This is a genomic window from Salmonella sp. 2020_1459 (assembly GCF_043847915.1).
Taxonomy (GTDB): Bacteria; Pseudomonadota; Gammaproteobacteria; order Enterobacterales; family Enterobacteriaceae; genus Salmonella; species Salmonella enterica.
Map to the genome: position 1 here is coordinate 228,218 of NZ_JBCMFA010000005.1, position 161,966 is coordinate 390,183.

The window sequence follows — 161,966 nt, forward strand, 5'->3', positions numbered from 1 at the left end:
CCGTGCCAGTTATCGCAGCTCGGTTCTTCGGCATAACGCACCAGACGAAAACGATCGCCATCATAACGCCAGCGCGTCTGGACACCGCAGTCGGTTAACCCCCGCCCTTTCGCCAACGTCACCAGCTCGCGCGTTTTCTCGTCAAAGAAGGCGTTCATCAACTCCATGTCATTACTTTCGACGCCCCGATTAAACGGCAGCCGCAAACGTACGGCGCGCGAGACGAGCGTTTTTTTGCGTGAAACTACCCAGGCGAGATCAATAGTGTTATAGGCGCCGGCTTCGCAGTTAACAATCAATAACGCTTTATCATCCGTCAACGCGCTGACCTGCGTCTCGCGACGCAGAGGGTCAAGCGAACAACGAATGCCGTTTACCCGCCATGCTGCGTAGTCCAGCAGATCGTCGCGTTCTTCCTCACTCAGCGGTACGGGCGTTGGATTAATCACGGCGATCCCCTTTAATGCCGGTGCCGGGGGCACGCTGAGCGGCGGTTCGTTTCCTTTTTCAATCCAGGCGGTTTCGCTGCCCACACGTTTTTGTTGCGCGTCGATAAACAGTAATGCCGCTTTTAATCCCGCCAGCGAAAGCGTCTGAACGCCGTTTTTTAAGGTGATGGCCTGCGCATCCTGAATCGTCTGTAAAAATGCGGTGATGGTGGCAGGATCGCCGGTCATGAGATGCCAGGGCGACACGCGCCAGTGTGGACTGTTGAACGAAAGCGGTTTGCCATCCAGCAATAAGCGAGGCGCAATTGCGGCTTCTTTAGCGTCGGGCGGCGCCAAACCGCCACGATCGATACGCAGTACCGCATCGGTACGCGCCCCGGCGCTGCGGCTTAATGTCATCACCAGCCCATGATGTTCGCCAGTATTGCGCGCTACGCAAAAATTTTGGTTATTGCAGGTGACCTGCCAGTCGGAAAAAGTCCGTTGCGCTGGCGCAGCCCACAGTAGCTGGACCGGCAACAGGCCAAACAGACAAAAAAGAATAACGCGGTAGCGCATGAACGGAACAACCCCAGATTCAGAACAACACAGCTAAGGCGGTATCTTCCTTGCGCGCCTCAGGGTTCTCAATCAGATTTATCGGATTGGTCTTTTTTGTGTAAAGAAATATATTTCTTTTTTTTCAGTCCATTAGATGAGACGTCTGTAAATAGTTAAGCAATAACACGGTCTTACCGTCCCGAATCTCGCCTGAGCGCACCATTTCCAGCGCCCGGGAAAACGGCAGTTCAAGCACCTCAATCTCTTCGTCCTCCACGCCGCCGCCGATGCTGGCACGCTCGCTATCATGATATTCGGCAATGAAGAAATGAATCAGCTCCGTGACGCCGCCTGGCGACATATACAGCTCAAATATCTTGCGTACCTCACCAACGTCATACCCTGTCTCTTCAATGGCCTCTTTACGGATACAGACCTCCGGCTCGTCGTTATCAAGCAGGCCAGCGCAGGTTTCAATTAACATACCGTCTTGATTACCATTGACCCATGTCGCCACGCGAAACTGGCGAACCAGAACCACGGTTTTTTTAGTTGAGTTGTAAAGCAGAATGGTTGCGCCATTCCCGCGATCGTAAACCTCACGCTTGTGACGGATAACCTCGCCATTACGACGGGTCAGGTCATAGATAATGTTGCGCAGAGTAAAATAATTATCAGAAAGAATTTTATCCTTAATAAGCGTAATGGTTTGCGACATGCTGGCTCCAGGGTGTAAAAAGAGCATTAATATTACGCCGTGAGGTCGGTTTTGTCTGCTGAAGGGTTAATCCTTAATGCCGACTGAACGGATGTACAGCCATATTTTTCTGTCACTGCCATGACCATATTCTGCTTCTCCGGGCCGCAGAGTCCATGCTCGCGATATGATTTGACGGCCGGAGTGAGACTGAGGGAATCATCATGAAATTTACTCTCGTTGCGACGGTTCTACTGACGTTTTCCCTTTCAGCTTTTGCCGTTGAGTATCCGGTATTGACCACCGCGAGCCCTGATCAGGTGGGGTTTGATAGCCAAAAACTTCACCGACTTGATGGCTGGATTCAAAATCAAATTGATGCCGGATATCCCAGCATCAATCTTCTGGTGATAAAAGATAATCATATTGTTCTACAAAAAGCCTGGGGCTATGCCAAAAAATATGACGGTTCCACGCTGTTAGCCCATCCCATTCGGGCGACCACTAACACGATGTATGACCTGGCTTCAAACACAAAAATGTATGCCACTAATTTCGCATTGCAAAAACTAGTGTATGAAGGAAAAATAGATGTCAATGATTTGGTATCAAAATATATCCCCGGCTTTAAGGATATGCCTGGGGATAAAATAAAAGGCAAAGATAAACTCCGCATTATTGATATTCTTCATCACGTCGCGGGCTTTCCTGCCGACCCACAATATCCTAATAAAAACGTCGCCGGTAAATTATTCTCACAGAGTAAAAGCACTACTCTGGAGATGATTAAAAAGACACCGCTGGAATATCAACCTGGGTCGAAGCATATCTACAGCGACGTGGATTATATGATTCTTGGTTTTATCATTGAATCGATAACGGCAATGCCATTAGATCGCTACGTCGAAACCACCATTTATAAACCGCTCGGATTAAAACATACCGTCTTTAACCCGCTGATGAAAGGCTTCACGCCGCCGCAAATCGCCGCAACGGAACTACATGGCAACACGCGTGACGGCGTGATTCATTTCCCCAATATTCGCACCAATACACTATGGGGCCAGGTGCATGATGAAAAAGCCTGGTACTCAATGGGCGGCGTTTCAGGACACGCCGGACTGTTTTCTGACACCCATGATATGGCTGTGTTAATGCAAGTCATGCTCAATGGGGGCGGCTACGGTAACGTGAAGCTATTCGACGACAAAACGGTTGCGCAGTTTACTCGCCGCTCGCCAGAAGACGCTACCTTTGGTCTGGGGTGGCGCGTTAACGGCAACGCCTCAATGACCCCAACGTTCGGGGTATTAGCCAGTCCGCAAACGTATGGACATACCGGATGGACCGGAACGCTGACGTCTATCGATCCGGTTAATCATATGGCGATTGTGATTTTAGGTAACAGGCCGCACTCGCCGGTAGCAAATCCTAAAGTGAATCCGAATGTTTTTGTCAGTGGATTATTACCTGCGGCGACGTATGGCTGGATTGTTGACCAGATATATGGTTCCTTAAAATAAAAATTAAGAGCCTGTCCCACCAGGCGTTATTGGCGCAGCCAGTTTGGACACGGACAGCGCGCAAAAACCGGAGCGTACACGTAGTACGTGAGGTTTGACTCGCTACGCTCGCCCTTCGGGCCGCCGCAAGCGGCGTTCAAAACGCTAACGCGTTTTGGCGAGCACTGCCCAGGACCAAAATGGCAAGTAAAATAGCCCTAATGGGATAGGCTCTAAGAAGGGATTCTGATAGCGTCCCTTCCTTCAATTTACACTCTATTTTCAATACTAAGATTGGCCTCATCAGGCCTGTTAAACGTCGACCCGACGGGAAAATGTTTATCGCAGGGCGTCCAGCCCTGCGAGCGTCAACATTTCTGCAAACGGAGTAAGGTTAGCCAATAAGTTTAAGATTTTTTATCACTCAATCATTTAACCGTTCCAGGCCTTAACCGGCCTACAAATACGCTTATTTAGCTAACCAGTCGAGTATCCCCTGCGCGGCATGTCGGCCTTCTGCCATCGCCGTCACCACCAGATCGGCGCCGCGCACCGCATCGCCGCCGGCGAAAATTTTCGGGTTGGACGTCTGGTAACGAAACTCGCTCTCGACGCTGGCGGCAATACGTCCCCAGTTATCCACCTTCACGCCATGCGATTCCAGCCACGACATACCATGCGGATGAAAACCAAACGCCATAATGACCGCATCCGCCGGCATCACGAACTCGCTGTCCGGTACAGGTACCGGGCGGCGTCGCCCCTGACCATCCGGTTCGCCAAGCCGCGTACGCAAAAAGCGAATACCGCTGGCGCGCCCGTGCGTATCCAGCACCAACTCAACCGGCTGAACGTTAAATTCAAAGTTCGCGCCCTCTTCCCGCGCGTTTTTCACCTCTTTTTTCGACCCCGGCATATTGGCCTCATCGCGGCGATAAGCGCAGGTGACGTTGGCTGCGCCATGACGCAGCGCCGTACGTACGCAGTCCATTGCGGTGTCACCGCCGCCCAGCACAACCACGTTAAGACCCGCAGTATCAATAAACGGCTCGTCAGGCAACGCCGGAAGCCCCATCACCTGTTTGGTATTGGCGATGAGGAATGGCAACGCGTCATATACCCCCGGCGCGTCTTCATTCGGTAAATCAGCCTTCATGGAACGATAGGTTCCTACCCCGACAAAGACGGCGTCATAACTCTCCAGCAGCGTCTCCAGAGAAATATCTTTCCCTACTTCGCAGTTAAGCTCGAAACGAATCCCCATCGCGCTGAAGATCTCCCGACGGCGCGCCAGCAGAGATTTATCCAGTTTGAAAGCCGGAATACCGAAGGTGAGCAAACCGCCGATTTCCGGATGGCGATCGTAGACGGTGGCGCTTACGCCATGGCGCGCCAGCACGTCAGCGCAGGCAAGACCTGCCGGCCCCGCGCCGATAATCGCCACGCGCTTGTCGCTCTTCTGTACGTCCGACAGGTTGGGACGCCAGCCTTTGCTCAGAGCGCGATCGGAGATATAGCGCTCAATGTTGCCGATGGTAACCGCGCCATACTCATCGCGGAGTGTACACGCGCCTTCGCATAGCCGATCCTGCGGACAGACGCGCCCGGTAATTTCCGGCAGACAATTGGTCTGGTGGGAAAGCTCTACCGCCGCATCAATATCGCCAGCTTTCACCAGTTCGATCCACTGGGGAATATGGTTATGCAGCGGACAGGTCCATTCGCAGATACTGTGTTCCCCGCATGTGAGGCAGCGGGCCGCTTCACGCTCCGCCTGCGCGGCGCGAAACGGCAGATAAATTTCCTCAAAGGTGGTTTTACGCGCTTCAATCGCCAGTTTATCCGGTTCGCCGCGCGGCGGCGTCGCCTGCATACGCTCGGCTTTGCTGCTTGCTGTCCCACTGTGTTGTGTATCCACGGTATGCCAGGGGCGAATCTCCTGCCGGGCGGTACGCAGCCGTCGCGTTTTAGCCAGACGGGTCAACGAGTCTTCGGTGACCAGTTGCAGCGCATCCGCCGGGCAATTTTCCACGCAGGCCGGACCCTGTTCACGTCCCTGACACAGATCGCATTTATGCGCGCTGGCTTTGAACTGGTTTGGCGCGACGGGCGTTAATACCATCTGCATGGTGCCGAATGGGCAGGCGACGACGCAGGATTTACAGCCGATGCACTTCTGCGCATTGACCTGCACGCTGTCGTTAATATGCGCGATCGCGCCGTTCGGACAGCTACGGGCGCAGGGCGCATCTTCGCAATGGTGACATGTGACCGCGCTGCGCTGGTGCTGATGTTTAATGACAGTAATTCGGGGCTGATAGCGCTGTGACGTCAGGACATGTCGCTCATCATTGTGAGCCATTACGCAGGCGACCTCGCAGGCATGGCAGCCCAGACACTGCTGGCTATTGGCCATAATAAAACGATTCATGGCATCCTTCTGTTTTGGTTGTAAAAACCTTATTCTTTATATGAGCATTGTTATTAACTGACGAAGGCGGGGTCGGCAATGTTCATCTGCCCAGGAAGCACAACTATCTGTCCAGAACCTGTGGCAGATCAATTTATTTCAAAGCAAATGCAATTGTGATTCAGCTAAATGCGGGGAGTGCCAGCGTGACGGTTAAACGCCCGGTCTCAGCCAGTCTGGCTAAGGCTTTTTTCTATATTGTGCTGTTGTCTATTCTGTCCACCGGCAGCGCATTACTGACGCTGACCAGCAGTTTACGGGATGCCGAAGCGATCAATATCGCCGGTTCGCTACGAATGCAGAGCTATCGGCTGGGTTACGATCTGCAAAGCCGTAGCCCGCAGATTAATGCGCATCGTCAACTTTTCCAGCACGCGCTCAACTCGCCGGTACTGCAAAATCTCAACGCCTGGTATGTGCCGCAGGCGGTGAAAACTCGCTATGCGCGCCTGCACGCCAACTGGCTGGAGATGAATAGCCGCCTACAGGACGGCGACATTGCCTGGTATCAGACCAATATCAACAATTATGTCGATCAAATTGATCTCTTCGTTCTGGCGTTACAGCATTACGCCGAGCGTAAAGTCATGCTGGTCGTCGCCATATCGCTGGCGGGCGGTATCGGCATATTTACGCTGGTCTTTTTTACCCTACGGCGTATTCGCCAGCAGGTCGTTCGCCCGCTGAATCAACTGGTCACCGCCAGTCAGCGAATTGAACATGGTCAGTTCGCCCCGCTGCCGCTGGATACCAGCTTACCCAATGAGCTGGGATTGTTGGCGAAAACGTTTAGTCAGATGTCGAGCGAGCTGCATAAACTTTATCGTTCGCTGGAAGCCTCGGTGGAAGAAAAAACGCACGATCTGCACGAAGCGCACCGCCGCCTGGAGGTGTTATACCAGTGCTCCCAAGCGCTGAATACCAGCCAAATCGATGTCCACTGTTTTCGCCATATTTTGCAAATTGTCCGTGAACATGACGCCGCCTGGTATCTGGAGTTAACCGTGGGCGATAACTGGCGGATTAGCGAAGGCACGCAAAGCCCCGACCTGCCGATGCAAATGCTGCCAGTGACGATGCAGGACACGGTCTATGGCGAGCTCCACTGGCAAAGCCCCAACGTTAATGCCTCTACGCCGCTGCTGAACAGCGTCTCCACGATGCTGGGGCGTGGTTTGTACTTTAATCAGGCGCAAAAACACTTCCAGCAACTTTTGTTAATGGAAGAGCGCGCGACGATTGCCCGTGAGCTACACGATTCGCTGGCGCAGGTACTTTCTTATTTACGTATTCAGTTAACGCTTTTGAAGCGCGCCATTCCAGAAGATAACGCCGGCGCGCAAAGCATCATGGCGGATTTTTCCAGAGCGCTGAACGACGCCTACCGTCAGCTTCGCGAGCTACTCACCACGTTCCGTCTGACGTTACAGCAGGCCGATTTACCCTCCGCATTGCATGAGATGCTGGAAGATTTACAGAGTCAGACCCCGGCCAAACTCACGTTGGATTGCCGTTTACCCACGCTGGCGCTGGATGCGCAAATGCAGGTGCATTTGTTGCAAATTGTGCGCGAAGCGGTCCTGAACGCCATTAAACACGCCAACGCGAGCGAAATCGCCGTGAGCTGCGTCACCGCGCCTGACGGCGATCATACCGTTTATATTCGCGATAATGGCATTGGTATCGGCGAACCGCATGAGCCTGCCGGACACTATGGTCTGAATATAATGCGTGAGCGCGCGGAGCGCCTTGGCGGCACGCTGAATTTTTCGCAACCCTCCGGCGGCGGCACACTGGTCAGTATCAGTTTTCGCTCCTCCAACAAGGAAGAGAGTCAGTTAACGTAAAGAACGGCAAATCGCCGGAAGGCCAGATGTCAGGCTTTCCGGCGTTGGCACAAAAAGTATGCTGTAAAAGCGCATGATAATTTACATTATCTCCTTTATTTCTCCACGTTTGGCTCGTAGCTTGCCGCTACAGTGAAGCAGTTCAAATCTATAACGATATGTAGAAACACGAGGTTCCCCTTTAATGGCGAATTTTTTTATCGATCGCCCCATTTTTGCCTGGGTGCTGGCTATCCTGTTGTGTCTGACAGGGGCGTTAGCCATTTTTTCTTTACCTGTTGAACAATATCCCGATCTGGCACCGCCCAACGTACGTATTACCGCGAATTATCCGGGAGCGTCGGCGCAAACGCTGGAAAATACCGTAACCCAGGTTATTGAGCAGAATATGACGGGCCTCGATAATCTGATGTACATGTCATCACAAAGTAGCGGCACCGGACAGGCGACCATCACCCTGAGCTTTATTGCGGGAACCGATCCTGATGAGGCGGTTCAGCAGGTGCAAAACCAGTTACAGTCCGCGATGCGTAAACTGCCGCAGGCGGTACAGGATCAAGGCGTCACGGTACGCAAAACGGGCGATACCAATATTTTGACCATCGCTTTCGTCTCTACCGACGGTTCTATGGACAAGCAGGATATCGCCGACTACGTCGCCAGTAATATTCAGGACCCGCTCAGCCGCGTCAACGGCGTCGGCGATATTGACGCTTATGGTTCACAGTACTCTATGCGTATCTGGCTCGATCCGGCCAAATTGAATAGTTTTCAGATGACCACGAAAGACGTGACCGATGCGATTGAGTCGCAGAATGCGCAAATCGCCGTCGGGCAGCTTGGCGGTACGCCTTCGGTCGACAAGCAGGCGCTGAACGCCACCATCAATGCACAGTCGCTGCTGCAAACGCCGCAACAATTTCGCGATATCACCCTGCGCGTTAATCAGGACGGTTCCGAGGTCAAACTGGGCGATGTCGCCACCGTGGAGCTGGGGGCGGAAAAATATGACTACCTCAGCCGTTTTAACGGCAAGCCGGCTTCCGGTCTTGGCGTTAAGCTGGCCTCCGGCGCGAACGAAATGGCGACCGCGAAGCTGGTGCTGGATCGCCTCAACGAGCTGGCGCAGTACTTTCCCCACGGCCTGGAATACAAGATCGCGTATGAAACCACCTCCTTTGTCAAAGCCTCGATTATCGATGTGGTCAAAACGTTGCTGGAGGCTATCGCGCTGGTTTTCCTGGTGATGTACCTGTTCCTGCAAAACTTTCGCGCCACGCTAATTCCGACGATCGCCGTGCCGGTAGTATTAATGGGCACCTTCTCTGTGCTTTACGCGTTCGGCTACAGTATTAACACATTAACCATGTTCGCGATGGTGCTGGCGATCGGGCTCCTGGTCGACGATGCCATCGTGGTGGTGGAAAACGTCGAACGTATCATGAGCGAAGAAGGGCTCACGCCGCGTGAAGCGACGCGCAAATCCATGGGACAAATCCAGGGGGCGCTGGTCGGTATCGCGATGGTGCTGTCTGCGGTATTCGTGCCGATGGCGTTCTTTGGCGGTACCACCGGGGCGATTTATCGTCAGTTTTCTATTACCATTGTCTCGGCAATGGTGCTGTCGGTGCTGGTCGCCATGATCCTGACGCCGGCGCTGTGCGCAACGTTATTAAAACCGCTGCACAAAGGCGAACAGCACGGGCAACGCGGATTTTTCGGCTGGTTTAACCGTACCTTCAATCGTAATGCCGAACGTTATGAGAAAGGCGTAGCGAAAATTTTGCATCGCAGCCTGCGCTGGATTCTGATTTATGTTCTGTTGCTTGGCGGCATGGTGTTCCTGTTTCTGCGCCTCCCCACCTCCTTTCTGCCGCAAGAAGATCGGGGCATGTTCACTACGTCTATCCAGCTACCGAGCGGCTCTACGCAACAGCAGACCCTGAAAGTCGTTGAAAAAGTTGAAAACTATTACTTCACCCATGAGAAAGACAACATTATGTCGGTCTTCTCGACGGTAGGTTCCGGCCCTGGCGGGAATGGGCAAAACGTCGCGCGCATGTTTGTTCGCTTGAAAGACTGGGACGCGCGCGATCCCACCACCGGCTCCTCGTTCGCCATTATTGAGCGGGCGACAAAAGCGTTTAACCAGATTAAAGAAGCTCGCGTCTTCGCCAGCAGCCCGCCGGCAATTAGCGGTCTGGGCAGCTCCGCCGGTTTTGATATGGAATTACAGGATCACGCCGGAGCAGGCCATGACGCGCTGATGGCCGCACGAGATCAACTCATTGAGCTGGCCGGGAAAAACAGTTTCTTGACCCGCGTGCGCCACAACGGCCTGGACGACAGCCCGCAACTGCAAATTGATATTGACCAACGAAAAGCGCAGGCGCTGGGCGTATCGATTGACGATATCAACGACACCCTGCAAACAGCCTGGGGATCGAGCTACGTCAACGACTTTATGGACCGGGGCCGCGTGAAGAAGGTCTATGTTCAGGCCGCAGCGAAATATCGTATGTTGCCGGATGATATTAATCTTTGGTATGTCCGTAACAAAGAGGGCGGCATGGTCCCCTTCTCCGCCTTCGCCACCTCGCGCTGGGAAACCGGCTCGCCGCGTCTGGAACGCTATAACGGCTATTCGGCGGTAGAAATTGTCGGAGAGGCCGCGCCGGGAGTCAGTACCGGGACTGCGATGGATGTCATGGAGTCGTTGGTGCATCAGCTACCGGGCGGTTTTGGCCTAGAATGGACAGCCATGTCTTACCAGGAACGGCTCTCCGGCGCGCAGGCGCCCGCGCTGTACGCTATTTCGCTATTAGTCGTCTTCCTGTGTCTGGCGGCATTGTATGAAAGCTGGTCGGTGCCCTTCTCGGTGATGCTGGTTGTGCCGCTCGGCGTCATTGGCGCGCTACTCGCTACCTGGATGCGCGGGCTGGAAAACGATGTTTACTTCCAGGTGGGGCTGTTGACCGTTATCGGCCTCTCGGCGAAAAACGCGATTCTGATTGTGGAATTCGCCAACGAAATGAATCAGAAGGGACACGCGCTGTTAGACGCCACGCTGTACGCCAGCCGCCAGCGCCTGCGACCGATACTGATGACTTCGCTGGCGTTTATCTTTGGCGTATTGCCGATGGCCACCAGCACCGGGGCAGGCTCGGGTAGCCAACATGCTGTCGGAACCGGCGTGATGGGGGGAATGATCTCAGCAACCATTCTGGCTATCTTCTTTGTACCCCTGTTTTTCGTGCTGATACGCCGCCGCTTCCCGCTGAAGCCGCGCCCGGAATAAGCTCCCGGCCAGCCTGATACGAGGTGTCGGGCACAAAAAAGGCGACTTTCGTTGAGTCGCCTTTTCTTATCCCCTATGGGAGCGCGGTGCCTTCCAGGCATTTATTTACGAAGCATGACTTCGATAAAATCTTTCCAGTTCCCCAGTTCACGTTCAATCATAATAGCCTCTCTTATTATTATGGGTATTCTACGTAGTTAGCGGTATAGAGAGAAGTTCATTTAACCGATTGTTGCGATATCCTCTGGTTATGCTGTCTATGATATTACTATGGCGCTGTAGCCGTAAATTTTATGTGACTTACTGCAATATTTAGCAACATTAATACCTTTTCTACTACTTTATCAAATCGGGTTAAAAAACAATCAATTGCATGTGCGCAAAATAGGATTTTCCTCGCGAATTATAAACAAGCCACATCTGGAACGTTTTGGAATCATTATTCACATTCACTCAACAATGTTATATTGATTGCCGATCAGCGCTGGATAAATAACCATTAACAGCCACACTTATTATCCCGCAGACGATACTATTGATTATTTATTCGAATTTCGCGTTAAAGGATTCAATATGATTACCCTCTATGGCATTAAGAATTGCGACACGATCAAAAAAGCGCGCCGTTGGCTGGAGGAGCATGGCATTGATTATCGTTTTCACGATTACCGTGTGGATGGCATAGACCTCCCTCTTCTTAATACCTTTATTGCCGAACTCGGCTGGCAGCCTTTACTGAATACGCGCGGCACAACATGGCGCAAACTGGATGAAGGCGACCGCAGCGGGATTACCGATGCCGACTCCGCCGCTGCTCTCATGGTTGAACAGCCGGCAATCATCAAACGCCCATTGCTCTGCGCGCCCGGGAAGCCTATGCTGCTTGGTTTCAGTGAATCCCGTTATCAGCAGTTTTTTGATGAGGTGTAGTCTATGTCGTGCCCGGTTATTGAGCTGACACAGCAACTTATTCGTCGCCCCTCCCTGAGTCCGGATGACGCAGGCTGTCAGGCATTAATGATTGAACGCCTGCGTAAAATCGGTTTTACCATTGAGCATATGGATTTTGGCGACACGCAAAATTTTTGGGCATGGCGTGGGCGTGGCGAAACGCTGGCGTTCGCCGGGCATACTGACGTCGTACCGGCTGGCGATGTCGATCGCTGGATCAATCCGCCGTTTGAGCCTACGATTCGCGACGGAATGTTGTTCGGTCGCGGCGCGGCGGATATGAAAGGTTCACTGGCGGCCATGGTGGTGGCTGCTGAACGATTTGTTGCGCAGCATCCTCATCACCGGGGCCGTCTCGCATTTTTGATTACCTCTGATGAGGAAGCCAGCGCAAAAAATGGCACCGTAAAGGTGGTTGAAGCGCTGATGGCCCGTCACGAGCGGCTGGATTACTGTCTGGTCGGCGAACCTTCCAGTACTGAAATTGTGGGCGATGTCGTCAAAAACGGGCGTCGCGGTTCCCTCACCTGTAACCTCACTATTCATGGCGTTCAGGGGCACGTCGCCTATCCGCATCTGGCGGATAACCCTGTTCATCGCGCCGCGCCTTTTCTTAATGAACTGGTCGCTATCGAGTGGGATCGGGGCAATGACTTTTTCCCGGCCACCAGTATGCAGGTAGCCAATATCCAGGCAGGCACCGGCAGCAATAATGTCATTCCCGGTGAACTGTTCGTGCAGTTTAACTTCCGTTTCAGCACGGAACTGACCGATGAGATGATCAAAGAGCGGGTACATGCGCTGCTTGAAAAGCATCAGCTACGCTATACCGTAGACTGGTGGCTTTCCGGGCAGCCGTTCCTGACCGCACGCGGCAAGCTAGTGGACGCGGTGGTAAACGCCATTGAGCACTATAATGAAATTAAACCGCAATTACTGACGACGGGCGGTACGTCCGACGGACGTTTTATCGCCCGTATGGGAGCGCAGGTGGTAGAACTGGGGCCGGTGAACGCCACCATTCATAAAATTAATGAATGTGTGAATGCCGCCGATCTCCAGCTACTGGCCCGTATGTATCAACGCATTATGGAACAGCTCGTCGCCTGATGAGCGTTCCGGTAAGAGGAAATAAGCATGGACTGGCTGGCAAAATATTGGTGGATTCTGGTATTGGTGTTTCTGGTAGGCGTACTGCTGAATGTGATCAAAGATCTCAAACGCATCGACCATAAGAAATTCCTTGCCAATAAACCTGAGCTGCCCCCGCATCGCGATTTTAACGATAAGTGGGACGATGAAGACGACTGGCCGAAGAAAGATCAGCCGAAAAAGTAACCGGATATCATGCCGGACAGGTATCGCTATCCGGCATGCTCCCCACCGCCGGGCATTACGTCGCGTAAACGCTGCGTTCGTCCGGCATCCAACGCAATCAGCGCCTGCGCCGCCTGCGCACGCTGCAACGCCAGCAGAGCTTTACGGCCTGAAATGCGTAGCCGGGCGCACAGTTCGGCATCGCTGGCTTTTTCCTCCAGCCGCCCTCTCAGCGCCGGTAATGGCAATGCGCTGTATTGCAGTAAACGATGCAGGCAACCTAACGATGTCAGTAGCGGGCGGTGCGCGAAAGCAAAACCTACCAGCTCACGCCAGTCTTCATCATTAAGCGCCTGTTCATCTAACGCCGCCAGCGGTATCGCCTCGCCGTTCCACTGCGTCAGGATATCCGCATCGCGGCGCAAACGTCGGTGTTCCTGCTGCGCCAGCCGTTTTCCCGCGTCGCTCAGCGGCAATAACGCCATCGCCGTATAGCAACCGCTGCTCGCCTCCCGATGGTTGCCCATCCGTACCAGTACAAAGCCGCAGCGTTGCCAGAAACGCCACAGCTCCGGCGTATAGCCGAAGCTGACGGAAAGATAATCACACTGCGCCGCCTGCATGCACGCGCAGGCAATCAACTGCTGACCGATGCCTTCACGCTGGCGAGCGGGGTGCACTGCGATACGGCTTACGCGACGCCCAACCAGCGTCGCGGCTAAAGGGTCGCTACCGTGCGCCGCCAGCGACTGCGCCACCAGATTCCCACGCGGCCGCCGGAAACCGCACCATACAGCCTGACTGAGTTCTGCGGATAACCCGCCCTCTTCGACCAGCCAGAGGGCGCCCGCCACACGGTTATTCGCCGTGGCCTGCAAGAAATGCTGTCCTGGCGCATCCATCATTCGGCGCAGATCCAGCGGCGAAGTACGATAGTGCGCCCCCGACAGTAACTGATACACAGCCCTCGGCAACGCGGGCGTCTTCCCCCAGGCCTGTTGGTAAAACGCCGAGATTGCTATCGCGCCATGCGGCGCCTGCACAAACGCTTCATCGTCGAATATCAGCGCCTCGCTGACGATATTTTCCAGCGGGCATTCTGGCGCCCAGCGGACAGGCTGACGAAGCGTGAAGCGGTGAAGCTGCGGAAAACGGGCGCAAAACTTAAGTAAAAAACCGCGTCCGGTGCCTTCGTAGCCCTGAACGGTGGTGGTGAGTAGTATGCGGGGAAAGCGCGAAACCAGTTGCAGCAGCAGCGGCGCGGGGATTGCCGCCGCCTCGTCAACCACCAGCCAGTCGGCTCTTGCCCCGCTCGCCAGCAACGCATCCGGCGCCATAAAGCAGAACCGCTCACCGGCAAACGCTGCCAGGATATCCGTTGCCGTTTTCGCCGGTGCGGTCACGATAGCCGTGCCCGCCATCCGGGAGATGAATTGCCCGGCCAGCGCCGATTTGCCGCGCCCACGGGGGGCAATCACCGTCGCCACGCCGGGCGGCATTTCACGTAAACGCGATAAGATAGCCGCCTGCTCCGGCTGCGGCTCGCCGGTGGCGGGTCGCCAGCGTTCACGGGAAGGATAAGATGGCCAGCAAAGCGGCTGGCGCTGTCGCCAAAGCAGCGTTTGCGGATCGCGGGAAAGAGTCCGTTTAAGATGCTGTGCAAACTGCGGTGTGGGGATAGGCTGCGCGCAGTCGCTCCAGCGCAGTGAATCGGTATCAGGCCGGCTTTCCCACGTCTCATACGGCGGCATCAGCAGAAGCAGCCAGCTTCCGGCCTGCAAGGTCCCGCTCAGGGCGGCAAACGCTGCGGCGTCAAAGCCCTGCCAGGCATCAAATATCGCATGACGAAATTCACGGCCCAGCAGCGTTTGTAACGCCTGTGGCGTACAGCGCGGCTGGGCGGGCGCGTCAGGCGCGACCCACAGCCAGTCACCGGGCAATACAGCGCGTATCGCCTCGGCCCGTTCCCGGCACCACGCCGCATCGCCGCTGATGACCAGTAAACGGCGAATACCTTCCTGTGTCATTTGCGACGTTAACGCCCGTAGCGCATCGATATCAGACATCCCTGCCCCGGTTTATCAAAAGTTTTTGCCAAACGTATTACATTGCGCCGGGTCACCGCTGTCAAATCCACGCTTAAACCAGCTGTAGCGCTGTTCTGAGGTGCCGTGGGTAAAACTATCCGGCACGACGCGCCCCTGCCCCTGTTGCTGTAAGCGATCGTCGCCGATAGCCTGTGCGGCATTGAGCGCCTCTTCCAGATCGCCCGCCTCCAGTACGCCTTGCTGCTGCATACTGTGTCCCCACACGCCGGCAAAGCAATCCGCCTGTAGCTCCATGCGCACCGAAAGGCGATTCACCTCCGTTTGCGACGCGTTTTGCTGCAACTGGCGTACTTTCGGCTCAATACCTAACAGTTTTTGTACGTGGTGGCCGACTTCGTGGGCGATGACATAACCCTGGGCAAAATCACCGTCCGCGCCCAGCTTATTTTTCATATCATCGTAAAATGAGAGATCGATATAAACGGTGCCGTCCGCCGGGCAGTAAAACGGCCCCATCACGGACTGACCCGCACCACAGCCGGTGCGCGTCATACCACGGTACATCACCAGTTTTGGCTGCTGATAGCCGCGCCCCATTTTTTGAAAGAGTTGACCCCAGGTATCTTCGGTCGTCGCCAGAATCACCGAGGTAAATTTTGCCGCTTCATCATCATTGGGGCTTATCGAACGCGTCGACTGCTGCTGCGAAACCGGCTGGCCGGTCAACAGACCGGTTAAATCCACCCCATAGTACCCTGCGACCAACACCACCACCAACAGAATGATGCCGCCTTTTCCGCGCGGAAGACGAAAGCCTGGGCCACCCAGCGAGGGGCCGCCTGGCCGATTACGTCTGTCCTCTACATTGTTGCTTTCACGACGCCCTTGCCAGCGCATAATCACCTCATTCTCTCTTTGTTATACAGATGATCGTAGGCGGTCAGGCGCAGGATTACCACAGGTAAACGCTATCAGAATGAGGAAAGGATGATACCGGAGAGCGGTTGCCCCCCGGTCAGAAGCAGAATTAATCTAATTTCACGCCCAGGCGATGCGCGACGGCTTCATAGGCTTCAATCAGACCGCCCAGGCTCTGGCGGAAGCGGTCTTTGTCCATTTTGTCCAGCGTCTCTTTATCCCACAGGCGGCTACCGTCCGGCGAAAACTCATCGCCCAGCACCACTTCGCCTTTATACAGGCCAAACTCCAGTTTGAAATCCACCAGGATAAGACCCGCGTCATCAAACAGTTTTTTCAGTACGTCGTTGGCTTTGTAGGTTAGCTCTTTCATACGCGCCAGATTTTCCTGACTTACCCAACCGAACGTTTCACAGTAGGAACTATTCACCATCGGGTCGTGCAGCGCGTCGTTTTTCAGGAACAGATCGAATATCGGCGGGTTAAGCTCCATGCCTTCTTCCACGCCCAGACGCTTGACCAGCGACCCAGCCGCACGGTTGCGCACCACACATTCAACCGGCACCATCTCCAGCTTCTTCACCAGACACTCGGTATCAGACAGCAAACGTTCCATCTGGGTCGGGATGCCCGCCTCGGCCAGTTTGGTCATAATGAAATGGTTGAATTTGTTATTTACCATGCCTTTGCGATCAAACTGTTCAATGCGCGCGCCATCCCCTGCTGACGTATCATTGCGGAATTCGAGCACCAACAGGTCCGGGTTTTCCGTGCTGTATAAGGTTTTCGCTTTACCACGATACAACTCAGCTTGCTTTTGCATCTTTAACACTCCTGGGTGTGAATTAACGATAAGTATTCATTTCCTGCTACGCCTGCCGGAGACGTCGGCCTGTAATTGTGGTGCGAAATAGCGGTTAAATCGCGTTTTTGTACCGACGCACACGTTTGCGTATCTTATCAGAAAAAAGGGCCGGATTACTCCAGCCCTGTTAAATTACTTGTTGAACGCTGCCTGGAAGACGGCAACCAGCGCGTCGTTCTGGCTTTGCGTCAGAGTATGCCCCTTAGGATCGATAAACTGCAAGCTGCTGCGGTTATCTAAATCGCCGACCTGCAATTTATAGTCTCCGGAGGCCAGGCCCGGGTCGCTAGCGCCCAGATCCCGCCAGTCGCTGTCAGACAACGGTTTGTACGTTACCGCCATGCTGCCCTGAGAGCGAGTGCTGTCGGTGACTTTCATGCCCACTTTTTCCAGCGCGGCCGGGAGGCGTTGCCACACGAGGTTGAACGGACCGCGAACGACCAGCATAGGTAAACCGGTATCATCAGCGGCGCTCTGCACATCCATCGTTGCGGCGGAACGGTTCTGCGCGGCATTTGCCGCATCCGTAGCGGTCTTATCCAGACCGGCGGAAATGACGTTCATCATTTCCGTGCTATAGCGCTGCAGCGACGCCGCGTCAGCGACCGGCTTGCCAGCCTGTTCCAGATTAACCAGTTTTACCGTTACCGCCTGCTGATAGCCCTGCGGCTTCACCGAGATTTGATAACGTCCACGATACTGTTCGTCTTCATCCAGGCGGTTCCAGTTCACCCAATCGGTCGTCAGGGTCTGGCTGGCATCGTCACGTTTTTCAATCGGATAATTTTTCGCCTGAATCACGCTGACGACTTGCGGCCACAGCGTGCTGCTCCGGCCATTCTCCACCAATAACGTAGCGGTATCGCCAGAGAACTGGGTACGCGCGCCGCTCACTAACGCTAACGGCTGCGCCGGCGGACGGATATCCAACGCCTTACCAACCGCGCCGCTCCCCTTCGTGACCGGAATAACGTAGTCGCCGGTCGTTATCGGCAGGATCATTCCTGCCGGGGCGTGAAGTTCAGCAAGCGGCGCGGCATCCAGATAGGATTCATCGCCGCTTACCTGGCGCTTGTAGCGCGAATCGGAACTACAGGCAGCGAGCAGCAAAACAAGCGAAACACCCGCAACCTTCGCCAGGCGCGACTTTTGTACTGAGTAAGCCATCAAATCTCCCTAAACTTTACAGCAGGCCAGCATGCTGAAGCGCTGCTTTGACGATGTCACGACCATGGTCTGTGATAGGCGTCATTGGCAGGCGCAGCGTGTCGGTCGCCACAAGACCCAATGCCTTACATGCCCATTTCACCGGGATAGGATTGGGTTCGACAAATAGTTTGTTGTGTAACGGCATCAGACGCTGGTTGATAGCGCGCGCCTCGGCAAATTGCCCTTCCGCCGCCAGTTTGCACATGTCAGCCATCTCGCGCGCCGCTACGTTAGCCGTAACGGAAATCACGCCATGACCACCCAGTTGCATAAAGTCCAGCGCAGACGCGTCATCGCCGCTAAGCAGAATAAAATCGTCTGAAACCAGCTCTTTGATCTGGTGAACGCGGGTTAAGTTCCCTGTCGCCTCTTTGATAGCGATAATATTTTTTATTTCCGCCAGACGACCCACGGTTTCCGGCAACATGTCGCAACCGGTACGGGACGGCACATTATACAGAATTTGCGGCAAGTCAGTGTGTTCCGCGATGGCTTTGAAATGCTGGAACAAACCTTCCTGCGTGGGGCGATTGTAGTACGGCGTTACCGTCAGGCAGCCAACAATGCCGCTATCGTTAAAACGCTGCGTCAGGCTAATCGCTTCCGCGGTCGCGTTTGCGCCCGTGCCGGCGATAACCGGAATACGTCCGTCAGCCAGTTCCAGCGTCATCATCACGACATCGCCATGTTCATCATGGCTTAGCGTGGCAGACTCGCCGGTAGTGCCAACCGAAACAATCGCCGAGGTACCGTTGGCGACATGATAATCAATGAGTTTTTTCAGGCAAGACCTACTGACGTTACCTTTCTCATCCATCGGCGTAACAAGCGCGACAATACTTCCCGTGAACATGGGCCATCCTCTGTGCAAACAAGTCCCTCAATGGTACGTTTGGTATGGCAATAAAAGCAAGCGACCAAAGCCGTTCTGATTGTTGTATGCAGGTTTTTTTTATGGTTTCCTTAAGATTACCTCACCGCTCAAAGGAATAACTGGTTTGACACCGTCATCACAACACTATTTGGTTATCACTGCGCTGGGCGCCGACAGGCCCGGTATTGTGAATACCATTACTCGCCATGTCAGCAGTTGCGGCTGTAATATCGAAGACAGCCGACTGGCGATGCTGGGCGATGAATTCACGTTTATTATGCTGTTGTCCGGCACGTGGAACGCGATTACCTTGATTGAATCGACATTGCCGTTAAAAGGCGCGGAGCTGGATCTGCTGATTGTGATGAAACGGACGTCCGACCGCCCCCGCCCGGCAATGCCCGCGACGGTATGGGTTCAGGTTGAGGTCGCCGACTCCCCGCATTTAATTGAGCGATTCACCGCGCTGTTTAATAGTCATGAAATGAATATTGCGGAGCTGGTCTCCCGCACACAGCCGGCTGAAGGTGATAAAGCTGCGCAATTATTTATTCAAATCACCGCACATAGCCCGGCGTCGCAAAATTCCGCAAATATTGAGCAAGCCTTTAAAGCACTATGTACAGAACTCAATGCGCAAGGCAGTATAAACGTCGTCAATTACTCACAACATGATGAACAGGATGGAGTTAAGTAATGAATCCACTGAAAGCCGGTGATATCGCACCGAAATTTAGCTTGCCGGATCAAGACGGGGAACAAGTAAATTTGACCGACTTCCAGGGACAGCGCGTTCTGGTTTATTTCTACCCAAAAGCCATGACACCCGGCTGTACCGTGCAGGCCTGCGGCTTACGCGATAACATGGACGAGCTTAAAAAAGCAGGCGTGGACGTGCTGGGCATCAGCACCGATAAACCTGAAAAACTCTCCCGTTTCGCTGAAAAAGAGCTGCTGAACTTTACCCTTTTGTCCGATGAAAACCATCAGGTGTGTGAACAGTTCGGCGTCTGGGGCGAAAAGTCGTTTATGGGCAAAACGTATGACGGCATTCACCGCATCAGCTTTTTGATTGACGCTGATGGTAAGATTGAGCACGTCTTTAATGATTTTAAAACCAGCAATCACCATGATGTGGTGCTGAACTGGCTGAAAGAAAACGCGTAAAAGCCTCAGGCCGCGCTGATGTGCGGCCTGGAAAGGGAATGCGCCGTCAGGCTTTCCGCGCCAGACGCCATATCGCCGCCACATTGCGCGCCGACAGGCTCAGGTTATATTCCGCCTCGTGTAAGGCTTCCGGCAGCGTAACGATATGCGACAAAATCGACAGCGCCGCATCGATACCCTGTTGATACACAACGTGATGATCGTGTTGCAGCCCACCGGCGAGCGCGATAACTGGTTTATGATACCGCTTCGCCACTCTGGCGACGCCAATCGGCGTCTTGCCGCAAATACTTTGGCTGTCCAGCCGCCCTTCTCCGGTAATCACCAGATCGGCATCTTTAACCGCCTGCTCAAGCTGTAGCGTTTCCACGACAATCTCTACGCCGGCGCGTAATTCCGCATTGAGCAACCCTAAAAGCGCGGCGCCCATTCCGCCTGCCGCGCCCGCGCCGGGAGCGTTAATCACCTCACGTCCCGTTGCCTGATAAATATGTCGGCCCCAGTTTTCCAGCGCCGCGTCCAGGGTGTTCACCATTTCCGCTGTCGCCCCTTTTTGTGGGCCAAAGATGGCCGATGCGCCCTGGGGACCACACAACGGATTGTTGACATCACACGCCACGGTTATCGATACCTTACGCAGCAATGGGTGACAACCGGACAAATCGATAGACGCCAGCGCCGCCAGCGCCTCGCCGCCCGGAGAAAGCGAGCGCCCCTGTTTATCGCGCAATATAACGCCAAGCGCCTGCATCATCCCCGCGCCGCCGTCATTCGTCGCGCTGCCGCCAATTCCCAGAATAATACGCTTTACGCCACGCTCCAGCGCCGCGACGATTAACTCGCCGGTGCCGTAGCTGGTGGTATTAAGCGGGTTGCGCAATTCAGGCGAAACGTGATGCAGCCCGGATGCCGCCGCCATTTCAATCACGGCGGTATCGCTATCGCCCAACATTCCCCAGCGCGCGGCCACCGGTTGCCCAAGCGGGCCTTGTACCCACTGGTCAACATAACGCCCGCCGCTGGCCTCCACCATTGATTGTACAGTTCCTTCCCCGCCATCCGCCATGGGCACTTTAACGTAGTCGGCGTCAGGATAAATTTCGCGGAACCCCTTTTCTATCGCCTCAGCGACCGCCATTGCGGACAAACTTTCTTTAAATGAATCAGGAGCAATAACAATTTTCATAGGGATTATCCTGCAAAACCAAAGAAACCGAACATCAGAGTAGAAATAAAGGTAATGGCTAACCCCACCAGCGTTTCATACGGCATTAGCTTTAAACGTTCATGAATTTGCATATTGACGCTGCCGCCCGTCGCGTGGAAAAAGCTGCCGTGCGGCAGATGGTCCAGCACCGTGGCGCCCGCATGGATCATAGCGGCTCCCGCCAGGGCGGAAACGCCAAGTTCAAGTAACGTGGGAGAGAAAACGCCGGACGCCACCGCCGTTCCCGCCGTGGTTGAGGCCGTCGCCATTGACATCATGGCGCCAGACACGGGCGCCAGCAGCCAGGACGGCAATCCCGAAGCGGTGAGGCCATGAATCAGGACATCTTTAAGTTCGGAATTAGCGATAATGCCGGCCAGCGTACCGGTTCCCAGCAACATAATAGCGACAGGCGCCATACGCATCAGACCGGCGACCATGTACTGGTTACAGTGGCGCGCGCGTCCCATCAACAGCAGACCGACCAATCCCCCTACGGGCAGGGCAATTAACGGGTCAATGGAAATGCCGGCAAACGGACGGAGAGAAAGCAGAAAAATAGCGACCAGCGGCGCGCTAATCGCCACCAGAAAGCCGGGTCTGGCGACGGAGTCATCATGGTGAGTCACTTCATGATCGGCGACGCCCGCGCCTTTATTATTCAGCCGTTTCGCTAACAGATAGGCGATAATAAGCCCAACGATGCCCGGAACCACGCCCGCCAGCATAATAGAGGTAAGAGGAACATGAAACGCATCGGAGGCGGCAATAGCGTTCGGGTTGGGTGACATCACGTTACCCGCTTTGCCGCCGCCAACCATCGCCAGCAGAATAGCGCTTTTTGACAGGCCTGCATTACGCGCAATCGACGCGACGGTAATCACCGCCACATCAATAAATACGCCGACGGCGGTCAAACATAGTGTGGCAATGGCTAATGCCAATAATGCCCGGGTTTCCCCCACTTTGCGGACAATCGTCTCAGCAATCGTATTCGCCGCCCCGGACTCAATTAATACGCCCGCCAGTACGCCTGCGGCCAGAATACGCAATACGGCATTAACGATACCCTGCGCGCCTGACACCATCAACGACACGGTTTGCAGAAGATCGGCGCCGCCAATCAAACCGCCGACCAGCGCGCCCGCCATCATGCCGTAGGCTGGCGACACTTTTCTTAAAATTAATACGATGGCCACAACCAATGCGGCAATGGCTCCCAGGGTGGATATCGACGTCATATACTGCGCCTCCTTTAACATGGAGCGCGCAGTATGGAAAAACCCGCCTAAAAATCCGCTGGAGCTTTCAACAAATTTCGATTCGACCTGGCAGCGGTAACTTGTCGGACGGTACAGATTCGGCCTGGAGCTCCATACCGATATAAAGCCAAAGCGTACTTTTTAACTCGTTGATTTTTATGTGCGTAATATCCTCACAGCGCTGTAAGCGATAGCGCAATGTATTCACATGAATATGCAATGCTTTGGCCGTTTGCGTCAGGTCACAATTATGTTCAAACCAGGTCCGCAGCGTCTGTTGCAATACGCCTTTCGCGTCATGTTGCGCCAGTTGCAGCCACAGACGCGATAACTCCTGCACTTGCCAACTTTCAGACAGCCCGCTTAGCAGCGCGGGAAGCGCGTGATCATGATAAAAAATGTACTGGCTGCGCAGCTTTTGTCTTTTCGCCATCGCCTGCGTGGCTCTCGCAGTGAGCAAAGATCGGTGCAATCCCGTCTCGCCGGCAAAATAGCCCCCAACCAAAATACGGCTAAATCCCGATGATGCAGCCCATGATTTAAAAATCTGCAATTCGCCCATTTCCTGGCGGGTATTCCACTTTCCCTCTTTTAACGTGATAGGCTTAATAATGATTAATTCATTAAATTCGGTAAACGTCACCAAATGGTTACGCGCGTGATTCTCGAAATAATCCATTACATTGCGCAGCGCTTCGCGATCCGGCTGGGAAAGTTCAATAATCAGCACCACTCTGGGAACCGCCAGATCAATACCCAGATAGGCCGCCATGGAGCGCAACGACTCTGTTGAATTTTCTCGCAAAATCAATTGGTTGATCAGCTCTTCGCGATAACGTTTATCCCATTGTCGCTGTTCGATCAGCACCATATGCTCGATCACCAGCTCCGCCGCCATTTTAACCAGCTCGGCATACGCGCGAACCTCCTCCGGCTCGCCGGTAATGCCGACCACGCCGATAAGCTGTTCATGAAAAGAGATGGGAAGATTAATGCCGGATCGCACGCCTTTAAGCTGATTGGCGGTAGCGGAATCAATTTCTACAATACGGTTTTCCTTCAGCGCCAGAATGGCCCCTTCGTGACGCTGGCGAAGCCGCGAAGGTTCGCCAGACGCGATAATGACGCCATGCTCATCCATGACGTTTACCGAGTAAGGAATAATTTTCATGGCTCGCTGTACAATTTGCCGCGCGGTATACCCTTTCAAGTAATGTTTTCTCAACACACTCATTCCCTGTTTCGTTATCGCTTCACATTAAAAAAACAATCTCGCATCAATGATGTCACTTATTAACGAATTTCTCAGAAGAATGCTTAGGCTAAGTCACCAAATTTTGGCGGCTTTACAGCGAGAATTTTGTAGGTTCCGACAATAAAAATGCCGCAACACGGTGCGGCATTAAAAAAAAGAGCGGCTTTCTAAGCGCTTGTCCCTCATCAGGCGTGCGCAAAATGGCGGCAGGGCACTATGATGTTGTTCACGCTTTACAACTTTTGTACAGACCGCTCAGGATGAGGTATCCGTCACCTGACCATCCGGCCAGGCATGGACAACGGCTTTAATCAGCGTCGCCAATGGAATGGCGAAAAACACCCCCCAGAACCCCCACAGACCGCCGAAAATCACCACTGACAGAATAATCACCAGCGGATGCAAATTCACCGCTTCGGAGAAAAGTACCGGTACCAGCAAATTGCCATCCAGCGCCTGAATAATCAGATAAACGGCAAAACAGCTCCAGAATTCCGTCCCCAGACCAAACTGAAACAGCGCGACGCCCACCACCGGAATTGTCACCACAAAGGCGCCGATATAGGGGATCAGAACCGAAAAGCCCACCAGTACCGCCAGCAGTAGCGAATAGTTGAGGCCAAACAGCAAAAAACCCAGCCAGGTCGCTACGCCCACCACCACCATCTCCAGCACTTTTCCGCGGATATAGTTGGTGATCTGCTGATTCATCTCATTCCACACCTGCCCCGCCAGCCCGCGATTACGCGGCAGCACGCGGCGCACGGCATTCAGCATCTGCTCTTTATCTTTTACCAGGAAAAAGACCATCAGCGGCACCAGCACCAGATATACCGCCAGCGTCAGTAGCCCGACTAACGAAGCCAGCGAATACTTCACCACCGAATCGCCCATGTTAAGCATCCGGGTACGCATGTTTTCCGCCATCGCATCAATAATGCCCGCATCCATCAGCGCCGGATAGCGTCGCGGCAAGGTCGCGGCGAAATCGGACAGTTTATTCAGCATACCGGGCATATCACGAATCAGGTAAATACCCTGCTGCCAGGCAATCGGCATCACCACAAACGCCATTAATAACAGAATGCCGACAAAAAGGATAAGGACAATGGAGGCTGCCCAGCGCCGGGAACAGCCAATCGCCTGCAGGCGCGCCGTCGGCCACTCCAGCAGGTAGGCCAGTACGATAGCGACCAGCAGCGGCGCTAACAGGCCGCTAAAGAAAAAGAGGATGCTAAAACCAGCCACCAGAATGACCAGCAAGGCAATCGCCTCCGGGTCGCTGAAGCGACGGCGATACCATTGCATTAACATTTCGAGCATAAAACCCTTCCCAGAACTCAACTGCGGGATTGTGATGCCGAATTGTATCGAAATGTCACAAAAAAGACTTCGCTTTTTATCGTTGATTCAGGAAACTAAAATAGTGAGTCTGTGCTCATCACAGTTACACTTATGAAGTGTCGGAGCGTGGAACGATATTTCACGACGTTGGTCAAAGGGCTATCTCAAAACAACAGGATAGAGGTTATGTTCAGGCAGTTGAAAAAAAACCTGGTGGCAACCCTCATTGCAGCATTGGCTCTCGGTCAGGTCGCGCCCGCATTTGCCGACCCTGCCGACACGCTGCCCGATATGGGAACCTCGGCAGGAAGCACGCTTTCTATCGGACAAGAGATGCAAATGGGCGACTTTTATGTGCGCCAGCTACGCGGCAGCGCGCCGTTAATCAACGATCCGCTGCTGGTGCAATACATTAACGCGCTGGGTATGCGTCTGGTCTCGCACGCCGACTCCGTCAAAACGCCCTTCCATTTTTTCTTGATCAATAATGACGAAATCAACGCGTTCGCGTTCTTTGGCGGCAATGTGGTGCTGCACTCGGCGCTTTTTCGCTACGCGGATAACGAAAGCCAGCTAGCTTCAGTCATGGCGCATGAAATCTCCCACGTGACGCAGCGCCATCTGGCGCGCGCGATGGAAGATCAAAAGCGCAGCGCGCCGCTTACCTGGGTGGGCGCGCTGGGTTCCATTTTGCTGGCCATGGCCAGCCCACAGGCCGGTATGGCGGCGCTAACCGGTACTCTGGCGGGAACGCGCCAGGGAATGATAAGTTTCACCCAGCAAAATGAGCAAGAAGCCGACCGTATTGGTATTCAGGTACTGCAACGCGCCGGATTTGACCCACAGGCGATGCCCTCTTTCCTCGAAAAACTGCTCGACCAGGCGCGTTACTCCACGCGACCGCCTGAAATTTTGCTCACTCACCCCTTACCGGAAAGCCGCCTTGCGGATGCCCGCAACCGTGCCAACCAGATGCGCCCGGTTGTGGTGCAATCTTCCGCCGACTTTTATCTCGCCAAAGCGCGCGCCCTGGGAATGTACAATTCCGGACGTAACCAGCTCACCAGCGACCTGCTGGATCAGTGGTCTAAAGGCAACGTGCGTCAGCAACATGCGGCGCAATATGGCCGGGCGTTGCAGGCGATGGAAGCGAGCAAGTACGATGAAGCGCGCAAAACGTTGCAGCCGCTATTAAGCGCGGAACCGAACAATGCCTGGTATCTTGACCTCGCCACCGATATTGACCTGGGGCAGAAAAGAGCCAACGACGCGATTAATCGCCTGAAAAATGCCCGCGATCTGCGCGTTAATCCTGTGCTGCAGTTAAACCTCGCCAATGCGTACCTCCAGGGAGGCCAGCCGAAAGCGGCGGAAACCATTCTGAATCGCTACACCTTTAGCCATAAAGATGACGGTAACGGCTGGGATCTGCTTGCTCAGGCCGAAGCCGCGCTGAACAACCGCGATCAGGAGCTGGCGGCGCGCGCTGAAAGTTATGCGCTGGCGGGACGACTGGATCAGGCAATTTCACTGCTCAGCAGCGCCAGCGCCCAGGCAAAACTGGGTAGTCAGCAACAGGCGCGTTACGATGCGCGTATCGACCAGTTGCGCCAGTTACAGGAACGCTTCAAGCCATACACGAAAATGTAATCGCCGTTTATTAGCCGGATGGCGTCACAAGGAGAACTCATGACCGACACGATTAAAATCTACCATAACCCGCGCTGCTCGAAGAGCCGCGACACGCTGAACCTGCTGAAATCTAACGGCGTGGAACCGGAAGTGGTGCTTTATCTGGATACGCCCGCCGACGCCGCCACCGTGCGGGAACTGCTGCGTATGTTGGGCATGTCCAGCGCACGCGAACTGATGCGCCAGAAAGAAGATCTCTATAAGACGCTTCACCTGGCGGATAGCCAGCTAAGTGAAGAGGCGTTAATCCAGGCGCTGGTTGAACACCCTAAACTGATGGAGCGCCCCATTGTGGTGGCAAATGGTCAGGCGCGCATTGGCCGACCGCCTGAGCAGGTGCTGGACATCCTCGGTTAACCGTTGAACGCCGCCGTCGCGGCGTATTACAGTTTCAGGATCTCTTTGACAAACGGGATCGTCAGTTTTCGCTGGGCAGTGATCGACGCATGATCGAGCTGATCCAGCGTCATAAACAGCGTGCGCATTTCGCGATCAAGACGTTTGAGTAAAAACCGCCCGACATCTTCCGGCAGTTCAAACCCCCGTAACCGGGCGCGCAACTGTAGCGCCTGAAGTTTGTCTTCATCAGAAAGAGGCTGGAGTTTATAGATTTGCCCCCAGTCCAGACGGGAAGCGAGATCGGGCAAGCCCAGATTTAACTGTCTTGGCGGACGATCGCCGGTGATCAATAACCGCGTCTTACCGGACTCCAGAATGCGGTTATAGAGATCAAAGATCGCCATCTCCCACAGTTCATCGCCAGCGACACACTCAATGTTATCAATACACACCAGCGAGAGGTGTTCCATACCGTCGAGCACTTCCGGCACGAACCAGGTACGTTTATCGAGCGGGACGTAGCCTACCGCATCTCCACGCTGCGACAGTTCAGCGCAGGCGGCGTGCAGTAAATGGCTGCGGCCCGCGCCTTCACGCGCCCAAAGGTAGATATATCCACTATGTTCCTGGCGCAACACGTTTTGTAACGCGGCCAGTAGAGAGGCGTTATCCCCCGGCCAGAAACTTGCGAAAGTTTCGTCGTCAGGAAGATAAAGTGGCAAAGAGAGCTGTGCCGGTGTGTTCAGAGATACCTCAACCCAGGATGACATAAAATCGCGCTGAGTTTACCACATAATTCCCGTGAGATAGAACCGGGCAGCATCGCTGCCCGGCAACCCGTTACTGATGCGGAGGCTCCGCATCATTTGCCTCCAGTACCACTTCTTCCGGACGCAACAGGCTAATCAGTTTAAAAATCAGGCTCAGGCAAATCCCGACGATGGTCGCCAGCGCCATCCCTTTCAATTCTGCCGCGCCGATATGCACTTTCGCGCCGCTCACGCCGATGATCAAAATCACCGAGGTGAGGATCAAGTTTTGCGCTTTGTTGTAGTCGACTTTTGATTCGATCAATACGCGAATCCCCGACGCGCCGATAACGCCGTACAACAGCAGCGAGACGCCGCCCATCACGGGTAACGGGATAATCTGAATCGCCGCCGCCAGTTTGCCGACGCAGGAAAGCAGAATGGCGAAAATCGCCGCGCCGCCGATAACCCAGGTACTGTAGACGCGGGTGATCGCCATGACGCCAATATTTTCCCCATAGGTGGTATTCGGCGTGGAGCCGAAGAAACCGGAGACGATCGTCGACAGTCCGTTAGCGAACATCGAGCGGTGCAAACCGGGATCGCGCACTAAATCTTTTTTGACGATATTCGCCGTCACCACCAGATGACCGACATGCTCGGCGATCACGACCAACGCCGCGGGCAGAATCGTCAGGATCGCGAACCATTCAAAACGCGGCGTATAGAAGGTCGGCAGCGCAAACCAGTGCGCCTGGGCAATCGGCGTGGTATCGACCACCCCCAGCGCGAATGACAGCGCATAGCCTGCCAGCACGCCGATCAAAATCGGAATGATCGCCAGGAAACCGCGAAACAGTACGGAGCCGAACACCGTCACCGCCAGCGTGACCATGGAGATGATAATTGTTTTCGTGTCCGGCGACTGCCCTTGCGCAGGCAGCAATCCAGCCATCCCCGCCGCGACGCCAGCCAGCTCCAGACCGATGACGGCAACGATTGCGCCCATTGCCGCAGGCGGGAACATCACATCCAGCCAGCCGGTGCCCGCTTTTTTAACGATGAAAGAGACCAGACAGAACAGCACGCCGCACATAATAAAACCGCCCAGCGCCACTTCATAACCCAACGGCAACAGCAGTAGTACCGGGGAAATAAAGGCAAAGCTCGATCCGAGGTAGGCCGGAATTTTACCTTTGCAGATAAAGAGATACAGCAACGTTCCGATACCGTTAAACAGCAGCACCGTCGCGGGGTTGATATGAAACAGAACTGGCACCAGCACGGTCGCGCCAAACATGGCGAAAAGGTGCTGTAAACTAAGCGGGATTGTCTGTAAAAGCGGCGGTCTTTCACTCACCCCGATAGCACGGCGCGTCATAGTGTTTTCCTCTAAGTGTGTTTGTTATGAGTTGTTTTATTCAAAAAAAAGCCGACTCTTAAAGTCGGCTTTTAATTATTTATTCACTTATTTGGTACCAAAAATCTTATCGCCGGCATCGCCAAGCCCCGGAATAATGTATCCGTGCTCGTTAAGCCCCTGATCGATAGAGGCGGTGTACAGTTCAACGTCCGGGTGCGCTTTTTCCAGCGCCGCAATGCCTTCCGGCGCGGCGACCAGCACCAGCACCTTAATGCTGCTACAGCCTGCTTTTTTCAGCAGGTCGATGGTCGCGATGACAGAACCGCCGGTCGCCAGCATCGGGTCGACGATCAGCGCCATGCGCTCATCAATGTTCGATACCAGTTTCTGGAAATAAGGTACTGGCTCAAGCGTCTCTTCGTTACGGTACATCCCGACTACGCTGATACGCGCGCTCGGTACATTTTCCAGAACGCCTTCCATCATGCCCAGACCCGCGCGCAGAATCGGCACAACGGTAATTTTTTTACCTTTGATCTGGTCGATTTCCACCGGGCCATTCCAGCCTTCGATGGTGACTTTTTCCGTTTCCAGGTCGGCTGTCGCTTCATACGTCAGCAGGCTGCCTACTTCTGAGGCGAGTTCACGAAAGCGTTTAGTGCTAATGTCGTTTTCACGCATCAGACCCAGCTTGTGTTTGACGAGTGGGTGTTTGACTTCCACGATCTTCATACTCTTCTCCTATCCTCAGATGACTGGCAACCACAAAAAAAATCGCCGGATTATACCGCTTTTCCTCTCTGACGCAACACAATGTATGCTTGACCTGGATCAACCAAAAGCGCAGATAGCGGAAAAGTGAGTATAAATCACTCACGTTGAAACAGGCGATAAAGGCTAACAACCGTTTGAATCTTAGCAATTTTAAGGATGAATGGCCTGTCCCGACCGCCTGTCGTAAACCAAGTGCTGGATATCCTTTTCTTTTTTACCAACAGAGAAATTTTCAAGCAGCGACCGAAACCATGCCAAAAAAATCGTCCGGATATCCAGGGCGCAGACCACGCTCGCAAACGTTTGCTTTCCCTGTTAGAATTGCGCCGAATTTAACTTTTACCGCAAGAAAAAACGTGGGGAACCAGGCAGTGACCGATAAGACCTCTCTTAGCTATAAAGATGCCGGCGTCGATATTGATGCGGGTAACGCTCTGGTTGATCGAATCAAAGGCGTAGTGAAGAAAACTCGCCGCCCGGAGGTTATGGGCGGTCTGGGCGGTTTCGGTGCGCTGTGCGCGTTGCCGCAAAAATATCGTGAACCGGTACTGGTTTCCGGCACTGACGGCGTAGGCACCAAACTTCGCCTGGCGATGGACTTAAAGCGTCACGACGCTATCGGTATTGATCTGGTGGCGATGTGCGTAAACGATCTGGTCGTTCAGGGCGCGGAACCGCTGTTTTTCCTCGATTACTATGCCACGGGTAAACTGGATGTCGATACCGCCGCCAGCGTGATCAACGGTATTGCCGAAGGCTGCCTGCAATCCGGCTGCGCGCTGGTCGGCGGCGAGACGGCGGAAATGCCGGGCATGTATCACGGCGAAGATTACGATGTGGCGGGTTTCTGCGTCGGCGTAGTCGAAAAATCAGAAATCATCGACGGCTCCCGGGTTGCCGAAGGCGACGTGCTGATTGCGCTCGGCTCCAGCGGCCCGCACTCGAATGGATATTCGCTGGTGCGGAAAATTATTGACGTTAGCGGCTGCGACCCACAAACCACTCTGCTGGAAGGGAAGCCGCTGGCCGATCATCTGCTTGAACCGACCCGTATCTACGTAAAATCGGTTCTGGAACTGATTGAAAACGTCGATGTGCACGCTATCGCCCACCTCACCGGCGGCGGCTTTTGGGAAAATATTCCGCGCGTTCTGCCGGAGAATACCCAGGCGGTAATTAACGAGTCGTCATGGCAGTGGCCCGCCATCTTTACCTGGCTGCAAACCGCCGGTAATGTCAGCCGACATGAAATGTACCGTACCTTTAACTGCGGCGTCGGCATGGTGATTGCGCTCTCCGCTCCGGAAGCGGACAAAGCGCTTGCTCTGCTAAACGAGAAAGGTGAAAACGCATGGAAAATCGGTATCATCAAAGCCTCTGATTCCGAACAGCGTGTGGTTATTGAATAATGAATATTGTGGTGCTGATTTCCGGCAATGGAAGCAATTTACAGGCGATTATCGATGCCTGCGAAGCGAAGAAAATTAAAGGCACCCTCAGGGCAGTATTCAGCAATAAGGCCGACGCGTTCGGCCTTGAACGCGCCAGAGAAGCCGGCATTCCGGCGCAAGCGCTGACTGCCGATCGGTTTGACAGCCGCGACGCCTTCGATCGCGAGTTGATTCGCAAGATAGACGCGTATGCGCCCGATGTGGTCGTGCTGGCCGGTTTTATGCGTATTCTGAGTCCGATGTTTGTCGCGCATTACTACGGGCGTCTGCTGAACATTCACCCTTCCCTGCTGCCAAAATATCCGGGGTTGCATACCCATCGCCAGGCGCTGGAAAACGGCGATGAGGAGCACGGTACCTCGGTACATTTCGTGACAGACGAACTCGACGGCGGCCCGGTCATTCTCCAGGCGAAGGTGCCGGTTTTTGCCGACGACAGCGAAGATGATATCACCGCACGCGTACAGACTCAGGAACATGCGATTTATCCGCTGGTGATTAGCTGGTTTGCGCAGGGGCGTCTAAAGATGCGCGATAACGCCGCCTGGCTGGACGGGCGTCGTCTGCCGCCGCAAGGTTATGCGTCTGACGAATAATACGTCATCGAACAGGACTGTATCTGCTTGCCGGATGGCGGCATAAATGCCTATCCGGCCTACTCTTTTCCCTTCCTTTATGCTATCAGTTTATTGTCATATTTTTCTGGCGCAGTTGGACATTAACGCGTAATGCTCGCCATAATCATCAGGCAGTGTCCCGTGAATAAAACGGAGTATAGGTAGTAATGGGTCAGGAAAAGCTATATATCGAGAAAGAACTAAGCTGGTTAGCATTTAACGAACGCGTGTTACAGGAAGCGGCGGACAAATCCAACCCGTTGATTGAGCGGATGCGGTTCCTGGGAATCTATTCTAATAACCTCGACGAGTTCTACAAAGTGCGTTTCGCTGAACTGAAACGACGTATTATTATCAGCGAAGAACAGGGTTCAAATTCTCATTCACGCCATTTGTTAGGCAAAATTCAGTCCCGCGTGTTGAAAGCAGACCAGGAGTTCGACGGCCTGTACAACGAATTACTGCTGGAAATGGCGCGTAATCAAATCTTTCTGATCAACGAGCGTCAGCTCTCGGTGAACCAACAAAGCTGGTTGCGCCACTATTTTAAGCACTATTTGCGCCAGCATATTACCCCGATTCTCATTAACCGGGAGACGGATCTTGTTCAGTTTTTAAAGGATGATTACACCTATCTGGCGGTGGAGATTATCCGTGGCGACACCATCAACTATGCGCTGCTGGAGATACCGTCCGACAAAGTCCCACGCTTCGTTAATCTGCCGCCGGAAACACCGCGCAGACGCAAGCCGATGATCCTCTTGGATAATATTCTGCGCTACTGCCTGGATGACATTTTTAAAGGGTTCTTCGACTATGACGCGCTTAATGCCTATTCGATGAAAATGACCCGCGATGCCGAATATGACCTGGTGCATGAGATGGAATCCAGTCTGATGGAGCTGATGTCTTCCAGCCTGAAGCAGCGCCTGACCGCTGAGCCTGTGCGCTTTGTCTATCAACGCGATATGCCCGCCGCGCTGGTCGACGTACTGCGGGAAAAACTGACGATCTCCCGGTATGACTCAATCGTACCCGGCGGGCGCTACCACAATTTTAAAGACTTTATTAATTTTCCGAATGTCGGTAAAGCCAACCTGGTCAATAAACCGTTACCGCGGTTACGCCATCTTTGGTTTGATAAAGAGAAGTTTCGTAACGGTTTCGACGCGATTCGCGAACGTGATGTGCTGCTCTATTATCCTTATCACACCTTTGAACATGTGCTGGAACTGCTGCGTCAGGCGTCGTTTGACCCAAGCGTGCTGGCGATCAAAATCAATATTTATCGCGTAGCGAAAGACTCGCGCATTATTGACTCGATGATCCATGCCGCCCATAACGGCAAAAAAGTCACCGTGGTGGTGGAGTTGCAGGCGCGCTTCGATGAAGAGGCGAATATTCACTGGGCCAAGCGGTTAACCGAAGCGGGCGTCCACGTTATTTTCTCTGCGCCTGGGCTGAAAATTCACGCCAAACTCTTTCTCATCTCACGAAAAGAGGGCGATGACGTGGTGCGTTATGCGCATATCGGCACCGGTAACTTCAACGAAAAAACGGCGCGGCTGTATACCGATTATTCGCTGCTGACCGCCGATGCGCGCATTACCAATGAAGTGCGCCGGGTCTTTAATTTTATTGAAAACCCCTATCGCCCGGTCACTTTCGATTATTTGATGGTTTCTCCACAAAACTCACGGCGTCTGCTGTATGAGATGATCGATCGTGAAATCGCCAATGCCCAGCAAGGCTTACCGTCAGGGATTACGTTAAAGCTTAACAACCTGGTCGATAAAGGGTTGGTCGACAGGCTATACGCCGCGTCGGGTTCGGGCGTCCAGGTCAATCTGCTGGTGCGCGGTATGTGTTCTCTTATTCCGCAACTGGAAGGCATTAGCGATAATATTCGCGCGATTAGCATTGTGGATCGCTATCTGGAACACGATCGGGTTTATATTTTCGAAAACGGCGGTGATAAGCAAGTTTGGCTCTCTTCAGCTGACTGGATGACGCGTAATATTGACTACCGTATCGAAGTCGCTACGCCTATCCTCGACCCGCGGCTTAAACAACGCGTCCTGGATATCATTGACATTCTGTTTAGCGACACGGTAAAAGCGCGTTTTATCGATAAAGAACTCAGCAACCGCTACGTACCGCGCGGCAATCGCCGTAAAGTCCAGGCGCAGCTGGCAATTTATGACTACATCAAATCACTCGAGCAACCAGACTAACGCTATGCCAATTTACGATAAATCCCCTCGCCCGCAGGAGTTCGCTGCGGTCGATCTCGGCTCAAACAGCTTTCATATGGTCATTGCCCGCGTGGTTGACGGCGCAATGCAGATTATCGGGCGTTTAAAACAGCGCGTCCATCTGGCGGACGGGCTGGGCGCAGATAACAAACTCAGCGAAGAAGCCATGGAACGGGGGCTTAGCTGTCTGTCGCTGTTTGCTGAACGCTTACAAGGTTTCTCCCCTTCCAGCGTCTGTATCGTAGGCACCCATACGTTACGTCAGGCGCAAAATGCCGCTGATTTTCTCAAACGCGCGGAAAAGGTTATTCCCTACCCGATAGAGATTATTTCCGGTAACGAAGAAGCGCGCCTGATTTTTATGGGCGTAGAACATACGCAGCCGGAAAAAGGCCGCAAGCTGGTGATCGATATCGGCGGCGGGTCAACAGAGCTGGTCATTGGCGAAAACTTCGAACCCAGGCTGGTTGAAAGCCGTCGTATGGGCTGCGTGAGCTTCGCGCAGCTCTACTTTCCCGGCGGCGTTATCAATAAAGAAAACTTCCAGCGCGCCCGAATGGCGGCGGCGCAAAAACTGGAAACCTTAACCTGGCAGTATCGTATTCAGGGTTGGAACGTGGCGATGGGCGCTTCCGGTACGATTAAGGCCGCTCATGAAGTTCTCCTGGCGCTGGGTGAGAAAGATGGCTTCATTACGCCGGAGCGCCTCGATAAACTGAAGTCAGAAGTGTTGAAGCACCGCTCCTTTAATGCGCTCAGCCTGCCGGGTCTGTCTGAAGAACGCAAAGCGGTCTTTGTGCCGGGCCTGGCGATTCTGTGCGGCGTTTTTGATGCTCTGGCTATCCGCGAGCTTCGCCTTTCCGACGGCGCGTTGCGCGAAGGCGTGCTGTATGAAATGGAAGGCCGCTTCCGCCATCAGGATGTTCGCAGCCGTACCGCAAAAAGTCTGGCCAATCAATACAACATTGACAGAGAACAGGCCAGACGCGTGCTGGAAACCACCATGCAGATGTACGAGCAGTGGCAGGCCCAGCAGCCAAAACTGGCGCATCCGCAGCTTGAAGCGTTGCTCCGCTGGGCGGCAATGCTGCATGAGGTTGGACTGAATATTAATCACAGCGGTTTACATCGCCATTCGGCTTATATTCTGCAACACAGCGATTTGCCCGGCTTTAATCAGGAGCAGCAAATGATGATGGCGACGCTGGTGCGTTACCATCGTAAAGCCATAAAACTGGATGATATGCCCCGCTTTACGCTGTTTAAGAAAAAACAGTATCTGCCGTTAATTCAGCTACTTCGGCTGGGCGTATTACTGAACAACCAGCGGCAGGCGACCACCACGCCGCCGACGCTGCGGCTAACGACCGATGACAGCCACTGGACGTTATGTTTTCCGCATGACTGGTTCAGCCAGAATGCGCTGGTACTGCTTGATCTGGAAAAAGAACAGCAGTACTGGGAAGCGGTAACTGGCTGGCGTCTCAATATTGAGGAAGAAAGCTCGCCGGAGATCGCCGCGTAAATTGTGGATCAGACGCCGCGCCGCGGCGTCTGCCTTTACTGAATCTCAGATAATAGCTGCGGCTCGCCAATTAAATATCCCTGAAGATAGTCGATCCCCAACGAGAGCACGACGCTTCGTATTTCTTCGCTCTCGACATACTCCGCGACGACCTGCATATTTTTCATTCGCGCTAAATGACAAATAGAAGCCACAATCTGATAATCGAGACTGTTTGACACTATATTGCGAATAAAACTGCCATCAATTTTAAGAATATCGGCGTCAACGTTTTTCAGCCGCGCATAGCTGGCGTAGCCAGTACCGAAATCATCAATCGCTATCTGACAGCCAAACTGCTGGAGCTGTCCCAGCGTCAACTGCGCCTGCTCAGCATTGGTGAGAGAGTTGCTTTCCGTTACCTCAAAAACCAGTTGCCAGGGTTCAACCTGATATTGCGTAAGCAACTGCTTAACTTCTGCAGGGAAACGAGCGCGGCATACCGATGTTGGCGACAGATTAATGGCAAAACGATGCGCGGGCATATATTCCCGGCTGGCCGCCATAAACCGCAGCGTGTTTTCAATCACCCAGAGATCGATAGCGGAAGACAATCCAAACTCATGCGCCACGGGTAAAAAATTGTCCGGGTTGATAACGTCGCCGTTGTCATCCCTGAGTCGCAGTAAGATTTCATGGTAAACGTCCCCACGAACACCGAAAATAGGCTGCGCCATCAGGAAAAAATGATCGTGCTCCAACGCCTGTTGCAGGCGATTCATCATCGCAATTCTGCCCTTCAAATCGCGCTGCAGGTGCATTGCGCCGCGCCGCTGTAAATCCTCCGGCGCGTTAGTCGTCAACGAAAGATCGGAACTGGTGCTTAATTCGCCCAGCAGAAGATAAAGGTGGCTAACCGGAGAACGCACGCAGCAGTAGCTCACGCCGACAGGCGGCTGTAGCGGCAGTCCATCCCAGATAAACCGAAACTGCTTAATATGTTTATCCAGCGCTTCAATACGCTGCTGATGCGCCTCTGTATTAAGACGCAGCACCAGGTCGTGCCCTGACATCTGGTAGACGCACTCATTTGAGGCCAGCATCGGCGTAATCCAGTGAGAGAGCTTTTGCTTATACTGGATGCGTAACATGACGCCATAATTTTTACCCAATAGCTCCAGGCCCGGCACGTGTAAAAAACAGATCGTAGACCAGGGCGCATTTTGGAGCGCGCGGTTTAACGCACGTAAATTGGGAAGATGTACAACCGGGTCAAGATAGGCCAGCCGCCGTGCGCGACCACTCACTACGCGCTGACGCGTGGCCAGTACAGACATATAATTAACAATAAAAGAAAAAACCAGATAGCTCGAAGAGGTAATCGCTAATTGCGTATCATAACCTGAATACCAGGGCATATAACGCTGATAATAATGAATCGACGTAATTAACACGACGGCCCAGATAATTGAAATAAACTTATAGCCATAGCGCATCGCGCCCCACAGCATGACCGGCAATAATAACGAAAGCGTATAGTTGGTACTAAATATTGAACTATTATCAGTCAATGGCATACACAGTATAAACATTAGTGTAGTCAATACGGCCAGCCAAATAACGATCTCTTTTTTAGTGGCCTTGCTATCAATCTGTAGCTTTAATTGCTGATAATACCCCCGTAGGTGCAGCGGATTGCGGAGAGTACGAATAATAAAATAGCACAATGGCACGCCGACAAGGTTACCGACCAGTAACGCCTGGTAATTAATCAGCGTGTTGATATTAAAGGGCATTACCCCCATCAGGCTGGCTTTGCTTTCGTACATGCCAACAAAAGCGGCAAACTGGTAGATGACCAGAAATAATGTTGCTGAACAAAATACCTGCCAGAATATTCGTTGAAACAACAGGTGGGCGTCGCCGTGGGAAACATTGTTTCGCCGTGGGGAAAAGACACGATAGCCGCCCCAGCTTAGCACGATAGTAATGATAAAGTGCATCGTCACAGAAAGGGTTTCATACAGCCCTGTCTGCGGGTATCTGCGCCAGAAGATAGCAAGCACAATGCCCGGCAGTGCTGCCCAGCCGAAAAAGAGCATCAGGCTAAGCATAAAAGCTAACGGCAGGTAAAAAAGAACCACATTTCCAGTGCTGGTAAGCGCATAAGTATTTGCGCTACTTAAAACAGGTAGTAAAATCGAAGGGAGAATGAGCGGTAGTCCCCACCATTTATCTCTGATATTTATATAAGTTTTATTTAGTTTCATAGATGCTCAGCAGAACCCCCCAATCCCAAAGGGGCGTTAACAGACAGGCATCCCACCTGACTTTAAATTGATGATGCGATATACATCACACGATAGTCATCGATTGTAATTATTAAACAAAAGTAACATTTGATTTAAGTCAATTATTACCTTTCTCCTGCAGCCTTTATTCGCCTTTTTATTCTTTGTTATCATTAATTTATTATTAATGTAAATACTAAAATTATCTTCCATAACAATATAAGATAAATCAACTGACGCAATTTTACATTAAGAGGAATTGACCATCGGTTCGCAGTATGCCTTAATGTAGAGTGAACGCAGGCTTGTTACGTTCTTCGCCTTGATAATACCCTTGAAGAACCCAGCCTGATCCCGCCCATACCGCTGGGCCAACGTTAAGGAACCCTTTGTGAGTCAGGCCAACAGTATGCGAAAACGACATCGATTTAACACTCGCATGACCCGTATCGTACTGCTTATCAGTTTTCTCTTCTTCTTTGGACGTTTCGTCTACTCTTCTATCGGCGCCTGGCAGCACCATCAGGATAAAAAAGAAGCGCAACAGTCATCGCTTTCTGTCACCACGCCGGGACAACGTTAAGCTGTTATCCGTTAAAAAGCCCGCGCAAGAAAAAGAAGCTTTAGCGTTAACGCAAAAAGACAACCCACTCAATGGGTTCAGGCCATGATCAGACGCTTAAAGAGCAACCGCGGGATATCCTGCCTGGGTGATAAGATCACATGCGCGGTTACTAAGATTCCCTCGACCGAATACAAAACCCGATAGCCTTCAGCGTGCCCCTATCATGTACTGCAAAACAACCCCGATGATCTTTTTTTTCAAAGAGGTGAATCGCTTACTACCCCGTAATTATTAGTTAGAACAAAGAGATTAGGTGTTGTATAATTTTTGGTCATGGTTAGAAGGGGTGAGTAAATGGACACTACTGAAACATTGAATGGTACGTACTTCTACGGCGGGTTATCCAACCTGACACCACAACAACTATGGTGGGCTATCACCATCGCCGTTGTGAGCGATCATCTGGGGATCTCAGCGGTCGATGCTGCACTGGTTATCTCAGGGCAACCAGTTCTACCTACGAGGGGTAAACCTCGTGGGACAACTCCAGGAACATCAATTGCTTCTAAGTACATCAGTAATTGGTTGAACTATAAACTGCCACCTGGGATCAGATTACCAACGTTGACAGGCAAAACCATCAACTCATTACAGCTAAGCTCAACGAATAATTTAGGTCGTTTCGTTGGTCGTAATGTACCCTGGCTCGGTTGGGTTATGACATTCACTACGATTTATGATATCCAGCGTGATATTAAAGATACATTTAATCGTGTGGCGGTTCCTAAAGATCGCATTCAGTGGACGTACTTCTAATGAGAGATATTAAGAAAGAAATTATCGATTTTATCGATCAGGAATATAACACTAAAAAGTACTTTCTCTGTGGGCCAAAGCGAACCATCACGCTTGATACCAGTATTAGGGATGATCTAAAACTCGTTTTTGAAGATAGTGAAGAACTTCTACAAGAGTACTTCAAGCGTTGGAATGTAGATTCAGAAGGATTTGACATACTCAACTATCTGAATCCAGAGTACTTTGGAAGTAAAGAGCCTGATCCGCGTAAGCCACTAACAGTTGGTATGCTCGTTGAAAGTGCTAAAGCTGGACGTTGGTTATATAGTTGAAGAATAAAGTTACTATATTTTAAATACCCCTTATTTGGGCTGAATCGCCACGGATAACCTGGACACTTCTGAGTCGTTGGTAGATCTTTTTCTTTATCCGTTCACGCTTCAGTAGCTGGAAAAAGCTTTCTGCAACCGCATTGTCATAACAGTTGCCACGACGGCTCATACTGCCTTCCAGTCCGTGCGATTTCAGCCATTCATAGCGGGTGTACTGACTACCCTGATCAGAATGAACCAGCACCTGTTTTTGGGAATGACGTCGCCACACGGCCATCAGAAGCGCATTCAGGACAATGTCTTTTGTCATTCGTGGTTGCATTGACCAACCGATAACTTTGCGCGAGAACAAATCAACGACCACGGCAAGATACAGCCAACCTTCGTGGGTTCATGATTACGTCAAATTTGCCGCCAGAAGCTGTGCACTACACAGAAAACTCATCTATGCACATAAATAAAAACCCTCTGCAAAAACAGAGGGTTAAATTCACTTTTACCTGTTCATGAAAACACAGGAAGGATTATCGGCTTATTCCCACTCAATGGTAGCTGGTGGTTTACCGCTGATGTCATACACCACACGGGAAATCCCGTTGACTTCATTGATAATGCGGTTGGAAACACGACCGAGGAAGTCATACGGCAGGTGCGCCCAGTGTGCGGTCATAAAGTCGATGGTTTCGACGGCACGCAGAGAGACAACCCAGTCATACTTACGACCATCGCCCATGACGCCAACGGAACGGACCGGCAGGAAGACGGTAAACGCCTGACTGACTTTGTCGTACAGATCCGCCTTACGCAGCTCTTCAATGAAGATAGCGTCCGCGCGACGCAGCAGGTCGCAGTACTCTTTCTTCACTTCGCCCAGTACGCGTACGCCGAGGCCCGGCCCCGGGAACGGGTGACGGTACAGCATGTCGTACGGCAGGCCCAGCTCCAGACCAATCTTACGCACTTCGTCTTTGAACAGCTCTTTCAGCGGTTCAACCAGACCCATCTTCATCTCTTTCGGCAGGCCGCCGACATTGTGGTGAGATTTGATGACGTGCGCTTTACCGGTTGCAGACGCCGCAGATTCGATAACGTCAGGGTAGATGGTGCCCTGCGCCAGCCATTTCACGTCTTCCAGTTTGAGCGCTTCTTCGTCGAACACTTCAACGAAAACGCGGCCGATGATCTTACGCTTGGCTTCCGGATCGTTCTCACCAGCCAGCGCGGACAGGAAGCGATCTTCTGCCGGTACGTGAACAATGTTCAGACCAAAATGGTCGCCAAACATGTCCATCACCTGCTCGGCTTCGTTCAGGCGCAACAGGCCGTTGTCGACGAAAACACAGGTCAGATTTTTACCGATCGCGCGGTGCAGCAGCATTGCGGTGACGGAAGAATCCACGCCGCCGGAGAGACCGAGGATCACTTTATCGTCGCCTACCTGCTCGCGAATGCGCGCCACGGCATCGTCGATGATTTTCGCCGGAGTCCATAGGGCTTCACACTGGCAGATATCACGCACAAAACGCTCCAGCATGCGCATGCCCTGACGGGTGTGGGTCACTTCCGGGTGGAACTGCACGCCGTAGAAGCGTTTTTCTTCGTGCGCCATAATGGCGAACGGGCAGGTCTCGGTGCTGGCAACGGTAACGAAGCCTTCCGGGATCGCGGTCACTTTGTCGCCGTGGCTCATCCATACGTCAAGCAGCGGTTTGCCGTCGGCGGTCAGAGAATCTTCGATACCGCGAATCAGTGCGCTGTCGGTCTGCACTTCAACCTGGGCGTAGCCGAATTCACGCTCGTTAGAACCTTCAACGTGGCCACCCAGCTGCATTGCCATGGTCTGCATACCGTAGCAGACGCCGAATACCGGCACGCCTGCTTCAAAGACATACTGCGGCGCGCGCGGGCTGTTTTCTTCGGTGGTGCTTTCCGGGCCGCCGGAAAGAATAATGCCGCTTGGGTTGAAGTCACGAATTTGTGCTTCTGTCACATCCCACGCCCATAGTTCGCAGTAAACGCCCAACTCACGCACGCGGCGCGCAACCAGTTGAGTGTACTGAGAACCGAAGTCCAGAATGAGGATGCGATGCTTATGAATGTTTTCCGTCATTGACGCTTATTCCGAGGCAAGTGAAACAGATTAAATAAATCGCCCGACGCGAAGGTCGGGCGAAGAAAATCAGGAGCCCAGACGGTAGTTCGGGGACTCTTTGGTGATGGTCACGTCGTGAACGTGGCTTTCCTGAATGCCCGCACCGCTGATACGCACAAACTCCGCTTTAGTACGCAGTTCGTCGATGGTAGCACAACCGGTCAGCCCCATACAGGAGCGCAGGCCGCCCATCTGCTGGTGAATGATCTCTTTCAGGCGACCTTTATAGGCTACGCGGCCTTCGATACCTTCCGGCACCAGTTTGTCGGCGGCGTTGTCGCTCTGGAAGTAACGGTCAGAAGAGCCTTTGGACATCGCGCCCAGCGAGCCCATCCCGCGATAAGATTTGTACGAACGGCCCTGGTAGAGTTCGATTTCGCCCGGCGATTCTTCTGTACCGGCCAGCATAGAGCCCACCATTACCGCGCTCGCGCCTGCGGCGATGGCTTTGGCGATGTCGCCGGAGAAACGGATACCGCCGTCAGCGATAACCGGAATCCCGGTGCCTTCCAGCGCTTCAACTGCGTCAGAAACAGCGGTGATCTGCGGAACGCCCACACCAGTCACGATACGAGTGGTACAGATGGAACCCGGGCCGATACCCACTTTCACCGCGCTGCAACCGGCTTCCGCCAGTGCGCGAGCGCCTGCGCCAGTGGCGACGTTGCCGCCGATGATTTGCAGGTCAGGATATTTAGCACGGGTTTCACGGATACGTTGCAACACACCTTCCGAATGACCGTGAGAAGAGTCGATCAGCAGGACGTCAACGCCTGCCGCCACCAGCGCGTCAACGCGCTCTTCGTTGCCCGCGCCTGCGCCGACCGCCGCGCCGACACGTAAACGGCCCTGCTCATCTTTACAGGAATTTGGTTTACGTTCCGCTTTCTGGAAATCTTTTACGGTAATCATGCCAAGCAGATGGAAGTTATCATCAACGACCAGCGCTTTTTCTACGCGTTTTTCGTGCATTTTTGCCAGCACGACTTCACGGGCTTCGCCTTCACGAACGGTCACCAGACGCTCTTTCGGCGTCATGTAGACACTTACCGGCTGGTTCAGGTCAGTCACAAAACGCACGTCACGACCGGTGATGATACCCACCAGCTCGTTATCTTCAGTCACCACCGGATAGCCCGCAAAACCGTTACGCTCGGTCAGGGCTTTCACTTCATGCAACGTGGTGGTTGGCAGGACGGTCTGCGGGTCGGTCACTACGCCGGACTCGTGTTTCTTCACGCGGCGAACTTCTTCCGCCTGGCGCTCAATGGACATGTTTTTGTGGATAAAACCAATGCCGCCTTCCTGGGCCAGGGCAATTGCCAGGCGCGCTTCCGTCACGGTGTCCATCGCCGCAGAAAGCATAGGAATATTCAGACGAATAGTTTTCGTCAACTGCGTGCTGAGATCGGCAGTATTCGGCAAAACGGTGGAGTGAGCGGGAACAAGGAGGACGTCGTCAAACGTCAGAGCTTCTTTAGCGATACGTAGCATGGGCAATATCTCACCTGGGAGGTTAATAAATATTGCCGCGGCATTATACAGAACGTAATCGGTTGCATCTACATTTTTTTGCAAATAGTGCTTGCGATCCCCCGTGAGCAGGTTACTATCGATTGAATAACCTGCTGATTTAGAATTTGATCCCGCTCACATGTTATCCTCTCAAACTTCCTCAATTTTTACCGTAAGCCGCCTTAACCAGACGGTTCGTCTGCTGTTAGAACAGGAGATGGGACAGGTATGGATCAGCGGCGAGATTTCTAATTTCACGCAGCCTGCGTCGGGCCACTGGTACTTTACGCTCAAAGACGATACCGCTCAGGTGCGCTGTGCGATGTTCCGTAACAGCAACCGCCGGGTGACGTTCCGCCCGCAGCACGGGCAGCAGGTGTTAGTCCGCGCCAATATCACGCTGTACGAGCCGCGCGGCGATTATCAAATCATCGCCGAAAGTATGCAGCCCGCGGGCGAAGGCTTGTTGCAGCAGAAATATGAGCAGCTAAAAGCCAAACTGCAGGCCGAAGGCTTGTTCGATCAGCAGCATAAACAGCCGTTGCCCTCCCCGGCCCACTGCGTGGGGGTGATCACTTCGAAAACCGGCGCGGCGCTGCACGATATTCTCCACGTGCTAAAGCGTCGTGACCCATCCCTGCCCGTTATTATCTACCCGACTGCGGTCCAGGGCGACGACGCGCCGGGGCAGATCGTTCGTGCTATCGAACTGGCGAACGCGCGCGGCGAATGTGATGTACTGATCGTCGGACGCGGCGGCGGTTCGCTGGAAGATTTGTGGAGTTTTAACGACGAACGCGTGGCGCGGACGATTTTTGCCAGCCGCATTCCGGTAGTCAGCGCCGTCGGCCACGAAACGGACGTCACGATAGCTGATTTTGTCGCCGACTTGCGCGCGCCTACGCCATCAGCAGCGGCAGAAATTGTCAGCCGCAACCAGCAGGAGTTGTTGCGCCAGATTCAATCCGCCCAGCAGCGTCTGGGCATGGCGATGGACTACTACCTCGCCAACCGCAGCCGCCGTTTCACGCAGATTTTTCACCGTCTGCAACAGCAACATCCGCAGCTGCGTCTGGCCCGTCAGCAAACCGCGCTGGAACGTTTACGCCAACGGATGGGATTTGCGCTTGAGGCCAGGATTAAGCAGGCCACTCAGCGCCAACAGCGCGTAAGTCAACGCCTGAGCCAGCAAAATCCGCAGCCGCGCATTCACCGCGCGCAGTCGCGCATCCAACAGCTGGAATATCGTCTGACGGAGAATATCCGCTCACGGTTAAGCGAACAGCGCGAGCGTTTCGGCAACGCGGTCACGCATCTGGAAGCGGTCAGCCCGTTAGCCACGCTGGCGCGCGGCTATACGGTTTCGACGACAACGAACGGCAAGGTGCTGAAAAAGATCAAACAGGTCAAAGCAGGCGATATTATGACCACGCGACTGGAGGACGGCTGGCTTGAAAGTGAAGTCAAATCCGTCACGCCGGGCACGTAATCCAATATTCCCCCACCCTCGGCAGCGCAATGTCAGGTTTCGGTTTCTCCTCAGCCAACCTACGCGCCACGTCGGATAAGGTGTAGCCGCAATCCGACGATCAACCGGTTTGTCATTCGCCTCAAAACCGGGCAGGGAACACCCGCCCGGTTTTGTCTAACTTACCAGTTATAGCGCAGATTCAGGCTACCGTTCAGATCGCCAAAATCATTGCTGCCAGTCTGCCCGGCAACCTGAGCGCGAACGCTCCACTGCTTATCCCTAGATTCTACGTCAGTACTTCAAAAAGCATAATCAAAGCCTTGATAAATATGCATTCCTTCGAAATTCAGCTTTCACCCATTGGGTGAAAGAAAAGTGCTCAAAAATATGTTAAATTATCAGCTTTTATGACTCGATATATGGTAAAATAATAGTAAGAAAAGTAGTAAAAAGGGGTTCTAATTATGATTAATAAAATTGATTTCAAAGCTAAGAATCTAACATCAAATGCAGGTCTTTTTCTGCTCCTTGAGAATGCAAAAAGCAATGGGATTTTTGATTTTATTGAAAATGACCTCGTATTTGATAATGACTCAACAAATAAAATCAAGATGAATCATATAAAGACCATGCTCTGCGGTCACTTCATTGGCATTGATAAGTTAGAACGTCTAAAGCTACTTCAAAATGATCCCCTCGTCAACGAGTTTGATATTTCCGTAAAAGAACCTGAAACAGTGTCACGGTTTCTAGGAAACTTCAACTTCAAGACAACCCAAATGTTTAGAGACATTAATTTTAAAGTCTTTAAAAAACTGCTCACTAAAAGTAAATTGACATCCATTACGATTGATATTGATAGTAGTGTAATTAACGTAGAAGGTCATCAAGAAGGTGCGTCAAAAGGATATAATCCTAAGAAACTGGGAAACCGATGCTACAATATCCAATTTGCATTTTGCGACGAATTAAAAGCATATGTTACCGGATTTGTAAGAAGTGGCAATACTTACACTGCAAACGGTGCTGCGGAAATGATCAAAGAAATTGTTGCTAACATCAAATCAGACGATTTAGAAATTTTATTTCGAATGGATAGTGGCTACTTTGATGAAAAAATTATCGAAACGATAGAATCTCTTGGATGCAAATATTTAATTAAAGCCAAAAGTTATTCTACACTCACCTCACAAGCAACGAATTCATCAATTGTATTCGTTAAAGGAGAAGAAGGTAGAGAAACTACAGAACTGTATACAAAATTAGTTAAATGGGAAAAAGACAGAAGATTTGTCGTATCTCGCGTACTGAAACCAGAAAAAGAAAGAGCACAATTATCACTTTTAGAAGGTTCCGAATACGACTACTTTTTCTTTGTAACAAATACTACCTTGCTTTCTGAAAAAGTAGTTATATACTATGAAAAGCGTGGTAATGCTGAAAACTATATCAAAGAAGCCAAATACGACATGGCGGTGGGTCATCTCTTGCTAAAGTCATTTTGGGCGAATGAAGCCGTGTTTCAAATGATGATGCTTTCATATAACCTATTTTTGTTGTTCAAGTTTGATTCCTTGGACTCTTCAGAATACAGACAGCAAATAAAGACCTTTCGTTTGAAGTATGTATTTCTTGCAGCAAAAATAATCAAAACCGCAAGATATGTAATCATGAAGTTGTCGGAAAACTATCCGTACAAGGGAGTGTATGAAAAATGTCTGGTATAATAAGAATATCATCAATAAAATTGAGTGTTGCTCTGTGGATAACTTGCAGAGTTTATTAAGTATCATTGCAGCAAAGATGAAATCAATGATTTATCAAAAATGATTGAAAGGTGGTTGTAAATAATGTTACAATGTGTGAGAAGCAGTCTAAATTCTTCGTGAAATAGTGATTTTTGAAGCTAATAAAAAACACACGTGGAATTTAGGAAAAACTTATATCTGCTGCTAAATTTAACCGTTTGTCAACACGGTGCAAATCAAACACACTGATTGCGTCTGACGGGCCCGGACACCTTTTTGCTTTTAATTACGGAACTGATTTCATGATGAAAAAATCGTTATGCTGCGCTCTGCTGCTGACAGCCTCTTTCTCCACATTTGCTGCCGCAAAAACAGAACAACAGATTGCCGATATCGTTAATCGCACCATCACCCCGTTGATGCAGGAGCAGGCTATTCCGGGTATGGCCGTTGCCGTTATCTACCAGGGAAAACCCTATTATTTCACCTGGGGTAAAGCCGATATCGCCAATAACCACCCAGTCACGCAGCAAACGCTGTTTGAGCTAGGATCGGTTAGTAAGACGTTTAACGGCGTGTTGGGCGGCGATGCTATCGCCCGCGGCGAAATTAAGCTCAGCGATCCGGTCACGAAATACTGGCCAGAACTGACAGGCAAACAGTGGCAGGGTATCCGCCTGCTGCACTTAGCCACCTATACGGCAGGCGGCCTACCGCTGCAGATCCCCGATGACGTTAGGGATAAAGCCGCATTACTGCATTTTTATCAAAACTGGCAGCCGCAATGGACTCCGGGCGCTAAGCGACTTTACGCTAACTCCAGCATTGGTCTGTTTGGCGCGCTGGCGGTGAAACCCTCAGGAATGAGTTACGAAGAGGCAATGACCAGACGCGTCCTGCAACCATTAAAACTGGCGCATACCTGGATTACGGTTCCGCAGAACGAACAAAAAGATTATGCCTGGGGCTATCGCGAAGGGAAGCCCGTACACGTTTCTCCGGGACAACTTGACGCCGAAGCCTATGGCGTGAAATCCAGCGTTATTGATATGGCCCGCTGGGTTCAGGCCAACATGGATGCCAGCCACGTTCAGGAGAAAACGCTCCAGCAGGGCATTGCGCTTGCGCAGTCTCGCTACTGGCGTATTGGCGATATGTACCAGGGATTAGGCTGGGAGATGCTGAACTGGCCGCTGAAAGCTGATTCGATCATCAACGGCAGCGACAGCAAAGTGGCATTGGCAGCGCTTCCCGCCGTTGAGGTAAACCCGCCCGCCCCCGCAGTGAAAGCCTCATGGGTGCATAAAACGGGCTCCACTGGTGGATTTGGCAGCTACGTAGCCTTCGTTCCAGAAAAAAACCTTGGCATCGTGATGCTGGCAAACAAAAGCTATCCTAACCCTGTCCGTGTCGAGGCGGCCTGGCGCATTCTTGAAAAGCTGCAATAACTGACGATGAGGCCCAGGATATTGGGCCTCCTTTCTTTCTCTTTTTTTCCTGTTGTCATCTACACTTAACAAAAATACAGCAAGGAAAATCCCATGCGCATTTTGCCCGTCGTTGCTGCAGTTACGGCTGCATTCCTGGTTGTCGCGTGTAGCTCCCCGATTATCGATATCTGCCTGCAGACCCACTTTCAGCTCCGCACGGTTAGCCGGAAGATCCTGTTTTACCGTGGCATCATCAAACGATACCGACACATCATCGCTGGTGTGCAGCCAGTTAGCTTCAGCAAACGGCTGGATAACCGTACGGCTGCCTTTGTACAGCTTGCCGTCAACACGCAGACCCAGGCGCGTTGTCCAACTGTCGCCATCCTGACCATCGATCCGGGTGCCGTAGTTATCCTTCACGCTATCCGCTGAGTAATTCTGCCAGACAACCTGCGCCTGCGGCGTCAGACTGACAGTATTGCCGTTGCTCAGCGCAATATCGTAGCGATAACCGGTTTCCAGCGAGACGGCGTTAGCGGTTGAATCGTAAGATTCAGATCCCGCATCACCGCTCTCTACGCTGTTGTTGTAGAAACCATATTGGTACCAGCTGTCGACATACGCGCCGCTATGCGTTTGGGCATCGGCAAACCAGGTGGCATAGACGCCTAGGTTGTAGCCGTCTACGTTGCCGCTACTGGTGAACTGGCTACCGTCCGCGCCACGGTTACCGGTGCTGTCGGTATCGGCGTTGATGTAGCTCGCCATGACGCCAACGGTAAGGCTCTGCTGGCCGTTACCCCAGGCCAGAATGTCGCCGCCTAACTGGAACTGGGAGTAGTTGCTGTCCATATCGATATTGCCGCTGACAGCCTCGGATTCCGCTTTACCCGCTTTGAAGCGCGCCCATACGCTGCCATCGGCATTACGATACTGGCTGCCCTCGCGGTCATAGAGGGTCTGCATTTGCAGGTTGCGCGCCATCCACTGGTTGCCCATGTACGCGCCGATATCCGCACGGTACTGCGGTGCGACATCGCCGCCGTGGTCCGGAGGCGTGACATCGCCGCCGCCGTCGTCCGGAGGCGTGACATTACCGCCATCGCCGCCATCGTCCGGAGGCGTGACATTACCGCCATCGTCACCGCCATCCGAAGGCGTGTCATCACCGCCGCTGTCGTCATCATCAGACTGTGCTTTTGACGCCAGATACCAGTCGTTGTCACTTTCATTCCAGTACAGACGGTAGGTATACAGACTGGCGTTAACTTCATTTTTTAACACAAACGCATCGCTGGTCGATACGCCGCCAACATCCACCACTTCGATACCGTTAGTGGTCTGTGCTCCATCGCCGATGCCGTTGATGTACAGATCGGTGGTGCCGGAGGCATCGCCGGTAATCACCAGCTTATCGGTCGCCGAATCATCGTCGCCCAGGACGGTATTCAGGTAAAGCGAGCCGCCGTTGCCAGTGTAATTGCCATCAACATAAAGCGTATTGCCCGGCGTGCTGGAGCTGCTACCGCTGGTTATTGTCCCCATGTTGATCAGATCGCCATTGAGGGTGAAGATAGCGCCTGTCTCCTCGCTGTCGCCGAAGACCAGCGTCCCTTCATTGGTCACCTGACCGTTAACGGTTGTACCGTTGCTGCCGCCAAAGGTCGCGTCGGAAGCGACGTTCACCGCCTGCTGGCTGCCCACTTCGCCAATCGTGCCGGTGCCGGTCAGCCACAGCGTGCCTTCCTGTACGTTGGTATCGCCGCTATAGGTGTTCGCGCCGCTCAGCGTCAGTTTACCCGCGCCCAGTTTGGTCAGCGATTTACCGTCCCAGTCGCCGTTGCCGGTTTTATCGCCCAGTACGCTGGTGACTTCAAAGCTATCGCCTGCGCCCAGAGTGAAGGTGCCGTGTGCTGGCGTCGCTGACGTGGCGGTCGCATTCCAGCTCAGCCCTTCGGTAAGCAGATATTCTGACGCATCTTCAGGATTGATTGTCCCGGTTACGGTCAGATAGTCCGGCTGGTCAGTGAGGTTCATCGTCAGGCTGGTAAAGTCGCCGCTGATATCGCTGTCCATATCCATCAGTTTAAAGGACTGGAACTCCGCGTCGGAGGCGCGCGCTTGCAGGCTGGCGTCGCTGACGACCAAATCGCCGCCAAGCGTGGCGCTGCCGCCGGTGATCAGCGGTTGCACTGAGTCACTATTCAGCTCAACGTTCAGCGTACTGCCATCTTGCTGAATTAACGCGCTGTCGCCGAGATCCAACGAGGTGCCGAGCGCCAGTTGGGTCGTTGCACCGCTATGAGTGGTGATGCCGCCCACCGCGCTGACTTCACCGTCTGCGTCCAGCACCAGCGTGGCGTTATTGTCTACCAGACCGGTGCCCAGCGCCGTCGTACTGGCGGCGACCAGCGTACCCTCATTGATGGTGGTGCCGCCGCTGTAGTCGTTGTCGCCGGAGAGGAGCAGCGTGCCTGCGCCTTCTTTGGTCAGCGATTTACCGTCCCATCTGCTACCCGGATCCAGCGTGTCATCAACGTCTGTCAGTGTTGCCGCAACGTTAAAGCTGCCGTCAGGGTCGCTCAGGGTAAAGGTGCCGTGGGCGTCGGTAGTGGCGTTGTCTCTGTCCGCATACCAGGAGAGGGAGGCCGTCAGGTCATAGTTGGTGTTGTCCGTTTCATCGACTTTTCCGTCGATAGTCAGGAAGTCAACATCTTCGCGGTTCATCCCTGCAATGGTCAGATCGTCGAAATCGCTCGTAATGGCGCTGTCGCTGTCAATCAGCGTGTAGGTGTATGCCTCAGGCGTCCAGCTGTCCGTAACGCTGCCGATGCCGGTAACATTCAGAGTGCCGCCCAGCGTGACGCTGTCGGCGGTAATCACGGCGTCGTCGGTGGCCGCGCCGAGGTCAATACTTAGCGTACTGCCGTCTTCCTGGGTGAACTGGCCTGCGTCAAGGGTGCTGCCCGCTGCCAGCGCGGTAGTGGCGCCGCTATGGGTGGTGACGTTCGCAAGCTTAAATGCGCCGTTGGCATCCAGCATCAGCGTACCGCTGTTGTCGATATTGCCGCTGCCCAGCGCGTTGACGTTGGCGGCAATCAGCGTACCGCCAGCGATGGTGGTATCGCCGAAGTAAGTGTTGTTGTCCCCGCTTAACGTCAGCTCGCCGGTACCGGTTTTGACCAGCAAACCGCTGCCGGAAAGCGTATTTTTCAGCTCGCCCTCGCCGACCTGAAGCACGCCGCTGTTGTCGATATCGCCGCTGCCCAGCGCGTTGACGTTGGCGGCAATCAGCGTACCGCCGGAAATAGTGGTGCCGCCGGAGTAAGTGTTATCACCGCTTAACGTCAGCTCGCCCGTACCGGTTTTCACCAGCGAGCCGCTGCCGAAAAGCGTATTTTTCAGCTCGCCCTCGCCGACCTGAAGCACGCCGCTGTTGGCAACAGCGCCAGTGCCCAGCGAATCTGCGTTATCCGCAATCAGCGTACCGTCGGAAATAATGGTGCCGCCGGAGTAATCGTTATCGCCGCTTAACGTCAGTTCGCCTGAGCCGGTTTTCACCAGCGAACCGCTGCCGGATAGCGTATTTTCCAGCTCGCCTTCGCCGACCTGCAGCACGCCGCTGTTGGCAACAGCGCCAGTGCCCAGCGAATCCGCGTTATCTGCAATCAGCGTGCCGCCGGTAATGGTGGTGCCGCCACTGTAGCTGTTATCGCCGCTTAACGTCAGCTCGCCGGTGCCGGTTTTCACCAGCGAACCGCTACCGGAAAGGGTGTTTTCCAGCTCGCCCTCGCTGACCTGAAGCACGCCGCTGTTGGCAACAGCGCCAGTGCCCAGCGAATCGGCATGGTCAGCCGTCAGCGTACCGCCGGAAATAGTGGTGCCGCCACTGTAGCTGTTATCGCCGCTTAACGTCAGTTCGCCCGTACCGGTTTTCACCAGCGAGCCGCTGCCGGAAAGCGTATTTTCCAGTTCGCCCTCGCCGACCTGAAGCACACCGCTGTTGGCAATAGTCCCGGTCCCCAACGAATCCGCATGGTCAGCCGTCAGCGTACCGCCGGAAATAGTGGTGCCGCCGGAGTAATTGTTATCGCCGGTCACGATCAGCTCATCGCTACCGCTTTTGACAATTTGGCCCTCGCCGGTCACGTTGTTATCCAGCGTGCCCTGGCTCAGCGCAAGCGTTGCGCTTTCTGCAATCGTCACATCGCCAGTGCCGAGCGAGGCGGCGTCTTTGGCGGCCAGAATACCGCCGTCAATGACGGTGTCGCCATAGTCGTTGCCGGTGTTGCTGAGGATCAGCGTGCCGTCGCCTTGTTTGGTTAGCTTGCTGCCGTTCCAGTTGGAGTTAGCCGTGGTTTCGTCCAGTTCGCTGGTGACGGTAAAGGTACTGTCTGCATCAACGGTAAAAGTGCCATGCGCAGCGCGCGCAGAATTTGCGCCCGCGTACCAACTCAAGCCCGTAGACAACTCGTAGTTGGTATTATCATTCGCATCAACGCCCGCGTTGATCGTAAGGTAATCCGGCATAGCGGAGGTGTCGGCATCCAGCGTTACGCTGTCAAAATCGGTAGTGATCGCGGTTTGCGAATCAATCAGCGTGACCGATCCAAAGTGTTCGTCGGTTTCGGGCGCGACAAAGGTGGCCGTTGAGCTAAGGTTCAGCGTCCCGTCCAGCGTGACGTTGGCGGCTTTGATAATTGGCGAGCTGTTGGCGGTATCCAGCGTCGCGTTTATCTGGCTGCCGTCCTGCAAGGTCAGGGTTTTATCCACCGTCAGCAGCGTACCTGTCGAACCGCTCGCGTTGCTCAGCGTAATGCCGCCGTCGTTGGTCAGGTTGCCGACGGTTGACGGGTCGGTCATGTTCCACTGGCTGGTTTCGTCGAGCGACAGCGTGCTGGAGAGCGCATCTACACGACCGGTTAACGTGGACTTCTGGCTTAAAGAGAGCGATGACGACGACGTGTCAGTCTGGACAATGTTGCCGGTCAGCGTCATGTTTTCGGCCTGAATAGCCGCTTTGCTGCCCAATTTGATCGCTGTCGGCGCCGTAAAGGTGCTGTTGGTGAGCTTAATGGGGTCGTTAATGGTCGTGCTACCATCAACGTTCAGTGCGACAGTTTTTGAGGTGACGTTTGCGTCGGTGACCGTGAGCGCGTTGAGATCCTCATACGAGGTGTTTCTCTTTTTACTGGTGATAAAGATACCGTCGCCGTCGGCGTTGATGGTGGCGCCGTCGATATTAGCGTCCGACGCCAGAATATACACGCCCGTACCGGCAGAGGTAATGTTGCCGCCTGAAATATCCAGGGTAGTGGCGTTATTGGCCTGCACCGCCGCACCGCTGGCGTTGTTATGCGTTATGGTCGCATTGGTGAGATTAAGATCGGCCTTATTGCTGCCCTGGATAGTGCTCATCGTACCTGCAGAGATGACCGAGCTATCAGACAGGTTTAGGGTGGAACCCGCATCTGCCGCGGTGGTACCGGCAACAACGTTTATCTGGCCTTGCGCCAGGGTGATTTTGCTACCGTCCAGTACGTTCAGCGTACTACCTTGTTGCACCTGCGCGCTGCTGCTGTTAGCTGCCTCAACGATGGTGTTGCTCAGCGTCGCTGCTGAACCCGTATACAACGTCATTACGCCGTAATTGCCGCCAATATTCAGCGTGCTGTCTGTTAACGTCAGTGTGCTGCCATCCGCTGCGGAAATACCCAGCGAATAAATACTATCAGTGGTTATCTCCGTGTCGGTAAGCTCAAGGATGGCATAATGATCTATCGAAATGGCTTTGGAAACATACTTACCGCCATCCGGAGCATTGGCCCCGCCTCCGCTTGTTTCAATGACGAGCCCCGTCCCTTTGACCGTGGTGGATTGCCAGCCGACGGTGGCGACACCCGAGACATAGAGTGCCGCGCCATCCTCAACTCCCGAATAGGTCATCGCCGGCGTTGACTTATCCAGAACGTGGGTCTGCGCATCAGCATATGACACCTGATTATCGGCCATAGCCAGCGGGCTGAAAAATCCGAGCGCCGCAGCCACGGCGCAAGCCAGCACATTGCGCGTTGCTTTTATTATTTGTCCATATTCGGACTTTTTATTTGGGGAATGGGTTTCACTCGCGCATACTTGCGCTTTAACTTTGCTGTGGCCTCGCGCCAGTTCTGAAGCCACGACATACATATTTCGCACGGCGCTCCAGACAATACTGTAGGTCCTGTTCAATTTTTAAATTTCCTTTTAATAACGTTCACGAAGCAAACTGGATTTTGATTGGCTGTAAATAGCTTTTAAATGGTGTATATAAATGAGATAAATAATAAATGATAAAAATATGTTTTTATGAATGATTGCAATCACCTGTAACAATATATTATCAAAGCCAAATTATTAACCAATTTCAAGGCCTATTTCAATATCAGGTCAACTTTTGATTAATTTATAATTGATATAAATATATCCATCTCTTTTATATATATTTATATTGTGAATATCATTTAATGATTTCATATATTGAGATAAATAGATGCGCGAGGCAAAAAGGGGTAATTATCATGCGACACCTGGCGTTATTTTAAATATACTCGTCATACTTCAAGTTGCATGTGCTGCGGCTGCGTTCCCTCCCCCCAGTCACTTACTTTAGTAAGCTCCCGGAGATTCGCTCGCTTGCCGCCTTCCTGCAACTCGAATTATTTAGAGTATATAGGTAGCGCCAGACGCGTAATACGTTACTCCACACACGTCGCATAACCTGCTGTGCTTGCCGGCTTAATGGCGCAGTTTTGTTGCCTGGTATTCTCATCCACGCCGCAATACATGCCGCCGCTCGAGGTTGATTTAGATAAACAGGGATAGCCCTGCGTCGGCCAGCCTAACGAGCTACAGGATTCGCCGCATCAGAGCGCAACTGAACGCTGCCCTGATATACCGGGATCGTTACACTATCGGCCTGCGGCGGGGTGCCGTTAATAGCCGCAGTTTGCTCAGTGAGTTCCTGCCATGCGCCGCTGCTTCGCACGGCCTGGGCGAAGAAAGGCGTTAAACTGAGGGCGCATAGCAGCAGCCAGAGTAAAAAACCGACATACTTTTTCGCTTTCACTGACGTACCTGAGAAAAATCCATTTCGTTGCAGTTCATTCCATGAATACAAAAACGTAAAAATGCATCGCTACCGGAACAACGCCAGCCGCAAGGGATACCCAGGTTGGGCGACGCAAAGCGTCACCCAACATTCAAATGCGCTCCCGGCCCCATTCACTACGGCACCCGGCACGACCCAAAACCCGGGGTAGACGATTTGTCACGAGTACAGGTTGTCTGGCCGGTCGTTTCGTTAAATGAACAGTAGTACTTATCGCTTTGACCTTCATCTTGCGACACATAATCCCAGGACGATGTCGTCGGCCATTGCAACGTGCCGATAACGCTCTGCAACGCTTTCAGATCGTCCAGCGAGGCTATATTTTCCTGCGATCCGCAAAGATGCGTCAACGACGTTTCCACGTGCTGGGACTGATAATAATAGTTCGCCCCCCAGATTTCATTATTCAACGGCCAGGAGCCCGGGGGCATGGCAGAGAGTTCGGCTTTCAGAGATGGGCGGCGCAGCGTAACGCCGTTCACCTGCACGGTATCCGGCATATGACCCCAGTATGACGCATACGGCGTGTCCGGGCTGGTTTGTACCGTAAAGATCGCATCCACGCTCGCCGCCTCATCAAATTGATTCGCAAGCGCCGCCGTGACAGACGTTTTTAACCCCAGCGATTGATTCTGAGTTAACGTAAACCGCAACTTACCGTCATCGCCGGTGAAGCCAGACCATTTTGTGCTGAGGCCAGTCTGGTTATTAAACGCCACTGCCGCACCCGCCGCAGGTGCAACCGGCGTCAGCATCATATTCGCCGGCGAAGTTGTAAACGGAACCGGCTCGCCAATCACGCCTGGTTCAATGTATTGCTTATCCACCTCACCGCGCGAATAAGCGTATTCACGCGTCAACAGTACGGCCACCCCGGCCTGCGGCTGCCCGGCGTCGTTAGTCACCGTTACCGTCATCGGTATCGTTTCGCCTTTTTTCGCCACAGCCGCTGATTTATCGGCGTTCCATGCGTCGGAAGAGAGCGCGATATTCAGCCCGCTGCGCGATGTTGTCAGGCAGAGTTGTAAGTAGTAGTTACCCGGGTTTTCCGACATGCTGTAGTTTTTCCCCGTCTTGAGATCTTTATACTGCCAGTAAAGGGTTGAGCCTTTCAGCAGGCTATCGCCCGCCCACCACCGCTTCCCGACGGGCAATCCAATATCGGTCGCCACCTTGCCGCTTGGGTGATCGTTGTACAGCGCCGTGAAATCATCCATCGCAGCCATCTGGTTCATCGGACATCCGCCGTAATTACCGGTATTAAAACTATTCACCATGACCCAGTATTCATTGGTTTCGAAATAGGTATCCGTGTGCGCCTCCGATGAGGGCTCGCCTACCACCAGCGGGCGCTTAAACTCCGCACCGTTGCTGGCGGTGAAGGTCTCCGGCATATGGCCGTACATGTTGGCCTTGTCGCTGTCCGGGCTGGTGAGGACGGTGAACACCACCGGCAGCGTTGAGGTCGCCGTCGGCGTATCGTACAGACTCGCGGTCAGCACGTTTTTCAACCCTATGCCGCCGGGTTCGGCAAGCGTCAGAGTCAGCGTACCGTCCGCGCCGGTGGCGCCGGTCAGAACCGATGTGGCATAGTAAAACTGTTGCTGCGCACCGGTGAGCGGCTTTACCGTCATGTTGGTGGCGTTGGTGGTGTTAAATTTTTTATAGTCGGCGTTGCGCGGCGTCCCGGCGTCGCGTTTAAGCGAAAAAGTCGCATAAGGCACCGGGTTGCCCATCGCATCGGTAGTGGTGATGAGCAGCGGGATCGACTCGCTGTTTTTCGCCTTCACCGCCTGAATAGCGTCATCCATCGCCTGCGGGGAGGTGAGGGTAATCTGCGTGGCCTGCGGCAACGGCGTCCTGGCGCAAATTTGGTACTGCCAGGCAGTGCTGGGCGAGCTGTTTTCTGACCGACGCGACCCATCAGCCAGATCGACTGCGTAATAGAAGTCAACTTTTGCCCCGCTGGAAAATGACGTCGAGTTCGATCCGCTCCAGTAAGAATAGTAGACCGGCCAGCCCTGGGCGGTATTTATCGTTCGGCTCGGGTATTTGCTGTAGAGCGAATCCAGCGCCTCAACGGCAGGGTAATAGCCCGCCGCGCAACGGGCCGGATTTGCCCCTTCACTGGCTGGCCCATGAAAAACCGCCCAGGTTTCGTTGGTTTCTTGCTTAGACGTAGTATTGTCCGTACTGGCCAGCTCAGCGTACAGCAGCGGGCGCTGGTACACCGCGCCATCCGCCGCCGTCAGCGACGGCGCCATATGCCCCCACATGCGGGCGACGCTGGCATCCGGGCTGGTGACGACGGTAAAGATGGTGTCGATGCTGGCGCTCACGGCGGCATTTTCATACAGCGTCGCGTTAATCGCGGTGCGGGTGCCGTGGGTGTCCGGGCGGGTAACGTTAATAATGCGGGTGCCGTCAGGGCCGGTCAGCGACCCCATTTTAGTGGTGGTCCAGGCCAGCGATTCGCCGTCGATCACCACGGGCGTCACGATGCCTTGCAGATCGTCGCCGTCCTGAGCGGTATACTTCTCGCCCCGGCGGTCGTAGCCGTCGCCGCGAGTGAGTACAAACGGCGCTTCCGGGATCGGGTTGCCGCTGGCGTCCTTCACCGTCACCTTGAGCTGCATCGTCTCGCCCTTTTTCACTTTGACTGCATGCACGCCGCTGTCGTCGTACCACTGCGACGGGTCGACCGGTTCAATGGTGATGGCGGCTGGCACCGGGTTATCGCTGGCCAGACAACTGGCATAAATGGAGTCGGTGCTGCCCGCGGAGACGTTGCCATCCTTCAGCGCGATCCATTTCCACGTGCTGGCGCTCTGGAAGGTGGACGACCAGTAGTTCAGATAGACTGGCCAGCCCTGAATGCCGTTAATTTTGCCGCCGCTGTTGGCGTTATACAGCGCCTCAAGCTGGTCGATGCGCGGCAGGCGGTTCGCCGCGCAGCCGCCCGCCTCCGGGTTGCCCGCCGCGTCGGTGTGGGCCACACGCGTCCAGGACTCATTGCTCTCGTCCTGGGTACGCAGCGGGTTGCTCACTTCACCCGCCAGTTTGGGCCGCTCAAAGGTCCAGTCGCCCACGGTAATTGTGTCGGCCATATGGCCCCACATTTTGGCTTTTGCCGTATCCGGACTGGTCGCGACGGTAAACTTCACGCTGCGGGAAACCGGCGTATTGATGTATGAATTGACGGGCACGATGCTTAACTGCGTCAGCAGCCCCACGCCCTTATCCTGGGTGAGGATAATGGTCGCATCGCCGTTGGCGTCGGTGATCCCCTGATAAACCTGCCCGGCAACGTAGCCGACGCCGTCAAACTGCATCTCGCCGTTGCTGGTATCGGTAAAACCGGTCGTCAGCCCGTCGCGCCGTCTGCCGTTCGCCATGGTGATGGTGAAGCTGGTATTGGCGATTGCCACGTCGTTAAGAGCGTTGCGCGAATGGATGTTGAGCTTAACCTGTTCACCCACTTTGGCGGTCATATCGGCGTTTTTAGTCGCCGGGTCGTCGTTGAAATAAACGTCCAGCACCGCCACCATTTCGTTGGCCGAGCAGGTCAGGTAGTTCGGCGTATCGGTAAATTTGCCACTATCGCCGTTTTCGAGGTTGACGTGTACCGTCCCGGAGGCGTCGCTGTCGGCGGCGATGAAATAATCTTCAGTCGGCCAGCCGTGTTCGCTTTCCATCTGTCCGCCCGCATGTTCGCTGTACAAATGCGCCAGCGACGACTGATCCGGCACCTGGCCGGTGCCGCACTGCGCGGTGGCCGACGCCACGGAGTTAAATGTCGCCCACTGTTCGTTGTTTTCGTCGAACTGGCCGTCTTTATGGCTGGCCTCCACCGCCAGCAGCGGACGTTTGTACAGGTTGCCCGCATCCACCACGCCGCGCATATGGCCCCACATGTTGGCGCCCTCCACGTCCGGGCTGGTGACCACGGTGAAAATTACGCTAAAGGACAGCTCGACGTTGCCGCCTTCGTCGTCCGGCATCACGATGCGGATAGGCGTTTCGACCCCCATACCGCTGTTGTGTTTTAACGTCAGATGCGCCTGGCCGTTGACGTCAGTCACGCCGGTATAGTGTTCCGGCGAGGAGGCGCTCATGCCTTCGGAATCGACGGTGACCCGCTGGTTATCCCACGCGTCCTGATGCTCCCCTTTGCGGTTTGTCGCCGGGTCGATAAACAGCTCCATATAACGGTAAGGCAGCGGTTTTTGCGTGTCCCGGTCGACTACAGTCATCGTCAGATTGATCTCGTCCCCCACCTGCGCTTTATACGGCCCCACCGGAGAAAGGGTAATCTGCGGGTGCGCCGCAGGCTGGGCTTTATCCACACAACTGACCAGCAGCGTGTCGCTGTCGGCGGCCCTGACGACCGATGCGCTGTTCATATGCACTGCGGAATGGTAGCCGCTCAGTTGGTTTTTGGTCGACGACCAGTATTCGGCATCGTCCGTCGCCGGCCAGCCGGTGTACGTCGCCAGTGTGCTGTGCTCATGCCTGAACGCCACCAGTTGTTCGGCGTCCGGCAGAATATTGCAATGGTTATCGGCGCCGTTCCAGTCGAACAGCGCCCAGGTTTCGTTGGTATCGTCGACGCGGCTGTCCGCGCCGCTCGCTTCCGCCAGCAGTTTCGGGCGGGTGAAGGTGTAAGTCGTACCGTTCAGCGTCGCGGTAGCGCTCTCTATCATGTGGCCGTACATATTGGCCTTATCGCTGTCCGGACTGGTGATGGTGGTGAAAATGACGTCGACATTGTCGGTCAGCGTGGGATAGTTTTGCGAAGAGACGATAAGTCGCGTTTTTACCCCCGGACCGTTCTCTTGCGTTACCACCACCGTGGCGTTGCCCTGCCCGTCCGTTACACCATGATATTCTGTTTGCGCAGTCGTTAACTCGGTATTGCCAACGCGCACCGGGTTAGCGTTATTGACCACACCCTGGCGATTTATTGCATCCTCGCGACGGATCACAAACGGCGCATTGATCGCAGGTTTGCCATCACACGCTTTGGTGGTGACAGTAAGAGTAACACTTTCTCCGACCTTAACTTTCGATGCTTCAAAACTGGCATCGACATGATCGCCGCTCACAGAAACAGGGTCGCTCACCGCTGGTTTGATATTCAGCGTCACTTTCGGGCTTAACAGCGGAATGGTCGCATAATTCGGCACCCCGGTATTCGTAAAGAGCCACAGCGCGGGAACGTTGGTTTCATCTTCCACCTGCGCCCAGGCCACCAGCTGTCGCCCGGCGAGGTTTTGGGCGCAAAAGGTCAGGTTCGGAACCGGCTGCGGCGAGAGCGGCGTATCGGGCGTGGCGGCATCGGCCCATACCAGACCCATGGCGGGCGGCTGGCGGTTTTCCCAGGCGATGGTGGGCGGATCGCTAAAGAGATCGCCTTCGGTATCGGTGGAATTGACCGCCTGCATCGAAGTTGAGGCAGCATCCGCGCTAAAATCGCGCGGCATGGCGCTGAATTCAATATCGTGGGTTTTGGTAGGGTCGAGCAGCGTACTGCCCTGATACAGGGGAATAATCGCGCCGTCGGCCAGCGGCGCGGTGCCGTTAACCGCGCCGGTAACTGAGTTCAGCTCTTGCCAGGTTCCGCCCTTCAATAGCGCCTGCGCAGGCGCGATCGACGCTGCAAACATGATCAGTAATGTCAGTAAGAAATGTACAACTTTATTCACTTGCCGATTCCCGTCCATGAGCGATAGCTACCCGTTTTCATTTTCTGTCGTGATTCAACCCACTTTGCTTAGCGCGCGGCTAAGCAAAGTGCGCGGAAAATACCACTCCCCGCAGGGAGTGGTATGTTGAGGACAACTTATTTGCGTTTGTAGTCGATGGACAAAGCAAAGCCCTGGACACCGTCGCTACCCACGGTAACGCCGCCTTCCGCACCCTCGAACGCTGCTTTCGCGTCGACATTGGTGACAGGGATGACAAGGTCTTTATCATTCCAGCTTTCGTTGACGATACCGCCGCTACCGGTACCTGCAATTTTACTGGTGCCGACGAATTTCCAGCGGTAGTCATACTGGTCGGTAACGTTTTCACCGGCATCATAGGTACCGTTGCCGTTCTTATCGCTCCACAGCAATACCTGATAGGTGGTATTCGTTTTGAGTGTCGTCCCTGAATTCTTCAACAGGTTGGTATTCGAATCTTTCTCATGAATAACCACATGGACGTTTTCATCCACCACCGGACCTTCCGGAATTTCGTCATCATCCGAACCACCGCCCGCATCGGTCGACAGGTCTTTCAACAGCAGTTCGGTTGCCACGGCAGGGTCACCGGTGGTAGTGGTTGGCGTGATTTTGATACCGATATAACGATCCGCATCAGCGGCCTGGATTTCATAACTGTCACCAGTACCAAGATCTTTGGGGTCGCTGCCATTCTGATCGCTAAAGCTCACCCATTTCACGGTGGCTTTAGTTGCCGTGTTGTCGGTGTCCAGGTCGCCTTCCGTATCGCCAATCGCCCAGTTCACCGTGACCTTATCGCCAACGTGGAACTGCTTATCGCCTTCGGTCACAATTTTACGATCGCCGCGATCGATAGTTACCGTTACGTGATCTTTGTCGGTATCCGCAGTTTTATCCGCCGCACGGGTAATCCACGGCACCGTACCCTGAATGGTGCCCGTCTGTTCAGAGACAATCTGCCACTGCCCCGATTTCAGATTACCGTTCGCCGCCACCGCTGGCGCGGCGCAATATCCGGCAACCACTAATGCTAAAGCGACCTTCGTCAGCCGCCGTTTTACTGTTGCTTGCATTCAGACTCTCCTTTTTCTCCAAATTCAGCGGCTGGCTGGTCAGCCATAACGCTGACGCTATTTCTGGCTATACGTAACGCGTATGCCGTAACCCTGAACGCCATCTTCCTCATTGGCGGCAAACTTCTGCGCCGCCTCTTTATTGGTTACTGGCAGGACAAGATCTTCATTCATGGTGTTGGCCAGCGCGCCGGTATGTCCGTTTGTACTCTGCCCGGTAAACTCCCACTGGTAGTCGTACAGCGCCATCTCTTCTTCCGTGAGCTGCTCGGACATCTGAAAAACATTGTCTTTATTCTTGTCGCGCCACAGCAGGAAACGGTAAGCATTATTGACCGTAGGGTGCTTATCTTCTTTGCCGATAAGGTTGACAGGGTTGGCGGCTTTGACCTGATAAATCACCGCATTCAGCGCGCTCAGGTTGTCGCCGATAAAAGTGACGTCAACGTAGTTACTGTCGCCATAGGCGTCTGCTTTCGCCTTCCAGCGGAAAGTGCCCGGCAGGGTGCTGGAAAGCGTCACCGTCCCCGCTTCTTTATCACGGCTGGCAATAAACACGCAGGGGGTTTCCGTGGTGCAGGGCGTCTGGGCCAGGGTGACTTTTTTATCATTGCTGTCGTACAACACGGGCGTCATGGCATCGTCCACCAGTTCGTTACCATTGCGATCCGTGGAGTCGCCAAAGGAATCGGTGATCAGGAGATCCATCACCACGCCGTCTTCGCCATCGGCCAGCGCGCTGGCTTCATGGCTGTGATCGCTGCGATCGGTATCGGCAATGTTGTCGACGATCAGCTCAATTTTGCGATCCTGCTGGACGGTGATTTCCACCACGCCAGAGTTCTGCTTATTGCCCTTTTCGTCTTCCAGCGTCATGCGTACTTTCCAGGTGTTCAGGGCGGTGCGCTGCTCTTCGGTATCGGCGTTAACCCAGGCAGGAAGCACCAGATTCCAGCTGTTATTGTTGCCTTCGGTTAACGCATTAGCTTTTACTACCGGCATCACCAGCGTACGGGCGGCGTTGTTTTTCGCCTGCCAGGAAGCAGAAATAATTTTGTAATGGTGGTTAATCAGCGCGTTGACCGTCCACTTACATTTCTCCAGCCCCACCGCGGCCTCAGGCGTATCTTCAATCACGCATTCCGGGTGTTCGTTGGTGGCGTCAGCCTTCAGCCACAACGTGACGTCCAGCGGATCTTTCTCGCGATATTCGAGAATGATGAAATTGTTACGATCGACAAAATCGGTGCGGCTGCCCATTAAGGAGTGCTGGATTTTAACGTTTTCCGGATCGAGCTGCGCCGCCAGCGGCGTGCCTATCTGGTAGTTCACGGTCGCGTTAACGCTAAAATCGTTACTATCGCCAGTACCGGCTTTGTAATCCGTACCAACCGTGACCAGCGGTACCGGCGTATATTCCAGCCCCAAAGTGACGGCATGAGGATCTTTTTGCAGATTATCGGTGCCAAACAGCGCTACTTCATCGCCGTAGTACTGTTCGTAAACTAATTTAGCGCCAAGCTGCGGATAAAACGGCAGCCAGCTTTCCATGCGGATATCCCAGCCGCGCGCGGGTCGCTCTTCATAAAAGTCGAAATCTTCGGAGTCTTTCCAGTCAGAAAGAGGATGGTAATAGTTGCCGGAGAATTTCAGGTAATCCGTCCAGGCTTCGGTTCCCAGACCTAATCGACGGTGACCGCGCGTAAAATCGTAGTCATAGAATGCGTTGCCGCCAAGCAGCCAGTTGCCGACGTTCTGGCGAACGCCAAGCCCAAAGTTACCAATGGTGCGGTCTTCCTTACGCTGAGCCGAAATCTGGCTAAAGAAAAGCGTGCTCTGATTGTCATACCAGGGAATAAAATAATCCAGCGAACTGCCGTCCAGATCGCCGCCTTCGCCCACGGACAGGCTGGTACGGATCTTGCCATAAGGTGACATTACACCTTCAAGATATGACTGTGCTGAGGAAGTGATTTGGTTTTGCAAATAGCTACGCGCCTGGGATTCCAGCGCTTCCGGGGTGAGATTATCAAAGCCCTGGGTGGCGGAATTAATAAAGTAGTCAGCGCCCTGTTCTTTAAAGGACTTTCCTTTATTTTCCTGTTCTTCTTTTTTCGCGGATTCGCTGGCTAAATCAGGCAGAGAGGAGTGGCTTTCATCATTTGCAGATACAGAGTTATCTGCGCCGGAAGCCGCAACTGAGACTCCAGACACTAATAGCAAAACCAGAATGCGAATCCTTCGCACCATATGATATCCCTGTCGTTAAATAAACACGCCTCGATGAAAAGATATTATATGGATGATTCAGATGGAATCATAACTAACAGGCCTAAATATATTCCTAAAAAGAAAATTTTAATATGAAACAGACTTATAATATTGATATAATAAATAAAAAGAAAGCTTTTATTTATTTCTAATATTAATTTTTGGGAATAATATTCTCTATAAATAGTTGAATCAATAAAAAGAATAAAATAGCCGCCGGGCAGGATACTATGCGGATATTACGGGAGTATCGAATAATGCTTTTGCCCTTAGCCGGATAAGACGTCGGCGCCTCTGCTCTGCGGCGCAACGTCGACAGCGGTTTTATTGATCGGAAATGACGAAGTTAACCCGTTTTTTTGAAATTAAACCATGACCGTTCTGGCAAAAATAGTCCACTGCGCCGCAGGCTTTCAAAACCTGTAACGGCTGGCGGCAGTCAGGACAAATTGCCTGTAACGAGAAATCTTTAGCGCATGTCTCGCAATGCGCTGTATCGCCATTGCGCTCCAGCGCGTGATGGCAAACGGGGCAGGTTATTTCCATAACATTCTCCTCAGGCGCATGACTCACTTTTACTTGAAAGGCCTGATAGCGCAGCGCTTGTCAGGCCTGGAATATTACTGAAAAAGCATTACTTGCTTTTCTTGATATGTTTCATCAGACGCTTACGTTTGCGCATTTGCGTTGGCGTCAGTGTGTTACGCTTGTTCGCATACGGGTTCTCCCCTTCTTTAAACTGAATGCGAATCGGCGTCCCCATCACTTCCAACGACTTGCGGAAGTAGTTCATCAGATAGCGCTTATAGGAGTCTGGCAGATCTTTTACCTGGTTGCCGTGAATCACCACAATCGGCGGGTTATAGCCGCCAGCGTGGGCATATTTCAGTTTCACACGGCGACCGCGCACCAGCGGCGGCTGATGATCTTCCACCGCCATCGTCATGATACGGGTCAGCATCGCAGTGCTCACCCGGCGAGTGGAACTGTCGTAAGCCTCGCGTACGGACTCAAACAGGTTGCCGACGCCGCTGCCGTGTAGCGCAGAGATAAAATGAACGCGGGCAAAATCAATAAAGCCCAGACGGAAATCCAGCGTCTCTTTCACCTGCTCTTTGACTTCCTGGCTCAGGCCATCCCATTTGTTGACTACGATAACGAGTGAGCGCCCACTATTAAGGATAAAGCCCAGCAGAGACAAATCCTGGTCGGAGATCCCCTCGCGCGCATCGATGACCAACAGTACGACGTTAGCGTCTTCAATCGCCTGCAACGTTTTAATCACCGAGAACTTTTCTACCGCATCGGTGATTTTTCCGCGCTTACGCACCCCCGCCGTGTCAATCAGCACATATTCCCGTTCGTCGCGTTCCATCGGGATATAAATGCTGTCGCGAGTGGTGCCCGGCATGTCGTATACCACCACGCGCTCTTCGCCGAGAATACGGTTAGTGAGTGTGGACTTACCTACGTTCGGGCGACCGACAATCGCCAGCTTTATCGGCAGGCTTTGCGGGTCAAAATCATCTTCCGGCACTTCTTCGCCATTTTGTTCCGCCTCGAACTGCGCCCAGTATTCCGCGTCTTCATCCACCTCTTCCTGCGGCGCGACATCATCCATCCACGGCAGAAGCACATGTTCCAGCAGGCTCAATACGCCGCGACCATGTGAGGCGGCGATAGGGTAAATTTCGCCTAATCCCAGCGAGTAAAAATCGACAACCGCCTGATCGGGATCGAGACCATCTGTTTTATTCGCCACCAGGAAGGTCGGTTTTTCACGGGAACGCAGATGTTTGGCAATCGCTTCATCCGCCGGCATCAGGCCAGCGCGCGCATCTACCATGAATAACACTACATCCGCTTCTTCAATCGCCAGCAGCGACTGTTCCGCCATCCGCGTTTCGACGCCGTCTTCGGTGCCGTCAATACCGCCGGTGTCGATACAGATAAACTCGCGGCCTTCAACTTCCGCACGACCGTACTTACGGTCACGAGTCAGACCCGGGAAATCCGCAACCAGCGCATCTCGGGTGCGGGTCAGACGGTTAAATAGCGTGGATTTTCCGACGTTAGGGCGCCCGACAAGCGCGACCACAGGTACCATGTTTAAAGCCTCATTAAAAAAATCATCAGACAACGCGCGCATTTTGCGCCATTGTTAAAAACAGGAAAACGGCCCCTACACCAGGAGCCGTTTTTTAAAACGCACAACCGTGACGATTAACGCGTAATCGCGTAGACCGTACCGTCTTTGGCCTGGATGAGCAGTTTACCATCCGCCACCGTCGGTTCGGTCAGAAAACCGGAACTGTCTACTTTTTGTTGGGCCACAAAACGCCCGTCATCAACATTAATCCAGTGCAGATAACCTTCGCTATCGCCGACGACTAAATCACCATTATACAGCACCGGGGAGGTCAGCAAACGGTGCAGCAGATCGCTTTGCGTCCACAGCGTTACGCCGCCGTCAGTGGTCAGCGCCAGCACGCGATCGTTCTGATCGACCAAGTAGATACGGTCGCCGTCGACGATAAAGTCATTGACCGAACCCAGCTCGCGTTTCCACATAATCTGACCACTGCGCAGATCCAGCGCCGTTAAGTTACCATTATACGCCAACGCGTAAACGACGCCGTTTACCACAACCGGCGTGGTATCAACGTCGCTCAGACGGTCAATTTCCGTTGGGCCAGTGGCCTGGGAGATACGCTGTTGCCAAATCATCTGGCCTTGTTGCATCAACACGGCGCTGACGCGACCATTATCACCACCAACGATAGCCGCGCCGAACGCGGTTGCCGGCGCAGATTCCCCGCGCAGCGACAGCGAAGGCATATCCAGGTTCACCGTCCATTTAATGGCGCCATCTGCCTGATTTAGCGCCTGCAACTGACCGTTGCTGGTATGGATAAGGACAATTCCATCACTGACAACCGGACGAGACAACGCTTCGCCTGCGACCTTCGTCTGCCATGCTGTGGTACCGTCGCTGGTATTCAGCGCATAAACCTCGGCCTTTTCACTGCCGATATAGACGTGACCGCCCGCGACAGTGACGCCGCCGGACAACAACGCGGACGAACGAGAGAACCAGCCGTCTTTCTCGCCCAGATTCACAGACCAGATCTCTTTGCCATCATCCGCATTGAGCGCTTTTACCACGCCCGCGCGATCGGCTGCATAGACCACGTTATCTGCCATTACCGGATGAAGGTTAGAATAAAATTCGCCAATTCCGTTACCGACAGAGGTGCTCCAGACAGTGGTCGGGGTAAACTGGTTTTCAACCTGCGGTAATGGAGACATCTTGACGACATCTTCTTCGCCGCTAAACAGTGAACAGCCGCTGAGCAGGGTAACGGAAAGCAACCCTGGCAGAAGTAATTTACGCAATTGCATCGGGTCCCTCTCAGATGGACAAATTATTGATTTTCATCTGCATCATTTCGCTCAACGCCGGAGAAGCATCGCTATTGACGCCCGCTTCCCATGCGCTGCGCGCGCCTTTTTTATCACCCTTACTCAGCAACGCTTCGCCGCGCAAATCAGCGACAATGGCCGTCCATCCTTCGCCTTTAACGGCATCCAGAGTTTTCAGCGCGGCGTCAGCTTGCTTAAGCTGTAACTGAACGCGAGCGAGACGCAGATTAATCACCGCTTTGAGATTTTCATCGCTGGTGGCCGCCAACCCCTGCTGCAACTGGGCTTCGGCTTTTTTAAGTTCATTCTTATCCACAAACTGCTGCGCCAGTTCCATAGACGCCAGCGCACCATAGGTATTTTTATTCTCAGCCGCGAATTTTTCAGCGGCGGGAATGCTATCCGGCTTATCGGCGCTTACCGCCGTCACCGCATTTTGATACGCCAGAGAAGCAGCACGCGCGGACTCCGTCTGATGGCTGCTCCAGTAACGCCAGCCAACCAGCGCGCCAACCCCTAAAATCACTCCGACAGCCAGCGCTTTGCCGTTTTCGGCAAAGAAGCGTTTAATCGCATCCACCTGGTCGTGTTCGTTCTCGTAAATTTCCACGCTGTCCTTCTCCTTAGCCCAATAAAGTGCGCAAATGCGCGGCGACGCTGTCCTGCGCCACTGCCGTTTGCTCACCGGAGCGCAAATCCTTCACTACAACTGTCCCATCGGCGACTTCAGATTCGCCAAGAACCAGTGCAATACGGGCGCCCCACTTATCGGCGCGGGCAAACTGTTTCTTAAAGTTGCCGCCGCCGTGGTTTGTCATTAGCTTCACGCCTGGCATTTCATCGCGCAGCCGCTCCGCCAGCGTCATTGCCGCAGACTGCGTTTGTGCGCCGGCAGCTACCAGGTATATATCGACAACAGGAGAGGCAATAAATTCCGGATTAACTGCCTGAACTAACAAAACAAGTCGTTCCAGGCCCATCGCAAAGCCCACTGCCGGGGTAGCGCGACCGCCCAGTTGTTCCACCAGACCGTCATAACGACCACCCGCACAGACAGTGCCTTGTGACCCCAGACTGTTTGTTACCCATTCAAATACGGTGCGGTTGTAGTAATCCAGACCGCGTACCAGACGCTGGTTGACGGTGTAGGCAATCCCCGCCGCGTCCAACAATTTACACAGGCCGGCAAAGTGCTCGCGTGAATCGTCATCGAGATAGTCGCCGAGAGCGGGCGCGTCGTTGAGCAGCGCCTGTACGTCCGGATTTTTTGAATCCAGCACGCGCAGCGGATTGGTATACATGCGGCGTTTGCAGTCTTCGTCCAGCGTCTCTTGATGCTGTTCGAGGAACGCGACCAGCGCATCGCGATAGTTCGCACGCGCCTCTAACGAACCAATAGAGTTCAGCTCCAGGCTAACGTGTTCAGCGATGCCCAGCGCGCGCCACCAGCGTGCGGTCAGCATAATCAGCTCCGCGTCAATATCCGGGCCTTGTAAGCCGAAGACTTCGGCGCCTAGCTGATGGAACTGACGGTAGCGGCCTTTTTGCGGACGCTCATGACGGAACATTGGGCCGATATACCACAAACGCTGTTCCTGATTGTACAGGAGACCATGTTCGATGCCGGCGCGTACACAGCCCGCCGTACCTTCAGGGCGCAATGTCAGGCTATCGCCGTTGCGATCCTCAAAGGTGTACATCTCTTTTTCAACCACGTCAGTAACTTCACCGATCGCGCGTTTGAATAACGGGGTCTGCTCTACAATCGGCAAGCGGATTTCACTGTAACCGTAGCTGCCGAGCACGTTTTTGAGTGTGCCTTCAATGCGCTGCCAGATGGCGGTTTCGCCAGGCAGATAATCGTTCATGCCGCGAATGGCTTGAATGTTTTTTGCCACGTTTATTCTCTTTCTGAATATAAAAATGAACCCTCAGCGCTTCCCCGAACGAACCGGGAGCCATGCGGGTTCAATCATACACGGGAAGCGCGCCGCTTCCCATCACGTTCTTATTTTTCAACCTGCAGCACGTCAATCCGACGCGCTTCATCAAGTTGACTTGCTTTCGCGCGAATACGGGATTCAAGCTGCGCGATCATATCGTCGTTATCGAGTCTGTCCTTACGCACGCCGTCTTCATACAGGCCGCTTTTCTTATTGCCGCCCGTCACACCCAGCGTCGATACCAGCGCTTCGCCCGGCCCGTTCACTACGCAACCGATGATCGAGACGTCCATCGGGGTGATGATATCTTCCAGACGCTGCTCCAGCGCGTTCACCGTGCCGATAACGTCGAACTCCTGGCGAGAACAGGTCGGGCAAGCGATGAAATTGATGCCGCGCGCGCGAATGCGCAGCGACTTCAGGATATCAAAACCGACTTTGATCTCTTCCACCGGGTCGGCCGCCAACGATACGCGCAGCGTGTCGCCGATGCCTTCCGATAACAGCAGACCTAAACCGATCGCCGACTTGACCGCCCCGCTACGCGCGCCGCCCGCTTCGGTGATCCCCAGATGCAGCGGCTGATCGATCTGTTTAGCCAACAAACGATAAGACTCAACGGCAAGGAATACATCGGACGCTTTTACGCTCACTTTGAACTGATCAAAGTTGAGACGATCAAGATGATCCACATGGCGCATGGCTGATTCCAGCAACGCCTGCGGCGTCGGCTCACCGTATTTTTCCTGCAGATCTTTTTCCAGCGATCCGGCGTTTACGCCGATACGAATAGGGATGTTTTTGTCGCGCGCGCAGTCCACCACCATACGAATACGTTCTTCGTTACCGATATTGCCGGGGTTGATACGCAAGCAATCAACGCCGTATTCCGCTACTTTCAGCGCAATGCGGTAGTCGAAGTGAATATCGGCAACCAGCGGGACGTTAACCTGCTGTTTGATAAGCTTGAACGCTTCGGCGGCGTCCATTGTCGGTACAGAAACACGAACAATATCTGCGCCAACGCGCTCCAGCGCTTTGATCTGATTAACCGTCGCTTCCACGTCAGTGGTACGCGTGTTAGTCATCGACTGGACGGCGATAGGGGCGCCATCGCCAATCGGCACATTCCCAACGTAAATACGTGTCGATTTTCTACGTTGAATCGGAGCCTGGTTATGCATGAAAAACCTCCCGCGTTACCCGTCTGTTACTGCGCCGGTGTCGGTTCGGCATTAAGGGTCAGACGCGCAACCTGATTAGTTCTGATAAAGCGGCTCAGATCGACAGGTTTTCCTTGATACTGGATCTGCACCGCGGCCGGCGCGCCAATTTTAAGTTTATAAGGCGCCTGACCGGTTAGGTTTAAATTACCATCTTTACGCTGCATACCGCTAAACAGCTTCTTACCCGTGGCGTCAGTGACTTCGAGCCAGCAGTCAGCGGTAAAATTCATCACCAGCGCGTTCGGATCGGCAGCAGGCGCCGCTACGCCAGCCTGACTGGTCGGCAGCGCGGACGGCGTCTCCGTTGCCGCTGGCGCGGCAGATGTCGCAGCCGTATCGACATTCGCCTGCGAAGGCGCGACTACCGTATTTTGCGTTGCCGCCGCCGTTGGCGCTGGCGTTTGCGTCGCCGCCGTCGAATCAACCGGCGTCGCAGGCGCCGGAGCCGTTTGCGCTGGCGTCGTATCCTGGCTTGTCACGGCACCGGTGTCCAGCGGTACGCTTTGGCCGCTGTCTTTATCTGCGTTCAGTTCAGCCGTGCTTTGATCGGCCATCGTCGTGATCTCTTCCTGCTGCGCCTTGTGGTTCTGCCACCACCAGGCGCCGGTCAGCCCTACGACCACAAACAGTACCAGCCAGGTAAAAGACATTAACCAGCCGTCGCGTTTTTTACGACGCTTTCCTAATGAGAAACTCTGCATCGGGGCGACTTTGGCGGCGCGCAGCGGGGCCTGCTTTTCCAGCCCCGGCAGCAGTTCCTCTTCTGGAACATGCACCAGACGCGCATATGAGCGGATATATCCGCGCAGGAAGGTTGAAGCAAGATCGGACGGCGCCTTATCTTCTTCAATATCGCGTACCGTAGAAACCTTCAGGCAAAGTCGCTCAGCGACAGCCTGCTGGCTGAGTCCGAGTTGTTCACGGGCATTGCGCAGACGAACGCCGGTGGTTTGTGCTTCATTTTGGTCGTGCGTGGCTTCAGTATTCATTCGCTACAGCTACAGGTACGTGTAAATTAAGATTCAGGCGCCGACGAGCCGTAATGCCCGCCCACACCGCGAAACATCAGGTTAGTTAACCTTAGTCAGACAGTATAAGCCTGTCAGGCCGCAGATGACAAAACCGCTAAGACACAAGGCTAAACTCTTGTTGCACCATTACATACTGCCTTAAAGTCGACAAAAACGCACCGTTATTATTGACCAGACAAGTACAACGCCAGACATTATTCAACTGACATTGCGCCACGGTATAATGAATGCCCCGTGGCGCAACTGCTATCAAATAGCCTTGATGTCAATCACCTCTCCCTGCATACGCTTACGCAGAGTACGTTTAGTACGGTCAATCACATCGCCTGCCAACTGTCCGCATGCCGCATCAATGTCATCGCCACGCGTCTTGCGTACGATGGTCGTGAAACCATAACTCATCAAAACTTTAGAAAAACGATCGATACGGCTGTTAGAGCTGCGGCCATACGGCGCGCCAGGGAACGGGTTCCACGGAATCAGATTAATCTTGCAAGGCGTCTCTTTTAATAGCTCCGCCAGTTGATGCGCGTGTTCAGTGCCGTCGTTGACGTGGTCAAGCATCACGTATTCAATCGTCACGCGCCCCTGATTGGCGTTGGATTTCTCCAGATAGCGGCGAACCGCGCCCAGGAACGTTTCGATATTGTATTTTTTGTTGATCGGGACGATTTCGTCGCGAATAGTGTCATTCGGCGCATGTAAGGAGATAGCCAGCGCGACATCTATCATATCGCCCAGTTTATCCAGCGCAGGCACCACGCCGGACGTTGAGAGCGTGACACGACGTTTGGACAGGCCGAAACCAAAGTCATCGAGCATAATTTCCATCGCCGGTACGACATTGGTCAGGTTAAGCAATGGCTCGCCCATCCCCATCATGACCACGTTGGTGATCGGACGCTGGCCGGTGACTTTGGCCGCGCCGACGATTTTCGCCGCACGCCAGACCTGACCGATAATTTCCGATACGCGCAGGTTGCGGTTAAAGCCCTGCTGCGCAGTTGAACAAAACTTGCACTCCAGCGCGCATCCTACCTGTGAAGAGACACACAGCGTAGCGCGGTCGTCCTCCGGGATGTAGACCGTTTCAACGCGCTGATCGCCGACAGCAATCGCCCACTTAATGGTGCCGTCTGAGGAACGCTGCTCTTCAACGACCTCCGGCGCGCGGATTTCCGCGACCTCTTTTAATTTGCCGCGCAACACTTTGTTGATGTCGGTCATCTCATCAAAATTATCGCAGCAATAGTGATACATCCATTTCATCACCTGATCGGCGCGGAAAGGCTTTTCACCTAAGTTTTTAAAAAACTCGCGCATCTGCTGACGGTTGAGATCCAGCAGGTTGATTTTTGTTTCGTTGTTAAGAACTACCGGGGTACTGCTTTCAGGTGTGACAATTTGTTCAGACATATGCTATTCCGGCCTCGTTATTACACGTTATGGCCCCTGGAGGGTTGAAAAAAGAAACGCCCCGGTAAGCTTACTGCTCGTCCGGGGGCGCTGCATTGTACAAATTCTGGCGTAAGGATGCCACGTCTGCACGCGGCATTAGCAAAAATAATATTTGAACCGATAATTTATCGCCAACGCATTTGCAGCGTGAAAGACGAAGGAGATTAACGGGTGCGCGGGCACACTTCGCCTTCACCGAAGAAAAAGGCGATTTCGCGCTGCGCGGATTCCAGCGAATCCGAACCGTGGGTGCCGTTTTCAGTTAAGCTATCAGCGTAGTCGGCGCGCAGCGTACCCGCCAACGCGTTCGCCGGATTGGTGGCGCCAAGCAGATCGCGGTGACGCTGTACCGCATTTTCACTTTCCAGCACGGATACCACGATAGGGCCAGAGGTCATGAACTCCACCAGACCGTCAAAGAACGGCTTGCCGTCGTGCTCAGCATAGAAGCCGCGCGCCTGCTCAACGGTCAGGTGCAGCATTTTAGTGCCAACAATTTTGAACCCTGCAGCTTCAAAGCGCGCAAAGATGCTGCCAATAACGTTTTTTGCCACCGCGTTGGGTTTAATGATGGAAAAAGTCCGTTCAATAGCCATGTTTACCTCTGAAATATGTTCTGTTGTTATGTCAGGCGCGGATTATAAAGAGCATCCCATCAATTGCCTATGGATGCAGGTAACATTTTTTTAAAATAAAATGAGCATTAGCAACAAAAGTTAAAGGCGCACAGCAAACTCAGGGGACTGACACAGCACGCAGTGCGTGTGTTCAGGCGTGAGAGCATGGAAAGTACGTTTGCAGCTTTCGCAGGTGAGCGTATGCACCGCACTATGCCGCGTTGACGCGGGTTCCACGTCAAACCGCAGCCGCAGCGCCTGATGCGGACATACCGCCGCACAGCCGCCGCATCCCGTACAACGCGCCGCAGCTATCGTCAGGGTATTGTCGTCAAACTGGATAACGTTCTCCGGGCAGCTTCGCCAGCAGGCGCCGCACATCCTGCACTCTTGCGGACTGATTTCGGGTACGCATTCGCTGAACGCGGAAAACGCCTGTCTGAGACGCCGTTTCCCCGGCTCGACGGCGCACGGGGTAATGGCGTCGCGCGGAACATGAAACAGAGTGCGCCGCGAGGCGTTAATCTCCGCGCCGACAACGTGTTTGAAAGACCAGCCCGGCTCGCCGTAGCGGCGCAGCGCTAAATTTAGCCCCGCCAGCGCCATCAGCCACTGCGCCGATCGCTCCACCGCAATATCAATAAAGCGAATACCGTACTGGCTGTGCCAGAGAAGCAGTTCATCGACCGTTGGCGCCTGTAGCGAAAACGGCCCCACCAACGTATCCCCCTGCACAAAGCGTTTAACCGGTTTGATACCGGTAATGGCGTCAACAGGACAGACAAACAGACAGTCGCCACAGGCTATGCAGCGTGTCGTATCTATGCTGACCTGCCCCTGCGCCAGCGAAAACGCCTGCGCCGGACAAACATCGGCGCAAGCGCGGCAGGAAGAAAAACGAAAGCGACGACGGACGCAGGCCTGCGTCACGTCTACCGCCGGATCGATCGTCAGGTTAACCATCAGCCAATACTAAAGAAGACGTAGCGCAGCATAATCTCGCCGAGAAGCAGCAATACGCTGCCCGCCACCAGCGTCCCTCTGGCGTTTCGCAGACCGCCTGCGGCAAAGCAGAGCATTCCCGCCGCTGAGACACACCAGCCGAGAAGATAGACGTCACGCAACTGCGCCAGCGCCTGTAGCGGATGATGCGGGAAAGTGACGACCGTCGTATCCACCGCATTAATATCCGCCAGCCATAGCGGCTGCATGATCAGGCGAATCAGCACCATCAGTGCGACCACCACCACAGCGCAGCGCATTGCGGCGCCAGCGTTGCGCAGATAAGCCAGCGCAATGACTACCGAGCCGATAATGCCTGACGAGCCAAAGAACAGCGCCAGCGTGTTGCTATGCTGCCAGGTCGCCACCGAGGCATGGATATAAACCTGCGCCATGCAGAATACATCCACCAGCCCGAACGCTGCCGCCAGCGCCAGCAGCGGCTGCCAGCCTGGCTTTCGGAAAAACAGCAGCACAACCCCCAGTCCCAGCGCCGCCAGATAAAGGCTGGCAAAGACGATTTCGCGACTCAGCCACGAACTGGCGACATGACGTAACGCATTTAGCGCATTCAGGGGATAGCCCATGTGCAGCGCTGAAGCAAGCAGCCCCACGCAGGCCAGTACAAACGCCCCCGCCATCGCGGGAAGCGCGCCGCGTGCAGGCACGCGTCCCTCTACGGCGTACTGGCGGCCCAACGCCAGCCACACTGTCACGCCCACGGCCCCTTGCAAACAGAGCGTAAAAATCAGCAGCGGTAACTCATGCATGGCGTTTACCCTCTTTTTCTGCGCCCTGATGCGCTTTGACAACCAGATTAGGTTTGGTTATGGATGAATCTGGCAGCCCGTTAACGTCGCATACGCTACCGTACTTCGCGCGCAGTTCATCAATCGGACCAAACTTGATGGCCTCCAGCGGACAGGTTGCAACACAGACGGGCGGTTCACCTTTCGCCAGTAAATCAACGCACATGTCGCACTTGGACATTTGGCCAGTCTGCTCGTTAAGCTGCGGCGCGCCGTAAGGGCAGGACCAGGCACAATAGCCACAGCCGACGCATTTGTCGGTATCAACGCACACGATGCCGTCGCCCGGGCGTTTATGCATAGCGGTAGTCGGGCAATTTTTGGTGCAGACAGGATCCGCACAGTGGTTGCAGGAAATGGAAAGCGTATAAGCAAATACGTTATTGCTGACCCCGCCCTGCCCGGTCGGGATGAAACTTCCGCCCTTGACTTCATAGACGCGGCGGAAACGACGGCCTACTTCCAGATTGTTTTTGTCTTTGCAGGCCACCTGGCAGGCTTTACAACCGGAGCAGCGTGAGGAGTCGATGAAAAATCCCAGTTGTTTATCGCTCACCGGCGGGTAATGTGTAAACTGACTCATGCTTTAGCCACCTCCACCAGCATGGTTTGATGTGAATTTCCTTTCGCCAGCGCGGTAATACGGGCCGAGCTGAGGACGTTCGCACAGCCGCCTTTATCAATACCGTTCTCATCCGGCTGCCACCAGGCGCCGGCCTGCATCGCGACAACGCCAGGAATAATGCGCGGCGTCACTTCCGCCGGGATTTCGCAAATCCCGCGTGAGTTATGAATACGCATCATGTCGCCATGCGCAATGCCGCGCGTTTGCGCGTCCTGCGGGTTGATCCACAATGTCTGCTGCTGCACTTCAATCAGCCACGGGTTAGCGTATTGCGTTGAGTTGGCGCGGTTTTTTCCTTTCCACGTAATTAACTGGAGCGGAAAATCTTTCGCCAGCGCATCCTCCGGGCCTTCATGCGCGGGAACGTAGTGCGATAACGCCGGGATTTCCGGATGCTGCATGTCGTACAGGCGCTTCGAGAAGATCTCTATTTTCCCTGACGGCGTCGGGAACGGATGATTTTCCGGATCGCGAATATTGTCTTCAAAGGCGATAAATGGCGCGCTTTTGAACAGATGCTGACGGGTCTTTTGCAGCGTGGCGAAATCCGGCAGATTTTCGTCCGGCATCGCCAGGCGCGTCTGTTCCCAGATGTGTTCAATCCACGCTTTCTCATCGCGCCCCTGGCTAAATTCATTCTCAATGCCTAATTTCGCCGCCACCTCACGTAGCCAGTCGTAGTCGGAGCGCCGCTCAAATTCAGGCTCGATCAGTTTTTCAGAGAGTATCAGGTAGCTTGCCGTGCCCCAGGTTTCACCGATGTTCCAGCGTTCCATAAAGCTGGTTTCCGGCAGCAGTAGATCAGCGTATTTCGCGCTCGGCGTCATAAACAGATCGCTGGCGACAATAAACTGGATCTTTGATTCATCCTCCAGTACGCGTACCGCCTGGTGCAGATCGGGGTTCTGATTCGCCAGATAGTTCCCGGCCAGCGAGAACAGAATACGGATGTTACTGTCCAACTTATCGGCATCTTTCAGCCCCATATCCGGCGTCACTTTGCTGGCGTCGTCTGCGGCCTGCACCCAGTTCATCACCGAAATTTTGGCTTTTACCGGGTTATCCGGCATCTCCGGACCCGCGGCAAATTTACGGTTAGCGCAGCCGCCGTAACCCGCAGCCCAACCGCCTTTGATGCCGACATTACCGGTAATGGTCGCCAGTAGGGTCGAGCCGCGCGCGGTGCGCTCGCCGCAGTTGTGGCGCTGTGGTCCCCACCCCTGAATCAACGCGGCGGGTTTGGTATTCGCGTAATCACGCGCTAACTGGCGAATGGTTTGCGCCGGCACATGGGTGATCTTTTCCGCCCACTCGGGAGACTTAACGACACCGTCTTTGGCGCCGGTCAGATATGCCACCAGCGATTCGTTAGCCGGTACGCCTTCCGGCATTGAGTCTTCATCAAAACCGATAGCGTAGCGCGCAATAAATGCGCGATCGTGCAGATTCTCGCTGATGATGACGTACATCATCGCGTCCATCAGCGCATTGTCGGTGGTGGGCAGCAGCGGGATCCACTGATCCGCCAGCGACGAAACGGTGTCGGAATAGCGCGGATCGACCACGATAAACCGCGTACCGTTCTGCTTCATCTTCTGCAGGAAATAGTTGGTATGACCAAAAATGGTCTCCGTCGGGTTATGGCCCCACAGAATCACCAGTTTGGTCTCCAAAAGCGTATCCAGCGAACTGCCGCTGGCGGCAATGCCGTAAGTATAAGGCGTCGCGGCCGCCGTATTGCCCATACTCACAGAATGGTAGCTTTCGAGATAGCCGCCGGTCAGATTCAGCAGGCGACGCGCCATTTTATCGCCGGAAAAGGTGCCGCCGGAAACGGCGGTGCCAACATGAACATAGCGCGAAGCCGGGCCATATTTTTCAGTAATCGATTTTAAATTATCGGCGATTAAGGTTGTCGCTTCATCCCAGGAAATTCGCTCGAATTTTCCTTCACCGCGTTTTCCTACGCGCTTCATGGGATATTTAAGTCTGTCAGGATGATAAACAAATTTACGGTATGCGCGTCCACGAACACAGGCACGCATCACCGGCATTTGCGCATCCAGCGCATTATCCGGTCGCGTTGAAATTCGCGTCACGATACCGTCACTAACATGCGCCCGAATATCGCATTTGCCCCCGCAGTCAAAAGTGCTGCATGTCTGAACGACTTTTTCCGCAGGCCTGTTTTCAGTTGCCGTCACAGCGCGCGCCTGAGCGGTAGCTGGCGAGGAGACAAACGGTAACGCAATAAGCGCGGAGCTGGCCTGGATAAAGTGGCGGCGAGAAATAGCGGGCTGTTCGCCATTTCCCTGGCTTTTTATATTTTTCATGATCCGACTCGTCAAATAAAAACCCATTCTCACGTTTTTAAGTGTTAGATCTCTTGATATTTATCAAGCTCCCTCATTAAGGGTAATTCCGGAAAAATTAATAATTCTCATTAACTTTAAATTAAATGAAATTCATAATTTATTCTGAAGAGTTGTTAACGTATTAATTCAAAATTAACCGCTGCAACCTGACCGGACTCATCCATTACGACAAGTTGATAACGTCCAGCGATATTGAGTAATAAAGAAAGGCGATTATTTTCGCCATTAACAGGTTCGCCATTTAAAAACCACCAGCGACGCCCTTTACCGCCGGTAGTCGAGACGGGCAGCGTAACGTTTTCCTGGCCTGGCAATTGCCTGATCACCGCGCCATCCCTCACTCCTGACAGCATTAACGGCGCGGCATCATTGCCCTGTAGCGGCGGACAGTGGTCGGACGCCGCGGGCAAGCGGGCGCTACGTCTTTCCGCAGGCGGCAGCCACGGCTCCAGCGGCCGCGGCCAGACGATAAACGTATGCGCACGCGCCTGCGGACAGTCGGCAGCGACACGCCGCCCCGTATCATCCAGCCAGACCGGGAAACGAATACCGTTGATGTCTTCCTGCTCAGGTAACAGCAGCGTGGGCGGCTGGCTGTCATCGAGAAGCCATGTCGCCAGGCGGCGGCGACAGTTGCTGTCTCCGGCAGGCAGAGTCTGTCCGCCCGGCCAGCAAATGACGCCGCGGCTTACCGCCTGCGGACGCGGATCTTCCGGCAGGCGTCCCGTATGCGCCAGTAACAGATTATTGACCTGGTTAAGCAATGGCACCGCGCTGGCAAAACCAAATTGCCCCACCACAGGCGTGCCGTCGGGTCTGCCTGTCCAGATGCCGATGATATAGCGCGCGTTAACGCCAATAGCCCACGCATCGCGATAGCCGTAGCTGGTGCCGGTTTTCCACGCCAACGGCACAATGCGCGGCAGCGCGTTATCCGGCAAGGGTTGCGCTTCATCCGCCATAATCCGTCGAATGATCCACGCCGCTCCCGGCGACATTAATGGTCTTTCCGACAGCGGATCGTCCGGCTGTAACCGTAGTTTCGCCGCTTTCCCATGACGAGCGAACGCGCTGTATGCCGCCGCCATCTCGTCAAGCCGCGCGCCCGCGCCGCCCAGAATCAGCGAAAGATTGGGCGCCGCGCCAGCAGGCAAATATAGCGGCAGGCCGACGTTACGCAGTTTTGCCGCAAATCGTTTCGGCCCATAGGCTTCAAGTACCTGAACGGCAGGCAGATTCAGCGAGCGTACCAGCGCGTCGCTCATGCTGACCGGGCCGTGAAATCCGCTGTCGAAGTTTCCCGGGCGGTAATCTCCGGTGCGGCGCGGAACGTCCTGTAATAATGATGCGGGATGGATCAAGCCGTCATCCAGCGCCAGACCGTACACAAAGGGTTTGAGTACCGATCCCGGCGATCGGATCGCCGTTACCATGTCGACATGACCAAAACGGCTGTCGTCATTAAGGTCTACCGATCCTACCCAGCCGCGCACGCTCATATCGGTATGATCGACGACGATCATCGCCAACGAACTGCGTGCAGGCAGCCGCCCTTTCCATGCCCGCGCCAGATCTTCCAGTTGCCGCTGCAATCCGGCGTCCAGCGTGGTCACAATTTTGTCGCTCCGGCTTTTACTCAACATCATTCGGGCAAAAAGCGGCGCCAGTTGCGGCATTTGACGCGGCGCCAGCCAGACCGGCTCTTCACGCGACTCGCGTACCGTTTCGGCAGGCCAGACGCCCTGCTCCGCCATCCGATCCAGCACTTTATTCCGTGCCGCTTCGGCTCTCGCAGGCCAGCGGTCGGGGCGTAACCGGCTCGGCGCCTGCGGCAATACGGCCAGCAGCGCCGCGTCAGCGTAGCTCAGGCGCGCGGGCGGCTTGCCGAAGTAGGCCCAGCTTGCAGCGCCAATACCCTGTAGCGTGCCACCGAACGGCGCGCGGTTCAGGTACAGCGTCAGGATATCGCGCTTGGACAAATGCCATTCAAGCTGGAGGGCGCGCCAAAGCTGGCGGATTTTACCGCCGAACGTGCGCGAATGCGGGTCCAGAAGCCTCGCCACCTGCATAGTCAGCGTACTGCCGCCGGAAATAACGCGCCCGGCGGTAAGATCCTGCCATGCCGCGCGCGCGACGGAGAAAGGGTTAACGCCAGGGTGCCGCCAGAACCAGCGATCTTCGTAATTGATTAAGGCCTCCAGGTAGCGGGGAGAGACCTCTTCAATCGTCACCGGATAACGCCAGATCCCCCCGGCGTCGGCAAAGCGCCACAGCGGCGTACCGTCATGGGCTACCACGACCCGCGCAGGATGGACCTCATTGAGCGGCAGCGGCCAGAGTTTATCCGCCGCCCATAACGCCAGGAAAATAAAAAGCGGCGCGCCCGCCAGCCACAGCCAGCGGCCACGTTTACCACGCCAACCGTTCATTTAAGGCGTCACTATCAGCAGCCCCTCGCTCGCGCCGGTTGCCCGCCACTGAGGCACGTACATCGATTCCACCTGCGGTTGCGCAAGCTGGTACGTCCCCGGCGTTACCGCGCGCGCCAGGTAGACCAGCGTCACGGGCTGGCCCTCATTGACGACGACGGCAGCCACAAATCGATCGTCGCGGAATTCCATATACTGAATATCCGCCTGCTGCATCTGATTAAGCAGATTTTGCACTTCGCTACCGCTTTCCGGCAGGCTGGCGCTGCTGTCAGCCAGATTCTGGTTTTCCAGCTCCAGCCCGGCCGGGAGCAGGTCCACCACCAGCGCATCCGGCACATTGCGATCGGCCACTACCGTTAACCAGACCAGCACCAGTTCGCCGCTACGCAACGAGGACAGCGATTTGCGCTGACCATCGGTCCCCAGTATTTGTCGTTCAATCTGCAAAACGTTGCTGGCAGGCTCAGGCGCAGATGAGGGATAGCCGCTGCTATCCAGACGCAGCCATAGCGGCTGGCTACCGGTGTTCGTCACCTCAAGGGCGGCCAGCTGGTCAGCACCCAGATTACGGGTCAGCGCCTTGTCGCCCGACAGCGGCTGCGCCTCTAACGAGGTCTGCGCCTGCCAGGCGCCCGCGCTGGCCTGTCGCGAATGCGCGGCGAGGAACAAGGCACTGTTCTCCTGGGTAGAGAGCCAGCGCTGACCGAAGGCCTGCTCAGAAAGCGAGCTTAATAGCGCGTTTTGCGCGTCCGGTCTGAGGTTGTTCTCTTCCAGTAGCGACAACATCAGAGCGTTATCGCGCAGAGAACTGCCGTAATCCGCTATCCATTGCCGTTCGTCCTGACGCGGCGTATTCAGAGCCAGCGTAATGGCCTCTTCGCCGCGTCTGGCATCACCCATCGTGTTTAACGCGATGCCCAATTGCATCAGCGGCAGTCCTGAAGCCGCCTGACTACGGCGCTCCCAGATTTCGCGCAGCGCGCCGAGCGGCGCTTTCTGCTGGCGCGCCAGTACCAGCGAGGCGTAAGCCTGAGCGGCAAAAGTACTGGCCTGGGTATTATCGCTATAACGAATCAGCATCGTGCCGGGATCCTGCAGATAGCGCAGCAGTCGCTCATTGCCCCGGTTAATGGCCTCCGGCGGGACGCTATATCCCTGCTCGCCCGCGCGAATAAGGAAATCCATCGCGTAGGCCGTTAGCCAGGGCTCTTCCGCCCCATTTTCATCCCATAGCGCAAAACCGCCGTTATCACGCTGCATCTGTAGTATCCGGGAGATGCCGATATCCACCGCAGCGCGCCGTTTTTCATCGCTATCGCCGGTAATACCGAGCGACTGCAATTGAGCGGCATTGGTATACAGCGCCGGGAATAACCCGCTGGTGGTTTGTTCCAGGCACCCGTACGGATATGCTTTCAGCTCGCGAATGTAGCGCGCCAGATTGAGCGGCGGTTTTCCGCTTAACAGCAGTTGTCCCTGTAACGTGGCTGGCGAGACGTTTGCCAGATGCTGCTCTGGTACATGCCAGCTCTCTCCCGGCGCCAGCGCAATGCCGCTATTTACCGTTTGGGCAGGCCAGGCCGGACGCACGCCGATTTGCCACTGCTTATGCTGCGCGCCGAGGGTTTCTCCCGGCAGATTCAGACCGCTAATGGTCGCCTGGATTTCGCCTTCGCCCAAACCTTCCAGCGCGCGTACCGGAACGAATAAGGTGGTGCGCACGCCCGGCGCCAGGTTGACCGGTTGCGGCTGCTGGCTAAGCAGTTCCAGTAACCCACTGGCGGCGAGCGCAATATTCAGCGTCTGCGGGCGGTCGGTCAGATTGGTGACGTCCAGCACCAGTCGCGAAACATCCCCTCCCGCCAGAAAACGCGGCATATTCAGCTCGGCAATCACTGGCGCGGCGACAACAACTTTGCTTTCGCCGCGACCAAAATCGTCCGCTGTCCATGCCTGCGCCATAACCCGCAGTTCGCCGTTAAAGTCGCCAATCGGCAGCGTTACGACGCCTTCGCCCTGCTCATTGAGCGTGATCGGCTGCGCCTGCTGCGCGATAATATTGACATGGTTTACCGGCGGTTTTCCGCCGCGCTTAAGGTCGTCGCCATCGCCGCCAAAACGCAACGCCGCCAGCCGTCCTTGCCCTTCAATGACCTGGCCGTAAATATCGTAGATATCCGCACCGTAGCGTTTTTGACCGAAGAACGCCTGCCACGGGTCCGGCGTCGCGTAATCGGTGATATTCAATACGCCTCTATCGACCGCGGAGACCAGCACGTTGATCTGTTTTGGCATTTCGCCGTGTTTAACGCTGGCTTTCACCCTGACGGTGAGCGGCTGATTCGGGCGCATTTTAGCCGGGCTTTCCAGCGCCAGATCGAGGCGGCGGTTTTCATCCCCCAGCGGTAGGTGTAGTAACCCCACGGCGCGTTTTGGCGTCGCGGAACGAGATTTATCGCCGGGACGCACCACCAGCGTACTGAGATAGAGATCGTGGCGATTCCAGGTTTTATCCACCGGAATCGTGAGCTCCAGACCTTGTGCCGGCACATCGATCGCCTGCCACCACAGCGGACCGTCGCTGGACTCCACCATCGCATAACCTTTACCAGCGACCGGCGCGGCGATATGCAATTTCATGGTATCGCCTGGACGATAACTCGCTTTATCCAGTTTGAGGGTGACGCGATCCGGACGCGCCGCGCCGCTACCGTCGCTGTTATCCTGCCAGCTATAGCCGGCCCAGAAACGAACGCTGCTGACCGTCTCATTCGGCGCTTTGACCTCCAGACGGTACGCGCCCCATTCCACCGGGAAGCTGACTTTTCCGGTTTCATCCGCGTTCAGATCCAGCGTCTGCTCACCCTCCACCAGATCTTTTTGATCAAACTGCGACTGCCAGCCTTCGCTTTCCGACCAGTTCCAGTAATAGTCGCGACGCTCGCGGATGAGCCGCACCTGTAAACCGGACACCGCTTTTTTCTCGCCCTGCGCGTTGGCGTAAACAATATCGAATGCGGCGTTGCTGTCTTCGTCGACAATCGGTTGATTAACGGTGGTATCCGTACGGTAGTCGTATACCGCTTTGGCGGCGAACTGTGGACGAATTCCCGGTAACGTATCGGCAGGCCAAATCGCCTGCTCTACGCGACGAGTGACCGGACGACCGCCAGACTCCAGCAGGCTGGCCTGTAGAATTACCTGCAGCGGCGAATGCGCTTCTTGCCACTGGCTGGCAGCACTCACTTCACCACGTCCGCCTTTATCCAACGTCAGTTGAACTTCGTCCAGGCTGCGCGAAAGATTCTCTTCGGCAATATTGCCGAACTGGAAGCCAGGCAACGCCGCGACAGCGTCGCGCAGCGGACGCAGGAAAAGTTGCCCTTGCAGGGTATTGCCGTTAGCAGGCGCCCCATACAAGTAATAGCCGACAACGGAGAATTTCACCTCATCCGCAGGCGCCAGCGGTGTTTTTTGCGCCGTCAGGTTGAGCGCCATCCGCTCCGGCATAAAGTCTTCCACGTGGAAATCCCAACTCCGCAGCAAATTATCGCCGGTGTTGGCGCGGACATGCCACAAGCCGGTCGGCGCGTTGATATCCAGCGGATAATTCAAACGGTATAGCCCGTTTTCCGGCTGGCTGACGACGGTACGCATCACCTGTCCGTCTGGTTTTACCACTTCCAGCTTAACGGGTTGATCGGGCAGCGTTTTACCGTCGCTATCGCGCAGTAATCCGTTGAGGATAACCGTTTCGCCCGGTCGGTAGAGATCGCGCGGGCCGAACATAAAGAACTGCTTGCTGTAGCCGGGCGCGCCAGCGACATTAAATTCCGACAGATCCAGAGCCGGAAGCGTGAGATCGAGCAGCGTGGTCTGCTCCTCTTTACGCGCCAGTAATAGCGCCGCCGCTTTATCAGCCTCCAGTTGCACATGTCCCTGCGCGTCGCTCGTCGCCTGCGCCAGCGTCTGACCTTTATCATTCAGAAGAACGATCTCAATTCCCGACTGCGCCGCGCCGTTTTCCAGGCTTTGCGTAAAGATATCCAGCCGATTATGGTAACGGTGCGCGGACACGCCGATATCGCTAAGGGTAAACAACGTAGCGGCATTACTATAGTTGTAGTGTCCAGCCTGATTCATTACCGCCACATATACGCCCGCCTGTTGCAGCGGCTTAATATCGCTTAATGGCAGCAGCAGTTTCTCACGCGTATTGCGCGCCGGATTAAGATCAAAACGACCGGTATAAACCAGATCCGCCATTTTCAGCAGATTGTCGGACTCCCAGTTAGAGAGAGAACTACGGTACTCCCACTGGCTGACAAATGACGCCAGCGATCCGGGCTTAACGCGGAAAAAGTTCACATCAACGTGGTTGACGTTAAGCGCCATGACCGGCAGTCCTTCCGCGATTTTCCCCGGTAGCAGCGATCCCCGGCTGGCAAAGCCGACGCTGGGCTGGACATCACGCGTGGTAATCGTTTTTTCATAAGACTTGCCGAAGGTGGCGTTATTCAGCGCCTTAACGGCGGGATCAACCGTGACCACCAGCACGCGCTCAGGTTCCAGATGACGTAACCTTAGCTCTTTTAAATTTGGCGCCAGCTCCCATGCGCCGTCAACGCTGCCGCTTTTCTTATCAACCACGTGAACCACACGGGAGAAATCCTGTTCAGGATCTAAAGGAATTGAAAACGTCAGCACCAGCGTCGCCGCGCCGTCGAGCTGCGCTTCGGAGGCGTCTAATAGCGTGAGCGCTTTGCCCTGGCTTTGCTGCGCCAGCTTTTGTAGCTGTGCCGGGTCTTGCGCGGGCGAGGGCTGCGCTACGGCTGGCGCTTCGCTTTTAGTCGTCGGGGCGGTTTTATCGTTGTTATCGCATCCCGCCAGCGCCAGCATGATCATGCAGGCCACCACGCGTAAATGTTTCATCTTTCATCCCTGGCCTTAACGGCCTGTCAGCAACGGTTGATGAGATATTATGCGCGAGAAATTTTATTGTGTAAGTCCGTATTACTGTGATGATGCGAAAATTTTACGCAGAAATGTGGTTTCGCCAGCCAAAACAGCCTCTTCTACTTGTCCCTTTTCGGGAAACGTCCGACAATTTGACCATAATCAGGTAACAATGGAGATGCCCATGACCACCGCCTTTTTTGTCGCCGCCGACTGGCTTGCCGAACATATTGATGATCCGGAAATACAAATTCTTGACGCCCGTATGGCGCCGCCAGGACAGGAACATCGTGATATGGCGGGCGAATGTCGCGCCGGACATATTCCCGGCGCGCTGTTTTTTGATATTGAAGCGCTTTCCGATCGCGCATCGCCGCTGCCGCATATGATGCCGCGCCCGGAAGCGTTTGCGGTGGCCATGCGTGAACTGGGTGTTCGCCAGGATAAACACCTGGTCATATACGATGAAGGCAATCTGTTCTCCGCTCCGCGGGCATGGTGGATGCTGCGCACGTTCGGTGCCGAGAAAGTGTCCATTCTGGCGGGCGGGCTGGCGGGCTGGCAGCGCGACGAATGGCTATTGCGCGAAGGCGAGGAAGCGCATGAAGGAGGCGAGTTTGAGGCGAAATTCACGCCGCAAGCCATGGTGCGCCTCACCGACGTATTGCTGGCAAGCCATGAAAAAACCGCGCAAATCGTTGACGCGCGTCCGGCGGCGCGTTTTAACGCTCAGGCTGATGAACCGCGTCCGGGGCTGAGGCGCGGACACATTCCTGGCGCGCTAAACGTTCCGTGGACGGAACTGGTGTATGAGGGCGAATTAAAAACCACTGACGAACTGAATGAGGTTTTTTTCAGCCACGGCGTGAGTTTCGACAGACCGATTATCGCCAGTTGCGGTTCCGGCGTGACGGCCGCGGTCGTGGTGCTGGCGCTCGCCACGCTGGATGTGCCTGACGTCACGCTTTACGACGGCGCGTGGAGCGAATGGGGCGCGCGTACCGATTTACCGGTTGAACCCGCTTAATATCTGCCATGCCGGATGGCGCTCACGCTTATCCGGCCTACCGTTCAGGCTGATGTAAAACGACCTACAGACATTGTTTTTATTCAGCTCTTTTCCGCTGTTCTGCAAACGGGCATTATTTTCTCTTAATAAAATCCTATTTTTTATCGGTAAATACTTTACGTCGGGTATAAGGAGTATCATCACCGCTGTTTTGGTTTTCACCGGGAAATAACTCCTGTAAATATAATTTTTAAGGATGGAAAATGGATATTTCACTCGCTAATTTAATTGAGCTAGTTAAAAAGGTTAACCGCAATAAAGTGCCTAATCCTATGCCTGCCGAGGAAATAAGTCGTCTGCGAGTGCGTAAGTATCGCGATCCGCAAAATACGGAAACCACTGAGTTACCTGAAAGCCTGAAGGCGCTACTGGCCTACGACCGCGATCTACTTAGCAATTATAATATGCCTGTGATTGAAACATTACAAAGATCTATTGATAAAGAGGGAGTAATTCATTCTTACTCCCCTGATGAAGAGGCGTATTACGGCGTTGGCATGGATAGCTCAGGTATTGATATTGAAGATCTGATGCCTGTCTGGAGTAACGATCCCCGTCTTCCGGCATTAATTCGTATCGATCATGTCGGCGATCAGGCCATTTTTATCTATATCACCGAACGGGATGCCAACGGCGAATACCCTATTGCCCGCATGGAACGAAATGAATTCTGGCTGGCGGAGTCTTCTCTGGTGGAATATCTCTATAATATTATTTCGGGCGCTAAAGACATTGGCTTTACCGAAGAGGATTTACATCTTTCGCAATGGAAGGCACAGCAAAAAATGAATGAAAAACGCGATGCCGCTTTACTTGACCTGGAGGATTATCATGAGGCGTTTTGGGCAAAACTGGACGCGCTCGTCGATTAATCGACATGCTGTCGGGTGGCGCTCACGCTTATCCGGCCTACCGTTCAGGCTGATTTAAAACGAATCTACATAAATTCGGTTTAAGCAGGTCACAAAAAAACCGCTCAGTTGAGCGGTTTTTTTGTGCTGGTCCGGTTCGCGGCCTTTCCAGCAGGCTTTGTTGCCATAGCAACGCAGGCACACCGTAGGGGATTAATACTCCCTTTTAAGGGAGCAAATGTCAATATGATTTACCGGGAAACTATTCAACATTTGAGGTATTATCTTTCCCGGCCCTTTCCGCCGTCTCGCAAACGGGCGCTGGCTTCAGGAGAGGATAACCCATGGCCGTAAGCGCAGGCACACCGTAGTGCCTGCTATCACGGCATTATCGCCAGCGGTGCTGCCGTGATGCGGTCTTCGCAAGGACCGCAACATGAAGGTACGATACTTTTGTGTCGTGCTTCTTGTTTCTGGCACGTTGTGTCTTCACGCAGACAGAAGCCACCCAGGTAGCTCTGTTCCCGTAACGCTCAACGTCCAGAGCAGGTAAGCCAGGAGGCCGCCCTGTTGGGCGGCTTTCTTTTATTCAGATGATGCGGTTCTGTTTAAAATCGCGCAGGAACCCGCCCCAGCGGCGCTCGTAGAACGGCGCGATATGCTCAGTGATAAAGTGGCTGATACCCTGCTCGCCCTTCCTCACCTGACAAATATCGATCGGTTCGTCACCCGGTAACGTGTCGGTCGCCACATTGCCCGCTGCGTGAATGATCTCTTCAATATCGCCGTCAGCCTCAATGCCAATCAGCAGATTGGGTTGGGCGTCCGCATGTTCTTTAATCGCGCAGAGAAATGCGCGTTTCACCGGTTTGATGGTTTTAAACAGCGTAGTGAGGGAATCAATCATCTGCGACGGCGGCTCGGCCACTTCGGATAAAATAAGCGACTCGCCGCCTTCCAGCACTTCCTGCGTACTTAACGGACTGCCTTCCTCAGCGAGAAGCAGGCTGATTTCACGCGGCATAAACTCTTTGCCGGTCGGCAATTTAGCGTTGAGGAATAACGTTTCGCCAAGCGTCATTTCAAACAGCGTGCGCGCCGGCATCACCACAAACGCCTGTTCGTCTTCCACGGCCTGCTGCAGCGCCTCCAGAGAAGTAAAGAAGGGAATGACGGTCGTGCCGTCTTCTTTTTCCCAGTGCTGCAAATCCAGAGCGCTGTCTTCCACTATCGCCTCGCCTTCGGCAGCGCTGCCCGGCACCCAGACGGTGGACTCCAGTAAGGTACGGAAAAATGCCGGACGATGCGCGGGCTCAGTCGCCGCTTTCTCCAGCAAGATTTCTAATTCATTTTTAGTTTCGGACATAGGAATCACAAATTATGTATATGGGTTGTAGGCCTGATAAGACGCACGGCGTCGCCATCAGGCAAAATGCCGGGTGGCGCTTCGCTTACCCGGCCTACAAAAACACCGTTCAGGCGGTCAGCAAATTCGCGATGGTGCGCACACCCAGACCGGTTGCCCCGGCAGCCCACTGCTCAACCGGCGCTTTGCGATAAGTGGCGGAACAGTCAATGTGCAGCCAGCCTTCGCGGTAATTTTCAACAAAGTGCGACAGAAAACCCGCGGCGGTGCTTGCCCCGGCGGGATACGCCGCGCTGCCGGTGTTGTTCAGTTCCGCAAAGTTAGACGGCAGCTGGTTACGGTGGAACTCCGCCAGCGGCAGACGCCAGAACGGTTCATTCTCTTGCGCCGCGCTGGTCAGCAAGCGCCCCGCCAGCGTATCGTCAAAACTGAATAGCGCATGATAGTCGTTACCCAGCGCCGTTTTCGCCGCGCCGGTTAACGTCGCCATATCAATGATTAGCTGCGGGTGTTGCGCGCTGGCGTCAATCAGGCCATCCGCCAGTACCAGTCGCCCTTCCGCATCGGTATTCATGACTTCGACATTCTTGCCATTACGGTAGCGAATAATATCGCCCAGTTTAAACGCATTGCCGCTGATCAGATTATCGGCACAGCACAGGAACAGTTTTACGCGTTTATTCAACCCACGGGTAATGGCGAACGCCAGCGCGCCCGTTACTGTCGCCGCGCCGCCCATATCGGATTTCATTGAGTCCATAAAAGCGCTTTGTTTGATACTGTAGCCGCCGGAGTCAAAGGTAATACCTTTACCGACCAGGCAGGCATAAACCGGCGCATCTTTGTCTCCCGTCGGGTTGTAATCCAGCGCCAGCAGCACCGGCGGACGCTCAGAACCACGGCCTACGGTATGCAACCCCATATAGTTCTGCTCGCGCAGATCTTCGCCTTTGGTGATACGATAAGTGACGCTATCGCACGCGACGCTGCACAGCAGATCCACCGCGCGCTGCGCCAGTTGCTCCGGCCCAAGCTCTTCCGCCGGAGCATTAATGGTGTCGCGCACCCAGTCAATAATGGTCAGGCGGTTATCCAGTTCCTGACGTTGGGCATCGTCTAAATCCGGCCACATTACGGTACGGACGCCTTTTGGTCCTTTGTAACCCGCCCAGAATGCCCAACAACGCTCGATATCCCATCCTTCGCCTGTCAGCGCGACCTGTTTTATTCCCAGGCCGTCGATTTTACGCGCCGCACGCTGGATCAACCCCAGATCGTCTTTACCGTTAAGATGCAAGGTAATACCGTCGTTATTAATACTGTAAGTGGCTTTATCGCCCCAGCGCGCATCGGCAGGCTGCGTGGAAAGCGTAATTTTCATGGCTTCTGTCATTGTTATTTTCCTTATTAGCAAACGGGCCGCCGTAGGGCAGCCCGTTAGATCTTTTGCTAAATGATTCGCGTTGCAGGAAGGCGGCAAGTGAGCGAATCCCCGGGAGCATAGCAAACTATGTGACTGGGGTGAGCGAACGTAGCCAACGCACCTGCGGCGAGGATCATGACGCAAAAATTACTCTGCTTCATCCAACCAGACTAGCAGAATCGCCTCCAGAATTTTTTCATTGGATGCGTTAGGGTCGTCGTCAAAATCGTCCAGTTCGCAGATCCACTGATGCAGATCGGTGAAACGAACGGTTTTAGGATCGACATCAGGATATGCGTCGTATAACGCTTCGCCGATCTCGCGGCTATCGGTCCACTTGAGTCCCATACTACCCTCTGTTAATGCTCACGCGCATGGTTGATTGTGTAACGTGGAATTTCGATAACCAGATCGTCGTCGGTAACGCGGGCCTGGCAGCTCAGTCGACTTTCCGGCTCCAGCCCCCACGCTTTATCCAGCATATCGTCTTCTTCTTCCGAACTTTCCGGCAAGGAGTCGAAGCCTTCACGTACAATACAGTGACAGGTGGTGCAGGCGCACGATTTCTCACAGGCGTGTTCAATCTCGATGCCGTTGCGCAGCGCAACGTCAAGAATGGTTTCACCGGTCTCAGCTTCCAGAACTGCGCCATCCGGACAAAGATCCTGATGAGGCAGAATAACAATCTTCGGCATGTTAAACCTCGTCTACGGAATGGCCTTTCAACGCGCGACGAACCGACTGGTCCATGCGGCGAGCGGCAAATTCCTGGGTTTGTTTATCTACGTTTTTAATGGCTTGTTCTATGGCGTCAACATCATCGCCTTGTGCGACCGCGCTTAAATGTGCGGCGGCATCATCAATGCATTGACGTTCTGCGGCGCTTAACAGCGCGGCGTCGGCAGTTAGCGCGCCGGTCAAACTTTCCAGCACGCGCGCGGCTTCGACTTTTTGCTCCGCCAGCATACGCGCTTTCACGTCCTGCTCGGCAAAACTCATGGAATCCTTGATCATCGAGGCGATTTCGCCATCGGTCAGGCCATAGGAAGGTTTGACCTGAATGGAGGCCTCGACGCCGGTGGATTTTTCCATTGCGGTGACGCTCAACAGGCCATCAGCGTCTACCTGGAAGGTCACGCGAATATGCGCCCCGCCCGCCGGCAGCGGCGGAATCCCGCGCAGCGCAAAGCGCGCCAGCGAGCGGCAGTCCTGCACCAGTTCGCGTTCGCCCTGCATCACATGGATAGACATCGCGGTCTGGCCGTCTTTGAAGGTGGTGAAATCCTGCGCGCGCGCCACCGGGATAGTGGTGTTGCGCGGAATGACTTTTTCCACCAGGCCACCCATCGTTTCCAGCCCAAGAGAGAGTGGAATCACGTCCAGCAGCAGCATTTCGCTGTCCGGCTTGTTGCCGACCAGAATATCGGCCTGAATCGCTGCGCCGATAGCGACCACTTTATCCGGGTCGATAGCGGTTAACGGCGTGCGGCCAAAAAATTCGCCCACCCGCTCACGAACCAGCGGTACACGGGTCGAACCGCCGACCATGACCACTTCCAGAACGTCCTGGGGATCAACGCCGGCATCTTTCAATGCGCGACGGCAGGCCAATAGTGTGCGCTTAACCAGCGCGGAAATGAGATCGTTAAACTGCTCGCGAGTGATCTCCCCCTGCCAGCCCGCAACGTTAACGCGAACGGTATCGGCATCGCTTAAGGCGATTTTCGCCGCAATCGCGGCATCCAGCAATTCGCGCTGAACGCGATTGTCGCTACGATCGGCAATTCCCGCCTGCTCGCGAATATAGTCCGCCAGCAGATGGTCAAAGTCGTCGCCGCCGAGCGCAGAATCACCGCCCGTCGCCAGCACTTCAAACACCCCGCGGCTCAGGCGTAAGATAGAGATATCGAAGGTACCGCCGCCGAGATCGTAAACAGCGATAACGCCTTCTTTGCCTGAGTCCAGACCGTAGGCAATCGCCGCCGCCGTCGGTTCGTTGAGCAGGCGCAGGACATGCAGGCCTGCCAGACGCGCGGCGTCTTTCGTTCCCTGACGTTGGGCATCATCGAAATAGGCGGGAACGGTAATCACCACGCCATCCAGCTCGCCGGAGAGCGATTCGCTAGCCCGCGCGGCCAGCGCTTTGAGAATATCAGCAGATACGCATACCGGATTGAGCAATCCAGCCGCCGTGTCAATCATCGGCAGCCCATTAACGCTTGCCTTAAACCGGTAAGGCAGATGCGGATAGCGCGTCTGGATATCCGCCAGCGAGCGTCCCATCATGCGTTTCACAGAGCTGATAGTGTTGGCCGTATCCTGCGCGGCATTGTCACGCGCAGCGTAACCGACCGTATGGCCCTGCTGCTGATAGTGAACCACTGAAGGCAACAGGTGGCGCCCTTCGTGGTCAGGCAGAGTTTCCGCCTGGCCGCTGCGAACCGTCGCAACCAGAGAGTTGGTAGTGCCTAAGTCGATGCCCGCCGCCAGACGACGCTGATGCGGCGCGGCGCTCAGACCAGGCTCACTAATTTGTAATAAGGCCATGTTAGATTCCAGTTAAAAATCGAGCAGCTTTTCTTCGAGTTGTTCTGCGCTGCTTCGCAGTTTATCGAGAAACCGCAGTTTGCGCACCGTATCCGCCGCCGCGTCCCACGCGGCGTTGTCCAACTGTTCCACCATTTGCTGAAGACGAGCATCAAACATCTTTTGTACGCGTTTGATGAAGCTTTCCAGCCGCACGTCGTCTTTTGATTGCTCGATATCGTCCAGCTCTTCGCGAAGCGTGAGTTGTTCCATCAGAAACGCGGTGTCGCGTACCGTATGTTGCTCGCTGGCCAGATCGAACCCGTGTAAGGAGAGCAGATACTCCGCGCGCGTCAAAGGGTGACGCAGCGTTTGCCAGGCCTGGTTGATCGTGGCGGATTGCTGGACGGCGGCAAGCTGCTGCGCCTGGGTGCCGTTGGCAAATTTGTCAGGGTGATACTGGCGTTGCAGATCCTGAAAACGAAGGCTCAGCGCCTGGGTGTCAATCTGATAACGGGCTGGTAAGCCAAAGAGGGTGAAGTAATCCATAACATTCTCAGGGATAGCCTGTCAGAACAAACCCCACACGCAGGCGACCACGGTGGGGTTATACCTTCTTACTTCGCGCCGCAGATGCGTTGTCTGCGCGGGTTCCCCCAGTCATTTACTCAAGTAAGCGCCTGGGGATTCACTCGCTTGCCGCTTTTCTGCAGCACGAATGCTCGGTATAACAGCGGAACACGGTTACACGTGGAAGCTTTCGCCGCAACCACACTCATCTTTCACATTCGGGTTGGAGAATTTAAACCCTTCGTTCAGACCTTCTTTTACGAAGTCCAGCTGTGTACCGTCCAGAAATTGCAGGCTCTTGCCGTCAACCACTACCTTAACGCCTTTGTCTTCAAACACGGTGTCTTCCGCCGTCGGCTCGTCAACAAATTCCAGTACATAAGCCATACCTGAGCAGCCGGAGGTTCTCACGCCCAGACGCAGACCAAACCCTTTACCACGGTTGGCCAGGAAGGTATTAACTCGCGCTGCTGCACTGTCGCTAAGTGTAATCGACATAACAAAACCTCAATGTTAACGTTCTATTTTATTTCGCTTCGCGTTTGCTTTTGTAATCCGCAATAGCGGCTTTAATCGCGTCTTCCGCCAGAATAGAGCAGTGAATTTTCACCGGCGGCAGCTCCAGTTCGTCTGCAATGTCGGTGTTTTTAATCGCCTGCGCTTCGTCCAGGGATTTCCCTTTCACCCACTCCGTTACCAGAGAACTGGAGGCGATAGCGGAACCGCAGCCGTAAGTCTTGAAGCGCGCGTCTTCAATGATACCTTCATCGTTAACTTTAATCTGCAACTTCATGACGTCGCCGCAGGCTGGCGCGCCAACCATGCCGCTTCCCACGTTATCGTCGTTGTTGTCAAACGACCCTACGTTACGCGGGTTCTCATAGTGATCGATTACTTTTTCGCTGTAAGCCATTATAAATTCTCCTGATTCCGATACCGATTAATGATGAGCCCATTCGATGCTGTTCAGATCCACACCCTGCTTGTACATTTCCCACAGTGGAGAAAGGTCACGCAGACGGCCAATGGATTTACGAACCAGATCAATGGTGTAGTCGATCTCTTCTTCAGTGGTAAAACGACCTAAAGAGAAACGGATAGAGCTATGCGCCAGCTCGTCATTCATGCCCAACGCGCGCAGCACGTAGGACGGTTCCAGACTGGCGGAGGTGCAGGCGGAACCGGAAGAGACCGCCAGGTCTTTCAGCGCCATGATCAGCGACTCGCCTTCAACGTAGTTAAAGCTCACGTTGAGAATGTTTGGCGCGCCCTGCTCAAGGTCGCCGTTCAGGTAAACTTCTTCAATATCTTTGATGCCGTTCCACAGACGGTTACGCAGACCGCGCAGACGGGCCATTTCGGTCTCCATCTCTTCTTTCGCGATACGGTAAGCTTCGCCCATGCCGACGATCTGGTGGACAGGCAGAGTACCAGATCGCATACCGCGCTCGTGCCCGCCGCCATGCATCTGCGCTTCAATGCGAATACGCGGCTTACGACGCACATACAGCGCGCCAATGCCTTTCGGACCATAAATTTTATGACCGGAGAAGGACATCAGATCCACTTTCAGTTGGCTCAGATCGATAGGCAGTTTGCCCACGCTCTGGGTGGCATCAACGTGGTAGATGATACCGCGCGCGCGGCACATTTCGCCGATGGTCGCGATATCCTGCACCACGCCGATTTCGTTGTTCACGTGCATGATGGAAACCAGAATGGTGTCGTCACGCATCGCTGCTTCGAGCTCGTTGAGATCGATGATGCCGTTGCGCTGCGGTGCCAGGTAGGTCACTTCAAACCCTTCGCGCTCAAGCTGACGGCAGGTGTCCAGCACCGCTTTGTGCTCGGTCTTGCTGGTGATGATGTGCTTGCCTTTTTTCTGATAAAAGTTGGCAGCGCCTTTGATCGCCAGGTTATCGGACTCCGTCGCCCCTGAGGTAAAGACGATTTCACGCGGGTCGGCGCCGACCAGTTCAGCAATCTGGTTGCGGGCGATATCGACGGCTTCTTCAGCCTGCCAGCCGAAACGGTGTGAACGAGACGCCGGGTTCCCAAAGGTTCCGTCCAGGGTCAGAAACTGCATCATTTTCTCGGCAACACGCGGGTCCACCGGCGTGGTTGCGGAGTAGTCGAGATAAATCGGTAATTTCATTGCTCTTAAACTCCGTACATCACTCAATGCAAGGAATCAGGCAACCGGCTGGATGTACGACCGTGTTGACGGGACGTCCGCGTCCCGGCCTGATTCTGAATTCTTTTTTACGCTTCATCCTTCAGACGACCGCGGCATTCACCGTATGAGGCCGCCAGAAGAGATGGCGTAATATTTTAATTAAGCGCGTAATTTAACGTCGATAGCGTCCTGCGCACGACCACTGGCGCGCGGCGCGTCATGCGTGTGCTGGCGACCAGACACATCCAGAACTTCCTGGTTATTCACCAGCTCGCCTAAGGTAATATTGTTGAGAAAACCGGTCAGGCGATCGCTTAAATCACGCCACAGCGCATGGGTCAGGCATTTATCGCCGCCCTGGCAGCCGCCTTTGCCCTGACAACGGGTCGCGTCAACGGATTCATCAACCGCGCTGATCACTTCGCCGACCGCGATACTGCCAGCATCTTTACCCAGCAGATAACCGCCGCCCGGCCCGCGTACGCTGGAAACCAGACCGTTTTTACGTAAACGGGAAAATAGCTGTTCCAGATAAGAAAGGGAAATCCCCTGACGTTCAGAAATATCAGCCAACGGTACCGGGCCCGCTTCGGAGTTGAGCGCAACGTCTAACATTGCGGTCACGGCATAACGCCCTTTAGATGTCAGTCTCATGTCTTACTTAACCTCAAACTCGCCCCTGCCCGGGGTTTTTTATTGTAAAATGGGGGTATTGCATAGCAGGGACAAGTCTGACATTCCCGAGTAATTTGGTCAACTATTTACTTGAGTAAATTAGTCAGGTATTTAGCGTTCCGTGCGATATTGATGCGGTTACTTGCCTTTATTCTGCTGCTCAATAGACGCCAGAATCCCACGCAGAATATTCAACTCCTGGCTTTCCGGGCGGGCGCGGGTAAACAGACGGCGCAATTTATTCATCACCTGCCCCGGATGGTTTTCGCGAATAAAGCCAGTGGAGAGCAACGTCTGCTCCAGATGGCCGTAGAAACGTTCAAGATCGTCCACCAGCGGATACGGCGTCTCTTCATGATCTGCCGCGTCGCCGTTTTCCTGCGTCGCCAGCCAGGCCATGCGGACTTCATACGCGATGACCTGTACCGCCATCGCCAGATTCAACGAGCTGTACTCCGGGTTAGCGGCAATAGCGACGTGATAATGGCATTTTTGCAACTCATCGTTAGTCAGCCCGACACGCTCACGACCAAAAACCAGCGCAACCGGCGTATTTGCCGCTTCCGCCACGCTTTTTAAGCCGCACTCGCGCGGATCAAGCATCGGCCACGGCAAAGTGCGGGAACGGGCGCTGGTGCCGACCACCAGGCTACAGCCAGCCAACGCTTCATCCAGCGTATCGACGATCTGCGCATTACCGATCACATCGCTGGCGCCTGCCGCCAGGGCGATGGCCTGGGAGTCCGGTTTCACCAACGGGTTTACCAGCCACAGGTTGGTTAAGCCCATGGTTTTCATAGCGCGAGCCACGGAGCCCATATTGCCGGTGTGGGAGGTTTCCACCAGCACAATTCGAATGTTTTGCAGCATTGTCTTTCTTCAGCTAAAGATTATTCTGACATCTTACCATAAAACCAAGACAGATTCCGATCTCGCTGCTATACTCTGCGCCGTTTTCCCGTTCTTTAACATCCAGTGAGAGAGACCGATGCATCCGATGCTGACCATCGCCGTGCGCGCAGCGCGCAAGGCGGGTAATGTAATTGCCAAAAACTATGAAACTCCGGACGCTGTAGAAGCGAGCCAAAAAGGCAGTAACGATTTTGTGACCAATGTAGATAAGGCCGCTGAAGCGGTGATTATCGACACCATTCGCAAATCTTACCCGCAACACACTATTATCACCGAAGAAAGCGGTGAGCACGTTGGCACAGATCAGGATGTTCAATGGGTTATCGATCCGCTGGATGGCACCACCAACTTCATCAAACGTCTGCCACACTTCGCTGTTTCCATTGCTGTACGCATTAAAGGCCGTACTGAAGTGGCTGTCGTGTACGATCCGATGCGTAACGAACTGTTCACCGCCACCCGCGGTCAGGGCGCACAGCTGAACGGCTACCGTCTGCGTGGCAGTACCGTGCGCGATCTGGACGGCACTATCCTCGCTACCGGCTTCCCGTTCAAAGCCAAACAATACGCGACCACCTACATTAATATTATCGGCAAGCTGTTCACCGAATGCGCCGATTTCCGCCGCACCGGTTCCGCCGCGCTGGATCTGGCCTATGTGGCTGCAGGTCGTGTCGATGGTTTCTTTGAAATTGGCCTTCGTCCGTGGGATTTCGCAGCGGGCGAACTGCTGGTTCGTGAAGCGGGCGGTATCGTCAGCGATTTCACCGGCGGTCATAACTACATGATGACCGGTAATATCGTGGCGGGGAATCCGCGCGTCGTTAAAGCCATGCTGGCGAATATGCGCGACGAACTGAGCGATGCGCTGAAGCGCTAAGTCTCTTCGGCGGATGGGGCCACTCATCCGCCGTGCCTTTTCAGGCGTTTTTCCTAAACACAGCCTCATCGCTTTACTTGCCTGCATGTTTTTGTACGATCGCTCCCTGCTCCGCTATTGGCATAAAGCGGCAAGGAAGCGAACATGACCCTTCAACATACCCGACGCATCGTCAAATCCCTTTTTATTCTGTTTATCATTGTGGTCTGTATTTATCTGCTACCCCGCGTAGCGATCAATGCCTTTTATTACCCGGACAATAAAGTCTATGGGCCAACCCCTGCCGAAGCTGAATCCATTACCTTTACCGCCAAAGATGGCACGCATCTGCACGGCTGGTTTATTCCCACTGCTTTCGGCAGGCCGGAAAACGCCGTCGCGACGGTGATTCATGTCCATGGCAACGCCGGAAATATGTCGGCGCACTGGCCGTTAGTCAGCTGGCTGCCAGAACGCAACGTAAACCTGTTTATGTTTGATTACCGTGGTTTTGGCGAATCGGAGGGCACCCCATCACAAGAAGGGCTACTGGATGATACGAAAAGCGCGATAGATTATGTGCGGCATCGTGCCGACGTTAACCCCGAGCGCCTGGTACTGCTGGGGCAGAGCCTGGGCGGCAATAATGTACTGGCCGCCGTAGGCCACTGCGTAGGCTGCGCAAATATGCGCTACGCCGACCAGGCGGGCATACGTGCGATTATCCTCGACTCAACGTTTTTATCCTATTCCTCCATCGCCAACCAGATGATCCCGGGCAGCGGCTATTTGCTTGATGACCGCTATAGCGCGGATCGCAATATTGCCAGCGTCAGCCCCATTCCGGTATTGATTCTTCATGGCACGGCAGACCATGTTATTCCCTGGCAGGACAGTGAGAAATTGTATGCCCTCGCCCGGGAGCCCAAACAAAAAATCTTCATTCCTGACGGCGATCACATTGATGCTTTTTCCGGACGTTATGCAAACCTTTACCGTGATGCAATGATTAAATTTATTCAGACCGCGCTATCCGCTAAATAGCGCGACGCTGTATATATGCATATTTTATGATTAAGAATATATTTATTATACCGATAGTAAAAACCATTTTTTCCCGTTAGCGAAGGCGGTGGATTAGCGCTAGCGTAACAGTAATATTCAACTGATTTTTATAACAATTTATTTTCATTTGTTTTTCCTGAATATTACTGTGGAGTATGTGATGGCTATCAAAATTACGCCTGACGAGTTTAGTTTGCTTATCCAGCGATTAAACAAAAAATGGCGCGTGTTTGCCCCGTCCGCAGAGTTTCGCGGCGGGCGTTTTTCCGACACTGACAACATTATTTATCAACGGATTAGCGGCTGGCGCGATCTCATCTGGCACGAGAAATCGCACATGTCGCCGAATACCATAATTGCCCCTATCACCGAAACGCTCTTTTATTTCGATAAAGACACCATCCAAATTGCCGAGACAGACACTTCCCCGATAATCATCTTTGCCCGCGCCTGCGACATTAACGCCATGTCGCGGCTGGATTATATGTATTTATCAAATGGGAATAATTCCGATTACAGTTATCAACTGCTACGGGAGCATATTCGTTTCGTCCTTATTGAGTGTGAAGAAAGCTTCGAAAATTGTTTCTGCGTCTCAATGGGTACCAATAAAACTGACTGTTATAGCGCCGCCATGCGTTTTAGCGATGAGGGCGCGCTTGTCAGCATCCGCGATCCCTTTATCGAGGCGGCGATACAAGGGCTGGGGCAGGAGGCTGACTATACCCCCTCTTTCGTCAGCGAAAACCGGGAAACCGTCGTCACGCCGGACAGCGTTTGCCGCGATCCGCAAAAAATTCGCGACATTCTCACCCGCCATCCGCTATGGGACGCCTACGACAGCCGCTGCATCAGTTGTGGCCGCTGCACTACCGGATGCCCAACCTGTACCTGCTATAGCGTCTTTGACGTCGCCTATGATGAAAATCCGCAGCGCGGCGAACGCCGTCGCCAGTGGGCAAGCTGCATGGTGCCGGGCTTTAGCGACATGGCCGGCGGTCATGGTTTTCGCGAAAAACCCGGCGAGCGTCTGCGCTACCGCGCCCTGCATAAGGTCAATGACTACAAAGCGCGCAACGGCATTGAACATATGTGCGTCGGCTGCGGCCGCTGCGACGATCGCTGCCCGCAATACATCAAATTTTCTTTGATTATCAATAAAATGACCGCTGCCGTTCGGCAGGCGCTGGCAGAGGAGGCATAACGCATGTCACATTGTTCCTGTCATGATAAACCGCAGCACAGTTTGCTGCCTGCGGCGTACCGCATCCTCAGTATTACTCGCCACACGCCGCTGGAGTGGAATTTCCGCGTGGCCGTCGATTTTCCCGCGCACTGGGGGCAATTTGTTGAGGTGTCGCTGCCGCGCGTCGGCGAAGCGCCCATCTCCGTTTCCGACTACGGCGACGGCTGGATAGATCTGCTGATTCGTAATGTCGGAAAAGTGACCAGCGCCCTCTTTATGCTGAAAGAAGGCGACAACGTATGGCTACGCGGCTGCTATGGCAATGGCTATCCGGTCGATACGCTGCGCCATAAACCCTTACTGGTTGTCGCAGGCGGCACGGGCGTCGCGCCGGTGAAAGGCTTAATGCGCTATTTCGTTGAGAATCCCCAGGAAATTGGTCAACTGGATATGATTCTCGGCTATAAAAATCGCGATTGCGTGCTGTACAAAGAAGAAATGGCGACGTGGCGCGGCAAACATAATCTGGTGCTCACGCTGGATGAAGGCGAGGCTGATGACCGTTACCAGATTGGCCGGGTGACCGATCGGCTTGCCGACATGACGCTTAGCGATATCGACACTATGCAGGCCATCGTCGTTGGGCCGCCAATAATGATTACCTTTACCGTAAAAATGCTGCTGCAAAAAGGGCTCAAGCCGGAGCAAATCTGGGTGGACTACGAACGCCGGATGGCCTGCTCCGTCGGGAAGTGCGGCCACTGCCGTATGGGCGAAGTGTATGTCTGCACCGACGGCCCGATATTTAACTACGCCGTCGCGCAACGTTTTGCCGATTAAGGAGAACATCATGAGCATTGATATTGATATCATTAAAGCCCGTGCGAAAAACGAATATCGCCTGTCAAAAGTGCGCGGCGAAGCCATGATCAGCGTCCGCATTCCCGGCGGTATTTTGCCCGCGCATTTGCTAACGGTGGCGCGTGACATCGCCGAAACCTGGGGCAACGGACAAATTCACCTCACTACCCGCCAGAAGCTGGCGATGCCGGGTATCCGTTACGAAGATATCGACAACGTGAACGCTGCGCTGGAGCCATTTCTTCGCGAGATTGAAATAGAACTGTGCGACGTCCAGGTTGAGGATACCAAAGCGGGCTATCTCGCTATTGGCGGGCGAAATATTGTCGCCTGTCAGGGGAACCGCATTTGCCAGAAAGCCAACACTGACACGACCGGTCTGTCCCGTCGTCTTGAAAAACTGGTCTATCCCAGCCCTTATCATCTCAAAACGGTCATCGTTGGCTGCCCGAATGATTGCGCGAAGGCGTCAATGGCCGATCTGGGAATTATTGGCGTGGCGAAAATGCGCTTCACTGCCGATCGCTGTATCGGCTGCGGCGCCTGCGTGAAGGCCTGTAGTCACCACGCGGTAGGCTGCCTGGCGCTGAAGAACGGCAAAGCGGTCAAAGAAGAGTCCGCCTGTATCGGCTGCGGCGAGTGCGTGCTGGCCTGTCCGACGCTGGCCTGGCAACGTAAGCCGGATCAGCTCTGGCAAGTCCGTCTGGGCGGACGCACCAGTAAAAAGACGCCGCGCGTCGGCAAGCTCTTCCTCAACTGGGTGACTGAAGATGTGATAAAGCAGGTGATCGTTAACCTGTATGAATTTGAAAAAGAGATGCTCGGCGGAAAACCGATCTATCTACATATGGGCCATCTGATCGACAAAGGCGGCTATCTGCGTTTTAAAGAACGGGTACTGCGCGGCGTTCAGCTCAATCCGGAAGCGATGGTCGCCGAACGCATTTACTGGGCCGAAGACGAATCCGTCGCGCGGATGCATCTCAAACCCGCCGGACACTAATCAACCACGCCATGGCCGCAGCCCGCCCACAGGCTGCGGCACGCTAAACCACATGACCAGCGCCGCGACAAGCAGTATGACCCCTCCGGCCAGCGCCAGCGTTGACCAGCCTACCTGCCGCCATAACGCCGGCGCTTTGTTTCCACTGAGCTTCACCGCCAGATCACGAAAAGTGTGTACCAGCAGCGCCAGCGAAGTAATCGTTAGCGAGGTTCCCGCCGCCATCGCCAGTACCGACGCCATTCCCCAGCTAAAAACGCCAATCACTTTACTGAATAACAGCACCATTATCGCGCCGGAACAGGGCCGCATCCCCATAGACAGTACGATCATGAGTCGCGCGCGCCAGTCATCGCCGCTATGCAATTGTTCCTGCGTCGGTAGATGCTGATGTCCGCAGCCGCATTTTTCATGGTGAACATGGCGCGGCGTAAAAGCGATAAAGACAGGTTTACGTAGCAGCGCGCGTAACCTTTTTATGGCCCGCCAGCACAGCAAAATGCCCAGCCCGCCAACTAACGCATAGCTCCCCTTTTCCAGCCAGAAGCCGCTCAGATGGAGCTGCCTGGCCGGAAGTTGCAATACGGTCAGCACGCCCACCACCAACCCGATAGCCACGAGCCCCTGTAATAACGCGGCGGCGAGGGTTAACACGATACTCGATTTCAACTTCGAAGGATGCGTCGCCAGCCATGTCGCGATCACCACTTTGCCGTGTCCCGGCCCCAGCGCATGAAGCACGCCATACATAAAACTCAGCAGAAGCAACGATCCGCCCGCCCGCTCAGGATGCGTCGCCACCGCATTAAGCAGCGCGCTCAACTGCTGATTTACGTCCCGCTGCCAAAGAGCGCTTTTCAACATCACCTGCGGCCAGGCCTGCCATATCCACAGACCGCCAACCAGCATCAGCAGCAGGAATAACGCCAATGGCCACAGCGAGAGCCAGCGTCGCCCCGGAGTGCGTTGAGAAAAAATTACTGACATTGCAAGGTCACCGTTTGGGCAAACTGTTTACCTAAATCCATATCCTCCGGCGGCGCGTCCTCCTTATCCAGCGACTGGGCGAAACGTAGCGTCTCTTCGCCGGGCGCAGGAGTATAAACCTGAATCCGACACTTTTCGCGCAGCGGTTCCGGCATCGTGATATCGCTGGCCTGGTCATAATGCATATCGACATAATAAGAGGGATCAAACGTTGAAAAGGTATAAGTCTGTCCGCTTAACGGCTGCGGTTCAGCCAGCGGTAGCGTAAAGGTCAATACCGCCTGATGCGCGTCACGCGTCATACCGTATTCTGTCGGCCTGTTTTTAAACTTCACTTTCGCGCCATTGCGCCACACTTCTGTAAAGTAGTGCTGCCCAAGTACGTTAGCCATCACTTCCGCCGCCAACTTTTTCCATATTTCTGACCCCGGTGCCGCGTTTCCGGCGTCATACAGCAGATCGGCGGACGTCAGCGCGTCCATTGTCCAGCGCATTTTTAACGCCACAAATTGCTCATTTTCACTGACCACCTGCGTTTGCAGACGGATAAAGCTATGCGGATGCGCCGCCGCCACGAAAGATAAAGCGGCAAGAAATAGTGTTAAGGCGCTGCGTTTCACTGGCTTCATCTGTTCCTCGCGATAAAAATTCTGTGACACTCCTCAGCATTCCTGGCCTAAAAGCACGCTTATCACATTTTTCACACGCAAACTTTAGCTATCCTTACCAGACAAACTAACGGGAGACCTGACAGATGATGCCGACAATTGCCCCACCATCTGTACTTTCCGCTCCCCAGCGCCGCTGTCAGGTATTGCTGACGCTTTTCCAGCCGGAGCCAATTGCCACGGTGGAAATCTTCAGCGCGCTTAATGGCGTTGATGATGATACTGCCCGTGAGGATATCACTGAGACAAGCCTGGAGATCCAGCGCTATCATCGCCTTGCCATCACAACATGCCAGAACGGTTGCTATCGGATCGAAGGTACAGCACTCGATCAGCGCCTTTGCCTTTTACACTGGCTCAGGCGCGGCCTGCGTTTATGCCCGACCTTCGTCACGCAACAGTTTACCCCGGCCTTAAAAAACGCGCTAAAGCAGCGCGGTATCGCGCGTCCGCTGTATGACGATATTAATCTGCACGCGCTCATCAATCTGTGCGCCCGCCGGTTGCAAAAACCATTTGAACATCGCGACGTGCAGTTCCTGCGCCTCTTTTTACAGTATTGTCTGCTACAACACCATGCCGGCATCACCCCGGAGTTCAACCCTGTACAGCAGATTTGGGCGCAGTCGTGCGCGGAATATCCACTCGCCCAGGAAATTGGTCGTCACTGGCAGCGCCACGTGATGCAGGCCGCACCGCTCAATGAAGCGCTGTTTATGGCGTTACTGTTTTCAATGATTCGCCTCCCCGACCCGATTCGCGACACGCATCAACGGGCGCAGCAACTGCGACTGGAGGTGGCGCGGCTGGTGCTGCGCTTTCGAGAAAAAGGGAACGTACGCTTCAGCGACGAACAAGGGCTTAACGATCAGCTGTATGTCCATCTCGCCCAGGCGCTGAACCGAAGTTTATTCACGATTGGCATCGATAATACGCTTCCGGAAGAGTTCAACCGTCTTTATCCGCGTCTGGTTCGCACCACACGTGAGGCGCTCGCCGGGTTTGAAGCCGAATATGGTATCCACTTTTCCGAGGAAGAGACGGGGCTGGTGGCAGTGATTTTCGGCGCCTGGCTAATGCAGGATAACGATTTGCATGAGAGACAGATCGTATTGTTAGCGGATAAAAATGATGCGCTGGAGACGCATATTGAGCAGCAACTGCGTGAACTGACCCTGTTGCCGCTGAATATCAGACGGCTATCGCTCCAGGCATTTCAAAAAGAGGGATGCCCGCGCGGCGTAGCGCTGATTGTTACCCCTTACGCCACGCCGCTACCGCTCTTCTCACCGCCATTAATTCATGCGGATCGCACCCTCACAGAGCACCAACAGCAGCAGATCCGCAAGATCCTGGAATCATGACGCGGCAACCACTTTGGGCCGAAGGAAGATAGCGGGCAATGCCACCAGCGCCATAATCCAGAACACGCCGCCGCCCAGATGTTGATACAGAAAACCGGCAAATACCGTCATAATCGCGATACTGCCGCCCATCGCCACAGCGGAATAGACGGCCTGCAAACGAATCACCTCGCTTCCCTGACGCGCAGCGATATAGCGCATGGCGGCCAGATGGCAAACGGTAAACGTGCCACAGTGCAGGATTTGTATCACAATCAGCCACGGCAACGCCGTACTCCAGCCCATCAGTCCCCAGCGTACCACGCCGCACACAGCGGAAAGCAACAGCAAGTCGCGGGCGCTAAACCGGCGGAATAGCTTTTTACTCAGGGCAAAAATGATCACTTCCGCCACCACGCCCAACGACCATAAATAGCCGACCGCCGATGCTGAATAGCCAGCCCCCTGCCAGTAGATGGCGCTAAAACCGTAGTAGGCGGCGTGCGCCCCTTGCAGCAAGCAGACGCAGGCCAGAAAACGCCAACTTTGTGCCACCAGCGTACGCCAGGCGGGCCAGCCTGCGCTCTCCTGCTGGCGGCTTTCCCCTTGCGGCGGCACGCTGGGACGTAACAACATGCCCAGCAACATCGAGGCGACGCCGAGCGTCAGTAGCGCCAGAATCGCCTGGTAATCGTATAAACTCACCAGCTTACCGGTCAGCGCCGACCCTATCACGAAGGCGATGGACCCCCACAGCCGCACCCGACCATAGTCCAGGGTAATTTGTTTTTGCCAGGTATTGGCCAGCGCATCGGTCAGCGGCACCAGAGGTGAAAAGAAGAGGTTAAACCCAACCATCACCACCATTAGCCACGCGACATGCGTTCCTGCCCAAAATGCCAGCGCAAATACCAGCGTCAGCAATGCCAGGACGCGCAGCGCAGAGATCAACCGCGAAGGATCGCTTACGCGAGGCGCAATGAGCAGACTACCGAGAAAACGCGCGACCAGACCCACGCCCAGCAGAAGACCGATGGTTTCCGGCGTTAGCCCAAGACCTTTGAGCCAGACGCTCCAGAAGGGCAGAAAAATACCGTAACTAAAAAAGTAGGTGAAATAACTGAGCGCCAGCCAGCGCGTGGAATGCAATGCCATGATTCCCTCCCGTTTGGAGGCGATAGTCTGGCGGTAAACGGTTGCGCTGGCAAGGGTAACATAAGATTAACAAGCGGAGGGAGAAGTTCAAACGGCAACGCCGCCGGATAATGACTTCCGGCGGCGTCACGTTATGGCGCATAAGTAATGCCCGACAGACGCAGCGCCATCGGGCCATTTTCACAACACAAGCGCTTATGCGTAAACCGGGAAGCGGGCGCAGATATCCAGTACTTTCGCTTTCACGCGTTCAATGGTGGCTTCATCATTGATGTTGTCTAGCACGTCACACATCCAGCCAGCCAGCTCTTTCACTTCCGCTTCTTTGAAGCCGCGACGAGTAACCGCCGGAGAACCAATACGGATACCGGAGGTCACGAACGGGCTCTTAGGATCGTTCGGCACGCTGTTTTTGTTCACGGTGATGTTAGCGCGGCCCAGCGCGGCGTCAGCTTCTTTACCGGTCAGGTTTTTATCCACCAGGTCCAGCAGGAACAGGTGGTTCTCAGTGCCGCCAGACACCACTTTGTAGCCGCGGTTCAGGAACACTTCCACCATCGCTTTGGCGTTTTTCGCCACCTGCTGCTGGTAAACTTTGAACTCCGGCTCCATCGCTTCTTTCAGTGCTACCGCTTTACCCGCGATCACGTGCATCAGCGGGCCGCCCTGCGCGCTTGGGAAGACGGCGGAGTTCAGTTTTTTGTACAGCTCTTCGTCGCCGCCTTTCGCCAGGATCAGGCCGCCGCGCGGACCCGCCAGGGTTTTGTGGGTGGTGGTGGTGACAACGTGAGCGTGCGGAACCGGGTTCGGGTAAACGCCTGCGGCAATCAGGCCCGCCACGTGTGCCATGTCGACAAACAGGTATGCGCCGATGCTGTCAGCGATTTCACGCATTTTTGCCCAGTCAACCACGCCGGAGTAGGCAGAGAAGCCACCGATAATCATCTTCGGCTTGTGCTCTTTGGCCAGCTTCGCCATCTCGTCATAGTCAATTTTACCGGACTCATCGATACCGTAAGGTACGATGTTGTACAGTTTACCGGAGAAGTTAACCGGGGAGCCGTGAGTCAGGTGGCCGCCCTGCGCCAGGTTCATACCCAGAACGGTATCGCCCGGTTGCAGCAGCGCGGTGTAAACAGCGAAGTTAGCCTGAGAACCGGAGTGCGGCTGCACGTTAGCGTAGTCGGCGCCGAACAGTTCTTTCGCGCGGTCGATAGCCAGTTGCTCAACGACATCAACGTATTCGCAACCGCCGTAGTAGCGCTTGCCCGGATATCCTTCAGCGTATTTGTTGGTCAGCTGAGACCCCTGCGCCTGCATCACGCGCGGGCTGGTGTAGTTTTCGGAGGCGATCAGTTCGATGTGCTCTTCCTGACGTACTTTTTCCTGCTCCATAGCCTGCCACAACTCGGCATCATAATCGGCAATGTTCATTTCACGCTTTAACATCCGCATCTCCTGACTCAGCTAACAATAAAATTTGTGCCTGAAAAGGCAGTCCGTGGGACTTCGGCCAACAGTATAACCGAATCATTCTTCGATAACAGGTCTTGACAAAGGTTTTTACGCAAACGATTACCTGTGCGTCAGATAAGGGTTTCCTGAACGAGAGCCTGACGAATTTCAACGGATTTCTTTTCAGCTTTGTGATGCAGATTTTTCACGTTGTTACATCCATAACGTAAAGCAGAGAAGATCCATTTACAATGCAAGGGTATTTTTATAAGATGTATTTGATATACATCATTAGATTTTCACATAAAGGAAGCACGTATGCTTGACGCACAAACCATCGCTACAGTAAAGGCCACCATTCCCCTACTGGTTGAAACAGGACCGAAACTGACCGCCCACTTCTACGACCGTATGTTTACGCATAACCCGGAGCTCAAAGAAATCTTCAATATGAGCAACCAGCGTAACGGTGATCAGCGCGAAGCCCTGTTTAATGCTATCGCGGCCTACGCCAGCAATATCGAAAATTTACCGGCGTTGCTGCCGGCGGTAGAAAAAATCGCGCAGAAGCACACCAGCTTCCAGATTAAGCCGGAGCAGTACAACATCGTCGGGACGCATCTGCTGGCGACGCTGGACGAAATGTTCAACCCAGGCCAGGAAGTGCTGGACGCGTGGGGCAAAGCCTATGGCGTACTGGCTAACGTCTTTATTCATCGGGAAGCCGAGATTTATCACGAGAACGCCAGCAAAGACGGCGGCTGGGAAGGCACGCGCCCCTTCCGCATCGTTGCGAAAACCCCGCGTAGCGCACTGATCACCAGCTTTGAGTTTGAACCGGTCGACGGCGGTACGGTGGCGGAATACCGTCCCGGGCAGTATCTGGGCGTCTGGCTGAAGCCGGAAGGTTTTGCGCATCAGGAGATCCGCCAATATTCACTGACCCGTAAACCCGATGGCAAAGGGTACCGTATTGCCGTGAAGCGTGAAGACGGCGGCCAGGTATCAAACTGGTTACACCACCACGCCAGCGTGGGCGATGTGGTGCATCTGGCTGCGCCGGCAGGTGACTTCTTTATGAATGTCGCCGCTGATACCCCCGTTTCGCTGATTTCCGCTGGCGTCGGCCAGACGCCGATGTTAGCGATGCTCGATACGCTGGCGAAAGAACAGCATACCGCGCAGGTGAACTGGTTCCACGCGGCGGAGAACGGCGACGTCCATGCGTTTGCCGACGAAGTGAGCGAGCTGGGCCGTACACTGCCGCGTTTCACTGCCCATACCTGGTACCGCGAGCCGACTGAGGCCGATCGCGCCCAACGCCTCTTCGACAGCGAAGGGCTGATGGATTTAAGCAAACTGGAAGCTGCGATCAGCGATCCGGCAATGCAGTTCTATCTTTGCGGCCCGGTAGGTTTTATGCAGTTTGCCGCAAAACAACTGGTTTCACTTGGCGTGAATCACGAAAACATTCATTACGAATGCTTCGGCCCGCATAAAGTGCTGTAATTGCAAGAAATCCGCTGAAAAAACGGGCGTTATCGTTAAGGCGAACGCCCGTTTTCCTCCCTGTTCTCCTGCTTATTGCGCTGCTTTTTATGCCTTTCTTTTACAAAAAAGGGGAATAAAAAAAGTCTGTGCAAATCGTGTTATTATTAACGTTTGACTTAGCTCGTTAGGGCATCTTTTTATGCAGCAACCTGTTGTACGCATTGGAGAGTGGCTGGTTACACCTTCTGTTAATCAGATCAGTCGTCAGGGACGCCAGATTACTCTTGAACCACGGCTGATCGATCTTCTGATGTATTTTGCGCATCATCCGGATGAAGTGTTAAGCCGGGATAACATTATTGATCATGTCTGGATGCGCACCATCGTGACCAACCATGTTGTCACCCAAAGCATTTCTGAACTACGCAAATCATTAAGAGATGGCGGAGACAGCAATGCTGAATACATCGTTACCGTACCTAAACGCGGCTATAAGCTGACGGCGCCGGTTATCTGGTGCGAAGAAAATAGCGATGAGATCGATAATTCATCAACGTCGCCTCCGCCGCCGATCGCAGCAACGAATGCAGAACCGACAGAGGGGGCTACTGCCGCTACGCCTGTGCCGCCCGCTTCTTTGCAAACGCCGACTAAAAAGGCGAAAAAGCCGCGTATCGCCGCTTTCTGGACGTGGGTGATGTTCCTGCTCTCGCTGGCGACGCTGGTGGTGTTTATCGTGATGTCGGTGGTAGATCATAATGCCGCGGTAACAAAAACGCGGTTATTACTTAACCCACGAGATATAGATGTTCGTTTTGAAGGCGGCAATTCCTGTAATAACTGGGTCTCGCAGGAGTCCTACGCCATCGGTCTGGGCGGCTTAATCACCGACCTGCTGAACACCTACTCGACTTTTATGGTGCACGATAAAACCAATTACCGGGTCAATGAGCCAAGCAGCTCCGGTAAGACGTTAACCATTCAGTTTGTCAATCAGCGCCACTATCGGGCGCAGCAGTGCTTTATGTCTGTGGTGCTCATTGATAACGCCGATGGTTCAACCATGCTGGATAAGCGTTATTTCGTCACCAATACTAACCAGTTGTCCATCCAGGATGATCTGTTTAATAGCCTGTCTTTCGTTTTAACACAGCCCTGGCCTAATCGTATGCGAGAACAACTGGCCCTGTTCAGAACGCCGCAAAATACCGCGCTGATGCGTTTTTATGAGGCGCGCCAGCTTATTCTGAGCGGCGATGCGCAGGCGCTAGGTAAAGCCAGCGATATTCTGAATGGCATTATTAAGGAAACGCCTGATTTCAACTATGCCTATGAATATAAAGTGCTGGTAGATGTATTACGGCAATCACAACAGCCGTTTGATAAAGAACAAGTGGCTGCGCTGAACGAAGAGTTTAAAAAAATAGATCACATTCCGGGCGTTGAGAAAACGTCTGTTTATTATAAAATCAAGACCGTTGATCTGTTAGGCAAAGGTGATATCGATGCAGCGTATGAGGAAATCAATAAAAGCATCGAGCTTGAAATGTCGTGGTTTAACTATGTCCTGTTGGGGAAAGTTTACGAAATGAAAGGTGAGAATCGTCTGGCCGCTGATGCCTATCTGACCGCCTTTAATTTACGTCCAGGTGAAAACACGCTGTACTGGATCGAAAATGGCGTATTTCAGACATCCGTTCAGAAAATTGTCCCTTATCTGAATAGTTTTCTGGCAGAAGATTAAATTTAACGCTGAACCATGACAAATAAAAGCGAAAAGATATTAAATTTTTCGCTTTTATTTTGTGAAAAACATGTTGCCAAAAATAGCTTATGTTAATTTTGGCAACATATTCATCGCAAAGATATGTAAATATAACTCTTTGTAATTAAACGATGTTTATCCTTTCATGATATTTTTCATGATATTTATATGTTAATTCAAAAAAATCAATCTATCAGTTTTTTCATGTTTGTGTTTATTTCACTTTTTCTTTAGGACTTATCTCAACTCATTCGTTAATCTTGTCGACAGTTGAACGGGCACGCAGCATATATGAAGCATAAGCCCGGTTCTTAAAAATACAGCTCAGGAGAAATGAACATGAGTTCTGTCAAAAAGATCGGGCTATTTGCCTGTACTGGCGTCGTTGCCGGTAATATGATGGGGAGCGGGATTGCATTATTACCCGCCAACCTTGCCAGTATTGGTGGCATTGCCATCTGGGGCTGGGTAATTTCTATTATTGGGGCAATGTCGCTGGCTTATGTTTATGCGAGGCTGGCAACCAAAAACCCTCAACAGGGTGGCCCTATCGCTTATGCTGGGGAAATATCTCCGGCGTTTGGTTTCCAGACCGGCGTTCTTTATTATCACGCAAACTGGATTGGTAACTTAGCCATCGGTATTACCGCTGTTTCTTATCTTTCTACGTTCTTCCCGGCATTAAATAATCCAATACCGGCAGGTATTGCCTGTATTGCTATCGTCTGGCTGTTCACCTTTATTAATATGCTGGGTGGGGCCTGGGTCAGCCGCTTGACAACGATTGGCCTATTCCTGGTGCTGATCCCGGTAGTCTTGACCGCAGTCGCCGGCTGGCATTGGTTCGATATCGCGACCTATCACGCGAACTGGAACACGTCCACGACGACCGACTCTCACGCCATTGTTAAAAGTATTCTGCTCTGCCTGTGGGCGTTCGTTGGCGTTGAGTCTGCCGCCGTCAGCACCGGCATGGTGAAAAACCCGAAACGCACCGTACCGCTGGCAACCATGCTGGGTACCGCGCTGGCAGGCATCATCTATATCGCCGCGACTCAGGTTATCGCCGGGATGTTCCCAGCTTCCGTTATGGCCTCTTCCGGCGCGCCGTTCGCTATCAGTACCTCCACGATTCTGGGTGGCTGGGCTGCGCCGCTGGTTTCCGCCTTTACCGCTTTCGCCTGCCTGACGTCTCTGGGCTCCTGGATGATGCTGGTCGGCCAGGCTGGGGTTCGCGCCGCCAACGACGGCAACTTCCCGAAAATTTACGGTGAAATGGATAAAAACGGTATTCCGAAAAAAGGTCTGCTGTTGGCTGCGGTGAAAATGACGGCGCTGATGATTCTGATCACCATCATGAACTCCAGCGGCGGTAAAGCGTCCGACCTGTTCGGCGAACTGACCGGGATTGCCGTACTGCTTACCATGCTGCCGTACTTCTACTCCTGTGTTGACCTGATTCGCTTCGAAGGGTTCAACATCCGTAACTCGGTAAGCCTGATTTGTTCTGTACTGGGCTGCGCATTTTGCTTCATCGCACTGATGGGCGCCAGCTCCTTCGAACTCTCCGGCACCTTTATCGTCAGTCTGATCATCCTGATGTTCTACGGTCGCAAAATGCACCAGCGCCAGAACAACGACAGCGACAGCGACAACAATACGGCTGAAGCGCTTTAACCGCTAACTCCTTTTTCTCAAAGCCCCTTTCGTCACCTGCTATAGCGTAGCGGGAGGGGCCCACTTTACCAGGAACAAGACTATGAACGTTATTGCTATCATGAACCACATGGGCGTCTACTTTAAAGAAGAGCCTATTCGTGAACTGCATCGTGCACTGGAAGGTTTAAATTTCCGTATCGTCTATCCAAACGACCGAGAAGACCTGCTGAAGCTGATTGAAAATAACTCCCGCCTTTGCGGCGTCATTTTCGACTGGGATAAATATAACCTTGAGCTTTGCGAAGAGATTAGCAAGCTGAACGAGTATATGCCGCTGTACGCCTTCGCCAACAGCTACTCTACGCTGGACGTCAGCCTCAACGATCTGAGAATGCAGGTTCGCTTCTTTGAATATGCTTTAGGCGCCGCAGCCGATATCGCGGCGAAAATTCGCCAGAATACCGATGAATACATCGACAATATTCTGCCGCCGCTGACAAAAGCGTTGTTCAAATATGTGCGCGAAGGGAAATATACTTTCTGTACGCCTGGCCACATGGGCGGGACCGCTTTCCAGAAAAGCCCCGTCGGCAGCATCTTTTATGATTTCTTCGGCCCGAACACGATGAAATCCGATATTTCGATTTCCGTTTCCGAACTGGGTTCACTGCTGGACCACTCCGGCCCGCATAAAGAAGCGGAAGAGTATATCGCCCGCGTCTTTAACGCCGAACGTAGCTACATGGTGACGAACGGCACCTCTACGGCGAACAAAATCGTCGGTATGTACTCCGCGCCGGCAGGCAGCACGGTACTGATTGACCGTAACTGCCATAAATCGCTGACCCATCTGATGATGATGAGCGACATTACGCCGATTTATTTCCGCCCAACCCGTAACGCCTACGGTATTCTTGGCGGTATTCCGCAAAGCGAGTTCCAGCACGCCACTATCGCTAAACGGGTAAAAGAGACGCCTAACGCAACCTGGCCGGTCCACGCTGTTATTACTAACTCAACCTATGACGGTCTGTTGTATAACACTGACTACATCAAGAAAACTCTGGATGTGAAGTCCATTCATTTTGACTCCGCCTGGGTGCCTTATACCAATTTCTCCCCTATTTATCAGGGTAAATGCGGTATGAGCGGCGACCGTGTAGAAGGCAAAATCATTTATGAAACCCAGTCCACGCATAAACTGCTGGCGGCGTTTTCACAGGCATCCATGATTCATGTTAAAGGCGACATTAACGAAGAAACCTTTAACGAAGCCTACATGATGCATACCACCACTTCTCCGCACTACGGTATCGTAGCGTCTACTGAAACCGCAGCGGCGATGATGAAAGGTAATGCGGGTAAACGCCTGATTAACGGCTCTATTGAACGTGCGATTAAATTCCGTAAAGAAATTAAACGCCTGAAAAGCGAATCTGACGGCTGGTTCTTTGACGTATGGCAGCCGGAACATATCGATGGAGCTGAGTGCTGGCCGCTGCGCTCAGATAGCGCATGGCATGGCTTCAAAAATATCGATAACGAACACATGTACCTCGACCCGATCAAAGTCACTATCCTGACGCCGGGGATGAAGAAAGACGGTACGATGGATGAATTCGGTATTCCGGCAAGTCTGGTCGCCAAATATCTCGATGAACGCGGCATCATCGTAGAAAAAACCGGTCCATACAACCTGCTGTTCCTGTTCAGCATTGGTATCGACAAAACCAAAGCTCTGAGCCTGCTGCGCGCGCTCACTGAATTTAAACGCGCCTTTGACCTGAACCTGCGCGTCAAAAACATTCTGCCGGCACTGTACCGCGAAGCGCCTGAGTTTTATGAAAATATGCGCATCCAGGAACTGGCACAGAATATTCATAAACTGGTCGAACATCATAATCTACCGGACTTAATGTACCGTGCGTTTGAAGTGCTGCCGAAAATGGTGATGACGCCGTATACTGCGTTCCAGAAAGAGCTGCATGGCGAAACGGAAGAGGTGTATCTTGAAGAGATGGTTGGACGCGTCAACGCCAACATGATCCTTCCTTACCCTCCGGGAGTGCCGCTGGTGATGCCTGGTGAAATGATCACCGAGGAAAGCCGTCCGGTACTGGAATTCCTGCAAATGCTGTGCGAAATCGGCGCCCACTATCCGGGCTTCGAAACCGATATCCACGGCGCCTATCGTCAGGCAGACGGACGTTACACCGTTAAAGTGCTGAAAGAAAATACGAAATAAGTACCAAAGGGAAGTGGCTTGCCACTTCCCTTTTTTCACGCAGCAAGGAGACTTTATGAAAACACCCTCACAACCGCGCGCGATTTTTTACATCGTGGCGATTCAAATTTGGGAATACTTCAGCTTTTACGGCATGCGTGCCTTACTCATCCTTTATCTTACCCACCAGCTTGGTTTTAATGACAGCCACGCGATCAACCTCTTCAGCGCCTACGCCTCTTTAGTTTACGTTACCCCTATTCTTGGCGGCTGGCTTGCCGACCGCCTGCTTGGCAACCGCGTGGCGGTTATCACCGGCGCCTTATTGATGACGCTGGGTCATGTGGTATTGGGCTTAGAATCTGATTCAACGCTGAGTTTATATGCGGCGCTGGCCATTATTATCTGCGGCTACGGCTTGTTTAAATCCAATATTAGCTGTCTGCTGGGCGAACTTTACGCCCCTGATGACAACCGCCGCGACGGGGGATTCTCGCTGCTCTACGCGGCCGGGAATATTGGATCGATAGCCGCGCCGATCGCCTGTGGTCTGGCGGCGCAGTGGTATGGCTGGCATGTCGGCTTTGCGCTGGCGGGCGTCGGAATGTTCATCGGCCTGCTCATCTTTTTAAGCGGTCATCGCCACTTTCAGCAGACGCGCGGTGTTAATCGCCCCGCGCTGCGGGCGGTTAAATTCGCCCTTCCAACCTGGGGTTGGCTGGTATTAATGCTGTGTATCGCGCCGGTATTCTTCACCCTCCTGCTGGAAAATAACTGGTCTGGCTATGTGCTGGCCATTGTCTGCGTCTTCGCGGCGCAACTTATCGCCCGTATTATGGTTAAATTTCCCGAACACCGTCGCGCCTTGTGGCAAATCGTTCTGTTAATGATCACCGGCACTCTCTTCTGGGTTCTGGCGCAGCAGGGCGGAAGTTCGATCAGTTTATTCATCGACCGTTTTGTCAACCGCCACTGGCTGAACATGACCGTCCCCACCGCATTGTTCCAGTCGGTCAATGCGATTGCGGTGATGGCGGCGGGCGTGGTGCTGGCGTGGCTGAGCAGCCCGAAAGAGAGCGCCCGCTCGGTGCTGCGCGTCTGGCTTAAATTTGCCGTGGGACTGGTATTAATGGGCGGCGGTTTTATGCTGCTGGCGCTAAACGCGCATCAGGCCCGGTTAGACGGGCAGGCATCAATGGGAATGATGATCGCAGGGCTGGCACTGATGGGCTTTGCAGAGCTGTTTATTGATCCGGTCGCGATGGCGCAAATTACCCGCCTCAACCTGCCTGGCGTCACGGGCGTGCTGACCGGTATTTATATGCTGGCGACCGGCGCGGTCGCTAACTGGCTGGCTGGCGTCGTCGCGCAACAAACCACGGAATCGCAAATTAGTGATACGGCGGTAGCCGCCTACGGACACTTTTTCTCGCAAATGGGCGAGTGGACGCTAAGTTGCGTGGCGCTGATCGTCGCCATTGTCGGCCTGAGATGGGTTTGCACCCGGACTACATCGGCGCTACCGCAGGGCGATTAAACGGTGGTTCGCTGCCCACAAGGAGGAGACGGGCAGCGAATCGGCACATCAGATAGCCGCGTCGTCTTCTTCGCCAGTACGGATACGAATAACGCGGGCGACATCAAAGACAAAGATCTTACCGTCGCCGATTTTCCCCGTCTGCGCGGTACGAATGATGGTATCAACACAGGTATCCACGATGTCGTCAGGCACAACGATTTCAATTTTTACCTTCGGCAGAAAATCCACCATATATTCCGCGCCGCGATACAGCTCGGTGTGGCCTTTTTGACGGCCAAAACCTTTGACTTCAGTGACCGTCATGCCGGTAATACCTACCTCGGCCAGCGCTTCACGGACATCGTCCAGCTTGAAGGGTTTAATAATCGCATCAATCTTTTTCATGCTATTCCTTGAAAAGGTCGCCTGTGTTTTGATCGGTTAAACGTAACATATTTCGCACTACTTTACGGCATGAAAACTACTCTTTGAAATCATTCGCATCCAGTTCGTGACGGGAGAGTAGCTTATAGAATTCCGTGCGGTTGCGCCCCGCCATCCTTGCCGCGTGCGTCACGTTACCTTTGGTAATTTGCAGTAACTTGCGCAGATAGTTCAGTTCAAATTGGTTTCGCGCTTCGGCAAAAGTTGGCAGCGCGGTGTTTTCGCCTTCCAGCGCCTGCTCGACCAACGCATCGCTGATCACCGGCGAAGAAGTTAACGCCACGCATTGTTCAATGACGTTGACCAGTTGGCGCACGTTGCCCGGCCAGCTTGCCGTCATCAGCCGTTTCATTGCATCAGTAGAAAAGGCGCGAACAAACGGTTTATGCCGCTGTGCCGACTGTCTGAGCAGATGATTAGCCAGCAGCGGAATATCCTCGGTACGCTCCGCCAGCGCCGGAATTTTCAGGCTCACGACATTCAGCCGGTAGTACAAATCTTCACGAAATTCGCCCCGCGCCATCGCCTTCGGCAGATCGCGGTGCGTCGCGGAAATAATTCGCACGTCGATATCAATATCGCGATTGCTGCCCAGCGGCCTGACTTTGCGCTCCTGTAACACCCGCAGCAGCTTCACCTGTAACGGCGCGGGCATATCGCCAATTTCATCCAGAAACAGCGTGCCGCCTTCCGCCGCCTGGAACAACCCTTCACGATTGCTCACTGCGCCGGTAAAGGCGCCGCGCGCATGGCCGAATAATTCGGACTCCAGCAACTGTTCCGGTAACGCGCCGCAGTTAATGGCGACAAACGGCTTGTTACTGCGCGGGCTGGCATTATGAATCGCCTGTGCGAAAATCTCTTTCCCGGTGCCGCTTTGTCCGTTAATCAATACGCTGACATCCGACTGCGCGACCATGCGCGCCTGTTCAAGCAGTCGCAGCATCAGCGGGCTACGGGTAACGATAGCGTTGCGCCAGCTATCGTCCGTCGCGGGAGCGGACTGCTCCAGCGCTTCATCTATCGCTTTATATAACGCGTCTCTGTCGATCGGCTTCGTCAAAAAGCTGAATACGCCTTTCTGGGTAGCGGCCACCGCATCCGGAATAGAACCATGCGCCGTCAGAATGATAACCGGCATTCCCGGCTGTACTTTCTGAATTTCTGTGAACAGTTGCATACCATCCATTTCGTCCATGCGCAGGTCGCTTATTACCAGATCCACTTTTTCCCGATGTAGTACCCGTAGTCCTTCCTGGCCGCTCTCTGCGGTCACGACGCTGTATCCTTCACTGGTCAGGCGCATACCGAGCAATTTCAGTAATCCGGGATCGTCATCGACCAGCAGCAGGTGCGCCGGTTTACGGCTTATCATGGCGTTACCTCATCTTGTGACGGCGACGGCGCCGCGCCATCTTCAGACGTCGCGGGTTTGTCATTCGTATGCGGCGTATCGGCGTTGTAATTCCCTGCCGGTTTTCGTGTCGAAAGCTGGCGCTCAATATCGGTTAAACTCTCCAGCTTACGGGTGGTAAGATCGAGCTTCGTTTGCAAGGCCTGTTGCTGCTGGCGCAGCGCATCCAGCTCACTATCTGACGTTTGCTGGAGTTTGCTATAACGCTGACGTTCGGCAGAAAGTGCTAATTGCAGCGCCTGACCGTCATGCCAGATTTGGTAGACGGGCCGTACCTGAGCCGGTATTTGCGCGCTTAACGCCTCCAGACGGGTCACTATGGCGCGCCGCTCCGGCGGCGTAATTTTTGCATCCGCCAGTAAGATCCCGCGCCTGAAGGCATTTTGCCAGTTATCATCCGTCAACGCGCGCGCCTCTGCGCGCGACTGAACCGGCATCAGACGATCGGCGCAGTCAATCGTGCGTAGCCAGTACAGCGGATTCGTCTCCACCGCCTGCCCGCGTAGCGACCAGATATCCGCGCACGCCGTCGGGAGATAATCCGCCAGTTGATAATGGGGGAGCGTGTCCTGCGCTGCGCTACCGGGCAGTTGCTGTGAAGCATGGGGAACACATGCGGTCAGCGCCAGACACGATATGCCCACCGGTATTCCCCACCGCAAAAGGCATCGTTTAATAGTTTGGACGAAAACGTGTGACATACGCACCAGGCTTAAATTCATATTAGTGTTTGTCAGATGCAGGCAATGGCAGCGAGATGCGAAAACAAACTTCCTGCGCGTTGTCATCCACCAGTTGGATCTCTCCCTGCATTCGACGAATACAATCTCTGGCGATACTCAGCCCTAACCCACTGCCTTTTACCGCCCCTTTTCGCTGGTGGCTTCCCTGGAAAAAAGGCTCAAAAATCATTTCTCTTTCGGTTTGCGGAATCGGTTCGCCGCTATTAACCACATCGATATAAACCGTGGAGCCCTGAGAGCGACTACGGATACAAATGTTACCGGATTCAGCGCCATAGTGCACCGCGTTGGAATAGAGATTATCCAGCACGCTCATCAGCAACATGGGCTCTGCTATGCAGCGTTCGGCCTCCAGGTCGACATCGGTATGCATCATTTTAGCGCGGGCAGGCAAACTGTGGGCGGAAACCACCATATCCACAAGCGGCGCGATATCGACCGCTTCCAGCTCTGTGGCACTGTCTACCAGTTTCCGGTTGTAATCAAGCAATTGCTCAATCAATTTTTGTAAATTACGACTGCTGTCATCCAGAATATCGACCACCTCTTTTTGCTCCGACGTCAGCGGCCCAACCACCTGATCGGCCAGCAGCTCTGTCCCCTCGCGCATACTGGCCAGCGGAGTTTTCAGCTCATGGGACAGGTGACGTAGAAACTGATGGCGCTGGGATTCCAGCCACGCCAGACGCTCACTCAGCCAGATAATGCGCTGCCCCACCGATCGTAATTCACGCGGACCGGTAAAGGTGACGGTATTCCCTAAAGAACGGCCTTCGCCCAGGCGATTAATCATCCGTTCAATTCCTTTCACCGGCCCGATAATCATGCGGGTAAAAAGTAGCACCATCGCCAGGCTCACCAGAAATAGCACCAGCGCCTGCCAGCCGAAAAATTGTCCGCGCTCGGCGATTTCTTGTTGTAACTGTTGCCCACGCGAATAAACCACAGTACGCGTCGCCTGCACCATTTCCGTATTCGCGTTGGCAAAGGCCTCCAGACGCGCGGCCGCTGCCGCTTCCGGGCCGCTATCTTTACACTGCAATTGCGCCAGCGCGTTTAAATCCTGGCGTAACGCCTGATACAACTTATCATCCGGCAAGACGCCGGCATGGGCGTCCAGCATATCGCTATAGCGCTTACGCTGGCTTTGATACACTTTTGCCAGCGTCGGATCGTCAAGCACGCAATACTGTCGGTAGCTTCGCTCCATCTCCAGCGCGACGTTGGTCATCGCCTCGCTGCGCCGGGCGTCAATAAGCGTGCTGCGGTTAGTCACCGCAGCCTGATCGCTTAACGCGTTAAGGCTTTGCCACGCCTGCCAGGCCAGAACCAGCAACGGCAGCAGGATCAGCAAAAAGGCCAGCATGACCAATTGTCGTAAAGAACGGGGGAAAACAGACCAGCGCTTCAACGTGTCGCTCACATAAAAGAAGAATAAAAAAGATGCTAACCGAGGGAAGCGCCAGATACAACAAAGCCGGGCTAAACCCGGCTTTGTTATGGAATAAGGCGGTGCCTAACTCGACGTTTCGCCCGGAGGTTGATAAAGCTACGCTATTATCAGAAGTTGGACGGCAGGCACCTTGTTGTGCGTCATTCGAAGTTTATGTAGCGCGTCCCTAAGGGGCTGACATAAGAAGGTGAATGAGCCACTGGTTATCATTATGCAGTAATTGTGCCAACATTCAAAAGACTTTGTTAACACAATGATAGATATGAAAAATATCGTTATTCATGCTAAAAATGGCTCTGTCTGTTTTTTGCCCTTTCTGTCGCCAATCAGCAACACCTGCAACACCTAAAAATAAAACAATTTAAAATCAAATAGTTAAATGTCTCTTTTTGGCGACAACCTATCCCCCACTCATGTCGGGATTTCCCGACACTTTAATCTTGCGGCATAAGCACTAGTTTATTGCCGGATGGCGGCGTAAACGCCTTATCCGGCCTACCGCTTGACGTTCAAGACGGTAGCTTCAACCGCGCTTCCCCGTGGGCCTGATAAGCGCCGTCTACAAAAAAGCCCCTCGTGAAGAGGGGCTTAATGGCTATCGGGCTAATTAACCAAGCTGCTTACGCGCATTACGGAAGATACGCATCCACGGGCTATCCTCGCCCCAGTTTTCCGGGTGCCAGGAGTTGGCGACGGTGCGGAATACGCGTTCCGGATGCGGCATCATAATCGTCACCCGACCGTTTTCGGTCGTCACCGCCGTGATGCCGTTCGGCGAACCGTTCGGGTTAGCCGGATAGGTTTCGGTCACCTTACCAAAGTTATCAACGTAGCGCAGAGCGACCAGGCCTTTGCTCTCAAGCGCGGCAAGATGCGCATCGTCACGCACCTCAACGCGCCCTTCCCCATGGGAAACCGCAATCGGCATCTGTGAGCCTACCATTCCTTGCAGCAGCAGCGATGGGCTTTGCGTCACTTCTACCAGGCTGAAGCGGGCTTCGAAGCGGTCAGAATGGTTACGTACAAAACGCGGCCACAGTTCGCTGCCCGGGATCAGCTCGCGCAGATTCGACATCATCTGGCAACCGTTGCACACGCCCAGCGCCAGCGTCTGCGGACGATGGAAGAAGGTTTCGAATTCGTCGCGCACCCGAGGGGTAAACAGAATGGATTTCGCCCAGCCTTCGCCCGCCCCCAGCACGTCGCCGTAGGAAAAGCCGCCGCAAGCCACCAGCGCATGGAAGTTACCCAGACCGATACGACCGCCCAGCAGGTCGCTCATATGGACGTCAATCGCGTCAAAGCCCGCACGATGGAACGCCGCCGCCATCTCCACGTGAGAGTTCACCCCCTGCTCGCGCAGTACAGCGACTTTCGGTCGTGCGCCTGTCGCAATGTACGGCGCGGCGATATCTTCATTAATATCAAACGACAGCTTCACGTTGAGGCCCGGATCGGCATCATTCGCTTTCGCCTCGTGTTCCTGGTCGGCACATTGCGGATTGTCGCGCAGACGCTGCATCTGCCAGGTGGTTTCCGCCCACCAGACACGCAGCGTAGTGCGGCTTTCGCTGAATACCGTCTGGTCATTAGCGGTAATCACAAAGCGATCGCCAGCCAGAGCCTGACCAAGGTAGTGGACGCAGTCAGCAAGGCCGTACTGCGCCAACAGCGCTTCGACCGCGTCTCTGTCTTCAGCGCGTACCTGAATCACGCCGCCCAGCTCCTCGTTGAACAGTGCGGCCAGATGGTCATCGCCCAGCGCGGCGATATCGACCTGCACGCCGCAGTGGCCGGCAAAGGCCATCTCGGCCAGCGTCACCAGCAGACCGCCGTCGGAACGGTCGTGCCAGGCCAGTAATTTACGCGCAGCGACCAGCGCCTGCATGGCGTCATAGAAGCCTTTCAGTTGCGCGACGTCACGCACGTCCGCGGGTTTGTCGCCAAGCTGACGATAGACCTGCGCCAACGCCGTTGCGCCCAGCGCGTTGTGGCCCTTGCCAAGATCGATCAGCAGCAAGGCGTTATCTTCCGTTGACAGCTGCGGCGTAAGGGTGTGACGCACGTCTTCCACGCGGGCAAACGCGGAAATCACCAGCGACAGCGGCGAGGTCATTTCGCGCTGTTCGTTACCTTCCTGCCAGCGGGTTTTCATCGACATCGAATCTTTGCCCACCGGAATCGTCAGGCCAAGCTGCGGACAGAGTTCCTCTCCCACCGCTTTAACCGCGTCATACAAACCGGCATCTTCGCCAGGATGACCGGCTGCCGCCATCCAGTTAGCTGAAAGCTTGATGCGCTTGATATCGCCAATCTGCGTCGCGGCAATGTTAGTCAACGCTTCACCGACGGCCAGACGGGCGGAGGCGGCAAAGTCCAGCAGCGCCACCGGCGCGCGCTCGCCAATCGACATCGCTTCGCCGTAGTAGCTGTCGAGGCTGGCGGTAGTGACCGCGCAGTCAGCCACCGGGACCTGCCACGGGCCAACCATCTGGTCACGCGCCACCATACCGGTGACGGTACGGTCCCCAATAGTGACAAGGAAGGTTTTTTCCGCCACGGTCGGCAGATGCAGAACACGCTTTACCGCGTCGGCAATCGTGATATCCGCGCGGTTCAGCGCATCGCCTTTCGCCTTCAATGTTTGCACATCGCGGGTCATTTTCGGCGTTTTGCCCAGCAGGACATCCAGCGGTAGATCGATCGGCTGATTGTCGAAATGGTTATCATGCAACGAGAGATGCTGTTCTTCGGTAGCGTCGCCAATGACCGCATACGGCGCGCGTTCGCGCTTACACAGTTCGTCGAACAGCGGCAACTGGTCAGCCGCGACCGCCAGCACATAGCGCTCCTGGGATTCGTTACACCAGATTTCCAGCGGGCTCATGCCCGGCTCGTCGCTAAGAATGTCGCGCAGTTCGAATTTCCCGCCGCGCCCGCCGTCGCTCACCAGCTCCGGCATGGCGTTGGAGAGACCGCCCGCGCCCACATCATGGATAAACAGGATTGGGTTGGCGTCGCCCAACTGCCAGCAGCGGTCGATCACCTCCTGGCAGCGGCGTTCCATTTCCGGGTTGTCGCGCTGAACAGAGGCAAAATCGAGATCCGCATCAGACTGGCCGGAAGCCATTGACGATGCCGCGCCGCCGCCGAGGCCGATATTCATCGCCGGGCCGCCAAGGACGATCAGCTTCGCGCCAACAACGATCTCGCCTTTCTGCACGTGATCGGCGCGAATATTACCGATCCCGCCCGCCAGCATGATCGGCTTATGGTAGCCGCGCAGCTCTTCACCGTTATGGCTGTTGACCTTCTCTTCGTAGGTACGGAAGTAACCGGTCAGCGCCGGGCGACCAAATTCGTTGTTAAACGCCGCGCCGCCCAGCGGACCTTCGGTCATGATATCCAGCGCGGTGACAATACGTTCCGGCTTGCCAAAATCCTCTTCCCACGGCTGTTCAAAGCCCGGAATACGCAGGTTGGAAACGGAGAAGCCCACCAGCCCGGCTTTTGGTTTCGCGCCACGCCCGGTGGCGCCTTCATCACGAATTTCGCCGCCGGAACCGGTCGCCGCCCCCGGCCACGGAGAGATGGCGGTTGGGTGGTTATGCGTTTCGACCTTCATCAGAATGTGCGCGGGCTCCTGATGAAAATCGTAACGGCCGGTATTGTGGTCGGCGAAGTAGCGCCCCACCGCAGATCCTTCCATCACCGCGGCATTGTCTTTATAGGCAGAGAGCACATAGTCCGGCGTGGTTTCGAAGGTGTTTTTAATCATTTTAAACAGCGACTTCGGCTGCGGTTTACCGTCGATAATCCAGTCGGCATTAAAAATCTTGTGGCGGCAGTGCTCGGAGTTCGCCTGGGCGAACATGTACAATTCGATATCGTTCGGGTTGCGTCCCAGTTTGGTAAACGCCTCCTGCAAATAGTCGATTTCATCTTCCGCCAGCGCCAGACCAAGACGCAGGTTGGCGTCAATTAACGCCTGACGGCCTTCTCCCAGCAGATCGACACTGGAAACCGGCGCAGGCTGATGGTGGATAAACAGTTTTTCCGCATCGGTTAAAGAAGAGAACACCGTCTCCATCATACGGTCGTGCAGCTCTGCGGCCACTTGTCGCCACTGTTCCGCCGTCAACGTCGAAGCCTCGATATAGTACGCTACGCCGCGCTCCAGCCGATCAACCTGTTGCAGGCCGCAGTTGTGGGCGATATCCGTTGCTTTTGAAGACCAGGGGGAGATGGTACCAGGACGCGGTGTGACCAACAGGAGTTTACCCGCCGGCGTATGGCTGCTAAGCGCCGGGCCGTATTGCAGCAGACGGGTAAGCTGCGCCTGCTCGCTATCATTTAACGGGGCGTTCAGGTCAGCAAAATGGACATACTCAGCGTATATATTGTGGACCTGGAGGTTGGCAGCCTGAAAGCGCGCCAGCAGTTTATTGATACGGAATGCAGACAGTGCAGGCGAACCACGCAGAATTTCCATCATAAGTCTCTCGTCTTCTAAGCTTCGGTGTGCGCAAGGGGGGAAACGGCCGTCATTATAAAGAATCTGACGCGCCGACGAAACCGTTTGCGTAGAAATAAAATCACCGCTTTTTCTTGTCATACGGTGCGGCTATCGTTGCGAATAAGTTGCCAACTGGCGCATTGTTACGCAAAATGCCGCTCATTAATGACTTATCTATTGCAGCAAAACATCATTTTCAGCCCGAGGCAACGCACGATCCAGAGAATTAACTAATTGAAAAAATTAAAGATTAATTATCTGTTCATCGGCATATTGACGCTGCTGCTGGCAGCAGCCCTTTGGCCCTCAATCCCCTGGTTCGGTAAAACCGAAAACCATATCGCCGCGATTCAAGCCCGGGGGGTACTGCGCGTCAGTACGATCGACTCGCCATTAACCTATTCCGTTATCAACGGTAAAAAATATGGTCTGGACTATGAACTGGCGCAGCAGTTCGCCAACTATCTCGGCGTGAAGCTGAAAGTGACGGTGCGCCAGAATATCAGCCAGTTGTTTGACGATCTGGATAACGGCAATGCCGACCTGCTCGCGGCAGGGCTGGTCTACGACAGCGCACGCGTTAAAAACTATCAGCCCGGTCCCATGTATTACTCGGTTTCGCAACAGCTCGTCTACCGGGTCGGACAATATCGCCCACGTTCGCTGGCGACCGTTAACGAGAATCAGCTTACCATTGCGCCAGGGCACGTCGTGGTCAATGACTTACAGCGTTTAAAAGAGACAAAGTTTCCCGACCTGAGCTGGAAAGTGGATGATAAAAAAGGCTCGACGACGCTGCTGGAAGAGGTCATCAGCGGCAAACTGGATTACACCATTGCCGATTCAGTGGCGATCAGTCTGTTTCAGCGCGTTCATCCCGAGCTGGCCGTGGCGCTGGATGTCACGGATGAACAGCCCGTGACCTGGTTTAGCCGACTGGACGACGATAATACGCTCTCCGCCGCGCTGCTCGATTTTTTCAATTCGATCAATGAAGACGGTTCTCTGGCGCGGATCGAAGAGAAATATCTGGGACATGGCGATGATTTCGACTACGTTGATACCCGCTCTTTCCTGCGAGCGGTGGATAACGTCCTGCCGGAGCTGGAACCGTTATTTAAAAAATATGCCAAAGAGATAGACTGGCGCCTGCTGGCGGCGATTTCTTATCAGGAATCACACTGGGACCCGCTGGCGACCTCGCCAACCGGCGTGCGCGGCCTGATGATGCTGACTAAAAATACCGCCCAAAGTCTGGGGCTGACCGACCGTACCGATGCGGAGCAAAGCATCAGCGGCGGCGCTCGCTATCTTGAAGATATGATGGCTAAAGTTCCCGAAACCGTTCCGGAAGACGAGCGTATCTGGTTTGCCTTAGCCGCCTACAATATGGGTTATGCGCACATGCTCGATGCCAGATCGCTGACGGTAAAAACCAAAGGCAATCCGGATAGCTGGACCGATGTGAAGCAGCGTTTGCCGCTGTTAAGCCAAAAACCGTATTACAGTAAGCTAACCTACGGTTACGCGCGTGGACATGAGGCTTATGCTTATGTGGAAAATATCCGTAAATACCAGATAAGTTTGGTGGGGTATTTGCAGGAAAAAGAAAAGCAGGAAGCGGAAGCCATGAAACTGGCGCAGGATTACCCGGCGGTGTCGCCGGAGGAGCTGAATAAAGCGCCCTTCCCCCTCCTGTCGTTTTTATCGCAGTCATCAGGCTACCTGACGCATTCGCCGTCTTTACTGTTTACGCCGCAGAAGAAAGAAGAAAAATAGCGCGATGGTCTTATCGGATGGCGACGCGCAACGTCTTATCCGGCATTGCGCTATACTGTCGGCCCCGCGCCTTCCGCACGGTCGGCTTTCTTCAGGGCTTTAATTTCCTGACGACGCATACGGAAAAAATCACTGAGCAGCGTCGCACATTCATCGCGCAGCACCCCTTCAATAATGTCGACCCGGTGATTCATTCCCGGATGGTGCAGCACATCAATTAGCGATCCGGCCGCGCCGGTTTTTGCATCGCGCGCGCCAAAGACAACGCGTCCAATGCGGCTATGCACCATAGCGCCTGCACACATCACACAGGGTTCCAGCGTGACATACAGCGTGGTATCCAGTAACCGGTAATTCTGCAATACCAGCCCCCCCTGACGCAGCGCCATTATTTCAGCGTGCGCAGTAGGATCGTGGCGGCCAATGGGTCGATTCCAGCCTTCGCCAATGACGCGATGGTTATGCACCAATACCGCGCCAACCGGGACCTCGCGTTCGTCCCAGGCGCGTTTCGCCAGCGTCAGCGCGTGGCGCATCCAGTATTCGTGATCTAATTCGACATCAGACAAAGAGGTAACTCCGGTAATGAAAGCGGGCGGCATTATACACAGACGCTATGCGTTTCACTATTCGAGCTGCTGCAACTCGCCGTGCGGCGTCACCCGCCAGCGATGCTGGCAAAAATAAAGCAGCGGGTTATCCTGTTTGCTGTCGCTGTAGCCGCTATAAAGACGCAACGGCGTACCGATTTTACGTTCCAGTTGCGCGACTTTTTCATGGCCCAGACAGCGCACGGTTAATACCCAGCCGCCATACCGTCGCGCCATCTGGCTGGCGATAAGGTTAACGCGCGGCAACCACGGCGTATCAAAATAGACTTGCTCTACCAATGATTGTGGAGAACCGGTAATAAGCCAGATATCCGCGTCAGAGCTCAATAGATAGGTGGTCAGACGCTCCTGTACAACCGGAAACGCCGTGACGTTAGCGCGAAACCAACGGACAAAATCCGCCTGATGCGCCTGCAAACGCGTTTCGCTATGGCCAAAAGTACAGCCCCACAACAACAGACTCATCGGCCAGCGGGCCGCACGCCCTTTTACCAGTAAACCGATACCGATAATGGGCAACAGCGGCAGTACGAGCAGCGCATTTAGCGGCTGACGGCGCAGCAAATAACGCAGAAAACTGCCGAACATATCCTGTTGATGTAACGTTCCATCCAAATCAAAAAAGACGACACGACGCTCGTGGCTGACCAAACCTTACTCCTCTGGATCATTGAACCCCAGCAGCCAGGTAAAAATAAACCCGGCAATTACCGCTATTAAATAGCCTAACAGATAGAACAGGACTTTTCCGGCAACAATTGTTAATGCCAGCGGCAAACCGGAAATACCAAAGGTAATTACCGTCGCCACTTTCCAGTAGCTGATCAACGCCCCGCCTACCGCGCCGCCGAGGCAAGCGCCAATAAATGGCTTACCCAATGGCAGCGTGACGCCAAAAATCAGCGGCTCGCCAATCCCCAGCAGTCCGACCGGAAGCGCGCCTTTAATCACCTTTTTGAGTCGCGCATTGCGGATTTTCATCAGTACGGCAATGGCCGCGCCTATCTGACCAACGCCCGCCATCGCCAGGATGGGAAACAGCGCGTTATAGCCGTGCGCTTGCACCAGCTCCACATGAATAGGCACCAGCCCCTGATGCAGCCCGGTCAGTACCAACGGCAGGAAGGTTCCGGCTAACACCGCGCCCACCAGAAAACCGCCGCGATCGATAGCCCAGGACGCGCCGTGAGCGATAGCGTCTGAAATCCAGCCGCCAAGCGGTTGCAGAGCGACAATCGCTACCGCGCCGGTGATAACAGTCGTCAATAAAGGGTTAAGAATTAACTCCAGCGACCCCGGCAGCAGCTTACGGAACTGGCGCTCAATCCAGCACATTAACGCCACCACCAGCAGGACGGCGATAACGCCGCCCCGTCCCGGCTGAAGCGCCTCGCCAAAGAGCGTAATCTGCGCCAGTTGCGGGCTGGAAAGGATCCCCGCCATCACGCCGCCTAACGCCTGCGATCCGCCAAAGACTTTCGCGGTATTGACGCCAACAAGAATGTTCATGATAGCGAACACCGCGCTACCAAATATCCCCATCAGGCCCAGCAGGTTAGGATAGTGGACGGCAACATCGCCGACGATATCCGGACGTTTAAGAATGTTGATAATGCCGGTAATCAAGCCGGATGCGATAAAGGCGGGGATAAGCGGAATAAAAACATTCGCCAGCTTACGCAACGCATCGCTCATCGGCGCTTTATACTTCGCTTTCGCCTCAGATTTGGTACGCGCCATAGCATCGTCCGGCTTTACACCACCTGCGGCAATCTGCACGCGCATCGCATCAACCACCTGCGCAGCCTTCCCCGGCCCAACGATCAGCTGATGTTGCTCCCCTTGCTTTACGTATCCACTGACGCCAGGCAACGCTTTTAAGCGCGGAATATCCAGTTGGCTGTCGTCCTGTACCTCCACCCTGACTCGCGTCATACAGTTTTCCAGGCGCAGAATATTTTGCTCTCCGCCGATACCACGTAAAATGTCGCTGGCGAGCGCTGCCGTCTTATCCATACACACCTCTTTAGTGTTCTAACGCCGCCCTTAAAAAGCCCTGATGAGCGGCGAGTTTTTCCCTGGCGGCTGCAGCATCCAGCCCCGTAAGCGCCATCAAAATGGCGGGCTTAACCTCAAAATCGGTCTGTTTCAGCAACGCTTCTGCTTCTTCACGACCTATCCCGGTCGCTTCAACGACCATCCGACACGCGCGATCGACCAGTTTGACGTTGGTGGCTTTCATATCCACCATCAGGTTTTGATAGACCTTGCCGAATTTCACCATCGCGCCGGTAGAAATCATATTGAGCACCATTTTCTGCGCGGTGCCGGATTTCAGCCGCGTGGAGCCGGTAAGCGCTTCCGGCCCGACAACGGGAGAAATAGCGATATTAGCCTCCCGCGCAATCGGCGAATCTGGATTACAGGAGACGGCAACAGTGGTACAACCGGACTGTCGCGCATAGCGCAGGCCGCCAATCACATAGGGTGTACGACCCGACGCCGCGAGCCCCACGACCAGATCCTGTTCTTGCAGATTTAGCGCGACAAGATCGTCTTCGCCTGCCTGTTGGCTGTCTTCCGCGCCTTCGACCGCTTTCAGCAACGCGCCCGGCCCACCGGCAATCAGCCCGACGACCAGACCGTGCGGAACGCCAAACGTCGGGGGGCATTCTGAGGCATCCAGTACGCCAAGCCGACCACTGGTGCCCGCGCCCATATAGATGATACGTCCGCCAGACTTCAGCGCCGCCGCAGCGGCATCCACCGCACGCGCAACGTCAGGCAGAGTGGCTTTTACTGCTTCCGCTACCCGCGTATCCTGTTCATTAAAACGCTTAACTAATTCAGGAGTAGGCAACGCATCCAGATCCATCGTTTGCGGGTTACGGGTTTCAGACACTAAGGTACCAAGATTCATTTTTGTCCCTCTGGAATTTTTAATTCATAATAAGCGTCCATGATGGAATAGAATATTCCCCCAGGCGAGTGAAATTACGTTTTGTCGTCGCCATCACGTTTCGCAGGAGCTGCTCATGAACTGTTTGATTCGTATTCGCCAGCGTTATCCGGATCTCGCGCAAAGCGACAGGAAACTGGCGGATTATCTGCTCGCGCAACCGGATACGGCGCGACATCTGAGCTCGCAGCAACTGGCGGCCGAAGCGGGCGTCAGCCAATCCAGCGTAGTCAAGTTCGCGCAAAAACTGGGGTTTAAAGGGTTTCCGGCATTGAAACTGGCTATCAGCGAAGCGTTGGCCAGCAATCCTAATCCGCATTCCGTTCCCGTTCATAACCAGATTCGCGGCGACGATCCGATGCGCCTGGTCGGGGAAAAATTAATTAAAGAGAATGTGGCGGCGATGCACGCCACGCTGGACGTTAACAGTGAAGAAAAACTGTTAGAAAGCGTCACGATGCTACGCCACGCCCGCCGTATTGTGATCACCGGGATTGGCGCCTCTGGGCTGGTGGCGCAAAATTTTGCCTGGAAGCTACTGAAGATTGGCATTAACGCGGTGGTTGAGCGCGATATGCACGCCCTACTGGCGACGGTGCAGGCGCTGGCACCGGAGGATCTGCTGCTGGCGATCTCTTATTCCGGGGAGCGGCGCGAGCTGAACCTGGCGGCGGACGAAACATTACGCGCAGGCGCGAAAATACTGGCCATTACCGGTTTTTCTCCCAACGCCTTGCAGCAGCGCGCCACTCACTGTCTGTATACGATTGCTGAAGAGCAGGCGACGCGCAGCGCCGCTATCTCTTCGACACATGCGCAAATGATGTTGACCGACTTACTGTTTATGGCGCTGGTACAACAGGATTTAGAGCGGGCGCCGGAGCGTATTCGCCATAGCGAGGCGCTGGTAAAAAAACTGGTTTGAAAATGGCTCTTCCGCCTCATGCAGAAGAGCCATCAAGTTTATTGCGCTTCTTTAGCGTGAATCAATTGCGTCAGGAGTTTGTTAACCGGTACAGCAATATTGTTCTGAGCGCCGATTCGCGCAATCGCACCATTTAAATAGTCGATTTCAGTCAGTCGGCCTTTATGTAAATCCTGATGCATAGAAGGATAGTGGTGGCCGCTCTCACGCGGATCGAACACTTTCTTCACCGTATTCATCACCATTTGCTCAGTCAACGGAATATTCTGGCTGGCAGCAACTAACACAAACTCATCAACTACCGCTTGCGCTAAATCTAAAGCACCAGGCCGCTGACCAAATCCGCCGACATTACAATCCAGTAGCGCGCAATAGGTGTTCATTACGCTATTAAAGGCTGCTTTCTTCCAGATCGATAATAATACGTCAGGGCTTATTTCAGCATTCAATCCAGCGCTATTAAGGGTGGCAATGACCTTAGCCTCTTGAGCCGAATCCTGGCTGGCAATCGGCTGCAGTTCAATCGTTCCGGTACCGGTGGCCATAATATGCCCAGCCCCCTCCAGTTCGCTGGACCATAACGTCACACCCGCATAGATTTTCTGCCGATCGACATATTTCTCCAGCGTTTCGATATTTCCCAAGCCGTTAGATAAAATCATCACGACCTTCGCGGCTGGCAGTAATGGCTTGATACGCTGTAACATGCTATCCAGCTGCATTGCTTTGGTAAACAGAATAACCAGCTCAAACTCCCCCTGGGATTCATCAGCCAACATAGCAGGGATGGGGTAATACTTCTGAGTCGTTTCCGTTTCGACAAACAACCCCTTGCTACGAATAGCGTCGACATGCTCCTGCCAGCTATCGATAAGCGTCACGTCGTGCCCGGCCTCCAGCAGCATATAGCCAAAACGACATCCCATAGCGCCTGCACCTGCGATTGCAATTTTCATTTTTATTTCCTTATTATCTGATTAATGAATTTTGGCTAAAACCGTTGCGACATATTTTTTTGTTATCAGGGTCAACACGACTCCAATAAGCAATAGCACCGTTGTCAAAATAAATACTGTATTGTAGCTTCCGGTATATTTTGCAATAGCGGACGTTACATAAGGAGCAATAACCGCACCGACGGCAAAACCAAAATACATAAAGCCGTAGTTTAGCCCCTGGTTACGCATACCAAAATTCTGGCTGGTCAAACCAGGGAAGATAACTAATATACCGGCATAAGCAAAGCCCACGCCCAGAGCGCTGAAATAAAATACCGAAGTATTGCCATTGAAGAAAAATAACAGCAGCATACACAAGCAGGTAAAGAGGTAAACAATAACCAGCGTATTATAGCCGCCTAATTTATCGGTTAACCCTCCCCAGAACAGGCGACCGATCGAGTTAAATATCGAGACCAGGCTAACGACTAATGCACCGGACAGTAAACCGTACTGCGTCATACCAATTTGCGCAGAGCTTGAGCTAATTACCATCCCAGAGAACACGCCCAGCGCCAGAATCATAAACAGCAGCCAGAAGCGCAGATCTTTCAGCATGTGCCGATAGTCTTTATCCAGTGGCGACGCTTTAATTCCTCCGCTATCTTTTGCTGGCGCGCTACGAATAAAGAACTGGACGATAAAAATAACCACCAGATAAACAATACCCAGATATAACAACGCCCGACTAACATCGTGAGTTTGCGCCATAAAATATTCGGCCAGGCGGGTGCAAAGTAGCGTCCCGACGCCAACACCCGCCAGTACGATACCGCTGGCCAGACCGCGACGGTCAGGGAAAAATTTCAGAATATTATTAAGATTACCCGTAAAAGCCAGGCCCGATCCCAACCCGGCAATGACGCCGTAGGTTAAAAACAGCATGGGCAAATTATCCACAAACCCGGACAAGATAAAACCTAAAGAAAACAGGATACCACCGATAACTATCGCCTGCTTTCCTTTACCATTGTCGATCATTCTCCCGCCCCAAATCATCGGTAAAGGAATGATCCCCATGTTGATAGAGAATGCTAACGCCAGCGTAGCCGGATCCCAGTGATATTGCGCCATGAGTGGTGTTTTGAAATAGCTAAATGCGTAGACGCCCCCGAGCACAAAATTGATGCACACGTGAGCGGCAAGCATTCCCCAGCGGTTGATTGATGCCGACATAATTTTCCCTTTTTAAAATGCACTGATCACAGTTTAAAAAAAGCAAAATAGGCAAACAATTTGGTATTTTTTATAATCGTTATAACAAAACCCAATCGATTGGCATTAAATTTTAATGAATATCAAACAACTACACTCCTTCCTGATATTGTGTGATGAATTACATTATGGTCGGGCAGCCAGTCGCCTGTTTATCACTCAGCCATCATTAAGTCAGCAAATCAAACAACTTGAGTCATCACTTAAAACAATATTATTTAAGCGAAAAGGTAGAGGAATTAAATTAACAAAAGCAGGCATTATTTTGCAACGACACGCTAACAAAATAATGCTGGATTTAAAAAATGCCGAAAATGAACTTCTTCCCTATCAGGATCAACAGCGCGATACTATTTCAATCGGGGTGTCAGGCAGCTACCTGGTTCTGCCTGCTTTTCGCAGCTTTATGGCGCACCATCCGGAAATATCTTTAAATGTTAAAGAGTTCTCAACTGAGCAAACCATTAAAAAGCTGACGGATAGCGCCGTTGATATTGGCATTGTTTATCGAACAGCGCTCCCTGCCCAGCTAAGCTCGACCATGCTGTTTGAAGATGAAATTATCGCTGCAATCCCACTTTCTCATCCTCTGGCGACACGCGAACGTCTGCATTTAAAAGATTTAAACGACCAGCCCATTATCGTGCTTAATGACTCTCTGCTATTAAGAGGGATCATCACCACAGAATTTAATAACCGCAAAGTCGTTCCTAACGTCATCTGCGAACTGGATAACCACTACTCATGCCTTGAGTATGCCGAAGCGCAGATTGGCATCGCATTTATTACCCGCTCGCTAACCCATTTATCGACACCCAAAAATGTTCGCCTGGTTTCACTGGGCATCCCCGCATTCTTTATTCCTGTCATGCTGGTGCACAGTAATGACCTTTCACTGGATAACGCAACCATCTGCCTGCTCAAGCAGATCAAAAATTTTTACACTGTAGATAACAAATCAGCGCCAGAAAAGAGCTGGCCCGAGCAGAAAATAGGCGTATAATGCCCGCCCGATTTGTGTTGTTTCTGAGAATTTCCTGATGGCGCTGTTAATCACCAAAAAATGTATCAATTGCGATATGTGCGAGCCGGAGTGCCCGAATGAGGCGATTTCAATGGGCGACAGCATTTATGAGATTAACAGCGACAAATGCACCGAGTGTGTAGGCCATTACGAAACGCCGACCTGTCAGAAAGTCTGCCCGATCCCCAATACGATTTTGCAGGATCCCGCCCATGTCGAAACCGAAGAACAGTTGTGGGATAAGTTTGTTCTGATGCATCACGCAGATAAACTGTAAGCGGGTTAACGCACTTCCAACGCAACAATGCCTGATGGCGCTATGCTTATCAGGCCGACAATATATCGGCCTGTAGGTCAGATAACGTGTTTACGCCGCCATCCGGCAAATCTAACTCTCCAGAATGACCGTAGCGCAGGCGTAATGGCGTTCATCGGCCAACGTGACATGCATGTGCGCCACACCGAGTTTTTCCGCCAGCGTTAACGCCTCGCCCCACAGCCGCAAACGTGGTTTTCCCAGCTCATCGTTAAACACTTCGAACTGATTGAACGCCAGACCGTTGCGGATGCCGGTGCCAAAAGCTTTCGCTGCCGCCTCTTTGACCGCAAAACGCTTGGCGAGAAAACGCACCGGCTGCTGATGCGTCTCCCAGATAGCCCACTCGTTGTCACTGAGCACACGCCTTGCCAGACGTTCGCCGGAACGGGAGATCACTGCCTCAATGCGGGCAATCTCTACAATATCCGTTCCCAGGCCGAGAATCGCCATTAGCCGCGCGCTTCCAGCATCAAACGTTTCATTTCAGCCACCGCCTCTTTCAGCCCCGTCATCACCGCCCGACCAATAATGGCATGACCGATATTGAGCTCGTGCATTTCCGGCAGTGCGGCAATAGCTTTGACGTTATGGTAGGTCAGGCCATGACCCGCATTTACTTTTAGCCCCAGACGGGCCGCCAGGGTCGCGGCGCTGGCAATACGCGCCAGCTCTTTTGCCTGTTCCGCATCGGTTTCTGCGTTGGCGTAGCAGCCGGTATGGATTTCGATAAACGGCGCGCCGACTTCCGCCGCCGCGTTGATTTGCGCTTCATCGGCATCGATAAAGAGCGAAACCTGGATGCCAGCCGCCGCCAGGCGCGCACAGGCATCACGCATTTTATCGCGCTGTCCGGCCACATCCAGGCCGCCTTCGGTGGTGACTTCCTGGCGTTTTTCCGGTACCAGACAACAGAAATGCGGCCTGGTTTCTACGGCGATCGCCAGCATCTCTTCGGTCACCGCCATCTCCAGATTCATACGCGTATGCAGCGTCTGACGCAGAATGCGCACATCGCGATCGGTAATGTGGCGACGATCTTCGCGCAGGTGTACGGTAATGCCGTCCGCGCCTGCCTGTTCAGCAATAAACGCCGCCTGTACCGGATCCGGATAGTCGGTGCCGCGCGCATTACGTAACGTGGCAATGTGGTCAATATTGACGCCTAACAGTAATTCAGCCATGACAATCCTCGTTAATCTTTCTTCATTTTTACTGTGCGTTTGGGCATAAATTGCCGGAACAGCTCCCGGCTTTTTAACGGTTTTCCCCCAAGATACGGCTTTAATGCCATACGGGTAAAGCGTTTAGCGGCACGCAGGGTATCTACATCCGGAAATTCCCGCGCCTCCAGCGCTTTCAGGTGCCGTCCGGTAAAGGTGTTGTTATCGATGACGACGCTGGCGAAAAAGCCTTTTTCTTCGCGGTAACGGTAGGTCATGGTGTCATCCACCCGTTCGCCGCTGCCTGCACAGTGGGTGAAATTGACGCCATACCCCAGATGACCCAGCAACGCCAGTTCGAAACGTCGCAACGCCGGTTCAGGCGAGCCGGTGGTTCCCGCCAGCGCCTGAATACAGTTCAGATAATCAAAAAAGAGTTCGGAGAAGCGCGTTTCATATTCCAGTACGCGAGAGAGGAGTTCGTTGATGTACAGGCCGCTATAGAGCGTAATACCGCTTAACGGCAGCGCCAGAGAAACTGCCTCGGCGCTGCGCAGGGTTTTCACCTCGCCGCGTCCGCTGTAGCGTAGCAATAACGGCGTAAAAGGCTGTAACGCGCCTTTCAGATTGGAACGTTTAGATCGCGCGCCTTTGGCGACAAGGCGCACGCGCCCCGATTCTTCCGTGAAGACGTCCAGCATCAGGCTGGTTTCGCTCCAGGGGCGACTGTGCAGGACAAATGCGCGCTGCCACCCTTCCACGCTGTGTTAACTCACAGATCGTCTACGTAACCGAGACTGCGCAGAGCGCGTTCGTCATCGGCCCAGCCGGATTTCACTTTCACCCACAGTTCCAGGTGTACCGGCGCTTCAAACATCTCCTGCATGTCTTTACGCGCTTCAATACCAATGGTTTTGATTTTGGCGCCTTTGTTGCCAATCACCATCTTCTTCTGCCCTTCGCGCTCGACGAGGATCAGCCCGTTGATATCATAGCCGCCGCGTTCGTTGGTAACAAAACGTTCAATCTCAACGGTAACGGAATACGGCAGCTCGGCGCCGAGAAAACGCATCAGCTTTTCACGAATGATTTCAGACGCCATAAAGCGCTGAGAGCGATCGGTGATGTAATCTTCCGGGAAGTGATGAATCGCTTCCGGTAAATGTTTACGCACGATACCGGCAATGGTATCGACGTTCATACCCGTTTCAGCAGAGATGGGTACGATATCAAGAAAGTTCATCTGGCTTGCCAGGAACTGGAGGTGCGGCAGCAAATCGGCTTTTTCCTGCACGTTATCCACCTTGTTAACGGCGAGAATAACCGGCGCTTTGCCATCGCGCAGTTTGTTCAGGACCATTTCGTCGTCCGGCGTCCAACGGGTGCCTTCCACAACGAAAATCACCAGCTCAACGTCGCCAATCGAACTGCTCGCCGCCTTATTCATCAAACGGTTAATGGCGCGCTTTTCTTCCATATGCAGTCCCGGGGTATCGACATAGATTGCCTGATACGGGCCTTCGGTATGAATACCGACAATGCGGTGGCGCGTGGTCTGCGCTTTACGGGAAGTGATCGAAATCTTCTGCCCGAGCAGTTTGTTCAGCAAGGTGGATTTGCCAACGTTCGGACGTCCGACGATGGCAATAAATCCGCAGTAAGTTTTGTCAGTGCTCATTCCAACTCCAGTTTTTTCAGCGCCTGTTCGGCGGCAGCCTGCTCCGCCTTACGACGGCTGGAACCCGTGCCAACCACCGGTTCGCTCAGGCCGCTGACCTGGCAGTGGATAGTAAATTCCTGATCGTGCGCCTCGCCGCGCACCTGCACAACCAGGTAAGATGGCAGCGGCAGATGGCGACCCTGCAAATACTCCTGCAAGCGCGTTTTAGGATCTTTTTGTTTATCGCCCGGACTTATCTCATCCAGACGGGTTTTATACCAGTTAAGGATCAACTGCTCGACGGTCTGGATATTGCTATCGAGAAATACTCCGCCGATTAACGCTTCCACGGTGTCCGCCAGAATGGACTCCCGACGAAATCCGCCGCTTTTTAATTCGCCCGGCCCTAAACGCAGGCACTCGCCTAAATCAAATTCACGGGCTAATTCCGCTAGCGTATTACCACGTACCAACGTGGCGCGCATACGGCTCATATCTCCCTCATCCACCCGTGGAAAACGGTGATAAAGCGCGTTAGCGATAACGAAGCTCAGGATTGAATCGCCTAAAAACTCCAGGCGTTCGTTATGTTTACTGCTGGCGCTGCGGTGAGTTAATGCCTGCTGCAACAGCTCCTGATGATTAAAAGTGTAGCCCAGCTTCCGTTGAAGCCGATTAATTACGATGGGGTTCATGCGATACCAATAAATGAATGCGTCAACAATCCAGCACACGAAACAGACCTGATACACGTCATCTGTCCTGCCGCATCGCTGCAGCGGAAAGAAGGTTGTCTATAACCAACGCTGTTTCGTGTGCCGTGGCGACCAAACGGCGCCAACCTAAAACTTCGGGGGAATATTCTATACACAACGACAGGGGATGTCGTTAGTCTGAGGGAATTTATCCAGGAAATAATTCACGCTGCCGCTAAAAAGACGGCAGCGTGAACGATCATTTCGTCACAGTTAGTGAATACCGCCGATACGACTCAGGCGTACGCCTGTCGGCCACTCCCCTTCCTGCTTGTCAAAGCTCATCCAGATAGCGACCGCTTTACCGACCAGATTCGCTTCCGGAACAAATCCCCAGTAACGGCTATCCGCGCTGTTATCGCGGTTGTCGCCCATCATGAAATATTGCCCCGGCGGTACAACCCAGGTCGCCAGCGGTTGTCCTGGCTGTTGGTAATACATGCCCAACTGATCCTGAGCTATCGGCACCATCAGGATGCGGTGGGTCACATCGCCTAACGTCTCTTTACGTTCGGTCAGGCGAATGCCGTTTTCTTTTGTCTCGTTTAGCGGAACCTCAAAGAAACCGCTGGTCGCTTCTCCGCCGTTACGGCGGGCAAAGGTCTGTACAAAATCGCTCGGCTCAACGTTAGAGTAGGTAACCGGCAGCGCATTTTCGCACGCCTGACCGGAGCTACAGCCAGGCTGAATCGTCACCTCTTTTGCAACCGGATCATAAGTGATTTTATCGCCCGGCAAACCGACGGCGCGTTTGATGTAATCTAACTTAGGATCTTCCGGATATTTAAATACCACAATATCCCCGCGCTTTGGATGACCGGTTTCAATCAGGGTTTTCTGGTAGATCGGATCTTTAATGCCGTAGGCAAATTTTTCCACCAGAATAAAATCGCCGATAAGCAGTGTCGGCATCATTGAGCCTGACGGGATCTGAAAGGGTTCATAAAGAAATGAACGAACGATCAGAACGATCGCCAGAACCGGGAAAACCGACGCCCCGGTCTCCAGCCAGCCCGGCTTAGGCGCCACTTTATTGAGCGTAGCGTTATCCAGCGCATCTCCCGACGCCGTTTGCGCAGCAGCCTGGCGCGCCCGACGTTTTGGCGCGAAAACAAACTTATCAACGCACCATAAAATGCCCGTCACCAGTGTGGCTATCACCAGAATCAGGGCAAACATGTTCGCCATGCCAACTCCTTAGGGATTATTTATTGTCTTTACCGACATGCAGAATGGCGAGGAACGCCTCCTGAGGCAGCTCGACGTTACCGATCTGCTTCATGCGTTTCTTACCTTCTTTCTGTTTCTGCAGCAGTTTTTTCTTACGACTGATATCGCCGCCGTAGCACTTCGCCAGCACGTTTTTACGTAACTGTTTTACCGTCGAACGGGCAATAATATGCGTACCAATCGCCGCCTGAATCGCGATATCAAACTGCTGGCGTGGAATCAAATCTTTCATTTTCTCCACCAGCTCGCGACCACGGCTTTGCGAGTTATCACGGTGCGTGATCAGCGCCAGCGCATCGACACGCTCGTTGTTGATTAACACATCAACACGCACCATATCGGAAGCCTGGAAGCGCTTGAAGTTATAATCCAGAGACGCATAGCCGCGCGACGTTGATTTCAGACGGTCAAAGAAGTCGAGCACCACTTCCGCCATTGGGATTTCATAGGTCAACGCGACCTGGTTACCGTGATACACCATGTTAGTTTGTACGCCGCGTTTCTCAATACACAGCGTAATAACGTTACCTAAATAGGCTTGTGGTAACAGCATATGACATTCGGCGATAGGCTCGCGCAGTTCATAAATGTTATTCAACGGCGGCAGCTTGGAGGGGCTATCAACATAGATAGTCTCTTTCGCCGTTGTTTCTACTTCATAAACCACGGTCGGCGCAGTGGTGATCAGATCCAGATCGTATTCGCGTTCCAGACGCTCCTGAATGATCTCCATGTGCAACAGGCCGAGGAAGCCGCAGCGGAAACCAAAGCCCAGCGCCGAGGAGCTTTCCGGTTCATAAAACAGTGAGGCATCGTTCAGGCTCAGCTTGCCGAGCGCGTCGCGGAAACTTTCATAATCGTCGGAGCTGACCGGGAACAGACCTGCATAGACCTGCGGTTTCACCTTCTTAAAGCCCGGCAACGCTTTTTCCGCTGGGTTACGCGCTGAGGTTAAGGTATCGCCAACCGGCGCGCCGAGGATATCTTTAATGGCGCAGACCAGCCAGCCTACTTCGCCGCACTTCAGCTCGGTACGATCAACCTGTTTCGGCGTGAAAATCCCCAGGCGGTCAGCGTTGTAGGTCTGCCCGGTGCTCATCACTTTAATTTTGTCGCCTTTACGCATGGTGCCGTTTTTAATACGCACCAGCGATACCACGCCCAGGTAGTTATCGAACCAGGAGTCAATAATCAGCGCCTGCAGCGGGCCGTCCGGATCGCCTTGCGGCGGCGGGATATCGCGCACCAGGCGTTCCAGAACATCCGTCACGCCGACACCCGTTTTGGCGGAGCAGCGTACCGCGTCCGTCGCATCGATACCGACAATGTCTTCGATTTCTTCCGCCACACGCTCCGGATCGGCGGCCGGCAGGTCAATCTTGTTAAGCACCGGCACCACTTCAAGATCCATTTCCATCGCGGTGTAGCAGTTCGCCAACGTTTGCGCTTCTACGCCCTGGCCGGCATCCACCACCAGCAGCGCGCCCTCGCAGGCGGCTAACGAACGGGAAACTTCATAGGAAAAGTCAACGTGTCCCGGCGTGTCGATAAAGTTCAGTTGATAAGTTTCACCATCAGACGCTTTAAAATCCAGCGTCACACTCTGGGCTTTAATAGTAATACCGCGCTCACGCTCAAGATCCATCGAATCAAGTACCTGAGCTTCCATTTCACGGTCAGACAGGCCACCGCAGATTTGGATAATACGGTCAGACAGCGTCGATTTACCGTGGTCAATGTGAGCAATGATCGAAAAGTTACGTATGTTCTTCATAGAGATAAATTATTATGCCTTACGCCTGGTTGACCAGACTTTAGAGGTCGCTGTTCTGAGCTTAACGTCTGTTTTAACTGAAACGCCGCATTCTACACTACAACGCTAAGGCGAGGAAATGTTCATAGTGTAAGGAGAGCGGGAACTGGAAAACGCCTCGCTTTTTTCCTGTAAAACACCGCAACGCAGGAAAAGCGCATGCTTATCGGGACAACAACCCAACGCGGCAGGTGTACCGTTGGGCAAAACGTTTACTGGCGCGTTTCGATTGAGGTAGTTTCGACGCGAACAAGGTCCGGCGGGAGGGCAACGTTTAAAATCACCGGCTGCCAGGCGTCGCGCTCCGCCAGTTTTCGGGAATAGCCGCGGGCAACCAGAAAACCGCCCACGCCGCCCAGCACGGCCCCGCTTAATGCGGCAAGGTCAGATCCAAACAGCATCTGAAAAAGCGCCGCACAAAGAAATAGCCCCGCTAAAGGCGACATATAGACCAGCAACGCCGAACCTAAAAGGCTTTTTTCGGCGATGCCCAACTCGACTTTCTGCCCCGGCGCCAGCGGCTCCGCGCTTGGCACAACAATGGTATGCGTGGTTTGCGGCCCTAATTTATTCAGCACGCGACTGCCGCATCCCGCACGGGAGGCGCAGCTGCTGCATGACGCTTTAACGTCGCAGCTCACCACCGCCTGACCATTCTGCCAGGAGACAACGGTTGCCCACTCTTTAATCATTGTACTGCCCTGAATTTGATACTGTCGGCAATGCGCTTCGCCGTTTGCGGCGGAAGCTCGCCGACAATGGTGATTTCCGCGTTGTCGCGAACGCTGCTATAAACCGTTCGGCGCCCGGTGCGCAGCATCTGATCGCTGCTGTTTTGCGTCGCCCGGTTCACATTGACGGAAAAGCTAAACAGACCGTCAGAATAAAGCCGCGATTCGATAGGCAGGTTATCCATCGTCGGCAACGGACGACGGCTGCTGGAAACTTCGCTAAAGCCTTGCGGCACCCAGGATGGACTCCAGTTAAATTTCGTTTTTTCGCCACCGGGAACAGAAAGCAGCGGCGGCAGATTCGCCTTCGCCAGCGCCTGCATGTTGCTGCCGATATCCTGACTCACCGTGAACGCAATAACGCGGAACTGCTCCAGCGTCTCGCCATCGCGATCCAGCAGATCAACACGCATCGGCAGTTTGGTGTCCATGTCCATCCAGACGATATAGCTGTAACGCGTACCATCGCGCGCCACAACGCGGATAACTTCGCACAATCTGTCTGCGATACGGGTGCGTCCGACGGAAATAAAGTCGTAGTAAGGCGCCAGACGCTTGAAATCGGTGTAAATCAGGGAAGGCAGAGAATCGACAATATAATCACCGTTCAGGGTGAACGGCTCAAGGCCCGGTTCAAAATAACTGATTTCATTACCACGCTGTACGACCTCCCGGCGGGGACCGTCCAACTGTAGCAATTGCGCAAGCGGGCGACTATCCAGGCGTGCGTGTCGATAACGCAGAGATTCAACGCCTTGTTTCGTGATGCTGACGAATGACAGCTCGTAATTCAGTGACTGACTGGCGATGTTCATCTGCTGCAATAACGCCCCGGACGCAGGGTCGGCCGAGGCGTTTACTGAGAAGAACAGGCTAGCCGCCACAAGGGACATGGCAAACCAAAGTTGCTTCATTACTGCGATTGCGTTCCTAAAGTTTGGATTCCTGGCACCTGTACCGCGGCTTGCTGGGTTTGCGCCTGCTCAAACTGAAGCTGTTCGGAGTGCAGTCGGCGCTGCAGTTCATAGTCCTGCAACATGGCATTAATGCGACGACGCTGCTCCTGTACCTGCTGTTGCTGACTGCCGACAGGCGCTGCTTCAGAAGGCACTCCCAGACTTACCGGGCTGGCTTTCCCCATCATAGGCAGGGTATTGAAAACCGGCGTTTCAGGTTGTTGGGATGTTTCAGATTGCCCATTATAGTGCTGGACACCGACGATAACTGCAAGTGAAACGCACGCCGCCACGCCCATTTGGGTAAGCTGCGCCGCCCACGGACGCACTTTTTTCCAGAACGGCATTTTCTGCCATTGCTGCGGAGCGGGTTGGGCCTCAGGGATTAATGGCGACACCTGACGTACTGGCTCGTTTTCAATAGCGGCCATCACGCGAGCGGATATATCGAAATGGAGAACGTCAGGCGTATCCCCCCGCATTGAATCGCGGATCAGGTGATAACTCTCCCAGGTTTTCTGCATTTCCGGGTCGTGCGTAAGCGCTTTGAGCAGCTCACTATCCAACGTTTCGCCATCCATCAAAGCGGAAAGTTTTTCTTTCTGCATGCCTAATACCTTTTCCAGTATCCCGCTATCGTCAACGCCTGATAAGCGGTTGAACTTTATTATCAATAGCTTCCCGCGCCCGGAAGATACGTGAACGCACCGTCCCCACCGGACAATCCATGATAGCCGCTATCTCTTCATAGCTCAGGCCATCCAGCTCCCGTAAGGTGATTGCCATACGTAAATCTTCCGGGAGGGACTCAATAGTTCGGAAAACTATCTGTCTCAGTTCTTCTGACAACATTAAGTTCTCAGGGTTCGAAATTTCTTTCAGCGCGCCGCCGCTTTCAAAGTTTTCTGCTTCAATCGCGTCTACATCACTGGAAGGCGGACGACGCCCCTGCGCAACCAGGTAGTTCTTCGCGGTATTGACCGCAATACGATACAACCAGGTATAAAAAGCACTATCCCCCCGGAAAGAATCCAGCGCGCGATAGGCCTTAATAAATGATTCCTGTACGACATCGGGAACGTCGCCCGATGGCACATAGCGGGAAACCAGACTCGCCACTTTATGCTGGTAGCGCACTACCAGTAAGTTAAAGGCTTTCTGATCTCCCTTCTGGACCCGTTCAACCAGGACCTGGTCCGTTAACTGCTCGCTCATCCGAGGTAATGTCTCCCCAAACCAAATTTCCACGCGCTTTCGAAACGCCACTCCATAAGCCGCACTATGAGCAAGCAACAGGTTAGAGTGTCTATGTTTCGTAAAGTTCCGTTACGCATTTGTTTTTGTTTGTCATGTTGTAGACAGGTCTTATCTTCCATTATAAGTCTACAGATGCTGAACAACGCACTATCTGTACAGAAATGCCCATTTCGTCGTTTGCAGAGTAACCTAACAGCATCTTTATTTCACTACAAAATCCGACGCTAACACCCTGCCCTATAAAATATTTTTTGCCGTTTATCTCTCGCCGTATTTTTATTTTATGTTTAATAAGCACAACACCAGCGAAATCATAACGTGCTTTTTAGCGCCATATAGTGCTAATCTGCCGCAACCATGTTTAGTAAATTAAACAAGAACCATGATGACAACTCCTGAACTGTCCTGTGATGTGTTAATTATCGGCAGCGGCGCGGCCGGACTCTCGCTGGCGCTGCGTCTGGCTGAAAAGCATAAGGTTATCGTCCTGAGTAAAGGGCCGGTGAGCGAGGGCTCCACGTTTTATGCGCAGGGCGGTATTGCCGCCGTGTTTGATGAAACCGACAGTATTGCGTCGCATGTCGAAGATACGCTGATTGCCGGCGCCGGAATTTGCGATCGCCACGCGGTGGAGTTTGTCGCCAGCAACGCCCGTACCTGCGTGCAGTGGCTTATCGATCAGGGCGTCCTGTTTGATACGCATGTCCAGCCAAACGGCAAGGAGAGCTATCATCTCACGCGTGAAGGCGGCCATAGTCATCGCCGTATCCTTCATGCCGCCGACGCTACCGGAAAGGAAGTCGAAACCACGTTGGTCAGTCGGGCGCAAAATCATCCTAATATTCAGGTGCTGGAACGCAGCAACGCCGTTGATTTAATTATCTCCGATAAAATGGGTCTGCCGGGGCCTCGCCGGGTCGTCGGCGCCTGGATCTGGAATCGCAATAAAGAGTGGGTTGAAACCTGTCATGCGAAGTCGGTGGTGCTGGCGACCGGCGGCGCCTCAAAGGTTTATCAATATACCACTAACCCGGATATTTCCTCCGGTGACGGTATCGCGATGGCCTGGCGCGCAGGCTGTCGGGTCGCTAATCTGGAATTTAACCAGTTTCATCCCACCGCCCTTTATCACCCGCAGGCGCGTAATTTTCTCCTTACCGAAGCGCTGCGCGGCGAAGGCGCATACCTTAAACGTCCGGACGGTTCACGGTTTATGCCGGACGTTGACGAACGCGGGGAACTGGCGCCGCGCGATATTGTCGCCCGCGCCATTGACCATGAGATGAAACGACTCGGCGCAGACTGTATGTTTCTCGATATCAGCCACAAGCCTGACGATTTTGTCCGCCAGCACTTCCCGATGATCTATGCGAAACTGCTCGATTTGGGGATGGATTTAACCAAAGAACCGATTCCCATTGTTCCTGCCGCGCACTATACCTGCGGCGGCGTGGTCGTCGATGATTATGGTCGTACCGATGTAGACGGCTTATATGCCATTGGCGAAGTCAGTTACACCGGCCTGCACGGCGCTAACCGTATGGCGTCCAACTCGTTGCTGGAATGCTTAGTGTACGGCTGGTCCGCAGCAATGGATATCGACAGGCGAATGCCTTCTGTCCACAGCGTTGACGCCCTTCCCGCCTGGGATGAAAGCCGCGTGGAGAACGCCGATGAGCGGGTGGTGATTCAGCATAACTGGCACGAACTGCGCCTGCTGATGTGGGACTATGTGGGCATTGTGCGCACGACGAAACGGCTGGAGCGCGCCCTACGGCGTATTACCATGTTGCAACAAGAGATTGACGAATATTACGCCAACTTTCGCGTCTCGAATAATTTACTGGAGCTGCGCAATCTGGTGCAAGTGGCCGAACTGATTGTGCGTTGCGCTATGATGCGTAAAGAGAGCCGGGGGCTGCACTTTACGCTGGATTATCCGCAACAACTGGCTGAATCAGGCCCATCGATCCTTTCGCCGTTAACGCCTCACATAAACAGATAAAATGCCTGGGTCAGCGCCGTATAACTTTCAGAATAATGCTGGTCTGACCCGCGAATTACTAATCTGTCGCTAAAGCACTCCCCGGCTTGTGGGGAGAATGCGAGCAAAACCCGGTGCGGCAAGCGCGCTTCGTTTTCCGCAACGTCAGTACGTAGCCGCAAATGCCATCCCATGTTGAGCGCTTGCTGCGTAAAAGCGTTACCTATTTGTTCCGGCAAGACTACGCAAAAAAAGCCATCTTCGGTAATACAATCCGCCGCAATAGCCAATAACGTCTGGTGATCCAGCGTAGCGGTGTAACGCGCCTGCTCCCGCTGCGGCGTGGCGCATTCCACACCGGGTTCGTAATAAGGCGGGTTGCTGATAATAAGATCAAAGCGTACCGTCTGGCGAGGCGCCCAACTCTGAATATCGTCAGTATGCACCGTTATTCGATGCGGCCAGGGAGAGTGAGCCACGTTTTCCTGCGCTTGCATGGCAGCCCCGGCATCCAGTTCCACGGCGTCAATAGGCACATTGTCATCCGTCCGCTGCGCCAGCATTAACGCCAGCAGACCGCTTCCAGTACCGATATCCAGAATTCGCTTTACATCCGCGACCGGCGCCCACGCCCCGAGTAAAATACCGTCAGTTCCCACTTTCATCGCACACCGATCGTGTGCGACAAAAAACTGTTTAAACGTAAATCCGTTACGACGAAGAACGGAGCCAGACTGAGACATGTAAAAACAACCTTGCAAAAAAACGGCGACAGCGCCGAGTGAAAACAATACCTGAGAAGGGATATCCATACAAACAGATGAAGATTGCGGCCGTAACGTCTATAATCAGCGCCCCACACAGAGGTAGAACATGACTGTAACGACTTTTTCCGAACTTGAACTCGACGAAAGCCTGCTGGATGCCCTCCAGGATAAAGGTTTCACTCGCCCGACCGCCATTCAGGCTGCCGCCATTCCGCCTGCGCTCGATGGCCGTGATGTACTCGGTTCTGCGCCGACAGGCACCGGTAAAACGGCGGCATATCTGCTGCCGGCGTTGCAGCACCTGCTCGACTTTCCGCGTAAAAAATCGGGGCCGCCGCGCATTCTGATCCTGACGCCAACCCGCGAACTGGCAATGCAGGTTGCCGATCACGCTCGTGAACTGGCTAAGCATACTCATCTGGATATCGCCACGATTACCGGCGGCGTGGCCTATATGAACCATGCTGAAGTGTTTAGCGAAAACCAGGATATCGTGGTCGCCACGACGGGCCGTCTGCTGCAATATATAAAAGAAGAGAACTTTGACTGCCGGGCGGTTGAAACACTGATTCTTGACGAAGCTGACCGGATGCTCGACATGGGCTTCGCTCAGGACATTGAGCATATCGCCGGTGAGACCCGCTGGCGTAAACAGACGATGCTGTTCTCCGCCACGCTGGAAGGCGATGCGATTAAAGATTTTGCCGAGCGCCTGCTGGAAGACCCGGTTGAGGTTTCCGCCAATCCGTCAACCCGCGAGCGCAAGAAAATTCACCAGTGGTACTACCGTGCCGACAATTTCGAACATAAAGTTGCGCTGTTGAAGCACCTGCTAAAACAAGACGATGCAACCCGTTCTATCGTGTTTGTACGTAAACGTGAACGCGTCCATGAACTGGCTGAAACGCTGCGTCTGGCAGGGATCAACAATTGCTATCTTGAAGGTGAGATGGCGCAGATCAAACGTAACGAAGGTATTAAGCGTCTCACCGACGGTCGCGTTAACGTGCTGGTCGCGACCGACGTCGCGGCACGTGGGATTGATATTCCTGACGTCAGCCACGTCATTAACTTCGACATGCCGCGCAGTGGCGATACCTATCTGCATCGCATTGGTCGTACAGGCCGTGCTGGCCGCAAAGGCACTGCAATCTCGCTGGTAGAAGCCCACGACCATCTGTTGCTGCTGAAAATCGGTCGCTACATCGAAGAGCCGCTAAAAGCGCGCGTCATTGATGAGCTTCGCCCGACCACGCGTGCGCCCAGCGAAAAGCTGACCGGCAAACCGTCGAAAAAAGTGCTGGCGAAACGCGCCGAGAAGAAAAAAGAGAAAGAAAAAGAGAAGCCGCGCGTGAAGAAACGTCACCGCGATACAAAAAATATCGGTAAGCGCCGCAAGCCAAGCGGTACGAAAATGCAGGAGCAATCCAGCGAAGAGTGATGATAATGCCGGGTTCGTTAACCCGGCATTTTTTTATCTTCCACGGTAAAACACGCCTCCATACACTGCATAAATATCTGCATTGCCGGGCTGACCGCTTTCCCGGCATGATGGGCGCACAGCGCCATGATCGATAGCGACGGCGCGCCAAACGGCAGCTCTTTCAACTGACCGGTACTAAGTTCTCGTTCAACGGCAAAACGTGGTAAAAAGCTGATGCCCAGGTTAGCAGCCACACACTGTTTAATGCTCTCAATACTCCACAGTTCAATGGTGTTTTCCAGCGTAATCCGCCTCTGCCGTAGCGTACTTTCAAACAGCTGGCGGAAGACACATTGCGGTTCATTGATGATGAAGCTGCAGGGGATATGCTGATCTGGCTGCGTAAAATCAGCATCCTGTAGCAGTGGAGAGGCCACCAGCGCCAGCGACTGCTCCCCCAGTTGCTGCATCGTGAGCGCGTCATCATTACCTACGCGATAAAAAACGCCCAAATCGACCTCGTCATTCAGCAACGCATCACGTATCACATAGCAATTCAGCGACTGTAGCGACAATCTGACATTCGGCGCTCGCAGCTTAAAACGTTGTAAAACCTGCGGCATTTTGTACGCCAGTAAGGTTTCACCTGTCGCCACGCGCAGCTCTCCGTCGGGTTCCGCATCCTGTCTTGCGGCTTTACGAATCGACTCCATCACACGCGTCAGTTCATGGATATGCGGCATCAGCTTTTTCCCCTCATTGGTCAGGCACATTCGGCGCCCTATTTTCTCGAACAGTTGCAGGGAAAACTCACGTTCAAGCTGTTGAATATGAAAAGTTACTGTCGACTGAGTGCAGCACAGCTTTTGCGAAGCCCGCAGAAACGAGCCCTCTTCCACTACCGTTTTCAGCGTAATAAACCGACGCAGATCCATAACCACCAACCTATCGAAAATCTCGAATTCAGAATTAAAAAACATTCATTTTTTTAAATATTTCATATCGGGTACTGTCTGCTAAAACAGAGGAGATGACAAGTGACACCGATGCTTTTAAGCGCTTTCTGGACTTATACATTAATCACCGCCCTTACCCCCGGCCCTAACAATATTCTCGCGCTTAGCGCAGCAACTGCACATGGTTTTCGGCAGAGTATTCGTGTACTGGCAGGTATGAGTCTGGGATTTTTGGTCGTCATGCTGCTGTGCGCCGGGATCGCGTTTTCCCTTGCGGTTATCGATCCGGCAATCATTCATTTACTCAGTTGGGTGGGGGCTGCGTATATCCTGTGGCTGGCGTGGAAAATTGCCACCAGTCCAGCGGCGGATGAGAATGTCAGACCAAAACCGGTTGGCTTTTGGGTAAGCTTTGGCCTGCAGTTTGTGAACGTCAAAATTATTCTGTACGGCATTACCGCTCTGTCTACATTTGTTTTACCGCAAACGCAGGCGCTGAACTGGGTCATCGGCGTCAGTATATTGCTGGCATTGATCGGCACGTTCGGTAATGTGTGTTGGGCGCTGGCGGGACATCTGTTTCAGCGGGCGTTTCGCCATTATGGTCGCCAGTTAAATATCATTCTGGCGTTACTGCTGGTGTACTGCGCGGTGCGGATTTTTTACTGACCCAAATAAAACAAAAGCGGAAAAGGCCCGGCCTCTTCCGCTTGTTATTACCGGATAAGCCTTACAGGCTTTCGGTAAAGGTACGAGCGATAACGTCGCGCTGCTGTTCCGGCGTCAGGGAGTTAAAACGCACCGCATAACCAGAAACACGAATAGTCAGCTGCGGGTATTTTTCCGGATGCTTAACCGCGTCTTCCAGAGTTTCACGACGCAGAACGTTAACGTTCAGATGCTGACCGCCTTCAACGCGTACTTCCGGTTTAACTTCCATCGGAATTTCACGGTATTCAATCTCGCCCAGTTTGCTGACAGCCACAACTTCATCTTCAGCAAAACCGGATTTTGCAACGATGCAGCGCGCTTCGCCTTTTTCGCTGTCCAGCAGCCAGAAGGAATTCAGCAGGTCGTCGTTAGCGGCTTTAGTAATCTGGATACCTGTAATCATGTGATGCCTCCCCAGGCAAAATTATTTGATTTCGGTCGGCCTAATCCCGGCCAATTGGTAAAACCATTGTTGCTTGAGTGTATATATACCCTTCGATCACCCTTCATTCTTTGATTTAAATCAATAAAAACCACACCATAAAAAGGGTGATGAAGGGAATTTATTGTTTTACATCAACTTACACCATTCAGACCTATAAACTTTTTACATAAATTTTCAACTATCTTTTGTAGGTAACCGTTTTTGTAGCACGCAGGATTTTGCACTGCAGAAAGAAGCAGTTAAGCTAAGGGAACTGGAAATTCGCAGGAGAGCGAGATGGCGACTGAGTTAACCTGGCACGATGTGCTGGCTGATGAGAAACAGCAACCTTACTTTATCAATACGCTTCACACTGTTGCTGGCGAGCGTCAGTCGGGTATCACGGTCTACCCGCCGCAAAAAGATGTGTTTAACGCCTTTCGCTTCACGGAACTGGGCGACGTTAAGGTGGTGATCCTGGGACAAGATCCTTACCACGGCCCCGGCCAGGCACATGGTCTGGCGTTTTCCGTGCGCCCTGGGATCGCTCCCCCGCCGTCATTAGTGAATATGTACAAAGAGCTGGAAGCCTCCATTCCCGGCTTTGTCCGCCCCGCGCACGGTTATCTGGAAAGCTGGGCACGCCAGGGCGTACTGTTACTGAATACGGTGCTCACGGTACGGGCAGGCCAGGCGCATTCTCATGCCAGCCTGGGGTGGGAAACCTTTACGGATAAAGTGATAAGCCTGATTAACCAACACCGCGAAGGGGTCGTCTTCCTGCTGTGGGGCTCGCACGCCCAGAAAAAAGGCGCGATTATTGATCCACAGCGCCACCATATTCTGAAAGCTCCGCATCCCTCGCCACTCTCTGCGCACCGCGGATTTTTTGGCTGTAACCATTTTGCGCTAACGAACCAATGGCTGGAACAACACGGCGAGAAAACTATCGACTGGACGCCAGTATTACCGGCTGAGAGTGAATAACGTTGGCGACTCGCCGTTTTATCGCCCGGATAACGGCGCGAAAGCGCCTTGTCTGACCGGGCGGTAGGAAGTACATAATCGGCCCGGCGCGCGTTGCGTCACCGGGCTGCAGCCCTTACGCTTTATTCTGTCGCCACCACTCGGCGAGCAGCACGCCTGTCGCAACCGACACATTCAGGCTTTCCACGTTCCCGGTGCCGTTAATTTTCACGCACAGATCGTCGGGTTCGCGCGCCGCTTCCGGCAGGTAGTCATATTCACGGCCTAAGACCAGCACCATCTTTTCCGGCAGGGTCGTACTAAAGAGCGCCTGACCGCGATCGCTGGACGTCGTCACCACGGTGTACCCCGCCTGACGAAAATCATCCAGTACGTCAACAATGCTTTCACCAGTGATCGGCTGGACATGCTCCGCCCCGCCTTCCGCGGTACGAATCGCCGCGCCGGACTCCAGCAACGCCGCATCCTGTACCACCACGCCTTTCACGCCGAAGTGCGCGCAGCTACGCATCATGCCGCCCAGATTATGCGGGTTAGCGACATCTTCCAACGCCAGCACGCAGTCTTGATCCGCCGCCTGCTTTACCCATTGCTTAACGGTCGTACCGTTACGCTTTTTAATCAGGAAACACACGCCGCCGTGGTGCTCAGTCCCGGAAGCTTTTGCCAGTTCGGCTTCATCCACCACATGGTAGGCTTTACGATTCGCCGCCATCCAGCGCAGCGCCTCTTTAAAACGCGGCGTTACGCTTTGGATAAACCATGCGCGCACGATGGCGTCAGGACGGCTCTGGAATAGCGCCTGGCAGGCGTTTTCACCGTAGACGCGCGTCTCTTCCGCACGCTGGCGACGCAAAACTTCAGGGTCGATAAAACTTTTACCGCTAATACCACCATGATCGACTTTCTCAGGAGTTTCATCGCCTGGCGCGCGGGACACGGTGCGCCACGGCGAAGTTTCATGTTTACGGTCACGGCTCTGATTATTTCGCTCATCACGGGCGGGGCGACGTCCACCGTCAGTGCGAGACTTTGCTGGGCGGCCTCCCCCTTTCCCGGTACGCGGGTTATGGGTGCGTTTATCAGAGTCATCATCACTACGGACATACATCACTTTGACTTTGCCGCTTTTGTTTTTTAATTCATCGTTCATGCTTTTCTCCACCAGCGCTGCGCGAAGCGCGAAGATTACCCGATGTGCATCCGGTTAGCCATGATTTCGTTTAAAAGCTTGCGACTATTGTACTCATTGAATAAAACACATTGTTGTTTAGCACAGACTCCTCGATAATATGTAACATTATAGAAACATCCCGCGCGTAGCGGGACGTCTTCCGACGTATTCAGAGGTTAGCTATGAACACCGTTTGTACCCATTGTCAGGCCATTAACCGCATCCCCGACGATCGGCTTCAGGACGCGGCAAAATGTGGACGCTGCGGTCATGAGTTGTTTGACGGAGAAGTCATTAATGCGACCGGCGAAACGCTGGACAAACTGTTGAAGGACGATCTTCCAGTGGTGATCGACTTCTGGGCCCCCTGGTGCGGCCCTTGCCGTAACTTTGCGCCAATCTTCGAGGATGTCGCAGAAGAGCGCAGCGGTAAAGTCCGTTTCGTCAAAGTGAATACCGAGGCGGAACGGGAACTCAGCGCCCGTTTCGGTATCCGCAGCATCCCGACGATTATGATTTTTAAACATGGACAAGTGGTCGATATGCTTAATGGCGCAGTGCCTAAAGCGCCTTTCGACAGCTGGCTGAACGAAGCGCTGTAAACGCCACGGGGCGCATCTTGTGCCCCGTTTTCACCTCTGCCACAATAGCGTTTTTCTCCGCAAACGCTTTCTATGACCAATAACGCTGTCCTTCAGTTACGCGCCGAACGGCTTGCGCGCGCTACTCGCCCTTTTCTTGCCAGAGGCAATCGGGTTCGCCGCTGTCAACGCTGCCTGCTGCCGCTAAAATCTTGCCTGTGTGATACGTTAACGCCTTCTCAGGCGAAAAGCCGTTTTTGTCTGGTCATGTTTGACACTGAACCGATGAAACCCAGCAATACCGGCCGGCTGATAGCCGATATTTTGCCGGATACCGCGGCGTTTCAGTGGTCGCGTACCGAGCCGCCGCAGGCGTTGCTGGAGCTGGTACAGCATCCGGATTATCAACCGATAGTGGTCTTTCCTGCGTCCTACGCCGGCGAAGCGCGCGAGGTCATTTCCACCCCGCCCGCCGGGAAACCGCCGCTGTTTATTATGCTGGACGGCACCTGGCCCGAAGCACGTAAAATGTTTCGTAAAAGCCCTTATCTGGATCATCTGCCGGTCATTTCCGTCGATTTATCGCGTCTTTCAGCTTATCGTCTGCGTGAAATCCATGCCGAAGGGCAATATTGTACCGCCGAAGTCGCCATAGCGTTGTTAGATCTGGCGGGAGATACCGAGGCGGCAACCAGTTTAGGTGAACATTTCACCCGTTTCAAAACGCGCTATCTGGCAGGAAAAACGCAACATCCGGGAAACGTCACAGCATAAAATAGCGAAAGCGTTTAAAATTATCCGGTCACTTCTGTGTAAGGGAAACCGGTATGAGCCAGCAAGGACTGGAAGCGCTACTGCGACCAAAATCGATCGCGGTGATTGGCGCATCAATGAAGCCCCACCGCGCGGGTTACCTGATGATGCGTAACTTGTTGGCGGGCGGATTCAATGGCCCCGTCCTTCCCGTGACGCCCGCCTGGAAAGCCGTTTTAGGCGTCATGGCCTGGCCGGATATCGCCAGTCTTCCTTTCACCCCCGATCTGGCTATTTTATGCACTAACGCCAGCCGTAACCTGGCGTTACTGGACGCGCTTGGCGCGAAAGGGTGTAAAACGTGCATTATCCTTTCTGCTCCCACGTCGCAACATGAAGAACTTCTTGCCTGTGCCCGGCATTATAAAATGCGTCTGCTGGGTCCAAACAGTCTTGGGCTCCTCGCGCCGTGGCAAGGGCTGAATGCCAGCTTTTCTCCCGTCCCGATTAAACAGGGCAAGCTCGCTTTTATTTCCCAGTCTGCCGCCGTGTCCAATACTATTCTTGACTGGGCGCAACAGCGTGAAATGGGCTTTTCCTACTTTATCGCGCTGGGCGATAGCCTGGATATTGATGTCGATGAACTACTGGACTATCTGGCGCGCGACAGCAAGACCAGCGCGATTTTGCTCTATCTGGAACAGTTAAGCGACGCCCGCCGTTTTGTTTCCGCCGCCCGTAGCGCTTCACGTAACAAACCGATTCTGGTGATTAAAAGCGGCCGAAGCCCGGCAGCCCAGCGTTTACTTAATACCAGCGCGGGAATGGACCCTGCGTGGGATGCGGCCATCCAGCGCGCAGGCCTGCTGCGAGTCCAGGATACGCACGAGCTTTTTTCCGCCGTCGAAACACTGAGCCATATGCGTCCGCTACGCGGCGACAGACTGATGATCATCAGCAATGGCGCCGCGCCTGCCGCGCTGGCGTTAGATGAGTTGTGGTCGCGTAACGGCAAGCTGGCGACGTTGAGCGAAGAGACCTGCCTGCAACTACGGCAGGCGCTTCCCGCGCACATAGATATTGCCAATCCGCTGGATCTGTGTGATGACGCCAGCAGCGAACATTACATCAAAACGCTGGATATCCTGCTCGCCAGTCAGGATTTTGACGCGCTTATGGTTATCCACTCTCCCAGCGCTGCCGCGCCGGGTACGGAAAGCGCCCATGCTCTGATCGAGACGATTAAGCGCCACCCCAGAGGCAAGTTTGTTACGCTGCTGACAAACTGGTGCGGCGAGTTCTCGTCTCAGGAAGCAAGACGGCTATTCAGCGAAGCCGGGTTACCAACCTACCGCACGCCGGAAGGCACGATTACCGCGTTTATGCATATGGTGGAATACCGGCGTAACCAGAAGCAACTGCGAGAAACGCCAGCGTTGCCGAGTAACCTGACGTCCAATACCGCTGAGGCGCATAATCTGTTACAGCGGGCGATTGCGGAAGGTGCCACCTCACTGGATACCCATGAAGTACAGCCGATTTTACACGCCTATGGGCTGCATACGCTCCCAACCTGGATTGCCAGCGACAGCGCTGAAGCGGTGCATATCGCCGAACAGATAGGCTATCCGGTAGCTCTCAAGCTGCGCTCGCCCGACATTCCGCATAAATCTGAAGTTCAGGGGGTCATGCTTTACCTGCGGACCGCAAGCGAGGTACAACAGGCTGCGAACGCCATTTTCGATCGCGTAAAGATGGCCTGGCCGCAGGCGCGGATTCACGGTTTGCTGGTACAAAGCATGGCTAACCGCGCCGGCGCGCAGGAGCTGCGTGTGGTGGTCGAGCACGATCCGGTGTTTGGTCCTTTGATTATGTTGGGTGAAGGCGGCGTAGAGTGGCGTCCGGAAGAGCAGGCTGTCGTCGCGCTGCCGCCGCTCAACATGAATCTGGCGCGCTATCTGGTGATTCAGGGCATTAAACAGCGGAAAATTCGCGCCCGTAGCGCGCTGCGTCCGCTGGATATTGTCGGTTTAAGCCAATTGCTGGTCCAGGTTTCAAACCTGATTGTCGACTGCCCGGAAATTCAGCGTCTGGATATCCATCCGCTGCTGGCTTCCGCCAGTGAGTTTACCGCGTTGGATGTGACGCTGGATATTGCCCCGTTTGATGGCGATAACGAAAGTCGACTTGCGGTACGCCCCTATCCCCACCAGCTTGAAGAGTGGGTGGAGATGAAAAACGGCGATCGCTGCCTGTTCCGTCCGATCCTGCCGGAAGATGAACCCCAGCTGCGACAATTCATCGCCCAGGTCACCAAAGAGGATCTTTACTACCGTTATTTCAGCGAGATCAACGAATTCACCCATGAAGATTTAGCCAACATGACGCAGATCGACTACGATCGAGAAATGGCCTTTGTGGCCGTGAGGCGGATGGACAACGCTGAAGAGATCCTCGGCGTAACGCGCGCGATCTCCGATCCTGACAACGTAGATGCCGAATTTGCCGTATTGGTGCGTTCAGATCTCAAAGGGTTGGGTTTAGGACGCCGTTTAATGGAGAAATTGATTGCCTATACTCGCGATCACGGATTGAAGCGGCTGAACGGTATTACGATGCCGAACAATCGCGGCATGGTCGCGCTGGCCAGAAAACTGGGATTTCAGGTCGATATTCAGCTCGACGAGGGCATCGTGGGATTGACGCTGAATCTGGCCAAATGTGATGAATCGTGAGTAATGTACTGGAAATGTTGACCACTTTAACGGGTACTGATGTTATTATTGCTCGCTTATGTCGTCTGCATAGCACAGAGGACCCTTCAATGAACAGAGAAGAAATGCACTGTGATGTTGTCAAAATTTAAGCGTAATAAACATCAACAACACCTTGCCCAACTCCCTAAGATTTCTCAGTCAGTTGATGATGTAGATTTCTTTTATACTCCTGCTACTTTTCGGGAGACACTGCTGGAGAAAATCGCCAGCGCGACGCAGCGTATTTGTATCGTTGCCCTGTATCTGGAACAGGACGATGGGGGTAAAGGTATACTCGACGCGCTCTATGCGGCTAAACGGCAGCGTCCTGAACTGGACGTGAGGGTGCTGGTCGACTGGCATCGCGCGCAACGCGGGCGCATTGGCGCAGCGGCCTCGAATACCAATGCAGACTGGTATTGCCGACTGGCGCAGGAAAACCCCGGCATTGATGTCCCGGTTTACGGCGTACCGATTAATACGCGAGAAGCGCTTGGCGTACTGCATTTTAAAGGCTTTATCATTGATGATAGCGTCCTGTACAGCGGTGCCAGCCTGAACGATGTCTATCTCCATCAGCATGATAAATATCGCTACGATCGCTACCAGCTGATTCGCAATCGGCAAATGGCAGACATCATGTTTGACTGGGTGACGCAAAATCTGATGAATGGCCGTGGTGTGAATCGTCTGGATAATACCCAGCGTCCGAAAAGCCCGGAGATTAAAAACGATATCCGCTTATACCGTCAGGAGCTGCGTGATGCGTCATATCATTTTCAGGGTGACGCTAATGACGAGCAGCTCTCCGTTACGCCGCTGGTCGGGCTTGGCAAATCCAGTCTGCTGAACAAAACCATTTTCCATCTCATGCCCTGTGCGGAGCATAAGCTCACCATTTGTACCCCTTACTTCAATCTACCAGCGGTACTGGTGCGGAATATTATTCAGCTACTGCGCGACGGAAAGAAAGTCGAAATCATTGTTGGCGATAAAACCGCGAATGATTTTTACATTCCGGAAGATGAACCGTTCAAGATCATTGGCGCGTTACCCTATCTCTATGAGATTAACCTGCGCCGCTTCCTGAGCCGTTTACAGTATTACGTCAATACCGATCAGCTTGTGGTGCGTCTGTGGAAAGATGACGACAATACCTATCATTTGAAAGGGATGTGGGTAGATGATAAATGGATGCTACTCACCGGCAACAATCTGAATCCCCGCGCCTGGCGTCTGGATCTGGAAAACGCCATTCTGATCCACGATCCTAAGCAGGAGCTTGCCCCTCAGCGGGAAAAAGAGCTGGAACTTATCCGAACGCACACAACCATCGTAAAACATTATCGTGACCTGCAGAGCATTGCCGACTATCCGATAAAAGTGCGTAAATTGATTCGCCGTCTGCGCCGGATCCGCATCGACAGATTAATTAGCCGTATCCTGTAATCGAAGCCCCGTCCTGTACGGGGTTTTCTCTTAGGAGTGAACTGGTGCGCGTGTTGATTCCTTTTACGGTGTTGTTTCTCTCCGGGTGCAGCCATCTGGCTAACGACCGCTGGAGCGGTCAGGATAAAGCCCAACATTTTATGGCATCAGCGATGCTATCGGCAGCCGGTAATGAGTATGCGCGTCACCAGGGAGTAAGCCCTGACCGCAGCGCAGCGATAGGGCTGATGTTTTCTTTGAGTCTCGGAGCCTCAAAAGAACTCTGGGACAGCCGCCCGGAAGGCAGCGGCTGGAGCTGGAAAGATTTTGTCTGGGATGTCGCTGGCGCGACAACCGGTTACGCTATCTGGCAAATGGCGCGATACTAAAGGCGCAAGCCCTTTCCTTTACGGTGCAACATCAGCGAAACCAGGAAAGCCAGAACGGCCATCGCGGTAACATACCAGAAGAACGAACTCTCCATACCGACAGATTTTAGCGACAGCGCGACATATTCCGCAGAGCCGCCAAATAACGCGTTTGCTACCGCATAGGATAAACCGACGCCCAGGGCGCGAACCTGCGCCGGAAACATCTCCGCTTTCAGGATCCCGCTAATCGAGGTATAGAAACTCACAATCAATAGCGCGCACATCACTAAAGCAAATGCGGCATAAGGCGACGTCACATTCTGCAACGCGGAGAGAATTGGAACGGTGAAAAGCGTCGCGAGCGCGCCAAAACATAGCATAGAAGTGCGCCTGCCAATCTTATCGGATAACGCGCCGAATAACGGCTGTACCAACATGAAAACACACAGCGCGACCGTCATAATGCCGCTGGCGACATTGGCATGCATACCTGCTGTATTTACCAGATATTTCTGCATATAGGTGGTGAAAGTATAAAAGCACAGCGAGCCTGCCGCGGTGAAACCAAGCACCATCAAAAAGGCTTTGCGATTACGCCACAAACCTTTCAACGAACCGGCTTCTTTTAATGCGCGAGTCTCATGCTTCGAGGTTTCATCCAGCTGGCGACGTAGCCATAACGCCACAACCGCCAGCACGGCGCCCAGCGCAAAGGGAATACGCCATCCCCAGGCACGAAGCTCAGCATCTTCCAGAACCTGCTGCAAAATCACAACGACCAGCAATGCCAGTAGTTGGCCACCGATAAGCGTAACATACTGAAACGAGGCGAAAAATCCCTTACGACCTTCAAGCGCAACTTCACTCATATATGTCGCGCTGGTCCCATACTCTCCCCCTACCGAGAGCCCCTGAAATAACCTTGCAATAAGTAGCAGCGCCGGTGCCCAGGTGCCGATGGTATCGTAACCAGGTAAGCAGGCAATCACCAGCGACCCCATGCACATCATGCACACCGAAATCAACATTGAGGCTTTGCGCCCGCGTCGATCTGCAATGCGTCCAAACAGCCAACCACCGATAGGCCGCATTAAAAAACCGGCGGCAAAGACGCCTGCCGTTTGCAAAAGCTGAGTAGTGGTATTACCAGAAGGAAAGAAGATATGTGCAAAATAGAGCGAGCAGAAAGAGTAGACGTAGAAATCAAACCATTCCACTAAGTTTCCGGAAGAGGCCCCCACGATAGCCCATATGCGTCGCCGCATCTCCGGAGCCTCAGCGTTGTTTTTATCTATACGCTGAATAATTTCTGCCATACTGTTCTCCTTGTTGCCAGGCTTAATCGGCCTTTTATTTTGGAGATTCAGATTACGCGAGACCCAAAAGTAAATAAAGTGTTAATTATTTGTTTGCTAATTTTTATCCCCACCGTGCCTGATGCTGGCGTTTCCGTTTCAGATAGTCTTCGTCCTGACGGATTTTATCCCACCAACCTTTGAAAACCGTTGCCGCCGCGGCCTTAATAGGATCATTACCCCGTGTATTCAGGCTGCCGTCTTCTGCATACTTTTTACCGCCTTTATAGTTAGCGTATCGCCTGGCGCGGGTGTATCCCATCTGAATAAATTTACGCGCCATGTCCATACCAACGAAATCATCCTGCTGCCGGTAAGCTTCGAACAACTGGTAGATCTGTTCTGCGGATTTCATCGCCGATGCTTCATCTTTATAGCGCCAGAAAGGAAGAATTTCGCTTTTGTAGGGTTCAACCAGTAGCACCCCCTGCTCGCCTCGTCCAACCTGATACAATTCAGGCTGCTGGCGGAAGTCAATGCTGGAAAAGTCTTGCTGGTAGTTAAAAGGTTTGATAGCCAATGAAAATCCTCACTGCTTATATAAGCACGTGTAAAGGATAGTTCATCGTTAACGATTGGGTGGGATGTACTCTTGTCGGTTCTACAAGAACACCAGCTTCGTAGGCGGGATAATTCCTGTAGGCCGGATAAGGCGGAGCCGCCATCCGGCAGAAACAGACAAAAACAAAAGGCCCTGTCTTCCGACAGGGCCCTTCGTTTTATTTGATGCCTGGCAGTTCCCTACTCTCGCATGGGGAGACCCCACACTACCATCGGCGCTACGGCGTTTCACTTCTGAGTTCGGCATGGGGTCAGGTGGGACCACCGCGCTACGGCCGCCAGGCAAATTCTTTGTGCTCTGTACGCAATTCTTTATCGCATCAGCGGCGTTGCCTGCGCTCGTAAACTCAGTCACATACTTCTGTATGCTCCTTCCTTTCCTTCGCTTGCCGCCTTGCTGCTGCGCAAATTATTGCGTACTCAACTCTGAATCAGTGCTGAAAATCGTCTCTCATCCGCCAAAACATCTTCGGCGTTGTAAGGTTAAGCCTCACGGTTCATTAGTACCGGTTAGCTCAACGCATCGCTGCGCTTACACACCCGGCCTATCAACGTCGTCGTCTTCAACGTTCCTTC

The 161,966-nt window shown here is 53.7% G+C and carries 131 protein-coding genes, 2 rRNA genes and 6 pseudogenes (1 of these 139 cut by a window edge); 48 read left to right on the top strand and 91 right to left on the bottom strand.

From position 1 onward, the window contains the following. Positions 1-1,007: the 5' portion of a DUF1176 domain-containing protein gene (locus tag ACH0VJ_RS14870; protein ID WP_001270672.1), read on the bottom strand. The gene continues 37 nt to the left of window position 1, outside the view; the window shows 1,007 of its 1,044 coding nt (coding positions 1-1,007); it begins with the start codon at positions 1,005-1,007; the stop codon falls past the left edge of the window. Between the two features lie 124 nt (positions 1,008-1,131). Next, entirely contained in the window at positions 1,132-1,707 is a 576-nt protein-coding gene (gene nudK / locus ACH0VJ_RS14875) for a GDP-mannose pyrophosphatase NudK (protein WP_000084031.1), read from the bottom strand. Positions 1,708-1,910: 203 nt separating this feature from the next. Here nudK and pbp4b point away from each other — a divergent pair, with 203 nt between their 5' ends. Continuing rightward, positions 1,911-3,209 (top strand): penicillin binding protein PBP4B, encoded by a 1,299-nt coding sequence (gene pbp4b, locus ACH0VJ_RS14880; RefSeq protein ID WP_000673293.1) that lies wholly within the window; start codon positions 1,911-1,913, stop codon positions 3,207-3,209. A 448-nt stretch (positions 3,210-3,657) separates the two neighbouring features. Here pbp4b and aegA read toward each other — a convergent pair whose 3' ends face one another. Next, positions 3,658-5,619, bottom strand: coding sequence for a formate-dependent uric acid utilization protein AegA (gene aegA / locus ACH0VJ_RS14885; protein ID WP_001078940.1), 1,962 nt, complete (start codon positions 5,617-5,619; stop codon positions 3,658-3,660). A 185-nt stretch (positions 5,620-5,804) separates the two neighbouring features. Between aegA and narQ the strand changes: the two genes are divergently transcribed. Together narQ and acrD are read left to right on the top strand one after the other, a co-directional pair. After that, positions 5,805-7,505, top strand: coding sequence for a nitrate/nitrite two-component system sensor histidine kinase NarQ (gene narQ, locus ACH0VJ_RS14890; protein WP_000216814.1), 1,701 nt, complete (start codon positions 5,805-5,807; stop codon positions 7,503-7,505). Positions 7,506-7,689: 184 nt separating this feature from the next. Continuing rightward, entirely contained in the window at positions 7,690-10,803 is a 3,114-nt protein-coding gene (gene acrD / locus ACH0VJ_RS14895; RefSeq protein ID WP_001263061.1) for a multidrug efflux RND transporter permease AcrD, read from the top strand. Between the two features lie 101 nt (positions 10,804-10,904). On the opposite strand, the gene ypfM is transcribed toward acrD, so the two are convergent. Beyond that, the gene (gene ypfM, locus ACH0VJ_RS14900; protein ID WP_001386977.1) at positions 10,905-10,964 is read right to left on the bottom strand and encodes a protein YpfM; all 60 of its coding nucleotides are present in this window, start codon (positions 10,962-10,964) and stop codon (positions 10,905-10,907) included. Between the two features lie 412 nt (positions 10,965-11,376). Here ypfM and ACH0VJ_RS14905 point away from each other — a divergent pair, with 412 nt between their 5' ends. The 3 genes from ACH0VJ_RS14905 to ACH0VJ_RS14915 are packed head-to-tail and all read left to right on the top strand — an operon-like array spanning position 11,377 to position 13,092. Further along, the gene (locus tag ACH0VJ_RS14905; protein ID WP_000631923.1) at positions 11,377-11,733 is read left to right on the top strand and encodes an ArsC family reductase; all 357 of its coding nucleotides are present in this window, start codon (positions 11,377-11,379) and stop codon (positions 11,731-11,733) included. A 3-nt stretch (positions 11,734-11,736) separates the two neighbouring features. Next, on the top strand, positions 11,737-12,864 hold the full coding sequence (dapE, locus tag ACH0VJ_RS14910) for a succinyl-diaminopimelate desuccinylase (RefSeq protein WP_001277822.1): 1,128 nt from the start codon (positions 11,737-11,739) through the stop codon (positions 12,862-12,864). A 27-nt stretch (positions 12,865-12,891) separates the two neighbouring features. Further along, positions 12,892-13,092 carry a YpfN family protein gene (locus tag ACH0VJ_RS14915; RefSeq protein ID WP_000383839.1) on the top strand — a complete coding sequence of 67 codons (201 nt, stop codon included), beginning with the start codon at positions 12,892-12,894 and terminating at the stop codon, positions 13,090-13,092. A 26-nt stretch (positions 13,093-13,118) separates the two neighbouring features. Here ACH0VJ_RS14915 and tmcA read toward each other — a convergent pair whose 3' ends face one another. The 5 genes from tmcA to dapA all read right to left on the bottom strand — a co-directional run bounded on the left by tmcA (position 13,119) and on the right by dapA (position 18,964). Next, positions 13,119-15,137, bottom strand: coding sequence for a tRNA cytosine(34) acetyltransferase TmcA (gene tmcA / locus ACH0VJ_RS14920; RefSeq protein WP_001279844.1), 2,019 nt, complete (start codon positions 15,135-15,137; stop codon positions 13,119-13,121). Between the two features lie 15 nt (positions 15,138-15,152). Beyond that, positions 15,153-16,016 (bottom strand): neutral zinc metallopeptidase, encoded by an 864-nt coding sequence (locus tag ACH0VJ_RS14925; protein ID WP_001267523.1) that lies wholly within the window; start codon positions 16,014-16,016, stop codon positions 15,153-15,155. A 130-nt stretch (positions 16,017-16,146) separates the two neighbouring features. Next, positions 16,147-16,860 (bottom strand): phosphoribosylaminoimidazolesuccinocarboxamide synthase, encoded by a 714-nt coding sequence (purC, locus tag ACH0VJ_RS14930; protein ID WP_001171623.1) that lies wholly within the window; start codon positions 16,858-16,860, stop codon positions 16,147-16,149. Between the two features lie 174 nt (positions 16,861-17,034). Further along, positions 17,035-18,069, bottom strand: coding sequence for an outer membrane protein assembly factor BamC (gene bamC / locus ACH0VJ_RS14935; RefSeq protein WP_000331877.1), 1,035 nt, complete (start codon positions 18,067-18,069; stop codon positions 17,035-17,037). Between the two features lie 16 nt (positions 18,070-18,085). Beyond that, the gene (dapA, locus tag ACH0VJ_RS14940) at positions 18,086-18,964 is read right to left on the bottom strand and encodes a 4-hydroxy-tetrahydrodipicolinate synthase (protein WP_000494020.1); all 879 of its coding nucleotides are present in this window, start codon (positions 18,962-18,964) and stop codon (positions 18,086-18,088) included. A gap of 145 nt (positions 18,965-19,109) precedes the next feature. Here dapA and ACH0VJ_RS14945 point away from each other — a divergent pair, with 145 nt between their 5' ends. Next, complete coding sequence (locus tag ACH0VJ_RS14945; protein ID WP_000189061.1) at positions 19,110-19,682, top strand: glycine cleavage system transcriptional repressor; 573 nt, start codon at positions 19,110-19,112, stop codon at positions 19,680-19,682. After that, a complete protein-coding gene (gene bcp / locus ACH0VJ_RS14950) occupies positions 19,682-20,152 on the top strand; it encodes a thioredoxin-dependent thiol peroxidase (RefSeq protein ID WP_001068686.1) in 471 nt (156 codons plus the stop codon). Before ACH0VJ_RS14945 ends, bcp begins: the two co-directional genes overlap by 1 nt. Before the next feature lie 46 nt (positions 20,153-20,198). Here bcp and ACH0VJ_RS14955 read toward each other — a convergent pair whose 3' ends face one another. The 4 genes from ACH0VJ_RS14955 to ACH0VJ_RS14970 all read right to left on the bottom strand — a co-directional run bounded on the left by ACH0VJ_RS14955 (position 20,199) and on the right by ACH0VJ_RS14970 (position 25,199). Then, on the bottom strand, positions 20,199-21,338 hold the full coding sequence (locus ACH0VJ_RS14955; RefSeq protein ID WP_000706376.1) for a glycerate kinase: 1,140 nt from the start codon (positions 21,336-21,338) through the stop codon (positions 20,199-20,201). Positions 21,339-21,343: 5 nt separating this feature from the next. Further along, the gene (locus ACH0VJ_RS14960; protein WP_079833546.1) at positions 21,344-22,600 is read right to left on the bottom strand and encodes a GntP family permease; all 1,257 of its coding nucleotides are present in this window, start codon (positions 22,598-22,600) and stop codon (positions 21,344-21,346) included. A gap of 67 nt (positions 22,601-22,667) precedes the next feature. Continuing rightward, positions 22,668-23,855 (bottom strand): sugar diacid recognition domain-containing protein, encoded by a 1,188-nt coding sequence (locus tag ACH0VJ_RS14965; RefSeq protein WP_001533732.1) that lies wholly within the window; start codon positions 23,853-23,855, stop codon positions 22,668-22,670. 276 nt (positions 23,856-24,131) lie between these two features. Next, the gene (locus tag ACH0VJ_RS14970) at positions 24,132-25,199 is read right to left on the bottom strand and encodes an AI-2E family transporter (RefSeq protein ID WP_000892057.1); all 1,068 of its coding nucleotides are present in this window, start codon (positions 25,197-25,199) and stop codon (positions 24,132-24,134) included. A 207-nt stretch (positions 25,200-25,406) separates the two neighbouring features. Here ACH0VJ_RS14970 and bepA point away from each other — a divergent pair, with 207 nt between their 5' ends. Both bepA and arsC read left to right on the top strand, forming a co-directional pair. Next, a complete protein-coding gene (gene bepA / locus ACH0VJ_RS14975; RefSeq protein WP_000489631.1) occupies positions 25,407-26,870 on the top strand; it encodes a beta-barrel assembly-enhancing protease in 1,464 nt (487 codons plus the stop codon). Positions 26,871-26,909: 39 nt separating this feature from the next. Next, positions 26,910-27,269 carry an arsenate reductase (glutaredoxin) gene (arsC, locus tag ACH0VJ_RS14980; RefSeq protein WP_000132650.1) on the top strand — a complete coding sequence of 120 codons (360 nt, stop codon included), beginning with the start codon at positions 26,910-26,912 and terminating at the stop codon, positions 27,267-27,269. 26 nt (positions 27,270-27,295) lie between these two features. Here the strand turns inward: arsC and ACH0VJ_RS14985 are convergent, their stop codons facing one another. From ACH0VJ_RS14985 to upp, 3 genes are all read right to left on the bottom strand, one after another. Next, entirely contained in the window at positions 27,296-27,997 is a 702-nt protein-coding gene (locus ACH0VJ_RS14985; RefSeq protein WP_061835882.1) for a DnaA inactivator Hda, read from the bottom strand. A gap of 94 nt (positions 27,998-28,091) precedes the next feature. Further along, the gene (gene uraA, locus ACH0VJ_RS14990) at positions 28,092-29,381 is read right to left on the bottom strand and encodes a uracil permease (RefSeq protein ID WP_000198343.1); all 1,290 of its coding nucleotides are present in this window, start codon (positions 29,379-29,381) and stop codon (positions 28,092-28,094) included. Positions 29,382-29,468: 87 nt separating this feature from the next. Next, positions 29,469-30,095 carry a uracil phosphoribosyltransferase gene (upp, locus tag ACH0VJ_RS14995; protein WP_000706208.1) on the bottom strand — a complete coding sequence of 209 codons (627 nt, stop codon included), beginning with the start codon at positions 30,093-30,095 and terminating at the stop codon, positions 29,469-29,471. A gap of 413 nt (positions 30,096-30,508) precedes the next feature. Here upp and purM point away from each other — a divergent pair, with 413 nt between their 5' ends. From purM to ppx, 4 genes are all read left to right on the top strand, one after another. Continuing rightward, positions 30,509-31,546 carry a phosphoribosylformylglycinamidine cyclo-ligase gene (gene purM / locus ACH0VJ_RS15000; RefSeq protein ID WP_000130477.1) on the top strand — a complete coding sequence of 346 codons (1,038 nt, stop codon included), beginning with the start codon at positions 30,509-30,511 and terminating at the stop codon, positions 31,544-31,546. Continuing rightward, positions 31,546-32,184, top strand: coding sequence for a phosphoribosylglycinamide formyltransferase (purN, locus tag ACH0VJ_RS15005; protein ID WP_001028589.1), 639 nt, complete (start codon positions 31,546-31,548; stop codon positions 32,182-32,184). The genes purM and purN overlap by 1 nt, the downstream gene beginning before the upstream one ends. Before the next feature lie 188 nt (positions 32,185-32,372). After that, the gene (ppk1, locus tag ACH0VJ_RS15010; protein WP_000529555.1) at positions 32,373-34,439 is read left to right on the top strand and encodes a polyphosphate kinase 1; all 2,067 of its coding nucleotides are present in this window, start codon (positions 32,373-32,375) and stop codon (positions 34,437-34,439) included. Between the two features lie 4 nt (positions 34,440-34,443). Then, the gene (gene ppx / locus ACH0VJ_RS15015; RefSeq protein WP_001123330.1) at positions 34,444-35,985 is read left to right on the top strand and encodes an exopolyphosphatase; all 1,542 of its coding nucleotides are present in this window, start codon (positions 34,444-34,446) and stop codon (positions 35,983-35,985) included. A 35-nt stretch (positions 35,986-36,020) separates the two neighbouring features. On the opposite strand, the gene ACH0VJ_RS15020 is transcribed toward ppx, so the two are convergent. Together ACH0VJ_RS15020 and ACH0VJ_RS15025 are read right to left on the bottom strand one after the other, a co-directional pair. After that, on the bottom strand, positions 36,021-38,234 hold the full coding sequence (locus ACH0VJ_RS15020; RefSeq protein WP_000773647.1) for a sensor domain-containing phosphodiesterase: 2,214 nt from the start codon (positions 38,232-38,234) through the stop codon (positions 36,021-36,023). Between the two features lie 96 nt (positions 38,235-38,330). Next, complete coding sequence (locus tag ACH0VJ_RS15025; protein WP_001540598.1) at positions 38,331-38,468, bottom strand: hypothetical protein; 138 nt, start codon at positions 38,466-38,468, stop codon at positions 38,331-38,333. A gap of 178 nt (positions 38,469-38,646) precedes the next feature. Here ACH0VJ_RS15025 and ACH0VJ_RS15030 point away from each other — a divergent pair, with 178 nt between their 5' ends. Next, positions 38,647-38,838 (top strand): YfgG family protein, encoded by a 192-nt coding sequence (locus tag ACH0VJ_RS15030; RefSeq protein ID WP_000075924.1) that lies wholly within the window; start codon positions 38,647-38,649, stop codon positions 38,836-38,838. Positions 38,839-38,915: 77 nt separating this feature from the next. Here the strand turns inward: ACH0VJ_RS15030 and ACH0VJ_RS15035 are convergent. Further along, positions 38,916-39,035, bottom strand: a pseudogene (locus tag ACH0VJ_RS15035) (hypothetical protein); the annotation flags it as partial. Positions 39,036-39,174: 139 nt separating this feature from the next. Between ACH0VJ_RS15035 and ACH0VJ_RS15040 the strand changes: the two are divergent. Both ACH0VJ_RS15040 and ACH0VJ_RS15045 read left to right on the top strand, forming a co-directional pair. Continuing rightward, positions 39,175-39,636: an STM2901 family protein gene (locus ACH0VJ_RS15040; RefSeq protein ID WP_000381628.1), complete on the top strand. Its 462-nt coding sequence runs from the start codon at positions 39,175-39,177 to the stop codon at positions 39,634-39,636. Beyond that, complete coding sequence (locus tag ACH0VJ_RS15045) at positions 39,621-39,950, top strand: DUF1493 family protein (protein WP_077907579.1); 330 nt, start codon at positions 39,621-39,623, stop codon at positions 39,948-39,950. The genes ACH0VJ_RS15040 and ACH0VJ_RS15045 overlap by 16 nt, the downstream gene beginning before the upstream one ends. Positions 39,951-40,029: 79 nt before the next feature. Here the strand turns inward: ACH0VJ_RS15045 and ACH0VJ_RS15050 are convergent. The 3 genes and pseudogenes from ACH0VJ_RS15050 to guaB form a co-directional block, all read right to left on the bottom strand. Next, positions 40,030-40,341, bottom strand: a pseudogene (locus ACH0VJ_RS15050) (DDE-type integrase/transposase/recombinase); the annotation flags it as partial. A gap of 141 nt (positions 40,342-40,482) precedes the next feature. Beyond that, complete coding sequence (gene guaA, locus ACH0VJ_RS15055) at positions 40,483-42,060, bottom strand: glutamine-hydrolyzing GMP synthase (protein ID WP_000138297.1); 1,578 nt, start codon at positions 42,058-42,060, stop codon at positions 40,483-40,485. Positions 42,061-42,129: 69 nt separating this feature from the next. Continuing rightward, positions 42,130-43,596 (bottom strand): IMP dehydrogenase, encoded by a 1,467-nt coding sequence (gene guaB / locus ACH0VJ_RS15060; RefSeq protein WP_000944174.1) that lies wholly within the window; start codon positions 43,594-43,596, stop codon positions 42,130-42,132. A gap of 160 nt (positions 43,597-43,756) precedes the next feature. Between guaB and xseA the strand changes: the two genes are divergently transcribed. Further along, on the top strand, positions 43,757-45,106 hold the full coding sequence (xseA, locus tag ACH0VJ_RS15065; RefSeq protein ID WP_000953172.1) for an exodeoxyribonuclease VII large subunit: 1,350 nt from the start codon (positions 43,757-43,759) through the stop codon (positions 45,104-45,106). A 161-nt stretch (positions 45,107-45,267) separates the two neighbouring features. Here the strand turns inward: xseA and ACH0VJ_RS15070 are convergent. Then, a pseudogene (locus ACH0VJ_RS15070) lies at positions 45,268-45,366 on the bottom strand (autotransporter outer membrane beta-barrel domain-containing protein); the annotation flags it as partial. A gap of 186 nt (positions 45,367-45,552) precedes the next feature. On the opposite strand from ACH0VJ_RS15070, the gene ACH0VJ_RS15075 reads away from it, so the two are divergent. Together ACH0VJ_RS15075 and ACH0VJ_RS15080 are read left to right on the top strand one after the other, a co-directional pair. Further along, the gene (locus ACH0VJ_RS15075) at positions 45,553-46,815 is read left to right on the top strand and encodes an IS1380-like element ISEcp1 family transposase (RefSeq protein WP_000608644.1); all 1,263 of its coding nucleotides are present in this window, start codon (positions 45,553-45,555) and stop codon (positions 46,813-46,815) included. Positions 46,816-47,138: 323 nt separating this feature from the next. Then, positions 47,139-48,284, top strand: coding sequence for an extended-spectrum class C beta-lactamase CMY-2 (locus ACH0VJ_RS15080; protein ID WP_000976514.1), 1,146 nt, complete (start codon positions 47,139-47,141; stop codon positions 48,282-48,284). A 158-nt stretch (positions 48,285-48,442) separates the two neighbouring features. Here the strand turns inward: ACH0VJ_RS15080 and shdA are convergent. From shdA to ACH0VJ_RS15185, 21 genes and pseudogenes are all read right to left on the bottom strand, one after another. Continuing rightward, positions 48,443-54,500, bottom strand: a pseudogene (gene shdA, locus ACH0VJ_RS15085) (fibronectin-binding autotransporter adhesin ShdA); the annotation flags it as partial. 506 nt (positions 54,501-55,006) lie between these two features. Next, a pseudogene (locus ACH0VJ_RS15090) lies at positions 55,007-55,165 on the bottom strand (hypothetical protein); the annotation flags it as partial. Continuing rightward, a pseudogene (locus ACH0VJ_RS15095) lies at positions 55,159-55,377 on the bottom strand (hypothetical protein); the annotation flags it as partial. The pseudogenes ACH0VJ_RS15095 and ACH0VJ_RS15090, both read right to left, overlap by 7 nt. Positions 55,378-55,535: 158 nt before the next feature. Then, the gene (gene ratA, locus ACH0VJ_RS15100; RefSeq protein WP_000348951.1) at positions 55,536-61,142 is read right to left on the bottom strand and encodes a DUF823/DUF824 repeat adhesin RatA; all 5,607 of its coding nucleotides are present in this window, start codon (positions 61,140-61,142) and stop codon (positions 55,536-55,538) included. A 119-nt stretch (positions 61,143-61,261) separates the two neighbouring features. Then, the gene (locus ACH0VJ_RS15105) at positions 61,262-62,221 is read right to left on the bottom strand and encodes a SinI family autotransporter-associated protein (RefSeq protein WP_001149062.1); all 960 of its coding nucleotides are present in this window, start codon (positions 62,219-62,221) and stop codon (positions 61,262-61,264) included. 57 nt (positions 62,222-62,278) lie between these two features. Continuing rightward, positions 62,279-64,471: an intimin-like inverse autotransporter SinH gene (gene sinH / locus ACH0VJ_RS15110; protein WP_000252229.1), complete on the bottom strand. Its 2,193-nt coding sequence runs from the start codon at positions 64,469-64,471 to the stop codon at positions 62,279-62,281. A 345-nt stretch (positions 64,472-64,816) separates the two neighbouring features. Then, the gene (locus ACH0VJ_RS15115; RefSeq protein ID WP_000406465.1) at positions 64,817-65,038 is read right to left on the bottom strand and encodes a zinc ribbon domain-containing protein; all 222 of its coding nucleotides are present in this window, start codon (positions 65,036-65,038) and stop codon (positions 64,817-64,819) included. Between the two features lie 88 nt (positions 65,039-65,126). Continuing rightward, complete coding sequence (gene der, locus ACH0VJ_RS15120; RefSeq protein ID WP_023196046.1) at positions 65,127-66,599, bottom strand: ribosome biogenesis GTPase Der; 1,473 nt, start codon at positions 66,597-66,599, stop codon at positions 65,127-65,129. A gap of 116 nt (positions 66,600-66,715) precedes the next feature. Beyond that, complete coding sequence (gene bamB, locus ACH0VJ_RS15125) at positions 66,716-67,894, bottom strand: outer membrane protein assembly factor BamB (RefSeq protein ID WP_001177072.1); 1,179 nt, start codon at positions 67,892-67,894, stop codon at positions 66,716-66,718. A 10-nt stretch (positions 67,895-67,904) separates the two neighbouring features. Further along, positions 67,905-68,525 (bottom strand): YfgM family protein, encoded by a 621-nt coding sequence (locus ACH0VJ_RS15130; protein WP_000409190.1) that lies wholly within the window; start codon positions 68,523-68,525, stop codon positions 67,905-67,907. 13 nt (positions 68,526-68,538) lie between these two features. Then, positions 68,539-69,813, bottom strand: coding sequence for a histidine--tRNA ligase (gene hisS / locus ACH0VJ_RS15135; RefSeq protein ID WP_001107141.1), 1,275 nt, complete (start codon positions 69,811-69,813; stop codon positions 68,539-68,541). A gap of 110 nt (positions 69,814-69,923) precedes the next feature. Beyond that, positions 69,924-71,042, bottom strand: a complete 1,119-nt coding sequence (gene ispG, locus ACH0VJ_RS15140; RefSeq protein WP_000551804.1) for a flavodoxin-dependent (E)-4-hydroxy-3-methylbut-2-enyl-diphosphate synthase — start codon at positions 71,040-71,042, stop codon at positions 69,924-69,926. A 26-nt stretch (positions 71,043-71,068) separates the two neighbouring features. Further along, positions 71,069-72,073 (bottom strand): cytoskeleton protein RodZ, encoded by a 1,005-nt coding sequence (rodZ, locus tag ACH0VJ_RS15145; RefSeq protein ID WP_001090894.1) that lies wholly within the window; start codon positions 72,071-72,073, stop codon positions 71,069-71,071. Between the two features lie 291 nt (positions 72,074-72,364). After that, positions 72,365-73,531: a bifunctional tRNA (adenosine(37)-C2)-methyltransferase TrmG/ribosomal RNA large subunit methyltransferase RlmN gene (locus tag ACH0VJ_RS15150; protein ID WP_000003206.1), complete on the bottom strand. Its 1,167-nt coding sequence runs from the start codon at positions 73,529-73,531 to the stop codon at positions 72,365-72,367. 206 nt (positions 73,532-73,737) lie between these two features. After that, on the bottom strand, positions 73,738-74,169 hold the full coding sequence (gene ndk, locus ACH0VJ_RS15155; protein ID WP_000963846.1) for a nucleoside-diphosphate kinase: 432 nt from the start codon (positions 74,167-74,169) through the stop codon (positions 73,738-73,740). Positions 74,170-74,289: 120 nt separating this feature from the next. Then, positions 74,290-75,153 (bottom strand): 4Fe-4S binding protein, encoded by an 864-nt coding sequence (locus ACH0VJ_RS15160; RefSeq protein WP_000247783.1) that lies wholly within the window; start codon positions 75,151-75,153, stop codon positions 74,290-74,292. Continuing rightward, positions 75,153-75,962, bottom strand: a complete 810-nt coding sequence (locus ACH0VJ_RS15165) for a dimethyl sulfoxide reductase anchor subunit family protein (protein WP_000544866.1) — start codon at positions 75,960-75,962, stop codon at positions 75,153-75,155. Before ACH0VJ_RS15165 ends, ACH0VJ_RS15160 begins: the two co-directional genes overlap by 1 nt. After that, positions 75,955-76,584: a DMSO/selenate family reductase complex B subunit gene (locus ACH0VJ_RS15170; protein ID WP_001727539.1), complete on the bottom strand. Its 630-nt coding sequence runs from the start codon at positions 76,582-76,584 to the stop codon at positions 75,955-75,957. The genes ACH0VJ_RS15165 and ACH0VJ_RS15170 overlap by 8 nt, the downstream gene beginning before the upstream one ends. Next, a complete protein-coding gene (locus ACH0VJ_RS15175) occupies positions 76,581-78,959 on the bottom strand; it encodes a DMSO/selenate family reductase complex A subunit (protein ID WP_308411200.1) in 2,379 nt (792 codons plus the stop codon). The genes ACH0VJ_RS15170 and ACH0VJ_RS15175 overlap by 4 nt, the downstream gene beginning before the upstream one ends. 155 nt (positions 78,960-79,114) lie before the next feature. Continuing rightward, positions 79,115-81,430, bottom strand: coding sequence for a peptidoglycan glycosyltransferase PbpC (gene pbpC, locus ACH0VJ_RS15180; protein ID WP_001014768.1), 2,316 nt, complete (start codon positions 81,428-81,430; stop codon positions 79,115-79,117). Further along, complete coding sequence (locus tag ACH0VJ_RS15185) at positions 81,431-86,365, bottom strand: alpha-2-macroglobulin (RefSeq protein WP_000681864.1); 4,935 nt, start codon at positions 86,363-86,365, stop codon at positions 81,431-81,433. It lies immediately after the preceding gene. Positions 86,366-86,573: 208 nt separating this feature from the next. Between ACH0VJ_RS15185 and sseA the strand changes: the two genes are divergently transcribed. Beyond that, a complete protein-coding gene (sseA, locus tag ACH0VJ_RS15190; protein WP_079833548.1) occupies positions 86,574-87,416 on the top strand; it encodes a 3-mercaptopyruvate sulfurtransferase in 843 nt (280 codons plus the stop codon). On the opposite strand, the gene ACH0VJ_RS15195 is transcribed toward sseA, so the two are convergent. Next, positions 87,396-87,620, bottom strand: a complete 225-nt coding sequence (locus ACH0VJ_RS15195) for a hypothetical protein (RefSeq protein ID WP_000851099.1) — start codon at positions 87,618-87,620, stop codon at positions 87,396-87,398. The genes sseA and ACH0VJ_RS15195 overlap by 21 nt on opposite strands. A gap of 41 nt (positions 87,621-87,661) precedes the next feature. On the opposite strand from ACH0VJ_RS15195, the gene ACH0VJ_RS15200 reads away from it, so the two are divergent. After that, complete coding sequence (locus tag ACH0VJ_RS15200; RefSeq protein ID WP_000355297.1) at positions 87,662-88,330, top strand: DUF5066 family protein; 669 nt, start codon at positions 87,662-87,664, stop codon at positions 88,328-88,330. A 415-nt stretch (positions 88,331-88,745) separates the two neighbouring features. Continuing rightward, positions 88,746-88,862 carry a small toxic inner membrane protein TimP gene (timP, locus tag ACH0VJ_RS15205; protein WP_350028759.1) on the top strand — a complete coding sequence of 39 codons (117 nt, stop codon included), beginning with the start codon at positions 88,746-88,748 and terminating at the stop codon, positions 88,860-88,862. A gap of 36 nt (positions 88,863-88,898) precedes the next feature. Here the strand turns inward: timP and sseB are convergent, their stop codons facing one another. The 11 genes from sseB to trmJ all read right to left on the bottom strand — a co-directional run bounded on the left by sseB (position 88,899) and on the right by trmJ (position 97,915). After that, positions 88,899-89,675 (bottom strand): enhanced serine sensitivity protein SseB, encoded by a 777-nt coding sequence (gene sseB, locus ACH0VJ_RS15210; RefSeq protein WP_001522413.1) that lies wholly within the window; start codon positions 89,673-89,675, stop codon positions 88,899-88,901. A 109-nt stretch (positions 89,676-89,784) separates the two neighbouring features. After that, complete coding sequence (pepB, locus tag ACH0VJ_RS15215; protein WP_000133536.1) at positions 89,785-91,068, bottom strand: aminopeptidase PepB; 1,284 nt, start codon at positions 91,066-91,068, stop codon at positions 89,785-89,787. 177 nt (positions 91,069-91,245) lie between these two features. Next, on the bottom strand, positions 91,246-91,446 hold the full coding sequence (iscX, locus tag ACH0VJ_RS15220) for a Fe-S cluster assembly protein IscX (RefSeq protein ID WP_000523621.1): 201 nt from the start codon (positions 91,444-91,446) through the stop codon (positions 91,246-91,248). Positions 91,447-91,457: 11 nt separating this feature from the next. After that, positions 91,458-91,793: an ISC system 2Fe-2S type ferredoxin gene (gene fdx / locus ACH0VJ_RS15225; protein WP_001124466.1), complete on the bottom strand. Its 336-nt coding sequence runs from the start codon at positions 91,791-91,793 to the stop codon at positions 91,458-91,460. Position 91,794: 1 nt separating this feature from the next. Beyond that, the gene (gene hscA, locus ACH0VJ_RS15230) at positions 91,795-93,645 is read right to left on the bottom strand and encodes a Fe-S protein assembly chaperone HscA (protein WP_001196667.1); all 1,851 of its coding nucleotides are present in this window, start codon (positions 93,643-93,645) and stop codon (positions 91,795-91,797) included. 12 nt (positions 93,646-93,657) lie between these two features. Beyond that, the gene (gene hscB, locus ACH0VJ_RS15235) at positions 93,658-94,173 is read right to left on the bottom strand and encodes a co-chaperone HscB (RefSeq protein ID WP_000384398.1); all 516 of its coding nucleotides are present in this window, start codon (positions 94,171-94,173) and stop codon (positions 93,658-93,660) included. A 195-nt stretch (positions 94,174-94,368) separates the two neighbouring features. Further along, a complete protein-coding gene (gene iscA / locus ACH0VJ_RS15240; protein WP_000028952.1) occupies positions 94,369-94,692 on the bottom strand; it encodes an iron-sulfur cluster assembly protein IscA in 324 nt (107 codons plus the stop codon). A gap of 28 nt (positions 94,693-94,720) precedes the next feature. Beyond that, positions 94,721-95,107 carry a Fe-S cluster assembly scaffold IscU gene (gene iscU / locus ACH0VJ_RS15245; protein ID WP_000331704.1) on the bottom strand — a complete coding sequence of 129 codons (387 nt, stop codon included), beginning with the start codon at positions 95,105-95,107 and terminating at the stop codon, positions 94,721-94,723. Positions 95,108-95,134: 27 nt separating this feature from the next. Then, entirely contained in the window at positions 95,135-96,349 is a 1,215-nt protein-coding gene (iscS, locus tag ACH0VJ_RS15250) for a cysteine desulfurase (RefSeq protein ID WP_000775263.1), read from the bottom strand. A 180-nt stretch (positions 96,350-96,529) separates the two neighbouring features. After that, a complete protein-coding gene (iscR, locus tag ACH0VJ_RS15255) occupies positions 96,530-97,024 on the bottom strand; it encodes a Fe-S cluster assembly transcriptional regulator IscR (protein ID WP_001241346.1) in 495 nt (164 codons plus the stop codon). A gap of 159 nt (positions 97,025-97,183) precedes the next feature. Next, positions 97,184-97,915, bottom strand: coding sequence for a tRNA (cytosine(32)/uridine(32)-2'-O)-methyltransferase TrmJ (gene trmJ / locus ACH0VJ_RS15260; protein WP_000940032.1), 732 nt, complete (start codon positions 97,913-97,915; stop codon positions 97,184-97,186). A 118-nt stretch (positions 97,916-98,033) separates the two neighbouring features. Between trmJ and suhB the strand changes: the two genes are divergently transcribed. The 5 genes from suhB (at position 98,034) to asrC (ending at position 102,931) form a co-directional block, all read left to right on the top strand. Then, positions 98,034-98,837: an inositol-1-monophosphatase gene (gene suhB, locus ACH0VJ_RS15265; protein ID WP_000553470.1), complete on the top strand. Its 804-nt coding sequence runs from the start codon at positions 98,034-98,036 to the stop codon at positions 98,835-98,837. A gap of 144 nt (positions 98,838-98,981) precedes the next feature. Then, positions 98,982-99,860 carry an alpha/beta hydrolase gene (locus tag ACH0VJ_RS15270; protein ID WP_000174944.1) on the top strand — a complete coding sequence of 293 codons (879 nt, stop codon included), beginning with the start codon at positions 98,982-98,984 and terminating at the stop codon, positions 99,858-99,860. A 181-nt stretch (positions 99,861-100,041) separates the two neighbouring features. Then, on the top strand, positions 100,042-101,085 hold the full coding sequence (gene asrA, locus ACH0VJ_RS15275) for an anaerobic sulfite reductase subunit AsrA (protein WP_000985209.1): 1,044 nt from the start codon (positions 100,042-100,044) through the stop codon (positions 101,083-101,085). A gap of 3 nt (positions 101,086-101,088) precedes the next feature. Then, positions 101,089-101,907: an anaerobic sulfite reductase subunit AsrB gene (gene asrB / locus ACH0VJ_RS15280; protein WP_000017583.1), complete on the top strand. Its 819-nt coding sequence runs from the start codon at positions 101,089-101,091 to the stop codon at positions 101,905-101,907. Between the two features lie 10 nt (positions 101,908-101,917). Continuing rightward, positions 101,918-102,931 (top strand): sulfite reductase subunit C, encoded by a 1,014-nt coding sequence (gene asrC, locus ACH0VJ_RS15285; protein WP_000020685.1) that lies wholly within the window; start codon positions 101,918-101,920, stop codon positions 102,929-102,931. Here asrC and ACH0VJ_RS15290 read toward each other — a convergent pair whose 3' ends face one another. Beyond that, positions 102,932-103,918: a nickel/cobalt transporter gene (locus ACH0VJ_RS15290; RefSeq protein ID WP_000111021.1), complete on the bottom strand. Its 987-nt coding sequence runs from the start codon at positions 103,916-103,918 to the stop codon at positions 102,932-102,934. Further along, the gene (locus ACH0VJ_RS15295) at positions 103,909-104,547 is read right to left on the bottom strand and encodes a DUF1007 family protein (protein WP_023196042.1); all 639 of its coding nucleotides are present in this window, start codon (positions 104,545-104,547) and stop codon (positions 103,909-103,911) included. The genes ACH0VJ_RS15290 and ACH0VJ_RS15295 overlap by 10 nt, the downstream gene beginning before the upstream one ends. Before the next feature lie 125 nt (positions 104,548-104,672). On the opposite strand from ACH0VJ_RS15295, the gene csiE reads away from it, so the two are divergent. Then, a complete protein-coding gene (gene csiE / locus ACH0VJ_RS15300) occupies positions 104,673-105,950 on the top strand; it encodes a stationary phase inducible protein CsiE (protein ID WP_000982964.1) in 1,278 nt (425 codons plus the stop codon). Here the strand turns inward: csiE and ACH0VJ_RS15305 are convergent. Continuing rightward, complete coding sequence (locus ACH0VJ_RS15305; RefSeq protein ID WP_001173729.1) at positions 105,945-107,084, bottom strand: 3-phenylpropionate MFS transporter; 1,140 nt, start codon at positions 107,082-107,084, stop codon at positions 105,945-105,947. The two genes, csiE and ACH0VJ_RS15305, sit on opposite strands and share 6 nt — an antisense overlap. A 195-nt stretch (positions 107,085-107,279) precedes the next feature. After that, positions 107,280-108,533, bottom strand: a complete 1,254-nt coding sequence (glyA, locus tag ACH0VJ_RS15310) for a serine hydroxymethyltransferase (RefSeq protein ID WP_000919178.1) — start codon at positions 108,531-108,533, stop codon at positions 107,280-107,282. 324 nt (positions 108,534-108,857) lie between these two features. On the opposite strand from glyA, the gene hmpA reads away from it, so the two are divergent. The 5 genes from hmpA (at position 108,858) to dtpD (ending at position 117,215) form a co-directional block, all read left to right on the top strand. Further along, positions 108,858-110,048: an NO-inducible flavohemoprotein gene (gene hmpA / locus ACH0VJ_RS15315; protein WP_000883145.1), complete on the top strand. Its 1,191-nt coding sequence runs from the start codon at positions 108,858-108,860 to the stop codon at positions 110,046-110,048. A 181-nt stretch (positions 110,049-110,229) separates the two neighbouring features. Continuing rightward, the gene (gene cadC, locus ACH0VJ_RS15320; protein ID WP_001187143.1) at positions 110,230-111,774 is read left to right on the top strand and encodes a lysine decarboxylation/transport transcriptional activator CadC; all 1,545 of its coding nucleotides are present in this window, start codon (positions 110,230-110,232) and stop codon (positions 111,772-111,774) included. Between the two features lie 360 nt (positions 111,775-112,134). Beyond that, a complete protein-coding gene (cadB, locus tag ACH0VJ_RS15325) occupies positions 112,135-113,472 on the top strand; it encodes a cadaverine/lysine antiporter (RefSeq protein WP_000100009.1) in 1,338 nt (445 codons plus the stop codon). An 82-nt stretch (positions 113,473-113,554) separates the two neighbouring features. After that, the gene (cadA, locus tag ACH0VJ_RS15330) at positions 113,555-115,699 is read left to right on the top strand and encodes a lysine decarboxylase CadA (RefSeq protein ID WP_001100652.1); all 2,145 of its coding nucleotides are present in this window, start codon (positions 113,555-113,557) and stop codon (positions 115,697-115,699) included. A 55-nt stretch (positions 115,700-115,754) separates the two neighbouring features. Continuing rightward, entirely contained in the window at positions 115,755-117,215 is a 1,461-nt protein-coding gene (dtpD, locus tag ACH0VJ_RS15335; RefSeq protein ID WP_000856793.1) for a dipeptide permease DtpD, read from the top strand. A gap of 48 nt (positions 117,216-117,263) precedes the next feature. Here the strand turns inward: dtpD and glnB are convergent, their stop codons facing one another. The 5 genes from glnB to purL form a co-directional block, all read right to left on the bottom strand. Continuing rightward, positions 117,264-117,602 carry a nitrogen regulatory protein P-II gene (glnB, locus tag ACH0VJ_RS15340; protein WP_000717694.1) on the bottom strand — a complete coding sequence of 113 codons (339 nt, stop codon included), beginning with the start codon at positions 117,600-117,602 and terminating at the stop codon, positions 117,264-117,266. Between the two features lie 76 nt (positions 117,603-117,678). Further along, positions 117,679-119,013, bottom strand: a complete 1,335-nt coding sequence (gene glrR, locus ACH0VJ_RS15345) for a two-component system response regulator GlrR (RefSeq protein ID WP_024131115.1) — start codon at positions 119,011-119,013, stop codon at positions 117,679-117,681. After that, positions 119,013-119,777, bottom strand: coding sequence for a two-component system QseEF-associated lipoprotein QseG (qseG, locus tag ACH0VJ_RS15350; RefSeq protein WP_001054237.1), 765 nt, complete (start codon positions 119,775-119,777; stop codon positions 119,013-119,015). Before qseG ends, glrR begins: the two co-directional genes overlap by 1 nt. 1 nt (position 119,778) lies before the next feature. Beyond that, complete coding sequence (gene qseE / locus ACH0VJ_RS15355; RefSeq protein ID WP_124753197.1) at positions 119,779-121,209, bottom strand: two component system sensor histidine kinase QseE/GlrK; 1,431 nt, start codon at positions 121,207-121,209, stop codon at positions 119,779-119,781. Between the two features lie 649 nt (positions 121,210-121,858). After that, complete coding sequence (purL, locus tag ACH0VJ_RS15360) at positions 121,859-125,746, bottom strand: phosphoribosylformylglycinamidine synthase (RefSeq protein ID WP_000970044.1); 3,888 nt, start codon at positions 125,744-125,746, stop codon at positions 121,859-121,861. 24 nt (positions 125,747-125,770) lie between these two features. Between purL and ACH0VJ_RS15365 the strand changes: the two genes are divergently transcribed. Next, positions 125,771-126,001, top strand: a complete 231-nt coding sequence (locus ACH0VJ_RS15365) for a hypothetical protein (RefSeq protein WP_001669324.1) — start codon at positions 125,771-125,773, stop codon at positions 125,999-126,001. Beyond that, positions 126,002-127,546 (top strand): membrane-bound lytic murein transglycosylase MltF, encoded by a 1,545-nt coding sequence (gene mltF, locus ACH0VJ_RS15370; RefSeq protein ID WP_000734249.1) that lies wholly within the window; start codon positions 126,002-126,004, stop codon positions 127,544-127,546. A gap of 50 nt (positions 127,547-127,596) precedes the next feature. On the opposite strand, the gene tadA is transcribed toward mltF, so the two are convergent. The 4 genes from tadA to murQ are packed head-to-tail and all read right to left on the bottom strand — an operon-like array spanning position 127,597 to position 131,077. Next, positions 127,597-128,148, bottom strand: a complete 552-nt coding sequence (gene tadA, locus ACH0VJ_RS15375) for a tRNA adenosine(34) deaminase TadA (RefSeq protein WP_001134564.1) — start codon at positions 128,146-128,148, stop codon at positions 127,597-127,599. A gap of 24 nt (positions 128,149-128,172) precedes the next feature. Next, positions 128,173-128,808, bottom strand: coding sequence for a phosphatidylglycerophosphatase C (gene yfhb / locus ACH0VJ_RS15380; protein WP_000253558.1), 636 nt, complete (start codon positions 128,806-128,808; stop codon positions 128,173-128,175). Between the two features lie 3 nt (positions 128,809-128,811). After that, positions 128,812-130,173, bottom strand: a complete 1,362-nt coding sequence (locus ACH0VJ_RS15385) for a PTS transporter subunit EIIC (RefSeq protein WP_000361659.1) — start codon at positions 130,171-130,173, stop codon at positions 128,812-128,814. Between the two features lie 10 nt (positions 130,174-130,183). Further along, on the bottom strand, positions 130,184-131,077 hold the full coding sequence (gene murQ, locus ACH0VJ_RS15390; RefSeq protein WP_001048534.1) for an N-acetylmuramic acid 6-phosphate etherase: 894 nt from the start codon (positions 131,075-131,077) through the stop codon (positions 130,184-130,186). A gap of 115 nt (positions 131,078-131,192) precedes the next feature. Here murQ and ACH0VJ_RS15395 point away from each other — a divergent pair, with 115 nt between their 5' ends. Further along, the gene (locus ACH0VJ_RS15395; protein WP_000995692.1) at positions 131,193-132,041 is read left to right on the top strand and encodes a MurR/RpiR family transcriptional regulator; all 849 of its coding nucleotides are present in this window, start codon (positions 131,193-131,195) and stop codon (positions 132,039-132,041) included. 38 nt (positions 132,042-132,079) lie between these two features. On the opposite strand, the gene ACH0VJ_RS15400 is transcribed toward ACH0VJ_RS15395, so the two are convergent. After that, positions 132,080-132,997 carry an oxidoreductase gene (locus ACH0VJ_RS15400; RefSeq protein ID WP_000684035.1) on the bottom strand — a complete coding sequence of 306 codons (918 nt, stop codon included), beginning with the start codon at positions 132,995-132,997 and terminating at the stop codon, positions 132,080-132,082. 21 nt (positions 132,998-133,018) lie between these two features. Then, positions 133,019-134,215, bottom strand: a complete 1,197-nt coding sequence (locus tag ACH0VJ_RS15405; RefSeq protein WP_001276364.1) for an OFA family MFS transporter — start codon at positions 134,213-134,215, stop codon at positions 133,019-133,021. 115 nt (positions 134,216-134,330) lie between these two features. On the opposite strand from ACH0VJ_RS15405, the gene ACH0VJ_RS15410 reads away from it, so the two are divergent. After that, positions 134,331-135,257, top strand: a complete 927-nt coding sequence (locus ACH0VJ_RS15410) for a LysR family transcriptional regulator (RefSeq protein WP_001022472.1) — start codon at positions 134,331-134,333, stop codon at positions 135,255-135,257. Positions 135,258-135,294: 37 nt separating this feature from the next. After that, positions 135,295-135,555 (top strand): YfhL family 4Fe-4S dicluster ferredoxin, encoded by a 261-nt coding sequence (locus ACH0VJ_RS15415; protein ID WP_001196291.1) that lies wholly within the window; start codon positions 135,295-135,297, stop codon positions 135,553-135,555. A gap of 111 nt (positions 135,556-135,666) precedes the next feature. Here the strand turns inward: ACH0VJ_RS15415 and acpS are convergent, their stop codons facing one another. From acpS to rseD, 12 genes are all read right to left on the bottom strand, one after another. Continuing rightward, positions 135,667-136,047, bottom strand: a complete 381-nt coding sequence (gene acpS / locus ACH0VJ_RS15420; protein WP_000986043.1) for a holo-ACP synthase — start codon at positions 136,045-136,047, stop codon at positions 135,667-135,669. Further along, a complete protein-coding gene (gene pdxJ, locus ACH0VJ_RS15425) occupies positions 136,047-136,778 on the bottom strand; it encodes a pyridoxine 5'-phosphate synthase (protein WP_000818964.1) in 732 nt (243 codons plus the stop codon). The genes acpS and pdxJ overlap by 1 nt, the downstream gene beginning before the upstream one ends. Before the next feature lie 11 nt (positions 136,779-136,789). Next, the gene (recO, locus tag ACH0VJ_RS15430; RefSeq protein WP_000399379.1) at positions 136,790-137,518 is read right to left on the bottom strand and encodes a DNA repair protein RecO; all 729 of its coding nucleotides are present in this window, start codon (positions 137,516-137,518) and stop codon (positions 136,790-136,792) included. Between the two features lie 11 nt (positions 137,519-137,529). Beyond that, on the bottom strand, positions 137,530-138,435 hold the full coding sequence (era, locus tag ACH0VJ_RS15435; RefSeq protein ID WP_000102230.1) for a GTPase Era: 906 nt from the start codon (positions 138,433-138,435) through the stop codon (positions 137,530-137,532). Further along, the gene (rnc, locus tag ACH0VJ_RS15440) at positions 138,432-139,112 is read right to left on the bottom strand and encodes a ribonuclease III (RefSeq protein WP_001068341.1); all 681 of its coding nucleotides are present in this window, start codon (positions 139,110-139,112) and stop codon (positions 138,432-138,434) included. The genes era and rnc overlap by 4 nt, the downstream gene beginning before the upstream one ends. Before the next feature lie 273 nt (positions 139,113-139,385). Continuing rightward, positions 139,386-140,360 (bottom strand): signal peptidase I, encoded by a 975-nt coding sequence (gene lepB / locus ACH0VJ_RS15445; protein WP_000002559.1) that lies wholly within the window; start codon positions 140,358-140,360, stop codon positions 139,386-139,388. Between the two features lie 16 nt (positions 140,361-140,376). After that, positions 140,377-142,176 carry a translation elongation factor 4 gene (gene lepA / locus ACH0VJ_RS15450; protein ID WP_000790154.1) on the bottom strand — a complete coding sequence of 600 codons (1,800 nt, stop codon included), beginning with the start codon at positions 142,174-142,176 and terminating at the stop codon, positions 140,377-140,379. A 251-nt stretch (positions 142,177-142,427) separates the two neighbouring features. Next, complete coding sequence (gene rseC / locus ACH0VJ_RS15455) at positions 142,428-142,907, bottom strand: SoxR-reducing system protein RseC (protein WP_000589087.1); 480 nt, start codon at positions 142,905-142,907, stop codon at positions 142,428-142,430. Then, positions 142,904-143,860 (bottom strand): sigma-E factor regulatory protein RseB, encoded by a 957-nt coding sequence (gene rseB / locus ACH0VJ_RS15460; protein WP_000812021.1) that lies wholly within the window; start codon positions 143,858-143,860, stop codon positions 142,904-142,906. Before rseB ends, rseC begins: the two co-directional genes overlap by 4 nt. Then, positions 143,860-144,510 carry an anti-sigma-E factor RseA gene (rseA, locus tag ACH0VJ_RS15465; protein ID WP_001168374.1) on the bottom strand — a complete coding sequence of 217 codons (651 nt, stop codon included), beginning with the start codon at positions 144,508-144,510 and terminating at the stop codon, positions 143,860-143,862. Before rseA ends, rseB begins: the two co-directional genes overlap by 1 nt. A 31-nt stretch (positions 144,511-144,541) precedes the next feature. Then, entirely contained in the window at positions 144,542-145,117 is a 576-nt protein-coding gene (rpoE, locus tag ACH0VJ_RS15470) for an RNA polymerase sigma factor RpoE (protein ID WP_000003307.1), read from the bottom strand. Continuing rightward, a complete protein-coding gene (rseD, locus tag ACH0VJ_RS15475) occupies positions 145,114-145,278 on the bottom strand; it encodes a rpoE leader peptide RseD (RefSeq protein ID WP_014344135.1) in 165 nt (54 codons plus the stop codon). The genes rpoE and rseD overlap by 4 nt, the downstream gene beginning before the upstream one ends. A gap of 263 nt (positions 145,279-145,541) precedes the next feature. Here rseD and nadB point away from each other — a divergent pair, with 263 nt between their 5' ends. Beyond that, positions 145,542-147,164, top strand: coding sequence for an L-aspartate oxidase (gene nadB / locus ACH0VJ_RS15480; RefSeq protein ID WP_000989181.1), 1,623 nt, complete (start codon positions 145,542-145,544; stop codon positions 147,162-147,164). On the opposite strand, the gene trmN is transcribed toward nadB, so the two are convergent. Continuing rightward, complete coding sequence (gene trmN, locus ACH0VJ_RS15485) at positions 147,149-147,886, bottom strand: tRNA(1)(Val) (adenine(37)-N(6))-methyltransferase TrmN (protein WP_000083345.1); 738 nt, start codon at positions 147,884-147,886, stop codon at positions 147,149-147,151. The two genes, nadB and trmN, sit on opposite strands and share 16 nt — an antisense overlap. Positions 147,887-148,016: 130 nt before the next feature. Here trmN and srmB point away from each other — a divergent pair, with 130 nt between their 5' ends. Next, complete coding sequence (srmB, locus tag ACH0VJ_RS15490) at positions 148,017-149,351, top strand: ATP-dependent RNA helicase SrmB (protein WP_000219174.1); 1,335 nt, start codon at positions 148,017-148,019, stop codon at positions 149,349-149,351. Between the two features lie 17 nt (positions 149,352-149,368). On the opposite strand, the gene ACH0VJ_RS15495 is transcribed toward srmB, so the two are convergent. Further along, entirely contained in the window at positions 149,369-150,268 is a 900-nt protein-coding gene (locus tag ACH0VJ_RS15495) for a LysR family transcriptional regulator (RefSeq protein ID WP_001536502.1), read from the bottom strand. A 102-nt stretch (positions 150,269-150,370) separates the two neighbouring features. Between ACH0VJ_RS15495 and eamB the strand changes: the two genes are divergently transcribed. Continuing rightward, complete coding sequence (eamB, locus tag ACH0VJ_RS15500) at positions 150,371-150,958, top strand: cysteine/O-acetylserine transporter (RefSeq protein WP_000188415.1); 588 nt, start codon at positions 150,371-150,373, stop codon at positions 150,956-150,958. Positions 150,959-151,019: 61 nt separating this feature from the next. Here eamB and grcA read toward each other — a convergent pair whose 3' ends face one another. Beyond that, complete coding sequence (gene grcA, locus ACH0VJ_RS15505; protein WP_000627811.1) at positions 151,020-151,403, bottom strand: autonomous glycyl radical cofactor GrcA; 384 nt, start codon at positions 151,401-151,403, stop codon at positions 151,020-151,022. A 318-nt stretch (positions 151,404-151,721) separates the two neighbouring features. Between grcA and ung the strand changes: the two genes are divergently transcribed. After that, positions 151,722-152,411, top strand: a complete 690-nt coding sequence (gene ung / locus ACH0VJ_RS15510) for a uracil-DNA glycosylase (RefSeq protein ID WP_000179978.1) — start codon at positions 151,722-151,724, stop codon at positions 152,409-152,411. Between the two features lie 115 nt (positions 152,412-152,526). On the opposite strand, the gene ACH0VJ_RS15515 is transcribed toward ung, so the two are convergent. Then, positions 152,527-153,564, bottom strand: a complete 1,038-nt coding sequence (locus ACH0VJ_RS15515; protein ID WP_000997368.1) for a tRNA/rRNA methyltransferase — start codon at positions 153,562-153,564, stop codon at positions 152,527-152,529. Positions 153,565-153,767: 203 nt separating this feature from the next. Here ACH0VJ_RS15515 and trxC point away from each other — a divergent pair, with 203 nt between their 5' ends. The 5 genes from trxC to ACH0VJ_RS15540 all read left to right on the top strand — a co-directional run bounded on the left by trxC (position 153,768) and on the right by ACH0VJ_RS15540 (position 159,492). Then, positions 153,768-154,187: a thioredoxin TrxC gene (gene trxC / locus ACH0VJ_RS15520; RefSeq protein WP_001098732.1), complete on the top strand. Its 420-nt coding sequence runs from the start codon at positions 153,768-153,770 to the stop codon at positions 154,185-154,187. Positions 154,188-154,259: 72 nt separating this feature from the next. After that, positions 154,260-154,940, top strand: coding sequence for a tRNA-uridine aminocarboxypropyltransferase (gene tapT, locus ACH0VJ_RS15525; RefSeq protein WP_000183642.1), 681 nt, complete (start codon positions 154,260-154,262; stop codon positions 154,938-154,940). A 53-nt stretch (positions 154,941-154,993) separates the two neighbouring features. Further along, on the top strand, positions 154,994-157,654 hold the full coding sequence (gene pat / locus ACH0VJ_RS15530) for a protein lysine acetyltransferase (RefSeq protein WP_000082637.1): 2,661 nt from the start codon (positions 154,994-154,996) through the stop codon (positions 157,652-157,654). 114 nt (positions 157,655-157,768) lie between these two features. Continuing rightward, positions 157,769-159,124: a CDP-diacylglycerol--serine O-phosphatidyltransferase gene (pssA, locus tag ACH0VJ_RS15535; RefSeq protein ID WP_000949286.1), complete on the top strand. Its 1,356-nt coding sequence runs from the start codon at positions 157,769-157,771 to the stop codon at positions 159,122-159,124. Positions 159,125-159,168: 44 nt separating this feature from the next. Further along, on the top strand, positions 159,169-159,492 hold the full coding sequence (locus ACH0VJ_RS15540; protein ID WP_001264478.1) for a YfiM family lipoprotein: 324 nt from the start codon (positions 159,169-159,171) through the stop codon (positions 159,490-159,492). On the opposite strand, the gene ACH0VJ_RS15545 is transcribed toward ACH0VJ_RS15540, so the two are convergent. The 4 genes from ACH0VJ_RS15545 to ACH0VJ_RS15560 form a co-directional block, all read right to left on the bottom strand. Continuing rightward, positions 159,489-160,790, bottom strand: a complete 1,302-nt coding sequence (locus ACH0VJ_RS15545; protein WP_000807818.1) for an MFS transporter — start codon at positions 160,788-160,790, stop codon at positions 159,489-159,491. The genes ACH0VJ_RS15540 and ACH0VJ_RS15545 overlap by 4 nt on opposite strands. A 103-nt stretch (positions 160,791-160,893) precedes the next feature. After that, complete coding sequence (locus ACH0VJ_RS15550) at positions 160,894-161,349, bottom strand: DUF4385 domain-containing protein (protein WP_000985653.1); 456 nt, start codon at positions 161,347-161,349, stop codon at positions 160,894-160,896. A gap of 208 nt (positions 161,350-161,557) precedes the next feature. Then, positions 161,558-161,673, bottom strand: a 5S ribosomal RNA gene (gene rrf / locus ACH0VJ_RS15555). A 196-nt stretch (positions 161,674-161,869) separates the two neighbouring features. After that, positions 161,870-161,966: ribosomal RNA gene (locus ACH0VJ_RS15560) — 23S ribosomal RNA — on the bottom strand; the annotation flags it as partial.

Coding starts and splice junctions, on each gene's coding strand:
- murQ (WP_001048534.1), bottom strand. CDS start 131,077: ATGAATCTTGGTACCTTAGTGTCTGAAACCCGTAACCCGCAAACGATG.
- ACH0VJ_RS15080 (WP_000976514.1), top strand. CDS start 47,139: ATGATGAAAAAATCGTTATGCTGCGCTCTGCTGCTGACAGCCTCTTTC.
- suhB (WP_000553470.1), top strand. CDS start 98,034: ATGCATCCGATGCTGACCATCGCCGTGCGCGCAGCGCGCAAGGCGGGT.
- upp (WP_000706208.1), bottom strand. CDS start 30,095: ATGAAGATCGTGGAAGTCAAACACCCACTCGTCAAACACAAGCTGGGT.
- pat (WP_000082637.1), top strand. CDS start 154,994: ATGAGCCAGCAAGGACTGGAAGCGCTACTGCGACCAAAATCGATCGCG.
- hscB (WP_000384398.1), bottom strand. CDS start 94,173: ATGGATTACTTCACCCTCTTTGGCTTACCAGCCCGTTATCAGATTGAC.
- purC (WP_001171623.1), bottom strand. CDS start 16,860: ATGCAAAAGCAAGCTGAGTTGTATCGTGGTAAAGCGAAAACCTTATAC.
- hscA (WP_001196667.1), bottom strand. CDS start 93,645: ATGGCCTTATTACAAATTAGTGAGCCTGGTCTGAGCGCCGCGCCGCAT.
- arsC (WP_000132650.1), top strand. CDS start 26,910: ATGACCGACACGATTAAAATCTACCATAACCCGCGCTGCTCGAAGAGC.
- guaA (WP_000138297.1), bottom strand. CDS start 42,060: ATGACGGAAAACATTCATAAGCATCGCATCCTCATTCTGGACTTCGGT.
- trmJ (WP_000940032.1), bottom strand. CDS start 97,915: ATGCTGCAAAACATTCGAATTGTGCTGGTGGAAACCTCCCACACCGGC.
- ACH0VJ_RS15295 (WP_023196042.1), bottom strand. CDS start 104,547: ATGAAGCCAGTGAAACGCAGCGCCTTAACACTATTTCTTGCCGCTTTA.
- timP (WP_350028759.1), top strand. CDS start 88,746: ATGAAGGTACGATACTTTTGTGTCGTGCTTCTTGTTTCTGGCACGTTG.
- iscU (WP_000331704.1), bottom strand. CDS start 95,107: ATGGCTTACAGCGAAAAAGTAATCGATCACTATGAGAACCCGCGTAAC.
- ACH0VJ_RS15170 (WP_001727539.1), bottom strand. CDS start 76,584: ATGAGTCAGTTTACACATTACCCGCCGGTGAGCGATAAACAACTGGGA.
- rseB (WP_000812021.1), bottom strand. CDS start 143,860: ATGAAGCAACTTTGGTTTGCCATGTCCCTTGTGGCGGCTAGCCTGTTC.
- ACH0VJ_RS15515 (WP_000997368.1), bottom strand. CDS start 153,564: ATGAACGATGAATTAAAAAACAAAAGCGGCAAAGTCAAAGTGATGTAT.
- cadC (WP_001187143.1), top strand. CDS start 110,230: ATGCAGCAACCTGTTGTACGCATTGGAGAGTGGCTGGTTACACCTTCT.
- glnB (WP_000717694.1), bottom strand. CDS start 117,602: ATGAAAAAGATTGATGCGATTATTAAACCCTTCAAGCTGGACGATGTC.
- ACH0VJ_RS15545 (WP_000807818.1), bottom strand. CDS start 160,790: ATGGCAGAAATTATTCAGCGTATAGATAAAAACAACGCTGAGGCTCCG.
- ACH0VJ_RS15305 (WP_001173729.1), bottom strand. CDS start 107,084: ATGGCATTGCATTCCACGCGCTGGCTGGCGCTCAGTTATTTCACCTAC.
- iscX (WP_000523621.1), bottom strand. CDS start 91,446: ATGGGACTCAAGTGGACCGATAGCCGCGAGATCGGCGAAGCGTTATAC.
- ACH0VJ_RS15410 (WP_001022472.1), top strand. CDS start 134,331: ATGAATATCAAACAACTACACTCCTTCCTGATATTGTGTGATGAATTA.
- guaB (WP_000944174.1), bottom strand. CDS start 43,596: ATGCTACGTATCGCTAAAGAAGCTCTGACGTTTGACGACGTCCTCCTT.
- pssA (WP_000949286.1), top strand. CDS start 157,769: ATGTTGTCAAAATTTAAGCGTAATAAACATCAACAACACCTTGCCCAA.
- dapE (WP_001277822.1), top strand. CDS start 11,737: ATGTCGTGCCCGGTTATTGAGCTGACACAGCAACTTATTCGTCGCCCC.
- bcp (WP_001068686.1), top strand. CDS start 19,682: ATGAATCCACTGAAAGCCGGTGATATCGCACCGAAATTTAGCTTGCCG.
- qseG (WP_001054237.1), bottom strand. CDS start 119,777: ATGAATTTAAGCCTGGTGCGTATGTCACACGTTTTCGTCCAAACTATT.
- ACH0VJ_RS15495 (WP_001536502.1), bottom strand. CDS start 150,268: ATGGATCTGCGTCGGTTTATTACGCTGAAAACGGTAGTGGAAGAGGGC.
- ACH0VJ_RS15400 (WP_000684035.1), bottom strand. CDS start 132,997: ATGAAAATTGCAATCGCAGGTGCAGGCGCTATGGGATGTCGTTTTGGC.
- uraA (WP_000198343.1), bottom strand. CDS start 29,381: ATGACGCGCCGTGCTATCGGGGTGAGTGAAAGACCGCCGCTTTTACAG.
- dtpD (WP_000856793.1), top strand. CDS start 115,755: ATGAAAACACCCTCACAACCGCGCGCGATTTTTTACATCGTGGCGATT.
- csiE (WP_000982964.1), top strand. CDS start 104,673: ATGATGCCGACAATTGCCCCACCATCTGTACTTTCCGCTCCCCAGCGC.
- ung (WP_000179978.1), top strand. CDS start 151,722: ATGGCGACTGAGTTAACCTGGCACGATGTGCTGGCTGATGAGAAACAG.
- ACH0VJ_RS15395 (WP_000995692.1), top strand. CDS start 131,193: ATGAACTGTTTGATTCGTATTCGCCAGCGTTATCCGGATCTCGCGCAA.
- ACH0VJ_RS15040 (WP_000381628.1), top strand. CDS start 39,175: ATGGACACTACTGAAACATTGAATGGTACGTACTTCTACGGCGGGTTA.
- iscA (WP_000028952.1), bottom strand. CDS start 94,692: ATGTCGATTACACTTAGCGACAGTGCAGCAGCGCGAGTTAATACCTTC.
- trxC (WP_001098732.1), top strand. CDS start 153,768: ATGAACACCGTTTGTACCCATTGTCAGGCCATTAACCGCATCCCCGAC.
- rpoE (WP_000003307.1), bottom strand. CDS start 145,117: ATGAGCGAGCAGTTAACGGACCAGGTCCTGGTTGAACGGGTCCAGAAG.
- purL (WP_000970044.1), bottom strand. CDS start 125,746: ATGATGGAAATTCTGCGTGGTTCGCCTGCACTGTCTGCATTCCGTATC.
- ACH0VJ_RS15175 (WP_308411200.1), bottom strand. CDS start 78,959: ATGAAAAATATAAAAAGCCAGGGAAATGGCGAACAGCCCGCTATTTCT.
- ACH0VJ_RS15115 (WP_000406465.1), bottom strand. CDS start 65,038: ATGGAAATAACCTGCCCCGTTTGCCATCACGCGCTGGAGCGCAATGGC.
- cadB (WP_000100009.1), top strand. CDS start 112,135: ATGAGTTCTGTCAAAAAGATCGGGCTATTTGCCTGTACTGGCGTCGTT.
- ACH0VJ_RS14905 (WP_000631923.1), top strand. CDS start 11,377: ATGATTACCCTCTATGGCATTAAGAATTGCGACACGATCAAAAAAGCG.
- nudK (WP_000084031.1), bottom strand. CDS start 1,707: ATGTCGCAAACCATTACGCTTATTAAGGATAAAATTCTTTCTGATAAT.
- bepA (WP_000489631.1), top strand. CDS start 25,407: ATGTTCAGGCAGTTGAAAAAAAACCTGGTGGCAACCCTCATTGCAGCA.
- rodZ (WP_001090894.1), bottom strand. CDS start 72,073: ATGAATACTGAAGCCACGCACGACCAAAATGAAGCACAAACCACCGGC.
- ppk1 (WP_000529555.1), top strand. CDS start 32,373: ATGGGTCAGGAAAAGCTATATATCGAGAAAGAACTAAGCTGGTTAGCA.
- ACH0VJ_RS15105 (WP_001149062.1), bottom strand. CDS start 62,221: ATGCAAGCAACAGTAAAACGGCGGCTGACGAAGGTCGCTTTAGCATTA.
- fdx (WP_001124466.1), bottom strand. CDS start 91,793: ATGCCGAAGATTGTTATTCTGCCTCATCAGGATCTTTGTCCGGATGGC.
- ACH0VJ_RS15415 (WP_001196291.1), top strand. CDS start 135,295: ATGGCGCTGTTAATCACCAAAAAATGTATCAATTGCGATATGTGCGAG.
- ACH0VJ_RS14925 (WP_001267523.1), bottom strand. CDS start 16,016: ATGCGCTGGCAAGGGCGTCGTGAAAGCAACAATGTAGAGGACAGACGT.
- ACH0VJ_RS15150 (WP_000003206.1), bottom strand. CDS start 73,531: ATGTCTGAACAAATTGTCACACCTGAAAGCAGTACCCCGGTAGTTCTT.
- asrB (WP_000017583.1), top strand. CDS start 101,089: ATGTCACATTGTTCCTGTCATGATAAACCGCAGCACAGTTTGCTGCCT.
- grcA (WP_000627811.1), bottom strand. CDS start 151,403: ATGATTACAGGTATCCAGATTACTAAAGCCGCTAACGACGACCTGCTG.
- bamB (WP_001177072.1), bottom strand. CDS start 67,894: ATGCAATTGCGTAAATTACTTCTGCCAGGGTTGCTTTCCGTTACCCTG.
- ndk (WP_000963846.1), bottom strand. CDS start 74,169: ATGGCTATTGAACGGACTTTTTCCATCATTAAACCCAACGCGGTGGCA.
- ACH0VJ_RS15160 (WP_000247783.1), bottom strand. CDS start 75,153: ATGGTTAACCTGACGATCGATCCGGCGGTAGACGTGACGCAGGCCTGC.
- aegA (WP_001078940.1), bottom strand. CDS start 5,619: ATGAATCGTTTTATTATGGCCAATAGCCAGCAGTGTCTGGGCTGCCAT.
- ACH0VJ_RS15165 (WP_000544866.1), bottom strand. CDS start 75,962: ATGCATGAGTTACCGCTGCTGATTTTTACGCTCTGTTTGCAAGGGGCC.
- pepB (WP_000133536.1), bottom strand. CDS start 91,068: ATGACAGAAGCCATGAAAATTACGCTTTCCACGCAGCCTGCCGATGCG.
- srmB (WP_000219174.1), top strand. CDS start 148,017: ATGACTGTAACGACTTTTTCCGAACTTGAACTCGACGAAAGCCTGCTG.
- era (WP_000102230.1), bottom strand. CDS start 138,435: ATGAGCACTGACAAAACTTACTGCGGATTTATTGCCATCGTCGGACGT.
- ratA (WP_000348951.1), bottom strand. CDS start 61,142: ATGGACGGGAATCGGCAAGTGAATAAAGTTGTACATTTCTTACTGACA.
- ACH0VJ_RS15020 (WP_000773647.1), bottom strand. CDS start 38,234: ATGAAACTAAATAAAACTTATATAAATATCAGAGATAAATGGTGGGGA.
- ispG (WP_000551804.1), bottom strand. CDS start 71,042: ATGCATAACCAGGCTCCGATTCAACGTAGAAAATCGACACGTATTTAC.
- tmcA (WP_001279844.1), bottom strand. CDS start 15,137: ATGTCTGATATCGATGCGCTACGGGCGTTAACGTCGCAAATGACACAG.
- sseB (WP_001522413.1), bottom strand. CDS start 89,675: ATGTCCGAAACTAAAAATGAATTAGAAATCTTGCTGGAGAAAGCGGCG.
- ACH0VJ_RS15385 (WP_000361659.1), bottom strand. CDS start 130,173: ATGGATAAGACGGCAGCGCTCGCCAGCGACATTTTACGTGGTATCGGC.
- ACH0VJ_RS14955 (WP_000706376.1), bottom strand. CDS start 21,338: ATGAAAATTGTTATTGCTCCTGATTCATTTAAAGAAAGTTTGTCCGCA.
- tapT (WP_000183642.1), top strand. CDS start 154,260: ATGACCAATAACGCTGTCCTTCAGTTACGCGCCGAACGGCTTGCGCGC.
- dapA (WP_000494020.1), bottom strand. CDS start 18,964: ATGTTCACGGGAAGTATTGTCGCGCTTGTTACGCCGATGGATGAGAAA.
- trmN (WP_000083345.1), bottom strand. CDS start 147,886: ATGTCTCAGTCTGGCTCCGTTCTTCGTCGTAACGGATTTACGTTTAAA.
- ACH0VJ_RS15185 (WP_000681864.1), bottom strand. CDS start 86,365: ATGAAACATTTACGCGTGGTGGCCTGCATGATCATGCTGGCGCTGGCG.
- ACH0VJ_RS14960 (WP_079833546.1), bottom strand. CDS start 22,600: ATGACGTCGATATCCACCCTGGGAGCCATTGCCGCATTGGTTGTGGCC.
- sseA (WP_079833548.1), top strand. CDS start 86,574: ATGACCACCGCCTTTTTTGTCGCCGCCGACTGGCTTGCCGAACATATT.
- ACH0VJ_RS14915 (WP_000383839.1), top strand. CDS start 12,892: ATGGACTGGCTGGCAAAATATTGGTGGATTCTGGTATTGGTGTTTCTG.
- purN (WP_001028589.1), top strand. CDS start 31,546: ATGAATATTGTGGTGCTGATTTCCGGCAATGGAAGCAATTTACAGGCG.
- xseA (WP_000953172.1), top strand. CDS start 43,757: ATGTTATCCTCTCAAACTTCCTCAATTTTTACCGTAAGCCGCCTTAAC.
- der (WP_023196046.1), bottom strand. CDS start 66,599: ATGGTACCTGTGGTCGCGCTTGTCGGGCGCCCTAACGTCGGAAAATCC.
- rseA (WP_001168374.1), bottom strand. CDS start 144,510: ATGCAGAAAGAAAAACTTTCCGCTTTGATGGATGGCGAAACGTTGGAT.
- lepA (WP_000790154.1), bottom strand. CDS start 142,176: ATGAAGAACATACGTAACTTTTCGATCATTGCTCACATTGACCACGGT.
- rnc (WP_001068341.1), bottom strand. CDS start 139,112: ATGAACCCCATCGTAATTAATCGGCTTCAACGGAAGCTGGGCTACACT.
- asrC (WP_000020685.1), top strand. CDS start 101,918: ATGAGCATTGATATTGATATCATTAAAGCCCGTGCGAAAAACGAATAT.
- glyA (WP_000919178.1), bottom strand. CDS start 108,533: ATGTTAAAGCGTGAAATGAACATTGCCGATTATGATGCCGAGTTGTGG.
- acpS (WP_000986043.1), bottom strand. CDS start 136,047: ATGGCGATTCTCGGCCTGGGAACGGATATTGTAGAGATTGCCCGCATT.
- ACH0VJ_RS15290 (WP_000111021.1), bottom strand. CDS start 103,918: ATGTCAGTAATTTTTTCTCAACGCACTCCGGGGCGACGCTGGCTCTCG.
- ACH0VJ_RS15200 (WP_000355297.1), top strand. CDS start 87,662: ATGGATATTTCACTCGCTAATTTAATTGAGCTAGTTAAAAAGGTTAAC.
- rseD (WP_014344135.1), bottom strand. CDS start 145,278: ATGGAAGATAAGACCTGTCTACAACATGACAAACAAAAACAAATGCGT.
- sinH (WP_000252229.1), bottom strand. CDS start 64,471: ATGGTGCGAAGGATTCGCATTCTGGTTTTGCTATTAGTGTCTGGAGTC.
- nadB (WP_000989181.1), top strand. CDS start 145,542: ATGATGACAACTCCTGAACTGTCCTGTGATGTGTTAATTATCGGCAGC.
- rseC (WP_000589087.1), bottom strand. CDS start 142,907: ATGATTAAAGAGTGGGCAACCGTTGTCTCCTGGCAGAATGGTCAGGCG.
- ACH0VJ_RS15075 (WP_000608644.1), top strand. CDS start 45,553: ATGATTAATAAAATTGATTTCAAAGCTAAGAATCTAACATCAAATGCA.
- pdxJ (WP_000818964.1), bottom strand. CDS start 136,778: ATGGCTGAATTACTGTTAGGCGTCAATATTGACCACATTGCCACGTTA.
- lepB (WP_000002559.1), bottom strand. CDS start 140,360: ATGGCGAACATGTTTGCCCTGATTCTGGTGATAGCCACACTGGTGACG.
- pbp4b (WP_000673293.1), top strand. CDS start 1,911: ATGAAATTTACTCTCGTTGCGACGGTTCTACTGACGTTTTCCCTTTCA.
- ACH0VJ_RS15025 (WP_001540598.1), bottom strand. CDS start 38,468: ATGGAAGATAATTTTAGTATTTACATTAATAATAAATTAATGATAACA.
- ACH0VJ_RS14965 (WP_001533732.1), bottom strand. CDS start 23,855: ATGAGTGTGTTGAGAAAACATTACTTGAAAGGGTATACCGCGCGGCAA.
- ACH0VJ_RS15270 (WP_000174944.1), top strand. CDS start 98,982: ATGACCCTTCAACATACCCGACGCATCGTCAAATCCCTTTTTATTCTG.
- acrD (WP_001263061.1), top strand. CDS start 7,690: ATGGCGAATTTTTTTATCGATCGCCCCATTTTTGCCTGGGTGCTGGCT.
- cadA (WP_001100652.1), top strand. CDS start 113,555: ATGAACGTTATTGCTATCATGAACCACATGGGCGTCTACTTTAAAGAA.
- tadA (WP_001134564.1), bottom strand. CDS start 128,148: ATGCCGCCCGCTTTCATTACCGGAGTTACCTCTTTGTCTGATGTCGAA.
- bamC (WP_000331877.1), bottom strand. CDS start 18,069: ATGGCTTACTCAGTACAAAAGTCGCGCCTGGCGAAGGTTGCGGGTGTT.
- pbpC (WP_001014768.1), bottom strand. CDS start 81,430: ATGAACGGTTGGCGTGGTAAACGTGGCCGCTGGCTGTGGCTGGCGGGC.
- hmpA (WP_000883145.1), top strand. CDS start 108,858: ATGCTTGACGCACAAACCATCGCTACAGTAAAGGCCACCATTCCCCTA.
- ACH0VJ_RS14970 (WP_000892057.1), bottom strand. CDS start 25,199: ATGCTCGAAATGTTAATGCAATGGTATCGCCGTCGCTTCAGCGACCCG.
- asrA (WP_000985209.1), top strand. CDS start 100,042: ATGGCTATCAAAATTACGCCTGACGAGTTTAGTTTGCTTATCCAGCGA.
- iscS (WP_000775263.1), bottom strand. CDS start 96,349: ATGAAATTACCGATTTATCTCGACTACTCCGCAACCACGCCGGTGGAC.
- ACH0VJ_RS15405 (WP_001276364.1), bottom strand. CDS start 134,215: ATGTCGGCATCAATCAACCGCTGGGGAATGCTTGCCGCTCACGTGTGC.
- ppx (WP_001123330.1), top strand. CDS start 34,444: ATGCCAATTTACGATAAATCCCCTCGCCCGCAGGAGTTCGCTGCGGTC.
- iscR (WP_001241346.1), bottom strand. CDS start 97,024: ATGAGACTGACATCTAAAGGGCGTTATGCCGTGACCGCAATGTTAGAC.